At 53.5% G+C, this 226252-nt stretch carries 230 protein-coding genes, 4 tRNA genes and 2 pseudogenes (2 of these 236 cut by a window edge); 131 read left to right on the plus strand and 105 right to left on the minus strand.

What is annotated here, in order from left to right; all coding sequences use genetic code 11:
• Nucleotides 1–209, plus strand: the 3' portion of a protein-coding gene (locus AC5JPW_RS12345) for a zinc-binding dehydrogenase (protein WP_494240609.1). It extends 736 nt beyond the left edge of the window; 209 of the gene's 945 nt are visible here — the last part of the coding sequence; its start codon lies beyond the left edge, outside the window; the stop codon is at nt 207–209.
• A gap of 38 nt (nt 210–247) precedes the next feature.
• On the opposite strand, the gene cybC is transcribed toward AC5JPW_RS12345, so the two are convergent.
• Complete coding sequence (gene cybC / locus AC5JPW_RS12350; protein WP_494240610.1) at nt 248–637, minus strand: cytochrome b562; 390 nt, start codon at nt 635–637, stop codon at nt 248–250.
• A gap of 58 nt (nt 638–695) precedes the next feature.
• Nucleotides 696–2048, minus strand: coding sequence for a metalloprotease PmbA (pmbA, locus tag AC5JPW_RS12355; protein ID WP_494241220.1), 1353 nt, complete (start codon nt 2046–2048; stop codon nt 696–698).
• Nucleotides 2049–2142: 94 nt separating this feature from the next.
• On the opposite strand from pmbA, the gene yjgA reads away from it, so the two are divergent.
• Nucleotides 2143–2694 carry a ribosome biogenesis factor YjgA gene (gene yjgA, locus AC5JPW_RS12360; RefSeq protein ID WP_494240611.1) on the plus strand — a complete coding sequence of 184 codons (552 nt, stop codon included), beginning with the start codon at nt 2143–2145 and terminating at the stop codon, nt 2692–2694.
• A 61-nt stretch (nt 2695–2755) separates the two neighbouring features.
• Here the strand turns inward: yjgA and AC5JPW_RS12365 are convergent, their stop codons facing one another.
• Nucleotides 2756–3040: a metal-sensing transcriptional repressor gene (locus AC5JPW_RS12365; RefSeq protein WP_494240613.1), complete on the minus strand. Its 285-nt coding sequence runs from the start codon at nt 3038–3040 to the stop codon at nt 2756–2758.
• A gap of 85 nt (nt 3041–3125) precedes the next feature.
• Between AC5JPW_RS12365 and AC5JPW_RS12370 the strand changes: the two genes are divergently transcribed.
• The 4 genes from AC5JPW_RS12370 to AC5JPW_RS12385 all read left to right on the plus strand — a co-directional run bounded on the left by AC5JPW_RS12370 (nt 3126) and on the right by AC5JPW_RS12385 (nt 7445).
• Nucleotides 3126–4142: an ABC transporter substrate-binding protein gene (locus AC5JPW_RS12370; protein ID WP_494240614.1), complete on the plus strand. Its 1017-nt coding sequence runs from the start codon at nt 3126–3128 to the stop codon at nt 4140–4142.
• Nucleotides 4139–5191: a FecCD family ABC transporter permease gene (locus AC5JPW_RS12375; RefSeq protein WP_494240616.1), complete on the plus strand. Its 1053-nt coding sequence runs from the start codon at nt 4139–4141 to the stop codon at nt 5189–5191. Before AC5JPW_RS12370 ends, AC5JPW_RS12375 begins: the two co-directional genes overlap by 4 nt.
• Nucleotides 5188–5946, plus strand: a complete 759-nt coding sequence (locus AC5JPW_RS12380) for an ABC transporter ATP-binding protein (protein ID WP_494240618.1) — start codon at nt 5188–5190, stop codon at nt 5944–5946. Before AC5JPW_RS12375 ends, AC5JPW_RS12380 begins: the two co-directional genes overlap by 4 nt.
• 290 nt (nt 5947–6236) lie before the next feature.
• Nucleotides 6237–7445, plus strand: coding sequence for an aldose 1-epimerase family protein (locus AC5JPW_RS12385; RefSeq protein WP_494240619.1), 1209 nt, complete (start codon nt 6237–6239; stop codon nt 7443–7445).
• A 66-nt stretch (nt 7446–7511) separates the two neighbouring features.
• On the opposite strand, the gene mpl is transcribed toward AC5JPW_RS12385, so the two are convergent.
• A complete protein-coding gene (gene mpl / locus AC5JPW_RS12390; RefSeq protein ID WP_494240621.1) occupies nt 7512–8891 on the minus strand; it encodes a UDP-N-acetylmuramate:L-alanyl-gamma-D-glutamyl-meso-diaminopimelate ligase in 1380 nt (459 codons plus the stop codon).
• Nucleotides 8892–9065: 174 nt separating this feature from the next.
• On the opposite strand from mpl, the gene fbp reads away from it, so the two are divergent.
• Nucleotides 9066–10064: a class 1 fructose-bisphosphatase gene (fbp, locus tag AC5JPW_RS12395; protein WP_494240622.1), complete on the plus strand. Its 999-nt coding sequence runs from the start codon at nt 9066–9068 to the stop codon at nt 10062–10064.
• A 42-nt stretch (nt 10065–10106) separates the two neighbouring features.
• On the opposite strand, the gene AC5JPW_RS12400 is transcribed toward fbp, so the two are convergent.
• On the minus strand, nt 10107–10340 hold the full coding sequence (locus AC5JPW_RS12400) for a DUF2569 domain-containing protein (protein ID WP_494240624.1): 234 nt from the start codon (nt 10338–10340) through the stop codon (nt 10107–10109).
• Nucleotides 10341–10511: 171 nt separating this feature from the next.
• Nucleotides 10512–11240, minus strand: coding sequence for an XRE family transcriptional regulator (locus tag AC5JPW_RS12405; RefSeq protein ID WP_494240625.1), 729 nt, complete (start codon nt 11238–11240; stop codon nt 10512–10514).
• Nucleotides 11241–11437: 197 nt separating this feature from the next.
• On the opposite strand from AC5JPW_RS12405, the gene AC5JPW_RS12410 reads away from it, so the two are divergent.
• The 52 genes from AC5JPW_RS12410 (at nt 11438) to AC5JPW_RS12665 (ending at nt 44581) form a co-directional block, all read left to right on the plus strand.
• Nucleotides 11438–11701 carry a helix-turn-helix domain-containing protein gene (locus AC5JPW_RS12410; protein WP_494240626.1) on the plus strand — a complete coding sequence of 88 codons (264 nt, stop codon included), beginning with the start codon at nt 11438–11440 and terminating at the stop codon, nt 11699–11701.
• Nucleotides 11702–11705: 4 nt separating this feature from the next.
• Nucleotides 11706–13766: a Mu transposase C-terminal domain-containing protein gene (locus AC5JPW_RS12415; protein ID WP_494240628.1), complete on the plus strand. Its 2061-nt coding sequence runs from the start codon at nt 11706–11708 to the stop codon at nt 13764–13766.
• 11 nt (nt 13767–13777) lie between these two features.
• Nucleotides 13778–14671: an AAA family ATPase gene (locus tag AC5JPW_RS12420; RefSeq protein WP_494240630.1), complete on the plus strand. Its 894-nt coding sequence runs from the start codon at nt 13778–13780 to the stop codon at nt 14669–14671.
• Between the two features lie 10 nt (nt 14672–14681).
• The gene (locus AC5JPW_RS12425) at nt 14682–14972 is read left to right on the plus strand and encodes a hypothetical protein (RefSeq protein WP_494240631.1); all 291 of its coding nucleotides are present in this window, start codon (nt 14682–14684) and stop codon (nt 14970–14972) included.
• Between the two features lie 13 nt (nt 14973–14985).
• The gene (locus tag AC5JPW_RS12430; protein ID WP_494240633.1) at nt 14986–15183 is read left to right on the plus strand and encodes a hypothetical protein; all 198 of its coding nucleotides are present in this window, start codon (nt 14986–14988) and stop codon (nt 15181–15183) included.
• Nucleotides 15173–15832, plus strand: a complete 660-nt coding sequence (locus AC5JPW_RS12435; RefSeq protein ID WP_494240634.1) for a DUF3164 family protein — start codon at nt 15173–15175, stop codon at nt 15830–15832. The genes AC5JPW_RS12430 and AC5JPW_RS12435 overlap by 11 nt, the downstream gene beginning before the upstream one ends.
• Before the next feature lies 1 nt (nt 15833).
• Nucleotides 15834–16076 (plus strand): ANR family transcriptional regulator, encoded by a 243-nt coding sequence (locus AC5JPW_RS12440; protein ID WP_494240635.1) that lies wholly within the window; start codon nt 15834–15836, stop codon nt 16074–16076.
• The gene (locus AC5JPW_RS12445; protein WP_494240637.1) at nt 16057–16248 is read left to right on the plus strand and encodes a hypothetical protein; all 192 of its coding nucleotides are present in this window, start codon (nt 16057–16059) and stop codon (nt 16246–16248) included. The genes AC5JPW_RS12440 and AC5JPW_RS12445 overlap by 20 nt, the downstream gene beginning before the upstream one ends.
• Nucleotides 16249–16325: 77 nt before the next feature.
• Nucleotides 16326–16541 carry a hypothetical protein gene (locus AC5JPW_RS12450; RefSeq protein ID WP_494240638.1) on the plus strand — a complete coding sequence of 72 codons (216 nt, stop codon included), beginning with the start codon at nt 16326–16328 and terminating at the stop codon, nt 16539–16541.
• Nucleotides 16542–16551: 10 nt separating this feature from the next.
• Nucleotides 16552–17271 carry a DUF2786 domain-containing protein gene (locus tag AC5JPW_RS12455; RefSeq protein WP_494240640.1) on the plus strand — a complete coding sequence of 240 codons (720 nt, stop codon included), beginning with the start codon at nt 16552–16554 and terminating at the stop codon, nt 17269–17271.
• Complete coding sequence (locus AC5JPW_RS12460; RefSeq protein ID WP_494240642.1) at nt 17268–17954, plus strand: hypothetical protein; 687 nt, start codon at nt 17268–17270, stop codon at nt 17952–17954. The genes AC5JPW_RS12455 and AC5JPW_RS12460 overlap by 4 nt, the downstream gene beginning before the upstream one ends.
• Complete coding sequence (locus AC5JPW_RS12465; RefSeq protein WP_494240643.1) at nt 17951–18151, plus strand: hypothetical protein; 201 nt, start codon at nt 17951–17953, stop codon at nt 18149–18151. The genes AC5JPW_RS12460 and AC5JPW_RS12465 overlap by 4 nt, the downstream gene beginning before the upstream one ends.
• Nucleotides 18148–18510 (plus strand): DUF4406 domain-containing protein, encoded by a 363-nt coding sequence (locus tag AC5JPW_RS12470; protein WP_494240645.1) that lies wholly within the window; start codon nt 18148–18150, stop codon nt 18508–18510. Before AC5JPW_RS12465 ends, AC5JPW_RS12470 begins: the two co-directional genes overlap by 4 nt.
• Nucleotides 18503–18718: a hypothetical protein gene (locus tag AC5JPW_RS12475; RefSeq protein ID WP_494240646.1), complete on the plus strand. Its 216-nt coding sequence runs from the start codon at nt 18503–18505 to the stop codon at nt 18716–18718. Before AC5JPW_RS12470 ends, AC5JPW_RS12475 begins: the two co-directional genes overlap by 8 nt.
• Entirely contained in the window at nt 18718–18906 is a 189-nt protein-coding gene (locus AC5JPW_RS12480) for a hypothetical protein (RefSeq protein WP_494240647.1), read from the plus strand. The genes AC5JPW_RS12475 and AC5JPW_RS12480 overlap by 1 nt, the downstream gene beginning before the upstream one ends.
• A complete protein-coding gene (locus AC5JPW_RS12485; RefSeq protein ID WP_494240648.1) occupies nt 18893–19342 on the plus strand; it encodes a hypothetical protein in 450 nt (149 codons plus the stop codon). Before AC5JPW_RS12480 ends, AC5JPW_RS12485 begins: the two co-directional genes overlap by 14 nt.
• Nucleotides 19323–19538: a hypothetical protein gene (locus AC5JPW_RS12490; protein WP_494240650.1), complete on the plus strand. Its 216-nt coding sequence runs from the start codon at nt 19323–19325 to the stop codon at nt 19536–19538. Before AC5JPW_RS12485 ends, AC5JPW_RS12490 begins: the two co-directional genes overlap by 20 nt.
• Before the next feature lie 59 nt (nt 19539–19597).
• Nucleotides 19598–20074: a gp16 family protein gene (locus AC5JPW_RS12495; RefSeq protein ID WP_494240651.1), complete on the plus strand. Its 477-nt coding sequence runs from the start codon at nt 19598–19600 to the stop codon at nt 20072–20074.
• Entirely contained in the window at nt 20019–20453 is a 435-nt protein-coding gene (locus AC5JPW_RS12500) for a Mor transcription activator family protein (protein ID WP_494240653.1), read from the plus strand. Before AC5JPW_RS12495 ends, AC5JPW_RS12500 begins: the two co-directional genes overlap by 56 nt.
• Nucleotides 20450–20815: a hypothetical protein gene (locus tag AC5JPW_RS12505; RefSeq protein ID WP_494240655.1), complete on the plus strand. Its 366-nt coding sequence runs from the start codon at nt 20450–20452 to the stop codon at nt 20813–20815. Before AC5JPW_RS12500 ends, AC5JPW_RS12505 begins: the two co-directional genes overlap by 4 nt.
• Nucleotides 20816–20886: 71 nt before the next feature.
• A complete protein-coding gene (locus AC5JPW_RS12510) occupies nt 20887–21531 on the plus strand; it encodes a glycoside hydrolase family 19 protein (RefSeq protein ID WP_494240657.1) in 645 nt (214 codons plus the stop codon).
• Entirely contained in the window at nt 21522–21767 is a 246-nt protein-coding gene (locus AC5JPW_RS12515) for a DUF2644 domain-containing protein (RefSeq protein ID WP_494240658.1), read from the plus strand. Before AC5JPW_RS12510 ends, AC5JPW_RS12515 begins: the two co-directional genes overlap by 10 nt.
• The gene (locus AC5JPW_RS12520) at nt 21757–22392 is read left to right on the plus strand and encodes a hypothetical protein (RefSeq protein WP_494240660.1); all 636 of its coding nucleotides are present in this window, start codon (nt 21757–21759) and stop codon (nt 22390–22392) included. The genes AC5JPW_RS12515 and AC5JPW_RS12520 overlap by 11 nt, the downstream gene beginning before the upstream one ends.
• Complete coding sequence (locus AC5JPW_RS12525; protein ID WP_494240662.1) at nt 22389–22634, plus strand: hypothetical protein; 246 nt, start codon at nt 22389–22391, stop codon at nt 22632–22634. Before AC5JPW_RS12520 ends, AC5JPW_RS12525 begins: the two co-directional genes overlap by 4 nt.
• Nucleotides 22631–22933, plus strand: a complete 303-nt coding sequence (locus AC5JPW_RS12530) for a hypothetical protein (protein ID WP_494240664.1) — start codon at nt 22631–22633, stop codon at nt 22931–22933. The genes AC5JPW_RS12525 and AC5JPW_RS12530 overlap by 4 nt, the downstream gene beginning before the upstream one ends.
• Nucleotides 22933–23433, plus strand: coding sequence for a DUF1804 family protein (locus tag AC5JPW_RS12535; protein WP_494240666.1), 501 nt, complete (start codon nt 22933–22935; stop codon nt 23431–23433). The genes AC5JPW_RS12530 and AC5JPW_RS12535 overlap by 1 nt, the downstream gene beginning before the upstream one ends.
• Entirely contained in the window at nt 23426–23653 is a 228-nt protein-coding gene (locus AC5JPW_RS12540) for a hypothetical protein (RefSeq protein ID WP_494240667.1), read from the plus strand. Before AC5JPW_RS12535 ends, AC5JPW_RS12540 begins: the two co-directional genes overlap by 8 nt.
• Nucleotides 23650–24009: a hypothetical protein gene (locus tag AC5JPW_RS12545; RefSeq protein WP_494240668.1), complete on the plus strand. Its 360-nt coding sequence runs from the start codon at nt 23650–23652 to the stop codon at nt 24007–24009. The genes AC5JPW_RS12540 and AC5JPW_RS12545 overlap by 4 nt, the downstream gene beginning before the upstream one ends.
• Before the next feature lie 4 nt (nt 24010–24013).
• Complete coding sequence (terL, locus tag AC5JPW_RS12550) at nt 24014–25714, plus strand: phage terminase large subunit (protein WP_494240669.1); 1701 nt, start codon at nt 24014–24016, stop codon at nt 25712–25714.
• A complete protein-coding gene (locus AC5JPW_RS12555; RefSeq protein ID WP_494240670.1) occupies nt 25714–27282 on the plus strand; it encodes a DUF935 domain-containing protein in 1569 nt (522 codons plus the stop codon). The genes terL and AC5JPW_RS12555 overlap by 1 nt, the downstream gene beginning before the upstream one ends.
• Nucleotides 27275–28546 (plus strand): phage head morphogenesis protein, encoded by a 1272-nt coding sequence (locus AC5JPW_RS12560; protein WP_494240672.1) that lies wholly within the window; start codon nt 27275–27277, stop codon nt 28544–28546. Before AC5JPW_RS12555 ends, AC5JPW_RS12560 begins: the two co-directional genes overlap by 8 nt.
• Nucleotides 28536–29078 carry a phage virion morphogenesis protein gene (locus AC5JPW_RS12565; RefSeq protein ID WP_494240673.1) on the plus strand — a complete coding sequence of 181 codons (543 nt, stop codon included), beginning with the start codon at nt 28536–28538 and terminating at the stop codon, nt 29076–29078. Before AC5JPW_RS12560 ends, AC5JPW_RS12565 begins: the two co-directional genes overlap by 11 nt.
• A 234-nt stretch (nt 29079–29312) precedes the next feature.
• Complete coding sequence (locus AC5JPW_RS12570) at nt 29313–30398, plus strand: phage protease (RefSeq protein ID WP_494240675.1); 1086 nt, start codon at nt 29313–29315, stop codon at nt 30396–30398.
• Nucleotides 30391–30786, plus strand: coding sequence for a hypothetical protein (locus tag AC5JPW_RS12575; protein WP_494240676.1), 396 nt, complete (start codon nt 30391–30393; stop codon nt 30784–30786). Before AC5JPW_RS12570 ends, AC5JPW_RS12575 begins: the two co-directional genes overlap by 8 nt.
• Nucleotides 30787–30797: 11 nt before the next feature.
• Nucleotides 30798–31706: a Mu-like prophage major head subunit gpT family protein gene (locus AC5JPW_RS12580; protein ID WP_494240678.1), complete on the plus strand. Its 909-nt coding sequence runs from the start codon at nt 30798–30800 to the stop codon at nt 31704–31706.
• Entirely contained in the window at nt 31707–32168 is a 462-nt protein-coding gene (locus AC5JPW_RS12585) for an HI1506-related protein (RefSeq protein ID WP_494240679.1), read from the plus strand.
• Between the two features lie 12 nt (nt 32169–32180).
• Nucleotides 32181–32609 (plus strand): gp436 family protein, encoded by a 429-nt coding sequence (locus AC5JPW_RS12590; RefSeq protein ID WP_494240680.1) that lies wholly within the window; start codon nt 32181–32183, stop codon nt 32607–32609.
• A complete protein-coding gene (locus tag AC5JPW_RS12595) occupies nt 32606–33256 on the plus strand; it encodes a DUF1834 family protein (RefSeq protein WP_494240682.1) in 651 nt (216 codons plus the stop codon). The genes AC5JPW_RS12590 and AC5JPW_RS12595 overlap by 4 nt, the downstream gene beginning before the upstream one ends.
• Nucleotides 33246–33431: a DUF2635 domain-containing protein gene (locus tag AC5JPW_RS12600; protein ID WP_494240683.1), complete on the plus strand. Its 186-nt coding sequence runs from the start codon at nt 33246–33248 to the stop codon at nt 33429–33431. Before AC5JPW_RS12595 ends, AC5JPW_RS12600 begins: the two co-directional genes overlap by 11 nt.
• On the plus strand, nt 33431–34849 hold the full coding sequence (locus tag AC5JPW_RS12605; protein WP_494240685.1) for a phage tail sheath subtilisin-like domain-containing protein: 1419 nt from the start codon (nt 33431–33433) through the stop codon (nt 34847–34849). The genes AC5JPW_RS12600 and AC5JPW_RS12605 overlap by 1 nt, the downstream gene beginning before the upstream one ends.
• A gap of 11 nt (nt 34850–34860) precedes the next feature.
• The gene (locus AC5JPW_RS12610) at nt 34861–35235 is read left to right on the plus strand and encodes a phage tail protein (protein ID WP_494240687.1); all 375 of its coding nucleotides are present in this window, start codon (nt 34861–34863) and stop codon (nt 35233–35235) included.
• A complete protein-coding gene (locus AC5JPW_RS12615) occupies nt 35232–35630 on the plus strand; it encodes a hypothetical protein (RefSeq protein WP_494240689.1) in 399 nt (132 codons plus the stop codon). Before AC5JPW_RS12610 ends, AC5JPW_RS12615 begins: the two co-directional genes overlap by 4 nt.
• Nucleotides 35627–35749: a hypothetical protein gene (locus tag AC5JPW_RS12620; RefSeq protein WP_494240690.1), complete on the plus strand. Its 123-nt coding sequence runs from the start codon at nt 35627–35629 to the stop codon at nt 35747–35749. Before AC5JPW_RS12615 ends, AC5JPW_RS12620 begins: the two co-directional genes overlap by 4 nt.
• The gene (locus AC5JPW_RS12625) at nt 35750–37969 is read left to right on the plus strand and encodes a phage tail tape measure protein (RefSeq protein WP_494240692.1); all 2220 of its coding nucleotides are present in this window, start codon (nt 35750–35752) and stop codon (nt 37967–37969) included.
• A complete protein-coding gene (locus tag AC5JPW_RS12630) occupies nt 37969–39282 on the plus strand; it encodes a DNA circularization protein (protein ID WP_494240694.1) in 1314 nt (437 codons plus the stop codon). Before AC5JPW_RS12625 ends, AC5JPW_RS12630 begins: the two co-directional genes overlap by 1 nt.
• Nucleotides 39266–40471: a phage baseplate assembly protein gene (locus AC5JPW_RS12635; RefSeq protein WP_494240696.1), complete on the plus strand. Its 1206-nt coding sequence runs from the start codon at nt 39266–39268 to the stop codon at nt 40469–40471. Before AC5JPW_RS12630 ends, AC5JPW_RS12635 begins: the two co-directional genes overlap by 17 nt.
• Before the next feature lie 25 nt (nt 40472–40496).
• Nucleotides 40497–41063 (plus strand): phage baseplate assembly protein V, encoded by a 567-nt coding sequence (locus AC5JPW_RS12640; RefSeq protein ID WP_494240698.1) that lies wholly within the window; start codon nt 40497–40499, stop codon nt 41061–41063.
• Nucleotides 41064–41126: 63 nt separating this feature from the next.
• Entirely contained in the window at nt 41127–41483 is a 357-nt protein-coding gene (locus tag AC5JPW_RS12645) for a phage GP46 family protein (protein ID WP_494240700.1), read from the plus strand.
• Nucleotides 41483–42544 carry a baseplate J/gp47 family protein gene (locus tag AC5JPW_RS12650; protein WP_494240701.1) on the plus strand — a complete coding sequence of 354 codons (1062 nt, stop codon included), beginning with the start codon at nt 41483–41485 and terminating at the stop codon, nt 42542–42544. The genes AC5JPW_RS12645 and AC5JPW_RS12650 overlap by 1 nt, the downstream gene beginning before the upstream one ends.
• Nucleotides 42541–43116, plus strand: a complete 576-nt coding sequence (locus AC5JPW_RS12655) for a YmfQ family protein (RefSeq protein WP_494240703.1) — start codon at nt 42541–42543, stop codon at nt 43114–43116. Before AC5JPW_RS12650 ends, AC5JPW_RS12655 begins: the two co-directional genes overlap by 4 nt.
• Complete coding sequence (locus tag AC5JPW_RS12660; protein WP_494240705.1) at nt 43116–43985, plus strand: phage tail protein; 870 nt, start codon at nt 43116–43118, stop codon at nt 43983–43985. The genes AC5JPW_RS12655 and AC5JPW_RS12660 overlap by 1 nt, the downstream gene beginning before the upstream one ends.
• Nucleotides 43985–44581: a tail fiber assembly protein gene (locus tag AC5JPW_RS12665; protein WP_494240707.1), complete on the plus strand. Its 597-nt coding sequence runs from the start codon at nt 43985–43987 to the stop codon at nt 44579–44581. The genes AC5JPW_RS12660 and AC5JPW_RS12665 overlap by 1 nt, the downstream gene beginning before the upstream one ends.
• Here AC5JPW_RS12665 and AC5JPW_RS12670 read toward each other — a convergent pair.
• From AC5JPW_RS12670 to ytfQ, 8 genes and pseudogenes are all read right to left on the minus strand, one after another.
• Nucleotides 44562–45005: a tail fiber assembly protein gene (locus AC5JPW_RS12670; RefSeq protein WP_494240708.1), complete on the minus strand. Its 444-nt coding sequence runs from the start codon at nt 45003–45005 to the stop codon at nt 44562–44564. The two genes, AC5JPW_RS12665 and AC5JPW_RS12670, sit on opposite strands and share 20 nt — an antisense overlap.
• Nucleotides 45006–45007: 2 nt before the next feature.
• Nucleotides 45008–45382 (minus strand): gp53-like domain-containing protein, encoded by a 375-nt coding sequence (locus tag AC5JPW_RS12675; protein ID WP_494240710.1) that lies wholly within the window; start codon nt 45380–45382, stop codon nt 45008–45010.
• Nucleotides 45383–45651: 269 nt separating this feature from the next.
• The gene (locus tag AC5JPW_RS12680) at nt 45652–46032 is read right to left on the minus strand and encodes a DUF2569 family protein (protein WP_494240712.1); all 381 of its coding nucleotides are present in this window, start codon (nt 46030–46032) and stop codon (nt 45652–45654) included.
• A gap of 53 nt (nt 46033–46085) precedes the next feature.
• Complete coding sequence (locus AC5JPW_RS12685; RefSeq protein WP_494240714.1) at nt 46086–47651, minus strand: methyl-accepting chemotaxis protein; 1566 nt, start codon at nt 47649–47651, stop codon at nt 46086–46088.
• Nucleotides 47652–47759: 108 nt separating this feature from the next.
• Nucleotides 47760–48761 (minus strand): galactofuranose ABC transporter, permease protein YjfF, encoded by a 1002-nt coding sequence (gene yjfF / locus AC5JPW_RS12690; protein ID WP_494240716.1) that lies wholly within the window; start codon nt 48759–48761, stop codon nt 47760–47762.
• Nucleotides 48748–49774: pseudogene (gene ytfT, locus AC5JPW_RS12695) on the minus strand (galactofuranose ABC transporter, ATP-binding protein YtfT). The gene yjfF and the pseudogene ytfT overlap by 14 nt, the downstream one beginning before the upstream one ends.
• 10 nt (nt 49775–49784) lie before the next feature.
• Nucleotides 49785–51287 carry a galactofuranose ABC transporter, ATP-binding protein YtfR gene (gene ytfR, locus AC5JPW_RS12700; protein ID WP_494240717.1) on the minus strand — a complete coding sequence of 501 codons (1503 nt, stop codon included), beginning with the start codon at nt 51285–51287 and terminating at the stop codon, nt 49785–49787.
• An 82-nt stretch (nt 51288–51369) separates the two neighbouring features.
• Nucleotides 51370–52326: a galactofuranose ABC transporter, galactofuranose-binding protein YtfQ gene (ytfQ, locus tag AC5JPW_RS12705; protein ID WP_494240719.1), complete on the minus strand. Its 957-nt coding sequence runs from the start codon at nt 52324–52326 to the stop codon at nt 51370–51372.
• 401 nt (nt 52327–52727) lie between these two features.
• On the opposite strand from ytfQ, the gene ppa reads away from it, so the two are divergent.
• The 3 genes from ppa to bla all read left to right on the plus strand — a co-directional run bounded on the left by ppa (nt 52728) and on the right by bla (nt 56125).
• Nucleotides 52728–53258 (plus strand): inorganic diphosphatase, encoded by a 531-nt coding sequence (gene ppa, locus AC5JPW_RS12710; RefSeq protein ID WP_263098289.1) that lies wholly within the window; start codon nt 52728–52730, stop codon nt 53256–53258.
• A 276-nt stretch (nt 53259–53534) separates the two neighbouring features.
• A complete protein-coding gene (locus AC5JPW_RS12715) occupies nt 53535–55118 on the plus strand; it encodes a methyl-accepting chemotaxis protein (RefSeq protein WP_494240721.1) in 1584 nt (527 codons plus the stop codon).
• A 152-nt stretch (nt 55119–55270) separates the two neighbouring features.
• Entirely contained in the window at nt 55271–56125 is an 855-nt protein-coding gene (bla, locus tag AC5JPW_RS12720) for a class A beta-lactamase (RefSeq protein WP_494240723.1), read from the plus strand.
• 45 nt (nt 56126–56170) lie between these two features.
• Here the strand turns inward: bla and AC5JPW_RS12725 are convergent, their stop codons facing one another.
• From AC5JPW_RS12725 to tamA, 3 genes are read right to left on the minus strand one after another with little or no spacing between them, the layout of a single operon-like run.
• A complete protein-coding gene (locus AC5JPW_RS12725; RefSeq protein WP_494240725.1) occupies nt 56171–56515 on the minus strand; it encodes a gamma-glutamylcyclotransferase family protein in 345 nt (114 codons plus the stop codon).
• A gap of 2 nt (nt 56516–56517) precedes the next feature.
• Complete coding sequence (gene tamB / locus AC5JPW_RS12730; protein ID WP_494240726.1) at nt 56518–60294, minus strand: autotransporter assembly complex protein TamB; 3777 nt, start codon at nt 60292–60294, stop codon at nt 56518–56520.
• Entirely contained in the window at nt 60291–62024 is a 1734-nt protein-coding gene (tamA, locus tag AC5JPW_RS12735; RefSeq protein ID WP_494240728.1) for an autotransporter assembly complex protein TamA, read from the minus strand. The genes tamB and tamA overlap by 4 nt, the downstream gene beginning before the upstream one ends.
• A gap of 213 nt (nt 62025–62237) precedes the next feature.
• Between tamA and msrA the strand changes: the two genes are divergently transcribed.
• The 5 genes from msrA (at nt 62238) to araC (ending at nt 68894) form a co-directional block, all read left to right on the plus strand.
• A complete protein-coding gene (gene msrA, locus AC5JPW_RS12740) occupies nt 62238–62879 on the plus strand; it encodes a peptide-methionine (S)-S-oxide reductase MsrA (protein ID WP_494240730.1) in 642 nt (213 codons plus the stop codon).
• Between the two features lie 276 nt (nt 62880–63155).
• A complete protein-coding gene (gene paeA, locus AC5JPW_RS12745; RefSeq protein WP_494240731.1) occupies nt 63156–64499 on the plus strand; it encodes a polyamine export protein PaeA in 1344 nt (447 codons plus the stop codon).
• A 232-nt stretch (nt 64500–64731) separates the two neighbouring features.
• Entirely contained in the window at nt 64732–65964 is a 1233-nt protein-coding gene (locus AC5JPW_RS12750) for an oligosaccharide MFS transporter (protein WP_494240733.1), read from the plus strand.
• Between the two features lie 15 nt (nt 65965–65979).
• Complete coding sequence (locus AC5JPW_RS12755) at nt 65980–67989, plus strand: beta-galactosidase (protein WP_494240734.1); 2010 nt, start codon at nt 65980–65982, stop codon at nt 67987–67989.
• Nucleotides 67990–68009: 20 nt separating this feature from the next.
• Nucleotides 68010–68894, plus strand: coding sequence for an arabinose operon transcriptional regulator AraC (araC, locus tag AC5JPW_RS12760; RefSeq protein WP_494240736.1), 885 nt, complete (start codon nt 68010–68012; stop codon nt 68892–68894).
• A 76-nt stretch (nt 68895–68970) separates the two neighbouring features.
• Here the strand turns inward: araC and AC5JPW_RS12765 are convergent, their stop codons facing one another.
• On the minus strand, nt 68971–69177 hold the full coding sequence (locus tag AC5JPW_RS12765) for a DUF1107 domain-containing protein (RefSeq protein WP_494240738.1): 207 nt from the start codon (nt 69175–69177) through the stop codon (nt 68971–68973).
• A gap of 339 nt (nt 69178–69516) precedes the next feature.
• Between AC5JPW_RS12765 and AC5JPW_RS12770 the strand changes: the two genes are divergently transcribed.
• Entirely contained in the window at nt 69517–70074 is a 558-nt protein-coding gene (locus AC5JPW_RS12770) for a YtfJ family protein (protein ID WP_494240740.1), read from the plus strand.
• Here AC5JPW_RS12770 and cysQ read toward each other — a convergent pair.
• Entirely contained in the window at nt 70064–70810 is a 747-nt protein-coding gene (cysQ, locus tag AC5JPW_RS12775; RefSeq protein ID WP_494240742.1) for a 3'(2'),5'-bisphosphate nucleotidase CysQ, read from the minus strand. The genes AC5JPW_RS12770 and cysQ overlap by 11 nt on opposite strands.
• Before the next feature lie 192 nt (nt 70811–71002).
• Between cysQ and AC5JPW_RS12780 the strand changes: the two genes are divergently transcribed.
• Complete coding sequence (locus AC5JPW_RS12780) at nt 71003–72946, plus strand: bifunctional 2',3'-cyclic-nucleotide 2'-phosphodiesterase/3'-nucleotidase (RefSeq protein WP_494240743.1); 1944 nt, start codon at nt 71003–71005, stop codon at nt 72944–72946.
• An 85-nt stretch (nt 72947–73031) separates the two neighbouring features.
• Here the strand turns inward: AC5JPW_RS12780 and AC5JPW_RS12785 are convergent, their stop codons facing one another.
• Entirely contained in the window at nt 73032–73418 is a 387-nt protein-coding gene (locus tag AC5JPW_RS12785) for a winged helix-turn-helix transcriptional regulator (RefSeq protein WP_494240744.1), read from the minus strand.
• Between the two features lie 84 nt (nt 73419–73502).
• On the opposite strand from AC5JPW_RS12785, the gene AC5JPW_RS12790 reads away from it, so the two are divergent.
• The 4 genes from AC5JPW_RS12790 to ytfE all read left to right on the plus strand — a co-directional run bounded on the left by AC5JPW_RS12790 (nt 73503) and on the right by ytfE (nt 77084).
• Nucleotides 73503–74351, plus strand: coding sequence for an SDR family oxidoreductase (locus tag AC5JPW_RS12790; RefSeq protein ID WP_494240746.1), 849 nt, complete (start codon nt 73503–73505; stop codon nt 74349–74351).
• 81 nt (nt 74352–74432) lie between these two features.
• The gene (locus tag AC5JPW_RS12795; protein WP_494240748.1) at nt 74433–75257 is read left to right on the plus strand and encodes an AraC family transcriptional regulator; all 825 of its coding nucleotides are present in this window, start codon (nt 74433–74435) and stop codon (nt 75255–75257) included.
• 75 nt (nt 75258–75332) lie between these two features.
• Nucleotides 75333–76304: a DMT family transporter gene (locus AC5JPW_RS12800; protein WP_494240750.1), complete on the plus strand. Its 972-nt coding sequence runs from the start codon at nt 75333–75335 to the stop codon at nt 76302–76304.
• A gap of 117 nt (nt 76305–76421) precedes the next feature.
• Entirely contained in the window at nt 76422–77084 is a 663-nt protein-coding gene (gene ytfE / locus AC5JPW_RS12805) for an iron-sulfur cluster repair protein YtfE (protein ID WP_494240752.1), read from the plus strand.
• 84 nt (nt 77085–77168) lie between these two features.
• On the opposite strand, the gene cycA is transcribed toward ytfE, so the two are convergent.
• Nucleotides 77169–78581 (minus strand): D-serine/D-alanine/glycine transporter, encoded by a 1413-nt coding sequence (gene cycA, locus AC5JPW_RS12810; protein ID WP_494240754.1) that lies wholly within the window; start codon nt 78579–78581, stop codon nt 77169–77171.
• Between the two features lie 297 nt (nt 78582–78878).
• Nucleotides 78879–79499: a BamJ family beta-barrel-assembly machinery protein gene (bamJ, locus tag AC5JPW_RS12815; protein ID WP_494240756.1), complete on the minus strand. Its 621-nt coding sequence runs from the start codon at nt 79497–79499 to the stop codon at nt 78879–78881.
• A 233-nt stretch (nt 79500–79732) separates the two neighbouring features.
• On the opposite strand from bamJ, the gene AC5JPW_RS12820 reads away from it, so the two are divergent.
• Nucleotides 79733–80392 carry a LysM-like peptidoglycan-binding domain-containing protein gene (locus AC5JPW_RS12820; protein ID WP_494240757.1) on the plus strand — a complete coding sequence of 220 codons (660 nt, stop codon included), beginning with the start codon at nt 79733–79735 and terminating at the stop codon, nt 80390–80392.
• A gap of 55 nt (nt 80393–80447) precedes the next feature.
• On the opposite strand, the gene AC5JPW_RS12825 is transcribed toward AC5JPW_RS12820, so the two are convergent.
• From AC5JPW_RS12825 to rpsF, 5 genes are all read right to left on the minus strand, one after another.
• Entirely contained in the window at nt 80448–81383 is a 936-nt protein-coding gene (locus AC5JPW_RS12825; RefSeq protein WP_494240759.1) for a DMT family transporter, read from the minus strand.
• A gap of 142 nt (nt 81384–81525) precedes the next feature.
• Nucleotides 81526–81975: a 50S ribosomal protein L9 gene (rplI, locus tag AC5JPW_RS12830; RefSeq protein ID WP_494240761.1), complete on the minus strand. Its 450-nt coding sequence runs from the start codon at nt 81973–81975 to the stop codon at nt 81526–81528.
• 41 nt (nt 81976–82016) lie between these two features.
• A complete protein-coding gene (gene rpsR, locus AC5JPW_RS12835; RefSeq protein WP_000135199.1) occupies nt 82017–82244 on the minus strand; it encodes a 30S ribosomal protein S18 in 228 nt (75 codons plus the stop codon).
• Nucleotides 82245–82248: 4 nt separating this feature from the next.
• A complete protein-coding gene (priB, locus tag AC5JPW_RS12840) occupies nt 82249–82563 on the minus strand; it encodes a primosomal replication protein N (RefSeq protein WP_049838972.1) in 315 nt (104 codons plus the stop codon).
• Between the two features lie 6 nt (nt 82564–82569).
• Nucleotides 82570–82965 carry a 30S ribosomal protein S6 gene (rpsF, locus tag AC5JPW_RS12845; protein WP_006686337.1) on the minus strand — a complete coding sequence of 132 codons (396 nt, stop codon included), beginning with the start codon at nt 82963–82965 and terminating at the stop codon, nt 82570–82572.
• Nucleotides 82966–83308: 343 nt separating this feature from the next.
• Between rpsF and AC5JPW_RS12850 the strand changes: the two genes are divergently transcribed.
• The gene (locus tag AC5JPW_RS12850; RefSeq protein ID WP_494240785.1) at nt 83309–83581 is read left to right on the plus strand and encodes a YdgH/BhsA/McbA family protein; all 273 of its coding nucleotides are present in this window, start codon (nt 83309–83311) and stop codon (nt 83579–83581) included.
• An 84-nt stretch (nt 83582–83665) separates the two neighbouring features.
• Here AC5JPW_RS12850 and AC5JPW_RS12855 read toward each other — a convergent pair whose 3' ends face one another.
• The 6 genes and pseudogenes from AC5JPW_RS12855 to ulaA all read right to left on the minus strand — a co-directional run bounded on the left by AC5JPW_RS12855 (nt 83666) and on the right by ulaA (nt 88075).
• The gene (locus AC5JPW_RS12855) at nt 83666–84352 is read right to left on the minus strand and encodes an L-ribulose-5-phosphate 4-epimerase (RefSeq protein ID WP_494240786.1); all 687 of its coding nucleotides are present in this window, start codon (nt 84350–84352) and stop codon (nt 83666–83668) included.
• Nucleotides 84352–85206, minus strand: a complete 855-nt coding sequence (locus AC5JPW_RS12860; RefSeq protein ID WP_494240788.1) for an L-ribulose-5-phosphate 3-epimerase — start codon at nt 85204–85206, stop codon at nt 84352–84354. Before AC5JPW_RS12860 ends, AC5JPW_RS12855 begins: the two co-directional genes overlap by 1 nt.
• 9 nt (nt 85207–85215) lie before the next feature.
• A complete protein-coding gene (locus AC5JPW_RS12865; protein WP_494240790.1) occupies nt 85216–85869 on the minus strand; it encodes a 3-keto-L-gulonate-6-phosphate decarboxylase UlaD in 654 nt (217 codons plus the stop codon).
• Between the two features lie 13 nt (nt 85870–85882).
• A complete protein-coding gene (ulaC, locus tag AC5JPW_RS12870) occupies nt 85883–86350 on the minus strand; it encodes a PTS ascorbate transporter subunit IIA (RefSeq protein WP_494240792.1) in 468 nt (155 codons plus the stop codon).
• Between the two features lie 9 nt (nt 86351–86359).
• Nucleotides 86360–86665 carry a PTS ascorbate transporter subunit IIB gene (gene ulaB / locus AC5JPW_RS12875; protein ID WP_494240793.1) on the minus strand — a complete coding sequence of 102 codons (306 nt, stop codon included), beginning with the start codon at nt 86663–86665 and terminating at the stop codon, nt 86360–86362.
• A 14-nt stretch (nt 86666–86679) separates the two neighbouring features.
• A pseudogene (ulaA, locus tag AC5JPW_RS12880) lies at nt 86680–88075 on the minus strand (PTS ascorbate transporter subunit IIC).
• Between the two features lie 365 nt (nt 88076–88440).
• Here ulaA and ulaG point away from each other — a divergent pair.
• Together ulaG and ulaR are read left to right on the plus strand one after the other, a co-directional pair.
• On the plus strand, nt 88441–89505 hold the full coding sequence (gene ulaG / locus AC5JPW_RS12885; RefSeq protein ID WP_494240794.1) for an L-ascorbate 6-phosphate lactonase: 1065 nt from the start codon (nt 88441–88443) through the stop codon (nt 89503–89505).
• A 120-nt stretch (nt 89506–89625) separates the two neighbouring features.
• Nucleotides 89626–90381, plus strand: coding sequence for an HTH-type transcriptional regulator UlaR (ulaR, locus tag AC5JPW_RS12890; RefSeq protein ID WP_494240796.1), 756 nt, complete (start codon nt 89626–89628; stop codon nt 90379–90381).
• Here ulaR and yjfP read toward each other — a convergent pair whose 3' ends face one another.
• Entirely contained in the window at nt 90382–91131 is a 750-nt protein-coding gene (gene yjfP / locus AC5JPW_RS12895) for an esterase (protein WP_494240798.1), read from the minus strand.
• Nucleotides 91132–91316: 185 nt separating this feature from the next.
• On the opposite strand from yjfP, the gene bsmA reads away from it, so the two are divergent.
• The 3 genes from bsmA (at nt 91317) to AC5JPW_RS12910 (ending at nt 94159) form a co-directional block, all read left to right on the plus strand.
• The gene (gene bsmA, locus AC5JPW_RS12900) at nt 91317–91646 is read left to right on the plus strand and encodes a biofilm peroxide resistance protein BsmA (RefSeq protein WP_494240800.1); all 330 of its coding nucleotides are present in this window, start codon (nt 91317–91319) and stop codon (nt 91644–91646) included.
• A 131-nt stretch (nt 91647–91777) separates the two neighbouring features.
• Nucleotides 91778–92053, plus strand: a complete 276-nt coding sequence (gene yjfN, locus AC5JPW_RS12905) for a DUF1471 family protease activator YjfN (protein WP_494240801.1) — start codon at nt 91778–91780, stop codon at nt 92051–92053.
• Nucleotides 92054–92224: 171 nt separating this feature from the next.
• A complete protein-coding gene (locus tag AC5JPW_RS12910) occupies nt 92225–94159 on the plus strand; it encodes a methyl-accepting chemotaxis protein (protein WP_494240803.1) in 1935 nt (644 codons plus the stop codon).
• Here the strand turns inward: AC5JPW_RS12910 and AC5JPW_RS12915 are convergent.
• On the minus strand, nt 94156–95775 hold the full coding sequence (locus AC5JPW_RS12915; RefSeq protein WP_494240805.1) for an isovaleryl-CoA dehydrogenase: 1620 nt from the start codon (nt 95773–95775) through the stop codon (nt 94156–94158). The two genes, AC5JPW_RS12910 and AC5JPW_RS12915, sit on opposite strands and share 4 nt — an antisense overlap.
• 162 nt (nt 95776–95937) lie before the next feature.
• Between AC5JPW_RS12915 and AC5JPW_RS12920 the strand changes: the two genes are divergently transcribed.
• On the plus strand, nt 95938–97218 hold the full coding sequence (locus AC5JPW_RS12920; protein WP_494240807.1) for an MFS transporter: 1281 nt from the start codon (nt 95938–95940) through the stop codon (nt 97216–97218).
• An 88-nt stretch (nt 97219–97306) separates the two neighbouring features.
• On the opposite strand, the gene rlmB is transcribed toward AC5JPW_RS12920, so the two are convergent.
• The 25 genes from rlmB to nnr all read right to left on the minus strand — a co-directional run bounded on the left by rlmB (nt 97307) and on the right by nnr (nt 124190).
• The gene (rlmB, locus tag AC5JPW_RS12925) at nt 97307–98041 is read right to left on the minus strand and encodes a 23S rRNA (guanosine(2251)-2'-O)-methyltransferase RlmB (RefSeq protein WP_494240809.1); all 735 of its coding nucleotides are present in this window, start codon (nt 98039–98041) and stop codon (nt 97307–97309) included.
• A gap of 103 nt (nt 98042–98144) precedes the next feature.
• Nucleotides 98145–98942 carry an ATP-binding cassette domain-containing protein gene (locus AC5JPW_RS12930; protein WP_494240810.1) on the minus strand — a complete coding sequence of 266 codons (798 nt, stop codon included), beginning with the start codon at nt 98940–98942 and terminating at the stop codon, nt 98145–98147.
• Complete coding sequence (locus AC5JPW_RS12935; RefSeq protein WP_494240812.1) at nt 98939–99931, minus strand: ABC transporter ATP-binding protein; 993 nt, start codon at nt 99929–99931, stop codon at nt 98939–98941. The genes AC5JPW_RS12930 and AC5JPW_RS12935 overlap by 4 nt, the downstream gene beginning before the upstream one ends.
• Entirely contained in the window at nt 99924–100781 is an 858-nt protein-coding gene (locus tag AC5JPW_RS12940; protein ID WP_494240814.1) for an ABC transporter permease, read from the minus strand. The genes AC5JPW_RS12935 and AC5JPW_RS12940 overlap by 8 nt, the downstream gene beginning before the upstream one ends.
• Nucleotides 100781–101737, minus strand: a complete 957-nt coding sequence (locus AC5JPW_RS12945) for an ABC transporter permease (protein ID WP_494240816.1) — start codon at nt 101735–101737, stop codon at nt 100781–100783. The genes AC5JPW_RS12940 and AC5JPW_RS12945 overlap by 1 nt, the downstream gene beginning before the upstream one ends.
• 12 nt (nt 101738–101749) lie before the next feature.
• Nucleotides 101750–103312 (minus strand): ABC transporter substrate-binding protein, encoded by a 1563-nt coding sequence (locus AC5JPW_RS12950; protein WP_494240818.1) that lies wholly within the window; start codon nt 103310–103312, stop codon nt 101750–101752.
• 23 nt (nt 103313–103335) lie between these two features.
• A complete protein-coding gene (locus AC5JPW_RS12955) occupies nt 103336–104553 on the minus strand; it encodes a M20 family metallopeptidase (RefSeq protein WP_494240819.1) in 1218 nt (405 codons plus the stop codon).
• A 54-nt stretch (nt 104554–104607) separates the two neighbouring features.
• The gene (locus AC5JPW_RS12960; protein ID WP_494240821.1) at nt 104608–105384 is read right to left on the minus strand and encodes an ABC transporter ATP-binding protein; all 777 of its coding nucleotides are present in this window, start codon (nt 105382–105384) and stop codon (nt 104608–104610) included.
• Nucleotides 105384–106154: an ABC transporter permease gene (locus AC5JPW_RS12965; RefSeq protein WP_494240822.1), complete on the minus strand. Its 771-nt coding sequence runs from the start codon at nt 106152–106154 to the stop codon at nt 105384–105386. Before AC5JPW_RS12965 ends, AC5JPW_RS12960 begins: the two co-directional genes overlap by 1 nt.
• Nucleotides 106151–107152, minus strand: coding sequence for a taurine ABC transporter substrate-binding protein (locus AC5JPW_RS12970; RefSeq protein ID WP_494240824.1), 1002 nt, complete (start codon nt 107150–107152; stop codon nt 106151–106153). Before AC5JPW_RS12970 ends, AC5JPW_RS12965 begins: the two co-directional genes overlap by 4 nt.
• A 75-nt stretch (nt 107153–107227) precedes the next feature.
• Nucleotides 107228–107953: a cysteate racemase gene (gene cuyB, locus AC5JPW_RS12975; RefSeq protein WP_494240826.1), complete on the minus strand. Its 726-nt coding sequence runs from the start codon at nt 107951–107953 to the stop codon at nt 107228–107230.
• Entirely contained in the window at nt 107946–108962 is a 1017-nt protein-coding gene (gene cuyA / locus AC5JPW_RS12980; RefSeq protein ID WP_494240828.1) for a D-cysteate sulfo-lyase, read from the minus strand. Before cuyA ends, cuyB begins: the two co-directional genes overlap by 8 nt.
• 220 nt (nt 108963–109182) lie before the next feature.
• Nucleotides 109183–111615, minus strand: a complete 2433-nt coding sequence (rnr, locus tag AC5JPW_RS12985) for a ribonuclease R (RefSeq protein ID WP_494240830.1) — start codon at nt 111613–111615, stop codon at nt 109183–109185.
• A 37-nt stretch (nt 111616–111652) separates the two neighbouring features.
• Nucleotides 111653–112078 (minus strand): nitric oxide-sensing transcriptional repressor NsrR, encoded by a 426-nt coding sequence (gene nsrR, locus AC5JPW_RS12990; RefSeq protein ID WP_494240832.1) that lies wholly within the window; start codon nt 112076–112078, stop codon nt 111653–111655.
• Nucleotides 112079–112228: 150 nt separating this feature from the next.
• Entirely contained in the window at nt 112229–113527 is a 1299-nt protein-coding gene (locus tag AC5JPW_RS12995; RefSeq protein ID WP_494240834.1) for an adenylosuccinate synthase, read from the minus strand.
• A 102-nt stretch (nt 113528–113629) separates the two neighbouring features.
• Nucleotides 113630–113827, minus strand: coding sequence for a DUF2065 domain-containing protein (locus AC5JPW_RS13000; RefSeq protein ID WP_494240835.1), 198 nt, complete (start codon nt 113825–113827; stop codon nt 113630–113632).
• Nucleotides 113828–113901: 74 nt separating this feature from the next.
• Entirely contained in the window at nt 113902–114906 is a 1005-nt protein-coding gene (gene hflC / locus AC5JPW_RS13005; RefSeq protein WP_494240836.1) for a protease modulator HflC, read from the minus strand.
• Between the two features lie 2 nt (nt 114907–114908).
• The gene (gene hflK / locus AC5JPW_RS13010; protein WP_494240838.1) at nt 114909–116177 is read right to left on the minus strand and encodes an FtsH protease activity modulator HflK; all 1269 of its coding nucleotides are present in this window, start codon (nt 116175–116177) and stop codon (nt 114909–114911) included.
• Between the two features lie 114 nt (nt 116178–116291).
• Complete coding sequence (gene hflX, locus AC5JPW_RS13015) at nt 116292–117572, minus strand: ribosome rescue GTPase HflX (protein WP_494240840.1); 1281 nt, start codon at nt 117570–117572, stop codon at nt 116292–116294.
• Between the two features lie 74 nt (nt 117573–117646).
• A complete protein-coding gene (hfq, locus tag AC5JPW_RS13020; RefSeq protein ID WP_039077815.1) occupies nt 117647–117952 on the minus strand; it encodes an RNA chaperone Hfq in 306 nt (101 codons plus the stop codon).
• A 96-nt stretch (nt 117953–118048) separates the two neighbouring features.
• A complete protein-coding gene (gene miaA / locus AC5JPW_RS13025; protein ID WP_494240841.1) occupies nt 118049–118999 on the minus strand; it encodes a tRNA (adenosine(37)-N6)-dimethylallyltransferase MiaA in 951 nt (316 codons plus the stop codon).
• Nucleotides 118992–120857 (minus strand): DNA mismatch repair endonuclease MutL, encoded by a 1866-nt coding sequence (gene mutL, locus AC5JPW_RS13030; RefSeq protein ID WP_494240843.1) that lies wholly within the window; start codon nt 120855–120857, stop codon nt 118992–118994. Before mutL ends, miaA begins: the two co-directional genes overlap by 8 nt.
• A gap of 9 nt (nt 120858–120866) precedes the next feature.
• Entirely contained in the window at nt 120867–122195 is a 1329-nt protein-coding gene (gene amiB, locus AC5JPW_RS13035; protein ID WP_494240845.1) for an N-acetylmuramoyl-L-alanine amidase AmiB, read from the minus strand.
• A 16-nt stretch (nt 122196–122211) separates the two neighbouring features.
• Nucleotides 122212–122673 carry a tRNA (adenosine(37)-N6)-threonylcarbamoyltransferase complex ATPase subunit type 1 TsaE gene (gene tsaE / locus AC5JPW_RS13040; RefSeq protein WP_494240847.1) on the minus strand — a complete coding sequence of 154 codons (462 nt, stop codon included), beginning with the start codon at nt 122671–122673 and terminating at the stop codon, nt 122212–122214.
• Nucleotides 122670–124190 (minus strand): bifunctional ADP-dependent NAD(P)H-hydrate dehydratase/NAD(P)H-hydrate epimerase, encoded by a 1521-nt coding sequence (gene nnr / locus AC5JPW_RS13045; protein WP_494240849.1) that lies wholly within the window; start codon nt 124188–124190, stop codon nt 122670–122672. The genes tsaE and nnr overlap by 4 nt, the downstream gene beginning before the upstream one ends.
• Between nnr and queG the strand changes: the two genes are divergently transcribed.
• Nucleotides 124189–125328: a tRNA epoxyqueuosine(34) reductase QueG gene (queG, locus tag AC5JPW_RS13050; protein WP_494240851.1), complete on the plus strand. Its 1140-nt coding sequence runs from the start codon at nt 124189–124191 to the stop codon at nt 125326–125328. The genes nnr and queG overlap by 2 nt on opposite strands.
• A gap of 269 nt (nt 125329–125597) precedes the next feature.
• Here the strand turns inward: queG and AC5JPW_RS13055 are convergent.
• The 4 genes from AC5JPW_RS13055 to orn all read right to left on the minus strand — a co-directional run bounded on the left by AC5JPW_RS13055 (nt 125598) and on the right by orn (nt 126704).
• Nucleotides 125598–125673 (minus strand) — tRNA-Gly (locus tag AC5JPW_RS13055).
• 36 nt (nt 125674–125709) lie between these two features.
• Nucleotides 125710–125785: transfer RNA gene (locus tag AC5JPW_RS13060), tRNA-Gly, on the minus strand.
• A gap of 73 nt (nt 125786–125858) precedes the next feature.
• A tRNA-Gly gene (locus AC5JPW_RS13065) sits at nt 125859–125934 on the minus strand.
• Nucleotides 125935–126158: 224 nt separating this feature from the next.
• Nucleotides 126159–126704, minus strand: a complete 546-nt coding sequence (orn, locus tag AC5JPW_RS13070) for an oligoribonuclease (protein WP_494240853.1) — start codon at nt 126702–126704, stop codon at nt 126159–126161.
• Between the two features lie 105 nt (nt 126705–126809).
• Between orn and rsgA the strand changes: the two genes are divergently transcribed.
• The 3 genes from rsgA to mscM all read left to right on the plus strand — a co-directional run bounded on the left by rsgA (nt 126810) and on the right by mscM (nt 132278).
• Complete coding sequence (gene rsgA, locus AC5JPW_RS13075) at nt 126810–127862, plus strand: small ribosomal subunit biogenesis GTPase RsgA (RefSeq protein ID WP_494240855.1); 1053 nt, start codon at nt 126810–126812, stop codon at nt 127860–127862.
• Nucleotides 127863–127959: 97 nt separating this feature from the next.
• Nucleotides 127960–128928, plus strand: a complete 969-nt coding sequence (gene asd, locus AC5JPW_RS13080; RefSeq protein WP_494240857.1) for an archaetidylserine decarboxylase — start codon at nt 127960–127962, stop codon at nt 128926–128928.
• Between the two features lie 17 nt (nt 128929–128945).
• On the plus strand, nt 128946–132278 hold the full coding sequence (mscM, locus tag AC5JPW_RS13085; protein WP_494240859.1) for a miniconductance mechanosensitive channel MscM: 3333 nt from the start codon (nt 128946–128948) through the stop codon (nt 132276–132278).
• 78 nt (nt 132279–132356) lie between these two features.
• Here the strand turns inward: mscM and epmA are convergent, their stop codons facing one another.
• Complete coding sequence (gene epmA, locus AC5JPW_RS13090) at nt 132357–133334, minus strand: elongation factor P--(R)-beta-lysine ligase (protein WP_494240861.1); 978 nt, start codon at nt 133332–133334, stop codon at nt 132357–132359.
• A gap of 291 nt (nt 133335–133625) precedes the next feature.
• On the opposite strand from epmA, the gene frdA reads away from it, so the two are divergent.
• The 5 genes from frdA (at nt 133626) to AC5JPW_RS13115 (ending at nt 137534) form a co-directional block, all read left to right on the plus strand.
• Nucleotides 133626–135416 carry a fumarate reductase (quinol) flavoprotein subunit gene (gene frdA, locus AC5JPW_RS13095; protein ID WP_494240862.1) on the plus strand — a complete coding sequence of 597 codons (1791 nt, stop codon included), beginning with the start codon at nt 133626–133628 and terminating at the stop codon, nt 135414–135416.
• Nucleotides 135409–136143 (plus strand): succinate dehydrogenase/fumarate reductase iron-sulfur subunit, encoded by a 735-nt coding sequence (locus AC5JPW_RS13100; RefSeq protein ID WP_494240864.1) that lies wholly within the window; start codon nt 135409–135411, stop codon nt 136141–136143. Before frdA ends, AC5JPW_RS13100 begins: the two co-directional genes overlap by 8 nt.
• A 10-nt stretch (nt 136144–136153) precedes the next feature.
• Nucleotides 136154–136549 carry a fumarate reductase subunit FrdC gene (frdC, locus tag AC5JPW_RS13105; RefSeq protein WP_494240866.1) on the plus strand — a complete coding sequence of 132 codons (396 nt, stop codon included), beginning with the start codon at nt 136154–136156 and terminating at the stop codon, nt 136547–136549.
• Nucleotides 136550–136559: 10 nt separating this feature from the next.
• The gene (gene frdD / locus AC5JPW_RS13110) at nt 136560–136919 is read left to right on the plus strand and encodes a fumarate reductase subunit FrdD (RefSeq protein WP_494240868.1); all 360 of its coding nucleotides are present in this window, start codon (nt 136560–136562) and stop codon (nt 136917–136919) included.
• A gap of 84 nt (nt 136920–137003) precedes the next feature.
• Nucleotides 137004–137534, plus strand: coding sequence for a lipocalin family protein (locus AC5JPW_RS13115; protein WP_494240870.1), 531 nt, complete (start codon nt 137004–137006; stop codon nt 137532–137534).
• Here AC5JPW_RS13115 and sugE read toward each other — a convergent pair.
• Nucleotides 137531–137848 (minus strand): quaternary ammonium compound efflux SMR transporter SugE, encoded by a 318-nt coding sequence (gene sugE / locus AC5JPW_RS13120; protein ID WP_494240872.1) that lies wholly within the window; start codon nt 137846–137848, stop codon nt 137531–137533. The genes AC5JPW_RS13115 and sugE overlap by 4 nt on opposite strands.
• 263 nt (nt 137849–138111) lie before the next feature.
• Between sugE and AC5JPW_RS13125 the strand changes: the two genes are divergently transcribed.
• Nucleotides 138112–138744 carry a LuxR C-terminal-related transcriptional regulator gene (locus AC5JPW_RS13125; protein ID WP_494240873.1) on the plus strand — a complete coding sequence of 211 codons (633 nt, stop codon included), beginning with the start codon at nt 138112–138114 and terminating at the stop codon, nt 138742–138744.
• Between the two features lie 29 nt (nt 138745–138773).
• On the opposite strand, the gene ecnB is transcribed toward AC5JPW_RS13125, so the two are convergent.
• The 3 genes from ecnB to efp all read right to left on the minus strand — a co-directional run bounded on the left by ecnB (nt 138774) and on the right by efp (nt 139788).
• Complete coding sequence (gene ecnB / locus AC5JPW_RS13130) at nt 138774–138920, minus strand: lipoprotein toxin entericidin B (protein ID WP_494240875.1); 147 nt, start codon at nt 138918–138920, stop codon at nt 138774–138776.
• Nucleotides 138921–139025: 105 nt separating this feature from the next.
• Nucleotides 139026–139160: an entericidin A/B family lipoprotein gene (locus tag AC5JPW_RS13135; RefSeq protein WP_494240877.1), complete on the minus strand. Its 135-nt coding sequence runs from the start codon at nt 139158–139160 to the stop codon at nt 139026–139028.
• Nucleotides 139161–139221: 61 nt separating this feature from the next.
• The gene (gene efp / locus AC5JPW_RS13140) at nt 139222–139788 is read right to left on the minus strand and encodes an elongation factor P (protein WP_458044778.1); all 567 of its coding nucleotides are present in this window, start codon (nt 139786–139788) and stop codon (nt 139222–139224) included.
• A gap of 41 nt (nt 139789–139829) precedes the next feature.
• Between efp and epmB the strand changes: the two genes are divergently transcribed.
• Nucleotides 139830–140858: an EF-P beta-lysylation protein EpmB gene (gene epmB / locus AC5JPW_RS13145; RefSeq protein WP_494240879.1), complete on the plus strand. Its 1029-nt coding sequence runs from the start codon at nt 139830–139832 to the stop codon at nt 140856–140858.
• A gap of 138 nt (nt 140859–140996) precedes the next feature.
• Nucleotides 140997–141863: a YjeJ family protein gene (gene yjeJ / locus AC5JPW_RS13150; protein WP_494240881.1), complete on the plus strand. Its 867-nt coding sequence runs from the start codon at nt 140997–140999 to the stop codon at nt 141861–141863.
• A gap of 51 nt (nt 141864–141914) precedes the next feature.
• Here yjeJ and AC5JPW_RS13155 read toward each other — a convergent pair whose 3' ends face one another.
• The 3 genes from AC5JPW_RS13155 to AC5JPW_RS13165 all read right to left on the minus strand — a co-directional run bounded on the left by AC5JPW_RS13155 (nt 141915) and on the right by AC5JPW_RS13165 (nt 144500).
• Entirely contained in the window at nt 141915–142268 is a 354-nt protein-coding gene (locus tag AC5JPW_RS13155; protein WP_494240882.1) for a DUF4156 domain-containing protein, read from the minus strand.
• 251 nt (nt 142269–142519) lie between these two features.
• Entirely contained in the window at nt 142520–144163 is a 1644-nt protein-coding gene (groL, locus tag AC5JPW_RS13160) for a chaperonin GroEL (RefSeq protein WP_494240884.1), read from the minus strand.
• A gap of 43 nt (nt 144164–144206) precedes the next feature.
• Nucleotides 144207–144500: a co-chaperone GroES gene (locus tag AC5JPW_RS13165; RefSeq protein ID WP_013367964.1), complete on the minus strand. Its 294-nt coding sequence runs from the start codon at nt 144498–144500 to the stop codon at nt 144207–144209.
• A gap of 269 nt (nt 144501–144769) precedes the next feature.
• Between AC5JPW_RS13165 and yjeH the strand changes: the two genes are divergently transcribed.
• A complete protein-coding gene (yjeH, locus tag AC5JPW_RS13170; protein ID WP_494240886.1) occupies nt 144770–146011 on the plus strand; it encodes an L-methionine/branched-chain amino acid transporter in 1242 nt (413 codons plus the stop codon).
• A 41-nt stretch (nt 146012–146052) separates the two neighbouring features.
• Here the strand turns inward: yjeH and AC5JPW_RS13175 are convergent, their stop codons facing one another.
• Nucleotides 146053–146523: an FxsA family protein gene (locus tag AC5JPW_RS13175; RefSeq protein ID WP_494240888.1), complete on the minus strand. Its 471-nt coding sequence runs from the start codon at nt 146521–146523 to the stop codon at nt 146053–146055.
• Between the two features lie 336 nt (nt 146524–146859).
• Here AC5JPW_RS13175 and aspA point away from each other — a divergent pair, with 336 nt between their 5' ends.
• The 5 genes from aspA to AC5JPW_RS13200 all read left to right on the plus strand — a co-directional run bounded on the left by aspA (nt 146860) and on the right by AC5JPW_RS13200 (nt 152417).
• Nucleotides 146860–148296 (plus strand): aspartate ammonia-lyase, encoded by a 1437-nt coding sequence (gene aspA, locus AC5JPW_RS13180; RefSeq protein ID WP_494240889.1) that lies wholly within the window; start codon nt 146860–146862, stop codon nt 148294–148296.
• Nucleotides 148297–148396: 100 nt separating this feature from the next.
• Nucleotides 148397–149698, plus strand: coding sequence for an anaerobic C4-dicarboxylate transporter (locus tag AC5JPW_RS13185; RefSeq protein ID WP_494240890.1), 1302 nt, complete (start codon nt 148397–148399; stop codon nt 149696–149698).
• Between the two features lie 81 nt (nt 149699–149779).
• A complete protein-coding gene (cutA, locus tag AC5JPW_RS13190; RefSeq protein WP_494240892.1) occupies nt 149780–150103 on the plus strand; it encodes a divalent cation tolerance protein CutA in 324 nt (107 codons plus the stop codon).
• Nucleotides 150079–151794: a protein-disulfide reductase DsbD gene (locus AC5JPW_RS13195; protein WP_494240894.1), complete on the plus strand. Its 1716-nt coding sequence runs from the start codon at nt 150079–150081 to the stop codon at nt 151792–151794. Before cutA ends, AC5JPW_RS13195 begins: the two co-directional genes overlap by 25 nt.
• A 47-nt stretch (nt 151795–151841) precedes the next feature.
• Nucleotides 151842–152417: a transcriptional regulator gene (locus AC5JPW_RS13200; protein WP_494240896.1), complete on the plus strand. Its 576-nt coding sequence runs from the start codon at nt 151842–151844 to the stop codon at nt 152415–152417.
• On the opposite strand, the gene AC5JPW_RS13205 is transcribed toward AC5JPW_RS13200, so the two are convergent.
• Both AC5JPW_RS13205 and AC5JPW_RS13210 read right to left on the minus strand, forming a co-directional pair.
• Nucleotides 152418–153020 carry a LysE family translocator gene (locus tag AC5JPW_RS13205; RefSeq protein WP_494240898.1) on the minus strand — a complete coding sequence of 201 codons (603 nt, stop codon included), beginning with the start codon at nt 153018–153020 and terminating at the stop codon, nt 152418–152420. It abuts the gene before it with no gap.
• A 38-nt stretch (nt 153021–153058) separates the two neighbouring features.
• Nucleotides 153059–153904 carry an AraC family transcriptional regulator gene (locus AC5JPW_RS13210; protein ID WP_494240900.1) on the minus strand — a complete coding sequence of 282 codons (846 nt, stop codon included), beginning with the start codon at nt 153902–153904 and terminating at the stop codon, nt 153059–153061.
• Between the two features lie 183 nt (nt 153905–154087).
• On the opposite strand from AC5JPW_RS13210, the gene AC5JPW_RS13215 reads away from it, so the two are divergent.
• Nucleotides 154088–154163: transfer RNA gene (locus tag AC5JPW_RS13215), tRNA-Phe, on the plus strand.
• 174 nt (nt 154164–154337) lie between these two features.
• Complete coding sequence (locus AC5JPW_RS13220; protein WP_494240902.1) at nt 154338–154703, plus strand: 5-carboxymethyl-2-hydroxymuconate Delta-isomerase; 366 nt, start codon at nt 154338–154340, stop codon at nt 154701–154703.
• Here the strand turns inward: AC5JPW_RS13220 and AC5JPW_RS13225 are convergent, their stop codons facing one another.
• Nucleotides 154704–155390 carry an alpha/beta fold hydrolase gene (locus tag AC5JPW_RS13225; protein WP_494240904.1) on the minus strand — a complete coding sequence of 229 codons (687 nt, stop codon included), beginning with the start codon at nt 155388–155390 and terminating at the stop codon, nt 154704–154706.
• Between the two features lie 354 nt (nt 155391–155744).
• Between AC5JPW_RS13225 and AC5JPW_RS13230 the strand changes: the two genes are divergently transcribed.
• Nucleotides 155745–158396, plus strand: a complete 2652-nt coding sequence (locus AC5JPW_RS13230) for an autotransporter family protein (protein WP_494240906.1) — start codon at nt 155745–155747, stop codon at nt 158394–158396.
• Nucleotides 158397–158532: 136 nt separating this feature from the next.
• Entirely contained in the window at nt 158533–159495 is a 963-nt protein-coding gene (locus tag AC5JPW_RS13235; RefSeq protein ID WP_494240908.1) for a nickel/cobalt transporter, read from the plus strand.
• A 37-nt stretch (nt 159496–159532) separates the two neighbouring features.
• On the opposite strand, the gene proP is transcribed toward AC5JPW_RS13235, so the two are convergent.
• Entirely contained in the window at nt 159533–161035 is a 1503-nt protein-coding gene (gene proP / locus AC5JPW_RS13240) for a glycine betaine/L-proline transporter ProP (RefSeq protein ID WP_494240910.1), read from the minus strand.
• Nucleotides 161036–161740: 705 nt separating this feature from the next.
• On the opposite strand from proP, the gene kdgT reads away from it, so the two are divergent.
• Nucleotides 161741–162739: a 2-keto-3-deoxygluconate transporter gene (gene kdgT / locus AC5JPW_RS13245; protein ID WP_494240912.1), complete on the plus strand. Its 999-nt coding sequence runs from the start codon at nt 161741–161743 to the stop codon at nt 162737–162739.
• A gap of 163 nt (nt 162740–162902) precedes the next feature.
• Here the strand turns inward: kdgT and AC5JPW_RS13250 are convergent, their stop codons facing one another.
• The gene (locus AC5JPW_RS13250; RefSeq protein WP_494240914.1) at nt 162903–163781 is read right to left on the minus strand and encodes a diguanylate cyclase regulator RdcB family protein; all 879 of its coding nucleotides are present in this window, start codon (nt 163779–163781) and stop codon (nt 162903–162905) included.
• A complete protein-coding gene (crfC, locus tag AC5JPW_RS13255) occupies nt 163778–166132 on the minus strand; it encodes a clamp-binding protein CrfC (RefSeq protein ID WP_494240916.1) in 2355 nt (784 codons plus the stop codon). Before crfC ends, AC5JPW_RS13250 begins: the two co-directional genes overlap by 4 nt.
• A gap of 608 nt (nt 166133–166740) precedes the next feature.
• Between crfC and AC5JPW_RS13260 the strand changes: the two genes are divergently transcribed.
• Nucleotides 166741–167076, plus strand: a complete 336-nt coding sequence (locus AC5JPW_RS13260) for a zinc ribbon domain-containing protein YjdM (RefSeq protein WP_494240918.1) — start codon at nt 166741–166743, stop codon at nt 167074–167076.
• A 13-nt stretch (nt 167077–167089) separates the two neighbouring features.
• Here AC5JPW_RS13260 and yjdP read toward each other — a convergent pair whose 3' ends face one another.
• Both yjdP and rpiB read right to left on the minus strand, forming a co-directional pair.
• A complete protein-coding gene (yjdP, locus tag AC5JPW_RS13265; protein ID WP_494240920.1) occupies nt 167090–167413 on the minus strand; it encodes a DDRRRQL repeat protein YjdP in 324 nt (107 codons plus the stop codon).
• 84 nt (nt 167414–167497) lie between these two features.
• On the minus strand, nt 167498–167953 hold the full coding sequence (gene rpiB, locus AC5JPW_RS13270; protein WP_494240922.1) for a bifunctional allose-6-phosphate isomerase/ribose-5-phosphate isomerase RpiB: 456 nt from the start codon (nt 167951–167953) through the stop codon (nt 167498–167500).
• A 364-nt stretch (nt 167954–168317) separates the two neighbouring features.
• Between rpiB and AC5JPW_RS13275 the strand changes: the two genes are divergently transcribed.
• The 6 genes from AC5JPW_RS13275 (at nt 168318) to alsK (ending at nt 174583) form a co-directional block, all read left to right on the plus strand.
• Entirely contained in the window at nt 168318–169208 is an 891-nt protein-coding gene (locus AC5JPW_RS13275) for a MurR/RpiR family transcriptional regulator (protein WP_458044802.1), read from the plus strand.
• Between the two features lie 126 nt (nt 169209–169334).
• Nucleotides 169335–170270, plus strand: a complete 936-nt coding sequence (gene alsB, locus AC5JPW_RS13280) for a D-allose transporter substrate-binding protein (RefSeq protein WP_494240924.1) — start codon at nt 169335–169337, stop codon at nt 170268–170270.
• 85 nt (nt 170271–170355) lie between these two features.
• Nucleotides 170356–171888: a D-allose ABC transporter ATP-binding protein AlsA gene (gene alsA, locus AC5JPW_RS13285; RefSeq protein WP_494240926.1), complete on the plus strand. Its 1533-nt coding sequence runs from the start codon at nt 170356–170358 to the stop codon at nt 171886–171888.
• Nucleotides 171867–172847 (plus strand): D-allose ABC transporter permease, encoded by a 981-nt coding sequence (gene alsC / locus AC5JPW_RS13290; RefSeq protein WP_494240928.1) that lies wholly within the window; start codon nt 171867–171869, stop codon nt 172845–172847. The genes alsA and alsC overlap by 22 nt, the downstream gene beginning before the upstream one ends.
• Nucleotides 172848–172959: 112 nt before the next feature.
• Nucleotides 172960–173655, plus strand: a complete 696-nt coding sequence (alsE, locus tag AC5JPW_RS13295; RefSeq protein ID WP_494240929.1) for a D-allulose 6-phosphate 3-epimerase — start codon at nt 172960–172962, stop codon at nt 173653–173655.
• Nucleotides 173639–174583 carry an allose kinase gene (gene alsK, locus AC5JPW_RS13300; protein ID WP_494240931.1) on the plus strand — a complete coding sequence of 315 codons (945 nt, stop codon included), beginning with the start codon at nt 173639–173641 and terminating at the stop codon, nt 174581–174583. Before alsE ends, alsK begins: the two co-directional genes overlap by 17 nt.
• On the opposite strand, the gene AC5JPW_RS13305 is transcribed toward alsK, so the two are convergent.
• Nucleotides 174537–177101, minus strand: coding sequence for an ATP-binding protein (locus AC5JPW_RS13305; protein ID WP_494240933.1), 2565 nt, complete (start codon nt 177099–177101; stop codon nt 174537–174539). The genes alsK and AC5JPW_RS13305 overlap by 47 nt on opposite strands.
• A 222-nt stretch (nt 177102–177323) precedes the next feature.
• Between AC5JPW_RS13305 and AC5JPW_RS13310 the strand changes: the two genes are divergently transcribed.
• The 6 genes from AC5JPW_RS13310 to AC5JPW_RS13335 all read left to right on the plus strand — a co-directional run bounded on the left by AC5JPW_RS13310 (nt 177324) and on the right by AC5JPW_RS13335 (nt 183488).
• Complete coding sequence (locus AC5JPW_RS13310; protein WP_494240935.1) at nt 177324–178847, plus strand: sugar ABC transporter ATP-binding protein; 1524 nt, start codon at nt 177324–177326, stop codon at nt 178845–178847.
• Nucleotides 178840–179850, plus strand: coding sequence for an ABC transporter permease subunit (locus AC5JPW_RS13315; RefSeq protein ID WP_494240937.1), 1011 nt, complete (start codon nt 178840–178842; stop codon nt 179848–179850). Before AC5JPW_RS13310 ends, AC5JPW_RS13315 begins: the two co-directional genes overlap by 8 nt.
• Nucleotides 179851–179889: 39 nt before the next feature.
• Complete coding sequence (locus AC5JPW_RS13320) at nt 179890–180831, plus strand: ABC transporter substrate-binding protein (protein ID WP_494240939.1); 942 nt, start codon at nt 179890–179892, stop codon at nt 180829–180831.
• Between the two features lie 94 nt (nt 180832–180925).
• Nucleotides 180926–181612 carry a D-lyxose/D-mannose isomerase gene (locus tag AC5JPW_RS13325; RefSeq protein ID WP_494240941.1) on the plus strand — a complete coding sequence of 229 codons (687 nt, stop codon included), beginning with the start codon at nt 180926–180928 and terminating at the stop codon, nt 181610–181612.
• Between the two features lie 11 nt (nt 181613–181623).
• Complete coding sequence (locus tag AC5JPW_RS13330) at nt 181624–182484, plus strand: ketose 1,6-bisphosphate aldolase (protein ID WP_494240943.1); 861 nt, start codon at nt 181624–181626, stop codon at nt 182482–182484.
• The gene (locus AC5JPW_RS13335; protein ID WP_494240945.1) at nt 182484–183488 is read left to right on the plus strand and encodes a carbohydrate kinase family protein; all 1005 of its coding nucleotides are present in this window, start codon (nt 182484–182486) and stop codon (nt 183486–183488) included. Before AC5JPW_RS13330 ends, AC5JPW_RS13335 begins: the two co-directional genes overlap by 1 nt.
• Nucleotides 183489–183492: 4 nt before the next feature.
• On the opposite strand, the gene AC5JPW_RS13340 is transcribed toward AC5JPW_RS13335, so the two are convergent.
• Nucleotides 183493–184224: a response regulator gene (locus AC5JPW_RS13340; protein ID WP_494240947.1), complete on the minus strand. Its 732-nt coding sequence runs from the start codon at nt 184222–184224 to the stop codon at nt 183493–183495.
• 269 nt (nt 184225–184493) lie between these two features.
• On the opposite strand from AC5JPW_RS13340, the gene fdhF reads away from it, so the two are divergent.
• A complete protein-coding gene (gene fdhF / locus AC5JPW_RS13345) occupies nt 184494–186641 on the plus strand; it encodes a formate dehydrogenase subunit alpha (RefSeq protein WP_494240949.1) in 2148 nt (715 codons plus the stop codon).
• A 138-nt stretch (nt 186642–186779) separates the two neighbouring features.
• Here fdhF and gltP read toward each other — a convergent pair whose 3' ends face one another.
• Nucleotides 186780–188093: a glutamate/aspartate:proton symporter GltP gene (gene gltP / locus AC5JPW_RS13350; RefSeq protein WP_494240951.1), complete on the minus strand. Its 1314-nt coding sequence runs from the start codon at nt 188091–188093 to the stop codon at nt 186780–186782.
• 412 nt (nt 188094–188505) lie between these two features.
• On the opposite strand from gltP, the gene acs reads away from it, so the two are divergent.
• The 4 genes from acs to AC5JPW_RS13370 all read left to right on the plus strand — a co-directional run bounded on the left by acs (nt 188506) and on the right by AC5JPW_RS13370 (nt 194018).
• The gene (gene acs / locus AC5JPW_RS13355) at nt 188506–190464 is read left to right on the plus strand and encodes an acetate--CoA ligase (protein WP_494240953.1); all 1959 of its coding nucleotides are present in this window, start codon (nt 188506–188508) and stop codon (nt 190462–190464) included.
• A 136-nt stretch (nt 190465–190600) separates the two neighbouring features.
• Nucleotides 190601–190915: a DUF485 domain-containing protein gene (locus AC5JPW_RS13360; RefSeq protein ID WP_494240954.1), complete on the plus strand. Its 315-nt coding sequence runs from the start codon at nt 190601–190603 to the stop codon at nt 190913–190915.
• Entirely contained in the window at nt 190912–192570 is a 1659-nt protein-coding gene (actP, locus tag AC5JPW_RS13365; protein ID WP_494240956.1) for a cation/acetate symporter ActP, read from the plus strand. The genes AC5JPW_RS13360 and actP overlap by 4 nt, the downstream gene beginning before the upstream one ends.
• Before the next feature lie 149 nt (nt 192571–192719).
• Nucleotides 192720–194018 carry a Gfo/Idh/MocA family protein gene (locus tag AC5JPW_RS13370; protein WP_494240958.1) on the plus strand — a complete coding sequence of 433 codons (1299 nt, stop codon included), beginning with the start codon at nt 192720–192722 and terminating at the stop codon, nt 194016–194018.
• Here AC5JPW_RS13370 and AC5JPW_RS13375 read toward each other — a convergent pair.
• The gene (locus tag AC5JPW_RS13375; protein ID WP_494240959.1) at nt 194015–194704 is read right to left on the minus strand and encodes an LrgB family protein; all 690 of its coding nucleotides are present in this window, start codon (nt 194702–194704) and stop codon (nt 194015–194017) included. The genes AC5JPW_RS13370 and AC5JPW_RS13375 overlap by 4 nt on opposite strands.
• On the minus strand, nt 194697–195107 hold the full coding sequence (locus AC5JPW_RS13380; protein WP_494240960.1) for a CidA/LrgA family protein: 411 nt from the start codon (nt 195105–195107) through the stop codon (nt 194697–194699). The genes AC5JPW_RS13375 and AC5JPW_RS13380 overlap by 8 nt, the downstream gene beginning before the upstream one ends.
• Nucleotides 195108–195209: 102 nt before the next feature.
• Here AC5JPW_RS13380 and AC5JPW_RS13385 point away from each other — a divergent pair, with 102 nt between their 5' ends.
• A complete protein-coding gene (locus AC5JPW_RS13385) occupies nt 195210–196130 on the plus strand; it encodes a LysR family transcriptional regulator (protein WP_494240962.1) in 921 nt (306 codons plus the stop codon).
• 5 nt (nt 196131–196135) lie between these two features.
• Here the strand turns inward: AC5JPW_RS13385 and AC5JPW_RS13390 are convergent, their stop codons facing one another.
• The 4 genes from AC5JPW_RS13390 to soxR all read right to left on the minus strand — a co-directional run bounded on the left by AC5JPW_RS13390 (nt 196136) and on the right by soxR (nt 201001).
• Nucleotides 196136–197782 carry a Na+/H+ antiporter gene (locus tag AC5JPW_RS13390; RefSeq protein WP_494240963.1) on the minus strand — a complete coding sequence of 549 codons (1647 nt, stop codon included), beginning with the start codon at nt 197780–197782 and terminating at the stop codon, nt 196136–196138.
• A 140-nt stretch (nt 197783–197922) separates the two neighbouring features.
• The gene (gene ghxP / locus AC5JPW_RS13395; RefSeq protein WP_494240965.1) at nt 197923–199272 is read right to left on the minus strand and encodes a guanine/hypoxanthine transporter GhxP; all 1350 of its coding nucleotides are present in this window, start codon (nt 199270–199272) and stop codon (nt 197923–197925) included.
• 304 nt (nt 199273–199576) lie between these two features.
• Nucleotides 199577–200251: a glutathione S-transferase family protein gene (locus AC5JPW_RS13400; protein WP_494240966.1), complete on the minus strand. Its 675-nt coding sequence runs from the start codon at nt 200249–200251 to the stop codon at nt 199577–199579.
• Nucleotides 200252–200542: 291 nt separating this feature from the next.
• Nucleotides 200543–201001, minus strand: coding sequence for a redox-sensitive transcriptional activator SoxR (gene soxR / locus AC5JPW_RS13405; protein ID WP_494240967.1), 459 nt, complete (start codon nt 200999–201001; stop codon nt 200543–200545).
• Between the two features lie 80 nt (nt 201002–201081).
• On the opposite strand from soxR, the gene soxS reads away from it, so the two are divergent.
• Nucleotides 201082–201405: a superoxide response transcriptional regulator SoxS gene (soxS, locus tag AC5JPW_RS13410; RefSeq protein ID WP_494240968.1), complete on the plus strand. Its 324-nt coding sequence runs from the start codon at nt 201082–201084 to the stop codon at nt 201403–201405.
• 15 nt (nt 201406–201420) lie between these two features.
• Here soxS and AC5JPW_RS13415 read toward each other — a convergent pair whose 3' ends face one another.
• The gene (locus AC5JPW_RS13415) at nt 201421–202992 is read right to left on the minus strand and encodes an EAL domain-containing protein (RefSeq protein ID WP_494240970.1); all 1572 of its coding nucleotides are present in this window, start codon (nt 202990–202992) and stop codon (nt 201421–201423) included.
• A gap of 344 nt (nt 202993–203336) precedes the next feature.
• Nucleotides 203337–204740, minus strand: coding sequence for a GGDEF domain-containing protein (locus AC5JPW_RS13420; RefSeq protein WP_494240972.1), 1404 nt, complete (start codon nt 204738–204740; stop codon nt 203337–203339).
• A 540-nt stretch (nt 204741–205280) separates the two neighbouring features.
• Here AC5JPW_RS13420 and AC5JPW_RS13425 point away from each other — a divergent pair.
• Nucleotides 205281–205562: a YjcB family protein gene (locus tag AC5JPW_RS13425; RefSeq protein WP_494240973.1), complete on the plus strand. Its 282-nt coding sequence runs from the start codon at nt 205281–205283 to the stop codon at nt 205560–205562.
• Nucleotides 205563–205674: 112 nt separating this feature from the next.
• On the opposite strand, the gene ssb1 is transcribed toward AC5JPW_RS13425, so the two are convergent.
• A complete protein-coding gene (gene ssb1 / locus AC5JPW_RS13430; RefSeq protein WP_494240974.1) occupies nt 205675–206211 on the minus strand; it encodes a single-stranded DNA-binding protein SSB1 in 537 nt (178 codons plus the stop codon).
• A gap of 245 nt (nt 206212–206456) precedes the next feature.
• On the opposite strand from ssb1, the gene uvrA reads away from it, so the two are divergent.
• Nucleotides 206457–209282: an excinuclease ABC subunit UvrA gene (uvrA, locus tag AC5JPW_RS13435; RefSeq protein WP_494240976.1), complete on the plus strand. Its 2826-nt coding sequence runs from the start codon at nt 206457–206459 to the stop codon at nt 209280–209282.
• Here uvrA and AC5JPW_RS13440 read toward each other — a convergent pair whose 3' ends face one another.
• The gene (locus AC5JPW_RS13440) at nt 209283–209636 is read right to left on the minus strand and encodes an MmcQ/YjbR family DNA-binding protein (protein ID WP_494240977.1); all 354 of its coding nucleotides are present in this window, start codon (nt 209634–209636) and stop codon (nt 209283–209285) included.
• A gap of 273 nt (nt 209637–209909) precedes the next feature.
• On the opposite strand from AC5JPW_RS13440, the gene AC5JPW_RS13445 reads away from it, so the two are divergent.
• Nucleotides 209910–210953: a putative urea ABC transporter substrate-binding protein gene (locus AC5JPW_RS13445; protein WP_494240979.1), complete on the plus strand. Its 1044-nt coding sequence runs from the start codon at nt 209910–209912 to the stop codon at nt 210951–210953.
• Nucleotides 210953–211651, plus strand: a complete 699-nt coding sequence (locus AC5JPW_RS13450; protein ID WP_494240981.1) for a cysteine hydrolase family protein — start codon at nt 210953–210955, stop codon at nt 211649–211651. Before AC5JPW_RS13445 ends, AC5JPW_RS13450 begins: the two co-directional genes overlap by 1 nt.
• Before the next feature lie 14 nt (nt 211652–211665).
• On the opposite strand, the gene AC5JPW_RS13455 is transcribed toward AC5JPW_RS13450, so the two are convergent.
• The 5 genes from AC5JPW_RS13455 to dnaB all read right to left on the minus strand — a co-directional run bounded on the left by AC5JPW_RS13455 (nt 211666) and on the right by dnaB (nt 217430).
• Complete coding sequence (locus AC5JPW_RS13455) at nt 211666–212601, minus strand: LysR family transcriptional regulator (protein ID WP_494240983.1); 936 nt, start codon at nt 212599–212601, stop codon at nt 211666–211668.
• 160 nt (nt 212602–212761) lie between these two features.
• Nucleotides 212762–213469 carry an acid phosphatase AphA gene (gene aphA / locus AC5JPW_RS13460; RefSeq protein ID WP_494240984.1) on the minus strand — a complete coding sequence of 236 codons (708 nt, stop codon included), beginning with the start codon at nt 213467–213469 and terminating at the stop codon, nt 212762–212764.
• Nucleotides 213470–213619: 150 nt separating this feature from the next.
• Nucleotides 213620–214813: an aromatic amino acid transaminase gene (gene tyrB, locus AC5JPW_RS13465; protein ID WP_494240986.1), complete on the minus strand. Its 1194-nt coding sequence runs from the start codon at nt 214811–214813 to the stop codon at nt 213620–213622.
• Nucleotides 214814–214927: 114 nt separating this feature from the next.
• Nucleotides 214928–216007: an alanine racemase gene (alr, locus tag AC5JPW_RS13470; RefSeq protein WP_494240987.1), complete on the minus strand. Its 1080-nt coding sequence runs from the start codon at nt 216005–216007 to the stop codon at nt 214928–214930.
• A 16-nt stretch (nt 216008–216023) separates the two neighbouring features.
• Entirely contained in the window at nt 216024–217430 is a 1407-nt protein-coding gene (gene dnaB, locus AC5JPW_RS13475; protein ID WP_494240989.1) for a replicative DNA helicase, read from the minus strand.
• A 60-nt stretch (nt 217431–217490) separates the two neighbouring features.
• On the opposite strand from dnaB, the gene AC5JPW_RS13480 reads away from it, so the two are divergent.
• Nucleotides 217491–218486, plus strand: a complete 996-nt coding sequence (locus tag AC5JPW_RS13480) for a quinone oxidoreductase (RefSeq protein ID WP_494240991.1) — start codon at nt 217491–217493, stop codon at nt 218484–218486.
• Nucleotides 218487–218674: 188 nt separating this feature from the next.
• Here AC5JPW_RS13480 and pspG read toward each other — a convergent pair whose 3' ends face one another.
• From pspG to AC5JPW_RS13495, 3 genes are all read right to left on the minus strand, one after another.
• Nucleotides 218675–218917, minus strand: coding sequence for an envelope stress response protein PspG (gene pspG / locus AC5JPW_RS13485; protein WP_494240993.1), 243 nt, complete (start codon nt 218915–218917; stop codon nt 218675–218677).
• 150 nt (nt 218918–219067) lie between these two features.
• A complete protein-coding gene (gene dusA / locus AC5JPW_RS13490) occupies nt 219068–220063 on the minus strand; it encodes a tRNA dihydrouridine(20/20a) synthase DusA (protein ID WP_494240995.1) in 996 nt (331 codons plus the stop codon).
• 83 nt (nt 220064–220146) lie between these two features.
• The gene (locus AC5JPW_RS13495) at nt 220147–221457 is read right to left on the minus strand and encodes a conjugal transfer protein TraF (protein ID WP_494240997.1); all 1311 of its coding nucleotides are present in this window, start codon (nt 221455–221457) and stop codon (nt 220147–220149) included.
• A gap of 276 nt (nt 221458–221733) precedes the next feature.
• Between AC5JPW_RS13495 and zur the strand changes: the two genes are divergently transcribed.
• Nucleotides 221734–222249 carry a zinc uptake transcriptional repressor Zur gene (gene zur, locus AC5JPW_RS13500; protein WP_494240999.1) on the plus strand — a complete coding sequence of 172 codons (516 nt, stop codon included), beginning with the start codon at nt 221734–221736 and terminating at the stop codon, nt 222247–222249.
• Between the two features lie 103 nt (nt 222250–222352).
• On the opposite strand, the gene AC5JPW_RS13505 is transcribed toward zur, so the two are convergent.
• The 3 genes from AC5JPW_RS13505 to AC5JPW_RS13515 all read right to left on the minus strand — a co-directional run bounded on the left by AC5JPW_RS13505 (nt 222353) and on the right by AC5JPW_RS13515 (nt 223914).
• Nucleotides 222353–222562: a CsbD family protein gene (locus tag AC5JPW_RS13505; protein ID WP_494241001.1), complete on the minus strand. Its 210-nt coding sequence runs from the start codon at nt 222560–222562 to the stop codon at nt 222353–222355.
• A 260-nt stretch (nt 222563–222822) separates the two neighbouring features.
• Entirely contained in the window at nt 222823–223437 is a 615-nt protein-coding gene (gene lexA, locus AC5JPW_RS13510) for a transcriptional repressor LexA (protein ID WP_494241003.1), read from the minus strand.
• A gap of 108 nt (nt 223438–223545) precedes the next feature.
• The gene (locus tag AC5JPW_RS13515; protein WP_494241005.1) at nt 223546–223914 is read right to left on the minus strand and encodes a diacylglycerol kinase; all 369 of its coding nucleotides are present in this window, start codon (nt 223912–223914) and stop codon (nt 223546–223548) included.
• Nucleotides 223915–224043: 129 nt separating this feature from the next.
• On the opposite strand from AC5JPW_RS13515, the gene plsB reads away from it, so the two are divergent.
• Nucleotides 224044–226252, plus strand: partial view of a glycerol-3-phosphate 1-O-acyltransferase PlsB gene (gene plsB, locus AC5JPW_RS13520; protein WP_494241007.1) — the 5' portion only. 212 nt of this gene lie beyond the right edge of the window; 2209 of the gene's 2421 nt are visible here — the first part of the coding sequence; the start codon lies at nt 224044–224046; its stop codon lies beyond the right edge, outside the window.

Genomic DNA, 226252 nt, shown 5'->3' on the forward strand with positions numbered 1-226252 from the left:
AATCCTCCGGGATTCTGGGTGCGGATCTCTGGACTTATTTAACGTCACGGGAAGAACGGCAGTTACGTGCGGATCGCCTGTTAGGGCTTATCAAATCGGGGCATGTTTCCCTGCCAGATATCACCGAATGCCCATTGGCTGAAGGGGCGAAAGCGCATCGCTTGCTGGAAAACCGGGAATTTAGCGGAAAAATTGTGCTGATCCCGTAAGACGAGAAAAGCGGGGCAAGCGCCCCGCTTCGGGATACTTAGCGGAACTTCTTGTGGTTACTGTTGCGGGTGGCTTTTAACTCTTCAGCCGCCGCTTTCGCTTCTTTCACTTTACCTTCATTGGCGAGCTTCAGCGCGCCATCAATCTGACCAATCAGCGTGTCCATGCCCTGACGATAATCTTTCATCTCAGGGCTGTCCGGCGCTTTGCCTTCCAGCTTCGATGGGGTCGCCTTCTGCGCATCCTGTGCGGCGGTGCGCATTTTGGTTAAGGCATCCTTGATCGTTGCCACATCATTAGACTTTTCGACAACCTGAAGGTTTTTATTAAGGGTGTCCATGTCCTCACCAAGGTCGGCGGCGAAGACATGTGCCGAACTCAGGACAAGGGTAGAGACAGCTAACATCGCCAGCAGTTTTTTCCGCATTGCTCACTTCCTTTTTTTTTATTGAAGTGAGGCGCCTTAGCTAGCAGCGCCCCAGGTATTACTGGCCGGCGATTTTCATCTCCGGCAACAACACTGAACCACACTGAATGTTGCTACGTGTTTCGATATCGTCAGCAATCGTAACGATATTACGCCACATATCTTTCAGATTTCCTGCAATGGTAATCTCGCTCACGGGATACTGAATCTCGCCGTTTTCGACCCAGAAACCGGCCGCACCACGTGAATAATCGCCGGTAATTCCACTAACGCCCTGGCCCATCAGTTCAGTGACTACAAGGCCAGTGCCCATCTGTTTGAGCAGTTGATCAAAGCCTAAACCACGTCCGGCAATTCGCCAGTTATGAATGCCGCCCGCATGCCCGGTGCTTTTCAGCCCCAGTTTGCGTGCAGAGTAGTTGGTCAGCAGCCACTGGGTCAGCACACCGTCTTTGATGATGTCACGACGCTCGGTACGCACCCCTTCGCTGTCGAACGGCGTGGACGCCAGGCCTTTCAGCAAATGCGGATGTTCTTCAATGGTCAGCCACTCTGGCAGAATCTGTTGGCCCAGTGAATCCAGCAGGAAGGTGGATTTGCGGTACACCGAACCGCCCGCAATCGCGCCGACCAGATGACCAAAGAGGCCTGTCGCCACTTCATTGGCGAAAATCACCGGGGCTTTCATGGTAGATAATTTACGCGGTGCCAGACGAGACAAGGTGCGGCGTGCACACTCTTCCCCAACCCACTCCGCACTTTTCAGGTCGCGAATATCACGGCCAATGGTGTAGGCGTAATCGCGTTCCATATCGCCATTTTCTTCGGCAATCACGCAGCTTGAAAGGGAGTGACGCGTCGAGGCATAACCTTGCAGCATGCCGTGGCTGTTACCGAAAACTTTAATACCGTAGTGGCTGTTAAAGCTGCCGCCTTCGGTATTGTTGATGCGCTTATCAGCTTTAAGCGCCGCCTGTTCGGCGCGTGCGGCCAGCTCAATGGCTTCATCCGGGGAGACTTCCGCAGGGTGGAAGAGATCCAGGTCAGGTGCGTCAAAGGCCAGCAGCTCTTTGTCCGCGACGCCCGCGCACGGATCTGGCGAGGTATAGCGCGCAATATCCAGCGCGGCCTGCACCGTACGGGCAATGGCCTCTGGACTTAAATCGGTCGATGAAGCACTGCCTTTACGGTTTTGATGATAGACCGTGATGCCCAGCGCGCCGTCACTGTTGAACTCGACGTTCTCCACTTCACCGTAACGCGTACTGACGCTAATCCCGGTGGTTTTGCTGACGGCCACTTCCGCACCGTCTGATTTTCCAGACGCCAGTTCCAGCGCGGTAGAGACAGCCTCTTCCAGTGCTTTACGTTGTTGTGCAACTTGTGTGATTACTTTCATCGCCAATGCCATAATTAAAGGAGAGATAATTTGAAGTCTAACAGAGAACCGTTTTTCAGTGCGCACCTTAACTGGTAACATTAGCCTCTTTTTTAAGGAGCCATAGATGACAAAGCAGCCCGAAGACTGGCTCGACGACGTTCCCGGTGACGACATCGAGGACGAAGATGATGAGATAATCTGGGTCAGTAAGAGTGAAATTAAGCGCGACGCCGAAGAGTTAAAACAACTTGGCCTGGAAATGGTTGAGCTTGGCAAAAACGCGCTCGATAAAATTCCGCTGGACCCGGATCTGCGCGCCGCGATTGAACTCGCCCAGCGTATCAAGAAAGAAGGCCGCCGCCGCCAGCTGCAGCTGATTGGTAAAATGTTGCGCCAGCGCGACGTTGATCCGATTCGCCAGGCGCTGGACAAGCTGAAAAACCGCCATAACCAACAGGTGGCGCTTTTCCACAAACTGGAACAGATCCGCGATCGTCTGATTGAAAATGGCGACGACGCGCTGGCAGAAGTGATGAACCTGTGGCCTGACGCGGATCGTCAGCAGCTGCGTTCGCTTATCCGCAATGCCAAGAAAGAGAAAGAAGGCAATAAGCCGCCGAAGTCTTCTCGTTTGATTTTCCAGTATCTGCGCGAGCTGGCAGAAGGTCAGGAATAATCCCCTTCTCAGATGTGCGGACTCGCCTCCGCACATCGCTTTTCTCTTCAGTCACTTATCCCTATTTCAAAAAACTGCGCATCGCCAGAATGATGTCGTCGGCATTGTGGGCGGCTTCCTGCCGGGCAAGACAGGCCACTTCACTGCGCACGCTCAGTTCAAGAATCTCACGCATCATGGCTTTCAGAGCACCGTTCACCGCGGAGAGCTGTTGCAAGGTTCCCGCATAAGGCATCGGGCTGACAAGCAGACCCTCGACTGACGCCAGTTGCCCCTTGAGTTTATTGAACCTGACCTGGAGTTTGTGCTGCTCCGACGGCGTGAGATTCACCACTTTTTCTTTCATCACCCCCTCCTGAATGATTCCCCGTGTTGCTCCCTGACGCATAATATGTATTATGTTATAACATAACAATTTCAGGATCGAGAACGTGTTCATCAGAAAAATAGTGTTGCTGTCTGCCCTAATGGGCTTTGCGCAGGCCGGTCTGGCCGCTCAGGTTTATCCGCTCACCGTGGAAAACTGCGGAGTCAAAGAAACCTTTAACCAGGCCCCCCAGCGGGTGGTGACGGTTGGGCAGCATGAGACGGAACTGCTGCTGGCGCTGGGGCTGGAGAAGAACATCAGCGCCACCTCCGTGTGGTTTGGCCCCTTACCAGCGCCACTGGCGGAACAGGGCAAGGGTCTGAAGAAACTGGCGGATAACGCCCCTTCTTTTGAAGCGGTCACCGCGCAGAATCCGGACCTGGTGCTGGCGCAGTATCACTGGCATATCGGGCCGCAGGGTGAAACCGCCACCCGCGAACAGTTTGCTTCGCTGGGTATCCCGACCTGGATCTCCCCTGCCGACTGCATCGGTAAAAGCGTCACCGACACCTCTAACAGCGACGGTGCGCGCAGCACGCCCTTTACGATTGCGGAAATAGAACGTGAAGTCACTGAACTGGCTGCCCTTTTTGACGTGCAGCAGCAGGGTGAAAAACTCAACCAGGCGCTGGCGCAACGAATTAAGAAAGCGCAGGAACGCGCGGCAGCGCAGCGTAGCAAGCCGCTGAAAGTAGTGTTCTGGTTCTCCAGCAGCCGTCTGAAAGGTGATCCCTGGGTGGCGGGCGATTATGGCGCGCCGGGCTGGATCAGCCATACCCTTGGGCTGAAAAACATCATCGATTCGCATGACGAATGGCCTGCCGTCACATGGGAGCATATCGCCCAGGCGCAGCCGGACATCATCGTGATCGCCGAGATGTCGCGTCGGCTCTATCCTGCTGATGATGTGGCAGTGAAGACCGCATTTTTGCACGACGATCCGGTAACCAAAGATATTCCGGCGGTGAAAAACGGCCACATTATTGTCGTACCTGCCATGTCGCTGAACCCTTCACTGCGTAACGTCGATGCCGTCGAAACGATCAGTGAAAAACTCGCCGCGTTCCAGGCTGCGCCATGAGTCTTCTCTCTGCCCGCTTTCCCTTCGCTCTGCCGCACTGGCGGCAGCGCAGCCTGCTGGCACTCGGGTTACTGGCATTACCACTGATGCTGGTTTTCGCCGCGACCGTCGGCGATATGCCGGTGTCGTACGCCAATGCAGGTAAAGCCATTCTCAATGGGCTCGGGCTGGGAACCTATGCCCTGCCGCAGGTTGAAGAGGGGATTGTCTGGCAGTACCGCATGAGCCGCGCACTGATGGCGGCATGTAGCGGAGGGGGACTGGCACTTTGCGGCCTGGTGATGCAGGCGATTCTGCGCAACCCGCTGGCGGAGCCGTATCTGCTGGGGATCTCTTCCGGGGCCTCGCTGGGCGCGGTCTGTGTGATGTTGTTAGGGATAGGCGGCAGCACGCTGGGCATCAGTAGCGGTGCGTTTATTGGTGCCTGCTGCGCCTTTGTCCTGATCATGCTCATCACACACGGCATGACCGAAAGCCCGCCCCGGATACTGCTGGCGGGCATTGCCGGTACGCAGCTTTTTAACGCCATGACCGCGTACATTGTCAGCACATCGGCCAATGCCGAACAGTCACGCAGTGTGATGTTCTGGCTGCTGGGAAGCCTGAGCGGCGTACGTTGGCCGGATGCCATTCTGGCCCTGGCGGTCGTGATTGCCGGCTTTCTGGTGATCTTCGCCTTTTCGCGTTCGCTGGATACCTTCACCTTTGGCGACGAGGTTTCCACCACCCTGGGCGTGCCGGTGCCGCTGGTGCGCATGGTTTTATTGCTCACCTGCGCACTGGTGACGGCGGTGATGGTCAGCACCATTGGCGCAGTGGGATTTGTCGGACTGGTTATCCCCCATGTCACCCGTATGCTGTGCGGCCCCGGTCATCGCCAGTCCATTCCGCTGACCTTCCTGGTCGGCAGCCACTTTATGATCCTCGCCGATGTGGTTTCCCGCACGATAATTACCCACCAGGTGCTGCCCATTGGGGTCGTCACTGCACTCGTGGGCGCACCGGCTTTTGTGATCCTGCTCTATCGCAGTCGGGAGAAGAGAGAATGAATATTTCAGTCAGTGGATTACAAATGGCCCTGCAATCGCAGAAGGTGCTTCAGGGCATCGACCTTGAACTGGGAACCGGCGAAATCGTCGGCCTGCTGGGGCCAAACGGTTCAGGAAAATCGACACTGCTACGTTGCATGGCCGGATTGTTCCCGCGCTATGCCCATCATGTCTGCTTTGATGGCACCCCGCTCAATGAGATGCCTCTGCGCAGTCGGGCAAAACAGCTGGCATTTGTTCCTCAGCACGCCGAGGTCGACGGCGATCTTTGCGTCGAGCAGATCGTCCGCCTGGGGCGCACGCCACACCGTCGGGGGCTTTTCGCCTGGAACGGCGCCGATGATAAAGCCGTTGAGGACGCCATTCGTCTGATGACCCTCTCTGCTTTGCGTCACCGCCGCTGGCGACAGCTTTCTGGCGGTGAACGCCAGCGCACGCAGATAGCCCGCGCGCTGGCTCAGCAGCCGCAGCTACTGATTCTGGATGAACCGACCAACCATCTTGATATCGAGTTCCAACTGGAACTGATGACGCTGATTGCGAAACTGCCGATCACGGTGGTGGTCGCGCTGCATGATCTTAATCTCGCCGCCAACTACTGCCAGAGGCTGGTTTTGCTGAAGTCCGGCAAAGTGATCGCCAATGGCCCGCCTGAAGCGGTACTGACCCCAGATTTGATTGAACAAACCTGGCGGGTGAAAGCAAACGTCCTGAGGGAAGAAGCGTCCTTGAACATCCGCTATGCCATGAGGTAAGCCCCTCCTCCCGCGCTGAATATGCCAGCTCAGGCTGTTCAGCGCTTGTTCTTATCCCTCTGATTTCCCGGTCACAAACAAGCTGAATCGTTAAGGCAAATACCGATTAATATCACAACTTTTTTGTATATAACTCACTAATTACATTTACAAAGGCGATCAAAAGCTAATTTTTGATCACTTTATGACGCTTTATTACACCAGATGAAATCGATCACATTTTTTGGCGTCAGCAATTATTAGATTTCAGAGGTCATACACATAATCGATTCAGCAAAAAGGAACGAACAATGAAGAAGACTCTGGTGTTCTCTACCCTCGCCCTGCTTATCTCCGGTAACGTCTGCGCCAAAACCTGGTTGCTGACGAGTGCTGAAAGCGGTGTAGAACAAGGAAACTGGCAGGTCACCAGCCAGCAGCTGAAAATTAAAGATCAGACTTTCAGCATTGAGCAGAAGGTCCTGCACGGCGGTAAGCAGGAAGGCAGTAAAATCATCGTTCTGACCAGCCAGAATGGCCTCACCATTACCCTGAGCCCGACCCGTGGCATGAATCTACTGCGCGTGGAAGGTTTTGGCGTCCGTATGGGGTGGGATTCACCGGTCAAAGAGGTGGTGAACCCGGCGTATATCAACCTCGAAAGCCGCAACGGCCTGGGTTGGCTGGATGGATTCAACGAGATGTTAGTACGCTGCGGCTATGAGTGGACCGGTCACCCGGTGACCGCAGACGGGCAGATTTACACGCTGCATGGCAAAGTCGGCAACACCCCGGCGTCGCAGGTTTCGGTCGATGTCAGCGAAAAAGCGCCATATGAAATCCGCATTCGTGGTCTGGTCAAAGAGAGCACCTTCAAGAAGGCCGATCTGCAAACCTCAATGGAGCTGAGCTACATCCCTGGCAGCAACAGCTTCACGCTGCACGACGTGCTGACCAACCATGCTGACTATGCGCATGACTATCAGATTATCTATCACAGCAACTTCGGCACTCCGATTCTGGAAGAAGGTGCGCACTTTATCGCTCCGGTCGAAAGTATCAGTCCGTTTAACGATTACGCCAAAGCGGGCCTGAAAGAGTGGCAAACCTACAGCGGCCCGACCAAAGGCTTCGATGAGATGGTCTTTAACCTCAAGCCGCTGGCGGATGCCACTAAGCAGACCGTCGCTGCGGTGATCAACAAAGCAGGCGATAAAGGCGCGGCTATTAGCTTTAACACCCAGCAACTGCCGGTCCTGACGCTGTGGAAAAACACCGACACCCTGAAACAAGGCTATGTCACCGGGATTGAACCCGGTACCAGCTACGCCTACCCGGTGACCATTGAACGCGAACAGAAACGCGTGAAGAAACTGGAACCCGGCCAGAGCACCCGTTTCGATCTGACCTACACCCTGTTGCATAACGCCAGCCAGGTGAAAGAGGTAGAAAAACGGGTAGCGGACATTCAGGGCAACAAAACGCAGCAGGTGATTGAGACACCTATCGCGAAAGAGTAAGCATAAAAAAACCGCGCCATTCCCATCAGATGGCGCGGTTTTCTGTCAGTGTCTTTAACGGCTGACTTATTCGGCCGCTGCCGCTTCGGCTTTCTTCGCCAGACCGTCCAGCAGTTTCTGATGAATGCCACCAAAACCACCGTTACTCATCACCAGAATATGATCGCCCGGCAGTGCGGTTTTGAGGATCATATCAGTCAGCACGTCGACGTCGCCGCTCCAGTGTGCAGGCTGCACACAGGCGTCAGCCACTTCTGCAACCTGCCACGGAATGTGCTGCGGCTGAAGCAGGAAGACTTCATCAGCGCGGCCCAGAGAGGGTGCCAGATCGTCTTTGCTGTGCCCCATTTTCATGGTGTTAGAGCGAGGTTCGAGCACGGCGATAATACGTGCCGTTCCACCCACTTTACTGCGCAGTGCAGCAAGCGTCGCCAGAATGGCCGTCGGGTGGTGGGCAAAATCGTCGTAAACTTTTACGCCATTGGCTTCGCCACGCAGCTCAAGGCGGCGGCGTGCATTGATGAACGTACCCAGCGCATCGGCAGCATCTTTAGGTGCCACACCGACATGACGCGCCGCGGCAATCGCCATCAGACCGTTATGCATGTTGTGTTCACCGACGAGGCCCCATTTCACCTGACCAACCACTTCACCGTCCAGTAGCACTTCCCACTCGGAAGCATCGGTGGTCAGTTTCTTCGCCAGCCAGTGACCCTGCTCGCCCACCAGCTCCTGCTCGCTCCAGCAACCCATCGCCAGCGTTTGCTTCAGATTGATGTCGTTTTCCGGCCAGATGATTTTACCTTGCCCCGGCACGATGCGGACGAGGTGGTGGAACTGTTTCTGGATTGCTTTCAGATCGTCGAAAATATCCGCGTGATCAAACTCAAGGTTATTGAGGATCAGCGTGCGCGGGCAGTAATGCACGAATTTGGAGCGTTTATCGAAGAACGCACAATCATATTCGTCCGCTTCAATAACAAAGAACGGGCTGTCACCCAGACGAGCGGAAACCTCGAAGTTACCCGGTACGCCGCCAATCACGAAGCCAGGCTTATAACCGCAAACTTCAAGAATCCAGGTCGCCATCCCGGCCGTAGTGGTTTTGCCGTGTGTACCGGCAACAGCCAGCACCCAGCGGTCGCGCAGCACAAAATCATGCAGCCATTGCGGGCCAGACATGAACGGAATGTTTTTTTCCAGGACGGCTTCAACACACGGGTTTCCGCGCGTCATGGCATTACCGATGATGACCAGGTCCGGCGCGTTATCGAGCTGGCTGGCGTCATAACCCTGAATAAGTTCAATACCTTGCTTCTCAAGCAAGGTGCTCATCGGCGGATACACATTGGCGTCCGAACCCGTTACTTCGTGACCGAGCGTGCGGGCCAGCATTGCCAGACCGCCCATGAAAGTGCCACAAATCCCCAATATATGAATGCGCATTCGTCTCTTTCCTTCTTATCTTCGGCGCACATTTTACCCACATGTTCCGCGTGACGGAAATGCATTTCAGGATAATCCGTATCCTGCTGGCGCGATTCACCTGTGCGCGAACATTTGAATCTTTGTTAATATTGTTGAGGTCACATTACTCCTCATAAAATGTAGGGACAGGGTATGAAAACGTTAGGTGAATTTATTGTTGAGAAACAGCATGAGTTTTCTCACGCTACCGGTGAGTTAACCGCACTGCTGTCAGCAATAAAACTGGGTGCCAAGATCATCCATCGTGATATCAACAAAGCGGGTCTGGTTGATATCCTGGGTGCCAGCGGTGCTGAGAACGTCCAGGGCGAGGTGCAGCAAAAACTCGACCTGTTCGCCAATGAAAAATTAAAAGCCGCACTGCGTGCACGCGATATCGTCGCCGGGATCGCCTCTGAAGAAGAAGATGAAATCGTCGTCTTCGAAGGCTGTGAACATGCGAAGTATGTCGTGCTGATGGACCCTTTGGATGGCTCCAGCAACATCGATGTTAACGTTTCTGTCGGGACTATCTTCTCTATCTACCGCCGTGTGACCCCTGTCGGCACGCCAGTGACTGAAGAAGACTTCCTGCAACCGGGCAGCCAGCAGGTCGCTGCAGGTTATGTGGTTTACGGTTCGTCCACCATGCTGGTTTACACCACTGGCTGTGGCGTTCACGCCTTCACTTACGATCCGTCTCTGGGCGTGTTCTGCCTGTGTCAGGAACGTATGCGCTTCCCGGAAAAGGGGACGACCTATTCCATTAACGAAGGCAACTACATCAAGTTCCCGCTGGGCGTGAAGAAGTACCTCAAGTTCTGTCAGGAAGAAGACAAATCAACCCAGCGTCCGTACACCACGCGCTACATTGGTTCTCTGGTGGCTGACTTCCATCGTAACCTGCTGAAAGGTGGGATTTATCTCTATCCAAGCACCGCAAGCCACCCGGAAGGGAAACTGCGTCTGCTGTATGAGTGCAACCCGATGGCGTTCCTGGCGGAACAAGCTGGCGGTAAAGCGAGTGACGGTAAAGACCGTATTCTGGATATCGTCCCACAGAGTCTGCACCAGCGCCGCCCGTTCTTCGTGGGTAACGAGCACATGGTGAATGATGTAGAACGTCTTATGCGTGAATTCCCAGACGCATAATCGTATGACAAAGCGTGCCGCGTATGCGGCACGCCATCGGTATCAGTTCACAAAGGTCCGTTTTACACGTTCAGACACCCGGAAATAGGGTATCCAGATACAGCAAGCGAAAAGGGTACGAATCACCGAACGTACCGCATCAGAGCCAAACGGAATTCCCATCAGCGCGTTCGCCAGCCATAAATCCACGCCCACGAATACCACGCCATAAAGCAGAAAAATGATATACGCCTTCGGTAACTGCCGCTTTTTATGGGGAGGTGATCGTTTCTGCATAGTGAGATCGAGTCGAGAAAAAAGAGGGAAGCCTTGAGCGACGAGGGATGCGAGGCACAACGCGGATTTCGCACGGCTCGCTGAGAAATGAAATTTTATGGCTAATTTTGCGCTTAATTTTGCACTAATTTGAAATCAGTTTGTTAGCTATTAAACAGCTTTTAAGAGTTCTTAAATAACCCTTCCGTACCAGACAACTTTCCCCACTACATCGAAATCATTGGGTACGTTTTCCAAATCAACGACGAACGGCTCAAATACAGGATTGGTGCTACTGATGCGAAGTTGAGAGCCAGGCAAGCGCTGGACCAGCTTAACGAGGAGCTGACTGTCTAATCGAATCACATAGATACCTTCTTTAGGGTCTCGATCGTCATGATTTACAAGAATTATATCTTTGTCATTGAGTACGCCCATCATCGAATCCCCAGCAACACTGATAACAGATAGCTTTTTTGGATCCGCCTTTAGATGGTTCACAATCCAGTATCTACGGAAGCTAACAGTGAACATAGGACTTTCGTCGTCATTCCAGGCACCATAGCCTGCTGATGCAGAGACGTTATATCTCGGCACAAAAACGAAATCGTCTAAGTCGACATTGTTGCCTTGGACATCTAAAGCAGTACCTGCTGGAGCCCTTTCAGCTAGGGTCAATGCAGTAGCCGCTTTTTCCCCTCCAGTGACTAGCCATTCAACCGACACTTTCAGTAAGTCTGCTAAACGTAGAATGTGAGTGGCACTCGGCTCTCTTTCTTCGTTCTCCCATGCCTGCAAGGTAGAAAGTGCAACACCTAACATGTCGGCAACATGATTCCTAGACAATTTCAGAATTGATCTCTGAGCTTTTATCCGCGTTCCGATTTCGCTCTTCAATTCGTTTACAGGTTTATTTGTCATATCTCGCAAATCTCCACAACTAATTTTCAAGTTTTTCAGGTTCTATTCAACCCATTGAAAGCAAACGCAATAAGCTTTAAATCGGCTTTTCGAGGCACAAAAAGAACCTGAAAACGAAAAAAATAAATCATTTTCAGGTTTACATAACTCGAATTCGATCTTAATGTACTTATGAGTTGAATCACGGAGATTAACTAATGAGTACATTAGAGAGCGCAAAAAAAAGCCAGAAGTTATCTGACTGGCATAGGGCCGATATCGTTGCTGCTCTGCATAAGCAAGGGTGGTCATTACGTCGTTTATCTTTGCATCATGGCTACAAAAGCTCAGGAGCACTGAAAAACGCGTTAGACAGACCGTGGCCTAAAGGCCAGAAAATCATCGCAGATGCAATTGGCATCTCACCAGATGAAATATGGCCTACTCGTTATCATAAATCATTTTCAGGTGAATGGAATTAATCATATGAGCCAGATTAGCCTGAAAACACACTATACCGCTCAAGAACTTGCAGAAATGCGGTTGCCCGGCGTACCGGAAACGCGCCCCGGTGTAGCCGCAAGAGCTAAAAAACAGGCATGGGATTTCCGTGCGCGTTCAGGTCGAGGCGGTGGTAACGAGTACTCAATTGAAAGTCTCCCTAAAGAGGCTCAGGAAGCTATTCGTTCCAGGATGTATCAAGCGATTCTGGAAACAAAATCCAATGTGGATGCAGTTAGTCCCCGGAAAAAAGTTCGTGCCACATCACGTAAGGAATTGGATCTCATCAGACAGTGCCCGGCATTGCTTGAGAGAGAAGTCGGCTCTCTCACGGGTAAACAAAAGGAAATTGCAGATGCCCGCGCCACGTTGGCCATGGAAGTCCAAAAGCTACGTGATGCAGGTATGTCCCGTTCAGATGCAGTGAAATATGTTTCCTTAGAATCGCGTAAAGGAACTTTGCCTGGGCATCTTCTCAGTGCTGCCGAGCTTGCGAATGCCCGCAAAGGGGCAAACCGTTCCGGTGTTGGTACGCGGGCACTGCAGGAGTGGTTGAGCATTTTTGAAACCACTAAACCTGGCGTTGAGCGTATGGCCATGTTGGCACCCGGTCATCTAAAAGCGAAAAAGCCTGAACAGATTAAGTGGCTTCCGGACTTTCTGGCGCACTGGCGCAGCCGTAAGGGTCCCAACTTGCGCGAGGCATATCGGGATTTTCAGGCTGAATGGTCTCGGGTCTATTCAGATCAGCCCGCCATGGCCTCTGCCTGTCCTTCTTATGATGCCGTTCGCCGCGCAATGGAGAAGCTGCCCCGTCGTGAGAAAGCGCGTGGCCGGGTCAGCGGGTCTGAAGCGCTTGCCTATGAATGCTTCCAGAAGCGTGACTGGTCTTTAATGCCCGTCAATGGTTGCTGGATTGCGGATGGTAAGTCGCTGGAAATGAAGGTTGCGCATCCCGACCATGGTCGCCCGTTTACGCCTGAACTGACGCTGATCATCGACGGACGTACACGCTTCGTGACGGGCTGGAGTCTGGCTCTTTCTGAAAGCGTTATCGCGGTGGCAGATGCATATCGCTACGCCATGAAGCACTGCGGCAAACCGTTATTTGTTTATTCAGATAACGGTGGCGGCGAAACCAACAAAACCCTTGATGCAGATGTGACGGGTATTTTCAGTCGCCTGGGCATTGAGCACCCGACCAGTATTCCGGGCCGTCCTCAGTCTCGCGGCATCATCGAACGTCTTAACAAGGGCATCCCTCGCCGCGTTGCGATGCAGTTTGAGACCTTCAGTGGCGACAGCGCAGACCGTGAACACGCCCGCATCACCTCCCGTGCGATCCAGTCTGCAGTAAAAGCACAGGAAAACGGGCGCGAGCTGACGCCGGTACAGCGCAATGCTTTGGGAAAACTCCCGTCATGGCAGCAGCTGCTTGACGCCATCGCTGCTGAGGTCGACGCCTATAACAACAATCACGAACACCGCGAACTGCCAAAGCGTAACGGGCGACATATGACACCCGCCGCTTTTCGCCGCGCAGTACTTGAAGCTGAAGGCGACGATATTGAGTACCTGACGGATGTTGAGCTGAGAGAAGCCTTCATGCCTGAAATGGTCCGCACCGCCCAGCGTGGCTGGTTGCGTCTGTTTAACAACGATTACTTTTCTGAAGAACTTATCCAGGTCGACAGCGAAGAGGTTCGTGTTGCCTTCGATATCCATGACCCGAAATCAGTCATCGTGCGCCGTATGGATGGTTCTTATGTGTGCTCAGCTATCTGGAACGGCAACAAACGGGCCGCTATTCCGGTTAGTGCGATGGATGTGGCCATAGAAAAACGTCGCGATCGCCGCCTGAGTAGAGTTGAAGACAAACGTAAGGAAATTGAAGCCGAAGGCCGTTCCGTTCTGCCGGGCCAGCGTTTCGATGACCTGACCAGTTTTATCCCTGCGGAATACAGCCGTATCACCGAGGAAGAACACTATTTCTTCCTTGAAACAGACCGCGATGAATACCTGAAAAAAACCGGTAACACCCGGTAAGTGAGGATTGAATGAGTTTAACCAAAGAACTATCAGAGCTGATGGACCGTAAAGGTTACAACATGACGCACGTTTCACGCGCCATCGGCATGAGCGCTGCCACTGTCAGTACCTACCTAAGAGGCATTTATGCCGGTGACGTAAGTAAAGTTGACGAACTGGTGCAGAACTTCATCGCCCGTGAAACGGAAAAGGAGAAATCCCGCCGTATCAAGCCGCGCTATATCCCGACTGTCACATCCCGTAAAGGGTTCGAAGTTATCCGGCTTGCGCATCTGGATGGTGATCTGAATGTCATTTATGGCGCGGCAGGGTTGGGTAAGACGATGATTCTGCGTGAATACGCTTCCCAGCATCATGATGCGCTGCTGATTGAGGCTGACCCGGGTTACACCGCCCGAGTGGTGCTGGAAGAGCTCTGTGGCCTGCTGGGTCTGAGCAAACGCGGCAACATGCACGAACTCAGTGAGGCCTGTATTTCTGCACTGCGTAATTCAGGTCGTTTGCTGATGGTCGATGAGGCTGAAAACCTCCCTTATCGTGCGCTGGAAACCCTGCGCCGTATCCACGACAAGTCCGGTATCGGTCTCGTTCTGGCGGGTATGCCTCGCCTCATCATCAACCTGAAGGGGAAGCGCGGCGAATACCAGCAGTTATATAGCCGCGTGGGTCTGGCATTCAATATCGGGGATTCGCTGCCGCAGACTGATATCTGTGATATCGCCGCCAGTATGCTGCCTGATGCCGCCAGTCAGGACGTCAGTGAGGCGCTGTTTAAGGCCTGCAATGGTAACGCTCGCCGCCTCTTCAAACTGGTTCGTGGTGTCAGTCGTCACAGCGAAATCAGCGGTAATGCGGTCAGCGCAGGTGCGGTCCGTAGCTTTGCTCAAATGCTCATTAACTGAGGATACAGCGATGGTCAGTCTTTCCCAACAAACCGGCAACGCAGCCATTATTTCAGCGCTTGTCCAGGCTGAGACGCTAATTATGTTTTTGACCTCTAAGGGGGTTCAGGTCAAGGCGGTTTCACTCAGACATTCGCAGCCGATCATCCGTATTGCACGTCATGCCTGGTGCGAAGAGATGAAAGCCCAGGGACTGGCCCGGTTTGATCTTACTGGCAATGACCGTTGCGGTCGTTTCCGCCAGGGGGTTTACCAGGATGAAAGCGGCTGTCGCGTGGTCTGGTCTGAGTCAATTCATTAGGAAGGAGAGTTCAATGGCAAAAGTAATTATTAGTTTAAACGATACACCGCGCGGGCTGGATGTTCAGTGTCGCGTTGAATCTGAAGCAACTGACAGTGACCGCATCCAGTCTGTTGCGGCCGCTGTAGGGTTTGGCCTTGCTGGCCATGTAAATGAAAAAATTCGTCAAGCGTTATCCAAAACCAACAAGGGGAAATCCAATGTCCACTGAAAAAGCAGCAATCACCGCTAAACAATACACCACCACTGCCGCGCCAGAGGGCTACTGGACTGATGCTCGTGGCGTTCTGACCCCTGTCAGCCTGGTTAAAGAGATTGACCTCGATCGTGACCATCTCGTTGGCGAGCTGGTAGAGCAGGCCATCGTGGTGTCTTCTGCCCTGCAGGAACTGAAGTCCCGTGCCTTTGCTGACATTCAGGCCTTCGTGGACCTTTCAGCGGAGAAATACGGGGCCATGAAAGGCGGAAAAAAAGGCAACGTCACGCTCTACAGCTTTGATGGGCGCTACAAAATCCAGCGGGCCATGCAGGACCGTATCGCCCTCAATGAGCGTATTCAGTCTGCTAAAGCGCTGATTGATGCCTGCCTGGCCGACTGGACAGAAGGTGCCCGCCCTGAGCTGAAAGCGCTCATTAACGAGGCTTTCGATACGGATAAAGAGGGAAATATCAATACCGGCCGCGTTCTGGCGCTGCGCCGCTACGACATTGAAGACGAACGCTGGCAGCAGGCGATGCTGGCAATTGGCGAAGCCGTACAGGTTGTCAGCAGCAAGTCTTATATCCGTGTTTATGAACGTGTGGGCGATACCGACGAATACCGTCCTATCGGTCTCGATATTTCCTCCGTGGGGGTGTGAGATGGCGATTCTGGTTAACACTGCGATTATTGGCAAACCCTGCAGCCCTTTCATGTCTTATGCGTCCAGCGCTGTTATTGCCGAACAAAACGGCGAATTTCAGAAAGCTGCAGAAGTCTGGGGAAAGGCGCTTTTCCTCTCCAGCCAGCCTGTTAATCGTGAATGGGTCGGAAGTCGAATTGAGTTTTGTGCTAACGCCGCCCGACGCGGTTGGGGAGTAAACAGTGAAAGCGAAGGAATTTAACGGCAAACACGATGTCGGCAGCACCTTCATGTACCAGCCATCACCGCTTCTTCGCGGTGGGCGCCTGGTGAAAACGGTGGATGCAGCGCGTGATATGAAGTCGGTAACGGTGGTTGAAATTAATCAGGAGCCATATTTCGCGAATATTAAATCGCTGAAGTCTGTTAACTGAATTAACCCGTAATTAAAACCAATTTAAAAATGGCGTAAACCCGCAGGGGCTGGCTTACGCCAAATTCAGGAGATTCTATGTCTGGATTTATTAGAAAAATGACGGCAGAGCAGTTTAATGCGAGCTATCCGCATGGTTCTGCATTTATGTATCACTCCCGTAAAGATGGCGCTGGCGTTGCCGTCACCACCCGTTCAGAGGCATGGGCGCTGGGACATCGTGCTGCTGTTGTTTCGGTTACTGGCATTTCTGGCGGTGTGGATATTACCCACCTCAAACCGGCAATTAATTAAGGGCCATAAAATGGAAAATAAAGAGAAATATCTCCAGAGAATTAAAAAATTGCTGGCAATGGCCCGTAATAACTCCAGCGCTGAAGAGGCCGCACTGGCCATGAGCCGCGCTCAGAAATTGATGTCCGAACATAAGCTGAATGAGCACGACGTCGATGTAATGGATATCAACGAAGCCGCTACTCAGAAGGCCCCTTCCCATGCCGAAAAAATGCCGGAATACATGGCATTCCTGGCTGATATGGTCGCCCGCGTGTTTGGCGTGAAGTTCTACACCAGCTATGGCAGTGACAACTGGAACAAGCCAGCAAAACGCACCATCCACTATTACGGACCCGACGAACGCCCACAGATTGCGGCGTATTCCTTCGAGGTGCTGGGAAAACAGCTTGCTAAAGCCCGTCGTGAATACATCGCCACGATGCGTAAAAACATCAAGCCAGCCACCAAAATTGCCCGCGCTGATACGTTCTGTTCTGCATGGGTCAACGGGGCTTACGCCGTGGTCAGTGATTTTGTCGTGACTGAGGCTGAGACCACCCTGATTGAAGCGTATCGCGAAAGAAAGCTCAGTAAAGGGATGAAAACCCTGGAGCCTCGTAAACCCGGTAAAGCCCGGGGGACCGACGATGCAGAAATCCAGGGATATAGCGCCGGCCGCAACGCGCAGCTGCATCACGCAGTGAGTGGGTCCACTTCGCAGACAATTCACATCGGAGCCGCAAAATGAAAGATGAAAAAAAGGTTTTAAATCAGTTCATCCGTAACGTAGTGGCGCATCGTCTGAGCGTCATTCGTGACGATGGCGTCTACCGTCACCTTCGGTTTCAGCGCCCCGGAACAAACTCATACTATTTCGACCTCGTCACCTGGCCTGGTTATCTGACCGTCACCGGCGACATGGGTACATGGACGTTCAGCCGTATCGAAGACATGTTCGAGTTCTTTACCAGCGCTCATTTCGGAAAGCGGGAAAGCTTCCAGATTAACCCCGGCTACTGGTCTGAAAAATTCGAAGCCGGCACCGGCCACGGCCGCCACGAAACACCCTGCTATGAGTTCGACGCTGACGCGTTCGATAAGAGCCTACGGGAGTGGCTGGTTAGCTATCTGGATAACGGTATTGATGAGGACGCCGCCGCCGAGGCAAACGAGGCTATTAACGAACTCACCGGCCGTGACTTCCCTAATGAAACAGAGGCGTTTTGCGCCCTTAATGAGGCCTGGTTACCCAGAGGTGTAAGCACCTTCGACATCACTGAAGGTATGGGGGCAACGATGACCTACAGCTATCACTACCTTTGGATTTGCTACGCCATCGTCTGGGGCATCGAACGTTACCGCACTGAAAGCATAGTTGAAAAAGCAATGTCGACTTTTCTGGCCTTCAGCGCTCTGGGGGGGAAATCGTGAAAAATCGTCAAGCACGCCAGCTTCTTAAGGTGGCAAATTTCACCATCGGTCGCGATTTCTGCACCATTCGCATCAGCAACCGACGTCGTGCTGTTTGCACCAGTACCGGTGGATTCCTGTATGCCGAGCAGTCAAAACCCAGCGCACGTCAGAACCGCTGGAACAATCACTGCCATTTAGTGGAGGCGCGGCCATGAGCAACCCTCGTAAAGCAGTTGTTTTTATCGCTGGACCGATGACGGGGTATCCAAACTTCAACCGAGACGAGTTCAATACCGAAGCTGGAATTCTTGAAGAACATGGCTTTACAGTGCTCAATCCGGCCATTCTCCCTGATGGCCTGCAGCATGGTCAGTACCTCGATATCACGCTGGCCATGCTGGCACAGGCTGATGCGATCTTCCTCCTTGATGGTTGGGAGAAAAGTAAAGGTGCTACGCGTGAGTGTGACGAAGCCAGTCGTCTCGGGTTGCTTGTCATTTACCAATCCTGGGTAAGTCTGCAGAAATTCATAGAACGCAAGACAGGTGACGTGCTGGAGGTGCTCAGTGATTAATGTGACGGGTTGCCAAATTCAGGACGGTGGTGCCCGCCGTGTCTGGTTCTTCAACGATAACAGCCAGGTTGTAGAGCTGATGAACGTGCCGCTAAAACTGCGCCTCAAGTTCTATAACGCCAGCAATAACTCCATTCGGACGAAGGATGTTCAGGCCGAAATGAAGCGTGCTATCGAGCGATTCAAAAAACTGAGAGGTATTAAGTGATGAACACCTTTCAGATTGTTTCGTGGCTGGTTATTTACCTGTTCATGGGGTGGTGCTGGGCAGACATTCTTTCACATTTTGCTGCACCAAAGCTCAATCGCTCCCGGTTCTTAGTGGCCCTGATTTTTTGGCCATTAAGTCTCATTCTGACTGATGCTGAACTTGAGGATGAATATGAAAAACATTAATCAAATCAGTGACACCGAAATTGATGAAATCATCAATGGGTGTATCGAAGGTGTTTATCCGACCAGTCATGAAGTTGCTATGGCTCTGGAGCTAAAAAACCTTCGCTCAGTGGCGGCATACGAGCAAGAGCCGGATTATGTCCGTTACGACTGCGGGTGCTGCGGGTTCGAAACAATCGAAGAGTGGCGAGATAATGATGTTTGCCCGAAATGTAACCATAAACCAATGGGACAAACGGAACTATTCACCCACCCTGCGCCATCAATCCCGGGAGAATGGCTTAATGACCTAAATCGGCTGCGTCAGTGGTTCAATTCGATGGAGGATACAAACCCTAATTATGTTGAAGAAGCTGACCGGGAACTGAATGAACGCATCATGAAAGCACTGCGTGTGATGAACACTGGTGAAAGCGATGAAAAATCTTCTGCGTAACACGTCAGCCAAAGCATTCAACCAGCGCTATCCGGTGGGTACGCAGTTTCATTATTACCTCACGCCAGGGGTATCAGAGCGGGAAACGGTAGTCACCCGTTCTGAGGCCTGGCATATGCGCAGCGGCCGTCTGGTTGTGCGTGTAGAGGGGAAAATGGGCGGTATCTCAGTCAATCATCTGGAACCTATCGTTTGAGTCATTACAGCAGGCACTTTGTCGAGTGCCTGCGATAATGACAACCAACAGGAGGCATTATGTCTACTCCGGCAAAACGCGGCCTTATCGGGGCCATCAAAGCAGGTCAGGCCTTTTTGGGCTGGGATGACGTAACCTATCGCAGTGCGCTGGCGCGGATGTGTGGCGGCAAAACCTCATCAACAAAATGCACCCTTGAAGAGCTGCAGGTCGTTAGAGAGTACATGCATGGTCAGGGGTTCCCTCGGCAGTCAGCTAAGCATGGGAGAACACCTAAAGTGGCAAAAGGTAATGCTGCTACTCTGTCAAAAATTAAGGCATTGCTGGCTGACGCAAAACGTCCCTGGAATTATGCTGAGAAAATGTGCGAGCATATGTTTAAAGTAAAGCGTGTTGAGTGGTTAACCCCTGTTCAGTTAACCAAACTGATGCAGGCTTTAGCCATTGATGCCAGCCGCCGAAAAAAACGGGAGAATAACGATGAATCTGCAACAGGTAACGGAGCTGCTGCCCCCGGCAGTAATTCAGATCGCTGACCTGATTGGTTTCCCGGCCACCGAGCAGTTGCTTAAAGCATTTGGTGGCACCACTTTCCCAGTAGGAAAAGGGCTCCGCGCTCTCGGCGCTAATCGTGCCGCACTGCTTCGCGATACGATTGGAGACCATAATACCCAGCTACTCATTAAGAATTTTGGCGGCGAGGCTCTGTATCTTCCTCGCTGCGATCGTGCTTTGCGTGAGCTTCGCAACCGTAGATTTCTGGCAGAATTCGATGCCGTTCGTCAGGATGGCACCTCGTCACTGATGGCCATGACGTTGCTTTGCCCTCGCTATGGATTCAGTGACCGGTTTGGGTGGCAGTTGCTGGCGCAGGATAAGAATCAAAACTCACATCGACAGGAGTCATTATTTTGAAAAAATACTTAGCAGTAGTTTTTTTAATGGTTAGTTCTTCCGTTTTGGCGGCATCTCCTTATGAAGCGAAATTAACGCAGTCAGCATTGAAAGGTGATTACCAGTCTCAAAGGAACTTGGCATATGCTTTCAGTGCAGGTAGTTCAGTCAGCAATCCAGCGGGTGAAGATTTTGTGCCACAGGACAGCACCAGAGCTTGTGCATGGCGTAAGGTGATTTTACTTTCACAACAATCTAAAGCTGATTTTACAGATTATTCAAATGAATCGATTGATTGCCAAAAAGTACATGCTGTAGATAATCAAAACGTCTGGACCGAAGTCCGCAAGACGATGAACATAATTAATAAAAAAACCCACTGAACCCCTTCACCTGATTCCCTGAACGTCCCCTCGCGATACTGACATCACCTTATTTTTTGTGGTGTCAGTTCATGAATCTCAATGACTTCCAGCGTGCTGCCAGCATTTCGAATGCGCTGGCGCAAAAATGGTTTTCCCCAATAACGTCGGCCATGCAGGAGTTTGGCATTGACTCGCCATTACGCATGGCTGGCTTTATCGCCCAGACAGGCCATGAGAGTCAGGGTTTCTCTGTTCTTACCGAAAGCCTTTTCTATCGTGATGCTGAGCGTGTAGCCCGAATTTTCCGCACGGCTTTTGATCTCAATAATGACAAGGTGCTCCAGCCTTCCGAGATTGAGTACGCCCGTCAATACACCTGCCAGCCCGTTAAGCTCGCTAACCGCGCATACGCGAACCGGGGCGGCAATGGCTCTGAGTCTACAGCCGATGGCTGGCGCTATCGTGGACGCGGTCTCATTCAGGTCACGTTCAGGGATAACTACCGCGATTGCGGTAAAGCGCTCGGGCTTGACTTGTTATCCACACCTGACCTCTTGCTAGAACCTCTCGCCGCTGCACGTTCTGCTGCATGGTTCTGGCAGTCCCGCAACTGTAACAGCAGTGCTGACCGTGCTGATGTGGTGGGTATGACCAAAAAGATTAACCCAGCACTGGCTGGACTTGACGATCGCACCCGTCGCTTTCAGGTAGCTACGGGGGTGTTATGTCGTTGAAAGACCTCATCACCAATCCCTCCGGGCGTCTCAGCACATCGGACACCATGACATTCAGCACGTTCGTGGTTACGACGGGCGTTGTCGGCTGGTATGCCTGGAACCTGCAGCTTCCAGAGTGGATGTTTACGGCATACCTCCTGGCATGGGCAGGCCACAACGTTGCATCTAAGTTTGTGGCCATGAAGCGAGATCAGTCTGTCAGCCCGAACGGAGGTACTGCCGATGGTCAGTAAAGTCTGGACGCTTGTTAAGCCGCTGCTCCCCTGGATTATTGCTGTGGCTGTCGTTCTTAGTGTCGGTGCATGGCTTGGTAGCCTCTACACCTCCAGCCAGATGCGTGATGACGTTCAGGCAGCTAAGGATGAGACAGCGACAGTTCAACGCAAGTTTGATGCCTTCAAAACCAATGTTGCCGATGAGAAGGCTGAGCGGGAAAAACAGAATCAGCAGCAACTCAGGCAGCAGGTCGTGCTAGCTGAGCAGTATCGCAGCCAGGCTAATGAGCTGGATGAAAAGCTGCTCGCGGTAAATAAAAAACTGACCCAGACCCAGGGACTACTCCATGAAAAAATCTTCCTGCTCACGCTCAGCGATGGTGCCGGTTTTACTGGCATTGGTCCTCGCGCTCTGTGCCTGTACAACGCAAACCTCGGCTATCCAGCCGGACCTGAGTGCAATCAATATCTGTCCGCTGCCCACGGCGGAAATGCTGGATATTCCGGCGAAACCGCCAGCACCGGTGCCGGACTCTCACCTGCAGGCATCCTCCGCCACAGCAACGAATACGGCGAATGGTGTCAGGTCCTCTACAACAAACTGAACACCCTCCGCCAGTTCTATGGCAAGGAGCCGCAATGAGCCCTGATCAGATTTATCAGTTACTTCTTGGCCTTGTCACTCTGTTTGGGGGCATCTGGATTCGCCGTCTGCAGTCAGACATCCGTGACCTTGAAGAAGATGTCGATCGCATACGTGATGAGTACCAGCGCCGTGATGATGCCCAGCGCGATTACACGTTGATCTCCGACAACATCAAAGACATCAAAAACACCCTTAACCGTATTCTCGACAAACTGGACAAAAAGGCAGACAGGACATGAAGGCCAGACAGAAGCGGCGTCAGCGCCGGGTTACAGCCGTGCCGGCATCAACGATTTGGACATCGCCACAGGACCCTTTGCTGTCCATTCAGCAGACGCTGCAGCAATTGCAGGGGCAACGAAATCCGGACATACAGCCACAGCTTCAGGACATTTCTGTTGCTGTCATGCGCATCGAGAGACGCATGGACACGATGGAAACCCGGGTTGTTCGCCAGGGTGCTATCGCTGGCGCATTGTCAGGCGGTGTTGTGGCTGCGGCCATCGCGCTGATTAAAGCCAGATTCGAGGGACTCTGATGGCACATCCGGCCGAGACGAGGGAAAAACTGCGCAGGCTTTACATACAGAGCCAGCTGTCACTACAGATTGTGTCATCACAATGCGGCGTCAGCTTTGCCGCGGCCGCACGCTGGAAAAAAGATGCGCAGGATGCCGGCGACGACTGGGAGAAGCTCAGGTCAGCAAACATTCTGGCCAGTGGTGGGATGGAAGACGTCGGGCGGGCAATTCTGATGGGCTTGCTGGTGCAGTATCAGTCAACCATTGACCAGTTAAATGTGAATGCGGAGATGCCTCCAGCCCAGAGAATTGAGCTGCTGGCAAGCCTCAGCGATGCCTTTAACAAGGCGGTGTCATCCAGCAAACGCATCCTGCCAGAAACGTCCCAACTCGCGACGGCTATGGAAGTGCTGACTCTGTTATCAACCTTTATCAGCGAACACTACCCAAAGCATATGGAGGCGTTCGTCCAGGTACTTGAACCCTTTGGTAATGAGGTGCAAAGGCACTATGGCTGACAAATTGATCCGCGTTAATAGCCGGGTGAGTGTGATGGCAAGTCAGATTGCGTATGTCGAAGCGCCTGAGTTCCGCGATGAAGTACGGGTACATCTGCTCGATGGTCGCGTGGAAGAGCTTGAGTTTTCCATGCGTAACGACAGATGGCGTGCAAAAGACAGGTTTGAACAGGCTGTTAACGATGCTTTAAATGGGTTTAATGGAGATACGCCGCGATGAAATTTTTAGTTAGTCTTTTACTCGATACCGTTGTCATTCTGTCGCTTTTTTTCGGCGTTTATCTGGCCGATGAACGACTGATAAACATCGGCTACTTTGCTATCTGGTTCTTTGGCGTGTTGAACCTCATCGGCCTGCTTATTCCAGCTGCAATGGAAACAGCAGCACAGGAATACAGACATCGTACATTACTGCGCCGTGCTTACGATCTGCTTACTGATATCGCCGTGGTGATTTTTGCTGCCTGGTCAGGTTGGTTAGTACTTGCGGCAGTCTATGGTCTGATGACTGTCATGAAGGCTGAGTTTGTTGCAAAGCAGGAAAAGAAAATCCGTAACCCGGCTGCACAGGGGTAACGCTGTGGCCAGAAAAAAGAATGTCAGCCTGAATAAAAAGGAGTTTGAAGCCCAGCTCAACGAGCTGGCTTCATCACTGCGTCGGTCTATTGAGGCCGAGCAGGTAGGTTTTGATCCTTCTCAGGATGCCGTTAATGCGCGGCGTGATGCGGTGCGTGACCCGGTTTCCGGGTTCCGTTATTTCGTGCAGAACTACTTCCCTCACTACGTTCGTCACAAAGATGAGTCAGAACTGCATAAGTATCTGTTTCAGCGACTGCCTGAAATCGTCACCTCGACGGTCAGCCAGCAGGACGCCATCGCCGCACCCCGTGGTGAGGCAAAGTCCACGATAGTCACCCAGCTCTTTACGCTGTGGAATATCGTGCTGGAGCTGAAAAAATACCCGGTCATCATCATGGACAGTATCGACCAGGCTTATCCCATGCTGGAGGCCATCAAGGCAGAACTTTGCTGGAACCCCCGTCTTAAGATGGATTTTCCCGAGGCGTGTGGCGCAGGGCGTGTGTGGCAGATGGGCACGATCCTTACCGCCACCGATATCAAAGTGCAGGTCGCCGGCAGCGGTAAAAAACTGCGTGGCCTGCGTCATGGCCCGTACCGGCCTGACCTCGCCATCCTCGACGATATCGAAAACGACGAGTTGGTCCGCAACCCTGACCAGCGTGACAAGCTGGATAACTGGCTGAAGAAAACCGTGCTGCCGCTGGGCGGTGCCGGTGCCAAGTTCGACGTTATCTACATCGGGACCATCCTGCATTACGACAGTGTGCTTTCCCGCACCCTGAAAAACCCGCTATGGCGTAAAAAGCGGTTTAAAGCGCTGATTACCTGGCCGTCTGACATGACGTTATGGGAGCGCTGGGAAGAGATCCTGCGTAACAACGAGGAAGATGGCGAGCTGCTGGCCCGGGCGTTCTACGACGAGCACCGCGACGCGATGGAAGCCGGCGCGGTGGTTTCATGGACTGCTCGCCCCCTCTATGCCCTGATGTTGATCCGTGCCCGTGATGGCCACAGCACCTTTGACAGTGAGTATCAGAATGACCCCGTGAGTGGGGATGATGCGCCGTTTGCCACCTGTATCACCTTCTGGGTGAACCGCCTTAGTGAATGGAGTTTTTTCGGCAGCATTGACCCGAGTCTGGGTAAGAACGGTAACGGCCGTGACCCGTCTGCCATTCTGGTGGGCGGCTTTAACCGTATGACCGGGATACTGGATGTGGTGGAGGCGCGTATCAAAAAGCGCCTGCCGTCGGTCATTATCAGCGATGCGATTGAGATGCAGCGCCAGTACGGTTGCCTGTGCTGGTCTGTCGAAGCCGTCCAGTTTCAGGAGTTTCTGCGTACTGAGCTGGTTCGTCAGTCGGCAGAGCTGGGGGTTCCAGTTCCAGCGATGCCGGTCACGCCACATGCGGACAAGATCCTTCGTATTGAGTCACTGCAACCCTGGGTTTTCAACAGTCTGATCCGTATGCACCCCAGCCAGACAACGTTGATTGAACAGTTGCGCCACTTTCCCAAAGCCGACCATGACGATGGTCCTGATGCGCTGCACATGCTGTGGGCGCTGTGTAATTCCTTTGGCTCCCGCGATGGTTTCCGTAGTGTGCCGCGCCGTTCGGATGCCAGAAATGATGATGACGATAACAGACATTCAGGCCGGATGCGGAGTGGTTCGCAGTTCGGTGACGGAGGATGGTAATGAGCCAGATAGTTGACCAGTGGGGTCGCCCCTTTAATAAAGCCGTGACCAAAGAGCCGCAGACCACGCGGCTTGTTCAGCTTAACAGCCGGTATCCTGAACATCCTTCCCGGGGGCTGACCATTCGCCGGCTTCCCCGCATCCTGCAGGAAGCTGAGCAGGGCTATCTTTCTGCCCAGGCTGACCTGTTTGAAGACATGGTGGAGAAAGATGGCCACATCTTTTCTGAGATGGCCAAACGCAAAAATGCGCTGTTGGGTCTGGACTGGAGCATAGAACCGCGACGTAACGCGACGGCAGAAGAGAAGAACATCGCAGCCATGCTGCAGGAGTGGTTCGATACGCTCGACAATCTGGAAGACATTATCCTGCAGGCCGCTGATGCCATTGGCCATGGGTTTAGCTGTCAGGAGCTGGAATGGGAGCGTGAAGAGGATGTCTGGCTTCCGACAGAGGCGCATCTGCGCCCGCACCGCTGGTTCCAGGCACGTCCCGATCGTGGCGATGAAATTCGCTTATCTGACGGTAGCATTGATGGTGCCGAGCTCTGGCCGTTCGGCTGGATGGTGCATCGTCATGCCGCCAAAACAGGCTTCACCGGGCAGTCCGGTCTTTATCGCGTACTCGTCTGGCCCTATCTCTTTAAAAACTACGCCACGCGAGACCTGGCTGAATTTCTCGAAATTTATGGTCTGCCGGCGCGTGTTGGCACCTACATGGCCGGGGCGACAGATGCCGACAAAAATGCGCTGTTTGAGGCGCTGGTCATGCTGGGTCATAACGCTGCCGGCATCATTCCCCAGGGAACCAACATTGATTTTAAAACGGCGGCATCCGGTCAGGCCGATCCCTTTGTGGCGATGATGGACTGGTGCGAGCGAACTGTCTCGAAGGTCATTCTGGGCGCAACCCTGACCAGTCAGGCAGATGGCAAGACCTCAACCAATGCGCTCGGCAATGTCCATAACGACGTCCGACACGACATTCTGGTAGCGGATGCCCGTCAACTTGAGGGCTTCTTCCGCAACATGATTGATATGCTGCTGCGGATTAATGGCTATGACGTTTCCCGCCGTCGCCTGCCCAAACTGGTCTTTGACACCCGCGATCTTGAAGACATTGCGTCATTCTCCACTGGCGTGAAAAACCTGGTCGAGTCCGGCATGAACAGTATCCCGTCCTCCTGGGTGCATAAAAAAGTCGGCATCCCCGTTCCCCAGAAAGGCGAAGCCGTCTTACAGACTCCCGCGCCGACGCCGGCACAACCGCCTGTTGCGCTAAGCCAGCGTTTCCGCCGTATCGCCGCACTCAGCACAGCAGCCGAACTTTCAGACCCGGCGCAGGACGCGATTGATAATGGTCGCCCGGTGCCGGAAGCGATCGCCAGCGGGATGGAAAAGCTGGTCGCCCCTCTGGTGGCAGCGCTGCAGGATGGCCAGTCGCCTGACGAGGCCATGAATATTATTGCGGCCAGTTATCCCGACCTTGACGACAGTGAACTGGTGACACTGCTGGAACAAGCCATCTTTGTGGCTGATGTATGGGGGCGACTGAACGCGGATGCCTGACAGCGTTGATCTGAGTTTTGCCATCGGCCTGAAACCGGAAAAGGCCATCGAGTATTTTCAGTCAAAGGGCTATACCGTTGGCTTTAACTGGCATGACGTGGAGGCCCGGGCCCACGCCACGGCGTTTACGGTCGCGGGCGTCCTGCGTCAGGACGTTCTGCAGGACATTCGTGGCGGTCTGCAGAATGCCCTCGACAACGGACTTACCCTTGAGCAGTTCCGCCGACAGCTTACTCCGACGCTTGTTCAGAAAGGCTGGCTTGCGGACCGGGCAAAACTGGTGGCCGATGAGGACGGTGTGCTGGAGGGTAAGCAACTGACCCCACGCCGCCTGCGAACCATTTTTGAAACCAATATGCAGTCCGCCTACGGTGCCGGTCGCTATGCCGAGCAAATGGCGAACGCCGGCGATCGTCCTTACTGGACGCGCATCGCCGTCATGGATATGCGCACCCGGCCCACTCATGCGGCCCTTAATGGACTCACCGCCCGCTTTGATGATCCTGTCTGGCAATTTGCCTATCCGCCCGATGGTTGGGGGTGCCGTTGCCGCGTTCGTGCCAGAACCCAGAAAGATATCGACACCAAAGACATCACCGTCTGGTCCAGCGAAGGCAACATGGAAACCGTGCAACAGGCATGGGGACCGAAGGATACACGTGAGGTCCAGGCATTCCGCTACAACGGTCAGTTGTATGCTCCCGATGCCGGCTTTGGTCACAACCCGGGACAAGGCTGGCTGTCGGGGATGGGACAACGCCTCATGGATAAGTCGGTAGCCGCACCGCCACAGATGGCTGCACTTGCCGTACAACACACGCTTTCGGAGCCGCAGCTGCTTGACGCAATGACGGGTGATATCCGCCGTTTCGTCAATCAGTCACTTCTGCGCGAACCTTCCGGGGCGTTCCGTCACGCAGGTGCGCTTAGCCCGAAAGCCGTCGATGCGCTGGCTCTGCGAGGTGCATCACCGTCATCCGCTGTCATGACCATCACGGACGATGCTGTCATCGCGGCTCCCGGGCCCGTCTGGGAAATACTGCCGGCACAGTTGCGCCAGCCCGTTGCGGTGGTTTCTGATGGTGCTGACCTGGTCTATGTCATTCGCCAGGGTGAAACACTCCACCAGGTGCGAGCTGTGGCTGATGCAGGTGTCCCGGGATTTGCCCTGCAGTTGCCTGATGCCGGCGACGTTCTGACGGCCTCATCACTGCAGCAGCTGTCGCAGCTTCCACTTATTGAGGGTTCACTGAATGGCTTATAACATCGTCTTTGACACTACGGACTTCGAACGGTCTCTGGCTGAACTCATCAGCAAATTTGAGCATCGCGCACCGCTGATGAGGATACTGGCGAATGATATGGAAGATGCTGTCCAGGAAAACTTCGCCCAGCAGGGCCGGCCGGAATGGATGGGCTGGAGTCCGCGTTATGCAAAACGTCGTGGGCCCGGCCAGATACTGCAGCGTTCCGGGCGACTGGCATCGAGCATTGTTTCATACAGTGATAACGATACGGCGATGGCCGGGACCAATGTGATTTACGCAGCGGTCCATCAGTCGGGGGGCAAAATCAGTATTCCGGCCCGCAGTCAGCAGGCCTACTACAAACAGGGCAAGGATGGCTCAGTAGGTAATCTGTTCGTGAAGAAGAGCAAGTCCAACTACAGTGAGTGGAATACGATCCCCTCGTACACCATCAATATGCCGGCGCGGCCCTTCCTTCATCTCACTGAGTCCGATGTGGAAAGCATGGAAGAAAAAATCACGGACTTCTTCAGCCAGATTTACGGTTGATGCCATTTTTGAGAAAACGCGCTGTAACGCCGCTCACGGCGTTTTATCTCTCAGGGTGAGGCGGAGTTACCTTAACAGGGCGTTCCGCCGTTTTTAAAAGGGGTTTAAAAGCGTTTTAGGGTATTGCCCTTTGCCGTGACTGAGTGCCATCATGATCCTGTGTTCTCTTCCTTTATATACCCACTGAAGTCCTTCATCTGATTCCTGCGCTGACCTCCCCGTAATGTCAGCGTCATGAAAACACGTATCGCTTCTCTCTCTCAGGCCATCAGTACCGCAAATCGCGGGGTCATCCAGTTGCTGCCTGCTGGCACGTTCCGTGCCGGTGACGGTCGGCCAGTTGAATGCCCCGCTGGCTGGTTTATTGACGGCAACATTGCTGCCTCGCTCATTGCCGCAGCAGACGCGAAACAGACCCCCTACGTCATCGACTACGAGCACCAGACGCTGCGCAGTGCGAAGAACGGCCTGCCGGCACCGGCTTCAGGCTGGTTCGGAAAGCTGGAATGGCGCGAAGGTGAAGGCCTGTTTGCCGTCGACGTTGACTGGACTGAAGCCGCTGCGGCCGCGATTGAAGCGGGAGAGTACCGCTTTATTTCCCCTGTTTTTCTGTACGACGCTGACGGTCGGGTCACCACGCTGATAAACGCGGCCCTGACCAACACCCCCGCACTGGACGGAATGGACGAGGCAATGCTTGCCGCTGCCTCGCTCCTTGCTGCCACTTCAACTGAGGACACAACAATGGATGAACTCCTGGAACAGCTGCGCTGGTTTCTGGGGCTCCCGCTTTCGGCAACCCAGGAAGATATCCTGGCCGAACTGCAAAAGCTCATTAACAAGATTAAGGCGGCGGACAGTCAGGCTGCTGCGGGCCTTGTCTGGATTAACGGCCTGGAAACCAGTATTGCCGCGCTGACTGCGCAGGTCGCCAAACCTGACCCTGCACTCTGGGTTTCCGTAGAGGTGATGAATCAGGCCATCAGCCAGGCGCGTGCCACCGGTGATGAGCAGATTGCTCAACTGACGCTGCAGCAGTCCACCGACCTCATCGAAGCTGCACTGTCTGACGGCCGTCTGTTGCCGGCGCAAAAAGACTGGGCGAATGCGCTGGCTAAATCCAGCCCCGAAAAGCTTCGTGATCATCTGGGTAAACAACAACCAGTGGCAGCGCTGACCCATACCCAGACGGGTGGTCGCCAGCCCGCAAATATTCCTGTCCGTAGCTCTCATGAGCCTGAAGACGACCTGAACCAGGCCGTACTCAGTCTGATGGGTATTGATCCAACCACGATTAAGAAGGATGCCAGCAATGCCTGATCGCAATACACCCTGGCGTAACGGCGACATCGTCGCCGTGCCTGTGGCAGCGGCCACGATGATTTATGGGGGCCATATGGTCGCCCTCTCTGCAGCCGGTCTGGCTGTGCCTGCTTCAGCCGTGGCTGCACAGGTCACGATGGGCGTGTCTGATGAGTACGCAGATAACACGGCCGGTGCCGCAGCGGCCACATCCGTCAATGTGCGTCGAAAAAAATGCTGGAAGCTTGCGAACTTGTCCGGCGACGCCGTCACTCAGGCCGATGTGGGCAAGTCCTGTTACGTGGCCGACAGCATTACCGTTGCCAAAACCAGCAACAGCGCAGCCCGTCCCGTTGCCGGCACGGTGATTGCCGTCGATGCAGACGGCGTTTGGGTCGAAATTTAAGGAGAAAATCCGTGTTAGTGAATAAACAGAACCTGAAAACCATTTTTATCGGTCTTAAGTCGACGTTCCAGAACGCCTTCGACCAGACCCCCAACGACTGGCAGAAGATTGCCATGGTCGTTCCGTCCACCACCAAAGAAGAAAACTATGCCTGGCTGTCACGCTTCCCGAAAATGCGTGAATGGATTGGCGAGAAGGTGGTGAAAGCCCTGGAGGGGTTCAATTACTCCATTCGCAACAAAGACTGGGAAGCCACCATCGAAGTCGATCGCAACGACATCGAAGATGACACCATGCTGGGTTATGCGCAGCAGGCGCAGGGTGCAGGCCAGTCAGCTGCAGAACTGCCGGCTGACATCATCGGGCGACTGATGAGCCTCGGATTCACCACGCTGTGCTACGACGGCCAGTATTTCTTCGATACGGATCACCCTGTCGGTAAAGGTGTCGCCTCTAACAAGGGCACCAAAAAACTGTCGGTGGCTTCCCTGGCTGCAGCGCAGGCGTCCTATGGTGCAGCGCGTTCTGCCATGCGTGATTTTAAAGACGATGAAGGTGAAAACCTGCGCATTCGCCCGGGTGTACTTGTGGTGCCTCCGGCACTGGAAGACACCGCGAATTACCTCATGACGGCCGATCGTTTCCCGGACAACACGCCGAATACCTACAAAGGTACGGCTGAAGTACTGGTGTGGCCGGGGCTGGCAACGGATAGCGAATGGTATCTGTTTGACACGACGAAACCGGTTAAGCCTCTGGTCTATCAGGAGCGCAAAAAACCCGTGTTTGTGGAGCAGACAAACATGGACGCCGACGACGTCTTCACGCTCAAGAAGTACAAATTTGGTGCCGAAGCCCGCTCCAATGGCGGTTATGGCTTCTGGCAAATGGCGTATGGCTCAACTGGGGTGGATGCATAAATGCCTGAAATTACAATCACAGCGAAACGCGACGGTTTCCGTCGCTGCGGCGTAGAGCACCGCGATTATCCCGTGGTCTGGCCTGAAGGCTCATTCACGGAAGAGCAGCTCAACATCCTTAAAAACGAACCGCAGCTGGTTGTGTATCAGGGCAGCGCGGTCAGTGACGATGTCCATAGCGAGCTGCTGCGTTCCCGGACACTCATCATTGAGCTGGAAGAAACCATCGACCAGTTGCGTGGTGACCAGAGTGAACTGGAAAAAGCGAAGGCGCGTATCACTGAGCTTGAAGCATCGAATGCAGACCTTAAGCAAAAGCTCGATGCGGCCATTCAGTCCGGTAATGAACTTACCACTGAACGCGATCGTCTGCAGGCGGAGTTGCTGGAAAAGGCAGCAGCCACCGATTCTGCCCCTGAGACTGAAGGTGGCGAATCGCCATCCAAAGCGGCGAAGAAATAAGGGGCAAACGCCATGTACGCAACCCGGGAAGATATGGTTCTTCAGTTCGGTGAGACAGAGTGCATTGCTCTTACCGATCGTGAATACACGGGCGAGATAAATGACGGTGTCCTGAGCGGAGGCCTTGAACGGGCCTCCGCCACCATCGACAGCTATCTGGCGGGTCGTTATCCGTTGCCGTGGAACGATACGCCCGGGATTTTGGTTGGGAAGTGCTGCGACATCGCCCGTTACGAGATGACGGGTGCTCAGACGCAGAACACGGAGGAAATCAGGCAACGATATGAAGACGCGATTCGTTATCTGGAGCGGGTGGCTGATGGTCGTATCACACTCGGTCGCCTGCCGGATGGACAGGTGGCTCAGGGCGGCAGCATGTCCCGTTTTTCATCAAATGGCCGTGTTTTCGGGCGGGGCGAAACGGACGGGGGTGCATTTTGATTATCACGCAAATCGAATCCGCCATTATCGACAGGCTCACCCTGGGGCTCGGCAAACTGGTCCGCGAGGTACGCTCCTACAGTGGCGAACTCGATGGCGAACCTGCTGAAGTCGTCCGTCAGCTGCCTGGGATGTGGGTCACGTTCGGCGGTATTCAGGGCACAGAGCTGCTGAGTACCGCCCGAAATAAGTGGCGGGACACCGGGCGTTTCGTCGTCATCGCCGGCACGCGAAGTGTCCGCGGTGACGAAGCTGCCCGACGCGGTGGTGCGGCAAAAGATGAGGTGGGTTCATACGCACTCATTTACGCCGTTCGTCGACTGCTGGCCCGTCAGGACCTCGGTCTGCCCATTGACCATCTGATGCCGGGCAAGGTGCGACCGCTGTTTAACACCAGGTTTGAAAAAATGGCGATGTCTGTTTTCGCCTGTGAATTTGATACCCGGTTTGACAATGAAGCGCTGACGAACGGGCGATTTCCCCTCGTGCCGGCAGAACTGCCTGATAACCATCCGGACAAGATTTTTGGTGAGTATGAAGGTACCGCCAGTGAAGACGATCCTGTCTGGCTGCAGACCGACCTTAAATATTTCCTGGACGGCAAAGACCCGTTCGCAGCTGAGGACCTGATTGACCATGAAAGTTAAAGCCCGTGATGGGGTTCGCGTACCCCGGGAAGAGAACGCGCGGCGCTACATCGAGCAGGAGCCGGTGGATGTACCGCAGAGCCCTTACTACCTGCGCCGGTTAAACGACGGTGACCTGGTGGAAGTTAGCGCAACAGACGTTGCAGTCGTGACGACATCGAAAGGAACAAAATAATGTCCAGTCCTAATATCGCTTTCGACAGTATCCCGTCGAGCATCCGTAAGCCGGGACAGTATTTTGAATTTAATCTCAAGCTGGCCGTGCGTACTTTGCCTGCAAACGCTCAAAAGGTGTTAATCCTGGGTCAGATGCTGGATTCTGGCACTCAGCCACCACTGAAACCGATGAGTGTCTTCAGTGCGGATGAGGCCGCGATCTGTTTTGGTTATGGTTCGATCGCGCATCTGATGGTCACGACGGCCATTAAGACCTATGCCTATCTGGATTTAACCGTCATTGGCATCAGCGATGCTGCTGCAGGTCAAGCCGCCTCAGGCACACTGACCATCACGGGTCCCGCCAGTGCTCAGGGTGTGGTCAGTTTGTGGGTCGGTGATACGCGTGTAGACGTGGCGGTCAGCGCCGCTGATACCGCCACGGTGATTGCGGCAGCACTGAAAGCGGCCATTGATAATCAACCCGAGCTCCCGGTAAAAGCGACAGTGAGTGACGGTGTACTGACCCTGACAGCGAAAAATAAAGGTGCTGCCGGCAATGACATTCACCTGAAAGCGCAGACCACCGCCAGCGGAACCACTGCAGTGGTCGTGGCGATGACAGGTGGCGAGATTGACCCGGACATTACGCCGGCACTGGCCGCTGTGATTGCCGCTGGCCATAATGTCATTATTTGCCCTTTCTCCACGCAGTCAGCGCTGACGGCGTTACGCACACACCTGGATTTTGTCTCCGGCCCCATGGAGCAACGTGGTGCTGTTGCGGCTGCAGGCTGGCCTGGAACGCTCGCCGCAGGCACGACACTGGCATCATCCATCAACAGTGGTCGCATCACGCTGGGGTGGCATAAAGGCTCCATCAGACTGCCGGCAGAACTTGCCGCCGCGTATGGGGCTTGTATCGCCAGCGAAGAAGATCCGGCCAGACCACTCAACACCTTAACGCTTGCACTGGATGTGACCGATATCGAGAACCGTCCAGGTCGTACCGAACAGCAGAGCGCTTTATATAACGGCCTGGCACCGTTTGAAGTGGGTGCCGGTGATACGGTCCAGATTGTACGCGCCATCACGACTTACACCCGCAATGCCAGTGGTGTGGATGATGTGTCTTTGCTGGACCTTACGACCATTCGCACGCTGGATTATGTGCGTAAGGCCTGTCGCGAACGCATTGCGTTGCGGTTCCCGCGTGAAAAACTGTCCACCCGGACACCCCCCCTGGTTGAGAGCGAACTCTACGACGTTCTGCTCAAACTGGAAGAGCTGGAAATCGTTGAAGAGGTTGAGGCGAATAAAGCCGCGCTGATTGTTGAGCGCGACAGCCAGGACAGTAACCGACTCAATGCCCGCATTCCGACTGACGTTGTCAACGGTCTGCATGTCTTCGCCGGTCGCATCGACCTGTACTTATAAGGAGCAATTAAATGGCGCTTGAAGAATACGTCGGCTCGATTGTCCTGTACGTCGATGGCCAGGAAATCGAAGTGACTGACGTTCGTCCCCAGACGAACACCGGCCGCAAGCTGGTAAAAACGATGAACCGCACTGGCCGCGCTAAGGGATATTCAAAAGGCATCGCTGAATTCAGCCTGTCTATCACTGTTGTACTCCCGAAAAACGTCGCGCAACCGGACTGGGATGAACTGGTGGGAGCCAAACTGACCATCATGGATATGGATGGGAACCCGCTGTACAGCTATCTCGACTGCTTCTCCACCCAGACAGGTGAGCAGTATACGGTCGATAACGAGGCTCGCCGCGATATTACGGTCCAGTCTCTGCGTAAGGTGCAAGGATGATGAAAGCGTCAGGAAAACTGATTTACGGCGTTCAGGTCGGTGATGAAATTCACTATGACTACACCGTCACACTGCCGGTGATTCGCCACACGGTGAACGCGCTGGCCGCGACGGGTGACGCTTTCGAAGACCCGGACTCTGCCGCCGCTCGCATGTACTACCGTGTGGCGGTTATCGCTGAAGTCTTTGAGTCACTGGGCACGCTGGCTAAAGAGGATATCACCCCGGAAATTCTGCTGGACGGTCTGACCGACGATGATATGGACATCATCGATGCGGAGCTGGCAGGTCTTAAAAAAAAGCGGATGCAGGCATTGCCCGACTTGAAGGACTCCGCAGAGCAACCCTCATCCTCGGCAAGTTCGGAATCAGCCCCGACAGAGTCGAAGGCATGACGGTAGCCGGGCTCACTGCCTGGCTTGATACCCTTGACGGGCTGCACGGCAAAAAACCGTCAGCCCGCGAACCCCGCATCAAATCCCGCCGCACGCGTAACAAGAAGGGGAAACGGTAAATGCGTGACCTTAAGCTGGCACTCAGTCTTATCGCCAAAGATACCGGCTCTAAGGCCTTACGCCAGGCACTTGTCGGTATTCAACAGCAGACAACGGCGAACAAAAAAGCCGAAGATGAAGCCGCCCGTTCCCGTGAGCAGTCGGCGCAAAGCGGTATCCGAGCTGCCCGCTCACTGCAGCAGGAATACCAGCGCTCAGCCAGTGCCCGTTCGACGCTGGGCATTCGTTCTGAGCGGGAGATCCAACGAGAAATCGCTCAGACTCAGGCCGCCTATAACCGTCTTTTGCGCACTGGCACCATGACCGTCAACGAACAGACCCGTGCGTTCAGGGCAATGACCAGTCAGGTGTCGCAGCTGCGTGGCGAACTGAATGGCGCGGGTCAGTCTATGGGACGTCTGGAACGTGGCCGTATGTGGGGTGGTAATGCTACGGCCGTTGTTGGTGGACTCACCGCTGCAGGTGCCGTTGTCGCACCATCTGTCAGAAATCAGATGAACTACGATGAACGGCTTGCAAATATGAGCAACACTGCTTTTGATAGCCGCAATGCCAGTGGGCGTATTGGCGGCATCAAAGAGCTAGATAAACTTGTACGTAGAGCTGTTTCAGTAGGTGGAGGAAATAAAGATACTGCCGCAGAATCCCTGAGTGAATTACTCGCATCCGGGAATATTAGCTTTGATTCAGCTTCATCGTTTCTTCCTTTAATTCAAAAGTATGCAACTGCATCGGATTCAAGCCCAGTCCAACTGTCAAGAATGGCAATTGCATTGAAGAGAAATTTTGGTATTTCAGACGAGCAAATTCCAACTGCGCTCAATATGGCTATTAAATCTGGTCAGATGGGCTCATTTGAAATGAGGGATATGGCGAAATGGTTTCCACAGCAATTAGCTGCTGGCGGCAGTATCGGAATGAAGGGTCTTTCGGATTTTGCTTCGCTTCTTGGTTTAAATCAGGCCTCAGCTACTTCTGCTGGTTCGGCTGATGAAGCCGGAAATAACGTTGTAAACCTTCTCGCCAAGATAACTAGTGCAGATGCGGCAAATGCTGCAGCAAGAATCAAAATCAATGGGAAAGGCATTGACCTACCGGGGACATTAGCACGCGCTCGCGGAAAAGGAATGAACTCTCTGGAAGCTTTTGATGGTCTGGTTAATAAAATCGTTAGCAACGATACCCAGTATAAAAGCTTAGAGAAAAAACTTAATTCAACCTCGGCTGAACCAGAGCGTAGAGAAATTATGGAGTCTCAGGCAAAAATTCTTGAGGCTTCAGCTGTTGGTCAAATCATTGCAGACCGTCAAGCCTTAATGGCTTTGATCGCATATCGTGCAAACCGTCAATATGTTAATGAAGTTACTGCCGGTGCTAATGAGCAACGAAACTTGCCTGAGGGACAAACGGCTGGAGATATTAATTTTTCTGTAATGTCCAGTCGCCCTGGTTATCAGGTGAACCAATTAAACAATACCCGCGACTTTGCGCAGATGGACGCTGTGCAACCCCTGTCGGATATTCTCGGCAAATTATCCGGCGAGTTAACCGATTATGCTGGCGCGTATCCTGGCCTGACTAAAGCGATGGCCAGCGCCGAAATGGCCATCAAAGCCATGACGGCCGCAGCCTGGGTTTTTGCTGGTCTGCAGTTCCTGTCTAAAAGTGGTTCAGTTATGCCTTCTAAGGCCCCCGTTCCTGCAGGGGGAACGCCCCCAGTTGGCGGTGGAATCTGGGGCGGTTTGACAAAACTGTTTGGTGCGGGCATGTCTGCCACTGCGATCGCCACCTTCACCACTAACGAAGAAGACGATGAGGTTGCCAATGGTCCGGCGAAATGGGCGGCTCTGCGGGCAAGATACAGTCAGGACCGTATCGATCGCGCCCGCAAGATTTATCAACCCTGGTATCAGTTTGGTCAAGGCTACGCCAACGAGAATGAAACCTGGCTTGCTCAGCTGGACAAGGACGAAATAGCGGGCACTGTGCCTGCTGAGCGCGATTCCTGGTGGGCGTCTCCGGAGGCGATCAATATCCCGCAGAGTGCGGGTGGTTATGCCATTCCTCCTTTTATGCAAAATGCGCCGGCTGCATCGCCAGTGCTACCGCCAATTAATGCGACCCTGAAAGTGGAGTTAGACGGCCGCGTAATCGCAGAGACGGTTAATGAGATTAACGGGCAGTCAGCAACCCGTGGCCCGCAGGGAGGACCATACTGATGTCATGGGAAACAGACCTTCAGGATGCCTCATTCAGAGGCGTCCCGTTCGATATCATCAACGCCCGGGACAGTGTGCAACGTGACATTGCACAGCATGAATATCCGTATAAAAACGGTGCGAACATTGAAGACCTGGGCGAGAAGCCGCGCAGTCTTCAGTGTCAGGCCGTTTTCTTCGGGGACGATTACGAAACTCGCCTGCAGGCCTTTATCGCCGCGATAGATAAACGCGGTCAGGGTGAGTTGATCCATCCGGTTTTTGGTTCGATGCCGGACATGCAGTGTTATGTATACCAGATCAACCATGACGCAGAGAGTCCGGACTATTGCACGGTCGACGTCCAGTTCCTGCAGTCAGGACTCGATGTTAAGTTTTATGCCCGGGACTGGCCACTGAGTCAGGCGGATGCCATTTTTAACCAGGCACAGAGCATCCTGGATAATGCCTCTGCATTGCTTGAAAGCGCAATGCAACCCCTGCGAACCGCCCGGCGCTACATGGCCAGAGTCAAAGCGCTGGGGGTGACAGCGTTGAATATGGTTTCATCTTTACGCGGTGAAATCACCGGCTTCATCAGCAGCACCACGGATTTTGTTAACTTCCCCTCTGCTTTCATGACCGATATTCAGTCCGCACTGGGCCTGCAGAGTTCGGCGGCGTCGTCTTCTGTCAGCAGTGATTCGACCGTTTATGCATCCACGCCGGCAGTGGTGATGGCGGACTGGTCAGCAGTCAAAACGCAGTCTGATGGTGTGGCAAAATTACCTGAATCCCTGGTCAATGGAGAGCAGGCTGTAACTGTTGAGATGCCGGCGAACGTCAGCACCAGCGACGTGCGCGAACTGATAGCGATGACGTACACCGCCGTTGCTATCGAACTGGCTCAACAGGCAGCGGATTTGCTTAGTGATGAAGTTATCACGGCAGCACTCAGTCCGGATGATATCAGTCTGATTACGGCGGATGCACGCCAGTCCGTCCAGAACGCTATCGATGTGGTCAGAAGCACATGGGCATCTGAAATGGCCAGTGTCAGCAGTGCGCAAACCAGTATTGCCCTGAAGTATCAGCCGGTGGTTAATGGCCTGCGGGATATGGCACTTTCGCTGCAGGTCATGGGACTGGCGTTAGTGAACGCACGTCCGCCACTCATCCAGCGTACTGTAGCCAGTGACACGAACCTGCACCTTCTGGCCCACCTCTGGTACGGCGATTACACCCGCGCAGGCGAACTGAAATTGCTTAATCCGGCGTTGCGTGATCCTAACAACATCATCCAGGGAGATGTGATCAATGGCTACGCAGAATAAGCAAGCCGCTCAGGACGTTGACCTGGATAAAGTGTCGGTCATTGTGGGCGGTAAAGTCTTTTCAGACTGGTCAGGCTACGGTATCGACAGTGACTTCCTTATCCCGGCCGATGCCTGGTCGATGCGTCTGGGCCTGCCATCGGGGATTTTCCCGAAAGAGGTTATCAGGGGTGCACCGGTTCAGGTGCGTGTCGGTCCGGATGTGGTCATGAATGGCCGTATTGATCGTGTGTCCCGTTCCGTCAGTCGTGACCAGGTGTCACTGTCTGTCGCTGGCCGTGATGGTGCGGCCATTCTGGTTGATTGCTCTGCACCCGTATTCACCAGCCGACAGGTCAGCCTGGAAGAAGTGATCGCCCAGGTCGTGCGGCCGCTGGGTATCAAAAACATCGAGCTCCATGCTGAGAGCTCTATCCGCAACGACAAGGTCACTATCGAGCCAGGTGAGCGGGCATGGGAGACACTGTTGAGAGCGTGCGCTGGTCGTGGTCTCTGGCCCTGGTTTAATCCTGACGGCACGCTGGTTATTGGTGGTCCCGACTATACAGCCGAACCCGTAGCCACGCTCATCATGCGCCGCAGCGGCGAAGGCAATAACCTGCTCTCTCTCTCGGATGAGAGCAGCATTGAGCGCAGTTATTCACGCCTCACGGTGCTGGCCCAGAGCCACGCACATTCCACGAACAAGAAGAAAGACCTCGGTATTGTCGACCTCGATGACAACAGCGTTTCAGTGTCGGATGAAGAGATGGATACCGGGCTGGCAGAGACTGGCCAGCATGGTCTTCAGTTCGCAGTTGAGGACCCGACTGTCAATTTCTATCGCCCTCTGGTGGTGGTGATGCACGACGCTGACGACCAGGAACAGGTCCGCTATAGGGCGCGTAAGCTGATGGCTGATGCGCGACTGGAGGGATACAGCCTGATTGCCCGTGTTCAGGGGCATCGCACGAGTAACGGCACCTTATGGCAACCCGGTCAGCGTATTCATGTCATCAGCGAACCTCACGGCATTGATGCCGTATATTTTTTGATGGGGCGTGAGTTCACGGGCGGTCGACCGGGAGGGAAAGTGACCACGCTGCGACTTAAAGAAGACGGCGTCTGGATTCCGGATGCCTGGCCGAAGAAGAAAAAAGGCCGCAAAAAACGTCAAAAACCAGAACTGGGGATAGTCGATGTGGGGTGAAGTTGACAGGCGTGTCCGCGCCGCAATGCGAGGCATACGAAGCGCTTTTCGTGGGCGTTTAACCCGCGTTAAAACTGATTTAAAAATCCAGCAGGTTCAGCTCAAAGGGCTTGCCGGCGAGCAGCTGCAGGACGCAGAATTTTTCCAGCACTTCGGTTTCACCAGTTGCCCGCCTGCCGGAACGCAGTGTATTGTGCTGCCCATGGGCGGACAGACCTCTCACGCCATTATTATCGCCACTGAGAATGGTGCATATCGCATTCAGGGGCTGGCCAGTGGTGAGGTGGCCATCTACTCTTCTGAAGGTGCGTATGTACACATCAAGAAGGGGCGCATCGTTGAGACTGAGTGCGACGAATATCGCGTTAAAACGAAGAAGTATATTGTTGAATCTGAGCAATACACTGTCGGTGCGACAGATAAAGCCAGCTTCACCACGCCTGAACTGGAGACCAGCGAAAACTTCAAAGCTGGGGGCGAAATTGAAGATGGCAAATCGACCATGGATGCCATGCGTCAGACCTACGACGACCACGACCATGAGCACGGCGGCGATGCCGGCACTACCGAAAAACCCAACCAAAAAATGTAGTTCTCCAAACCCACTGAACCCCTTCACCTGATTCTCTCTCATCCACGCTGACACTATGCCAGCGTGGACAATCTATTAGACCCGACAACCGGTGATTACACCGGCACAAACACTTCATCTCTGGCAAACGCAGTGTATCTCCGCCTGATGATTCCGCTCGGCTCCTGGTGGGCTCAGCCGGATGTCGGTTCGAAATTGCATTTGTTGAGGAGAGAGAAAGATGTAACTCGCGTACATAAGCTGGCCCGCCAATGGGCTGAAGAGGCGCTGGCTCCCCTGACTGCGGATACAGACGGGCGAGCCAGCAGCATCACTGTTGAGACATTCCAGGAACGAGACGGCTGGTTGCTGTTATTAATTACCGTTATTCAGGCTGATGGCGTCACCGTGCCTTTAAGCCATCAAGTGAGGGTTGCGTAATGCCGTTTATCACCCCGACATTCGAGGAGATTCGCAGTGATATCTTGCGGGATATCAGCAACCTCAATACTAAAGCGGATACCGGCGTTGACAGTGATTACTACGTCAGGGCCAGCTCGGTTGCCAGTGTCGCCGTGGGACTTTATCAATATCACGGCTGGACTGTCAGGCAGATTTTTGCTGACACTGCAGATACTGAATTTCTGGAATGGCATGCCCGAACCCGTAAGGTGTTACGCAAAAAACCGACGAACGCAAGCGGTCCGGCAGCCGTCACCGGCGAGCCTAATGCTCAGGCTGATGCAGGGCAGACAATCAACCGTGGCACACTCTCATGGATAACGACGGAAGCGGTAGTCCTGGACTCTGAAGGGAATGGCTCGGTGCAGGTTCGTTCTTTGACTGCCGGTGCTTCAGGTAATTCAGCCGCTGTCCAGTCAGCGACCTTCGCCAGCACTCCCGTGGGTTTAGACAGCACGGTAATCATTGGCGTCCTCTCCGGGGGAACCGATGAAGAAACTGACACGGAACTGCTGGCCCGATATTTAGATATCCTCCGTCGTCCTCCAGCAGGGGGAAATAAATACGATTACAAGCGGTGGGCGATGTCAGTTGATGGTGTCACGGGCGCGTATGTCTATCCTCTGCGTCGTGGTTTAGGCACCGTCGATGTCGTTATTACCTCGGCCAATGGAACACCCTCAACGGAAATTATCCAGGCTACACAAGACTACATTGACGATGTTCGTCCGGTGACGGCCAAAAATACGCTGGTATTAGCACCAACTTTCAAAATCATTGATCTGGATATTAAGGTCGCGCTACAGGGTATAACTCTTGCTGCCGCCACTGTATCTATCAATGACGTTCTCGCAGATTATGTCGGTTCCCTGCTTCCGGGTGAGACCTTTATTCGTTCCCAGTCAGAGATGCTGGTTTCCTCGATAACGGGCGTAACAGACCGTTTAATTGTTTCACCCGCAGCGAACGTTGTTCCCGTTGTTGATGCCACTATGGTCGAGTGGATCAGGCTGGGCGTTGTCACGGTAGGTACGTTATGACAGCTAGCTCAAAACTGCTGGCATTGCTTCTGCCACCCGTTGCCTATGACACGAAAAAACCAAACCTGAAAGCGGAACTACAGGCTGAGGGCAATGTTTTCGACAAGGTTAAACAGAGCTCTGAAACCGTCGTCAGGTCAGTCACTCCCTTTTATGCCACTTCGCTGTTACCCGACTGGGAGCGCGTTTTTGCGCTGACTCCACCTGCTGGGGCGACTTACCAGCAACGTCAGCAGCGTGTGCTGGCAAAGCTTGCTGAAGTCGGTGGCCTCAGTATTCCGTACTTTATTCAGCTCGCCAGCACCCTTGGCTACACCATCACCATTGACGAACCGCAGCCATTTCGCGCGGGAGTGAATCGGGCAGGTGATCGTCTCTGGGTTGCAGATATTATCTGGGTATGGCGCGTCAATGTTCAGAATTCAGGTACTCAGGTTTACCACTTCCGCGCAGGTAGTTCTGCGGCCGGAGAGCGTCTTACCTCTTTTGGCGACCCCGTCATAGAAGAAGTTTTCAATGACCTTAAACCCGCCTTTACGTTTTGCTACTTCTCATATCAGGAGAATGAATAATGCGCCCCTTAATGCCACCGGTGCAGACGCCGGATAACCTTTTTCACGACGGTGACCCATCTACAGGGGACCTGGGAACTATCGTGGAAGCAGAACACCTGAATAATGTACAGGCAGCGCTCAGGGACGTTCAGGCGGAGCTGATTTCAGTTCTTACTGCTGCTGGTGTGGAACCAAACCCGAATACGTTCCAGTTAGTTTTAGCACTTGAAGCACTCTTTGCCGCTAAATCTGACACGCTGGGAGCGCTGTCCTCCTTGGTCGGTGCTGCAGACAAACTCCCGTACTTCACCGGACCCGGTGAGGCAACCCTCACTAATTTGACGTCAGTGGGCCGCAATGTCATCAGTCAAACCTCGATTGCAAACCTTCTCTCATACCTTGGTTTGGGAGGATTGGGGCTCGGGAGCGCTTTACCTGTCGGTGTACCCGTGCCGTGGCCAACAGCAACGCCGCCGACTGGCTGGATAAAATGCAACGGCGCATCGTTCTCCGCATCCACATATCCGCAACTGGCCGTGATTTTCCCGGCGCTTGTTTTACCAGACCTGCGCGGCGAATTTATTCGTGGGTGGGATGACGGGAGAGGAATTGACTCGGGGCGCACGTTGCTTAGTGATCAGCTGGGTACGTTCGTCTCCGTTGACATCAACTACGCTGACAGTGGTTTGGTTGGCGCTATCGGCACAACCGATCCCACTGGCGGTATAGCTAACGTGAACGGCGATACTATCACTACGCCACTCACGAAAACTGCGTTTCAGTACGCAAACGTTTCAGGTCTGGCTGCGACAACGTCACTACCCGGGAACACCGTCGCGACCAGGCCGCGCAACATTGCATTCAACTATATTGTGAGGGCTGCATAATGACGATTGCAGTGTTAGATAAAGAAAAAATGGCGGCAGAAGCTGGTTTCATCACTGTTTATAACTACTCTGCGCAAACGGGTGAGTATACCGGTTCGGCAGAAGAGTACCTTGCAATCGGAGTGGGTCTTCCTGCCTTTTCAACCGAAATCCAGCCCGCAGTTACCCAGGCTGGTTTTGTCGCGGTCTTTAATGGTAGCGGCTGGGTTCTGCGTGAGGATTACCGCGGCGCAACGGTATATTCGACGGCAGACCGCTCCGCCGTTGTAGTTGATTATATCGGTGCCGTTAAAGACGGTTATGTCACCATCGCCCCCACAACACAATTTTCCGCATGGAATGGCACTGTCTGGGTAATCGATACAGCAGCGCAGCAAGCCAGCGCGGTCACGGCTGCTGAGCAGGAAAAAGAGAAGCGACTTACCACGGCACAACAGTCTATTTCACTGCTACAGACAAAGTTATTGTTAGGTCGAAAATTAACTGATACCGAAACAGCCAGGTTAAATTCATGGTTGGACTACATCGACGCGGTGACAGCAATAAACGCTAGCTCCGCGCCTGATATTAACTGGCCTAAACTTCCGGCTGAATAGGCCAGATGATTTCCGGTGCTGTTGACGTATCAATTCTGTTCAGCAGCACCCGGTACTGCCTCCACAATTTGAGTAAAGCAACATCGTCAGGCTGAAGTTTGTCACCCATGACATCTGGATCAGTCGCATCCTGGAGGATATTAACTTTCTCAGTTGCGATTGCCAGTAGATGGACTTTTCGCGCAGCTGCCTGGGCAACGATCTGTTCATAAGTTGGCTCGGGTTCATCAACCCATACAGGACGCCCGCCAACTGCACCCAGCAATTTCCCTGCTGGGGGTGTCTGCTTCCAAAATGTCGCAGCTTCTTCATCAGTTGCCAGAACGGCATCGGAGGGCCAGTTCTCAGGGGGGTACGTGCCGTCTTCTTTCCACTCAACCGGGATGAAGGAATTAAGAGTCGGTGAGAAATAAGCTGTAGTCATGGTTAATACCCTATAGCAAAAACAAATGCTGTTAATCCGGCACCACCGGTACCGCTGATACGCAACATGAAGTTGCTGAAAGTTTTGGGTGTTGGATCAGATATGTTGTTAAAAGTTAGGGTCGGGTAATCAGCTCCTGACGTACCCTGTCGGTGAAATGTCCCCCATACCCCCAATCTGGCATTAGGAAATGGCGTTGGGTATATCCATGCCGTATCGCCGCCAGCGCCAGATAAAACAGTCCCCCACTGAACAATCAATCCACCAGGAACATCTGGTATGCGGATGAAATCATTAGCTGAGAATGTTCGCTTGTTGAATAGGCTCATCACGGCCGCAACGCTCGGTAAAAGATTTGTGGCCGTTCCCGTAGCCATTTGCGAGTTTGTCGCAACACCCTGTTTTGCGGCATCTCCTAAACCAACGTTTTTGAAAATGCCAAACCACCCTTTAACTGGCTCTATTTCTTCCTTTTAAAGGGGTTTAAATCGTGCTTATTGGCTACGTCAGAGTGTCAACAAATGACCAGATTATGGTTCTTTAACTTGCGGTATCGGATTGCGCAGCATGTGAACTAATTTTCGAAGATAAAATGTCCGGGAAAGTTGCGCGGCGTTCATTTTTGCACAATGTAAAATCTATGTTTTTATGCATTTAAATCAGTGCAGAATAAATTGCGTTTTCGTGCGAAAAAATTCGCCGCGCTACACTTTTTGCGCAGAAAAAGAGTGCCCACATAGACGGTCAGCAGGAACTGGCCAATAAAACCGAGGAGCTCAAAAGTCACAACCCAAAGCCCTCTGGAAGGAAAGTTGCTGCCGAACATCAAAAGGACGCGCGTCGTGTTATTGATGGATAAAATACTCAGCGCTAAGGTTACAAGCAGCCCTATCGCGGGAAGGTACAACCAGCCGCCGATCTTCCTGAACTCTTTGGTCTCACAGGCTTCGCAGTAGTCGCTGTCTTTCAGCGCTTCGCTATCACATTGAATGCAAATATTTTTTCTGACTTCGATCGGATTTTCCATCTGTCCCTGCTTTCCTGTTAAAACGCCCTGCGCCTGGCACGCAGGGCCTGATATTACGCCGTCGCCTGCAAACGGAATGAAGCCATCGCCTCCAGCAATTCACGGGACTGCTCTTCCAGCGAGCGCGTCGCCGCAGAGGACTGCTGTACCAGCGCAGCATTCTGCTGCGCGGTCTCATCCATTTGGCTGACAGCAATGTTGACTTGCTCAATGCCCCGACTCTGTTCCTGCGAGGCGCTGGCGATCTCACGCATCAGTTTAGTCATTCTCATGACTTCGGAGGCAATTTCGTCCATGGTTTCACCGGCCTGCATCGCCAGATCACTCCCTTCCGAAACCTGAGCCTGGGAACTGCTGATAAGCTGACGAATCTCTTTAGCCGCATCACCGCTGCGGCTCGCCAGGTTACGCACTTCGCCGGCAACGACCGCAAATCCACGGCCCTGCTCACCTGCACGTGCGGCTTCAACGGCAGCATTAAGCGCCAGGATATTGGTCTGGAAAGCAATGCTGTCGATCATGCTGAGGATGTCTGCAATGCGGCTGGAACTCTCAGAAATATCCTGCATCTTCTCAATGACGTAGCAGACCATTTCGCTGCCACGATCGGCGGTATCCGAAACCGTTTTCGCCAGTTGGTGCGCCTGGTCGGCGTTATCGGCGTTCTGTTTTACGGTTGCAGTAATTTCTTCCATGCTCGCAGCGGTTTGCTCCAGCGACGTCGCCGTAGATTCAGTACGCTGCGCCAGATCGACGTTACCTAATGTCAATTCACGGCTGCCGGTGTCAATTTGCGAACTGGCGTCACGCACGCGAGTCACCGAAGTGATGAGCGAATAGCGCATGTTCTCAATCGCCGTGTTGAGGCGGTTAAACTCTTTACTTGCAGTGTGAGCACTGACTTCGGTCAGATTACCCGCCGCGACATGCTCCAGTTGGCTAATTGACGCCTCCAGTGGTTTGAGCAGCATATGGCGCAGTGAGAGCCAGGCCAGCACAATCACCCCGGCAGCCGCCAGCGCGACAACCATAATCAGCATCATCACGAAGTTCTTGCTCGACTGCACTGAATCCACTTCCGCCTTACCACGTGCTTCGCCCCATGCCTGGAATGCCTGCATGTCATTATCGAACTGACGAGAGATAGGGATAAGTTTGTTTTCCAGCAGATCGTAATAATCATCGGCGCTCTGTGCTTTTAACGCCGCCTGCATCGGTTTGATCCCCTGCGCGACATAATCTGCGTAGCTTTTAGAAACCTGAGCCAGTAACGCGGTGCCTTTTTCATCATCCACGCCCGCCTTGAACACGCTATCCAGCGCCTTCTGACCTTTGTCGATCTCGCCGTTAATGTTTATAACCGACTTCTCCGCGTCGGCCAGCAGGCCGACTTCCATCATGCGCACCGCCTGACCCGACTCGTTACGCGCACGCAAAATTCGCGTGTAACCTTCATTCAGGCGCGCCATTTTCTCGCCTTGCAGAACGCTGATGCGCTCCAGTGAAGAGGAACTTTTAGTGAGAGCATAAACCCCCATGCCGCTGACCAGCAGCAGGAGGAAAGTCATAACGGCAAGGAGCGAAAGCAAGCCGGTGCGGAGCGAGAGCGTTCTGAGCATGATAGTTTTTCCGGTAACAGGGATTCTTTCAGGCGTAAATTAAGCCTCATTGGCAGGTTATCGTCCGCCACCGGAAAAACTTTAGCTGTTTTTAATAATTTCAAGGTGTTACTGCTTTGTTGCCGCCGTGCTAACGCGCGTAACAGGTGAGCTTTGGCGGTTCTCCCAGAGCACCGTAAGGCCACGTTGTAACGCGATAAAAATAAACAACAAAATGCCGATGGCGATTTTGGTCCACCAGGAACTGAGCGTACCGTCAAAGTTGATATAGGTCTGAATCAGCCCCTGAATAGCGACACCGAACAACGTGCCGAGTACCGTACCGACGCCGCCGCTGAGCAGCGTGCCGCCAATCACCACCGAGGCAATCGCATCCAGTTCGACACCCACTCCCGCCAGCGCGTATCCCGCCTGGGTATAGACCGAGAAGACAATGCCCGCCAGCGTTGCAAGACCCGTAGAGAGCATGTAGATACGAATGGTGGTACTGCGGGTAGAAATCCCCATCAGATTCGCAGAAGTGGCGCTGCCACCAATGGCATAAACTTCATTGCCGAAGCGAGTGCGGTGCGCGAGGAAAATGCCAATCACCACCACACCCAGCATTAGCAGCCCCATTGCGCTCAGACGCCCGCCACCGGGAATCAGCCAGGAGAGGCTGGACAAGCTATCGTAGACTGGGTGGTTAATCGGAATCGACTCTTCAGAGAGCAGGTAGCTCACCCCACGCAGGAAGAACATTCCGGCCAGCGTGATGATGAAAGCAGGGATTTTCAGCGCGTCGATCAGCAGCCCCATAAATGCCCCGAATGCGCAGCCCATCACCAGCACCAGAGGAAAGGCTAACAGGGGAGAGATGCCCCAGAAGCCGATCGCTTTGGCTAAAAACACCCCGGTGAAGGCAATAACAGAGCCGACGGAGAGATCAATCCCGCCAGAGAGAATCACAAAGGTCATGCCGACGGCGATAATGCCTAAAAAGGCATTATCGGTCAGGATATTACAAATCACGCGCGTCGACGCAAAACCAGGAAACTGCGTCAGGCAGTAGAGATACCCCAGCACAAAAACGCCGAGGGTGATCATCAGCGGCAGGTTACGTTTGATCATGTCCGCTCTCTCCTTTTAATCAGTGCGATAAAGCGCGGCGACTGAACAATCAGTACGCACAACACCACCACCGCTTTTACCACCTGGTTAAGCTCCGGCTGGAAGCCTGAGAGCAAAATCCCCGTGTTCATGCCCTGAATAATCAGTGCACCGATGACCGACAGCACCAGGTTAAAACGCCCGCCCATCAGCGATGCGCCACCGATCACGACGGCCAGAATGGCATCCAGCTCCAGCCATAATCCGGCGTTATTGGCATCTGCGCCGCGAATATCCGCCGCAACAATCACCCCGGCAATCGCCGCACAGACACCGCTCAGCACGTAGGTGAGCATGACCACCACGCGGGTATTTACCCCGGCATTTTTGGCGGCACGAATGTTGATGCCGACGGCTTCAATGAACATGCCGAGCGCCGTTTTACGGGTGAACAGCCAGAAGATGACCAGCGTCACCACCGCAATAATGACCGGCGTCGGGAACAGCAGCAGCTTGCCGCTGCCGATCCACGCCAGATCCGGGGCGTTAAAAGTGACGATTTGCCCGGAGGTAATCAGCTGTGCCACCCCTCGCCCGGCCACCATCAGAATCAGCGTGGCGACAAAAGGCTGGATTTTGAGGATTGCGACCAGCACCCCGTTCCATAACCCGGCTAATATACCGGTCCCAAGTGCCGCCAGCAGTACCACCGGGAGGCTATGCCCGGCGACGGTCATGGAGGCGGCTGTGGCCCCGGCAATCGCCATGATTGCCCCGACTGACAGGTCAATGCCGCCGGTGGCAATCACCAGCGTCATACCAATCGCCAGCAGTGCAACGGGTGCCGCGCGGTTGAGGATATCGATAGGGCTACCGAAGAGGCGTCCGTCCTGTAACACCACTTGCAGGAAATGGGGGGCGACCATACTGTCGACCAACAGCACCAGCAACAGCGCCAGAATTTGTGGTGTGCCTGTCGGCCATTTAAAGCGCCGTTTTGCCGACCCGGTTTGTGGAAGTGATTGAGGCATCACACATTACTCCTTATGCCGCGATGGCATTCATGATCGCCGGAACCGACAGCTCAGCGAGCGGGATCTCCGCTACCTGTTTGCGATCGCGCATGATAATCACCCGGTCGGCATAGCCCACCAGCTCCTCCAGTTCTGAGGAGATAACCAACAGCGCCAGGCCATCGGCGCAGAGGGTTTCAATCAGACGAATGATTTCCGCATGGGCCCCAACGTCAATGCCACGCGTAGGCTCATCGAGGATCAGGAACTGCGGTTTGGTCAGCAACCAGCGTGAAAGCAGGACTTTTTGCTGGTTTCCCCCTGAGAGAAATTCAATCGGCTGCTCGGCGCTCGGCGTGCGGATGCCCAACTGGCGGATGAACCGCTCGGCAATCGTATTCTGCTCACGGCGTGGTATTGGACGCAGCCAGCCTCGCTGGGCCTGGAGTGCGAGCACGATATTTTCCCGCACCGAAGCGGCGGCAATGATCCCGTCTGTTTTCCTGTCTTCCGGGCAAAAACCGATACCCAGGCAGGAAGCCTGATGGGGTGAACGCAGCGTCTGCGGCTTGCCTTTAATTAACGCGCTGCCGCTGTCGGCAGGCTTGATACCAAAAATGACTTCGGCCGTTTCGGTACGCCCGGACCCCAGAAGGCCAGCCAATCCGACAATTTCACCGGGGCGGACCTCGAGATCAAACGGGTTAATGATCCCTTTCTTGCCGAAATCTTTAAAAGCGGCGACGGGTTTGTCGCTCAGTAAGGTGCGTCCCGCACGTTGCAGGGCATTGTTGTCGAGTTCGCGACCGAGCATCATCTTCACCAGCTCAATTTGCGGCAGTTCCCGGGTCTCGCGACAGCCCACAAAACCACCGTTACGCAGCACAGTGATGCGGTCACTGACTTCGTACACCTGGTCAAGAAAGTGGGTCACAAAAATGAGTGCCACACCCTGGGCGCGAAGCTGGCGCATCAGAGTAAAGAGCATCTCTACTTCCTGGGTATCCAGGCTGGCGGTGGGTTCGTCGAGGATGAGCACTTTGGCTGAAAGATCGATAGCCCGGCAGATCGCCACGATTTGTTGCATGGCGACGGAATAGCGGTTGAGTGGCTCGCGTACATCCAGCGAGAAACCGTAGGACTCCATCAGCTCGGTGGCACGTCTCTCCATCTCTTTGCGGCGTAACAAACCGAAACGGCGAGGCTCGCGACCAATAAACAGATTATCTGCCACCGACATATTCGGCAGCAGGTTCACTTCCTGGTAAACCGTCCCGATACCCAGTTGCTGTGCATGGGCAGTATTTTTGGGGTTGATGGCATTACCTTCCAGCCAGATAGTTCCCTTTTCGGCGTGGTAAACCCCGGTCAGCGCTTTGATGAGCGTCGATTTTCCGGCACCGTTTTCCCCCAGCAGCGCCATGATTTCACCTTTACGCAGGCTGAAATCGACGTTATCGAGCGCTTTGACGCCGGGAAAGAATTTACTTAAGCCCTCGGTACGGAGGATTTCCTGGTGTTGATCGGTGGTCATTGTGTTCTCCCCCTCACCCTGACCCTCTCCCCGGAGGGGAGAGGGAACATATCGTGCCAGCAGATAGACTCTGCCAGGACGCTTAATAGCCCATATTTTTCTTCTTCTCTAACTCTTCTTTCGCCGTATCCGGCAGGTAGAGCGTCGATTTGGTGATAGTGACTTTCTCAGGCTTGGTGCCGTCTTTTTTGAATTTTTCCAGCGCATCGAAAGCCGGGCCAGCCATGTTCGGGGTCAGCTCAACGCTGGCGTTGGCTTCACCGTCGATCATCGCTTTGTAGATGTCCGGTACGCCGTCAATAGAGCCGGTGAGGATATCTTTGCCCGGTTTCAGACCCGCTTCTTTGATGGCCTGAATGGCACCGATCACCATGTCATCGTTATGGGCATAAACCATGCAGATGTTTTTGCCGTTGTTCTCTGCCTTGATAAAGCTTTCCATGACCTCTTTCCCTTTACTGCGGGTGAAGTCGCCAGACTGAGAACGGATGATTTTGATGTTGGAGGCTTTGGAGATAGCTTCAGCGAAGCCTTTCTTACGATCGATGGCCACGCTCGCACCGACAGTGCCCTGCAGCTCAACCACATTACATGGCTTGCCATCGACTTGTTTAATCAGCCAGTCACCAATCAGTTTGCCTTCCAGCACGTTGTCAGCGGTAACAGTGGTCATGTAGAGATCTTTGTCTTTCACATCAATAGAACGGTCAAGCAGGAAGACCGGGATTTTGGCGTCTTTGGCTTCTTTCAGCACCGGTTCCCAGCCTGTTGCCACGACAGGCGCAATAAAAATAGCGTCCACACCCTGCGCGATGAAGGAACGTACCGCCTTGATCTGGTTTTCCTGTTTTTGTTGTGCATCCGCGATTTTCAGCGTGATACCGCGTTTTTGAGCTTCGCTCTTCGCGACGTTGGTTTCAGCGGCTCGCCAGCCAGATTCAGAACCAACCTGAGAAAATCCCACCGTGAGCGGGGCGGCCATCGCCATAGACGACATGGCTGCTGAAACTGCTGTGACAAGAAGTAAGCGCTTCCACATATGCGTATCCTCGTAGGGTTATTGTTGGCTACAACTTCGCCTGCGGGAAAACTATAGACAATAAGAGATGTAACAGAATGCGTTACATCACAAATCAGAAAAGTGAATGAATTGTTGGCTTCCAGTTGCGATCTGGCGCTCGAAATGACCTGGTGCGATCGGCCCTGCAACACGCTTTGAAATTACAGTCTTTTTCAGGTGAAACTGGCCTGAAGATCATTAGTGTAATCGCTTCCACAAATTTATTGATGATGCGGCTGTCTTTATGGATTATCCGGTCATATTTTTACGCAAAAAAATCTACCGGACGCGAAGCGAAGCCTAAAACAAGCGGAGACATTCGCAATGAGTTGGCTATAATACCCGGCACTTGTTTGCCACACATTTTAAAGGAAACAAACATGAGCTTACTCAACGTCCCGGCGGGTAAAGATCTGCCAGAAGACATCTACGTTGTTATTGAAATTCCGGCTAACGCTGACCCGATCAAATATGAAGTCGATAAAGACAGCGGCGCGCTGTTCGTTGACCGCTTCATGTCCACCGCGATGTTCTATCCGTGCAACTACGGCTACATCAACCACACCCTGTCTCTGGACGGTGACCCGGTAGACGTGCTCGTCCCAACTCCATACCCGCTGGAACCAGGCTCCGTGATTCGCTGCCGTCCGGTTGGCGTGCTGAAAATGACCGACGAGTCTGGTGAAGATGCCAAACTGGTTGCGGTTCCGCACACCAAACTGAGCAAAGAATACGATCACATTAAAGATGTGAACGACCTGCCAGAACTGCTGAAAGCACAGATCACTCACTTCTTCGAGCACTACAAAGATCTCGAAAAAGGCAAATGGGTGAAAGTTGACGGTTGGGACAACGCTGAAGCGGCTAAAGCTGAAATCGTTGCTTCCTTCGAGCGCGCAGCGAAGAAGTAATCCGTTTTATCTGAAAAACCCTGAGCGCTGGTCACAGTGGGTCAGGGTTTTTTTATGCCCCGTATTTGTCCTCCGCTGCACTGCTGGCGGGTTTCTCACCCATTTCCGCCCGTTTATTACGCTGTCACAAAAGTGCCATAAAATTCTTTTCCCATGCTTATTAAAGGCATAAGCTAAATCAGCATCACCACCCTGTTTTTGCCCCCATAAAGTCCCCTGCCCGTTGGTCGATACCCCTGTCTGTGATCAATGTCTCCCATTCCCAACGGAAGCTGTATGAAACTCAATCAATTCACCATCGGACAACGTCTTGGCCTGATGGCTACCCTACTGCTGCTGGCGACGCTGTTTATCGGATTGCGCGGCCTGGCCATTAACAGCGCCAGTTACGACCAAAACCAGAAAATGATGAACACCGAAAAGGTGCTGGCCGACAGTATCGACACCGCGCGTAATGCCCAGGTGCAGTTCAAGATTCAGGTTCAGGAGTGGAAAAACACGCTGCTGCGTGGCACGCAAGGGCAGGACACCTTCGATAAATATAAAAATGCCTTTGTCTCCCAAAGCCAGACGACCCAGCAACTGCTGCAAAAACTGAGCGGTCTGCTGCCACAGCTGGGCATGGATAACGATCAGGTCGAGAAGACCCGTCAGCTGCACGCCGAGCTTGAGCAGCACTACCTGAGCGCCTTACAGCAGTATGTGCTGACCGACCCCACCAGCGCCGCACGCGTGGACAAACTGGTAACCGGTATCGACCGCGAACCCACAAAGATGATTGACGACGTAGTGGCGCACACGCTGGAACACGCGAGCAAAATCCACACCGAGACGGATGCCCGCAATCTGGCGCAGTTTGAGCAAACGCGTCTGATGTTGGTTATCGCCATGGCACTGACCATGCTGGTCGGTGCACTTATCACCTGGTGGCTGGTTCGTAGCATTACCCATCCGCTGGCGCAGGCCGTGGCCGTTGCCCGCACGGTGGCGTCCGGCGATTTAAAAACCGCGTTTATCATATCTGGCCGCGATGAGACGGCAGAACTGATGCAGGCGCTGAAGGAGATGAATGGCAACCTGACCCGCATTGTTCATGGCGTTCGTCATAGCACCGAATCCATCGCCTCTGCCTCGGTGCAAATCGCCACTGGCAGCCGTGAACTCTCTTCACGTAATGAAGCGCAGGCCAGCGCGCTGGAGCAAACCGCCGCGTCAATGGAAGAGCTCACCTCAGTGGTGAAGAGCAATGCGGAGAACTCCCACTTTGCCAGCACCATCGCCCGCGACGCGTTCACCATCGCAGGCCAGGGGGGTCAGGCCGTGAAACGTGTAGTGCAAACCATGAGCGACATCCACCAGCTTTCCAGTGAAATCAACAACATCATTGGTGTGATTGACAGCATCGCCTTCCAGACCAACATTCTGGCTCTGAATGCGGCGGTTGAAGCGGCTCGTGCCGGCCCGGAAGGTCGCGGCTTCGCTGTGGTTGCAGCAGAAGTCCGAGCCCTGGCGCAGCGCTCTTCCTCTGCCGCACGGGATATCCGCAATCTTATCGACAATTCCGTTAGCCGCATCGCCGAAGGTAACTCGCAGGTACAGAACGCAGGCTCCGCGATGAACGAAATCCTGCGCAGCGTGCAGCAGGTCAGCGAACTGGTGGAAACCATCTCGGCCGCCAGTAAAGAGCAGAGCACCGGCATTGACCAGGTGAATGTGGCAGTCACCCATATGGATACGGCGACCCAACAGAACGCCACCCTGTCGCAGGAATCGTCCGCTGCGGCCCACGAAATGCAACGCCAGGCAGAAGAACTGTTAGAAGCCGTCAGCCTGTTTAAACTGCATCAGAACGCCGCGTAATACCGAGTGCCATCTGGCTTGACTGCCGGATGGCACTGCTCTTCTCTCTGCTTTGATTTCCCCACCTCGCATCCAATCAAGCGCGCACTGAAAGCCATCTGCACCTACAATGCATCACTGTCATAAACCCGATCCCAAGGAAGAGTATCGCTATGCAACGATTTCGCCTGCCCCTTATCCCCTTGTTAGCCGCCTTTTGCCTGCCCGCGTGGGCTCACCCAGAAACACTTAACACCGTCAAAGCAGCAGAAAAGCAGCTTGATGCCCGCGTGGGCTATGCCGAAATCTCTCTGACTGACGGCAAAATCCTGGAGAGCTATCGCCCCCAGGAACGTTTCCCGATGATGAGTACCTTTAAAGTGCTGCTGTGCGGCGCAGTACTAGCACGCGTCGACGCCGGGCAGGAGCAACTGACTAATCGCCTTCATTATCGTAAGCAGGATCTCATCGAATACTCGCCCGTCACCGAAAAACACCTTGCCGACGGCATGACCGTGGCTGAACTCTGCGATGCCGCCATCACCATGAGTGATAACACGGCGGCGAATGTGCTGCTTTCGACCATCGGCGGGCCGCAGGCGTTAACTGCGTTTTTACGCAAAGCGGGAGACCGTGTCACCCGCCTCGACAGGTGGGAGCCCGCATTGAATGAGGCATTGCCGGGTGACGAACGTGATACCACGACACCTGAAAGCATGGCACTGACACTGCGCCAGTTGCTCACTGGCAAGGTACTGACACCCGCTTCACGTCAGCAGTTAATGGACTGGATGGAGGCGGATAAGGTCGGTGGACCGCTTATTCGCTCGGTCACACCGGCAGGCTGGTTTATTGCTGATAAGACGGGAGCAGGCGAACGAGGTTCGCGCGGGATCGTTGCCGCACTGGGGCCGGATGGCAAACCGACGCGCATTGTCGTTATCTATATCACCGGGACCCAGGCCGCCATGGAGGAGCGCAACAAAAAGATCGCGGAAATAGGCGCCTCGCTGATTACGCACTGGTAGCAGGCATACAAAAACAACGCCACCCGAAGGTGGCGTTGTCTCGTTTTAAGCCTGGTCTCTGTCCAACCAGTTGCCGGTCTCGATGTGCTTTCGCCCATCAACCGAGCGCTGATACACGTACATCCAGGCGCTGCCATAGGGCGTCTGGATGAGCTGGCGTTTGTATTCACCACCTGCGGTACGCAGTGCGTCCAGTTCGCTCAGGGTCGACGCGTCGATGCGATACACTTCACCTTTCACACATCCATCACCCGGCACAGCGCCAGGGTAGTGCCCCAGACTGTAGAGTTGATAATGTTCAACGTTGTGATCGCCAAGCCACTGGGCATTGGTCATCCAATGACTGTTGCCTTGCTTGCGTCGTAAACTGCCGTAGACAAATATTCGCATTGCTAGAACTCAAACTGATAGAGCAAATCAAGTGCCTGATCTATGCCAGACACCGCTTCCAGATACAGCTTAGGCATCAGGCGATAACGTAACGTAAGTGTTGCCAGTGAGTCAAAAATTCCCACGCCATATTTTACCTGTAGACCTGGCAGTACATAACCGCTGACCACCACCTGGGAGGAATCTCCGACCCCTTCGGTATCCAGCGCCAGATTACTTACGCCAAACGTCTCGCCGATCTTGCCCACCACCTGGCCACTTTGTGCAATCCCCAGCCCCACCAGTGCAGAGGTCATCGCCGCACTGTCGCTTTGACCACTCTCCAGACCTTGCCCACGCAGCAGGTACGATAACGCTTCCTGTTGCGACATGGCCGGGTCAGAGAAGATTTCTGCCTTAGGTTCATCCGCCGTACCGGTAATACGCACCCCGGCGGTGACGTCGTTTTCGGTCGAATCCGGGTTACGGATCGCCTCAATATTTAATAACGGTTGGTCTGGTGGACCGGAGAACAATAACTCACCTTTACGCACAATCAAATCCTGACCGTACGCATGATAACGACCTTCCGGAATATTGATCTGTCCGTTAAGTCCAAGCCCTTGTTTATCTTGAACAACTTTTAAATCGCCGGTTAAGCGTGCTTTCAGACCAAACGCGTCCAGACGCACGTTGTTGCCGACATGAACAGTCAGGTTGCTATTGATCGGAATAGAGGCAGTTTTCGGCTCTTCCGGTTTCAGGTCTGAATTGAGCATCACTTCATCGCTGGACGTGCCTACGGCGCTCTCCGGCACGTCGTGCATCGTAATGCGCGCCCAGGGCACATCCACATTACCGTCGAGGGTGAAGAGATTCGGCGTCGCTTCAAACACCAGGTCCGGCGACACATCGAGACGCACCATCGGTGGCACCGTGATACGCACTTTGCTGCCTTTCGCTGCCACACGGGCGCGCCAGTTGTTAATCTGACTCCAGTCCGCATCACCGCTCAGGTTAATCTGCCCCTGCCGGGTGCGTACCACGCCCTGTAGCGTAGAGCTGGTACCGTTAAAGTTCATCGCCAGTTGGCTTGGCTGCATGTCGAACGGCATAAAGTTACCTTCAACATCCACATCATTAACCTGCATCTGTCCGAACATCTGCGGGCTTTGCAGATTGCCGCCAAGACGCAGGTTTGCATTCAAGGTCCCTGCCGCTTTCTCGCCACGGGTGAAGATGGCGTTTGCCATCGCCAGCGAGAAGTTGCGGATGTTGACGTTGCCGCCGAGGTTACGCCGCCCCTGCGGATCGGTAATCTGCACCTGGCCGTCAAACTGCCCGTTGTTAGTCAAGCGGATGAGCCAGCCCAAATCGGCACGGTTGTTTTGCAGCTTCGCATTGAGATTTAGCGTCTCGAAGGCCACCGGCAGCGGCGCATCGTTAACCACTTGCGTCACTTTGACGTTACGGCCAACCAGCGTCACCTCACCTTGCGGCAGCCCCTCTTTGGTGGTGTCCCAGCTCACATCCGCTTTACCACTGAAGGTCCCGCTGGCCTGTGTGGTGTCAGGCATAAAGGGCTTGAGCATCGCCAGATCGAAGCGATTGAGATTGACGACTGCCCGCCCCTGCGCGCCCGCATCGATGGTCTGCGGTACGCACAATTCGGCATTCGGGTTGGTCCAGCAGTGTGGCCCGATACTGATTTTCTGCTCCTGATTGCGATAATCCAGCGCAATGGGGCGACTCAACGCCAATGGACCCACCGGCGTCGTGAAACGGGTATCGCTGAGTGTCCCTTTCCAGCGCTGTTCGTTACGATCAAAACTGCCCGCCAGCTTCAGTTGCCCGGCAACCGGCTCGCCCTGAACGCGCAGTTCCAGCTCATGCTGTTTTTCACTGCCTTTCGCCGCCAGCGTGACCAGACTGAGATTCACATTCGGCTGAGAAATACGTTCAACCCGCACATTCAACGACCCGGCAATCTGGTCGCTGGATTTGATATCGCCTTTGACCAGCACTTTGGCAACGCGCAGCTCCTGCCAGCGCAGGTTGTTGGCGGTGATATCGGCCAGCACCTGCGGCGCTTCTACCGTACCGCGAATGTTGACCAGCCCTTTTGCCGTTCCGCCGAGGCCCGGCAACGCGTTATCCAGCCCCGGCGCATCAATGGTGGCGTCGAGGTTAAGATCTTTCACCCCCAGCTCGCCTTTCACGTCGGCTTTGTTGCGCCCCAGTTCCAGATGCAGGCCAGGAATGACCCACTGCATGTAGCTGTTGCCCTTCAGTTGACCGTCAACGCTCACTTTGTTCTGCTTCACGTTCCCGGCCAGCTTCAGCTCAGGAATATCGACCTGCCAGGTGCCGCCGTACAGGCTACCGCGCATTTTCGCCAGCCCGTTCAGCTTCGCCGGCCAGTCCGGGAAAGTTTTGGCCGTGTTAATGCCGTCCAGTGTCAGTTCACCGCGCCAGCTGATAGCCTGCTGCCAGTCGAGCAGCGCTTTCAGTTCGGTCTTCCCTTCCAGCGCCGCCACGGTCAGCTTGTCGATGTTAATCTGCTGCTCGTTGCCTTTGCCGTCCAGCGTAATGGTGGCTGGAGGCACATCCTGACCTTTCACCGCCGTGCGGAATGACAGCGTGTAGTCGGTCATTTTCCCGGTCAGTTTGAGTTTGAGGTCATCGGCCTGGTACTGCTTCTCGCCGGTAAACGGCCAGTAAAGTTGCTCACTGGTGATATCCAGATTAAGCGGTAATCCGGCTTCCGCGAGCTGGGTTTGCCCGCGCAGTACCACATCAACCGGCCCGGAGAGATTCACACCAAATTCCAGTTGCTTACGCACTTCGCCGCCGACCTTGACCTTCACCTTCTCACCCTTGACAGGATCCACATTGAGCGTGGTGTTCAGGGTAAGATCCACCGGCCAGTTATCCTGCAATTTGGCCGTACCCGTGGCGTTCAGCGTGCCCTGGTTCGAGTCGATATCCAGCGCATCCAGTTTCATGTTGCCATCGATGCTGCTGACCTTAAGCAGCATATTGCTGACGGTAATGTCCGTGTCGCCGGTCAGTCGCAGTTGCTCCCCGCGGAACTCTTCGATATTGAGGTTGAGCGGCAGATGCACATCGGTCATCTCCGGCAGTACCGGTTTGGAGAAAAGCTGTTTGAGCGACTCACCGAGCGGCAGTTCGTCCGGCTTCGGGTTCTGAATCTTCGGCTCGACCACCTCTTCCTGTGCCACTTTCGCCACCTTCGGCAGCGCAATGAGCAGGCCGCGCAGCGAAGTCGGTTTCAGGGTCAGGTTTTTGTCTTCCCAACTGAGCGCAGAGGAGAAATCCATCACCGACACCGTGGTGTCATCAATCTTGATATTGACGTTGTTCAGCGCCACCCGGCTCAGCGTAATGGGGTAAGGCGTGGAGAGATTAAGCGGCCCGGAGTCTTCTTCTTTGACCGGTGCTGCGGGCGGCATCTTTTTGGTATCAATCACCACATTGATGTCTTTGAGGGAAATGTCGTTCACGCACAGGCTGCTGTCACGCAGACAGCCCAGCTTGACGCCCAGGTGAAGTTCTCCGGCGTTAACCGCGACACCCGGCTGGTCAAAACGGACATTTTTCAGCGACAGGTCACGCCAGCCGCCGGTCACCTGACCAATATGCAGCCCCGGCACCCAGCGATTCGCCGCGTTGAATAACAGATGCAGACCACTCGTCGTCCCGACCAGAAAGGCCACCGTCCCCAGTACCAGCAGAATAAATACCAGTACCCCGAGGCTTATCTTCTTCCATAAACTCATAATTCAGGCCCCAGACCGATGTAGAACTGTAAACCGTGTTCGTCTTTGTCCCCAACCGGCACCGCAAAATCGAGCTTAATCGGGCCGACTGGCGACTGCCAGCGAACGCCCACACCTGCACCGGTTTTGAAATCACTGCGACGAATGTCGCTCACCGCCTCACCGCTATCGACGAAGACCGCACCCCACCATTTACCGGTGACGTTGTACTGGTACTCCAGCGATCCGGTCGCCATTTTAGAGGCACCGATCAGTTTGCCGTCGTCGTTTTTCGGGGCGATCGATTTGTATTTGTAGCCACGAATGCTGCGATCGCCCCCGGCGAAGAAGCGCAGATCCGGCGGAACGCGATCAAAATCATCAGTTTCGATCCAGCCGACATTGCCGCGAGCGACGAAACGGTGACGATCGTAGAGTGTACGGATCCAGACGTTCTGCGCCTGCATCACGATAAACTCCACGTCTGAACCCCAGGCCGTACTTGAGTAATCCACCGAGTAACGCTGTGAATCGCCCCAGGTTGGCATCAGGCCGCCACGCGAACGGGTACGGCTGATCATCACACCAGGGTAGAGCAGCATGGTAGTGTTGGTGACATTGGCCTGGGTAAAGTGGTCGAGGCTCCAGCGAAGGTTGATGGCGCGCTGCCAGCCGCTGGAAAGATCCCAATAACGGGAGACGGCAAGGGTGGTGGAATCCGATTCCGTATCGTTCAGATCGGTACGCTTAAAGCCGCCCTGCACGAGGTAATACTGCTCCAACGGATTTTTCAGCAACGGCATTTTATAGCTGAAATCCAGCTGTTGCTCAGGTGCCGAGACGCTGGCGGTGGTCGAGAAACTGTGTCCGTAAGAGTTAACCCAGGGCTTACGCCAGGTCGCTTTCACGCGAGGGCCTACGTCAGTGGAATAGCCCACACCCGTTTCAATAGTGTTTTCAATGCGAGGTGAGACGACCCCCTTGAGCGGCAAAACTTTGGTTTGTCGGGCTTTGTCGAATTCAGGTGCCACGACTACCGAGTTAAACCAACCCGTCGCGGACAAACGGCGGTTCAGCTCCGCCAGATCTTTGGTCTGGTAGTAATCCCCTTCTTTAAAGGGAACCAGGTTTTGCAGATACTCTTCGCGGATTTGCGATCCTTCAAAGGTGACATCGCCGAAACGGTAGCGCTGCCCACTGTCGTAATCGATATCCCAGAACGCTTCACGTCTGTCCAGAGCAATACCGAGCTGGCTGCGGTTAAACTGACTGTCGAAGTAACCTTTACGCAGCGCCACACGGGTCAGTGACTTTTTGAATCCCTCGTAATCACCATGATTCAGGATAGTGCCCTTCTTCGGGCGATCGCCCAGCAGCGCGAGGTAATCTTCGTCGGTACACGCCCCGCCGCGCAGAATCACGTCCGTGCCGCCAATCAGCACGGGCTCACCCGCCTTCACGTGAGCAATCAGCACCTGACGACCTTTAGCCGGAGGCGGACGCAGCTCAAACGTGATGGTCGGTTCGTAATAGCCGAGTGCTTTTAACCCTTCGCGGATAGCATCATCGACGCGTGCCTGAAACCGCTTGTCCGGCGTCACTTCATCACTCTGGATAGTTGATAATTGAGCACGCACATTCTTTTGTAATGCCCCGGTCAACCCTTCTAGTTGTAATCGCACGTTCGCCGCGATAGCGCTATCGCTTGCCAGCAACAAACCGGCAAAACATAAAAAACGGATTTTTGGCACGTTCTCTCCTGAATATCCCTTGTTCCCGCCCCTGGAAGGAAACGTTAACGCCGCTCCGCGGCCTGTAAAAAATCCAAAATGTGGATTGAAAAACGGACGACACCCCAAATATTTCTTATGTTTAAATCTAGTCTCATTTAGCGTGTTTATTGTGTTAAAAGAGAGGCTTCGTTACAACCTTAACCGCAATTTGCGTTCCTGGGAGGACTCCTCATGAGTCTGTTTGATAAAAAAACGCTTGTTACTCAGTCGGATGCGCTACCCGGACGAAACACCCCGATGCCTGTCGCAACCTTACATGCTGTTAACGAGCACTCCATGACTAACGTACCCGATGGGATGGAAATCGCCTATTTCGCCATGGGCTGCTTCTGGGGCGTTGAGCGCTTGTTCTGGCAGCTACCCGGTGTTTACAGCACGGCAGCAGGCTATATGGGCGGCTACACGCCGAACCCGACCTATCGGGAAGTGTGCAGCGGGCAGACGGGCCACACCGAAGCCGTTCGCGTCGTCTATGACCCGGCCGTTATCAGTTACGACCAGTTGCTGCATACCTTCTGGGAGAACCACGACCCGGCACAAGGCATGCAGCAGGGCAACGATCACGGTACGCAATACCGCTCAGCCATCTTCCCGCTGACGCCGGAACAAGACGCCGCTGCACATGCCAGCCTTGAGCGCTTCCAGTCCGCGATGCGTGCCGCCAACGACGAGCGCACCATCACCACGGAAATCGCCACCGCGCCACCGTTCTATTATGCCGAAGATGACCACCAGCAGTATCTGCACAAAAACCCCTATGGTTACTGCGGGATCGGTGGTATTGGGGTTTGTCTGCCACCACAGCTGGCGTAATTCACCCACCTCAACCTCAGACAACCGGTCTGCCTTTTGGGCCGGTTCTGGCTAACGATTCATCCATTTCAGGGGAAAATCACGCCAGACTGATGCGAAAACGACCCATCGTGTTACGTAACAAACTGCTTACACTGCTGGCGAGCGGTTGTCCGCTTACGCTATACTAGCCAGCGAAATTGTCGGTCCACCGCTTCGGACCGGCTTTTAATGTGCTTTGCCACATGGATTATTCAATTTCCCCTTCCGAGGATCCGGTCACAGGCTGGATAAATTATGTTAAACAGCATCTTAGTCATACTCTGTCTGATAGTTGTAAGTGCATTCTTCTCGCTATCTGAGATCTCGCTTGCCGCTTCCAGAAAAATCAAACTGAAACTGCTTGCCGACGATGGCAACGTCAACGCACAGCGCATTTTAAAAATGCAGGAAAACCCCGGCACCTTCTTCACCGTGGTGCAAATCGGCCTGAACGCCGTCGCCATTTTGGGTGGTATCGTCGGTGACGCCGCCTTCTCCCCCGCGTTTTACAGCATGTTAATTGGCGTGGTATCGCCAGAACTGGCAGAACGCCTGAGCTTTATTATTTCCTTCTCGTTAGTGACGGGTTTGTTCATCCTGTTCGCCGACCTGACCCCGAAACGCATCGGTATGATCGCGCCTGAAGTTGTGGCTTTGCGCATTATCAACCCGATGCGCTTCTGCCTGTTTATCTTCCGCCCGCTGGTGTGGTTCTTTAACGGCATGGCTAACAACATCTTCCGTCTGTTTAAACTGCCGATGGTGCGTAAAGATGACATCACCTCTGACGACGTTTACGCCGTATTTGAAGCCGGTGCGCTGGCCGGTGTGCTGCGTAAACAAGAGCATGAGTTGATTGAAAACGTGTTTGAGCTGGAATCACGTACCGTTCCCTCTTCCATGACCTCACGTGAAAACATCGTCTGGTTCGATCTCCATGAAGATGAACAAAGCCTGAAGAATAAAGTCGCGGAGCACCCGCACTCAAAGTTCCTGGTCTGTAACGGCGATATCGACCATATCGTTGGTTACGTGGACTCCAAAGACCTGCTGAACCGCGTACTGGGCAATCAGAGCCTGGCGCTGGTCAGTGGCGTCCAGATCCGCAATACCCTGATTGTGCCTGATACCCTGACCCTCTCCGAAGCGCTGGAAAGTTTCAAAACCGCCGGGGAAGACTTCGCGGTGATCATGAACGAATACGCGCTGGTCGTCGGCATCATCACCCTGAACGACGTGATGACCACCCTGATGGGCGACCTGGTCGGCCAGGGGCTGGAAGAACAAATCGTCGCGCGTGATGAGAATTCCTGGCTGGTAGACGGCGGTACGCCCATTGATGACGTGATGCGCGTGCTGGATATCGATGAATTCCCACAATCCGGAAACTACGAAACCATCGGCGGCTTTATGATGTTTATGCTGCGTAAAATCCCGAAACGTACCGATGCGGTGAAGTTCTCCGGCTACAAATTCGAAGTGGTGGACATCGATAACTACCGTATCGACCAACTGCTGGTGACGCGTATCGACAGCAAGGCCACCGTATTAACGCCGAAGCTGCCGGATGCGGAAGAAAAAGCGGCAAGCGAAGCGTAAGAATAAAATCAGATAAAAAGGGCGGAATCATTTCCGCCCTTTTTTTATTTCCATAATAACATCGCGCCTATTTTCTCTCTGCAAAGCAGAATGTGAGTTGCCTCACGCCCGTCAGCAGATAGCAGATTTTTACTGGTCGGTAGCGAGACATTCATGACCATGCCGAAGGCGAAACGGTAACGTTGCTCGCGTCAAAACGATCATATTCCTGATACAGGAAAGCGAGGGCATCATGATAGATTCAAATAAAAATTATTATATGAGCTGTCTGTTTTTTCTTTTCTTCTTTGTTGGCTGGGGGTGTTGTTACCCTTATCTCTCTTTATGGCTTACCGAAACCATTGGCATCAGTTATGGTGATGTTGGACTGGTTTATTCCTTCACCGCAATCATTGCCGTTTGCGTACAACCTTTATTTGGCTTCATTTCTGATAAATTAATTTATCGTAAAAATCTAATGTGGATGCTGGCGTTAATTATTACACTTTTCGCCCCTTATTGGATTTATGTTTTTGCGCCGCTATTAAAAATTAACGTCATCCTCGGTGCACTGGCTGGGGGGATTTATATCGGTATGGCCTACGGCGCAGGTTGTGGCATTTGCGAGGCCTACATCGACAAAGTGAGCCGCGCCTCCGGCTTTGAATTTGGCCGCGCCAGAATGTTTGGTGGTATCGGTGCCGCCATCGGTACCTTTGCAGCGGGTAAACTCTACGGCATCGACCAGAACCTGATCTTCTGGACCGCAAGCGCCGCCGGGGTCTGCCTGCTATTTGTGGTCTGGAAAACAAAGGTACAAACCCATCAGCAGCAAAATGTTCAGCTTGCCACGGCAAAACCGGTCACCCTGGCAGACGCAACCGCACTGTTAAAACTGAAAAAGTTCTGGTTCTTTGCCGCATACATGGTCGGGGTCGGTGCCGTATACGAAACCTACGATCAGCAGTTTGCTATTTACTACAGCCACTTCTTTGAAAGCAAAGCACGCGGTGCGGAAGTGTTCGGTTATTTAACCACCGGGCAGATCTTCCTTGATGCCATCGTAATGTTTTTTGCTCCGTGGTTTGTGAATAAAATCGGGCCAAAAAATGCGCTGCTTTATTGTGGCCTGATCATGAGCCTGCGTATTATCGGTTCTGCCTGGGCGATAGGTCCGGTTTCTATTAGCTTAATTAAACTACTGCATGGCTTTGAAAGTTCCGTATTACTGGTCGCCGCTCTCAAATACATTACCGCCAATTTTAACCCACTGCTGTCGGCAACGGTTTATTTGATTGGTTTCCAGTTCTCAAAAAGCTTTAGCTCGATATTCTTGTCTACGGGTATCGGTCATATGTACCAAAATATGGGCTTTACCAGTAGTTATATTGTGCTGGGAAGTATTGCGCTGTTCTTTACCCTGATTTCATTTATCACACTGGATAAAGCCAGAGCCTTTATTACACAACCCATGCCCGCACATTAATACCAGGAGATGAACGTGTCCAAATTATATTATGGTGTCGCATATTACGATGAGTACATGCCGGAAGAGCGACTGGAAAAAGATATCGCCCTGATGCTGGAAACCGGTATTAACGTGGTACGTATTGCGGAATCCACCTGGAGCACGCTGGAGCCCAAAGAGGGGGAGTACAATTTTCACCACATTGACCGGGTACTGAATGCCATGCACCGGGCAGGCATCGCGGTGATTATCGGCACGCCAACTTATGCTATCCCGGCCTGGCTGGCAGCAAAATACCCTGAAGTGATGGTTACCACGGCAGAAGGCCAGCAGAAGTACGGACCACGGCAGATCATGGATATCGTCAGCCCCGTTTTCCGCCGCTATGCGGAGAAAATTATTCGCGTGCTGATGGCACATGTGCAGCACCACCCGGCGATCATTGGCTATCAACTGGACAATGAAACCAAGCATTACGACAACACCGGGCGCTACATGCAGGAAGGCTTTGTGCGCCATCTGAAGGAAAAGTACACCAGTATTGCCGCGCTGAACCAGGATTTCGGCCTCGATTACTGGAGTAACCGTATTGACCGCTGGGAAGATTTCCCGCCGGTTGAAAACACGATCAATGCCAGTCTGGCCTGCGCCTTTAGCCAGTATCAGCGCCAGCAGGTCACTGATTATCTTGCCTGGCAGGCTGAAATTGTGCGGGAGTACGCCAAACCAGAGCAGTTCGTGACCCACAACTTTGACTTTGAGTGGCGCGGCTACTCGTTTGGCGTGCAGCCACGCGTCGACCATTTTGCTGCATCGAAGTGCCTGAGCGTGGCCGGTGTCGATATTTATCACCCCAGCCAGGATCATCTGACCGGGCGAGAAATTGCCTTCGGCGGCGCAGTCACCCGTAGCCTTAAAGACGGGCAGAACTACTTTGTGCTGGAAACCCAGGCGCAGGGCTTCCCACAGTGGACGCCTTACCCCGGCCAGTTGCGGCTACAGGCATTCAGTCACCTTGCCGCCGGGGCGGCGATGGTCTCCTACTGGCACTGGCACTCTATCCACAACTCGTTTGAGACCTACTGGAAAGGGTTGCTGAGCCACGACTTTTCCCGCAACCCGACCTGGCAGGAAGCGACCACTATCGGGGCCGATTTCGCCCGGCTGTCACCCCAACTGGAAAACCTGCGGGCAGAGCACGACGTCGCCCTTCTGGTGAGCAATGAGGCCATGGATGCCCTCAATCAGTTCAAACCCGGTACGGCACAAACCAATGTCTATAACGACATCGTGCGCCGCTTCTATGACGCGCTGTACAACAGCAATATCGCGGTCGATATCATCAACGATGTTGGTGAAGACGCGGCACGCTACAAGGCGATTGTCATCCCGGCGCTCTACGCCGTGGATGATGCCCTGCTGGCGCGTATCAACGGCTATATTGCTGACGGTGGACGTGCGCTGATTGGCTTTAAATCTGGCTTTAGCGATGAAAACGTCAAGGTCAGACGCGACGCCCAGCCTGGAGGCCTGAGTGAGAGCTGCGGGGTCAGCTACAGCCAGTTTACGCTGCCGGAAAACGTCAGGGTGGTCGCCTGTTCTTCTGCAATTGATTGCGCCCAGGATAACCGAGCAGAACTCTGGATGGAACTGCTCACCCCCGCTCCACAAACGCGTACCCTGCTGCGCTACCAGCATCCGGTATGGGCGCAGTACGCGGCAGCAACCGAGGCAGACTTCGGCAAGGGGCTTGCCATGTACGTGGGCTTCCTGCCGCAGCAGACGTTGATTACGCAGCTGTTTGACCACCTGACACGTGAGCTGACGTTGCGCTCGCGCACCACAGATGCCCGCTTCCCGCTCATCATCCGGGAGATGACCAATCGGCAGGGCAAGACGGTCACCTTCATGTTTAACTACTCCGGTGACGCGCAAGACGCCGTGTGCGATCAGGGGGGCGTGTCGCTGATTAACGCGGCAACCGTCGCCAGCGGTGCGACCGTGCAGCTTGCCCCGTGGGGTTTTGCTATTATCGAGCGGTAAACCCGAAGCTGGAGACAACAATGGAACCGGATATCAATGAGCTACTCAACTTCTCGCCATTGATCAAAACCTTTACGTTCAATGCCTGGATTGTCTCCGGCTTTACCCCGATTTCACGCGGATCGGCGCTCGATTATTACATCAACCGTCCGCAGGGCATGAAAGGCTACATCATCAACCTGACCCTGCGCGGTCAGGGCCGGGCAAAGGTGGGTGACAATTCACTGGTTTACCGTGAAAACGAACTGCTGCTGTTCCCGCCTGGCGTGCCGCACCACTATGGACGCAATGAGCATAGCGAGCACTGGGATCACGTCTGGATCTACTTTATCCCACGCCCCTACTGGATCGACTGGCTGAAGTGGGACGTCAATACGCTGGGGATCGGTAAAACGGCGGTCAGCGATCCCGTACAGTTGAAAACGCTGCGCGATCTGTTTTATGAAGTGATCCGCTATAACTCCGACAATGCCCCTTTGTCAGAGGCCTTAGCCATGAACGCGCTGGAACGGCTGATCCTCAACTGTTTCCTGCTCCAGCCAATCAGCAACCGCCATGCGCACGATCCCCGCATTAATGCAGTCTGCGACTACCTGAACGAGCACATCGCTGAAGAGCTAAAAATTGAAACGCTGGCACGGATGGTTTTCCTCTCCCCCTCCCGTCTTGCCCATCTGTTTAAAACGGAGCTGGGGCAGACGATTTACGCCTGGCGTGAAGTCCAGCGGATCAACCGCGCACGTCTGTTGATCCAGTCAACGCCGCTACCGGTGTTTAAAGTGGCTCAGTCGGTGGGGTATGGCGATCCAGTCTACTTCACGCGGATCTTTCGTAAACACAATGGCATCCCGCCGATGGAATACAAAAAACGTTATGAAGGGATGAACAGTTTGCGCGAGATGTGAAGGCAGGGTCTGAAAACATCAACGGCTCCATTTCGGAGCCGTTTTTTGTACCGCGGTTACTGCATAGCATGGGTCGTTAAGCCATCTCCGCCTGGAGACGCAAAACCTGACGGTTGATCTCTGACATAACAGCAAGGTGCTGCTTGTCCTTCACTTTCGGGATCAAAATTTTGCCCTTATCGAACTCGAAAGCGCCAACGTCCTTGATATACAACCGTCCACGGAACAGGATTTTCACGTACTTCGCCACCTGAAGTGGGTTGTAACGTTGGAAAATTTTCATTTTTGTATCTCCTGTTGAGTATTACGCCCTTGCGGAGCCACACTTGGCCCGACTGTTGATGAGCGCAAATTTTGTTGCCCAGTGACTATAGTCCAGAACATTCAGGACACATAGTGTGTATAAGTTTATTTACCTTTTGATGACAGTTATTCAGAATTTTCTTTGCAGTCCTTTAGGGAAGGCAGTATAAGCCATCGTTTTTTCGCGGTTATGTGCGTTAACCCGCAAACTGGCATCCTGATTGCGGGAAAACCTCATTGATCGCACTTATGATTAAAAGGTTCATTAAGTGGTCGGATCACCTGCAAACAATCAGTGCAAAACAATAAAGGAAACACCATGACCCTACGCAAAATCCTGGCAGCGACCTGCCTGCTACTGCCGCTTATGGCGCAAGCTCACAACTTTGAGACTGGCCAGCGAGTGGCACCGGTCGGCGTCGCTGACAGAGGAGAGTTAATTCTCGATAACAGTAAGTTTAGCTACAAAGCATGGAATAGCGCGCAACTTCCAGGCAAAGTGCGAGTGGTGCAACATATTGCCGGTCGGACCTCTGCCAAAGAGAAAAATGCCGGGCTGATTGAAGCGATCAAGTCCGCAAATTTACCTCACGACCGCTATCAGACCACCACCATTATCAACACCGATGACGCCATTCCTGGCTCGGCGATGTTTGTGCGCAGCAGCATCGAGAGCAACAAAGAACTCTACCCGTGGTCGCAGTTTGTGGTGGACAGCGATGGTGTGGTGCGTAAGGCCTGGCAACTGGAAGAGAAAGGCTCCGCCATTGTGGTGCTCGATAAAGACGGACGGGTGGAATATGCCAAAGATGGCAGCCTGACGCAGGCAGAAGTGCAGCAGGTTATCGCCCTGCTGCAGAAATTACTCAGTAAATAGAGACGCGGAAGCCGGGGTTGAGGAACGATTCACGCGGCGTGTAATCCAGGGTTTTACCCTGCCAGTCGTGAACGTGCGCCCCGGCAGCGACTGCCACCGCGTGTCCTGCCGCCGTATCCCAGGAGTTCGTTGGCCCAAATCGTGGGTAGAGCTGCGCCTGCCCTTCCGCCACCAGGCAGAACTTCAGTGAGGAACCAATGGCGGTGGTTTGGTGCTCACCCAATTGGGTCAAATATTCCTGCAGTTCACTGTCTGCCGCAGCATGAGAACGGCTGATCACCACCAGCGGTGGGCGTGCGTCACGCACCTGGATCGGCTGACGGTTGCCGTTTTCCTCTTTCCACGCCTTACCTTCGGCCGCCGCGTACATCACCTTCAGCACCGGCGCGTAGACCACACCCAGTACCGGTTTACCTTTTTCAATCAGGGCGATATTCACGGTGAACTCACCGTTGCGCTTGATGAACTCTTTGGTGCCGTCCAGCGGGTCAACCAGCCAGTAACGCTGCCAGTGCTGGCGAACATCCCAGCCCGGCGGATCTTCTTCGGAGAGGACCGGAATCTCCGGGGTCAGCGCCTGCAACCCGCGTGCAATCACGCCGTGGGCGGCAATATCTGCTGCCGTGACAGGAGAATCATCAGATTTACTGGTCACGTCCATCGGCTGGTGACCGTCGTATACGTCCATGATGGCATCACCCGCTTCCCGTGCGAGCTGACAAATCGCTTCTAACATCGTCCACCTCTTCTTTATGGCAGTGGGGTATAACTCATTGTTTTACTTATATCGCATTCAGCCAGAATCCGCCAGGTGTGATAGTTGTTGCATTCATGTGGCGGAAATCATGGCAGTATTCACAATTCTGTAAGCAACAAAATGTACATATCACTTTCTTTTGTGGCTCAGATCTAAAAAAGGACACCTCTGATGATTAAGTTTAGCGCAACGCTCCTGGCAACGTTGATTGCCGCCAGCGTGCAGGCCGCAACAGTGGATTTACGCATAATGGAAACCACTGATTTGCATAGCAACATGATGGACTTTGATTACTACAAAGATTCTGCGACGGAAAAATTCGGCCTTGTGCGAACTGCCAGCCTGATCAATGCCGCCAGAAACGAAGTCAAAAACAGCGTGCTGGTGGACAACGGCGACTTAATTCAGGGCAGCCCGCTGGGTGATTACATGGCGGCCAAGGGACTGAAAAAGGGTGATATTCACCCGGTCTATAAAGCGCTCAATACGCTGGATTACGCCGTTGGTAACCTCGGCAACCACGAATTTAACTACGGTCTGGATTACCTGCATCGGGCACTGGAAGGGGCTAAATTCCCCTACGTTAACGCCAACATTATTGATGCCAAAACCAAAAAGCCGCTCTTTACGCCCTACCTGATCAAAGAGACGAAGGTGACCGACAAAGACGGAAAACCGCAGACGCTGAAAATCGGCTATATCGGCTTTGTGCCACCGCAGATTATGGTCTGGGATAAGGCTAATCTGACGGGCAAAGTGACCGTCGACGACATCACTGAAACAGCGAAGAAATATGTCCCGGAGATGCGCGAGAAAGGGGCAGACCTGGTGGTTCTGGTGGCCCACTCCGGCCTCTCCTCTGAGCCTTATCAGGCGATGGCAGAAAACTCGGTCTACTACTTAAGTGAAATTCCGGGCGTCGACACCATTCTGTTTGGCCACGCCCATGCCGTCTTCCCATCGAAAGATTTCGCCGCCATTAAAGGGGCCGATATCGCTAAAGGCACATTGAACGGAGTGCCGTCAGTGATGCCTGGCATGTGGGGCGATCACCTTGGCGTGGTGGACCTGGTGCTGAACAATGATGGCGGGAAATGGCAGGTCACCTCATCCAAAGCCGAAGCGCGCCCGATTTATGATGCCGCCGCCAAAAAAGCACTGGTGAAAGAAGACAGCAAGCTGGTGGACATTCTTAAGCACGATCACGATGCCACTCGTGAGTTTGTCGGCAAGCCTATCGGCAAATCCGCGGACAACATGTACAGCTACCTGTCGCTGGTGCAGGACGACCCAACCGTACAGGTGGTCAACAACGCTCAGACGGCCTATGTGAAGCACTTTATTCAGGGCGATCCGGATCTGGCGAACCTGCCGGTGCTCTCTGCCGCCGCACCGTTCAAAGCGGGTGGGCGTAAAAACGATCCGGCCAGTTTTGTTGAGGTGGAAAAAGGCCAGCTCACCTTCCGTAACGCGGCGGACCTCTATCTCTACCCCAACACCCTGGTGGTGGTCAAAGCGACCGGCAAAGAGGTGAAAGAGTGGCTGGAGTGCTCCGCGGGGCAGTTTAACCAGGTAGATCCTAACAGCAGCAAGCCGCAGGCGCTTATCAACTGGGAGACGTTCCGCACCTATAACTTCGATGTGATTGATGGGGTGAAATACCAGATTGATGTGTCGCAACCGGCACGTTACGACGGTGAGTGCCAGAGCGTGAACCCGCAGGCGGAGCGTATTAAGGATCTTACCTTTAACGGTAAACCGATCGATCCGAACCAGGTGTTCCTGGTCGCCACCAACAACTACCGCGCCTACGGCGGCAAGTTCGCAGGAACCGGCGACAGCCATATCGCCTTTGCCTCACCGGATGAAAACCGTGCAGTGCTGGCGAAGTGGATCAGCGACGAGTCAGCACGAGCGGGCGAAATTCACCCGGCGGCGGATAACAACTGGCGCCTGGCGCCGATTCATAGCACAACCCCGCTGGATATCCGTTTCGAAACCTCACCTTCAGAAAAGGCCGCTGCGTTCATTAAAGAAAAAGCGCAGTACCCGATGAAGAAAGTGGGCGATGACGAGATTGGCTTTGCGTTGTATCAGGTGGATTTGAGTAAGTAAGACGTGAACAGCCCCTCACCCTAAAGGGCGAGGGGATCAAAAACGTAGGCCGGATAAGGCGTTCACGCCGCCATCCGGCGGTTTATCAGGCGGCGCGATCCTCTCGCGTCGCCAACACCTGTGGCAAATTCAGCTCAATCCAGTCAGCCAAATCAGCCACTTTCTCACTGACCTGCTCACCGAGCGGCGTCAGACTATACTCCACATGCGGCGGCACTACCGGGTAAGAGATACGGTTGAGAAAACCATCCTGCTCCAGAGCCTGGAGCGATTGTGCCAGCATCTTCTCACTAACACCGCCCATCTTGCGGCGTAAATCGCTGAAACGGTGAGTACCGTGACGCAGCGCCACCAGAATCAACACGCCCCAACGGCTGGTGACATGCTTGAGGACATCCCGCGAAGGACACTCCTCGGCAAACAGATTACCGTCACGCATCTGCTCGCTCAGGGTCGGATTTGTGTTTTTCATACTTACCTTTTTGTACGTACTTACTAAAAGTTAGTTATGGTGATAGTGTGCCACAACACAAGACAAACACGAAGGAGATTCCTCATGATCGCAATTACCGGCGCCACCGGCCAACTCGGTGCACTGGCTGTTGAAGCCCTACTGAAAACCGTTCCAGCAAAAGATATCGTGGCCATCGTGCGTAACCCGGCGAAGGCCGAAGCCTTGACCCAAAAAGGCGTTGTTGTCCGTCAGGGCGATTACAACGACGAAGCCGCGCTGACGGCAGCACTGGCTGGCGTAGACAAACTGCTGCTGGTCTCCTCCAGCGAAGTGGGCCAGCGGGCCGTTCAGCATCGCAACGTAATCAATGCAGCCAAAGCGGCGGGCGTGAAATTCATTGCCTACACCAGCCTGCTGCATGCAGATAAATCCCCGCTCGGCCTGCACGTTGAGCATGTTGAAACCGAAAAAATGCTCGCTGAGTCCGGCATTCCTTTCGCGCTGCTGCGTAACGGCTGGTACAGCGAAAACTATCTCGCCAGCGCACCAGCAGCCCTCGCACACGGCGTGTTTATTGGCGCGGCGGGCGAAGGCAAAATCGCCTCTGCAACCCGTGAAGATTATGCCGCGGCAGCGGCTCGCGTTATCAGTGAAGACGGTCACGCAGGCAAAGTCTATGAACTGGCGGGCGATAATGCCTGGACACTGAGCGAACTGGCGGCAGAACTGAGCAAACAGAGCGGGAAAACCGTGGTGTATCAGAACCTGAGCGAAGCCGATTTTGCCGCTGCACTGAAAGGCGTAGGCCTGCCAGAGGTGTTTGCCAACCTGCTTGCTGACTCTGATATCGGTGCCTCAAAAGGCGGTCTGTTCGACGACAGCCACACGCTCAGTAAGCTGATTGGTCGCCCGACGACTCCGCTTGCCGAGAGCGTCAAAGGCATCCTGTAACTGTTACATTCTGGTTAATTTTTGTGGCATGCCGCCGGACCATCCTTAATAATGACAGGATGGTCATGGCGGAGAACAAGAGTGCAAGGCGTACCTGAGCAGTTTGACGATGAGAGAGACAGCGCGCGTTTTCGCCACCTGGCCCAGGTGCCGGGCGTCGAGCTTTACCACGCGCATATCTCCCGCTACGCCTTTGAACCCCATACCCATGAAGCCTTCGGCATTGGTGCAATAGAAGCCGGTGCCGAGCGCTTTCGCTACCGCGGCACCCAGTACGTAGCGCCCGCCAATTCCGTTGTAACCATGAATCCGGACGAGCTGCACACCGGCGAAGCCGATAGTGCTGACGGCTGGCGCTACCGGATGGTTTATCTCGACCCCTCGTTGCTGGAAGAAGTGACCGGCATCCGTCACTGGTGGTTCAGTGACGTGATGCGTCACGACCCACTGCGCACGCAGCAAATCTGCGGTTTGATCCATGGGCTCTGGCATACAGAGGATCCGTTAGCGCAAAAAGGGCTACTGCTCGATCTCATCGACAGCTTCAGTCCGCTGGCTCGCCATGCGCCGGTTTATCAGGAAGGCACTCACCGCTTTGAGCGCATACGCGAGTTCCTGCATGATAACTACATGCACACCCTGACGCTGGATGAGCTGGCACAGGTCGCTTCACTCAGCCCATACCATTTTCAGCGCCAGTTTAAAGCCCATTATCACGTCACCCCGCATCAGATGCTGATGGCTATCCGCCTCTGGCGTGCGAAAAACTTTCTCACCCTCGGCATGCCCGCGGCCGAAGTGGCGGCGGCGACCGGCCTGACGGATCAATCACATCTTACCCGCGCCTTTACCCACCGCTATGGCATTACCCCGGTACGCTATCAAAAGCAGGTCGCCCGGCGCTAATGCGCAATCTCATACAATATTCCGCGCTTGGTGATTTCTACACTGGTGGCGTTAACCGTCAAAGTGGATGGAAGTATGATTAGTGGTGTGTTGTATGCCCTGCTCGCGGGCATGTTGTGGGGGCTGATTTTTGTAGGCCCGTTGTTGCTTCCTGAATACCCTGCAGCGTTGCAGTCCACCGGGCGTTACCTTGCACTGGGGTTGATTGCGCTGCCGCTCGCCTGGTTGGGCCGTCAGCGCCTGCGCCAGCTCACGCGTTCTGACTGGTCTACCGCGCTGGCGCTGACCATGATGGGCAATCTGATTTATTACGTCTGCCTCGCCAGTGCCATTCAGCGCACCGGTGCGCCGGTCTCAACCATGATCATCGGTACGCTGCCGGTAGTGATCCCGGTCTGCGCCAATCTGCTCTACAGCCAGCGCGATGGCAAACTCGCCTGGGCAAGCCTCGCCCCTGCACTGCTCTGTATTGCCGTTGGGCTTGTGTGCGTCAACATTGCTGAGTTGCAAGACGGGCTTCCCAATTTCACCTGGTGGCGCTATGGCTCCGGTGTGGTACTGGCAATGGTATCGGTGGGCTGCTGGGCCTGGTATGCCCTGCGTAACGCACAGTGGCTGCGGGAAAACCCGGACAAAAATCCGATGATGTGGGCCACTGCGCAGGCGCTGGTGACGCTCCCGGTTTCCCTATTAGGTTATGCCGCCGCCTGCCTGTGGCTGAACGTTCAGCAGCCGGACTTTGCCCTGCCTTTCGGCCCAAGCCCCTGGGTATTTATCGGCTTGATGGTGGCGATTGCGGTGCTGTGCTCCTGGGTGGGCGCAATGTGCTGGAACGTCGCCAGTCAACGCCTGCCGACGGTTATCCTCGGGCCGCTCATCGTTTTTGAAACCCTCGCCGGGCTGCTTTATACCTTTGTGTTGCGCCAGACAATGCCCGCGTGGCTGACGCTTTGCGGCATTGCGCTGCTGGTCATCGGTGTGGTGATGGCGGTACGGGCTAAGCCTGAAAAACCGTCTGTCGTCTCGCTCTCAGAACCCTCTTCTTAACATCACCGCTCCCGTTCGGAGCGGTAAAACCATTCCCTCTTCTCCAAAAGGGGTATATCATCGACTTAAAGATGCATTTAAAATACAACTTATAAATTCGATGATGAGGTAACTGCTATGGCCTTCCGTGACCAACCCCTGGGTGAACTGGCGCTTTCCATTCCGCGTGCATCTGCGCTGTTCCGTAAATACGATATGGATTACTGCTGCGGCGGCAAGCAGACACTGGATCGTGCGGCAACGCGGAAAGAGCTGGATGTGAGTGTGATTGAAGCGGAGCTGGCAAAACTGGCTGAGCAGCCTATCGAGAAAGACTGGCGCGTGACTGCGCTGGGCGAAATCATCGACCACATCATTGTGCGCTACCACGACCGTCACCGTGAACAACTGCCAGAGCTGATTCTGCAGGCCACCAAAGTGGAACGTGTTCATGCTGACAAACCGAACGTGCCCAAAGGGCTGACAAAATATCTGACCATGCTGCATGACGAGCTTTCCAGCCACATGATGAAAGAAGAGCGCATTCTGTTCCCGATGATAAAACAGGGAATGGGAAGTCAGGCCTCAGGCCCAATCAGCGTGATGGAAAGTGAACATGATGAAGCGGGTGAACTGCTGGAAGTGATCAAGCACATCACCAATAACGTGACGTCGCCGCCGGAAGCCTGCACCACCTGGAAAGCGATGTATAACGGCATTAACGAATTGATTGATGACCTGATGGAGCACATCAGTCTGGAAAACAATGTTCTGTTTCCGCGTGCCCTCGCTGGAAATTAATTAAAGGCGCCCGAGAGCGCCCTGTTTCATGGAAGTCATTTAGAGCCGCCGAAGCGGCTCTTTTTTATTGCCCGTAATGCGGGTTTATTTATTCAGGTTTTGCAGACGCTTCTTGCCAACAATCATCCAGCCCAGGCCCAGCACGACAAACCACAATGGCGTGATGATCAGCGCTTCACGGGTATCCTGCTCCAGGGTCAGGAGCGCCACCACAAACACGAAGAACGCCATGCATACCCAGCACATCAGCTTACCCAAAGGCATCTTATAAATAGACGCTTCGTGCAGATGTGGGCGTTGTTTACGGTAGACAAGGTATGAGCACAGGATAATCGTCCAGACGAACATAAACAGAATCGCCGACACGGTGGTGATCATGGTGAACGCGGCAATCGCGCTTGGGTTCACGTACAGCATCACAACGCCGCCGAGCAGGCAGATACAGGAGAAGGTCAGCCCTTTTGCCGGTACGGCACGTTTAGAGAGTTTACCAAAAGCTTTCGGTGCTACGCCGTCCTGCGCCAGGCCGAACAGCATGCGGCTGGTAGAGAACACGCCGCTGTTTGCGGAAGAGGCAGCAGAGGTCAGCACCACAAAGTTAATGATGCTCGCCGCAGCAGGCAGACCCACCAGCACGAACAACTCAACAAACGGGCTCTTATCCGGCACGACGGAGCTCCACGGCGTCACGGACATAATCACAATCAGCGCGAAGACGTAGAACATGATGATACGAATCGGGATGGAGTTAATCGCACGCGGCAGGGATTTCTCCGGGTCTTTGGTTTCCGCAGCAGTGGTGCCCACCAGCTCAATCCCCACGAAGGCGAAGACCGCAATCTGGAAGCCAGCAAAGAAACCGCTGATACCTTTCGGGAACCAACCGCCGTCGTTCCAAAGGTGCGCAACAGACGCTTCCACCCCGGTCGGTGATTTGAAATGCGTCAGCACCATCACCAGGCCCACGACAATCAGCGCCACAATGGCGACAATTTTGATCATCGCAAACCAGAATTCCATCTCACCAAACATTTTCACGGTGGCAAGGTTGAGACTCAGCAGCACGACAACAATAGTCAGCGCCACGATCCAATCGGACAGTCCTGGGAACCAGAACTGCGCGTAGGCGGTGATAGCCACCACGTCCGCCATTCCGGTCACCACCCAGCAGAACCAGTAGGTCCAGCCGGTGAAGTACCCCGCCCACGGCCCGAGCAGGTCGGCGGCGAAGTCACTGAAAGATTTATATTCGAGATTCGACAGCAGCAATTCGCCCATCGCCCGCATGACGAAAAACAGCATAAAGCCGATAATCATATAAACGAAAATGATCGACGGGCCGGCAAGACTGATTGTTTTCCCCGATCCCATAAACAGCCCGGTACCAATGGCGCCACCAATAGCAATAAGCTGAATATGTCGGTTTGTTAGATTGCGCCGTAGCGACTGTTCAGTCGAAGCCTCTTCATCGGCCGCGACTTTTACCTGATCTACCATGTTTATTTCCTGTCTGTGTTGTTGAGGCTCTTCTGGCCTTTAATTACGTCATTCGCCCTTTTGCGGACGGAACGATATTAGGTAAGAATTGGCGGGATGAATACTCTGAATTCAAGACGATGTTAAATATTTGTTTAAAGTGAGCAGCATATCACTCGAATTAGGGGATGGAGTTCACAAAAATACACCGCATTTCGCGCATGGCAAGATAAAGTATCGAAATTAATTCATTTAATGAATGATTAGCGTAGCTTCGTCTTCCTCTCCCCCTGGGAGGAGAGGAAAGCGTCGTGAAGATTACAGGATTTCCAGTAATTCCACTTCAAACACCAGGGTGCTGAATGGCGGGATGGACGCACCAGCGCCACGTTCGCCATAGGCCAGGTTGTGCGGAATGGTCAGTTCCCATTTGGAGCCAACCGGCATCAGGGTCAGAGCTTCGATCCAGCCACCAATCACGCCATTTACCGGGAATTCAGCCGGCTCGCCACGTGCAACAGAGCTGTCGAACACGGTGCCGTCGGTAAGTTTACCGGTGTAATGTACGCGAACACGGTCAGTGCGCGCCGGGATAGCGCCTTCGCCTTGAGTGATAACGCGGAATTGCAGCCCGGATTCGGTGCTGCTCACGCCTTCTTTCTCACGGTTTTCGTCCAGGTATTTCACGCCTTCGGCTGCCATCTCTTCGAAGCGAGCACGGCGCACAGCGTCCGCACGTTCGTGAATTTCACGCAGCGCACGATGAACAACGTCCACCGGTACAGCTGGCTGTTTGCCTGCCAGTGCATCTGCCAGACCGGCAACGAGTGCTTCCGGTAACAGCCCCTGTAAGCCGGATTCGCTAAGCTGCTGTCCTACCTGCAAACCAATGCCATAGCTGGCCTGTGCTTCAATCGTGTCAAACGTTGGGGTTGTCATGGGTCTTCCTTTCATCACTTTTTAAGGTAGCGCGCAGCATAACAGCCACGCTGCAGCGGGTAAAACTTTGTCGCAGTAAAGATGACAAATCGCAGAGAAACAGAAAGAATACTCCCGGTAAGATTAATCCCAATGTCACGGCGGGAGATATCACATTACGCAGCCGATCAGAGAGTTAGCCATCTATACTCAATATCACAGGATAATAAATGACGCGGAGCAGGAGGAAAGCCATGCCCGGGCGATTTGAACTGAAACCTACCCTGGCGAAAATCTGGCACGCCCCGGACCATTTTCGCATTCTGGACCCGCTTCCGTCATTGCACCGCAAGGGGCTTATCCTTGCTTTCGCCATGGTGGTAATAGGAATTCTGCTCCCTTCCGGAAGTAATACGCCAACACCGTCCTCAACAGGCCGAGAAGCCCAACTGGATATCCAGTCACAATCCCAGCCCAACGCCCCTGTCCTGACCGCGCCATCGGGACAAAATCAACCGTCTGCGCCGCTGGTGAATGAGCCACAGCAAAGCGTACCGCTAGAGCCTGAACCGGTACAGGAGCAACCTCAGGAAGAAGTACAAGCGCCACAACATACCAATACCAATGCACCATCCGCAGGTGGCATTGAGCAACAGTGGCGTACGTATCGGATAGAACAGGGTAAAACGCTGGCGCAGGTCTTCCGTGACCACAATCTGCCACCGACTGACGTGTATGCGATGGCGAAAGTGGAAGGAGACGGGAAACCGTTGAGCACACTGCAAAGTGGTCAGATGGTGAAGGTTCGCCAGAATGCCAACGGCGTGGTGACAGGGCTGACGATTGAAGGTGGTAATGGCCAATCCGTACTCTTCACCCGCCAGCAGGATGGTAGCTTTATTCGCGCGCGATAGGCACTGACAGACAAATTCCCGGCGGGACAATGGCCTGCCGGGAATAGCTCAATAATTATCGACTTTTCGCGACCTTATTGACCCACCAGATGCCAGAACAGACCAGCACCAGTGCCACGGCATATTTCCATTCGAAGATATTCTCGCCGAGGAATATGGCGGACAACAGCGCGCCTGAGACCGGGATCAAGAAGTTAAACGGCGCAATCATGCCGACGCGGTTGTACTTAAGCAGCACACTCCACAGCGCAAAAGCAACGGACGAGAGCAGCGTCAGGTAGCCAAGAATCATCACCGATGAAAGGCCATGCACGGTGAGTGAACCGCCACAAACATAACCGCCGAACATCAGCACCAGGCCACCAAAGGCCAGCTGATAACCCGTCATCACCATTGGGTCCACCGTCTGCGAGATGCGTTTACCGTACAGCGTGGCCGCTGACAGGATGAACGCTGCCAGCACCACGAAGCCATCGCCCATCAGACTGAAACTGAAATCCAGTGAGCCGCTGCTGAGGTTAACGACCATGACGCCGGTAAAGCCCAGGACACAGCCGAGGCTCTTGTTAAAACTGAGTTTGTCATTCTGATAGATGAAGTGCGCCAGCAGTACACTAAAGAAGGTCCCCGTCGCGTTCATGATCGACCCTTTCACCCCGGAGGTGAAGGCCAGACCGACGTAGAAGAAGATGTATTGAAGAGAGGTTTGCGTCACACCAAGCAATGCAACCTGACCAAACTGACGGGGTGAGAGGCGACCGGGCGGCTTGCCCTGCGCCAGCATGAACAGCAGTAGCAGAAGCCCGGCAAAGAAGAAGCGGTAGCCTGCAAAAACCACCTTGGACGGGATATCATCCACCGAAATCTGGAAAATCTCGTACCCGCTTTTTATTGCCGGGTAGGCACTTCCCCAGAGTAAACAACAGAACGCTGCACCTGCATATGCCGCATTTTTGCGAGCAAACAGCGGCGCAGGGAGTACCGTTTCCATTTCGTCCCCATTTTTAAAATCACGTTTTAAATCTGATTATCGCGGATTAGCACAGGAATGGAAATAGAGGGGGGGTGCATGAGCGCAGGAAAGCAAAACGCCGGCACAAGGCCGGCGTTTTTACGCAACGTCAGAAACTGAATTACTCAGCAACAACGGTTACGGTCAGTTTAGCAAACACTTCGCTGTGAACCTGGAAGTCCACTTCGTGTTCGCCAGTGGTACGCAGAACGCCGTTCGGCAGACGAACTTCGCTCTTAGCAACGTTCACGCCAGCTGCAGTTACAGCGTCAGCGATGTCGCGAGTACCGATAGAACCGAACAGTTTACCTTCGTCGCCAGATTTAGACGCGATGGTTACAGTGCCCAGTGCTTTGATTGCTTCAGCACGTGCGTTAGCAGCGGCCAGAACGTCAGCCAGTTTGGCTTCCAGTTCAGCACGACGTGCTTCGAAAAACTCAACGTTTTTCTTAGTAGCAGGAACAGCTTTACCCTGTGGGACCAGGAAGTTACGAGCGTAGCCCGCTTTAACATTGACCTGATCACCCAGGCTGCCCAGGTTTGCTACTTTATCAAGCAGAATAACTTGCATTACCTTATCCTCTTAAAGTCGTATAAATGGACTGTGCCCGATTACTGATGACGATCAGTGTACGGCAGCAGGGACAGGTAGCGAGCGCGTTTGATAGCGCGAGCCAGCTGACGCTGATATTTTGCACGAGTACCGGTGATACGGCTTGGGACAATCTTACCGCTTTCGGTGATGTAGTTTTTCAGCGTTGCGATATCTTTATAGTCGATCTCTTGAACGCCTTCCGCGGTGAAACGGCAGAACTTGCGACGACGGAAATAACGTGCCATATGGCTAGTCTCCAGAATCTATCAATTCAATCTGCTCGGCATGCAGAACCATTTTGCTCAGGCCGTTCTTTGCCTTGTGGCAAGAAATGAACCCCTGAACGATTACTGCGCTACCGACCGTTATACTGTGAGTAATGGCCTGGTTTTCGTGTCCGCTAATAATAACGGGCATTTGGCACCACGCCTGCCGGTGAAAACCGGCTTCCTCTTGCACAGAGCGATGCTCAAGCACGAACTGGCAATGAGGAATTCCTGATGGGCTGACCTTTCGAAGGGGCATCCTGCACACGGTGCCGGATAACACCAGACGGTTGGTCATCAGAAATTACTCTTCAGAATCCCCAGCATCTGCATCATCTGCGGTTTCGTTTGCGAAATCATCGCGACGCTCACGGCGCTCGTCTTTCGCTTTAACCATCGGAGATGCTTCGGTAACAGCGTGCTTAGTACGCATTACCATGCTACGGATAACGGCATCGTTGAAGCGGAAGTTTGTTTCCAGCTCATCGATAACTTCCTGCGGTGCTTCAACGTTCAGCAGAACGTAGTGCGCTTTGTGCAGTTTGTTGATCGGGTAAGCCAGCTGACGGCGGCCCCAGTCTTCCAGACGATGGATCGTACCTTCTGCTGCAGTGATTGCACCAGTGTAACGTTCGATCATACCCGGAACCTGTTCGCTCTGGTCAGGATGGACCATAAAAACGATTTCGTAATGACGCATCGAATTGCTCCTTACGGATTATTCAGCCTCCTGTCTGGGTCAGCCGAGGCCCATGGAGGCAAGGAACGTGTTAAAGGTCGGCTGAAAAATGACGCGTCATAATACTTATCTCGCCCCCCAAACTCAAGCTGATTGCGCAAATAATTCGCACTAACCGCAAAGCCGCCTCACACCACCGAATTAAACTTAAGACAAACCGCATCACGGCAAATTTTTGAACGACTGCATCAGAAATGGTCGCGATACGTTTTGGCGGGAAAGCGTAGACTTTATGCATACCCAAACACAGGGACGAACGCATGACCTGACGGTGACAAAGTCAGTTGTTGTGGAGCGTAACATCATGAAAAAAATCGCAATCTTATTAGCTATGCTGTTGCTGAGTACCAGCGCGACGGCCGCCATCAAAATTAATAGTCAACAGGCCCGCAACATGGACGATGTACAGAGCCTAGGCGTGGTCTACATAAACCATAACTTCGCTCAGGAAAATGAAGCGGAGAAAGCGTTGAACGACGAGGCCAATGCACGCGGGGCGAAATATTTCCACACCCTGATAATGCATGAGCCAGGCAGCAATAACAGCCTGCATGCCAGCGCAGAAATCTACCGTTGATTCACGCCATCGTGCCACAGAGAAAAATGGCCCCGGACGACCAGACACCTTCACCCCAAGGTGAGGTTGCCCGGGGCACCGTTTTTACTTCTGCCCATAATAGGCATCAGGGCCATGCTTGCGCATAAAATGCTTATTCATCAGATAGTCATCAATCGGCTTTAACCCGGGGTTAATCCCACGAGCAATCCAGGCCATTCGCGCTACCTCTTCCATCACTACCGCATTGTGCACTGCTTCAGCGGCATCCTTTCCCCAGGCAAAAGGTCCATGCTGGTAGACCGCAATACCCGGTGTATGCAGCGGGTTGCTGTTCCCCAGGGTTTCGACAATCACCTTGCCTGTATTGCGTTCGTACTCATCCTCTACCTCTTCTTTCGTCAGTCCACGGGTACAGGGGATATTGCCAAAGAAATAATCCGCATGCGTAGTGCCCATCGCGGGGATCGGCAGTCCAGCCTGCGCCCAAGCCGTGGCATGTGTGGAGTGAGTATGGACAATTCCGCCCAATTGAGGGTAGCGCTTGTAGAGTTCCAGATGCGTCGCCGTATCTGAGGAGGGGCGGTATTGGCCTTCGACTACATTCCCCTCCAGATCCACGACCACCATGTCATCTGCTTTCATGACCTCATAGGCCACCCCACTCGGCTTGATCACGATGACACCGCACTCCCGGTCTATGGCACTGACGTTTCCCCAGGTAAAGGTCACCAGTCCGAAGCGCGGCAGATCCATATTGGCTTCAAACACCTGCTTTTTGAGCGTTTGCATCAGGCTGCCTCCGTAATCCCGGCGCGCGACATCCGCGTTTTCACCCAGTCCCTCGCCTTCGCCACTTCTTCTACCGGGTTATCTGCCGTTTCGCTCCACATTTCAATCAGATAGGGGCCGCGATAACCGCTTTCCTCAAGGGTGCGAAAACAACGTTCAAAATCCACCACACCGGCACCGAAGGGAACGTTTTTAAAGACTCCCGGGCGCGTATCCTTTATATGTACGGCAACGATATGCCCGATGCCGGCCTGCAGCTCCATCTGTACGTCGTTGTCCCAGGCAGACAGGTTGCCGATATCCGGATAAAGCTGGAACCACGGATTGTTCAGGTAATGCGCGTATCCCAGTGCTTTGCTGATAGAGTTCATGAGCGGATAATCCATGATCTCCATCGCCAGCGTCACCTGCGCCCGGCTGGCCATATCAACGCTCTCTTTTAATCCGTCACGAAAACGACGGCGGGTCTCATCGTTCGCCTGCTGGTAGTAAACGTCGTATCCGGCAAGCTGAATCACACGAATGCCGGTGTCCTGGGCAAACTGAATAGCTTTACTCATGATCGCCAATCCCTCGGCACGGGTGGCATTGTCTTCGCTGCCTAACGGAAAACGCCGATGAGCACTCAGGCACATCGACGGTACACGAACGCCTGTTTCGGCTACCGCGCTCACCAATGCCAGCCGTTGTTCAGCACACCAGTCGAGACGTGCCAGACGCGCATCCGTTTCATCTACCGACATTTCGACAAAATCAAAGCCCAGCTCTTTTGCCAGTTGCAACCTTTCCCGCCAGCACACCCCGGCGGGGAGTGCTTTCTCATAAATACCCAGCGGATTGTGTTTCGATAACATCGCCACTCCTTAACCCCAGAGCTGAGCAATCGAGCGCTTGAACTGACGAGCAGCTTCTACCGGATCAGTGGCATCGCGGATGCTGCGCCCCGCAATAAAGACGTGAATAGGAATACCTTTGAACAGCGGCAGATCTTCCAGCGCCAGCCCGCCAGTGACCGTCACTTTGAACCCCATTTCAGCCAGCTTTGTCACCGCATTGATGTCGGCCTCGCCCCAGGCAACACCCGCAGCCTGGGCATCACGGCTGCGGTGGTAGACAACCTGTTGGATGCCCGCATCACGCCATTGTTGCGCCTGCTGCCAGGTCCAGTAACCGGTTAATTCAATCTGCACATCGCCATTAAACTCTTTAGCAACGTCCAGTGCGCCTTTGGCGGTGTTGATATCCGCACAGCAGATCACTGTTACCCAGTCAGCATTGGCTTCAAAACACATCCGTGAGAGGATTTTCCCGGCGTCAGCAATTTTGGCGTCTGCCAGCACAATTTTGTGCGGGTACAACGCCTTCAGATCGCGCACCGCGCGGACACCTTCGCCCACGCATAAAATGGTACCGACTTCGATAATGTCCACCTCTTCGGCAATCAGACGGGTGGTTTCATAGGCATGGGACAGCGTCTGGTTATCCAGGGCTACCTGTAACATCGGTAAATCAGACATGATTATTGCTCCTTTACACTGACGCCGCCGTGGCGCTATCAATTAAGTCGAGGACGTCCTGCGCCGTTTGGCAGGTACGTAAACGGTCGAAGTTGTCTTCATCTTCAAACAGATTGACGATTTGCATGATGCCGTCTTCCTGATGCGTCCGGGCATCAACGGCCGCAAGGGTGATGAGGATATCCACCGGATCGTTATCTTCATGGTTAAACACCAGAGGTGTTTTTAATGTCACCAGCGCGAAACCGTTTTTCAGGACACCTTCTTCCGGACGACCATGAGGCATCGCCAGACCAGGCGCGATAACGAAATAGGGCCCAAAGCGCGCAACACCATCCAGAATGGCCTGGAAGTAACGCGGTTCAACAACGCCCGCCGCCTCCAGGAGATCAACACCAATTTTCACTGCCTCCTGCCAGGTACTGGCCTCAGCCTGCAAGCGAATTGCATTGTTCTGCACCAGCGAGTCACGTAATTTCATGGCGAATCCTTATTTCACATCCTGCGCGAAATGCGCGTTGATCACTTCCATCAACTTCGGACCAAAATCCGCGGCAGAAAGCATATTGCGAACGCCCACAACGTGCTTATTGCCGGAGACCTCTATCTCCCCCGCGACATGGGTCGAGGCGATAATGATGTCGGCGCCTGAGAGCTCGCTTTTGTACTCCCCTACTGCACAGCTGTTCACCGTGTGGTCGACGCCCTGCTGAGTCAGAAACTGGTCAACTTTCATTTTCATGATCATCGAGCTACCTTGCCCACAACCACATACAGCCAGAATACGAACGGTCATTTTCAAACTCCTTCTTAAGCAGAGTGTTCTGTCAGTTGTTTTTCCGCGTCTTCTTCAGCACGGAGCGTACGTCCAGCGAAGAACATATAGATCAGGGCAATCACGATAATCACGCCCATAAACCACAGACCCAGGGTCATCCCTTGCATCATGGGCGGTGCCAGAATTGACCAGTCAGCCATCCCCATCCAGGCGCTCATGCCGGTCAGTTTCACCGCCCATACGCAGCCAAAGATCTCAATCATGCCCATCACCAGACAAATTTTGAGCGCAGCGCGCCAGCCGCCAAAGTGGTTAGCAAATACACCAATAGTGGCGTTGGAGAAGAACATCGGGATAAAGCCAGGAATAATCAGAATGGAGGAGCCGCAGGCAATCAGAATGCCGACCGCAATCAGCTGGCCGATGGTGCCCCACATGAAGCCCCAGACCACAGCGTTTGGTGCGAAGCTATAGATCGCCGCACAATCGATCGCCAAAACGGCGCCAGGGATTAAGCGTTGAGAGATCCCATTAAAGGCTTCGGACAGCTCAGCCACAAACATGCGCACACCCTGAACGATGATGAAAATCGCCACGGCAAACTGGAAACCGGTTTGCAGGATGTAGACCGTCCAGTGCACTTTCCCCGCCATTACCTGCACGGTGCTGATACCAAAAGAGAGCAGGATTGCGCCGAAGAACACCGTCATGACAATGGCAGTGGAAACAATGTTGTCATGGAAGATATTCAACCAGCCGGGTAGTTTCAGATCTTCAACGCTTTCCTCTTTTTTCCCCAGATAAGGGGCAATTTTGTACGCAATCCAGGAGGCAAACTGCTGCTGATGCCCGATAGAGAACCCGCAGTTATCCGTAACCGCCTGCGTCGGCTTGTACATCATGTTGGACGTGATCCCCCAATAGAGCGACACCAGCACGGCAGAGCAAATAATGGTGGTCCACATCGGGTAGCCGAGAATAAAGAAGAACACCAGCAATCAGCCCAGCCTGCTGGAACATGATGTGCCCGGTCAGCATGATGGTACGTATACCGGTAATGCGCCGCAGCAACACATAAAGAATGTTCAGCGCCAGAGCGAGCAGTACGGCATAGCCGACCCAGCTGTAGGCGTCCCCCATCCGTTCGATAGTGGCCATCATTGAGGCGTAGGTATCTGAAATAGCACCGTTAATGCCATAAACCTCGGACATTTTGGCGACAACCGGTTTGAACGTGCTGGTCAGGATCCCCGAACCGGCCTGCAATAACATGAAACCGATAATGGTTTTGATGGTCCCTTTGACGATAACGCTGACACTTTTCCTCAACAGGATGTAGCCAATACAGGTCACGATGCCCAGCAGCAGGGGGGCGTTAGTCATGACCTGATTAAAAAAGATGGTGAAGACGTTGTAGAGGATCTCCATAACTTGCTCCAGTCAGAAAGGTGCTTCATCTCCACGACGTAGCACAAGGTGTAAATTCACTCTACCAATCAAAATAAATCACAAAAAGATTGCTTTTGATTATTTGTGATGCATCACGCAATTTATTTGTTCAATCCTGAAACTTATCTTCTGGCATTACGAGGAGATACGTAAAAATCATTTACTTTCAATAAAATAAATAAAAAATCCTTTAATTTCCGGCTTAAAAACGCATACTTTCAGGAAAATAACCCCTTTATATATTCTGATTTAATCTCTTGCGGCCATGAAAAAACTGTGAAAACATAAATCACAAGTCATCATTAAATGATTATTTTTGATAAAAAACGGTAAGGAGTGGCACGATGAGCAAGATTGAAACCATTACTCGCGAATCATGGATCCTGAGCACCTTTCCTGAGTGGGGCAGCTGGCTGAATGAAGAAATTGAACAGGAGCGCGTTGCACCAGGGACCTTCGCCATGTGGTGGCTCGGGTGTACAGGCATTTGGTTAAAATCCGAGGGTGGTGCAAATGTCTGCGTCGACTTCTGGTGCGGAACGGGTAAACAAAGCCACGGCAACCCATTAATGAAAAAAGGCCACCAGATGATGCGCATGGCCGGGGTAGAAAAACTGCAGCCCAACCTGCGCACTACACCATTTGTGTTGGATCCTTTTGCCATTCGTCAGGTGGATGCGATCCTCGCCACTCACGATCACAACGATCATATTGATGTGAATGTCGCCGCTGCCGTTATGAAAAACTGTGCCGACGATGTGCCCTTTATTGGTCCGCAAACCTGTGTTGACTTATGGGTGGGCTGGGGAGTACCAAAATCACGCTGCATCGTCGTGAAACCGGGCGATGTGGTGCGTATTAAAGATATTGAAATTCATGCACTTGATGCTTTCGATCGTACAGCTCTGATCACACTCCCCGTTGAACAAAAAGCGGCAGGCGTACTTCCGGATGGTATGGATCAGCGTGCGGTGAACTATGTCTTTAAAACCCCTGCCGGCACGCTATATCACAGCGGGGATTCCCACTACTCCAACTACTACGCCAAACATGGCAATGAGTATCACATCGACGTGGCATTAGGTTCATACGGTGAAAACCCACGCGGTATCACCGATAAAATGACCAGTGCTGATATGCTGCGCATGGCTGAAGCGCTCAACACCAAAGTGGTTATCCCTTTCCACCACGATATCTGGTCAAATTTCCAGGCCGACCCACAGGAAATCCGCGTGTTGTGGGAGATGAAAAAAGACCGCCTGCAATATGGCTTCAAGCCTTATATCTGGCAGGTCGGTGGCAAATTTACCTGGCCGCAGGATAAAGACAATTTCGAATACCATTACCCGCGCGGTTTCGACGATTGCTTTACGCATGAGCCGGATCTGCCATTTAAATCTTTTCTCTAAAAGTCATAGCGGGATGCAGCAATGCACCCGCTTTTCTTTCAGGAAATGCACATGAATATTTAGTAATTTCAGGCTATTTCAAATATCATCTTTTCACATCATTTCTCATCGGAATAGCTCATGACGGAAGCGCAACGACATCAAATATTGCTGGATAAACTGGCGCAGACGGGCTTTATTACGGTTGAGCAGGTTATAGCCAGCCTGGGCGTTTCACCGGCCACCGCGCGACGTGATATCAACAAACTTGATGAGACTGGCAAGCTCAAGAAAGTGCGCAACGGCGCTGAAGCCATCAGTCAGCAGCGCGCACGCTGGTCGCCTATGAATATCCACGAAGCGGTGCATCACGATGAAAAAGTGCGTATTGCCAGAGCCGCGTCGCACCTGGTCAATGCCGGAGAGAGCGTAGTTATTAACTGCGGCTCCACTGCCTTTCTACTGGGCCGTGAGATGTGTGGTAAGCAGGTGCAAATCATCACCAATTACCTGCCGCTCGCCAATTACCTGATTGAGCAGGAACATGACAGCGTAGTGATCATGGGCGGGCAGTACAACAAGACGCAATCCATAACCCTTGGCCCGCAGAGCAGTGAAAATAGCCTTTATGCCGGGCACTGGATGTTCACCAGCGGCAAGGGATTAACCGCCGAAGGGTTGTACAAGACCGATATGCTGACCGCGATGGCCGAGCAGAAGATGCTCAATATGGTCGGTAAACTGGTGGTGCTGGTCGATAGCAGCAAAGTCGGCGAACGTGCCGGCATGCTGTTTAGTAGTGCCGATCAAATCGATATGGTCATTACCGGCAAGCAGGCTAACCCGGAGATCCTCAAGAAGCTTGAGGATCAGGGGGTCAACGTGCTGCGGGTGTAATCAAAGAGTACGCGTGAAGAAATCGACAGTCGCTTCCAGTGCCGTTGGCGTAATACGGTGCTTCACGCCAGGCTCTGTGAGAAACGTAAGCTGACTGTCCCGACCTTCCTGCACCAGCGCCTGCTGCAAACGAACGGTTTCGGCAACAGGCACCACATCATCCGCCTCACCATGCCACAACAGCAATGGACGATCTGCCAGTTGCTGTAAATGCGTAGTGGCATCCCATTGTGCCAGTGGCGCAATCAGCGCTTCCAGGTCCGTTATCTGATGGGGCTGAGTCGTATCAAGTGGCGGGAAAAGTGAACGCGAGAGCGTGGAGAAGTAACCTGACCCCATCAGACAAGCCACACTGCGTACATCCGGGAACTGAGTCATGATACCAAGCGCCGTCATCCCCCCCATTGATGCCCCTCCTACAGCCAGCCGATTCCCCTCAATCAAATCAGCCTGAGAAAGCGCATCCCGCAGTGCGGGAAATTCCGTAAAATTGCCCTGCAGGATTTGCCAGAAATGCAGTAAACGGGCGGATTCATCACCGTTATACCGCGCACCGTGTTCCGGCGCATCCGGCATAATGACCCGAAATCCGGCCTGTGCCAGCGCCACGGCGAAGTAGCTGTAAACCAGCTTTGACGAGGTAAATCCGTGGTAAAAAACAATCGTGGGCAGTGGCTGCGATGCATTTCCCCTCGGGAAAGCATGGAGTGTTTCAATACCTGCAAATTGCCGTACTTCGAGTTCAATCATGACGCCTCCTTGTTTTATAGTGCTGGTATGCCACTGCCCTGTAACAGGTGCAAGTCAGAGTTAGCATATAGACCTCAAACATTGAGATATAGATTACGCTTTCACCGAATTTTCATTCGAAAATAACGGCAGGGATAACAATTTGGGAACATTCCCCTGAGAGGGAATTATCGAGGAACTACACTATGGCAATCAGGAGACATGAAAACATGATGCGCATGTTTAGCGCTATTCTGCTGACGTTGGTATTAAGCAGTTGTAGCGTGCTGGAAGGTAAACCACAGCCGGCTCCCCCGGTGAGCGATCATCCTCAGGAAATCAGTCGAAATCAGACGCAAAACCTGCAGGAAATCGGGTCGGTCAGTGTGACGGTGTTAGGTTCACCGATGGATGTAGAAGACGCAATCAAAGTTAAAGCGACTGAGGCCAGAGCGGATTATTACGTCATTTTGCTGATAGATGACACCGTATTCCCAGGACGTTTGTACTCAAGTGCTCTTTTGTATCGTCAGTAAAAGCGCGTTGTTTAAGGAAGATTTACACTGATTTTCATCCGTTTATGTTCGCCTGTGCACAATGGATTGTATGGATTCTCTCGCGACGGAATGCCCTGTCATTGATCGGGGTAACGTGAAATGGAGCTGATATGAAACGATCTCTTGCCTTAACCTCACTGTTGCTTTCTGTGGGCATGATAAGCACCACAGCGCAGTCCGCAGAGTTCGCGAGTGCTGACTGCGTCACCGGGCTGAATGAAATTGGCCTGATTTCTGTCAACAATGTTTCCGGAAGTCCACAAGAAGTCGAGCGTGTTATCGCGTTGAAGGCAGATGAACAAGGTGCATCCTGGTATCGCATCATTCAAATGCAGGAAGAACAACGGGTAGACAACTGGCGGGTAAAGGCCATTCTTTATGCCTGACAAACCGATCGCCTAAAAGCCACTTTTTAATAGTGGCTTTTTTGTTTACGCTACTGTTAACAATGGGTTACCTTGAAGATATATTTATGTAACATTTAGTTACATTGACAAATTAAATGTTATCGAATTATTGCCGTTGAAGGTGCTGACATTCTTTTCAGCGGATATTTTATGAGCACCTCTTTTAGTCGCATTGGACTCGGTACCAAGCTTTCCCTTCTGACGGGAACAAGCGTAGCCGTGCTGTTCCTGGTTTTTACTTTTCTGTTAAGCAATAAAGCCAGTCAGCAACTGGAAACCCTTGCGATGGAAGATCTCCATAACCAATCCAGCGGTGTGCAGGATATGGTGGAGATGTTCAACAGCAGCCTGAGTGAAGAGGTTGAAAGTTATACCCGCCTCTTCAGCAGCTTCCTACCCCAGCCTATAACTATTGATCAATCGCAGGGTCGTGAAATAAATGGCATCAGCGTTCCCTTACTGAAAGGGGGCGACAGCGACCTTCATGAAAACAACGCCACTGTTGATGATTTTCTTACCCGCACCGGCGCTATCGCCACGCTATTTGTTCGCAGCGGCGATGACTTTGTGCGTGTTGCTACCTCATTACGCAAAGAAAATGGCGATCGTGCGATAGGGACGCGTCTGGACAAAGCCAGCCCGGCTTTTGCCCCGGTATTAAAAGGTGAAGTCTACCGTGGGCTGGCGCTGCTATTCGGCAAGCGCTACATCACGCAGTACCAGCCGGTAAAAGATGCCAGCGGCAACACCATTGCTATTTTGTTTGTCGGTGTGGATATCACCCACTCGTGGGAGGTCATGCGCGGCAAGATCCTCGGACGCCAGTTGGGTGAAAGCGGTCATTTCTACGTTATCGATCGCAATAGTGGCAAAAACTATGGCAACTACCTCTTCCATCCCAGTGAAGAGGGTAAGCACCCACAATGGAATGACGCCGATCTGCGCACCGTTCTACAAGAAACAACCGGTACGCTTGAGCATCAAAGCCCCGATGGTCGTACGCAGATGCTCTCCTGGATAACCGTACCGGGCTGGAACTGGACGGTTGTGGGAGAAGTCGATAAAGCGGTATTACTGAGCGACGTGAACACGTTACGTAATCAATTCCTGATTGCGGGGCTGGTCCTTTCTCTGCTGTTTGCGGCGTTGTTTGTGGTGATTGTCCGCCGCTGGCTGACCCGTCCACTGCGTGATGCTATTGGACTGGCGAGCCGTTATGCATCAGGCGATCTGCGGGCCAGCCTGGAGGTCAAACGTCAGGATGAAGTGGGCCAGCTTATTGATGCCATTAATGGTATCGGAAATGGGTTGCATGCCATTGTCATTCAGGTGCGTGAGTCAGCTGGCGAAATTCATCTCGGTACTAACGCACTGGCCGCCGACAGCAGCGAGATTAGCGAGCAAATTAACAAACAGGCAAGCAGCGTCGAAGAGACCTCAGCCAGCATGGAGCAGCTTACCGCCACCGTGCAACAAAACGCCGCCAACATGGAAGAAATGCAGTCGCTGGTGAATGAAACCTCCCTGGAAGTCCAAAAGGGTGGAACCACCGTCGGAGAAGCCGTGGCAACCATGGACGCGATTCGTACCGCCTCTCAGCGTATTGCCGATATCACCCATGTGATTGAATCTATCTCCTTCCAGACCAATATCCTGGCACTGAACGCGGCAGTTGAAGCCGCGCGAGCCGGGGAACATGGTAAAGGGTTTGCCGTCGTAGCCCAGGAAGTGCGTGCGCTGGCTGCGCGCAGCGCCAATGCCGTAAAAGAGATCGATGAACTGACCAGCGATACGCTCAAAAAAGTGCGTGAAGGACATACCTTGTCCGACAACACCCGCCATGCGATGGAATCCATCACGAAGCATATGAGCCATATCAACCAACTGGTGAAAGAGATCAACCACGCTTCTCACGAACAGTCAGCAGGTATTAATCAGGTCAATATTGCGATGACACACATTGGTGAAGCCACGCATATTAACGCCGGGCGGGTTTCGCGCAGCGAGCAAACAGCCGCTACCCTGCGCGAAAAAGGGGCACACCTGACCGAGGTTGTCCGCCTGTTCAGTCTGAAATCGGACTAACCGACACCACCGGTGGCACGCAGCAGCAGGTCATTTTGCGCCTGTTCTGCCACCACCGGAGTCCCTCGTGCATCCAGCATCATCCGGCACCAGGCTTGTGCCACCAACGGAGGGGCGTATTGCAGCATCTGCGCCCCTGTCGCTAACAGGTACAACTGTTGCGTGATTCCCCTTCCTTGCGCTTCCTGCGGTTTATGTAACTGCTGCTGCAACTGCCGCCAGGCGCGATCAAAATGCCTGTCCTGACCTTTGACAGCCCCGAACGCCTCATGCAACAACTCGTTGATACCCGGTTGCTTGGTCAGTACTCGCAAGACATCAAGACACATAATATTGCCTGAGCCTTCCCAGATACTGTTGACCGGCATTTCCCGGTACAGGCGGGGAAGCTCGCTCTCTTCGCAGTACCCCGCGCCACCGAGCACCTCCATCGCTTCCGCGACAAACGGTATCCCCGCCTTACAGACGGTGAATTTCGCGACCGGTGTAAACAATCGTGCCCAGAGTGTCTCTTCCGGTGTAGCCCGGTTATCCCAGGCACGGGCAAGACGGAACAAAAACGCTGTCTGCCCTTCCAGTTGCAGCGCCATACGGCTAAGGACTTCACGCATCATGGGCTGGTCGACAAGATTTTTCCCGAAGGCCTGCCGTTGATGTGCATGATAAAGGGCAACGGAGAACGCCCGGCGCATCAGTCCATGACTCCCCAGCGCACAATCAAAACGCGTCAGGCCGCCCATTTTGAGGATTTGGCGCACGCCATCTCCCTCTTCACCTAACAGCCAGCCGTTGGCCTCACAGAACTCCGCTTCGCTGCTGGCATTGGAGCGGTTACCGAGCTTGTCTTTCAGCCGTTCCAGTCGCACTCCGTTCCGTTGTCCGCCGGGTAAAAAACGCGGAACAAAAAAGCAGGAGAGCCCGCCGTCAGCCTGTGCCAGCACCAGGTGAGCATCGCTTTGCGGTACCGAGAAAAACCATTTGTGCCCCACCAGCCGGTAACTGTCGCCACTGCGTTGCGCTCGCGTGGTATTACTGAGCACGTCCGATCCGCCCTGTTTTTCCGTCATCCCCATGCCAATCAGCAGACCCCGTTTTTGGTTTCCCGGCGCAAGATGCGGATCGTAACGATCGCTCATCAGCGGCTTAACCCAGTCGTGAAACGGTTTAGGCAGCGCGTGCTGCAGTAGAGGCGTGGCGGCAAAGGTCATGGTAACAGGGCATAAGGATCCGGCTTCTACCTGCGCATGAAGCACGAACCGGGCAGCACGGGCAACAAAGGAACCACTGCGGGCATCTTCTTCCCACGCCAGGTTATGAACGCGATTAGCACAAAGTCCCTGCATCAGTAAATGCCAGGCGGGGTGAAAGCGTACGTCATCAAGCCGTGCGCCTGTCGGGTCGTAGCGCAGCAATTCAGGCGGGTTTACGTTGGCTAGCCTGCCCAGCTCCAGTGATTCCGCCGTCCCTAACTGCTGGCCGATACTGGCAAGCAAGTCAGCATCCCAGCCTGCGCCTTCGCGCAATACGGCGTCATACAAGGCACGATCGGAAAGGAAAAGATTACTGTTATTCAAAGGGATAGGTTGATTAAAAACGGTATGCGTTTGCCATTGCATCTGCTCGCCCTCCATCAATGACTATGGAGATAAGTATGGTCAGACGCGGGGCGTCTCGCCCGCGATAACGGTCACAAAACCGTATGTGCAGTCGCTTTCTGTTTGCGTTACGGACACTTAGCGACAAGGCTTAAGAGCATGAAACCAGGAACGGTGATACCCATGACAACAACTGATGCACAACGCAGAGCGCTGGTCGCAGGCTCTATCGGTAACTTCATTGAGTGGTACGAATTCGCGGTCTATGGCTTTCTCGCCACCGTGATTGCGAAGAACTTCTTCACTCTCGAAGGCGAATCGGCGATTACCAGTTTGATCCTCACCTATGCGGCGTTTGCCGTGGCTTTTTTCTTCCGCCCGTTAGGTGCGGTGGTGTTTGGTCGCATAGGTGACCGGATAGGCCGCAAACCGACGCTGATTATCGTCCTCATCCTGATGACCCTGGCGACGGCAGCCATTGGTCTGGTGCCGGTTTACGCCAGTATCGGCGTTGCCGCCCCGCTGTTGATTACCGGGCTGCGCATTTTGCAGGGGCTGTTTGCCGGTGGGGAATACGGCGGAGCCGTCTCGTTGATGACTGAATTTGCCCCAAAGGGTAAACGCGGTTTGTACGGCGCATGGCAGTCCCTGACCGTTGCCCTTGGGCTGCTGGCGGGTGCTGGGGTCGTGGCGCTGCTGTCGGCACTGCTTAGCCCGGAAGCCCTGCATGACTGGGGCTGGCGCATTCCGTTCTTCATTGCTATCCCAATGGGGGCCGTGGCGCTGTGGCTTCGCGTGAGCATGGAAGAGACGCCGAGTTTTGTTCGCCAGCAAACGCAGGCCGTTGCCCCTCAGGCCGCCAGTTTTGGCGGTACGTTCAAAGCCATTATCACCGGAATTGGCCGCCTGATGGTCTGGTCAGCGGCAGGCTATACCTATCTGGTGATTATGCCGACCTACCTTCAGTCGGCGTTGCATACGGGTTTTAACCAGGCGCTACTGATTGCAGTGATTTCAAACGCCGGATTCGCTCTGACCATTATCCCCTCTGGCATGCTGAGCGATCGCATTGGGCGACGGGCAGTAATGGTCACTGCCGCGGTGCTGTTACTTATCCTGGCGTTGCCGCTGCTTAAAATATTGCAGGCTGAATCGAGCACCATATTGATTAAAGCATTGGTGGTGTTTATTGCCGGTGGGCTGGTAGGAATGCTGGCAGGTCCGGGTCCGGCCATGCTGGCGGAGATGTTCCCGACAAGGGTGCGTTACACTGGGTTGGGGCTGGCCTATTCGTTATCGAATGCGATTTTTTCAGGTTGTGCGGGGCTGATTATCACCGGGTTGATTAAGCAGACGGGGAATCTGGATATTCCGGCGTATTACGTGATGGCGACAGCGGTGGTCAGTGTGATTGCGTTGATGACGCTCCGCAAGGATGATCATCAGCGATCGCTGGAGGAATAGTTCGGCCTGATGCGAGCACAATCGGTTCCCTCTCCCTTGAGGGAGAGGGTGCAAACACTAAAAACCTTCCGGGGGAAGGTTTTACTGTTTATTTCGTGCGCTGGCGAACAGCTTCAAACAGGCAGATACCGGTGGCGACAGATACGTTCAGTGATGACACGCTGCCCGCCATCGGAATGCTGATCAGCTCGTCACAATGCTCACGCGTCAGGCGGCGCATGCCCTCGCCTTCTGCGCCCATCACCAGCGCCATTGGGCCGGTCATCTTGCTCTGGAACAGGGTGTGATCTGCTTCACCGGCGGTGCCGACAATCCAGATGTTCTCTTCCTGCAGCAAACGCATGGTGCGCGCCAGGTTGGTCACGCGGATCAGCGGTACGTTTTCCGCCGCACCACAGGCCACTTTTTTCGCCGTCGCATTCAATTGGGCGGATTTGTCTTTCGGGACGATCACGGCATGCACGCCCGCCGCATCAGCGCTACGCAAGCAGGCACCGAGGTTATGCGGATCGGTAACGCCATCAAGGATCAGGAAGAACGGTTGATCGAGGCTGGCAATCAGATCCGGCAGATCGTTTTCCTGGTACTGACGACCCGGCTTCACGCGGGCAATAATGCCCTGATGCACCGCGCCTTCACTTTTCTCATCCAGATATTGACGGTTAGCGACCTGAATCACGACACCCTGCGCTTCCAGCGCATGGATCAGGGGCATCAGGCGTTTATCTTCGCGACCCTTAAGAATAAATACTTCCTGAAAACGCTCCGGAGCGCGTTCCAGCAGGGCCTGCACCGCATGGATGCCGTAAATCATTTCACTCATCAATGGTACTCATTTGAGGCGATATCGCCGGGTTGAATGGGCTGTGAGACATTCACATCGCCACATTATAACCGACATAGCCTTCAAATCGACTCCTGAACGTTCAACCGTTCGCTACCGCACGTCTTTCGTCGTGCGTGACCGGGTATTCAGGCAGTCTTGCATCCAGCAAATAGCGTGTGTATTCCTGCGCGGGCTGGGTGAAGATGCGCTCGCTCTCCCCCTGCTCCACCAGCTTGCCGCGGTACATCACCCCCACGTGGTCGGCAATATGGCGCACCACGTTTAAGTCATGGGAGATAAACAGATAGGCCAGGCCGTATTCGCGCTGAAGCGACATAAGCAGGTTAAGGATTTGCGACTGAATCGACACATCCAGCGCCGACACCGGTTCATCGCAGATGATCAGCTTCGGTTTGAGGATCAGCGCTCTGGCAATACCGATTCGCTGGCGTTGTCCGCCGGAAAATTCATGCGGATAGCGGGCAGCATCCTGCGGTCGCAGTCCGACATGTTCCAGCATTTCTGCGACCTGCACTTTGCGGTCTTTGACACCGTGGATGATCAGCGGCTCCTCCAGGCTGTAGCCAATGCTGCGCTTCGGGTCGAGGGAGGAGAGCGGGTCCTGAAATATCATCTGCATCTCCCGACGCACGCACTGCCACTGCGCTGCACTTTGCCCCAGTAGCGACTGCCCTTCAAAATGCACTTCACCGCCTGAAGCCGGCGTCAGCCCCAAAATCAGCCGTCCGGTGGTACTTTTACCGCTGCCGGATTCTCCCACCAGCGCCCAGGTTTCCCCGGAGTTAATCGAGAAGCTCACGTCGTCCACCGCCTGTACCGTCTGCCCTCGACGGTGAAAGGTTCTGGATAAGTTGTTCACCTGCAAAAGTGCCGTCATCCCGGTAACCCCTCCGTTTCGTCGGCGCGCCAGCAGCGCACATTGTGATGTTCACCGTTAATCCTTCTCAGCTCCGGCTGTTGCGCACGACAGCGCGGCTGCGCCAGCGGGCAGCGATCGGCATAGATACAGCCGCCCGGTAAATCATGCAGGGAAGGAACCTGACCGCGAATTTCTGCCAGCGGTGTTTTGGGCTGATTCTCCACCGACGGGCGGGCAGCCAGTAGCGCCCGGGTATAAGGGTGACGTGGGCGGAAAAACAGCGTCTGTACGTCGGTCTCCTCTACCACCTGCCCGGCATACAGCACCACCACACGCTGGCACAAACGCGCAACTACGCTCAGATCGTGGGTAATAAACACGATGCCCATCCCCGTTTGCTGCTTAATGTCATCCAGCAGGTCGAGGATTTGCGCCTGGATGGTGGCATCCAGCGCGGTGGTGGGCTCGTCGGCAATCAACAGCGACGGTGAGGTGGCAATCGCCATCGCAATCATCACCCGCTGGCGCATCCCGCCGGAGAGTTCATGGGGCCAGGCGCTGGCGCAACGGGCAGGATCGGGAATGCCAACCTGTTCGAGCAGACTGAGGATTTTTTCCTGCCGCTGGCGGCGCGTCAGCGTCGTGTGCAGCCGCAAACTTTCCGCAATTTGAAAGCCGACGGTCATCACCGGGTTCAGACTGGCAAGCGGGTCCTGGAAAATCATCGCCATCTCGCGACCGCTGCGCTGGCGGCGGGCTTTTGCAGAGAGCGTATGCAGCGCTTTACCTGCCAGCACGATCTCCCCTTCGATGCGTGTCGTGCGGGGCGAGAGCAACCCCATCAACGCCTGGGCGGTCACGCTTTTACCGCAGCCTGACTCGCCAATAATCCCCAGCGTTTCGTGGGCGTTAACCTCAAAGGAGACGCCACGCACCGGGGATATCACCCCCTGACGGGTGGCGAAATTGACCTCAAGTTGCTTGACCTGTAGCAATGTTTCAGCCATGACGCCCTCCCTGTTTGAGCAGTCGCAGAACGCGGCGCGGCAGTGGCTTTAAGCCAGGATCGGCGCTATCACGGAGATCGTCGCCAATAATATTCAGCCCGAGGATCAGCAGTACGATGGCCACGCCGGGGAAGAAGGTCATCCACCAGGCGGTAAAGATCACCGCTTTCCCCTCCAACAACAGGTTGCCGAGACTGGGCATCGGCGGGGGTACGCCAGAGCCGAGAAAGCTGAGCGCCGCCTCGGTGAGAATGGCAACTGAGAAGACCCAGCTCACCTGGACGATAAACGGCGATATCACATTGGGCAGCAGGTGTAGCCAGATAATGCGCGAAGCCGATGCCCCTTGCGCCCGCAGCGCTTCGATAAAGTTCTTTTCTTTAATAACCATCGCCGCCCCACGGATCACTCGGGCAATCGACGGCACGTAGACCAGCGACAGCGCCAGCACCACATTGCTGATTTTTGGCCCCAGCACGCCAACGATCGCTATCGCCAGCAGCAGCGACGGGAAGGCAAACAGTCCGTCGCAGACGCGCATCAGAATGCGATCCACCGGGCGATACCAGGCGCACAGCAAGCCGATGGCAAGGCCCGTTACGCCTGCAATCACTGCCACCGCCGCGCCGACCGACAGCGAAACGCGCACGGCCAGCGCAACACGCACAAAGAGGTCACGGCCGAAGTTGTCGGTACCGAACCAATGTTGTAACGAAGGTGGCTTGAGGCGACTCAACGGGTCGATACTGTAAGGATCGTAGGAGCTAATGGCGCTGGCAAAAAACGACAACAGCACAATCGCCAGCAACAGCGCGGGCCAGATCCAGATGCCAGGATTTTTACCGATCATCAGCGGTTTTCTCCCTCAACGGACAGGCGCGGATCGGCAACATAGCTCAGCAGATCCACCACCAGATTGACCAGCACATAGCAGACGGTAATCAGCAGCACCACGCCCTGAATCACCGTCACATCGCGTCGCTCGATCGAATCGACAATCAGCGATCCCACCCCAGGAATGCCGAACACACTTTCGATAACAATCGTCCCGGTGACTAACGACGCGAAGGATTCACCGCAGATTGTCAGAATGGGGATCAGGGCATTGCGTAATGTATGCCGCAGCAGCACCAGCCGCTCCGGCACCCCTTTCGCCCGCGCTGTGCTGATGAAATGCTCCTGCATCACATCGAGCATCACCGCCCGGGTCATGCGGGCAATGAGCGCCGCAATACGCAACCCCAACGCGAATGCCGGAAGGGTGAGATACCAGACGTTCAGCAGCAGTGAGTCGTTGGTCGAGCGATACCCCACCACCGGGAACCAGCGCAACTGCACGGCAAAAAAGAAGATCAAAAACAGCCCCAGCAGAAAGCCCGGAACCGACATGCCTAAGGTCGCCAGCGCACGAATGGTTTTGTCGACTACCCCACCGTGCTGCCAGGCGCTCACCACGCCGCCGAGCAGTCCGAGCACCAGCGCAATGGCCTGGGCATAGAACGCCAGCGCAAGCGTTGGGGTCAGGTGCTGTAAAAAGAGGGTCATCACGCTGGTATTGAGAAACAGCGAATGCCCGAGATCGCCTGTTAAGATGCCGCCAAACCAGCTAACAAACTGGACCAGCAGCGGCCGGTCCAGCCCCATTTGCTGGCGCATGGCGGCGATGTCAGCAGGACTTGCGTCATTACCGAGAATCACCAGCGCCGGGTCTCCCGGCGCCAGATGAATAAGACAGAACACCACCACCGAGACCACCAGCAGTACCGGCAGCAGCGCCAGCAGGCGGTGAAAGAGATATCGTTTCATCGCCTTCTCCCGTCAGGGCTGAGTGACGCTCAGGTTCCACAGAATCGGACCACTCAGATCCTGATAACCTTTGACGTTGTTTTTGATCGCCACCGCATCCGGCGTGGTGCGTCCCAGCACAATCACCGGCAGATACTGCCAGAGCAGGACGTTGAGTTTATCCACCAGCGGACGCGTCTCTTTCAGGGTTGCGGCCTGTTTAATCTCATCAAGCACGCCGTCAATCTCCGGGCTGTCGCTCAGGCCCGGGAATTTGGCCCGCGAGTCAAGGAACGGATACTGATGCAGCACCTGACGCATGGTGAATTCCAGCGCGCAGAGATCGAAGTTTTTCGGGTCCTGGCGGCGTTGCAAAACCGTTGGCCAGTCGTAGACATCAAGACGGGATTTCACGCCAATCTGCTTGAGCACCTGCTGGGCGACAATCGCCAGGTTATACAGCTCGGCATACTCTTTGGTGGCGATGATCACCACCTCTTCGCCTTTGTAGCCCGACTCCTGCACCAGCTTGCGTGCTTCCTCCAGTTTGTGCTGATTCCAGTAAGGCTTACCGGCATCGCTGTACCAGTCCACCTGATCCGGGAAGCCCAGCGACGGCCCTTCTTTGAAGAAACGCGGGTCGCTGTAGCCCGCCAGCAGGGTCTGGTGCACATCCAGCGCCAGGTTAAACGCCTGACGCAGCTTCACGTTGGCAAACGGCCCCTGGTGTTTATTGAACAGATAAGTGATCAGCGAACCGCCGCTCTGGGGCTCAAACAGTGAGATGTCCGGCGCGCTGGCGAGGGTGTCGATATTGTCCTTCGGCAACTGGAACACCAGGTCATACTCCCCGGTCATCGCCCCTGCCAGACGGGTAGATTCATCGGTGATATAGCGGAACCAGATGTCTTTGACGTCCGCTTTTTTCTGCCCGGACAGCCCGCTGGCCGGTTCAGAGCGCGACACATACTGGTCGTAACGGGTCAGGTGCAGGTAATCCCCGGCTTTAAACTCCGCCAGTTTGTACGGCCCGGTGCCAATCAGCTCGGTAACCGGTTTTTTGCTGCTGTTCGCCTCATCAATAATGCGTTTGGGCATAATCGCGGCGATGTTTTTCACATCCGCCAGCACGTTGAGGGTAATCAGTGACGGGGCTGGCAGGGTAAAGCTGACGGTCTTGTCGTCCACTTTGCTGAACTGAACACCTGGCAGGTTAGCCTTGCCCTGGGTCGACACGGTGAGCCAACGATTCATCGATGCCACCACGTCGTCGGCGGTAAGCAACTGCCCGTCGTGGAAATGAATGCCGTCACGCAACACGAAGGTGTAGGTTTTGCGATCGTCACTCAGGGTGTAGCTCTGCACCAGCTCCGGCACCGGCTCATAGCGGGCGTTGATGGTAAACAGCGTCTCAAAGATATGGCGATCCACATCCGAGGTGGCGTTGTTGGTGGTCAGGTACGGGTCCAGCGTTCCCGGACGGTTGCCATAGGCGATATTGAGCGTGGCGTTGCGGTTAACGGTTTCCGCCTGCGCATTCCCCAGAGGTAAAACCGCCGCCAGCAGTAACGCGGCGGCAGAAAACAGCATTTTCATTATGTCGTTGCTCCAGTCGGGTATCAGGCGGCCTGGGTCGCAGTGCTGCGCCCGGCAAATTCATCTTTGGTTTCCTGCAACAGTGCAGCGTCCGTCAGCAAACGCAGGCCGGTGCGAGCCAGCACCTGCGCACCGGTGACCAGCGCTTCGTAGCCTTTTACCGAGTTCGCCGCTTCACGGAATTCAACGGTATGACCAATCAGATCGTCCGGGCCGATTTTGATGTAAGGATGCCCGGTCGGTACCGCATGGCTGATATCGCCCGCATCGGTTGAACCCAGACCCTCTTTCTCTTTCAGTTCAACCTTTTCACCCGCAGCAGTGAACTCGTCGAGCAGCACGCTGTTCAGGGTGTGGTTGATGTTGAAATCTCGCGGGCCGACCTGGTGTTCAATTTTCACCGTGGTGCCGGTTGCCAGGGCAACGCCTTCGGCAATGGCGCGAATGCGCGGCTCCAGCGCCAGCACCTCTTCGCGGGTGTGGGCGCGGATGTAGTAGTGGGCGGAAGCGTATTCCGGGATCACGTTGGGGGCCTGACCGCCGTTAGTGATAATGCCGTGAACGCGAATACCGTCCGGCAACTGCTGACGCAGTACGCTGATGCCGTTGTAGAGCAGCACCAGGGCATCGAGCGCGTTAACACCTTTGTGCGGCGAACTGCCCGCGTGCGACGGCTTGCCGTAGAAATGGAAATAGAGATGGTTATTGGCAAGCGACGGACCGGAAAGGCGAGTTTTGCCCGCCGGGTGGACCATCAGCGCCACATCGACATCATCCAGAAAACCGTGCTCTACAAAGCGGGCTTTGACGTTGCCGTTCGGCCCGCCTTTACCGCGCAGTCCGCCCTCTTCCGCCGGGGTGCCGAGCACCACGACTTTGCCGCCGGTTTGATCCAGCACCTGGCTTAAGGCGATCGCTGCCGCAATGCTGGTGACGCCAATGATGTTGTGTCCGCAGGCGTGACCGATATCGATCAGCGCATCGTATTCCGCCAGATAGGCGATGGTCGGGCCGGGTTTACCGCTCTCTTTGACCGCGTAGAACGCCGTCTCGTGCCCGGCCACATTGGAAGTGACGGTAAAGCCGTGCTTCTCAAGCAACTGAGTCAGCACACCATTGGCGTAGTACTCGTTATTCCCGGTTTCGGGATGGGCATGAATATCTTTGGCGATAGCCACGTATTCGTCGCGGTGCTGATGAATGCTCTCTTCCAGACGGTCTCGTAATTCGCTCGTGCTCATTGCTTCCACCTCAGTGATGACAGTTGATTCATTCCCGACACCGGGAACTGGGAGTTAACCTAAATGGCGTTTCGCCTCCTGGCGGACGCGGTGTAAAACGTGTTGCTTGATTTCGCCGTAACGCGGGTGCTCCGCCAGCGTTTCGATGTCGCGTTCACGGCCAAAGGGCAGGACAATCTCTTCGACGATTTTTCCCGGCTTGGCCGACATCACCAGAATGCGGTCGGCGAGAAACAGCGCCTCTTCCACATCGTGGGTCACAAACAGCAGCGTGGTCTGCGTCGTCAGCCAGGCCTCGCGCAGCAGCTCCTGCATCATCAGGCGGGTTTGTGCATCCAGCGCACCGAAGGGTTCATCCAGCAGCAGCACTTCCGGCCCTGGCAGCCAGGCGCGGGCCAGTGCCACACGCTGCTTCATGCCGCCGGAAAGCTGCCACGGCGCATGCTGCTCAAAGCCTTTCAGGCCAACACGGTTAAGCCAGTCCAGCGCCCGTGCGTTGACCTCTTCTTTTTGATAGCGACCCAGACGCGGGCCAAAGGTGACGTTATCCAGCACCGACAGCCACGGGAACAGGTTCGGCTGCTGGAAGATCATGCCGCGCTCCGGGCCCGGCTGCTGCACGGGTTTTCCGGTCGCCAGCACGCGGCCGCTGTCGGGTTTGGTAAACCCGGCGACCAGATTGAGGATGGTGGATTTGCCGCAGCCCGACGGCCCCAGCAGCACCACAAACTCCCCTTTATCGAGGGTGAGATCTATCCCCTCCAGCACCGTAAACGGCTGCGGTTTTGCCGCAAACGAAAGGGAGACATTTTCCAGCTGGATAGCACTCATTATTCTTTCCCCGCCCACGGGACAAACAGGCGTTGCAGTCCCAGCAGTAATAAATCCAACAGATACCCCGTCCCGCCGAGCAGCAGAATGCCGAGCATGACGATATCGGTGCGTAAATAAGAGCTGGCGTTAATCACCATCCAGCCGAGGCCGGAACTGGCCGCCACCATCTCGGCGGCAATCAACGACGTCCAGCCGATACCAATCGACAGCCTGACGGTGGTAAAGAGATCCGGCAGCGCATCTGGTAACACGACTCGCAGGAAAATCTGCCCTTTGGTTGCCCCCAGCGTTTGCGCCACACGAATACGCGCGCGGCCAATGCGTTCCACCGCCGCCGACGCCCCCACCACTACGCTCAGGAAGGTGGCAATAAAGATCAGGAAGAATTTCGAAGCCTCGCCAATCCCCAGCCAGACCACTGCGAGCGGGATCAGCGCGATTTTCGGTAACGGGCGCAGAAACTGCACAAACGGGTTAAGCACCGCGGACAAACCGGGGGAAAGCCCCATCAGCAGCCCCAGCGGGATCCCCAGAATAATCGCCACCGAGAAGGCGCTCAGAGCACGGGCCAGACTGACCGCCACATGCTGCCAGAGCGGAACCTGGCGGTAGCCGTCTGCCAGCAGTTCCTCAGCCGTCAGGCCAATGTCGGTGAGTGATGGCAGCAACAGCGGGTCCACCCATTGCCGGGTGGCCGCCAGTTGCCAGAGTGCAAAGAAAACCGCCACCGACAGCACGCTGATGGCGATATGCTGACCTAATTTCATTTTGTTGCCGCTTCGCGGATATAACGGGAATCGATCGCCGAATCCCAGTTGTCCGGGATATCCTGCTTACGAATTTCGCCAATGCCGGCGAGGAAGTTCGAGGTTTTGGTCAGCGCCTTGCCGATGCCGCTGTGGGTGGTGTCCGTGCCGTTGCCCAGCCAGGCCGCAGTCCCCTGCTCAGCAAGCGTTGGGTATTCCAGCCCGCCCAGCGTGTTGGCGGCGGTGGTAACCGGTGCCCCCACCTCTTTCGCCACAATGGCGGCAGCGCTTTCCGGGTCTTTCTTAAACTCGTCGACTTTCTGCTGGTGCACGCGCAGGAAGGCGCTGACCGCTTCCGGATACTGCTCAGCAAAGGCTTTACGCACCACGTAGTTGTTGTAGATCAGGTAACCATCTTTCTGCAGGTCTTTGGTGGCGAAGACCTGGTGACCGCCGGAGGACTCCAGCTCCTGAGCAAAGGGGGCCCAGACGTAGCCCGCGTCAATGTCGCCCCGTTTCCAGGCCGCAACCATCTCTGCCGGACGCAGTGGCAGCAGCGTTATTTTGCTGCGATCCAGTTTATTGACGCTGATTGCCGCTTCCAGCGCATAGGCTGCCGTGGAATTTGGCGGATAAGCCACGCGTTTGCCTTCAATATCTTTAATATTGTTGATGCCCTCTTTGCCAATTAAACGTTCATAACTGGCAATCACGCCTGAGACACCAATAATCTCCACGGGCAATTTGCGGACAATACCTGCCGTTGCCGGACTGGAGCCGAAATTAGCAATATCAATTGCGTTGCTGGCGAAATAATTAAGCGCGTCAGCACCCGAGGCAAATTGCACCCATTTCACCTGGGCGTTTAAGGCTTTATCTAAAGAGCCGTCGGCTTTCGCCAGCATTAATACCTGCGAACCGCCGCTATATGCGACGCGAACTTCAGACGGCGTGGCGGCCATACTGATATTGGCCCACAGGCTGCCTGCTGCGAGTAATACTCCGAGCGTTTTTTTCATTTCTTTTTCCTTGCGGTGAATGCGAGTCATATCTCCCACAGAGCAGGAGAAAATGCTTAATCAGAACGTGTTGATTTATGCCTGGTGAGTGAGGCGATAGTCCTGCCATAGGCGGGAACATCGTTCAGCCAGGGATTGTGCGGGGTCGTGAGTGAGCGACAGGAAGGGGGCCCTCACAGCGTGCAGCGCCACCGGGACTTCCGTGCAGGCCAGCACCAGTTGCTGTGCACCACGCGCCATCAGCGCCTGCGCCTGCAGGGAGAGCAGCTCGCCGCCTTCAGCCAGTTTGCCGCGCTTAACGGCATAGCAGCCGGGCACGAACCACTCCGCCAGTTCGTCTTCATTCGGGGTGATGGATTCAATGCCCTGCTCTGCCAGACGCTGCTGAAACCAGCCGGCGTCCAGCGTCCCTTTGGTGGCGATAATGCCGACACGCAGGGGCTTTTTCGCCACCCTGAGCAGCATCTCTAACGTGGCATCGACAATATGCAGAACCGGCGCATCGCTGGCTTCGCTCAGTTGCGGATACCAGTGGTGCGCGGTGTTGCAGGGAATGGCAATATGGCTAGCCCCCGCCTGATTCAGTTTTGCAATACCCTCAAGCAACTGAGGCAATGGCGACGGGCCCAACCCTGCCAGCGCTTTTTGTCGGTCGGCGACTTGTGGCACATTCCACACCACCGACGGCAGGTGCTGCTGGTCGCTCTGCGCCGGGGTGGCGTCGAGTAACTTGTGCTGAAAATCGAGGGTGGCAAGCGGCCCCATGCCGCCCAACACGCCGAGTAAAAAGGGCTTAGCCATGGCGGGCATGCGCCTCCAGCACCTGGCGATAGCCGAACAGGCCAACAGAACCCCCGGTGTGGATAAACACCACGTTATCATCCTTACGGAAGTGGCCTTTACGAATTAGGTCGATAAGCCCGGCGGCCCCCTTCCCGGAATAGACCGGGTCGAGCAGAATGCCTTCGTGGCGGGCAAACAGGGTCAGGGCTTCCAGCATGCTTTCAGTCGGCAGGCCGTAACCGTCGCCAACGTAGTCGCTGTTCGCCACCACTGCCTCGCGTGGTAATTCACCCGGCACACCGAGCAGCGAAAGGGTGCGCGAAGCCAGGTTCCAGACATTTTCTTCCTGCTTCGCTTTTGGCGCACGAACACTGATCCCCAGTACCGGAACCTGGCTGTTCGTCGCGGTGAACCCGGCAACCAGCCCGGCTTGCGTCCCGGTGCTACCGGTGGCGTGAACCACATGATCGATGCGCAAACGCTGTTGCGAAGACTGGTATAACAGTTCTTCTGCACAGGCGACATAGCCCAGTGCACCAATCGGGTTAGAGCCGCCGCCGGGGATCACATAAGGGTTGTGCCCTTTCTCACGCAGCTCTGCGGCGTACTCTTCCATCGCCTGCTGCATATCGGTGCCACCCGGCAGATGCGCGACAATTTCACCGCCCAGTAGGTCGTCCAGCAACACGTTGCCCGAGCGCTGATAATCTTCGCCAAAATCGGTGACGCGTTTTTCCAGCAGCACTTTGGCAGCAAGGCCGAGTTTTGCCGCACCGGCAATGGTCTGGCGCACGTGGTTAGATTGGGTCGCGCCCTGAGTAATAATCACATCGGCTTTTTTCTCCAGCGCATCGGCCAGCAGAAATTCCAGTTTGCGGGTTTTATTTCCGCCGCTGGCAAGCCCGGTTGCATCATCGCGCTTAATCCATATTTGCGGACCACCGAGCAGTGTAGTGAGATTATTTAACGGCTCCAGTGGAGTGGGAAAATGGCCGAGTGACAGTCGGGGAAAACGCGCCAGGTGCATGATGACTCCTTGCTAAATAAGCGAATAGCTGATGGGAGTCACTATACACATCTGATTCTGGCGGCTAATCACCAATAATAAATATCGATTTTCACAATTTTGCTAAGCAGGAAAATAAACGTCCGGAGGGCTATTTCTATTACAGGAAGGAATATAATACGTTAAAAAAGAATAACCCCTCTGCCAGGAGAGGGGTTATTAGTCGGTATTTCAGGTCTGGTTATTCAGCGACTTTCTTTTTCACCGCGCGTTTTGCTTTTGTCGCCGCAGCGATTTTTTGCGTTTTTGCCGACGGTTTTTTCACGCTTTTTTCTTTCTTCGGTTTCGCAGGACCTTTCGCTTTACGAAATTCACTGTCGGGCTCGAAGTTCACTTTTTTACCGGTCTGACGACGTTTACCCGCTGGTTTCGCCCCGCCGCCTTTTTTCGCATTTTCACGGGCGGTTTTACCCACATTACGCGGGCCGCGCTCGCTGGAGATCAGAGAGAAGTCGATTTTACGCTCGTCCATGTTGACGGCTTCAACGCGAACTTCCACTTTGTCGCCCAGACGGTAAGTCTGGCCGCCCGATTCGCCAATCAGGCGCTGGCCAATCTGGTCGAAGCGGTAGTAGTCGTTATCCAGCGTCGAGACGTGTACCAGACCGTCGATGAACAGATCGGTCAGACGCACGAAGAAGCCAAAGCCGGTCACGCTGGCAATCACGCCAGGGAAGGTGTTGCCCACCTGGTCCTGCATAAAGTCGCACTTCAGCCAGTCGGAGACTTCACGGGTCGCTTCGTCGGCGCGGCGTTCGGTCATTGAACAGTGCTGACCCAGTTGCAGCATCTCTTCCAGGCTGTAATGCCAGCCGCCTGTCTCGGTACTGTTGCCAACATGGCCTTCATCTTTCGCCAGCAAATACTTGATAGCACGGTGCAGCGACAGGTCAGGATAACGACGGATCGGCGACGTGAAGTGTGCATAAGATTGCAGCGCCAGTCCAAAGTGACCGCGGTTTTCTGGATCGTAAACCGCCTGTTTCATAGAACGCAGCAGCATGGTTTGCAGCATCTCATGATCCGGACGATCGGCGATGGACTCCAGCAACGCCGCGTAATCCGCAGGCTCAGGCTTATTGCCGCCGGGCAGTTCGAGGCCCAGTTCCGCCAGTACGGTACGGAAGGAAGTGATGGCTTCGGTGGTTGGCTTGTCGTGGATACGGAACAGTGCGGGCTCTTTTTCCTTCTCAACGAAACGCGCCGCCGAGATATTGGCAAGGATCATGCACTCTTCAATCAGCTTATGGGCATCATTGCGCTGAGTTTGCTCAATGCGCTCAATACGACGCTCGGCGTTGAAGATAAATTTGGCTTCCTCACTCTCAAAGGAGATCCCGCCACGTTCGGCACGGGAGGCATCAAGTACTTTGTAGAGGTTGTGCAGCTCTTCGATATGCTTAACCAGTGGCGCGTACTGCTCGCGTAGATCCTGATCGCCCTGCAGTATATGCCAGACCTTGTTGTAGGTCAGACGGGCATGGGAGCTCATTACCGCTTCGTAGAATGTATAGCTCGTCAGGCGGCCCTTGGCCGAAATGGTCATCTCGCAGACCATACACAGACGGTCAACCTGCGGGTTGAGCGAACACAGGCCGTTGGAGAGCACTTCCGGCAGCATTGGCACGACCTGAGACGGGAAATAGACCGAGGTCCCGCGACCACGTGCTTCATCATCCAGCGGCGTGCCCGGACGGACGTAGTAGCTGACGTCGGCAATCGCCACCCATAAGCGCCAGCCACCGCCGCGTTTCTTCTCGCAGTGAACGGCGTCATCGAAGTCACGTGCATCTTCACCGTCAATCGTGACCAGCGGCAGGGAACGCAGATCGATGCGGCCGATTTTGGCTTCTTCCGGCACCTGTTCTTTCAGCCCGGAAATCTGTTGTTCAACCGCTGGCGGCCAGACATACGGGATTTCATGGGTGCGCAGCGCCATATCCACGGCCATGCCGGTACCCATATTGTCGCCCAGCACTTCAACGATTTTACCGATGGCTTTGGTGCGACGGGTCGGGCGCTGGGTCAGTTCAACCACCACCACAAAGCCCATGCGCGCGCCCATTGCCTCTTCCGGTGGAATCAGGATGTCAAAACTTAAGCGGCTGTCATCAGGGACCACAAAGCCGACACCGGCATCGGTAAAGTAACGACCAACTATCTGACCCTTTTTCGGCTCAAGGATGCGCACGACACGCGCTTCGCGGCGGCCTTTACGGTCGGCACCCAGCGGCTGGGCCAGAATCTGGTCGCCGTGCATGCACATTTTCATCTGCTCGCTGGAGAGGTACAGATCGTCTTTGCGGCCTTCGACGCGCAGGAAACCAAATCCATCGCGGTGGCCAATCACCATGCCTTTCAGTAGGTCGAGCCGTTCTGGCAGGGCGTAGCATTGACGGCGGGTGAAGACCAGTTGGCCATCACGCTCCATAGCGCGCAGGCGGCGGCGCAGGGCTTCTTGTTGTTCTTCGCCTTCAATATTGAGTTCAACCGCCAGTTCTTCGCGATTGGCGGGTTTTTCACGTTTGGTGAGGTGTTCGAGGATAAATTCGCGGCTGGGGATAGGATTTGAATATTTTTCAGCTTCGCGTTCCAGGAAAGGATCGTGTGACATAGCGGTTCCTCCGTTGTCATCTCTGGTGGCGATTTTTTCAGTCCACCAGCAATAATTTGTAAAGCGGTTGATTCTCTTCAACCAATTCGGCCAGCGTGTAGTTATCCAGTTCCTTAAGGAAACTTTGCACAGCCTTAGAAAGCGCCTGCTTGAGGCGGCAGGCGGAAGTTATATGGCAAAATTCACTGCTGCAGTTCACAAGCGTTAGCGGCTCCAGGTCACGCACGACATCACCAATACGAATGTCTTTTGCTGCCCTGCCCAGCCTGATCCCCCCGTTTTTTCCCCTGACGGCCATCACATAGCCTTCACGACTAAGTTGATTGATTATTTTGACCATATGATTACGGGACACACCATAAATCTCAGTGACTTCGGTGATATTCGTCATTTTCCCTTCTGGCAATGACGCCATATAAATCAACGCACGTAATCCGTAATCGGTGAAACTCGTTAACTGCACATCAACCTCAGAAACAGGGGGAAAAATGAGATACCCGCAGGTATTGACTCTATTGATGATAAACCAGCCAGCAGGAATGCCGCTAATTTATTTGAACGGGAGGGGGAAAAAGCAGGAAGAAGGGGCCTGCCAGGCAAGCCCCGTTGATGATTATGCGTCGAACGGGTCGCGCAGAATCATGGTCTCAGAACGGTCCGGACCGGTAGAGATAATGTCGATCGGTACACCAGTCAGTTCTTCAATACGTTTGATGTAGTCCAGCGCAGCTTGCGGCAGACCATCACGCGTTTTCACACCAAAGGTGGTTTCAGACCAGCCCGGCATTGATTCATAAATCGGCTCAATACCTTCCCAGTTGTCAGCAGCCAGCGGAGTAGTCGTCACTTCGCGACCATCCGGCATGCGGTACCCGATACAGATCTTAACTTCTTTCAGACCGTCCAGCACATCCAGTTTGGTCAGGCAGAAACCAGACAGGGAGTTAATCTGTACGGCGCGACGGATAGCAACGATATCCAGCCAGCCAGTGCGGCGGCGACGGCCAGTAGTGGCACCGAATTCGTTGCCCTGCTTGCACAGGAACTCACCGATGTCATCGAACAGTTCTGTCGGGAACGGACCTGCACCCACGCGAGTAGAGTAGGCTTTGATGATACCCAGTACATAATCCACATAACGCGGGCCCAGGCCGGAGCCGGTCGCCACGCCACCAGCAGTGGTGTTGGAGGAAGTTACGTACGGATAAGTACCGTGGTCGATATCCAGCAGCGTACCCTGTGCACCTTCGAACATCACGAAGTCGCCACGTTGACGCGCTTGATCCAGCAGATCGGACACATCAACAACCATCGCGGTGAGGATGTCGGCAATCGCCATCACATCATCCAGCACTTTCTGATAGTCAACGGCTTCTGCTTTATAGAAATTCACCAGCTGGAAGTTGTGATATTCCATCACTTCTTTCAGTTTGTCAGCAAAGGTCGCTTTGTCGAACAGGTCGCCAACGCGCAGACCACGGCGAGCCACTTTATCTTCATAAGCAGGCCCGATACCACGACCGGTGGTGCCGATAGCTTTAGAACCGCGCGCTTTTTCGCGTGCTACGTCCAGCGCCACATGATAATCGAGGATCAGCGGGCACGCTTCGGACAACAGCAGGCGTTCACGAACCGGGATACCACGGTCTTCCAGACCTTTCATCTCTTTCATCAGCGCAGCCGGAGACAGCACAACACCGTTGCCGATGATGCTGGTTACGTTTTCGCGGAGAATGCCTGATGGAATCAGATGGAGGACGGTTTTTTCACCGTTGATTACGAGAGTATGGCCTGCGTTGTGACCGCCCTGGTAGCGTACAACATATTTAGCCCGTTCAGTCAGAAGATCAACAATCTTCCCTTTACCTTCGTCACCCCATTGGGTGCCCAGTACGACGACGTTGTTACCCATTTTTCAAAATCACCGTTTGCTTAAAAATGGATTCTACCATCGGATTTTCAGATATACAGCACTTTTTGTACCCAAATTAAGGCAAATCAGACCACTTTTTGATCAGCCAATCGTTTTCCTCAACATGTAGTAGATCACAATGCCAGCGACCACAAGACCGCCGCCAAAGCGACGCAATACATTATCCGGAAGGTTACTCATTGTGGCGATCATACGACGCCATGCACGGGGGTAGAGCATTGGACCTAATCCCTCCAGGACCAAAACGAGAGCCAATGCCAACCAGATTGTTGCGTTCATTTTTATCCTTATAAAAAGAAAACCACCGCTCCTGGAGGAGCCGGTGGTTTTTACGTCTTACCGTTTAAGTGAACTTAACGCGTCACTGGCGTCGGTGACTTCATATAACGGAAGAAGTCGCTGTCCGGGCTGAGCACCATCACATCCTGGTTGCTCTGGAAGCTGCTTTCATAAGCACGCAGGCTACGAATAAAGGCGTAGAAGTCTGGATCCTGGCTAAAGGCATCAGCAAACAGCTTAGCGGCTTCTGCATCACCTTCACCGCGCAGGATACGTCCCTGACGCTCAGATTCCGCCAGCGTTTTTGTCACTTCGTAATCCGCTGTAGCACGCAGCTTTTCAGCCTCTTCCTGACCCTGAGAACGGTGGCGACGAGCAACCGCTTCACGCTCAGCGCGCATACGGTTAAAGATCGCTTCCGAAACTTCAGTTGGCAGGTTGATCTGCTTAATACGCACATCCACCACTTCGATACCTAACGCCGCCATGCTGTTTGGGTTAATGACCGGCACTTTGCCATTCGTTTCAACAGCCACGCGCTGTGCCGCTTTAGCGATAGCATCATCAGCAGCAGGCGTTGCGACTTCATCTTCGGCGCCAGAAGAACCGGAGTTCAGCGCATCACGCACTTCCAGGGTCAGACGACCACGGGAATCGGTCACGATGTCTTTCACATCCAGACGACCAATTTCAGAACGCAGACGGTCAGAGAATTTACGTTTCAGCAGCACTTCTGCCTGAGAAACATCACCACCACCGGTTGCCAGGTAGTAGCGGCTGAAGTCGCTGATTCGCCACTTGATGTAGGAATCAACAATCAGGTCTTTCTTCTCTTTCGTTACAAAGCGATCTGCCTGGTTGTCCATGGTTTGAATACGGGCATCAAGCGTTTTAACGGATTCAATAAACGGCAGTTTGAAATGCAAACCCGGCTCGAAAACCAGCGGTTTGTTTTCATCGTCACGCAACACTTTACCGAAGCGCATAGAAATACCGCGCTCACCCTCTTTCACGACAAACAGCGAGGTGTAAAGCACTACCAGCACGATGATGATAATCGCGATTACTGACTTACGCATCGTTATTCCCCCTGACGCTGGTAGTCGTTACGCTGCGCGTTAGCACGGCGTTGGTCCATGATGTCGCCCTGGTTAGAGGACGATGTGTTGCTTGCGCCACTTGAGCCAGATGAGGACGCAGGCGGCAGGCGCAGAAGATTGTTCGCGCCACTGCTATCACTCTTTGCCCCGGTGGCGTTACCGCCTTTCAGCATCTGATCGAGTGGCAGAACCATCAGGTTGCCATTCTTGTTGTCACTGACCAGCACTTTGCGGGTATGACTCAGTACTTTTTCCATGGTCTCAATATAGAGACGTTCACGGGTGATCTGCGGTGCAGCTTTATATTCAGGTAGAATTTTTGCGAAACGAGCCACTTCACCCTGTGCTTCCAGGATGGTCTGAGTCTTGTATGCACGCGCTTCTTCCAGAATACGCTGCGCCTGACCGTTGGCACGTGGCTGCACTTCGTTGGTGTAGGCTTCTGCCTCACGGATGTATTGCTGTTCGTTCTCACGTGCAGCAATGGCATCATCAAATGCGGCTTTTACTTCTTCAGGTGGACGAGCCGCCTGGAAGTTCACGTCCAGCAGAGTGATCCCCATGTTGTACGGACGCACGGTCTCTTCCAGCTCACGTTGGGTATCGCTACGAATAACGGTACGGCCTTCGGTGAGGATACGGTCCATAGAGTACTTACCGATAACGCCACGCAGTGCGCTGTCCGTCGCCTGACGCAGGCTGTCATCAGCACTGGTCACGCTAAAGAGGTAGCGCTCAGGATCGGTCACACGGTACTGCACGTTCATTTCAACGCGCACAACGTTTTCGTCGGAGGTCAGCATGACGCCGGAAGCCGCCAGTTCACGAACGGATTCGACGTTAACCGCCGTCACGTTATCAATGAAGGTCGGTTTCCAGTTCAGACCCGGCTCAACCAGATGGCTGAACTTACCAAAGCGCGTAACCACACCACGCTCTGCTTCTTTAATGGTGTAGAACCCCGTGGCCGCCCAGATAATCACGGCTGCTGCCGCAACAATACTGACGATACGTCCGCCAATGTGACCACGCGGGCCAGAAGGTTGTTGGCTTCCACCGCCGGAACCGGTGCCTTTGCCACCGCCCAGGCCGCCGAGTTTTTTGCTCAGCTTACGGAAGATATCATCCAGATCAGGTGGCCCCTGATCGCGACCGCCTTTGTTTCCATTTCCCTCAGAGTTGCCGCCTGGTTTGCTGCTTCCCCACGGGTCGCGGTCTTGTCCGTTATTACCGGGCTGATTCCACGCCATGTATGTGCTCCATATTTGTTATGCGGTTATACCTTCATGCTCCAGGCTGCCACGTTGCAACCCGAATCAGTTTGGGTATCCCCCAAAGGGGAAAATCCCTCAGGCCCGTTCCGGTCAGACGACGTAGTCTTCCAGTGCCGGTTCTTGTTTACAGAGGCGACGCCAGTCCACAATCGGCATGCGCACCTGCATACCCAGACTCCCGTCGTCCTCCATCCACTCTTTTTCGATGGCCTGAAGCTGATAAAAACGACTTCTCAGGCGCCCTTCTTTTGCCGGTAAGCGCAACGTATGTTGTGCCACCTCACCAGACAGACGCTCCGTTAAAGCCTGGAATAACAGTGGTACACCCACTCCGGTCTGGGCAGATAACCAGACCCGAATCGGTTTGTTCTCTTCATCCCGGTCAATACGTGGCTCAAAATCATCCAGCATATCGATCTTGTTCATGACGAGCAGTGTCGGGATTTCATGTGCATCGATTTCCTCGAGCACAATGTTTACGGCTTCAATGTTGTCCTGCAACCGCACATCGGCGGCGTCAATGACATGCAAAAGCAACGTAGCCTGCCGGGTTTCCTGCAGCGTCGCTTTAAACGCGGCCACGAGATCATGTGGCAAATGGCGGATAAAACCAACGGTATCCGCCAACACGGTTTCGCCTACGTCAGCCACATCAATGCGACGCAGGGTCGGGTCCAGTGTGGCGAACAATTGATCCGCCGCGTACACCTGGGCCTCGGTTATCTGATTAAACAGGGAGGATTTGCCGGCGTTGGTATAACCCACCAGCGACACCGTTGGAATATCCGCTTTCATGCGCGAGCGGCGTCCCTGTTCACGCTGCTTTTCCACTTTCTCAAGCCGCGAGAGGATTTGCATAATACGATTACGCAGTAAACGACGGTCAGTTTCGAGCTGGGTTTCACCCGGGCCACGCAAACCAATCCCGCCCTTTTGTCTTTCAAGGTGGGTCCAGCCACGCACTAAACGCGTCGCTAAATGGCGCAACTGCGCCAGCTCAACCTGCAACTTACCTTCATGGGTACGTGCGCGTTGGGCAAAAATATCGAGAATCAGACCTGTACGGTCAATAACCCGGCATTCACATAACGCTTCAAGATTACGTTCCTGGGCCGGACTCAATGCGTGATCAAATAAAACAACAGAAGCCCCTGTCGCTTTTACGGCTTCCGCAATTTCGACAGCCTTACCTTCACCTACAAAATACTTAGGGTGCGGTGCTTTACGGCTACCAGTAATCACCTGCATTGCTTCGACACCGGCAGAAGAGACCAGGGATTCAAATTCCTGGAGGTCTTCTATATCTTTGTCTTGCGAAAAATAGATGTGTACCAGCACCGCCTGCTCACCGGCTTCATAACGGTCAAACAAGCGTAAACTCTCCTAAAATACCAGCGGGGAACTCAGAATCCTGGCTCCCCGACATGGAAAAACAGCCAGCAACCTTATTCGGTTTCTTCGCTGTCCTGCTGCGCAGAGGACTGAGCATTGCTACCATGATGGTAGTTACTGCCAGTGCCGCCACCCGCGTTGTTGCTATGATGAGAAACCGGGCGAGACGGAACAACAGTAGAAATAGCATGCTTATAGACCATCTGGCTGACCGTGTTTTTCAACAGGATCACGAACTGATCGAAAGACTCAATTTGCCCTTGCAGCTTGATACCATTCACCAAATAAATTGAAACTGGAACACGTTCCCGACGCAGTGCGTTCAGGAACGGATCTTGTAAAGATTGCCCCTTAGCCATTCTATCTTTTCCTTATATGCTTGTTTTGTACTTAGAACCCGGGAGTTCTGAAAACTGCGTAAAATTTTGCGCACGATACAACGTAATTGTACACACTCAACCCGCTATAGCACCAATAACCTGTAACACATCGTTGTACGATTGTTGCGGCTTTTCACTGTCTAACCAATGAACACCGTCCCATCCGCGCAACCAGGTTATCTGCCGCTTGGCTAACTGCCTCGTGGCGCAAACACCTCTGTAAACCATTTCATCGTATGAAATTTCGCCTTCAATGTATGACCACATCTGGCGGTATCCCACGCAACGAATGGAAGGCATGTCCGTATGCAAATCACCGCGAGCAAATAAAGCCCGCACTTCTGCTTCAAAACCTGAAGCCAACATCTGATGAAAACGCTGCTCAATTCGCTGATGGAGCAGTTCACGGCTCGCCGGGGCGATGGCGAACTGATGCACCTGATACGGCAGAGCGTCTCCTGACGTTTGCGTCAGATCCGTTAAAGTTTTACCCGAAATGAAAAAAACTTCCAGTGCCCGGGAAAGCCTTTGCGGATCATTTGGATGGATTCGCGCAGCCGCTACAGGATCAATGGCCTGCAACTGCTGATGTAACGCATCCCAACCACGCTCTGCTGCTTGTTTCTCAATTTCAGCTCTCACTGCCGGGTCTGCGGAAGGTAAAGGAGAGAGTCCTTCCAGTAACGCCTTAAAGTAGAGCATCGTGCCACCCACCAGCAGAGGAATTCGCCCTGCGGCAGTAATCTCATTCATCTCAGCCAGTGCATCACGACGGAAATCCGCCGCTGAATAAGCCTGAGAAGGATCACGAATATCCAGTAATCGATGTGGGGCAGCACGTAATTCGTCGGCATTCGGTTTCGCCGTGCCGATATCCATCCCTTGATAGATAAGGGCGGAATCCACGCTTATCAACTCAACTGGCAAAACTTTACGTAACTCAATGGCTAACGCCGTTTTACCGGAGGCAGTCGGCCCCATCAAAAAAATCGCCTTTGGCAGGCCAGCCTTACTCATATCACTCATGTTTCAGGGCGTTCATCGCCTTAGATAAATCAACAGGTTGCATTAAACCATCCGGTGGATTTTTTACCAGATGCGGACAAAGACGTTCGACGTCGGTTAACAAAGTAATAGCTTGCGCCATGTTCCACTGGCTGTGCTCGCTGGCCAGATGACGGGCAATCCATTGAGCAGTATTCACCACATCAATCGTTGTCTGTTGAGCCAGGTAGCCTATCAGTTCAGGAATCAAGTTTTGTAAATTTTGTTGGCGTAAGGGTAAAGGCACCGCCCGTAGCGTGACGTGTTGCCCATCAGGGACAAATTCGACGCCCATTTGCGCCAGCACGGCCTGCGCTTCTTTTAATGTAGTGCTCTCTTGCGGTGAGACTTTGAGGCGCACCGGAATCAGCAGAGGCTGCCCACACACAGGTCCGTTATCAGCCGAAAGCTGTCGATAGCGCAGCCAGCGTTCCGCGACAGGCAGCGACAGCAACCTGAGGCTGCCATCACGTTCGAGCAGGGCAAAGTCGGGCGGAACAATCGTCAGCACACGGCCAAAACTCTGGCTATGGGCATCCAGCGCCGGCGCACTCTTGTTCACGTTAGGTTCAGGGCTACGTTCGACTTCGGGCGTGTTCAGCAACTGGCGGTAGAGCGCCCCCTGCTGTTTCTGATATCCGGGCTGCGCATTCGGCCAGGCAGGAGCACGCGCAGAGGACGATCCTGAATATCCCCCCGCGGCAGGCGGTTCACGCAGAACAGAAGGTTCACGGGGCGCAGCAGGTTCCGCAAACTGATTGCGCCCCGCCGCCACCCGGTTTTCCGGAACGATGCGCGGCGCGGGAACACTCTCTTCCGCCAACGGCAGCAGATTCTCTGCCTGCTGTTGAAGGACGCTTAACACGCCCTGATAGATGAAGTCATGGACCAGCCGCGACTGATGAAAACGCACTTCGTGTTTGGCCGGGTGCACATTCACGTCAACCTGGTGCGGATCGATTTCGAGATAGAGAACAAAAGCGGGCTGCTGGTCGGCCCCCAGTTTGTCTTCACAGGCCTGGCGGATAGCGTGGTTAATAAGTCGGTCACGCATCATGCGACCATTTACGTAACAGTACTGGATCTCGGCAAAGGCAGAGGTCGTCGCCCCTGGCTCAGCGACCCAGCCACGCAAAGCAAGATCGCCATGCTGCCACTCAATGGCCAGAGCTTTTTCAAGAAACGCCGTGCCGCAAATCGCCCCCAAACGGCGCTCGTTTTGACCGCCCTGCGCAACAGCCCGGTACTGGCGCACCATTTTGCCGTTATGGCTGAGATTGATAGTGACATCAAAACGGGCCAGCGCAATCCGACGCACCACTTCATCAATGTGAGCAAATTCGGTTTTTTCAGTGCGCATGAACTTGCGGCGAGCAGGCGTGTTGTAAAAGAGATCCAACACTTCGAGCGTAGTACCCACCGGGTGCGCCGCAGGTTTGACGGTCACATCCATGTCACGCCCCTCGGCGTAGGCCTGCCAGGCTTCCTGCTGTTCAGCGGTCCGCGAAGTGAGCATCAGACGAGAGACAGAACTGATACTGGCGAGCGCCTCACCACGAAAGCCGAGACTGATAATCGCTTCCAGATCGTCCAGCGAGGCAATTTTGCTGGTGGCATGACGCGCCAGCGCCAGCGCCAGCTCGTCCTTTTTAATGCCACAACCGTTATCGCGAATGCGGATGAGCTTCGCCCCGCCGCGTTCAATATCGATGTCGATGCGGGTCGCGCCCGCATCCAGGCTGTTTTCAACCAGCTCTTTCACCACCGACGCAGGGCGTTCCACCACTTCGCCAGCGGCGATCTGGTTCGCAAGCTGTGGCGGCAGAACCTGAATCGGCATGAATGCTCCTTAGTTAAACAGTCCGTGTGAAGCGGTTTCCGCGCTGGCGGTTTGCCCGGTGCCACCCTGCGGGGCAGACTGAAGCGGGTGCGCCAGGAAGTAATTGCGTAAACCACTATAAATAGCGTCAGCCAGCTGTTGCTGATAGTCACTGCTCGCCAGCAGACGTTCTTCACTGTTATTACTGATAAACCCGGTCTCAACCAGTACGGACGGGATATCCGGCGAACGCAGCACACCAAGGCTGGCATGCTCAGGCCGACGCTTGTGCAGCGCACCAATGCGAGAAAGTTGGGTAATCATACTTGTGGCGACATCATACCCGACACGTTGGGAATGGCCGAATTGTAAATCCAGCACCGCCTGGCTCAGGTATGGGTCAGACTGACTGTTTGCCAGCACATCCCCTGCGCCACCCAGCAGTTCAGATTGCTTCTCGTGCTGCTCAAGCCAACCGGCCATTTCACTGTTTGCACGGCGGTTGGAGAGCACCCAAACAGAGGCTCCCGTGGCATCGCGGTTCGGCGCGGCATCAGCATGAATAGACACCAGAAAGTTCGCATTCTGCTTACGGGCAACGTCCGAACGGCCCATCACCGAAATAAAATAATCTCCATCGCGTGTCAGCACCGCTTTAAACATCGGGTCATCATTTAATAAGGTACGCAGTTTGCGCGCCACGGAGATGGTGATGTTTTTCTCCTGGGTACCGCCAGGGCCAATCGCACCAGGATCCTGACCGCCGTGCCCGGCATCAATAGCGATAATGACTTTGTCACCCGTTGCCGCCCGGGATTGAGCAGCAGGACGGACAGCCGTGTTGCTGTTGGTCACGCTAGTAATACGGTCGTTGTCTGATTTAAACGGATTGCGCGCCGGTTCAACGGGACGCGGGGCAACAGCCGGCGTTTCAACACGCTGGACCACAGCTTTTGGTGGTGGCGGTGGTGGAACGTCCGCATCAATAGTGAAGACGACAGAATACCCGGCACCGTTCTGCTGTTTCACCGCACGGGTTTTGCCATTCTCGGTGAGATCGACCACCAGACGCAGCGACTGGTTATCTTTTGGCGTGCCGGAACGAATGCTTTTTACCAGGTTGTTACCGCTGAACTGCAACGGCAGGCCCTGAATCACGCCGGTTTGTTTGATATCGAGCGCCACGCTGCGTTTCCCTTCCTGCGAAAACGCATACTCCGGGTCCCCCATAAAACTGAAGGTAATACGGGCCTGTGTGTCACCATTGGAGACCTGAATATCTGACAGGCTCGCCGCACTCACATGCGCGCTGAGTAAAACCAGCGCCGCCACCAGCCAACTTTTCACGCGATAAATCATCCCGTCATCCCTAAGATTAACTGGCCAAACGCGCCAGCAACGAAACGCCAGATGAGGATACAGCAGTAATGCGTGCCTCACGCCCCTGAGCCTGGTAATCAATATGGATTTCGACATCCGGGTCAGGCAGTACACCCGCACCTTGTTGCGGCCACTCGACCAGGCAAATTGCGTCGTTGGCAAAATAGTCGCGTATCCCCATAAATTCCAGCTCCTCAGGATCCGCAAGACGATACAGGTCGAAGTGGTACACGTTTAAGCCATCCAGCGTGTAGGGTTCGACAAGCGTATAGGTCGGGCTTTTCACATTCCCGTTATGACCGAGCGCCTGTAAAAAGCCCCGGCTAAAGGTGGTTTTACCTGCTCCCAGGTCACCGTACAGATAAATCACCGTGGCACCATCGCACGCCAGGGCCATACGTTGACCAAAATCCAGAGTCGCTTGCTCATCAGGTAAAGGAATTACTTGGTTCATCATTCTGTATCACTAACATCCGGGTTAACTACACGCACGAGCGTGGAAAAAAGATCGGTCGCCAGCATGCCACGCATGCCTTGCCTGGCCGCCAGAACATCGGCCGCCGCACCATGCGCCAGACAGCCCGCACAGGCCGCGTCGTATAATCCGTGTTTCTGCCCCAACAGGGCGCCAATAATGCCGGACAGGACATCGCCCATTCCGCCACTGGCCATACCGGCATTGCCCGCATCAATGATGCTGGTCGTGCCATTTTCAGCACTCACGACTGTCCCTGCGCCTTTCAGAACCACCACACCTGCGTAACGTTTTAGCAGACGTTGCGCAGAAAGTAAGCGATCGCTTTCAATTTCTGCTACGGAACAGTTCAGCAGGCGGGCAGCTTCGCCGGGATGCGGCGTCAGAATGCGATTGTGACGTTTATCGGGGTTGATTGCCAGAAGGTTAAGTGCGTCGGCATCCCAGAGCATGGGTTTACGAAAATTCTCAACTTTTTGCAGCGCCTTTTTACCCCACTCCTGCTGACCGAGACCCGGTCCAATGACCACCACATCAGCCCATTCCAGACTTTCATCCAGCGATTCAGGTGTAAGCTCATGCACCATCAATTCCGGGCGGGCAGTGATGATCGGCGCGATGTTTTCCAGCCGGGTCAAAACACGCACCAGACCCGCCCCGGCGCGCAGTGCCGCCTCTGCCGCCATACGAATAGCACCGGCGGTACCGTGGTCACCGCCAATCATCACCAGCCGACCATGGGAGCCTTTGTGTGATGTCGGGCGGCGCGGAGGGAACCAGTGCGGAAGCAACGACGCATCCACACGCGAGAGTGGGGTTTCCTGCCCGGCAAGCCAGGCATCCAGACCCAGCGTGTTGTGATGAAGAAGCCCCACTACGTCACGTGCTTTGCCGGTTAACAGACCCGGTTTAAGCGCGATGAAGGTGACGGTGTGGTCGGCATCAATGACCGCTCCAGGGGTCGCACCGGTTTGCGCTATCAGGCCGGAGGGAATATCCAGCGCCAGCACCGGGGCAGAATGCGCATTCGCTCGATGAATCAACGTCGCAATGGGATCTTTCGGCGCACTGTTCAGCCCCGTCCCCAGCAAGCCATCAATAATCAGGTCGATATCTTCAGGCCAGAGAATGTCCGATGCATGAATAACACCGCCGGCCTCAAGCCAGGCTTCACGTGCAGCATGCGCCTCTTCCGGCAGCGGTTTCTCGTTTTCAATTGCCAGTAACGTAACCTGGATGCCCGCAGCCGCAGCCAGCCTGGCGACCACATAACCATCACCGCCGTTGTTACCGTGACCACACAGAATCAGCCAATATTGCGTCTGCGGATAGTAAGACCGGGCAATGTCGAAGGCTGCCAGACCCGCCCGCTGCATCAGCTCAAAGAGCGTAATGCCGAGGCTGTCGGCAGCCTCTTTTTCTGCCCGTCGCAGTTCATCCGCAGGCCAGATGGAGTGTGGTATACTTGCTGCGTTTTTCTTCATTGTATGGTCCGTCATGTCAGAGCCCCTCGATCTCAATCAATTAGCGCAGAACATCAAACACTGGGGCACTGAACTGGGGTTTCAGCAGGTCGGGATCACTGACACCGATCTGTCGGCCAGCGAGCCTAAACTACAGGCCTGGCTGGATAAGCAATATCATGGCGAAATGGAGTGGATGGCGCGCCACGGAATGATGCGCGCCCGCCCACACGAACTTCTGCCCGGCACGTTACGGGTAATAAGCGTCAGGATGAACTACCTCCCCGCGAATGCCGCTTTCGCCAGCACGCTCAAAAACCCAGCGCTGGGCTACGTCAGCCGCTACGCGCTGGGCCGCGATTATCATAAGCTGCTGCGTAACCGATTAAAGCAACTCGGCGAAAAAATTCAGCAGCAATGCGTCTCGCTGAATTTTAGACCTTTTGTTGACTCTGCGCCCATTCTTGAGCGTCCACTGGCTGAAAAAGCCGGACTTGGCTGGACAGGTAAGCACTCACTTATCCTTAATCGCGACGCCGGATCGTTTTTTTTCCTCGGCGAATTGCTGATTGATTTGCCCCTGCCCATTGATAAGCCCGTGGAAGAAGGCTGCGGCCGCTGTGTGGCATGTCTCACCATTTGCCCGACGGGGGCCATCGTCGAGCCCTACACGGTGGATGCCCGCCGTTGTATTTCTTATCTGACCATTGAGCTGGAAGGGGCTATTCCTGAAGAATTTCGCCCACTGATCGGTAACCGCATTTACGGCTGCGACGACTGCCAGCTTATCTGCCCGTGGAACCGTTTCTCGCAATTAACGGATGAAACAGACTTCAGTCCACGTAAAGCACTGCATGCCCCAAAGCTGATTGAATTGTTTGCCTGGAGTGAGAACTGGTTTTTAAAAGTGACGGAAGGTTCTGCGATACGCCGAATCGGCCATTTGCGCTGGCTGAGAAATATTGCCGTCGCACTGGGAAATGCCCCCTGGGATGAGGCCAACATTCTGGCACTGGAACAACGCCGAGGTGAGCACCCACTTCTCGATGAACATATAGAATGGGCGGTTACGCAGCAGATTGAAAAGCGAAATGCCTGTGTCGTTGAGGTACAAACACCCAAGAAACAACGGCTGGTAAGAGTGATTGAAAAAGGACTAGCACGTGATGCCTGAGTCGTCCACAGCATGTGAATAAAATTAAAAAAACATTGCTATTCAACGCCAACAAAATCGTCAAGAGATCACATTAACAATTTGAAATCATATTTTTGTTATTAATTTCAAATGGTTATGGAGATATTATTCATCAAGCGAAGTAATTCAGGTTTTACCGTGACTTACACAATCTGTGGATAACTCTGTTCACAATAATTTTGACAGATGAATAAAATCGTCCCCAGCCTGATATTTCGCTGTGGATAATTTGAAGGGTAAGTAAATTTTGGAGCGGGAAACGAGACTCGAACTCGCGACCCCGACCTTGGCAAGGTCGTGCTCTACCAACTGAGCTATTCCCGCTTGGGTGGTGCGTATCTTGCGATACTTTTCAAATTTTGGAGCGGGAAACGAGACTCGAACTCGCGACCCCGACCTTGGCAAGGTCGTGCTCTACCAACTGAGCTATTCCCGCATAATCCTGGGTTCCACTGCGCTGCGCTTTCGCGAGTCAGGAATCCTTCGATTAGGATGGTGCATTCAAATTTTGGAGCGGGAAACGAGACTCGAACTCGCGACCCCGACCTTGGCAAGGTCGTGCTCTACCAACTGAGCTATTCCCGCAAACAACATTTTTCTTGCTATCGTGCTTTCACATTTCTGTGTCTTCACGGGAGGCGCATTATACGAGAATTCCTTTCTCCTGCAAGCCCCCTAAAACCGTTTTTTTTGAATTTTGGTTCAAGTGCTCGATTATTCGTCACATTGCCTGTTTTTACGCCGGAAGCGGGTGTTTTTTCGCCAGAATATCTGACAACGCCCTAAACACCGCGCAGCCAGCATAATGTTTAAAGTTTAATAAAATGCTCGCGATAGTAAGAAAGCTCTGCCACCGACTCACGAATATCGTCCATTGCCTGATGGGTACCCTGTTTTTTAAAGCCGTCGAGAATTTCCGGTTTCCAGCGACGCGCCAGTTCTTTCAGCGTGCTCACATCCAGGTAGCGGTAATGGAAGTACGCTTCCAGCTCCGGCATATACTTAAACAGAAAACGGCGATCCTGCCCGATGCTGTTCCCACAAATCGGCGACTTGCCCGCCGGAACCCACTCTTTAAGGAATTCGAGAGTTGCCAGCTCAGCAGTACGGTCGTCCTGCTGACTTGCCTTCACGCGGTCCACAAGGCCACTGCCGGTATGGGTACGCACGTTCCAGTCATCCATTAGCGCCAGCTGTGCGTCAGATTGATGCACGGCAATGGTCGGTCCTTCCGCCAGGATATTCAGATTCGCATCGGTCACCAGCGTCGCTATCTCAATAATGCGATCGCGCTCGGGATCTAAGCCGGTCATCTCCAGATCGATCCAAATGAGGTTGTTTTCATTTGCACTCATGCTATTTTCCACCCTTCTCGCGTCATACCAGCGTGACTATATTCATCTAAAATAGCGTGTATCATAAAGGTTTTGCCCATCCGGGGCGACCAGGAGCCAGCTCGATTGAGTAAAAATAAACTCTCCAAAGGCCAGCAGCGCCGCGTTAATGCAAACCATGATCGTAGGTTAAAAACGTCTGCGGAGAAAAAAGACTTCGATGACAACCTGTTTGGCGAAACCGCTGAAGGCACTGTAATCAGCCGCTTTGGCATGCATGCCGATGTGGAATCTGCCGAAGGGACCGTTCACCGCTGCAATATTCGCCGCACCATTCGTTCACTGGTTACCGGCGATCGCGTCGTATGGCGCCCAGGTAAAGAAGCCGCTGAAGGCGTGACGGTAAAAGGTATCGTTGAAGCAGTACATGAACGCACATCCGTTCTGACCCGCCCGGATTTCTACGACGGCGTGAAGCCCATTGCTGCGAACATCAATCAGATTGTCATTGTTTCCGCAATCCTGCCGGAGCTGTCGCTAAATATTATCGACCGCTACCTCGTCGCCTGCGAAACCTTAGAAGTTGACCCTCTTATTGTGCTGAACAAAATCGACCTGCTGGATGAAGCAGGTATGGATTTCGTGAATGAACAGATGGATATCTACCGCCATATTGGCTATCGCGTATTAATGGTATCCAGCCACAAGAAAGATGGCCTGAAGCCACTTGAAGAGGCATTAACCGGCCGCATCAGCATCTTTGCCGGACAGTCTGGTGTTGGCAAATCCAGCCTTCTGAACAACCTTCTTGGTTTGCAGGATGAGATCCTCACCAATGAGGTTTCCGATAACTCCGGTCTCGGCCAGCACACCACAACAGCCTCGCGCCTGTATCATTTCCCCCACGGCGGTGATGTGATTGACTCGCCCGGCGTGCGCGAATTTGGCCTCTGGCACCTTGAGCCGGAACAAATCTTTAATGGTTTTGTCGAATTTCATGACTATCTGGGCCATTGCAAATATCGCGACTGCAAACACGATACCGATCCTGGCTGCGCCATTCGTGAAGCAGTCGACAAAGGTGAAATTGCCGAGACGCGTTTTGAAAATTATCACCGTATTTTAGAAAGCATGGCGCAGGTAAAAACGCGTAAAAACTTTTCTGAATCCGAAGACTGACAACTAAGCTAAGCGTCGCTAGAATCGTCCCCTTTTTTATAGATCCGGTGAATATGCCCGGATCAGGAACGACAAAAACAATGGCCTGGAGGCTACCTTGTTAAACTCATTTAAACTTTCGCTTCAATACATTCTGCCTAAACTGTGGCTCACTCGCCTGGCGGGTTGGGGCGCAAGCAAACGAGCAGGCTGGCTGACCAAACTGGTCATCGACCTGTTCGTGAAATATTACAAGGTCGACATGAAAGAGGCGCAGAAGCCGGACACGGCAAGCTATCGCACTTTCAACGACTTTTTCGTTCGCCCACTGCGCGATGACGTTCGCCCGCTGAACACCGATCCTGGCGTGCTGGTGATGCCTGCCGATGGGGTGATCAGCCAGTTGGGTAAAATCGACAATGACAAACTGCTGCAAGCCAAAGGCCACTATTTCAGCCTTGAAGCGTTGCTGGCGGGCAACTACCTGATGGCGGATCTGTTCCGCGACGGTTCTTTCGCCACCACCTATTTGTCGCCACGCGACTACCACCGTGTGCACATGCCGTGTAACGGTATTTTGCGTGAAATGATTTACGTGCCGGGTGACCTGTTCTCCGTAAACCACCTGACCGCGCAAAACGTGCCGAACCTGTTTGCCCGTAACGAACGCGTCATTTGCCTGTTCGATACTGAATTTGGTCCGATGGCGCAGATTCTGGTGGGTGCGACCATCGTCGGCAGCATTGAAACCGTCTGGGCAGGCACGGTCACTCCTCCGCGCGAAGGCATCATTAAACGCTGGACCTGGCCGGCGGGTGAAAGCGAAGGCGCTGTTGCCTTGCTGAAAGGTCAGGAGATGGGTCGCTTCAAACTCGGCTCTACCGTTATTAACCTGTTTGCACCGGGTAAAGTCGAGCTGGCTCAGCACCTGCAAAACTTATCGGTGACTAAAATCGGTGAGCCTCTGGCCGCATCGACTGAAACACTGGTTACGCCAGATGTGGAACCAACACCGCTGGCGGAAGAAGAGATCGCCGCAGAACACGACGCCAGCCCTCTGGTTGACGACAAGAAAGACGAAGTTTAACGAAAAGGTATGCTGCTGTGCGCCTGATTATCATTTTTCTGATGGCCTGGTGCCTCAGCCTGGGGGCTTACGCGGCAACCGCCCCCGATGCCAAACAAATCTCGCAAGAACTGGAGCAAGCCAAAGCGGCGAAAGCGACACCGGACCAAACCGAAACGGTAGAGCTGCTTCAGGGTGCACTCAACGCGCTTGAGGAGCGCAAAGGCTCCCTCGAGCGCGCGTCGCAATATCAAGACGTCATCGATAATTTCCCCAAACTTTCCCGCACATTGCGCTCGCAGTTGGATAATCTGCGCGACGAGCCAAAGTCAGTGCCTGCCAATATGAGTACCGACGCGCTGAACCAGGAAATTCTGCAGGTCAGCAGCCAGTTACTGGATAAAACCCGCCAGGCACAACAGGAGCAGGAACGCGCACGCGAAATCAACGACTCCCTGAGCCAACTGCCACAACAGCAAACGGACGCCCGCCGTCAGGTCAGCGAAGTCGAACGCCGCATCGGCGCGCAGTCTGCAGCCACGCCGCTTGTTCAGGCACAGAATCTCAGTGCGCAGGCCGAATCCGCCAAGCTACGGGCGCTGGTCGATGAACTGGAGCTGGCACAACTGTCAGCGAATAATCGCCAGGAGCTGGCGCGTATGCGCTCTGAGCTTGCCCAAAAGCAGGCTCAGCAACTCGATGCCTATCTGCAGAATTTAAGAAATCAGCTGAACAGCCAGCGCCAGCGTGAAGCAGAGCAGGCGCTGGAGAGTACGGAATTACTGGCAGAGAACAGCGATAACCTGCCACCAGGCATTGTTGAACAGTTCAAAATTAACCGTGAGCTCTCGCAGGCGCTGAATCAGCAGGCGCAGCGTATGGATCTTGTCGCTTCACAACAGCGTCAGGCTACCAATCAGACGCTACAGGTTCGCCAGGCGCTGAATACGCTGCGAGAACAGTCGCAGTGGCTGGGTGCATCAAATATGCTGGGTGAAGCGCTACGCGCCCAGGTTGCCCGATTACCGGAAATGCCCAAACCTCAGCAACTGGATACCGAAATGGCCCAGTTGCGCGTTCACCGAATGCGGTATGAGGATCTAGTCAACAAACAGCCGCAGCTGAGGCAAATTCGCCAGGCTGACGGTGAACAGCTCACCAGCGAGCAGAATCGTATCCTCGAAGCGCAACTGCGCACCCAGCGCGAGCTGCTCTCTTCCCTGCTCCAGGGCGGCGATACGCTGATCCTGGAACTGACGAAGCTAAAAGTGTCCAACAGCCAGTTGGAAGATGCCCTGCGCGAAGTCAACGAAGCCACACACCGCTATCTCTTCTGGACCGCCGACGTCAGCCCAATGACCTTCGCCTGGCCGATTGAAATCGTGCAGGATTTGCAGCGCCTGATCTCACTCGACACCTTTAGCCAGTTGGGTAAAGCCGGGGTGATGATGGTCACCAGCAAAGAGACGCTCTTCCCGCTGTTTGGTGCCCTGGTGCTGGTCGGGTTTAGCCTTTACTCACGCAAACATTTCACGAGCTTCCTGGAGCGCTCCAGCGCCAAAGTCGGCAAAGTGACCCAGGACCATTTCTGGCTCACCTTGCGCACGGTGTTCTGGTCAATCCTGGTCGCCCTGCCGCTGCCGGTATTGTGGGCAACGCTCGGTTATGGGCTGCGCGAAGCCTGGCCCTATCCGCTGGCAGTAGCGATTGGTGATGGCGTGACCGCCACGGTGCCGCTGTTGTGGGTGGTGATGATTTGCGCCACCTTTGCCCGCCCGACCGGCCTTTTTGTCGCTCACTTTGGCTGGCCCCGCAATCGGGTCGCACGCGGCATGCGTTATTACCTGATGAGCATCAGCTTAATTGTGCCGCTGATCATGGCACTTATCATGTTTGATAATCTCAATGACCGGGAGTTTTCCGGCTCACTGGGACGCTTGTGCTTTATCCTGATTTGCGGCGCATTAACCGTGGTCACTCTCAGCCTGAAACGTGCAGGCATCCCGCTGTATGTCGACAAAACCGGCAGCGGTGACAATATGGCCAACCACCTGCTGTGGAATCTGCTGCTCAGCGCACCGCTGGCTGCGATTCTGGCGGCGGCCGTCGGTTATCTGGCAACGTCTCAGGCGTTGTTAGCGCGTCTTGAAACCTCGGTCGCCATCTGGTTCCTGTTGCTGGTGGTATACCACGTGATACGCCGCTGGATGCTGATCCAGCGGCGTAAACTTGCTTTCGACCGTGCCCGCCACCGCCGTGCCGAGATTCTGGCTCAGCGCGCAAAAGGAGAAGATGACGCAGCCCATGCCACCAGCACCGAAGGCTCGGTTGAAATTGATGAGAAAGAGCTCGATCTCGACGCCATCAGCGTGCAGTCATTGCGCCTTGTGCGTTCTATTTTGATGCTAATCGCCCTGCTATCGGTGATTGTGCTGTGGTCAGAAATTCACTCCGCGTTTGGTTTCCTGGAGAACATCTCGCTCTGGGATGTCACCTCCACCGTACAGGGTGTCGAAAGCCTTGAGCCGATCACGCTGGGTGCGGTGCTGATCGCCATTCTCGTCTTCATCATCACCACTCAACTGGTGCGTAACTTCCCCGCCCTGCTGGAACTGGCACTGTTACAGCACCTGGATTTAACCCCAGGCACCGGTTATGCCATCACCACCATCACCAAATACCTGTTGATGCTGTTTGGTGGACTGGTGGGCTTCTCGATGATCGGTATCGAGTGGGCAAAACTGCAGTGGCTGGTCGCCGCACTGGGTGTCGGTTTAGGCTTTGGTTTGCAGGAAATCTTTGCCAACTTTATCTCCGGCTTGATCATTCTGTTTGAGAAACCGATCCGCATTGGCGATACCGTGACGATCCGCGATCTGACGGGGAGCATCACGAAGATCAACACCCGCGCGACGACAATCAGCGACTGGGATCGCAAAGAGATCATCGTGCCAAACAAGGCATTTATCACCGAGCAGTTTATCAACTGGTCACTTTCGGATTCGGTTACGCGTGTGGTGCTGACGGTGCCTGCGCCGGGCGATGCCAACAGTGAAGAGGTGACACAAATTCTGCAGACTGCTGCAGAGCGTTGCTCACTGGTGATTGATAACCCGGCACCGGAAGTGTTCCTGGTGGATCTTCAGCAGGGTATTCAATTGTTTGAATTGCGTATTTATGCCGCAGAGATGGGGCACCGTATGCCGCTGCGCCACGAAATTCATCAGCTGATTCTGGCGGGCTTCCGCGAACACGGTATTGAACTGCCCTTCCCGCCGTTCCAGATGCGACTGGAAAGTCTGGATGGTCGCAAAACAGCACGTACCTTAACATCGACAGGTAATAATAAGCGTCCGGCGGGAAGTTTGTAGACGTTGGGAATATTGGGGGTTAGAGCGGTCTGATGCCCTCACCCCGGCCCTCTCCCACGGGGAGAGGAAGAAAACCTATTAAGCCCGGTCGACGGTAAACGCCATGACCTCTGCCAGGCTTTCAGCGCCCAGCGCCAGCATCACCAGGCGATCCACGCCCAGCGCTACGCCGGAGGAATCCGGCATTCCGGCTTTCAGAGCTTCCAGCAGATTATTATCCACCGGTTGCTGCACCAGACCGCGAGCTGCACGCTTACGGTTGTCCTGATCGAAACGCTGCTGCTGCTCGCGGGCATCCGTCAGCTCGTGGAAACCATTCGCCAGTTCAATACCTTTGAAGTAGACCTCAAAACGCTCCGCCACGCGGTGATCTTCGGTGCTGATTTGCGCCAGTGAAGCCTGGCTTGCCGGGAAGTGATAGACAAATGCCGGGCGGTCTTTACCGATATGCGGCTCAACGCCCATCGTAAAGAGCAGTTGCAACAGGGTGTCACGGTCTTCTTCGGTGTCGGCAATATTGCTCAGATCGAGCTTCGCCGCGGCTTCACGCAATGCGGTTTTGTCCGCGGAAAGCGGGTCGATTTCCAGATGACGCTGGAACGCCTGCTGATACGAGAGCGACTCCGCAGCCGGACATTCAAGAACCTGCTGCAGAAGATCATCCACTTCGTTCATCAAACGGTACATGTCGTAGTGTGGTCGGTACCACTCCAGCATGGTGAACTCTGGGTTGTGATGACGCCCCATCTCTTCATTACGGAAACTGCGACACAGCTGGAATACCGGGCCACATCCAGCCGCCAGCAGGCGTTTCATGTGGTACTCCGGGCTGGTCATCAGATACAGGTTCATTCCCTGAGAATGACCCGGTCCCACGAAGCGAGTTTCAAACGGGAACAGGTGAATATCTGTTACCGTGGCCTGGCTCATACAAGGCGTTTCCACTTCCAGCACACCGCGATCGGCAAAGAAGCGACGAACTTCTGCCATGATAGCCGCGCGTTTCAACAAGTTAGGAATGGATGCGCTCGGCTGCCAGGTTGCCGTCTCGCTCATGGTACTCTCTCCAAATTCTGATAAGGGCACGAAGTCTACCCGCATCGGCTGAGAGAGACAAATTTTGCGCAATACATTTACCCGGCGATAGAAACGTAAGCCAGATCACGGTCTCAGACTGACATTAATCAACCTGAGTGATTAATCACGGGTGAGAACGGCAAAAAAATCGAACACATCAAATTTCCCTTTTTCTCCTAAGGTTATACTGCCCCCGACAAAAAGGAGCAGTAAACACGTTCGTCTTCGGCCCGTGCCGCTGTGCGAAATAACAAAACCTGGAGGAATGTCGTGCATACCTTTCAAGCCGATCTTGCTGTGATAGGCGCAGGCGGAGCCGGACTCCGCGCCGCTATCGCTGCCGCCCAAGCGAATCCTGATGCCAAAATCGCCCTCATCTCAAAAGTCTACCCAATGCGAAGCCACACGGTGGCTGCTGAAGGTGGCTCCGCCGCCGTGGCGCAGGATCATGACAGCTTTGAGTACCATTTCCACGACACGGTCGCCGGTGGCGATTGGTTGTGTGAGCAGGATGTTGTCGATTATTTTGTGCATCAATGCCCGACAGAGATGACCCAACTGGAACAGTGGGGTTGTCCCTGGAGCCGTCGACCGGATGGCTCGGTGAACGTCCGCCGCTTTGGCGGCATGAAGATCGAGCGCACCTGGTTTGCCGCTGATAAGACCGGCTTCCACATGCTGCACACGCTCTTCCAGGCCTCACTTCAGTTCCCACAAATTCAACGTTTCGACGAACATTTCGTTCTGGATATCCTCGTCGATGACGGCCAGGCTCGCGGCCTTGTCGCCATGAACATGATGGAAGGCACACTGGTGCAGATTCGCGCCAACGCCGTCATCATGGCAACCGGCGGTGCGGGTCGTGTCTACCGTTTCAACACTAACGGCGGCATCGTTACCGGCGATGGTATGGGCATGGCACTGGCTCACGGCGTACCGCTGCGTGACATGGAGTTTGTTCAGTATCACCCGACCGGATTGCCCGGTTCCGGAATCCTGATGACGGAAGGTTGTCGCGGTGAAGGCGGTATTCTGGTGAATAAAAATGGCTACCGTTATCTGCAGGATTACGGCATGGGCCCGGAAACCCCGCTGGGCGAGCCGAAGAACAAATACATGGAACTGGGTCCACGCGACAAAGTCTCCCAGGCATTCTGGCACGAGTGGCGCAAGGGCAACACTATCCCAACGCCACGTGGCGACGTGGTCCACCTCGACCTGCGTCATCTGGGCGAGAAAAAACTGCTCGAGCGCTTACCCTTTATCTGCGAGCTGGCGAAAGCCTATGTCGGCGTCGATCCGGTAAAAGAACCGATCCCGGTCCGCCCTACCGCGCACTACACGATGGGCGGCATCGAAACCAACCAGCAGTGTGAAACCCAGATTCAGGGCCTGTTCGCCGTCGGCGAATGTTCCTCTGTTGGGCTGCATGGCGCGAACCGCCTTGGTTCCAATTCACTGGCGGAACTGGTGGTGTTTGGTCGACTGGCCGGTGAACAGGCCATGGCGCGCGCGAGCTCAGCGACGTCAGCAAATGATGCTGCTCTCAACGCGCAGGCTGCTGATATTGAACAGCGCCTCAAAAAGCTGGTTAACCAGGAAGGCACGGAAAGCTGGGCGAAAATCCGCGACGAAATGGGTGAGTCGATGGAAGAAGGCTGCGGCATTTACCGTACGCCGGAGCTGATGCAGAAAACGGTCGATAAGCTGGCTGAGCTGCAAGAGCGCTTTAAACGCGTCCGCATTACCGATACTTCAAGCGTGTTCAATACAGACATCCTCTACACCATCGAACTCGGGCATGGCCTGAACGTTGCAGAATGTATGGCGCATTCCGCGCTGGCACGCAAAGAGTCACGCGGCGCGCATCAGCGTCTGGATGAGGGGTGTACCGAACGCGATGACGTGAACTTCCTGAAACATACGCTGGCGTACCGTGATGCAGACGGCACCACGCGTCTCGACTACAGCGACGTGAAGATCACGACGTTGCCGCCTGCAAAACGTGTGTACGGCGCAGAAGCGGAAGCCGCTGAGAAGAAGGAATCGACCCATGGCTGAAATGAAGACTCTGAAAGTTGAGGTAGTGCGATACAACCCGGAAGCGGATGTCGCGCCCCACAGCGCCTTTTACGATGTGCCTTACGATGAGCAAACCTCTCTGCTGGATGCACTTGGGTACATTAAAGATAACCTGGCTCCCGACCTCAGCTACCGCTGGTCCTGTCGTATGGCGATTTGCGGTTCCTGCGGCATGATGGTCAACAAGGTGCCAAAGCTCGCCTGTAAGACATTTTTACGCGAATACAGCAAAGGGATGAAAATCGAGGCGCTGGCAAACTTCCCAATTGAGCGCGATCTGGTGGTCGACATGACCCACTTTATCGAAAGCCTGGAAGCCATTAAGCCGTACATCATTGGCAACACGCGCACACCGGATCAGGGGCCGAACAAGCAAACCCCGGCGCAGATGGCGAAATATCACCAGTTCTCTGGCTGTATCAATTGCGGCCTGTGCTACGCCGCCTGCCCACAATTCGGGCTCAATCCGGAGTTTATTGGCCCGGCTGCAATCACCCTTGCGCACCGCTACAACCTCGACAGCCGTGACAAAGGCCAGCAGCAACGCATGGCACAACTGAACAGCCCTAATGGGGTCTGGAGTTGCACGTTCGTCGGTTACTGCTCGGAAGTCTGTCCGAAACACGTTGATCCGGCAGCCGCTATCCAACAGGGCAAAGTAGAAAGTTCGAAAGACTTTCTTATCGCCACCCTGAAACCACGCTAAGGAGCGCACAATGACGACTAAACGCAAACCCTATGTCCGGCCAGTGCCGTCGACCTGGTGGAAATCGCTGCCGTTTTATCGCTTCTATATGCTGCGTGAAGGCACGGCTCTCCCCACCGTCTGGTTCAGTATTCTCCTGATTTTCGGTCTTTTTGCGCTCAAGCACGGTCCAGAATCCTGGGCAGGTTATGTCAATTTTCTGCAAAACCCGATTGTGGTCATTCTGAATCTGATAACCCTGGCGGCGGCGCTTTTGCATACCAAAACCTGGTTTGAACTGGCACCGAAGGCGGCGAACGTCATCATCAAAGACGAGAAACTCAAGCCCGCACCCATTATTAAAGGGCTTTGGGCGGTAACCGTGTTGGTGACGCTGTTCATCCTCTTCATCGCACTGTTCTGGTAAGGAGACCAAGATGATTAATCCAAATCCAAAACGTTCTGACGAACCCGTCTTCTGGGGATTATTTGGTGCAGGAGGCATGTGGGGAGCGATCATTGCCCCGGTGATGGTGCTCCTGATCGGCGTGCTGTTGCCGCTCGGGCTCTACCCTGGCGAGGCGCTCGGCTATGAACGCGTCCTGGCTTTCGCCCAGAGTTTTATTGGCCGCACTTTCCTGTTCCTGATGATTGTCCTGCCGCTGTGGTGTGGACTGCATCGCTTGCACCATGCAATGCACGACATCAAAGTCCATGTGCCTAACGGTAAATGGGTCTTCTACGGCCTCGCCGCCATTCTGACTGTGGTGACGCTGGTCGGTGTGATTTTTCTTTGATATGCCCCGCTCTCCTGCATCAGCAGGAGAGCAATTTCCCCGCCAGGTTCTACACTTAGCTAAAAAACCTGGAAGGAAAAAACCATGCGTTTGCTGCCTATCATCGCGACTGTTGCCGCTGCGTTTCTGGTTGTAGCCTGTAGTACCCCCACTCCCCCCTCTGGCGTGAAGGTTGTCGAAAATTTTGACGCGCAGCGCTACCTGGGCCGCTGGTATGAAATCGCCCGTTTTGACCACCGCTTTGAACGCGGGCTCGAAAAAGTCACTGCCACCTATAGCACGATGGATGACGGCGGCATTCAGGTGATTAACCGGGGATACAATCGTGATCGGGCTAAATGGCAACAATCAGTGGGTAAAGCCTATTTTACCGGCGATAGCCACCGCGCGGCCCTGAAGGTCTCTTTCTTCGGGCCATTCTATGGCGGCTATAACATTATTGCGCTGGATAAAGATTACCAGCATGCGTTGGTGTGCGGGCCGGATCGCGACTACCTGTGGATTTTGTCCCGCACCCCAACGCTACCGGATGCGGTGAAAAAGCAGATGGTCGATATTGCCGCCCGCGAAGGGTTTGCAGTGGAAAAACTGATGTGGATTAATCAGACCTACTAGTGTGTGCTAAGTTTTAGGCCGATGATCCCGGCAACAATCAGCCCGAGGCTAAGCAATCGGGCCGGGCTCGCTGACTCACCGAGCAGCACCATACCTGTTATTGCTGCACCTACCGCACCAATGCCGGTCCAGATAGCGTAAGCCGTGCCGACCGGCAGACTTTTCATCGCCCATGAGAGCAGGACAACACTCGCAATCATTGCTGCGACGGTGATAATGCTGGGTGTTAAGCGGGTAAATCCCTGCGTGTACTTCAGGCCTATCGCCCAAACCACTTCCAGAAGACCCGCAATCAGAAGAATTAACCAGGACATTATTGGCTCCAGTGTGGGGCCGTCCCCGTTGAGAGTTGCGCAATCAGGTCGTCCCGACAGGCTGGTGGCAGAGAGTAAATTTTGGCTTAGTAACAGTCGCAATGCAATATTTTCGCAATTGCATCGATTTAAGTGACTTAAAGCAAGAAATAGCCACAGATAGCAGCGTAGTTCAGGCATTTACTCACCATATGTACCCCCTATGATGAGGTGCTATCCGGGAAAAGGAAGCCGTGCGCCAATATTCTACTGCGAAGAAAAAAATGTTCAAAATCCTCTTGATTGACCGTTGTTATTTCACCCGGACGGGGCTGGAAACCTGGCTCAATCAAACCGATCTTTTCCCCGCCTCATTCCTCGTGACGGCACTAAATAACCTGATGCTCGCAAAAGAACACATTACGCAATGGCAGCCCGATCTGATCATTGCCGATCTGTTTGGTTTCAAAAACGATCTACATAATATTCAGCAACTCTCCTCCTTATTCTCCGCGTGTGGCGAAGAGAATCGACTGATTCTGCTGGACTCAGGAAAAGATGCGCAACTGGCGCAATATTGTGCGCAGTATGCTATTCATGCCAGCCTGTTAAAAACAGCTCCGCTGGAGACGCTGGCCTATGCGATTGATGCTGCGGTACTGGCGAGGCCTACCCGGATTATGCCGCAAATTGCGACGCCGCTACTCACGCGCCAGGAAGAAAAGGTGTTGTCGTTATGGATGGAAGGCAGAAGTAACCAGTCAATTGCCAGTAAGCTCAGTATTAATGGCAAAACGGTGTATACCTACAAACGTAATATCAGAATGAAACTGGGAATGGGCAACCGTTTTACGCCATTCCTGTCGCTGCCAGAAGTGCACGACACGGTAGAATCGTTACCAGGAAGCTTAAATTGACGGTACGGCATACGCCGTACCGACGAGCATCACTGCTGGGCTTTGGTCGCCGCGCCAGAGATAGCACTGCCACCCTCAGAGATATCCTGACCCACACCACGCGTGGTGTTACAAGCGGTCAGTACTGAAGTCAGTACCAGTACAGAAAATATCGCAGCAATTGTCTTCTTAACCATAATATCTTCCTTTTATAACCAATATTGTTTGTGCATAGCCACTTAAGCATAGACAAGATTGCGTAACATGCCGGAAGAGGAATAGTTTTTAGGATGATGTGAAGTTTAGCTGGCAGCGTGAGAAATAGAGTTGCCGAGGTGCTTAATGTCTTCACCAAAACCACGCGTGGTATTACACCCCGACAGCAGGGCAGTGGTGATAAGGATAAGTGTTACAAGACCGAGAAGACGTTTCATCATTCCTGCCCTGGAAAATTATGGCGCAACGGGGTTGCTGCGCCATGGGATAACATTAAGTGGATTACTTAACGCGGGATACGTATTCGCCGGAGCGGGTATCCACTTTAATCACTTCGCCAATCTGAACGAACAGCGGAACTTTAACCACTGCGCCAGTGCTCAGCGTTGCAGGTTTGCCGCCGGTACCCGCGGTGTCGCCTTTCAGGCCTGGATCGGTTTCAATGATTTCCAGTTCAACGAAGTTCGGTGGCAGGACAGCAATCGGACGACCGTTCCACAGAGTAACGATACATTCAGCCTGGTCCAGCAGCCATTTAGCGTTATCGCCAACTGCTTTCTCATCAGCAGCCAGCTGCTCGAAGGTCTCGTTGTTCATGAAGTGGTAGAACTCACCGTCGTTGTACAGGTAAGTCAGGTTCATATCTACAACGTCTGCACCTTCAGCAGAGTCAGTAGATTTGAAGGTTTTCTCAACACGAGTACCGGTCAGCAGGCGGCGCAGTTTAACGCGTGCGAATGCCTGGCCTTTACCCGGTTTAACAAATTCACTGGCTTCAACCGCGTACGGTTCGCCGTCCATCATGATTTTAAGACCGGCACGAAAATCGTTGCTATAGTAAGTCGCCATAAAGGCCCTCTAAAATTGTTAACTGGTAGCTAAGCCACAAAATGGCGCATATTGTAACCCTAAATACCCCATCCAGAGAAGATTGGTTAGTACAACTTGCCGATGTAATAACCGATCCCGATGAACTTCTGCGTGTTTTAAATATAGACGCTGACGAAAACCTGCTTGCCGGACGCGAGGCGAAGCGCCTGTTTGCGCTGCGTGTGCCCCGTGCTTTTGTGGCGCGCATGCAAAAAGGTGATCCCAACGATCCACTTTTGCGGCAGGTTTTAACCTCCCGCGAAGAATTTCTTGCGGCTCCCGGTTTTAGCACTGATCCACTGGAAGAGCAGCACAATGCAGTCCCAGGTTTGCTGCACAAATACCGTAACCGAGCCTTGCTGCTGGTGAAAGGCGGCTGCGCAGTGAACTGCCGCTACTGCTTCCGCCGCCATTTCCCGTACGCAGAAAACCAGGGCAACAAGCGCAACTGGCAGGTTGCGCTGGACTACATTGCCGCGCACCCGGAGCTGGATGAGATCATTTTCTCCGGTGGCGATCCGCTGATGGCAAAAGATCATGAACTCGACTGGCTACTTGATCAGCTTGAGGGGATTGCGCACATCAAGCGTCTGCGCATCCATAGCCGTCTGCCGATTGTGATCCCTGCGCGTATCACCGATACCCTGGTTACGCGTTTCGCCCGTTCCAGGCTGCAAATCTTGCTGGTGAACCATATCAATCACGCCAGAGAGATTGATGAAGAATTCCGCATGGCCATGACAAAGTTACGTCAGGCAGGCGTACGCTTACTCAATCAGAGTGTCTTGCTCCGCGATGTCAACGACAATGCCCGGACGTTGGCCGACCTCAGCAATGCGTTGTTTGACGCAGGTGTGATGCCTTATTACCTGCATGTGCTGGATAAAGTGCAGGGAGCGGCTCACTTTATGGTGAGCGATGAAGAGGCCCGCGCCATTATGCGTGAATTACTCACTCTGGTATCCGGTTATATGGTACCGAAGCTGGCACGTGAAATTGGCGGTGAACCGAGTAAAACCCCACTGGATTTACAATTACGCCAGTCGTAATAACCTGAATATTTCCATCGGTTGGTTTCTCCGGATGAATAATGAATTCATCCGGAGATCACAGTGCTTTATTTTTTGTTATGATAACGCACTGCACTCGCACATAAATATAAAATATGAATGGTTAAGGAGAACCAAATGACATTCACCGTTATGGGTGTGAATACTGGCGTCATCCGTCAAAATGAGAAATTTGCCGCATTAGCATTAAAAATAAAGCACCCTAAAAATAAACAATCATTGTTTTTTTTCCCGTTAGTGGCTCTGAAAGACCTGCTGCTGGCACTGGAGCACCGTCTGGCACTGCAGGCAAAGTCAGCCGGTAAAGCAAAGGTACAGCAACGAAAAGCCATTGATTCTGCATCTAAAAAAATGCATGACCATATTCCAGACATTGAAATAGTTGAGTTACAAAATGCGGATATTGGTCAGCGGGTCAATAAAGTAGAGCTGCTTCAGCTTACTAAAACCGATCTTATTTTCATGCTCAGACTACACAGCGGTAAAGACATAAAGTTATGCATAAACGAAAATCAGATTGAATTACTCGTAACAGCAATCATTCATGCCATAAATAATGCAGACTTACGTAATATTACATTTAGCCTCTCGTCATTCTTAGATTTCTTACCATTATATGATGTTGAGTTTTTAGCCGATGGCAATATTGCTTATGACACCTACACTCAGGATGGGTGGAAATTAGCGCTGTTCGGCCAGCATCAGGCTCTCATTTATCACTACACGGATGAAAGTGGTCAGCAGCAATATGCAGGTACGGTGATCAAAACCCGTAGCGCATCAAATAGTGATGAAATGGCCTCTATTTCCCGTCGAGTGCTGGATTACAGCCATCGATTGAATAAGTTAAAGGGGAAACCTTGCCAGGTGACTGTAACAACCCTCACGTCTGACAAATCGCAACCTCTTTCTCTTGAGCAAAGCATGCGTAGCCTGCAACGTTTACAGCAGAAGAGCGTGCAAGAGAAAGCCACCCACGATTGATCACAGCACGCCCCTGATGACATATCAGGGGCAGTACCGCATCGCGTTAAATCAATTCGGGCACTTATAAACCTGACCGTTCATTTCACTGGATGTCGGTACGAAGCTGGAAAGGAAACCTTGCGTCGGACTGGTAACACTGAAAATAACGTTGCCACCCATTGCGGCAGCCTGATTACGTAATGCATTCGCTGCACCGCGCATAGAGCCACCTTCCTCACCATGCTGCCCGGACAACCAGTTGCTTTGTGTTCCGGTCGCCGTACCCAAATACTGGCAATTTGCCGCAGGTTTTTCTTCGACAAAGCGTACGTTCTGCCCACTTGAAGAAAGCTCATTACCGGAACTACACCCTGCCAGCAATAAGGCTGCGCCAACAATCCCTGCTAAATATTTCACGTGCATGTTATTCCCCATTATCAATGAGCTGGACACAGTCGTCCGTGTGTAAACCTTATACTAAAAAGATGACCAAAAGAAAAACCCCCGAGCATTTCTGCCCGGGGGTTTCTCATTTTTTGCGAGATGTTTCTTTAATCGAATCATTCAGGTTGCAGGCAGGAGACCATTTCATGAACCCCGGAAGCTTACATAAGTAAGTGACTGGGGTGGACGAACACAGCCGACGCACCTGCACCTGAAGTATGATGATTAAATTACATCATACCGCCCATACCGCCCATGCCGCCCATACCAGCAGCGCCTAAATCAGGGCCGTCGCCTTTCGGCAGGTCGGTTACCATGCACTCGGTGGTGATCATCAGACCAGCCACAGATGCCGCGTACTGCAGAGCAGAACGGGTCACTTTGGTTGGGTCCAGGATACCCATCTCGATCATGTTGCCGTATTCTTCGGTCGCAGCGTTGTAACCGTAGTTACCGTCACCCGCTTTCACGGTGTTAGCAACAACAGACGGCTCTTCACCGCAGTTCAGCACGATCTGACGCAGCGGGGATTCCATTGCGCGCAGCGCAACTTTGATACCCACGTTCTGGTCTTCGTTCTGGCCACGCAGTTCGCCCAGTTTGCTTGCAACGCGAATCAGCGCAACGCCGCCGCCTGCAACCACACCTTCTTCAACCGCAGCACGGGTAGCGTGCAGGGCATCTTCAACGCGTGCTTTTTTCTCTTTCATTTCAACTTCGGTAGCTGCACCGACTTTGATTACCGCAACGCCGCCAGCCAGTTTCGCTACGCGCTCTTGCAGTTTTTCACGGTCGTAATCAGAAGTCGCTTCTTCGATCTGCTGACGAATCTGAGTCACACGACCCTGAATCGCAGTTTCGTCGCCCACGCCATCGATGATGGTGGTGGTGTCTTTGTTGATCACAACACGTTTAGCCTGACCCAGGTCTTCCAGGGTTGCTTTTTCCAGCTCCATACCGATCTCTTCAGAGATAACGGTACCGCCAGTCAGGGTAGCGATGTCCTGCAACATAGCTTTACGACGGTCGCCGAAGCCCGGTGCTTTAACCGCAGCCACTTTCACAATGCCGCGCATGGTGTTAACCACCAGGGTAGCCAGCGCTTCGCCTTCAACGTCTTCAGCGATGATAACCAGCGGTTTGCCTGCTTTCGCAACGGCTTCCAGAACTGGCAGCATTTCGCGGATGTTGGAGATTTTTTTGTCAGCCAGCAGAATGAACGGGCTTTCCAGCTCAACAGCACCGGTTTCCGGTTTGTTGATGAAGTACGGGGACAGGTAGCCACGGTCGAACTGCATACCTTCAACCACGTCCAGCTCGTCCTGCAGACCAGTACCGTCTTCAACGGTGATCACGCCTTCTTTACCGACTTTATCCATCGCTTCAGCGATCAGTTTACCTACGGTTTCGTCGGAGTTAGCGGAGATGGTACCAACCTGAGCAATCGCTTTAGAGTCAGAGCACGGTACGGACAGTGCTTTCAGCTCTTCAACCGCAGCAGCGACAGCTTTGTCGATACCACGTTTCAGGTCCATCGGGTTCATGCCGGCAGCAACAGCTTTCAGGCCTTCGGTGATGATAGACTGTGCCAGTACGGTCGCAGTAGTGGTACCGTCGCCTGCAGCGTCGTTCGCTTTAGAGGCAACTTCTTTCACCATCTGCGCGCCCATGTTTTCGAACTTGTCTTCCAGCTCGATTTCACGTGCTACAGAAACGCCATCTTTGGTGATGGTCGGTGCACCGAAAGATTTATCCAGAACCACGTTACGGCCTTTCGGGCCCAGGGTCACTTTCACTGCATCTGCCAGTACGTTTACGCCGCGCAGCATTTTCACACGAGCGTCGTTACCGAATTTTACGTCTTTAGCTGCCATTTTTTCTTTCCCTTAAATTCGTATGTTCAGTGTCGTTCGCGGATTACGCTTCAACGATTGCCAGAATGTCGCTTTCGGACATGATCAACACTTCTTCATTGTCGATCTTCTCAGATTTCACGCCGTAGCCGTCGTTGAAAATCACGATGTCGCCTACTTTAACGTCCAGCGGTTGCACTGTACCGTTTTCCAGAATGCGGCCCTTACCGACAGCGATGATTTCGCCACGAGTTGATTTGCCTGCTGCTGAACCGGTCAGAACGATGCCGCCAGCGGATTTGGATTCAACTTCTTTACGTTTGACGATCACACGATCATGTAACGGACGAATACTCATTGATAGCTCTCCTTTGAGAAAGTCTTTATCAGTTATGGATGGCGCCGGTCCGCACTGGCTTCTCCGGCTGGTGACCTGAGAGATGGGGATCGGTTTTTCCCCCTTCAAGGGGGATCCTAAAAAAAATTCGCATAAATGCGTCCCGATGCGAAAAAAGCAGGGGGGGCAAGCCACTGTTTCAGGCAGGCAGGCCAACAGCCATAAGTAAAATCTATTGTGATAGCATGACCGCTCAATGAATAAAGATGACAAAGTCCAGGATCAAAAGCATGAGCGGATTGAAACAAGAGCTGGGATTAGCACAAGGGATTGGGCTACTTTCCACCTCCCTGCTGGGAACGGGCGTCTTCGCCGTTCCCGCACTGGCGGCACTGGCCGCAGGTGATGATAGCCTGTGGGCCTGGCCAGTTTTAATTGCCCTCGTCTTTCCGGTCGCGATTGTCTTTGCCGTTCTGGGGCGACATTTCCCTAGCGCGGGCGGCGTCGCACACTTTGTCGGCATGGCATTTGGCCCCCGCCTGGAGCGCGTGACCGGCTGGTTGTTCCTGTCGGTAATTCCGGTCGGCCTTCCCGCAGCGTTGCACATTGCAGCAGGCTTCTGGCAGGGCATGTTCGGCTGGCAGGGCTGGCAGCTGTTGGTGGCTGAACTGGTAACGCTGGGATTGATCTGGCTGGTTGGCACACGTGGCGCAGGCTCCAGCGCCAATTTGCAGATGATCATTGCCGGGCTAATCGTCGCGCTGATTGCGGCTATCTGGTGGAAAGGCGATTTATCCCTCTCCAGCATCCCTTTCCCTGCGCCAGCGGATGTCTCCCTGTCAGGCATGACTGGCGCGCTGGCGGTCATGTTCTGGTGTTTTGTCGGGCTGGAAGCCTTCGCCCATCTGGCCTCGGAATTTAAACATCCGGAGCGGGATTTCCCCCGTGCCTTGATGATTGGTCTGATTCTGGCCGGTTCCGTCTATTGGGCCTGTACCGTGGTGGTCCTGCATTTTGATCTCTGGCGTACCCAGGGGGCGGCGGCCTCTCTGCCGATTATTGTGGTTAACCTCTTCGGCAAAGAGACGCTGTGGATAGCCTGCATCATTGGCTACCTCGCCTGTTTCGCCAGCCTCAACATCTATATTCAGAGCTTCGCCCGGCTGGTCTGGTCGCAGGCACAATATAAGCCACAAAGCCCGCTGGCCCGTCTTTCTCCCCGGCAGATTCCACTCAGCGCGCTCAATGCCGTGCTGGCCTGCTGTGTCATCTGTACGCTGGGCATTTATGCCTTTTCCATCAACCTCGACACCTTAATCATTTATGCCAATGGTATCTTCATCCTGATCTACCTGCTTTGCATGATGGCAGGGTGCCGCTTGCTGAAGGGGCGCTATAAAGCGCTGGCATGGGTGGGGAGCATTTTGTGTCTGCTTTTGCTGGCCATTCCCGGATGGAAGAGCCTTTACGCAATTGTAATGCTGGCAGGGCTGTGGATGTTGCTGCCTAAACGCAGCCTGGTGGCGCAATAAAAAAGCCCGCACGGAGGCGGGCTTCGTTCTCAACACAACGGTTAACGATCGTCTTTATTATCCAGGCGATCGTGCTGTTCGTCTTTGCGCTGGAATTCACCTTCAAATGTGTTACCCGCGCCAGGGCCCGCGCTAAAACCACCGCCCGGCATACGGGCAAAACGCAGATGCGGCATCAGTTTCAGCGTCAGTAGTTTTTGTACCGGTGGTAACAGCAGTAACAAGCCCAACAGGTCAGTGAAGAACCCTGGCAACACCAGCAGCAGACCGGCAATGATCAGCGAGACGCTTTTGATCATCTCTGCTGCCGGACTTTCCCCTTCCGCCAGCTTCTGCTGCATCAGCAGGAAGTTTTTGAACCCCTGATTACGCACCAGCGACATACCAATGACCGAGGTGAAAATCACCAGAATCAGAGTCATCAGGACGCCAAAGACATGGGCGACCTGAATAAAAATCGAAATCTCAATGTAAACGTACAAAAAAATAGCTATTAGCGGTATCCAGCGCACTGGCATCTCCTGTTAACGGACGGTCGCCTCTGGCAGCCGTCGAATATGGTTTGCGATTCGCATACAGATGAGATGGTGATGACCTGGGCAAAATTCAATTTTTTCACCAACTATTTTTTCAAGCGATACGCTGGGGTGACTCATTTCACAGATTAATGATTCTGCTAAAGCAGCTAAGATAATAAGTGATCCAGATTACGGCAATTCGCCGTAATCAGAATATGATCGCGAGTATCTGGTCGATAAAGGAGATAATCGTCGGTCAGTAATAACACATAACCACATATCTACTGTGTGTTTGGTGCATTCATTCGTAGCTTGAAAAAGAAGGTTCACATGTTAAACAACATTCGTATCGAAGAAGATTTGTTGGGTACAAGGGAAGTTCCAGCGGATGCCTACTATGGTGTACATACTCTTAGAGCGATTGAAAACTTCTACATAAGTAATAGCAAAATCAGCGACATCCCGGAATTTGTCCGTGGCATGGTGATGGTAAAAAAAGCGGCTGCTCTGGCAAACAAAGAGCTGCAAACCATCCCGAAGAGCATTGCGAATACCATCGTGGCAGCATGTGATGAAGTCCTTAACAACGGCAAATGTATGGACCAGTTCCCGGTCGACGTCTATCAGGGCGGAGCAGGAACCTCGGTGAATATGAACACCAATGAAGTGCTGGCGAACATTGGCCTTGAGTTGATGGGCCACCAGAAGGGTGAGTACCAGTACCTCAATCCGAACGACCACGTAAACAAGTGCCAGTCCACCAACGACGCCTACCCGACCGGTTTCCGTATTGCGGTTTACACCTCTGTGCTGAAACTGATTGATGCAATAAATCAATTGGGTGATGGCTTTGAACATAAAGCTGATGAGTTCCGTGAAATCCTGAAAATGGGCCGCACTCAGTTGCAGGATGCTGTCCCCATGACCCTCGGTCAGGAATTCCACGCGTTCAATGTATTACTCAAAGAAGAGACCAAAAACCTGCTGCGCACCTCCGAATTGCTGCTGGAAGTGAACCTCGGCGCGACGGCGATCGGTACGCGTCTGAATACCCCAGACGGCTACCAGCAACTGGCTGTTCAGAAACTGGCTGAAGTCAGCAACCTGCCCGTCGTACCAGCAGAAGATCTGATTGAAGCCACCTCCGACTGCGGCGCTTACGTGATGGTGCACAGTGCACTTAAACGTCTCGCCGTGAAGATGTCCAAAATCTGTAACGACCTGCGCCTGCTCTCCTCTGGTCCACGTGCCGGGCTGAACGAGATTAACCTGCCGGAATTGCAGGCGGGCTCGTCCATCATGCCGGCCAAAGTTAACCCGGTAGTGCCAGAAGTGGTGAACCAGGTCTGCTTCAAGGTCATCGGCAATGACATTACCGTCACCATGGCTTCCGAAGCCGGTCAGTTGCAGTTGAACGTCATGGAGCCAGTGATTGGCCAGGCGATGTTTGAGTCAATCCATATTCTGACCAACGCCTGCTACAACCTGCTGGAAAAATGCGTGAACGGCATTACCGCCAACAAGTCGGTCTGTGAGGGATATGTCTATAACTCCATCGGCATCGTCACTTACCTCAACCCGTTTATTGGTCACCATAATGGCGACATCGTCGGCAAAATTTGCGCCGAAACGGGCAAGAGCGTACGTGAAGTGGTACTGGAGCGTGGCCTGCTGACCGAAGCAGAACTGGACGACATCTTCTCCGCCCAGAACCTGATGCATCCGGCGTACAAAGCCAAGCGTTACACCGATGAAAGCGAACAGTAACACTGGCGGCTAAAACAGGAAGGCGCGTCAGTTGACGTGCCTTTTTTTTGGCCTTCAGTAGAAAAAATTCAATCTCACTTCATCAACAAGGAAGGCAATTATGTTTGCTGCAGAACTCGTACTCGTCCTGCTTGCTATTTACCTGGGGGCCAGACTCGGCGGCATCGGCATTGGTTTTGCCGGTGGTTTCGGGGTGCTTGTACTCACCCTCTTTTTCCAAATCAAACCTGGGGCAATACCCTTCGACGTTATTGAAATCATCATGGCAGTTATCGCCTCCATTGCCGCGATGCAAGTGGCGGGAGGGATGGATTACCTGGTGAGTCTGGCGGAACGAATGCTGCGCCGCCATCCGAAATATATTACTTTTCTCGCCCCGCTGGTCACCTGGTTTATGACCATTCTGGCAGGCACAGGGCACACGGCGTTCTCCACGCTGCCGGTGATTACGGAAGTGGCAAAAGAGCAGGGTATTCGCCCGTCACGTCCGCTCTCCATCGCCGTTGTGGCCTCGCAAATTGCCATTACCGCCTCGCCTATCTCCGCCGCTGTGGTCTTCTTTGCCGGAATTCTGGAGCCGCTGGGGGTGAGCTACCTGACGCTGCTGGCTATCTGTATTCCGGTCACGCTGATTGCTGTCATGCTGACTGCTGTGGTCTGTAACTTCCTGGGTGCCGAACTGAAAAACGATCCGGTTTATCAGGAGCGTCTGGCGAAGGGCGAAGTGAAACTGCGTGGTAGCCAGGTGTTCGAGCTCAAACCACATGCCAAACGCTCGGTTATGCTGTTTTTAATCGGGATTATTGCCGTGATGCTCTACGCGACGGCAATCAGCCCGAACGTTGGCCTGATTGCCAACCCGGTTCTGCCGCGTAACGAAGCCATTGTGGTGTTTATGCTGACCATTGCCACGCTGATTTGCCTGACCTGTAAAATTGATACCGGTGAGATCCTCAATGCCAGCACCTTTAAATCCGGCATGAGCGCCTGTATCTGCGTACTCGGCGTTGCCTGGTTGGGTGATACCTTCGTCAAAAACCACATTCAGGATATCCAGACCGTAGCGGGCAATCTGTTGAACAGCTATCCGTGGCTGTTGGCGGTAGTGCTCTTTTTCGCTTCAACGCTACTTTATTCGCAGGCTGCTACCACCAAAGCGCTGATGCCTGCGGCTCTGCTACTGGGCGTCAGCCCATTGACAGCCGTTGCCTCTTTTGCGGCAGTCTCGGCACTGTTTGTTCTGCCAACCTACCCCACGCTGCTGGCGGCGGTAGAAATGGATGACACAGGTTCAACACGCATTGGTAAGTATGTCTTTAACCATGCATTTTTGGTCCCTGGGGTGATCGCCATTTCGCTCTGCGTGCTGCTAGGCTTCGTAATTGGCGGCATTCTGATGTAAAACTTGTTAAAACCGGGCCGCACGGCGGCCCGATTTTATTGCGCGTGGTATAGTCCCCTTTTCGCTGAGAAGAGGTTAACGATGAACACGCCTGACGCTGTTGTTGTACTCTGCACCGCCCCGGATGAAGCCACCGCTCAGGAGCTGGCGGCAAAAGTGCTCGCCGATAAGCTCGCAGCCTGTGTGACGATTCTCCCTGGTGCAACCTCAATGTATTACTGGGAAGGGAAGCTGGAGCAGGAATACGAAGTGCAATTGCTGCTCAAAACCGATGTCGCCCATCTGGAAGATCTCTTCGCCTGTATCAAATCGCATCACCCTTACCAGACCCCGGAATTGCTCGCTTTACCGGTCACTCACGGAGACTTTGACTACCTCTCATGGCTCAACGCATCTTTACGCTGATTCTGCTGTTATGCAGTACACCTGCCCTTGCCGGGCTGTTTGACGCGCCCGGACGCTCGGATTTTGTGCCTGCGGATCGGGCATTTATGTTCGATTTCCAGCAGCAGAAGAGCGACCTCAACCTCAACTGGCAGATAAAAGAGGGCTACTACCTCTATCGTCAGCAAATCAAGGTGACCCCCACGCAGGCGGACGTTGGTCCGTTGCCGTTACCAACGGGAGAGTCCCATGAGGATGAGTTTTTCGGCAAGAGTGAGATTTACCGCCAACGGTTAAACCTGCCGGTTGCGATTAGCCAGGCGGCAAAAGGCGCGACGCTGACGATCACCTACCAGGGCTGTGCCGACGCCGGGTTCTGCTACCCGCCAGAAACGAAAGTGATCCCGTTGAGTGAGGTGAAAGCCAGCGCCCAATCTGTTCCCCCTCTCCCCTTGGGGGAGAGGGCTGGGGTGAGGAGCGATAGCGACCCCGACTCCACTGCCCTGCCATTCTCTGCGCTCTGGGCGCTGCTCATCGGCATAGGTGTCGCCTTCACGCCGTGCGTGCTGCCGATGTACCCGCTGATTTCCGGCATCGTGCTTGGCGGTAAGCAGCGCCTCTCAACAGCGCGTGCGCTCGGGCTTGCCTTTATCTACGTCCAGGGTATGGCGCTGACCTACACTGCACTTGGCCTTGTGGTTGCCGCTGCTGGGTTACAGTTCCAGGCAGCACTCCAGCACCCCTACGTGCTTATCGGCCTGTCAGTCGTCTTTATCCTGCTGGCCCTGTCAATGTTCGGCCTGTTCACCCTGCAACTGCCCTCTTCCCTACAAACCCGCCTGACGCTCATGAGCAATCGCCAGCAAGGCGGTTCCGCAGTCGGTGTCTTTGCCATGGGAGCCATCGCCGGGCTTATCTGCTCCCCCTGCACCACCGCGCCGCTGAGCGCCATCCTGCTCTACATCGCCCAGAGCGGTAATCTGTGGCTTGGTGGCGGCACGCTTTATTTGTATGCGCTGGGGATGGGACTGCCGCTGATTCTGGTGACAGTGTTTGGCAATCGGCTATTGCCAAAGAGCGGCCCGTGGATGGCGCAGGTCAAAATCGCCTTTGGCTTCGTGATCCTCGCCCTGCCGGTGTTCCTGCTTGAGCGTGTTCTGGGTGACGACTGGGGACTGCGTCTCTGGTCGCTGCTCGGCGTAGCGTTCTTCGGCTGGGCGTTTATCGCCAGTCTCGGCACAACCCGTCCGGTGATGCGCATCCTGCAAATCATCCTGCTCGGTGCTGCGCTGGTCAGCGCGCGTCCGTTACAGGACTGGGCGTTCGGACAGCCTGTAGCGGAAAGCCAGGCCCATCTGCCGTTTACCACCATCAAAACCGTGGATGACCTGAATCAGGCACTGGCGCAGGCGAATGGCCGCCCGGTCATGCTCGATCTCTATGCCGACTGGTGCGTGGCCTGCAAAGAGTTCGAGAAATACACCTTTAGCGATAAACAGGTACAAGCAGCCCTGCAAAACACGCTTTTACTGCAGGCGGACGTGACACGTAATGACGCGCAGGATCAAGCCCTGCTGCAACATTTACAGGTTCTGGGTTTGCCCACCATTGTGTTTTTCAACGCCCTAGGCCAGCAGCATCCGGTTGAGCGGGTGACCGGCTTTATGGACGCCAGCGCCTTTGCCACGCATTTGCGCAATCTGGCACCATAAACAACACTTGGTGGGGAAGCGGATTTATCAAGACGGAGGAGTTCACCGTGCAACGTGAAGATGTTTTAAATCAGACGCTTCAATTATTTGAATTGAAAGGGATTGCTGATACCACGCCGGAAATGGTCGCCGAACGTATTAATTATCCGCTGGATGAGTTCCAGCGCTTCTGGCCGGATAAAGAGGCCCTGTTTTATGACGCACTGCGCCATCTCAGCCAACAGGTCGACATCTGGCGCAGGCAGTTGTTGCTCAATGAAGAGCTGACTAAAGAGCAAAAACTGCTGGCCCGTTATGGCGCATTGACCGAATGCGTGAGCAACAATCGTTACCCTGGTTGCTTGTTCATTGCCGCCTGTACGTTCTACCCGGATCGCGATCACCCGGTGCATCAACTGGCTGAGCAGCAAAAACAAGCCGCTTTTGCCTTCACCCACGAACTGCTGACTCAACTGGAAGTGGATGACCCCACGATGGTTGCTAAGCAGATGGAACTGGTGCTGGAAGGCTGCCTGAGCCGGATGCTGGTCAATCGCAGCCAGGCCGATGTCGATACGGCCCAGCGGCTGGCGGAAGATATTCTGCGATTCGCCTGCTGCCGCCAGGGCGGCGCACTAACCTGATCAGCTGATAAAGCCCATCCAGGCAGACAACAGCAGACAGAGCGCCATCACCCGTTGAAAGATAACCAGTGATGCAGCAGTACGAAACAGTCGATTGACCGCTTTGCCGAGCAGCGTCCAGGCGCAAAGACAAAGAATGGAGATCAGCAGAAAGCTCAGCGACAGCAGCGAGACATCCCGCAGCGGGTGTGCGCCTGCTGGCGCGAACAGGCTGACAATCGCCAGCGCCATCATCCAGGTCTTTGAATTGATGAGTTGCAACATGGCGGCCGATTTACCGCTGAACGGCTCTCCGGCGCTGCCGTGCAGATTGGCGGCCGGGGCGATAAACAGTTGCCAGCTCATCCAGCTTAACCACAGCGCACCCGTCCAGCTCATCGCCTCACGTACCAACGGGTAATCGCGCAGAATTTCGCCTGCCCCCGCACCAGAAATAAAGACAATCAGGCTCGCCGCCACGCAGGCCCCCATTACCGCAGGAAAGGTTGCCTTTACGCCATAGCGCTGACTGCTGGCGAGGATCAGGATGTTAGTCGGGCCGGGGGTTATCGACGCCACAAAGGCAAAAAGCAGGAACGGCAGGTAAGTGTAGAGGGTATGCACAGTCGGGACTCCTTATTCTCCGTGCTGTGACTTTCGCTCTATTTACTGACGTCGTCTGGAAGATTTGTGCAAAGTTTCCGGTAATGGGCCGGAGAGAGTCGATAAGCGCGCTGGAACCAGCGCCCAAGGTGACTCTGGTCAGCAAAACCCAATGCGGCCGCCACGCTCGCAGGCTGCTCTCCTCGCGCCAGCCGACTGCGGGCACTGGCAAGGCGAAGCTGAATAAGCCAGGCATGCGGGGAGAGGTGAAACTCGCGCTTAAAGCAGCGCGTCAGCGTGAAGCGGTCGGTGCCCGTTTCCCGCGCCAGATCCGACAGGCCAATATTCTCTCCTATATACGCGTGCAAATAATCACGTGCACGATGAGCCACCGCAGCACTTTGCAACTGTGACGGCAGGCGCTTTCGCCATTGCGTGTGCTGCGTCAGTTGCCCAAGTAGATTGTCCATCGCGCTCTGCTGCACGATGCGCATCTCTTCACCATGCAGGGAATGAAACGTTTGTGAAATGGCGCCGGCAAGCAATGGTTCACGCGCCATCGTACGGGAAAAATGCAATGAATAACTCGAAGGCACCGAATCATATAATCCACGCAAGGTGGTGTTCAGCCAGTTTTCATCGAGGTAGAACGTCAGATAGGTAAAGCCCCCTTCTACGGGTGCGTCACCATCATGAATTTCACCGGGTTCCAGCAAGAAAGCATCACCCGGCACGCTGCGGTGGCGTTCGCGGCGGCAATGAAACTCCTGGGTACCACTCAGAGTGATACCGACCAGATAGCTGTCGTGCCAGTGCGGATCGTAGGCATGCCCCTCAAAGTGGGCGCGTATTGTTTCGATGCCGGTATCTGCGTGTTGTCGCAACTCCAGCCAGTCATTTGCCATATTGCCTCCGAAATCCACCGAAAACAGCTTTACCTTCATGCGGGGAAAAAATCTGGAAGATTTGTGCAATACGCCGCTATATGGCGCAGAATCGCTCAGACTGCCGCAAAGTTGAGCAACTGAACAGCATTTTTTGAAATAAAGTTGACGCCTTACAGCGATTAAGGTTTAATGCGCCCCGTTGCCCGGATAGCTCAGTCGGTAGAGCAGGGGATTGAAAATCCCCGTGTCCTTGGTTCGATTCCGAGTCCGGGCACCACTCATTTAAAGAAACCCGCCTATGGCGGGTTTTTTGCTTTTGGAGAATCCACTCCACCATTTGCCCAAATCTTATCCCTGATACCTGGTTAACCCTTCCTGCTCCCTGCCCTCGCTTGCCTTCACGTAATCACCTGACGTATACATAAAAGCCTGCTTAATACAGGGAAATCCCATGCCAAATATTCTCATGCACTACACCGCCAACCTGCCCGCACAGGACAAACTCGAAGCCTTCGCACAGAAAATCCATACCCTGCTGGCTCCCGTGGTTATCACCGACGTCGGCAATTTCAAAACCTTCTTTGTTCCCGTGGCTCGCTACGTTTCGGGTGCCGGCAATGCCGACAAAGCCTTCCTGCAAATCGATTTCCGCATGCTGCCAGGGCGCAGCCCGGAAGTGAAGAAAGCCGCTGCCGATATTGTGCTGGCGCAGGCGGCTGAACACTTCTCCGTTGAGGACGGCTTAGAAACCAGCATCACCGTTGAGATTGGCGATATTGATAAAGAGAACTACCACAAAGTGATCGTTAACCCGTAATCACTGACACTGTGGCAGCGTAGCGAGCAACGTCGGCCAGCGCGCTGCCCAGTCTGAGCCATGTTCCATCCCCGCCACTTCCACCACCTGCGCGCAACGGCTGCCCACAGCTTGCTGAAAGCGTCTCGTCACGGATGTGGGCACGGTGGTGTCTTTCGTACCGCTAAAATGCACTTGCGGCAACGCAGACAACTCTGTTGCCACATCTATTGCGCTGAGCGACTCAGGCATCGGTGTGACATGATGCAACTCATTGACGTAAGCCACATCCAGATTCCCGGCCACGGTGCGTAACGAACGCACATCGTGACGGCGTGCCGCCAGCTGTGCCGCAATCGTGGCCCCACCCGAATACCCCACCAGCTCTAACTGCACACCCGGATAGCGACTGACAAACTTTGTGAGCGCTTCATTCATCGCATCCACCACTTCAGGTGCGAAGCGTTTGCTCGTCCATAAAGGAGTGGTACAGGCTGCGGACATGGGAAGATCGGTAAACTGGCAGGGGCGCGCCAGATAAAGCACGTTGGCAGAAGAGTCGGCCGCCGCAAGTTTGAGTCCTACCGGATTACGCGGTGTCGGGTCACTTGAAGGGGTCGTTCTGTTAACCCAGGCAAACCCATCACCCTCGATGTAAACCCGCAGAATATTAACGGGCGCTGCAGTTTTACTTAAGGCGCGTAGCACAAAGGTCTTAGTTTGTAAATTTTCACTGGTAAGACCAGTTATTTTTGTGAGCGCATCTACATCTGCCTGCCGATTGGTAGTACCACATCCGCTTAAAAGAAAAGCTATAGCAATCAATAAAAGACTTACTCTTTCTCCAGGTTTATTACGCATTACGCCCTCTCTTTGCAGGGTTTTATTATGGGAAAAAAGACAATTTTAGCGCTTGTAGTAGTGCTAAAGCATCATGTAGCACTGATTGTGTTTTTTGCAAGCAAATGTATATTCTGGACCCGGATAAAAATCAGACGAATCTGAGATCCAAATTCACCAGCACCAGGAACTTTTTCTAAAATAATATCGCAACGGTACATCATGAAGAAATTACGAATTGGCCAGCATGGTTCTTTGCTGGTGGCACTAACCTCTGCGCAAGGATTGCTGGCGACATATGCTCACGCCATTCCAACAAGCGAAACCATTAGCACAGCCGTTGGTACCAGTCGTGAGATTTCTTATTCATTTGATAATTTAAATATTACCAACCAGGGTTCATTGATTGCCCCAGGATTTGCTGCCGTAGAAGTGACTTACGATGGAAATCTACGCGAATTAAATAACGCTGGCACCATTTCTGGCACCAACGGATATTCGGTATATAACACCGGAACAATTGGTACTATCGATAACAGCGGGACTATCGCCAACGCCACGACCACGGGTGCAATCTACCTTGAAAGCGGCAGCCAGACTGATCTCATCAGCAATAGCGGTGTCATTGGTGACGCCAATAGCAGCAACTATGGCTACGCCATTTATAATTATGGAAGCCTCACCACGCTGAAGAACAAAACCAATGGCACTATTATTGGTGCTATCGGCATGTATAATAACGGATATATTTCATCTCTTGAAAACGATGGTACCATTTCTAATAACAGTAATGGTCAGTCAGGTGATGGCGCTATTTATAACTCTGGCACAATTGATTCCATCGTAAACACAGGAACTATTTCTTCCACTTATAGCAGCGGTGTGATTGGCGGAAGTGTTGCCATTCGAAATTTCGGAACGATTAGCTCAATAACAAATAGTGGCACAATTAGCAGTAATAACTTTGCTATTTTAAGTGATAGCACAAGACTAAACGCAATTGGCGAGATCATTAATAGCGGCCTAATTAAAGCGCCACAAGCTATCTATCTTTATAATAACAATAGATTTAGTAATCCACTTAAGATTACAAACAGCGGTACTATTGCCGGAAATATCTCTAACTATGGTTCAACGGCGATCATCATCTCCGGTGGAACCAATACTCAGGGCGTGCTGACGGGCTACACCCCAGACACCACAGGTTATATCTTCGCCAATGGTGCCAATGTCACCTTCAGCTCCGGCTCCTTACTGCTTAATGATCACATTTATGCCAACGGCGCCACTGTGCTCAATGACGCGGCGAAACTTCAGGTTAATGCGCCACTGATCATCTTCGGTAACTACCACCAGAACGCAGGTGCTTCGCTGCTCCTGGGCGTGAACGATGGCGCTGCCGCCTCTGATAATACAGCGACTGCGGCAGGTTACGGGCGTCTGACAGTGAACGGTTCTGCGACGATCGACCCGGGCTCACGTATCTCCCTGGCACGTTCAGGCAATACCTACCAGTTTGCTACCGGTCAGCGTTACGTCGTCATCAGCGCCAATAGCGCCGACACTCAGTACAACGCCAGCACGCTGAAATACCGTGCCGAAGGTTACAACGGTGCAGTAAAGGGAACCGAATATAACGATGGTACACACAACGCCCTGGTGTTAAGCCTGACAGAAGCCCCAGTGGTCTCGCAGGAAGTTAGCACACCAGTACAGCCTCCTAAACAGTCAGCCCTGCGCAACCTGGCCAACAAACAGGGTGCAGCAGCCACACTGAGCGGGCTGACGCAGTACTCCGGCATATCGCCGCAACTGCTGGAGCTCTACAACGCATCGCTGGCTATCGATAGCACAACGGAAGCGAACCGCGCCGGTGAGCAGTTGTCCTCAAGCCAGAACATCAACGCCAGCGCTGCAACCGGTACCGCAGTGACCAAAGCCATGACGGTCGTTGGCAACCGCATGAACTCCGTACGCAGTAGCCAAACAACGGCAACCAGCGGTGTAGCAACAGGTGATGCATACGATGAGTGGGCATTCTGGGGCCAACCGTTTGGTGGTTTCGCGCGTCAGGACAGTAGCAGCAATGTCAGTGGCTATAAAGCGAAGTTCGGTGGCCTCATGCTCGGTGTCGATCGTGCGCTGGGCGACAACTGGCGCGCAGGCACGGCATTCAACTACAGCAACACTTCTGTTCGTGGCACTGACAACCTGAGTAACGATCGTTCGACCGCCGATAACTATGGTGTGATTGGTTACGCAGGCTATACCGGTAATCCGTGGTACCTGAACCTGTCTGCCGGGGTGAACCGCCAAAGCTATAATTCAACGCGTAATGCTGAATTTACCGGCTTCTCCGGTCGCGCTAACGGCAAGTACAACGGTCAGTCAGTCACGTTGCAGACGGAAGTGGGCTACCCGCTCACGCTGCCTGCTGATGTCATCCTGACCCCGATGGCGACACTCGCTTACGGTTATCAGCACATTGATAGCTACAAAGAGACCGGCGGAAACGGCATGGCACTGAATGTCGGCAGCAGCCACAGCCAGTCGGTGACCAGCGACATTGGCGCTCGCGTGGAAAAAACCTTTAACACGCGCCTTGGCAATCTGACGCCGTTCGTGCAGGCATCGTGGATTCATCAGTATGATGACCGCCAGATGAGCAGTACCGCGACCTTTGGTGCCGACTCTATTGGCGAAACGCAGTTCACCACCAAGGGCGCGGCTCCGGTGAAAGATATGGCCGGGATTGCAATCGGGAGTACCTTGTATAACGCACAGGATCTGACCCTCGACGCACGTTATGACGTGCAGGCCGGAGAGCGTTATCAGGCCCATACCTTCAGTGTTCGTCTGCGCAAAACCTTCTGATACCTCCCCAACGGGAGCCAATATGGCTCCCGTTTTTTTATGCCCCACGCACACATTTCGTCATAACCGGTTCTCTGGAGCTAACCCAAACCGGCACCTATACTGCGCTTATGGTTCTCCCATTCAGTCTGGATCTATGACGACGCAAACCCTGACCCGCCACTGGCGAGTACCGGGCGCTATCGCGCTGGTACTGCTCATCGTCAGCACCGCCCTCACTCTTCATACCCATTGGGGTGATTTTTTACAGTGGTGCCTGAACACACAGATCACGCTACATCGCTATCTGGTGATGTACCTGCTCCAGCTCAATAACCATCAATACAGCGGCGGGCTTTGGCTCATCACTGGCGCCTTTTTTTATGGCGTACTGCACGCCATCGGACCAGGGCACGGTAAATTCATCGTGGCGACTTATCTTACGACCAACAAAGAGAGCCAGACCGCCGCGCGCGTCATTCCCTTCCTGGGGAGCCTGATGCAAGGGGTTAGCGCCATCCTGTTCGTCTTTATTCTGGCAGTGGGGTTCAATCTCGCCTCGGGCGATCTCAGCGAAAGTCGTTGGTACGTGGAGAAAATCAGTGCAGTGATGATTGGCGGCTTCGGCTGCTGGCTAATCTGGCAGACCGCCAAAGCCTTAAAACCGCAAAAGCTGAAGATAACGGGTCTACGCCCGCTCGGGCATGAACATAGCCATACAGAAGATTGTGGCTGCGGGCATCATGGTGTGGGCGTCAGTGCTCAAGGTGACTGGAAAACGCGCCTCGGTGTCATTCTGGCTATCGGTGCACGCCCGTGCAGCGGAGCCATCATGATCCTTTTGTTCTCTAACGCGCTGGGGATTGTGACTTGGGGAATGGCGGCGGTGATGACCATGTCGTTGGGCACCGCGCTGTCGATTATGGGGCTGTCGCTGGCGGTGCGCTATGCCCGCAACAGCACCGCAACCTTCTTTAATCAGGAGTCAGGGCAATTCCCCTGGCTGCTTCCGGCGTTTCGCATTGCCGGAGGCGTGGCACTTATCCTCTTCGCCGTAGTGCTGTTTTTAACCGTGATCCCGGTCAGCGCCAACGGCGACTATATTGCGGCTGGCTGCTAGTGCATAAAGAAGCCCGGTTCTCACCGGGCTTCTTCATTTACTCATCAATCTTCGGATGCTGCTGAACAAGCCGTGTACGCTTCTCCTGCAGGTCCGCTATCTCTTTGTCGATATCTTCGATTTTCTGCTCAATGTTGTCGTGATGCTCACGCAGAATCTCTTTCGCTTCCTGAATATCCGATGCCGCAGGCGTTGCCCCTTTCAACGGCTTGTTCGCCGTCTCTTTCATCGTGATACCGGTAATCAGGCCAATGACCGCCACAACCATCAGATAATAAGCTGGCATCATCAGGTCAGACGTGGTCTCAACCATCCAGGCGGTTAGCGTTGGCGTCAGACCCGCAACAAGGATGGAGATGTTAAAGGCACTGGCCAGCGCACTGTAACGAATGTGCGTTGGGAACATCGCCGGAAGCGTAGATGCCATCACGCCGGTGAAGCAGTTAAGTACCACTGCCAGCATCAGCAGCCCCGCAAAAATGAGTCCAATGACGTTACTGTTGATTAACAGGAATGCCGGAATGGCTAGTACAAAGAGCGCCACACTGCCAAAAAGGACAAAAGGACGACGGCCAAAGCGGTCACTCAGTAGCCCCATTACCGGTTGGACAAACAGCATCCCGATCATAATAGCGATGATAATCAACACGCCATGGTCTTCAGAATAGTGCAGGTTGTGCGACAGATAGCTCGGCATGTAGGTCAGAAGCATGTAATAGGTGACGTTAGTCGCAATCACCAGACCAATACAGGTTAACAGGCTACGCCAGTGCTTGGTGGCAATCTCTTTGAAAGAGACTTTCGGGCCTTCCTGCAAACCTTCACGGTCGCCCTGCTCCAGCTTATCAACGTGCTGCTGGAACGCTGGGGTCTCTTCAAGTGCATGACGCAGATAGAGGCCAATCAGACCCAACGGCAGCGCCAGGAAGAACGGAATACGCCAGCCCCAGTCGAGGAAGTTCTCTTCACCGACAATCGTGGAGAGGAGCACAACAACACCCGCACCCAATACGAAGCCTGCGATAGAGCCAAAGTCCAGCCAGCTACCTAAGAAGCCACGTCGTCTGTCCGGTGAGTATTCCGCAACGAAGATGGACGCGCCCGTATATTCCCCACCAACAGAGAACCCCTGCGCCATTTTACAAATCAGCAGCAGAATCGGAGCCCAAATACCTATTGAGGCATACGAGGGAATAAGGCCAATACAGAATGTACTGACGGACATGATAACAATGGTGATAGCGAGGATTTTCTGACGGCCATATTTATCGCCGAGCATCCCGAAGAATAATCCGCCAAGGGGACGAATAAGGAAGGGAACGGAGAACGTACCCAAAGCAGCAATCATCTGTACGCTGGGGTCGGCATCAGGGAAAAACACCTTGCCGAGTGCGTAGGCCACAAAACCATATACCCCAAAATCAAACCATTCCATCGCATTGCCCAGCGACGCTGCGGTAATCGCCTTACGCAATTTCCCGTCATCAATAATGGTCACATCGCGCAGCGTGATGGGTTTAATTCTTTTCCTTTTTAACATAGTTTCCTCTTTTGACTTTCGCCCAAAACCGCCTGGCATAATTCCACATCATCGCCAGGCGTATTACGCTGCATCTTGCAGCGTCCTTATTCAAGCGTAGCAGGTTTACTTCCACGGGCTGGTTACAGCCTGTACAACCGAACCTGTTGACGCCTGTTGGGGCAGTGAACGACTCCTTTTTACCCTAACAGGGTTTAAAAATGTGATCAACTTCACACTAAATAACGATGTGATACCTGGCACAGTTTCCATAACGTAAATGCTTTTTTCCCGAAACCGCGTTTTATCTAACGGGAAATCCTGTTCAAAAAATATAAGATCATCTCAGTTCATATCAAAAATCATCATCAGATAACGGCTGTTACTATTACTTTGCTAGCCGTATTTAACTCCTGGTTTTTCACAACCTCTTCACAACAATTTTAATAACCGGAAGTCTTTATAAATCTTTACACGGAATATGTGATGAAGATAACTAAAACACTGTTTTATTTTCATTGAATCAATATTCCAAAGATCGCATCATACGCCCATGCACAACGCCGCTAAGGATAACGAGATTCATAGCCGACCCTATTCCTCGCCTCTATGGTGCAGGCCAGTGTCAATGGCAAAAAGACTTTAGCGACTTAACCATTTGAATATCTGAAAGTTAACTTCTGGTTTTTCTCGGTCATTCCACATGATGAGAAGTGAGGATTTATAATGAAAATCAAAGCTACTATTGAGCGTATCCCTGGCGGGATGATGTTGATACCGCTTCTGCTCGGGGCAGTATTAAATACCTTTGCACCTAATACAGGTGCTTATTTTGGTTCCTTCACTAAAGGGATGATCGGCGGTACCGTTCCAATTCTGGCGGTATGGTTCTTCTGTATCGGTGCCTCTATTGACTTACGTGCAACCGGTACTGTGTTACGCAAATCCGGTACTCTGGTGGTCACAAAAATTGCCGTGGCCTGGGTGGTTGCAATGATTGCCGCGTCGTTTATCCCTGAAGGCGGCATTCAAACCGGCTTCTTCGCTGGCATCTCGGTACTGGCTATCGTTTCGGCTATGGATATGACGAATGGCGGTCTCTACGCCAGCCTGATGAACCAGTACGGTTCCAAAGAAGAATCCGGCGCATTCGTTTTGATGTCCCTGGAATCCGGTCCATTAATGACGATGGTCATTCTGGGTTCGGCCGGTCTGGCATCCTTTGAACCTCATCACTTTGTCGGTGCAGTACTGCCTTTCCTGATCGGTTTCGCACTGGGTAACCTTGATCACGATCTGCGCGCCTTCTTCAGCAAAGCCACACCGGTTCTGATCCCGTTCTTCGGTTTTGCGCTGGGTAATACCATTAACCTGGGCGTTATCCTCGACACTGGTTTACTCGGTATCTTCCTGGGTGTTGCAGTCATCATCATCACGGGTATTCCGCTGATTATTGCTGACAAAGTTATCGGTGGGGGTAACGGTACAGCCGGTGTTGCAGCCTCCTCAGCGGCAGGTGCGGCAGTCGCTAACCCGGTGATCATTGCCCAGATCAACCCGGCGTTTGAACCGGTTGCTGCATCCGCAACAGCACTGGTAGCCGCGAGCGTGATTGTTACCGCAATTCTGGTGCCAATTATCACAGCACTTTATGCAAAACGGTTTGGCAATATTCCGGTTGCAGAGAAAGCAGCTGAAAAGCCGGTAGAATCCGTGGGGCACTAACAAGCGGGTTTAATGCAGGGCATGTAATGTAATACGAAGAACCTTTTCACTCAGTGGAAAGGTTCTTTTTGCTTTGAGGGAATATTGCCGGAGGGCGGACATCAAATCGCAGCTATGTCCTGCAATTAGCCATCAACATGGGTTAATTGCAGGGCACATCTTTTTACTCACCAAACATCTCATCCACCATCGCACTGGCCAGACGCGTAGCCGAGCACAAACGCGGCATGCCTAATGCGACGGTTTGCCAGCTCTGCGTCACCGACCAGCAAACAGGATGGCGCTCTGCATCACACCAGTCCCCCAACCACCCCAACAGATCTTTGTAATCCATCAGTCCTGGTGTTGCAGGCGTGGTCAGCCACTGGTGATAAAAATGCCGCGTAGAAGGAGAGGCATTAATACCCTGCGCCAAAAATTCTGCGGCCATCGTACGCAGATTATCTTTCAGCATGGAAGCGACTTCACTGCTTGCCAAACGACAAGCATCACCAAATGCGCCCCAGCGTAACTCTTCCAACGCAACATAACAGCGGCCCGCCATTGACCAGCCACCATAATTACCCGCACGCCAGCGGGTAAAGATTTGCTCGCTGTGGTGCCCGGCCTGAACCGTAAGCCCACGCTGCGTCAGCGCTTTCTCTTTCCAGCTAGCACGTTGACTAAAATGTTCAATCATCTCGTCATACTGCTGCTGATTATTGCCCGCACCGTTCACCGGGCGACGCTCCGCCAGTTGTAATGCCATTAAACGTTGAGTGATGCGCGTCAGTGCCAGATGGCCGGGATCGAGCATACTGGCCAGTTTTTCCGCCAGCCCTAAGCGCAAGGTATCGTTATCATTCAACACACCCGACATCGCCCATGGGCGCAATTGGGTTTGCGCCATCACTTCCTGGGTCAACCGCTCACGAAACAACTGCTGTTGGGGCACAATCTGGCTTTGGCGAGGTGCGTCAACCCCCTGCACCAGGTCCACGATGAACTTGGGGTGGATACATTCCAGTGTCCGCCCAGGCCCTTCCAGTAGTCGATTTTTCATGGTTGTTCTGCCGCGAATAGTGTTTGAATATCATCGCGTAACAGACGTGCATCTTCCTGAATCCAGTGGGCAGTCTTGATGCAATGTCGCAGGTGCTGTCGCAACGCCTGCACTGAAGATTCGTTTTGTTGACGTATCGCCAGACTGTCACGCAAACTTTCTTGTAATCCCGCGAGACTTAACGAGAACTCGGCGAAGAAAGTTGCCATTCCTGCCGTAACAGAAACATCGACCTGGGCAGCTAAAGCTTTACGAATTTGTTCACAAAAATGAGCAACATGCTGCGTGAGTTTCTGCTGCAGAGAGGCCACGTCGATGACATAACGCGTACGCGTCACCACGTAATCGTCCCACCCCCAACTCGGATTATTCAGCCAACGCGATACCGTCTCACGCACACTTCCGGAACGGGGAACCTGGCCTGCGGGGGTATCTTCGGACGCAATCGCATTACTGAAAAGCTGGCGTGTGTTGAAATTCAACGCACTCGACTGAAACGCCGGGAAGCTGATGCGTGCCCGGAAGCCTGCATGACTTAGCTCTTCTTTAATACGTATTTCAATAGGACGCATAGCATCGTTCAACGAGCGAGTCAGCGTATTTTCCAGTTGATCAAAGCGCATCGCCAGCTCACGGCTGATCTTTTCCTGTGCAGCCAGCAAAATAGACTCGCAGGAAGAACGCATTTTGCTCAGCACACTTTGCGCCTGCCCTTCGTCATCCAGCACCAGTTGGCCTGGCGAAAACTCGGCATCAAGACGCAGATTCACCTGACTTTCGTTAAGCATATCCATCAGATTGCCATCACGGAACCAGGCATCAATAGCCGCAATAATGTCGGTCTGCTGGTTGTGAATAAAGAGATTTGCCGCCGCCAGTGCTTCATCAACCTCATGATCGATTTCGTCGCTGACGCTGACCTGGCAGGTTTGCAGTAGCGACATATCCTCTTCAAGGCGGGCGATGTTGTGTTCCAGGTTTTCAAAGGCAACGGTTAGCCCCTGATAACGGAAATCAAGATATTCACGCGCACTCTGGGCGTAGTTAAGCAACTTGTGGGATGCTGAACGCAGCGCATACAGCGAAGCATTCGCATGTGCAGCATGCAGCAATTTACGGATCGGCTGTTCAAACAACGAATCCTCCCATAGCAGTTCAGCCGCATGGTGAATATGCTCGACGTCATCAAGGTCAGCGGTACGCCAGCGCCTTCCCAACGCGGCTTCGGCAAAATCCTGAACCCAGCGCTGATCTTCCGGGTCCGGCAATTTACCGCGATGTTTGATCTCATGTCGGGCACGGTTCGCCAGGTAGCCCCACATAGAGGAGACAGGGAAGATCTGCGTTGGGTTAATGTACCCTTTCATTAAGGTGCCAGAGATCAGCGCCCGAACCTGCTCCTCATCATCGCTGTTGCGATCTTTCTGATCGAATTTATTCACCAGCGCATACAGCGGCACCGAGCGGCCCACGGCTGACACTGCGCGGCGAACTTCCTCATCAGAGATCGACTTAAGCTGGGTATAGTCCATTACGGCCAGCACGGCTGAAGCCCGAGCCAACTGTTCGTTAAGCATTTTTTGCAGGTGCGGTTGCCCCGCTTCATTTGGCCCGGGAGTGTCCAGTAATGTCAGTTGCCCGACATCATTTTCCAGACCCGCAAGGTGAACAAACTCCACTTCAATAACAGGGATATTCTCCACCGAAGCATAAGCTGAAAAAGGAAAATCGACGTCCAGCGCTTTCGATAAGCGCACCAAATCATTAAGACTTTTTAAACAATGAAAAATGGGTTGTGCACCCAAATAATGTTTATCAAATGCATCGCCCTGCGTAATACGATCGAGCAGTGCACTCATGTCTTTGTCCACTTCCAGTCTTTGCGACAACTTTTCACGATCGAAATTAAACAGGCGAGTCTGCAATTGTTGCGTTAACGCATCAATGGGGCCGACGTGAGAAAAATGCAAAACAGGTTCTTTTTGACCAGGCGTATGACGAATCAAGGTCGGTAAAGCGGTCATCGGACGATTACGGTTCGGCAGCACTTCCGTCCCGACAATGGCATTAATGGTGGTCGACTTCCCCGCTTTCATAGTCCCTACAATCGCTAACACCATTTCCAGACGGGTAATTTTACGCAGCTCATTGTGCAGTGTGGCCTGTTGAGTCTCAATGCCACGCGCGCTGAAATGTAGGGGCAGTACATTTGCGTTTTCTGCTTTCTTGCCAGGATTCACTTCATCAAGCGTTGCGAGCGGCAGCGTCTTCAGTGCATGCAGGTTATGCAATGAAAGCTGCAACAGCCTCTCCGCTTCCTGGCTTAATTCGAAAATTGTCTGTGTGTGCATATAAAAGTCTTTCCTTAACGCAAATTTCTTACTTTTATTAAGCCGTAATGTTTTATTTGTGAAGTTTCGGCTTTTATAATTACGTGTGGAAAATATCTTATAAAAGATAAACGCCTGATGATTATCAGGAAATTATATTTTTCTCGTGAATCTGACAGAGTACACCCCCCTGGACAATAAAGACCGGGGCGATACTGAGCGTAGCTCATTTTCAGGAACTACCAGAATATATCGTCATTTATTTACCCCCCCAATTTGCGAGGTAATTAACCGCCTTCAATTGAAGGCTTAGCAAGGATGAATGCATGTGAGTAATTAACATCGAATGCTTCATCCCACCATATCTGAATTGGCAATGAGTGGCAATTTCAAGGAGAAAATATTCCAAATATCATGCATAAGTGATTCCCTTACCCTGATGAGGGTTAGCATCACTCAAGTGAATGACAGGTTATGTCACCTCCCTCACTTTTTTATCTTTTTGATCAAAAAAAGAATAGCAACAGGAAATGTGCGGACTTGTTGTATAATCGCACTCCTTTTTGGCGAAACGCCCCCTTTTTGCTGGCCTGTTTCCAGCACTGTATGTACTTTCTGAGGATATCCGCATGCAACTCCCTAACTGCCCGAAATGTAATTCCGAATACGCTTATGAAGATAATGGCATGTTCATCTGCCCGGAATGCGCCCACGAGTGGAACGACAACGAGGTCTCGCAGGACAGCGATGCGCTGATCGTTAAGGATGCCAACGGCAACTTGCTGGTCGACGGCGACAGTGTCACCGTGATTAAAGATCTTAAAGTAAAAGGCAGCTCGTCGATGCTGAAGATCGGAACGAAGGTGAAAAACATTCGCCTGGTTGAAGGCGATCATAATATCGACTGCAAAATCGATGGCTTTGGCCCGATGAAGCTGAAGTCAGAATTTGTTAAAAAGAACTAACAGCCTGTCGGCGTCAGAACTGCTCTTCCAGTTGGCGCTCTTCATCGTCTAACTGGCGACGCTCCCGGTCAAGCTGGCGCTGCCTTTCGTCAAGCCGGGCACGTCGGTCTTCAAGCTGTCTACGCCGCTCTTCATATCGTCTGCTCTGATCGTCGCTACGGCGACGATCCTCTTCATAACGACGGTCATCATCGTCACTACTTTTGCCATTCTGGCTATAGGCATCATTGATTGCATGCTGAATGTTACCGATAGCATCATCAACAATATCGGCATGGGCGAAAGTGCTGGAGAGGGAGAGTGCGCTGATCAACAGCAGGGTTGCGACGTGTTTCATAAGCCAGCCTCAAAAATAGACTGGCTCTACCTTAATGAGGGCACCGTGCCGCGAGTAGCGGAGGAATCTCAAACTCAGGTTGCCTTACGGCTTATGCTGCTCCGCTTCGATTTGCGCGATAGCCGCCACACGTGTTTGATGCCGCCCGCCTTCAAACTCAGCAGCCAGCCAGCTATCAACGATCATTTTAGCCAGTTCCAGCCCAACCACACGGGAGCCAAACGCCAGAACGTTGGTGTTGTTATGTTGACGTGATAATTGCGCAGAATAGGGTTCGCTACATACCACCGCGCGGATGCCAGTGAATTTATTAGCGGTAATCGAGATCCCAACACCGGTACCGCAAATCAGGATCCCACCCTCAACCTCACCCGCCACCACCGCTTCAGCGACAGCACTGGCATAACGTGGGTAGTCAGTACGTTCACCGGACCACGTCCCTTTATCAATGACTTCAATCCCTTTTGCCGCCAGGTGCGCCAGAATATCTTCTTTAAGGATAAAACCAACGTGGTCACAGCCGAATGCAATCTTCTTCATCTCTTCCGCCTTGTGGGTGAGCAAACTTTACGGACCCGGTAGATTTTGTGATTTGAGACCGGTCTGAAGCGTAATAAAACCCCAAAATCTCCGGGTCCAGCGCCCTTTCTACACAGCTCCAGTTTACAAATCAACTCTATTTTGTGTGCAAACAGGCTGTTAAAAATATTCACCCTCGCAAGATAAAACACGTAATTATATGTTTACAAAAGATTTAATAAAAACGCACGCCCAACAGAAACCACCAATACTTCACAAAAATATAAACTTTATGAATTTTACTATTGTGTGAAGTTATCGACATATTTATGATGCGTCTTGTGGTGATATAGTGACGTCTTCACTACAAGGACAAGAGAAAGCAATGAGTCAGTCAGAGTTTGATCAAGGACTCCCCAATGGCATCGGCCTCGCTCCCTGGCTGCGAATGAAGCAGGAAGGGATGACCGATAACGAGAGCCGCATTGTGGACTGGTTATTAACGCCGGGTCATCTCAGCGACGCACCAGCCATCAAAGATGTCGCGGAAGCGTTAGCCGTATCAGAGGCGATGATCGTCAAGGTCTCGAAGTTGCTGGGGTTCAGCGGTTTTCGTAACCTGCGCAGCGCCCTGGTCGACTACTTTTCTCAGTCCGAGCAGGTTCTACCCGCTGAGCTTGCCTTTGATGAAGCACCACTGGATGTGGTGAACAAAGTTTTTAACATCACACTGCGCACTATCATGGAAGGCCAGTCGATTGTGAATGTGGAAGAGATTCATCGCGCGGCGCGCTTTTTCTACCAGGCGAAGCAGCGAGACTTATATGGTGCAGGCGGTTCAAACGCTATCTGCGCGGACGTACAGCATAAGTTTTTACGTATTGGCGTGCGCTGCCAGGCTCATCAGGACGCGCACATCATGATGATGTCTGCCGCGTTGCTGCAGGAAGGCGACGTCGTCCTGGTGGTCTCCCACTCGGGCCGGACAAACGATGTAAAAGCAGCAGTAGAACTGGCGAAAAGAAATGGGGCAAAAATAATTTGCATCACACATAGCTACCATTCGCCAATTGCCAAAATGGCCGACTTTATTATTTGCTCGCCAGCACCAGAGACCCCTTTATTGGGGAGAAACGCATCCGCACGGATATTACAATTAACCTTACTGGATGCATTCTTTGTATCGGTTGCCCAACAAAATATCGAACAAGCAACCAAAAATATGGAAAAGACCGGTGCAATAGTCGATTTCTTTTCACCGGGTGCATTGAAGTAAAAAAATTATCGTAAAAAATTGCAGTACCATTACTTAAAGTTTGAGAACGCGAAGTAAACAAAAAAGGTTAATCCCATGTGCTATGTGGGATTAACCACAACAATTCCCTACAATGAGAATATTGCTATGAATAAATACCTGAAAATATTCAGCGGCGCAGCTATGGGTTTAATGTTGTCCACCAGCGCTTTTGCCGCCGCCGACTATGCCGTCGTATTAAAGACTCTGTCTAACCCATTCTGGGTGGATATGAAAAAAGGCATCGAAGACGAAGCAAAAACACTGGGTGTCAGTGTGGATATTTTCGCATCTCCCTCTGAAGGTGATTTCCAGTCCCAATTGCAATTATTCGAAGATCTGAGTAATAAGAATTACAAAGGTATCGCATTTGCCCCCCTCTCATCCGTTAACCTGGTAATGCCAGTTGCCCGTGCATGGAAAAAAGGTATTTATCTGGTTAACCTCGATGAAAAAATCGATATGGATAACCTGAAAAAAGCAGGCGGTAACGTCGAAGGCTTTATTACCACCGATAACGTCGCTGTTGGTGCGAAAGGTGCAGACTTTATCGTTGAAAAGCTGGGTGCACAGGGCGGCGAAGTCGCCATTATCGAAGGTAAAGCCGGTAATGCCTCTGGTGAAGCTCGCCGTAACGGTGCCACCGAAGCGTTCAAAAAAGCCAGCCAGATTAAACTGGTTGCCAGCCAGCCTGCTGACTGGGACCGTATCAAAGCGCTGGACGTTGCTACCAACGTGCTGCAACGAAACCCGGATCTGAAAGCCTTCTATTGCGCCAACGACACCATGGCAATGGGTGTGGCCCAGGCCGTCGCAAACGCAGGTAAAACCGGTAAAGTGCTGGTTGTTGGCACCGACGGTATTCCGGAAGCACGTAAAATGGTTGATGCCGGTCAGATGACCGCTACCGTTGCTCAGAACCCGGCTAATATTGGTGCAACAGGCCTGAAAATGATGGTTGATGCAGCCAAAACCGGCAAAGTTATCCCACTGGATAAAACCCCGGAATTCAAACTGGTTGATTCGATTCTGGTCACGAAGTAACGACATTATGCAGGTGAGTGCGGCCTGATGCCCCCACCCCGGCCCTCTCCCACAGGGAGAGGGTGAAAACAAAAGGTAATCTACTATGGTCACGCCATATATTTCGATGGCGGGTATCGGCAAATCCTTTGGTCCGGTTCACGCATTAAAATCCGTTGATTTAACTGTTTATACCCATGAGATACATGCGTTATTGGGCGAGAATGGTGCCGGTAAATCAACGCTGATGAAAGTATTATCGGGCATTCACGACCCGACCAAAGGCACCATCACCATTAATGATATTAACTACGACAAACTCGACCATAAACTGGCAGCACAACTGGGCATCGGCATTATTTATCAGGAACTCAGCGTCATTGATGAATTAACCGTGCTGGAAAATTTATACATTGGTCGTCATATCACTAAGAAAGTTTGTGGCGTCAATATTATCGACTGGCGAGAAATGCGCGTCCGCGCCGCAATGATGTTATTGCGCGTTGGCCTGAAAGTAGACCTTGACGAAAAAGTGGCGAACTTATCTATCAGCCACAAACAAATGCTCGAAATTGCCAAAACATTAATGCTCGATGCCAAAGTTATTATTATGGACGAGCCAACTTCTTCGCTGACAAATAAAGAGGTTGATTATCTTTTTTTGATAATGAACCAACTGCGAAAAGAAGGGACGGCAATTGTTTATATTTCACATAAGTTGGCCGAAATTCGCCGTATTTGCGACCGTTATACCGTCATGAAAGACGGCAGCAGCGTATGCAGCGGCATGGTCAGCGACGTCTCCAATGACGACATTGTCAGATTGATGGTCGGGCGTGAGCTGCAAAACCGCTTTAACGCCATGAAAGAGAGCACTGGTAACGTCGAACGCGACACGGTCTTTGAAGTGAAAAACGTCACCAGCCGCGACAAGAAAAAGGTCCGTGATATCTCCTTTAGCGTTAACCGGGGCGAGATCCTCGGTTTCGCCGGGCTGGTCGGTTCTGGCCGAACCGAACTGATGAACTGCCTGTTTGGCGTCGATAAACGCGCCAGCGGGGAAATTCGACTCAATGGCAAGGTGATCTCTCCTCGCTCGCCGCTGGATGCGCTGAAAAAAGGGATGGCTTACATCACCGAAAGCCGCCGTGAGAATGGCTTCTTCGGCAATTTCTCTATCGCCCAGAACATGGCTGTCAGTAAAAGCCTGAAGAAGGGTGGCTACAAAGGGGCGATGGGGCTGTTTAACGAAGCGGAAGAACACAAGATAGCCCAAACACAGCGCGAGCTGCTGGGGCTGAAGTGCCACTCCGTGGATCAGAACATCACCGAGCTTTCCGGCGGAAATCAGCAAAAAGTATTGATTTCCAAGTGGTTATGTTGTGAACCGGACGTGGTCATTTTTGATGAACCCACACGCGGTATCGACGTGGGCGCAAAAGCCGAAATCTACAAAGTGATGCGCCAGCTCGCGGATGAGGGAAAAGTCATCCTGATGGTGTCATCTGAACTTCCTGAAATTATCGCCGTCTGCGACCGCATCGCCGTGTTCTGCGAAGGACGACTGACGCAAATCCTGACCAATCGCGACGATATGAGCGAAGAGGAGATTATGGCATGGGCACTTCCACAAGAGTAAAAAGCGAAATGAGCGAGAAAAAGTCATTCAACTTCGCGCTGTTCTGGGACAAGTACGGCACGTTCTTTATCCTGGCGATTATCGTCGCCATCTTCGGCTCTCTGTCGCCGCAGTACTTCCTGACGACCAACAACATCACCCAGATCTTTGTCCAAAGTTCGGTGACGGTGCTGATCGGTATGGGCGAATTCTTTGCCATCCTGATTGCCGGTATCGACCTGTCCGTCGGTGCTATTCTGGCGCTCTCGGGGATGGTGACCGCCAAACTGATGCTGGCAGGCGTTGATCCCTTCCTCGCAGCCGTTATCGGCGGTGTGGTCGTCGGTGGCTTGCTCGGGGCGATTAACGGCTGTCTGGTGAACTGGACCGGTCTGCACCCGTTCATTATCACTCTCGGCACCAACGCCATTTTCCGTGGAATAACGCTGGTTATCTCCGACGCCAACTCGGTCTACGGCTTCTCCTTCGACTTCGTGAACTTCTTTGCCGCAAGCGTAGTGGGCATTCCGGTACCGGTGCTCTTCTCGCTGGCCATCGCCATCGTGCTCTGGTTCCTGACCACCCGAATGCGCCTTGGCCGTAACATCTTCGCCCTCGGCGGCAACAAGAATTCTGCGTTCTACTCCGGCATCGACGTGAAGTTCCACGTGCTGGTGGTGTTCATCATCTCCGGTATATGCGCCGGGCTGGCAGGCGTGGTCTCCACAGCACGTCTGGGTGCGGCTGAACCGCTGGCCGGCATGGGCTTTGAAACCTACGCCATTGCGAGTGCCATTATCGGCGGTACCAGCTTCTTTGGTGGCAAGGGACGCATCTTCTCCGTGGTGATTGGCGGGCTGATTATCGGCACCATCAACAACGGTCTGAATATTTTGCAGGTTCAAACGTATTACCAACTGGTGGTAATGGGCGGGTTGATTATCGCCGCCGTTGCCCTGGACAGACTGATCAGTAAATAACCTTTTCGTAAAAGCCGCAGGAGTTCTGCTCTGTCGGTTCGCGCCTCACCAGGGAAAACGCGAACTGACGGGCTTCCTGCTGCCCAAAAACACTAAAGATTCAGGAGCTAGCATGAAAATTTCCCCCTCTTTGATGTGTATGGATCTGCTGAAATTTAAAGAACAGATCGAATTTATCGACACCCATGCAGACTATTTCCACATTGACATCATGGACGGCCATTTTGTGCCGAACCTGACGCTCTCCCCGTTCTTCGTCAGCCAGGTGAAGAAGCTGGCGAGCAAACCGCTGGATTGCCACCTGATGGTAACCCGTCCGCAGGATTACATCAGTCAACTGGCAAGCGCCGGAGCCGACATCATCACCCTGCACCCGGAAACCATTAACGGCCAGGCCTTCCGCCTGATCGACGAAATTCGCCGCCTGGGCATGAAAGTGGGTCTGATCCTGAACCCGGAAACCACTGTCGATGCGATGAAGTACTACATCCACAAAGCCGACAAAGTCACGGTAATGACCGTGGACCCGGGCTTTGCTGGTCAGCCGTTTATTCCTGAAATGCTGGATAAAATTGCCGAACTGAAAGCCTGGCGCGAGCGTGAAGGTCTAAGCTTTGAAATAGAGATCGACGGTTCCTGTAACAAAGCGACTTACAAGCGCCTGATGGAAGCCGGGGCGGATGTATTTATCGTTGGCACCTCCGGCCTGTTCAACCATGCAGAACATATTGGCGACGCGTGGGCCGTTCTGGAAGAGCAAGTTCTGGCCGCGAAGAACGAGGTACACCCTCATGCACCAACAGCATAATGTGGTCGCAGGCGTGGATATGGGGGCAACCCATATCCGTCTTTGCCTGCAAACCGCAGCGGGTGAGATCCTGCACTGCGAGAAACGTCGCACGGCAGAAACCATTGAAAGCGGCGTCGTAGCGGGCATTACTGGTCTGCTCCAGCAGCTTTTCGAGCAACACAACGCCCGCTGCTACGGCCTGGTAATGGGGTTCCCGGCGCTGGTCGGTAAAGACAAGCGCACGATTATCTCCACGCCGAACCTGCCACTGACGCCCGAATCCCTGGTGGGACTGGCGGAACAACTGGAAAGCGCGCTGGGCATCCCGGTAGAGTTTTCCCGCGACGTAAACCTGCAACTGTCGTTTGATGTGCAGGAAAACGTTCTGGCCGACAAAGAGGTGTTGGGTGCATATCTGGGTACCGGAATGGGCTTCGCCATCTGGCTGAACGGTGCCCCCTGGACCGGTGCGCACGGCGTGGCGGGTGAACTGGGCCATATTCCGCAGGGCGATATGCAGCAACATTGCGGCTGCGGTAACCCTGGCTGTCTGGAGACCGTCTGCTCCGGATTGGCACTGCGCCGCTGGTACGAACAACAGCCGCGTGACTATGAACTCGGTGACCTGTTTATCCACGCCCAGGAAGAGCCTTTTGTGCAGGCTTTGCTGGATCATGCCGCCAGGGCGATTGCCACCAGCATCAACCTGTTTGACCCGGATGCGGTGATTCTCGGCGGTGGCGTGATGGATATGCCGTCCTTCCCGCGCGATGCGTTAATTGCCGCCACTCGCAGGCACATTCGTCGCCCGTTACCCTGGGAAGCGGTGCGATTCCTCGCCGCCTCCTCCTCGGCGTTTAACGGTGCACAAGGGGCCGCAGCCCTTGCCCGCAATCGTTTTACGCCGCAATCCGTCGCAGCGCCTGGGCCAGTTGTACACGGGTAAAAGGTTTACGCAGTAGCTCCACGTCCGGCAGCGCAGGGTTGTGCGCCGGACGTAAATCTTGCCCGCTGATCAGCAACAGCGGCAGATGCGGGTAGTGCAGGCGGGCAAAGTTAATCACCTCCGCACCGCTAAGCCGGCCGGGCAGCATTAAATCGCTGATCACCATGCCAATCTCCTGCGATGCAGCCAGCAGTTGTAACGCCTGCTCTCCACACTCGGCTTCAAGGGTCAGATAACCCAGTTCATGCAGCTGTTCGCACAGGGTCTGGCGCACATCGGCTTCATCCTCCAGCACCAGAATCAGCTTCTCCGAACGGTCCTGTTCCTGAGCGGTATCCTGTTCTATCGGAGCAGCAACCTGTACTGACGCGCGAGGAAGCTGTAACCGGACGGTCGTTCCCTGCCCCGGCGCACTTTCAATTTCCACCCGGCCACCTGACTGACGCACAAAGCCATACACCATCGACAGGCCAAGACCGCTGCCGCTGCCCGTCTGTTTAGTGGTGAAGAAGGGTTCAAAAACCTGCGCTTTCACCTCCTGCGACATGCCACAGCCCAGGTCGATAACCTCCAGCGCCACCATGTCCTGCTTACGCCCGTCGGTACGGGTCACCCGTTGATTCCAGGTGCGGATCTTAATCACCCCGCTCTGGCCTTCCATCGCATCACGGGCGTTCATCACCAGATTGATAATGGCGTTTTCAAGCTGGCCGACGTCAATCCATGCTGGCCAGGCGGGCTGCTGGGCTTCGATTTCCAGGGTCAACGCCGTCGGCAGCGAGTGGCGCATCAGTTCACTCAGGTTCTCCAGCAACGGCTGCATCTCAACCGGGTGCGGGTGCAGCGACTGCTTGCGGGAGAAAGCCAGCAAGCGCTGGGTCAGCATCGCCCCACGTTCTGCCGCTTTCAACGCACGGGAGATACGGGCGGCATCCGGCGACTGAGGATTCACCAGTTCAAGACTGCCGATGATGACCGCCAGCAGGTTGTTAAAGTCATGGGCCAGTCCGCCGGTCAGTTGCCCGACAGCTTTCATTTTCTGACTATGCAGCAGCGCTTCTTCCAGCCCTTTACGCTCGGTTCTGTCCAGCACCACATTGACCATGCCACGACCCGGCACCGGGCTAAAACGCAGTTCGATGGTGCGATTATCGGCCAGTCTTAGCTCCTGGGCTTTGGGCATCATGCGCGATAAATTCTCCTGCACGTGGCCCGGCAAATCGCCCACCTGTCGCAGCAGACTCTGGTAATGCAGACCACGCTGTAGCGCATCGGCCGCTAATCCCAGCAGCAGCGGATACTGCGGGTTCCAGACCACCAGGCAGCCGAGATTATCAAACAGGGCAAAGCCGTCGCGCATGGCATGAAAGGTCGTCTCCAGTTGGGTACTTTTCTCTTTCAGCAGTCGGGAGGTGTGCTCCAGCGAGGCGGTATTGCGGGCGAAGACGTTAAAGGCACGCGCCAGCTCACCCAGCTCATCGCGCCGTTGTAGCGCGGGTACGGAGACATCCGCTTCGCCCCGGGCCAGTTGCGTCATCGCCCGGGAAATCGCCGTCAGGTTAGACCCAAGATTGCGATAGATATACCAGCCCGCGCAGCCGGTAATGATCAGCGCCAGCAGGGCAAAGGCGCTGATAAAGATGATAATCGAGCGCATCTCGTAGTGGCTCTGGTTGGTACGCTGCTCTGAGGCACGCGCGACCTGCTCAACGTACTGATTGATATCGGTGTTGAGGATCGCCACCAGCGCCTTGATATGAAACATCCACCAGTTGATCGCCAGATCACTCTCTTCCAGTTGCACGGAGAGCGGGCCGAGTTTGCCCAGTTCGGTTTTGAAATCCTGCATGATACCGCTGACTACCGGGCTGGTGGTTTGCCCCGGCAATTGCGCCATGATGTCCGTCAGTTGCTGTACCGTAGCTTTGGGTGAAGGGGTGCGAATGGCAGCGTCGAGTAATCTGTCCATTTCGCTGAGCAAGCGCGGGTCAGGCAGCGCACCACCTTCACGTTGGTTGATATTCTGCACATGGCGCAGATAGCTTTGATTTTGATAAAGCGAACTGAGCAGCGTGTTGCGCTCAATGTGTCTACGCTGACCACGCTCCAGCATCAGGGTTACGCTCTGTTCCAGCTCATTGCTGCGCTGAGTAATGCGTTCGACAAGTTGGGGTTCCAGTTGCGCAAGCGGCGCCTGGGCTAGCTGTTCCAGTGAATGCTGGAGCGCCGTTTGTGTCGCCTTTAGCCGCTCCGCCTCCCCTTTATACTCCAGCGCGCCCACCACTTGCGACAACCGCACCGCCGCCGTGGCGACATTTGCCGTGTCCCGTGCCAGGTTCATGCTGCCGGTCATGTCGTCGAGGGTTTGTTGCTGCACCTGTTCCTGGATTTGGCTGGCGTGGCGAAAGCCCAGTACGGCCACACCGCAGACCATCAGAGTGACAGCCATGACCAGCAGGTTGAAGAACAGTAGCCGCCCACGGGCGCTGGCGAAGAACGAGTGTTGCCGATAGGGCATAGCGGGCTCCGGTGTCAGTGTTCCCCTCACCCTGGTCCTCTCCCCAAAGGGGCGAGGGGACTGTTCGGTGCGGGCTGGAATGAGGGTGCCATTGGTAACGTTAATAAATTGTGATCTTCGTTAACTATTCAACACTATGACAAATATGAACGGCTCCTGACATTTTGCATTTATTTCATTGTGGTGGACTGCAAGCATTGATAACCCTTGCAGGAGCAAGCGATGAGCGAAACGCCGGTTCTGGAAATGCGCGACATTGCCAAAGTGTTTGGCAAGTTTTACGCGCTAAAAGGGGTCAGTCTGACGGTCTACACGGGTGAAATCCACGCGTTAATGGGTGAGAACGGCGCGGGCAAAAGCACGCTAATGAAGATCCTCGCTGGGGCGTACACCGCCACCAGCGGCGAGATCCTGATCGACGGGCAACCGTTTCATATCAAAGGGCCAAAAGACGCGCTGGCGGCAGGCATCACCTTGATTTACCAGGAGATGCAGCTCGCCCCCAACCTCACCGTCGCGGAAAATATCTTCCTGGGGAGCGAAATTGCCCGTGGCGGCCTGGTACAACGCCGGGAAATGCTTGCTCAGGCACAGACCGTTATTGACCGACTCGGGGCGCAATTCAAAGCCAGCGATTTGGTGATGAAACTGACCATTGCCGAGCAGCAGCAGGTAGAAATCGCCCGTGCACTGCACCGTAACAGCCGTATCCTGGTAATGGATGAACCCACCGCTGCTCTCTCTTCACGTGAAACACACCGTCTTTTTGAGCTAATCATGCGCCTGCGTGACGAAGGGATGGCGATTATCTACATCAGCCACCGCATGGCAGAAGTGTATGAACTCTCTGACCGGGTAAGCGTGCTACGCGACGGGCAGTACGTCGGTAGCCTGACCCGCGACAAACTTAATGCTTCTGAGCTGGTACGGATGATGGTCGGCCGGCCGTTAAGCGATCTCTTCAATAAAGAGCGGGATATCCCCAAAGGCGACGTGCGCCTCAACGTTCATCACCTCACTGACGGCGGAAAAATTCAGCCGGTCAGTTTACAGGTACGCGCAGGTGAAATCGTCGGCCTTGCCGGGCTGGTGGGCGCAGGCCGTTCGGAACTGGCTCAGTTAATTTTTGGCGTACGTAAAGCCACCGCCGGGGTGATTGAAATCGACGGCGAGCCGGTGGTGATTCATTCGCCGCGTACGGCCATTGATTTAGGTATTGGATTCCTCACAGAAAACCGTAAAGAGCAAGGGCTGTTTCTGGAACTGGCGGCGCAGGAAAACATCACCATGGCGACCATCGAGCGCGATGCAAACTACGGCATGCTCGACCGCAAAAAAGCGCAGTCCATCTCCGATGACGCTATCAAGCTACTCAACATTCGCGTGCCCCACTCCCAGGTCAGAGCGGGTGGGCTTTCAGGGGGCAACCAACAAAAGCTGCTGATCTCCCGCTGGGTCGCCATTGGCCCGCGCATCCTGATCCTCGATGAACCGACGCGCGGCGTGGACGTCGGGGCCAAGAGCGAGATCTATCGCATCATGAGCCAGATGGCACACAAGGGCGTCGCTATCCTGATGATTTCCAGCGAACTGCCGGAAGTGGTTGGAATGAGCGATCGCGTGTATGTGATGCATGAAGGCAGCATTGCAGGCGAACTGGAAGGCGCACGTATCACTCAGGAAAATATTATGACGCTGGCGACCGGCGTAAACGAATCCCATCACCAGGCGGTACACCATGACTGAACCCAAAGAGACTTCAGCTACCCCTTCGCAGCAGGTGGCAAAATCGGCCTCGGCGAAAAAAATGCTGATGGGCGATCTGATGCAAACGGTCGGCATCTTACCGATTCTGATCCTGATTGTGGCGGTATTTGGTTTTATCGCCCCCAACTTCTTCACAGAAAGTAACCTGCTCAACATTACCCGCCAGGCGTCGATCAACATCGTGCTGGCAGCGGGGATGACCTTCATTATTTTGACTGGCGGTATCGATCTTTCCGTGGGGTCGATTCTTGGCACCACGGCAGTGGCGGCGATGGTGGTGTCACTGATGCCCGAGCTGTCCATGCTCTCGGTGCCCGCTGCGCTCATGCTGGGTATGGCGCTAGGTCTGTTTAACGGTGCGCTGGTGGCCTTTGCCGGATTACCGCCCTTTATCGTCACCCTTGGCACTTATACGGCCCTGCGCGGTGCGGCCTACCTACTGGCGGATGGCACCACGGTCATTAACTCGAGCATTGGATTTGAGTGGATTGGCAATAACTACTTAGGGCCGGTGCCGTGGCTGGTCGTGATTGCGCTGGCGGTGATTGTTATTTGCTGGTTCATTCTGCGTCGCACCACGCTCGGCGTTCATATTTACGCGGTCGGCGGCAACATGCAGGCTGCCCGTCTGACCGGTATCAAAGTGTGGATGGTGCTGCTGTTTGTCTATGGCATGAGCGGCTTGCTCTCCGGCCTCGGCGGGGTCATGAGCGCTTCACGTCTTTACAGTGCCAACGGCAACCTCGGGGCGGGTTATGAGCTGGACGCCATCGCGGCGGTCATCCTCGGTGGCACCAGCTTCGTCGGCGGTATCGGCACCATCACCGGTACCCTGGTCGGCGCATTAATCATCGCCACACTGAACAATGGCATGACACTGATGGGCGTTTCCTACTTCTGGCAACTGGTGATCAAAGGGGCGGTGATCATCATTGCAGTGCTGATAGACAAATACCGTACCCGACATCATCAAAGTGCATAACAACAATATTTCCCTGAAAACCCTACGTGAGGAAAGAACATGCGTTTGAAACCCTTAGTCACCGCGCTCTGTGCTGGCGCACTGCTTGCTGCAACGCCGTTTGCGCAGGCAAAAGATCTGAAATCTATCGGGGTAACGGTGGGCGATCTTGCTAACCCGTTCTTCGTGCAAATCACCAAAGGGGCTGAGCTTGAGGCACGCAAACTGGCGGGCGATAACGTCAAAGTGACGCTGGTCTCCAGCGGCTATGATCTCGGCCAGCAAGTAGCGCAAATCGATAACTTCATTGCCGCGAAAGTGGACATGATTATCCTCAACGCCGCAGATTCTAAAGGTATCGGCCCTGCGGTTAAACGCGCCAAAGATGCGGGAATCGTAGTGGTCGCAGTTGACGTGGCCGCAGAAGGGGCAGATGCCACCATCACCTCCGATAACACCCAGGCCGGGGAGATCGCCTGTAAGTACATTACCGATCACCTGAAAGGCAAAGGCAATGTGGTCATCATCAACGGGCCGCCGGTATCTGCGGTACAGAACCGTGTGGAAGGCTGCCAGACCGAATTCAAGCGCCACCCGGATATCAAAGTGCTGTCATATAACCAGAACGCCAAAGGGAGCCGTGAAGGGGGCCTGGAGATCATGACCTCACTGCTGGCCGCTAATCCGAAGATTGACGGCGTGTTCGCGATTAACGATCCGACAGCGATCGGCGCAGATCTGGCAGCAAAACAGGCACAACGTAGCGAGTTCTTTATCGTTGGCGTCGATGGTTCCCCGGACGGTGAAGAAGCGCTGAAGCGTGAAAACTCCCTGTTCGTGGCAACCCCTGCGCAGGACCCACAGGTGATGGCGGCAAAAGCGGTAGAGATCGGTTACGGCATTTTGCAGGGTAAAGCCGCACCGAAAGAGCCCGTGCTGATCCCGGTGACCATGATCGATAAGAAAAACGTCAGCACCTATAAGGGCTGGACGGTTAAGTAAGTGCGGATTTTTCCCCTCACTCCTGCCCTCTCCCCATAGGGGAGAGGGTTAGGGTGAGGGGCATCGATGTGCACAACACCATAAGGAGATCGCCATGAAACGCTCCGAAATCAATGAAATTCTCGGCCATACCCGCCAGTTTTTTTCCATGCATGACGTGCACTTACCCCCGTTTGCCAGTTTTCCACCCACCAGATGGCGGCAGCTCGATAAAGAGGCCTGGCGCGAAGTCTTCGACCTGAAACTCGGCTGGGATGTAACCGACTTTGGCAGCCCCGATTTTTACACTCAGGGACTGACGCTTTTTACCCTGCGTAACGGTTCACCCAACGGCACTCCTTACACCAAATGCTATGCCGAAAAAATCATGCACGTGCGCGACGGTCAGGTGACGCCGATGCATTTTCACTGGCGCAAGCGTGAAGACATTATCAATCGCGGTGGTGGCAATCTGATCATTGAGCTGTGGAATGCCGGTGCCAGAGAAGAGACGCTAAACAATGATGTCACCGTGGTCATTGATGGCTGCATTCAGACCCACGCAGCGGGCAGCCAGTTGCGCCTCTCACCAGGGGAAAGTATCTGCCTGACGCCGGGTCTGTACCACAGCTTCTGGGGCGAAACGGGCTTTGGTGATGTGCTGGTCGGCGAGGTCTCATCGGTGAACGACGACGACCACGATAACCATTTCCTGATCCCCGTCGATCGCTATAACAACATTCTGGAAGACGAAACCGCGCAACTGGTGTTGTGCAACGAATACCGTCTTTTCCTGGACTAAAGGAGATTCTCATGCCACTGATTTCCCTTGCTGAAGGTTTAACGCACGCCCGTGAGCACCGCTATGCGCTCGGTGCCTTTAACGTGCTCGACTCCCATTTCCTGCGTGCTCTGTTCGCTGCGGCAAAACAGGAGCGCTCACCGTTTATTATCAATATCGCCGAAGTGCATTTTAAGTATGTGTCCCTGGACTCACTGGTCGAAGCGGTGAAGTTTGAGGCTATGCGCAGTGATATTCCGGTGGTGCTCAACCTCGATCACGGCCTGCACTTTGAGTCGGTGGTGCGCGCGCTCCGCCTCGGCTTTAGCTCGGTGATGTTTGACGGCTCAACGCTGGAATATGAAGAAAACATTCGCCAGACGCGGGAAGTAGTGAAAATGTGCCACGCAGTGGGTGTGTCGGTGGAGGCCGAATTGGGCGCCGTCGGCGGCGATGAAGGTGGCGCACTATACGGTCATGCAGATGAAGCTTACTTTACCGACCCTGCCCTCGCCCGCGACTTTGTTGACCGCACCGGCATTGATGCGCTGGCGGTGGCTATTGGCAATTCACACGGCAAATACAAAGGTGAACCGAAACTCGACTTCACGCGGCTGGATGTGATTCGTCAGCAAACCGGCCTGCCGCTGGTGCTACATGGCGGGTCCGGGATCAGCGATGCCGATTTTCGCCGCGCCATTTCACTGGGTATTCACAAAATCAATTTCTACACTGGCATGTCCCAGGCGGCCCTCGACACCGTCGAAGCGCGTATGGCCGATCGCCAGCCGGTTTATGACGAGTTCGCCCAGCTATTGCTGAGCATTGAAGAGGCCATTACCGATACCGTTGCCACACAAATGCGTATCTTTGGCAGTGCGGGGCAACTCTAATGGAACGCAAAGGGATTATTGCCGCCGGAAATATGCTCGTCGATCACGTGCATCAGATTGTGCAGTGGCCGGAGCGGGGCTGGCTGGCAGAGATCACGCAGAGTGAACGCTCCACCGGTGGTGCACCGCTCAACGTGCTGCTGACACTGGCCAAGATGCGCACCGGAATGCCCTTGCAGGCCGTGGGGCTGGTCGGCGAAGATAGCGACGGGGATTACATCATGGCGATGCTTGAGCAGTATCACGTCAATCGTCAACATGTGCAGCGCACCAACTTTGCCCCCACCTCCATGTCTCAGGTGATGACCGACCCTACCGGGCAACGCACCTTCTTCCACTCCCCAGGTGCCAACCGGCTGCTGGATCTGCCCGCGTTTGACCGTCTGGATACCACGATGAAAATCTTCCACCTCGGCTACCTGCTGCTGCTCGACAGCCTGGACATGCCGGATGAGGAATTTGGTACCCGCAGCGCGCGACTGCTGGCACTGATGCGCGGGCAGGGTTATGAAACCTCTCTCGATCTGGTCTCCCGTAAAGGCGATCCACGCTATCAGCCGCTGGTCCTCCCCTGCCTGCCGCACCTTGATTATCTGGTGATTAATGAACTGGAAGCCGGAGAGTTCAGTGGCCTGGATATGCGCACGAGGGATGATGCCCCCTATATCGACAATATCGCCACCGCCGCAAGCCAGTTGATGCAGGCTGGCGTGAAACAGCGTGTGGTCATTCACTGCCCGGAAGGGGCATGGGGTCTTCAGTCAGGAAGCGAGGGGCAGTGGGTGGCGTCTCGTATGCTTAAACAGGAAGAGATCGTCGGTAGCGTCGGTGCCGGAGATGCCTTCTGCGCAGGTCTGTTGTACGGCTGCCATGAACGCTGGTCGTTATCCCGGAGTATTCATTTAGCCCACGCCTGTGCCCGCGCCAGCCTGCTTTGTGCAAACGCTATCGACGGGGCAAAGTCGCTGGAAGAGCTACTCACTGAGCTGCCGGATGCGGCGTAAGCGATTACGCCGCTTTATCGCTGTGGGACACATCGGCGGCGAAGACGTAGCCGAGGCCGCGAAGGGTTTTGATCAGTGCTGGCTGATGTGGATTCACTTCGATCTTACGCCTCAGACGCATGATCAACACATCGATGGTGCGATCGAACACTTCGGTGCTTTCGCTGTGTGTCAGCTCCAGCAACTGTTCACGATTTAAGACCCGCCGCGCATTTTGCACCAGCGCCAACAGCAAGCTGTACTCACCCTGCGTTAACGCTACGGTCTGCTGCTGCGGATTCATCAATGCACAACGTGCCGGATCGAGGTGCCAGCCATTAAAACTGAAGCCGGGCATTTTCACGGCGGGGGATTCTGCAGCCAACACTCCTGTACGACGCATAACGGCTTTGACCCGCGCCACCAGCACCCGGGCGTTAAAGGGTTTACCGATATAATCATCCGCTCCCATTTCCAGCCCCACCACCACATCGGACTCGCTGCCCAGCCCCGTCAGCATAATCACCGGCAGTTCGGGACGCTGTTTCTGCAACTGTTTGAGCACCATCAGGCCATTGATGTCCGGTAGCACCATGTCGAGTAAGACCAGCGCAATCTCCGGGTGCTGCGCGGCAGTGGCGATAGCATCCAGCCCGTTATGACACACGTGCACGGTGAAGACGTGCTCACTCAGCACATCCCTGAGCAGTTCACAGACTGCAAGATCGTCATCCACTACCAGAATTGCAGGTTTCATCGTCCACATCCGTCAGGAAAGGTTACGCATTCTGCTTTATTTTATTTGGCTGATGCATAAAGGCGGTGAATTAATGCCGTTTTTATAATCACGGTCACATCTGCTCGCCTTCGTCACGTCAAATCTGACGACACTCTGCCCTTCGTCAGTATTTTGAACAAAAATAGGCCTCAAAATCAGGGAATACCCACAAAAGAAGCATGGCATAGAAGATGCATAATGGGTTCGATGGCGCGAGAGCGCACTCTTTATTAACTGGAGCGATAGCGATGAAAAAAGTCGTCACGGTTTGCCCCTATTGTGCCTCAGGTTGCAAGATAAACCTGGTGGTCGATAACGGCAAAATCGTTCGGGCGGAGGCTGCGCAAGGAAAGACCAACCAGGGTACGCTGTGCCTGAAGGGCTACTATGGCTGGGATTTTATTAACGATACTCAAATCCTCACACCTCGTCTGAAAACCCCTATGATCCGCCGTGAGCGCGGTGGAAAACTAGAGTCCGTCTCCTGGGAAGAAGCCCTGGATTACGTTGCGACCCGTCTTAGCGTCATTAAAGAGAAGTATGGCCCGGATGCGATTCAGACCACCGGCTCTTCTCGTGGTACAGGTAACGAAACCAACTACATCATGCAAAAATTCGCGCGCGCCGTTATTGGAACCAATAACGTCGACTGCTGCGCACGTGTCTGACACGGCCCCTCGGTTGCAGGTCTGCACCAATCGGTCGGTAATGGCGCGATGAGTAATGCGATTAATGAAATTGATAACACGGATCTGGTGTTTATCTTTGGCTACAACCCGGCGGATTCTCACCCCATCGTCGCCAATCATGTGATTCGGGCGAAACAGAACGGGGCGAAAATCATCGTCTGCGATCCGCGTAAAATTGAAACCGCGCGTATTGCTGATATGCACGTGGCGCTGAAAAACGGCTCGAACATCGCGCTGTTGAATGCGCTTGGGCACGTCATCATTGAAGAAAATCTGTACGACCAGGCGTTTGTCGCCTCCCGTACCCAGGGATTTGAAGAGTATAAAAAAATCGTCGAAGGCTATACGCCGGAATCCGTCGAAGACATTACGGGCGTGAGCGCGGCGGATATCCGCAAAGCAGCGCGGATGTATGCGGGGGCGAAGAATGCCACCATCCTGTGGGGCATGGGCGTGACTCAGTTCTATCAGGGTGTGGAGACCGTGCGTTCGCTGACCAGTCTCGCCATCATGACGGGTAATCTGGGTAAACCACACGTTGGGGTTAACCCGGTACGTGGGCAGAACAACGTTCAGGGTGCCTGCGATATGGGTGCATTGCCGGATACCTTCCCCGGCTACCAGTTCGTTAAAGAGCAGGCCAACCGCGATAAATTTGCCAAAGCCTGGGGCGTCACCGATCTGCCTGCTCATACCGGTTATCGCATCAGTGAGCTACCGCACCGGGCGGCACATGGTGAAGTGCGCGCCGCTTACATTATGGGGGAAGATCCGCTGCAGACCGACGCAGAACTCTCCGCCGTGCGTAAGGCGTTTGAGGATCTGGAACTGGTCATCGTACAGGATATCTTCATGACCAAAACCGCGTCGGCGGCGGATGTCATTCTACCCTCCACTTCCTGGGGCGAACATGAAGGGGTCTACACGGCGGCTGACCGTGGCTTCCAGCGCTTCTTTAAAGCAGTTGAACCAAAGTGGGACCTGAAAACGGACTGGCAGATCATCAGTGAAATCGCCACCCGCATGGGTTATCCGATGCATTACAACAACACGCAGGAAATCTGGGACGAATTGCGTCACCTCTGCCCGGAATTCTACGGTGCCACCTATGAAAAAATGGGGGAACTGGGCTACATCCAGTGGCCGTGTCGTGACACATCGGATGCCGACCAGGGCACCTCGTATCTCTTTAAAGAGAAGTTCGATACCGATACGGGGCTGGCGAAGTTCTTCACCTGCGACTGGGTCGCGCCGATGGATAAACTCACCGATGAGTTCCCAATGGTGCTCTCCACCGTGCGTGAAGTGGGCCACTACTCCTGTCGTTCAATGACCGGTAACTGTGCGGCACTCTCGGCCCTGGCGGACGAGCCTGGCTATGCGCAAATCAACGCTGCCGATGCCACGCGCCTGGGTATCGAAGATGAAGCACTAGTGTGGGTGAATTCACGTAAAGGCCGAATCATCACCCGTGCACAGGTCAGCGAGCGCCCGAACATTGGCGCGGTATATATGACCTACCAGTGGTGGATTGGGGCCTGTAACGAACTGGTGACGGAGAACCTGAGCCCGATTACTAAAACACCGGAGTACAAGTACTGCGCCGTCAACGTTGAACGTATTACCGATCAGCATGCCGCAGAGCAGTATGTGATTGACGAATATAACAAGCTGAAATCCCGTTTGCGTGAAAGCGCAATGGGATAATAGAGCGAGGCAATAAATAAAGGCGCAGAGGATTTATTCCCTGCGCCTTTTTATTTATGTTGGTAATTAATTCAAGAAATAAATATTTAGCGCCCAATTTTTCTCCGCCCTCATCATCTGACGAGGGAGGAGCAAAAATTACTGGTCGGCTGTTTTTTCAAACTTACCGAGCATTTCACGCTCGTAGGCCTGCGCTTTTTTGGTATCGAAGCGGTGTTCCCACTTCGCGATAACCAATACGGCCAGCGCATTACCCACCACGTTCAACGCGGTACGAGCCATATCAAGAATACGGTCAACACCGGCAATAAATGCCAGACCCTCCAGCGGAATTCCCACGCTTCCCAGCGTTGCCAGCAGCACCACAAAGGAAACGCCCGGTACGCCCGCAATACCTTTAGATGTCACCATCAGCGTCAGTACCAGGATAATTTCCTGGCTCAGCGACAGCTCAATGCCATACAACTGGGCAATAAAGATAGCCGCAATACTCTGGTACAGCGTAGAGCCATCGAGGTTGAAGGAGTAACCAGTCGGGACCACAAAACTGGTGATTGATGCCGGAGCACCGTAGGCTTCCATCTTCTCGATAATACGCGGCAGGACGCTTTCAGAGCTCGCCGTGGAGTATGCCAGGATCAACTCTTCCTTCAGGATGCGGATAAGCGTCCAGATGCTGAGTTTGCAGATACGTGCCACGATCCCCAGCACCACCAGCGCGAAGAACAGAATCGCGAAGTAAACCAGGATAACCAGCTTCGCCAGCGGCCACAGGGAGGCAAAACCAAAGTTCGCCACCGTTACAGAGATCAACGCAAACACGCCAATTGGCGCATAACGCATCACCATATGGGTGACTTTAAACATGGTTTCGGAAATGGAACGGAACACCGTGACCAGCGGCTCACGGTGGGTCGCAGGCAAGGAGGAGAGACCCAGACCAAACAGCACCGAGAAGAAGATGATCGGCAGCATTTCGCCTTTCGCCATGGAGGAGACAATATTGGTCGGCACCAGTGACAGAATCGTCCCCATCAGGCCATGAGCATGACTTTGCACCTCCGCCGTCGTGCTCTGATATTTCGAAATATCCACCGACGCCAGTTGCGTCATATCAATGCCTGTACCCGGCTGGAAGACATTCGCCAGCGTAATACCCAACACAATAGCAACCGTGGTGATCACTTCGAAATACAGGATGGTTTTCAGGCCAATTCGACCCAATTGTTTTGCATCACCCACACCGGCAATACCGACTACCAAGGTAGAAATAACAATTGGTACTACAATCATTTTAATCAAATGAATAAAGATATCTCCTGCCGGAGACAGAAGATTCGCGATAAGCCATTCGCGGCTGTCGCTCTGGTAATGCAGATAGCTGCCCAGAAGAATACCCAGCACCAGGGCCAGCAGAATCTGCCAGGCCAGGCTGATTTTAAATGTTTTCATAACTACAGAGATCCTCAATAAAGCGACCTTCCCGGTAGGGAACGACTCATACGGAAAGGGTATGGTAAGCGTCACGCGCTCTTGCGGGGTTTTTTAACGCGCATTATCAGTATCATTTGCGGGGTATAACGCGCAACCCTTTACCAGAAGGGGTATTGACTGATTTTTTACATAAAAGCGCTTTTTTATGCCATTTATCGTGCATAACTATATGTTATGAAAACGCTTTTTTTCAGCCTATTTCAGATAATACATACCCGTAATTATTTCTCTCCAAAGTGTCATTTGTCCATTTTTCATACTGTTCATTAATGCGTGATCTATAGCGCAAATAATAAACAAAGCAGGCAAAGCCCCTACAATTAACGTTTATGTGACATATCATTAACATCCTACAAGGAGAGCAAAAGCCATGAGCCAAATCCACAAACACGATATTCCCGCAAATATTGCGGAGCGTTGCCTGATTAATCCGGAGCAGTATCAAGCGAAATATCAGCAATCGATCACCGATCCGGATGTATTCTGGGGCGAGCAAGGCAAAATTCTTGACTGGATTACGCCTTATCAGAAGGTAAAAAATACCTCCTTCGCGCCAGGTAATATTTCAATTAAATGGTACGAAGACGGCACCCTGAATCTGGCGGCTAACTGCCTCGATCGCCACCTTGCAACACGAGGCGATCAGACAGCGATCATCTGGGAGGGTGACGACGCAAGCCAGAGCAAAAACATTACCTATCGTGAGCTGCATCGTGACGTTTGCCGTTTTGCCAACGTGCTGGTGGATCTCGGCATTAAAAAAGGTGATGTGGTCGCCATTTATATGCCGATGGTGCCGGAAGCCGCCGTTGCCATGTTGGCCTGCGCGCGTATTGGTGCCGTTCACTCGGTCATCTTCGGCGGGTTTTCGCCGGAAGCCGTCGCCGGGCGCATCGTGGACTCCAGTTCGCGACTGGTGATCACCGCCGATGAAGGCGTCCGCGCCGGGCGCAGCATCCCATTGAAAAAGAACGTGGATGACGCGCTAAAAAACCCGAACGTCAAAACCGTCGAACACGTGGTCGTACTCAAGCGCACCGGCGGTAAAACCGAATGGACCGAAGGTCGCGACCTTTGGTGGGATGCGCTGACGTCCAATGCCAGCGATGAGCACCAGCCTGTCGAGGTCAATGCGGAAGATCCCCTGTTTATCCTTTATACCTCTGGTTCAACCGGTAAACCCAAAGGTGTGCTGCACACCACTGGCGGTTACCTGGTTTACGCTGCCAGCACCTTTAAATATGTCTTCGATTACCACGATGGTGATGTCTACTGGTGTACCGCCGACGTAGGCTGGGTTACCGGGCACAGCTACCTGCTGTACGGGCCACTGGCCTGTGGTGCGATCACGTTGATGTTTGAGGGCGTGCCAAACTGGCCGACCCCGGCGCGCATGAGCCAGGTCGTTGATAAGCATAAAGTGAATATTCTCTACACTGCGCCGACCGCAATTCGTGCCCTGATGGCAGAGGGTGATAAAGCAATTGAAGGGACCGATCGTTCTTCACTGCGTATTCTGGGATCGGTGGGCGAGCCCATTAACCCGGAAGCCTGGGAATGGTACTGGAAAAAAATCGGTAACGAAAAATGCCCGGTAATGGACACCTGGTGGCAGACAGAAACCGGCGGTTTCATGATCACCCCGCTACCGGGTGCCACACAACTGAAAGCCGGGTCCGCAACCCGTCCGTTCTTTGGTGTGCAACCTGCGCTGGTGGATAACGAAGGTAATCCGCAGGAAGGGGCGACTGAAGGCAACCTGGTGATTATTGACTCCTGGCCGGGTCAGGCACGCACGCTATTTGGCGACCATGACCGCTTCGAACAAACCTACTTCTCGACCTTTAAAAACATGTACTTCAGTGGTGACGGCGCACGTCGCGACGAAGACGGTTATTACTGGATTACTGGCCGTGTGGATGACGTACTGAACGTCTCCGGGCACCGTCTGGGGACCGCAGAGATTGAATCGGCGCTGGTCTCCCACCCGAAAATCGCCGAAGCCGCGGTGGTGGGCATCCCGCACAACATCAAAGGTCAGGCAATTTATGCCTATGTCACCCTGAACCACGGGGAAGAGCCAACCCCTGCGCTCTACACCGAGGTGCGTAACTGGGTGCGTAAAGAGATTGGCCCACTGGCGACCCCAGACGTCCTGCACTGGACCGACTCGTTACCCAAAACCCGTTCAGGCAAGATTATGCGGCGCATTCTGCGCAAGATTGCCGCCGGAGATACCAGTAACCTGGGCGATACCTCAACCCTCGCCGATCCTGGCGTGGTGGACAAACTGCTCGAAGAGAAGCAGGCCATTACCATGCCATCGTAACCACGTATCCTCCCTCTCCCCGTGGGAGAGGGCCGGGGTGAGGGCATCAGTCCGGCATATCACCCCCTCACCCTCTCCTTCCAGGGTGAGGGAATAATAAAACAACCCCCTACCTTACTTCTGTGGAGACTCTGTGATGAATGACACCATTTATCAACGGATAGAGAACAACGCGCATTTCAGGGAGTTAGTCGAAAAAAGGCAACGGTTTGCCACCATATTGTCGCTTGTGGTACTGGTGATTTACGTCAGCTTTATCCTGCTTATCGCCTTCGCGCCGGGCTGGCTTGGCACCCCTATTGCCGTCGGCAGTAGCATTACGCGTGGGATTCCGATTGGTGTCGGTGTGATCGTCATTTCGTTTCTCCTGACCGGAGTTTATGTCTGGCGCGCCAACGGTGAATTTGACCGTCTGAACAAGGCTGTTCTGGAAGAGGTAAAAGCACCATGAAACGTTTGTTAATGGCGCTCGCCGCCCCTTTACTCGCCACCTCCTTCGCCTCCCATGCTGCGGACGCGATTACCGGAGCCGTCCAGCGCCAGCCAACCAACTGGCAGGCGATCATTATGTTCGTGATTTTCGTGGCGTTAACCCTCGTCATCACGTACTGGGCCTCCAAACGTACCCGTACACGTAGCGATTACTACACGGCGGGCGGCAACATTACCGGCTTCCAGAACGGTCTGGCGATTGCCGGGGACTACATGTCGGCAGCGTCGTTTCTCGGCATCTCTGCGCTGGTGTTTACCTCGGGCTACGACGGGCTGATTTACTCACTGGGTTTCCTGGTGGGCTGGCCGATTATTCTGTTCCTTATTGCCGAACGTCTGCGTAACCTGGGGCGCTACACCTTTGCAGACGTGGCGTCTTACCGCCTGAAGCAAGGGCCGATTCGCACTCTCTCCGCCTGCGGCTCGCTGGTGGTGGTGGCGCTGTACCTGATCGCACAGATGGTGGGTGCCGGTAAGCTTATCCAGTTGCTCTTTGGGCTGAACTACCACATCGCCGTGGTGCTGGTAGGCGTGTTAATGGTGATGTACGTGCTGTTCGGCGGCATGCTCGCCACCACATGGGTGCAGATCATCAAAGCCGTGCTGCTCTTGTTCGGTGCCAGCTTTATGGCCTTTATGGTCATGAAACACGTCGGCTTCAGCTTCAATAACCTGTTTACCGAAGCCATGGCGGTTCACCCGAAAGGCGAAGCCATTATGCGCCCCGGTGGGCTGGTGAAAGATCCGATATCCGCGCTGTCGTTAGGACTGGGCCTGATGTTCGGTACCGCAGGTCTGCCACACATCCTGATGCGCTTCTTCACGGTAAGCGATGCCCGCGAAGCACGTAAGAGCGTGTTCTACGCCACCGGTTTTATGGGCTACTTCTACATCCTGACCTTTATTATCGGCTTCGGCGCGATCATGCTGGTGGGGGCAAACCCGGCCTTTAAAGATGCGGCAGGTGCATTGATTGGCGGCAATAACATGGCGGCAGTCCATCTGGCGAATGCCGTGGGCGGTAACCTGTTCCTCGGCTTTATCTCGGCCGTGGCCTTTGCCACCATCCTGGCTGTGGTCGCCGGATTGACGCTGGCTGGAGCATCGGCAGTCTCCCATGACCTCTATGCCAATGTGTTCCGCAAAGGGGCGACAGAGCGTCAGGAATTGAAAGTCTCTAAAATTACCGTACTGGTGTTGGGTGTTGTCGCCATTCTGCTGGGGATTCTGTTCGAAAATCAGAACATAGCCTTCATGGTAGGACTGGCCTTCTCCATTGCCGCCAGCTGTAATTTCCCGATTATCCTGCTCTCCATGTACTGGTCGAAACTGACCACCCGTGGCGCAATGATTGGCGGCTGGTTGGGGCTGTTGACGGCGGTAATTCTGATGGTGCTGGGCCCGACTATTTGGGTACAAATCCTCGGTCATGCCGCACCGGTGTTCCCGTATGAATACCCAGCACTGTTCTCCATCGCCGTGGCGTTTATCGGTATCTGGATCTTCTCAGCCACCGATAATTCAGCTCAGGGTGTGCTGGAGCGCGAGCAATTCCGTGCCCAATTCATCCGTTCGCAAACGGGTATTGGTATCGATCAAGGTCGTGCTCATTAATCAAACCTCCCCGGTCATTCTGGCCGGGGATCACATTTTTTTCCCCTCACAGTACCCATCCTCAGCCACAGCGCTACAGTGGATAAGCAAAGTGAAACACTGTTTTTATTACTTCAATATGCTTATTCATTTATGTCAAAGAGGATGCTATGAAAAAGTATGCCCTTGTAGGAACAGGTGGTCGAGCCGGGCTTTATATTTCGGCGATTGGCAGTCAATGGAAAGAGAATGCGCAGATGGTCGCTTTCTGCGACACCAACCAAACGCGCATGGATTACGCCAATACGTTATTAAAAAATGAAGGTGCGGAGCCGGTCTCTACCTGGCCTGCGTCGCAGTTCGAAGCGATGATTCATGAGACACACCCGGACATTATTATCGTCACTACCATGGACCGTACCCACGATGACTATATTGTGCGGGCCCTGAAAGCGGGTTGTGACGTCATTACCGAAAAACCCATGACCATTGACGAGAAACGTGCGCTGCGGATCCTCGATGCCATTGAAGAAACGGGGCATACGGTACGCGTGGCCTTCAACTATCGCTATGCCCCTCACCACAGCAAAGTGCGTGAGCTGTTAATGAATGGCACGATTGGCGAGGTCTATTCGGTTCACTTCGAATGGTTGCTCAACACCGAACACGGCGCGGATTACTTCCGCCGCTGGCATCGGGAAAAACGTAACAGCGGCGGCCTGCTGGTACACAAATCCACCCACCATTTCGACCTGATGAACTTCTGGCTCAACAGCTACCCGGAACGGGTTTATGCGGAAGGCGCGCTGCGTTTTTACGGTAAAGAGAATGCAGAAAAACGCGGCGTCACCCAATTCTACCCACGTGCCCATGGCTATGCGGCTGCCAAAGAAGATCCCTTCGCGCTGCACATGGAAGAGAACCCGCAACTGAAAGCGATTTATCTTGATGCGGAACATGAGGACAACTACTGGCGCGATCAGAGCGTCTTTAGCGATGGGATTACCATCGAAGATACACTCTCTGTGCTGGTGAAATACCAAAACCAGTGCCAGCTCAGCTATTCATTGAACACGTACCTGCCCTGGGAAGGGCTGAACGTAGTATTTAACGGAAGCCAGGGTCGACTGGAGATGAAAATCGTCGAGAAATCCTACGTCAATGCAGGCGGTGAGCGCGAGAACGAAGGCAGCCTGAAATCCTGCAACATCACCGTGTTTCCAATGTTTGCGGAACCCTGGCAGGCAGACTTTACGTTGGGAGAAGGTGGGCACGGCGGTGGCGACAACGCCATGCTGGCTGACCTGTTCGGTACGCCGGGTAACGACCCACTAAAACGCGCTGCCGACCACCGCGCAGGGGCGATGTCGATCCTCACCGGCATTGCAGGCAATATCTCCATGCAGCAGCAACGACCGGTGAATTTTAGCGAGTTTGAACTGGTTAACCGGCTGAAGAGACTGAATTAAAACAGCAGCCGCGCCACCAGAGGCGCGGCTAATACCGTCACCACACCGGAGAGCATCATCACCAGGCTTGCCACCACACCTTCCTGCTGACCCAGTTCATAGGAGCGTGCCGTTCCTGCCCCGTGCGACGCCGCGCCAAAGCCCGCGCCTTTTGCCATGCCCTCACGAATGGACAGGCGTAGAAAAAGCATATCGCCCACCGCCATGCCAAACACGCCGGTAATCACCACAAACAGGGCTACCAGGTCGGGCTGCCCGCCAAGAGGTTTAGCTGCCGCCAGTGCAAAGGGCGTGGTGATCGAACGTACTGCCAGACTGCGCTGGACTTCATCAGACAGCGTAAAAAGACGTGCCAGCCAGACTGAACTGGTCACGGCAACTACCGTTGCGGTGATGACACCTGCCGAAAGGGACATCCAGTGGCGGCGAATGACCGCAAGATTGTCATAGACCGGCACGGCAAAGGCGATGGTCGCCGGGCCCAACAGCCAAAGTAGCCAGTGGGATTCACCGATATAACGCTGCCAGGAGATATGCCCGAAGATCAATATCAGCACCAGCAATAACGGTGTAAATACCAGTGGCATCAACGGGAGTTTGTGGAATCGTCGATACAGACGCTTATTCAGGAAATAGATAATTAGCGTCATGACCAGACACAATAAACTCAGGATGAAATCACTCATTTTTCAGCCTGCTGATTTCGAAACGATAAACTTTGTCCACCACCCAGGCCGTCGCCCCCAGTACCATGAGTGTACTGATGGCAATAACTGCAAAAATAAGCCAGCCTTCAACCATTAATAGCTGGGCATAATTCACCACCGCCACCACCGCTGGCACAAAAAACAGCAGCATCTCAGCCAATAACCAACGCGCTCCTGCCCGCACCCAGTTAAGGGGGATCACCCGGCACAAAATAAGTGCCAGCATCAATATCATGCCAACTAAATTAGCGGGCAGAGGTAAATGCAACCACTGGACAAGATACCCGGCAACAATAAATAGCCCAATATAGAGAATGACCTGAACCGGGACCTGCAGTCGACGCACAATGGCAGGCGTAATACGACGTAACGCCATATCCATACATATTTCTCGCACAAATGAGACAGAGGCCCAGTATAGATAGCCACCGTTACGTTCAGAAATGAATTAAACTCATCGCATGTATAGGTTAAAGGAATAATTATGGACATCAGAACGCTGCGTTATTTCGTGGAAGTGGTGCGCCAGCAAAGTTTCACGCGCGCAGCGGAGCGCTTATTTGTTACGCAACCGACCATCAGCAAGATGCTTAAAAATCTTGAGGATGAACTCAATTGCACACTGCTTATTCGCGATGGCCGTAAATTATTACTGACCGACACCGGGCGCGTGGTTTTCGAGCGCGGGCTGGCCATTCTGGCCGAATTTCGCCAACTGGAAGCCGAACTGGGTGACATTAATCATCTGAACAAAGGGGTGCTGCGCCTCGGCATCCCGCCAATGGTCGGCATGTTGATGGCAGGCCCCATCAGCCTGTTTCGCCAGCGCTACCCCGGCGTGGAGCTGAAAATCTCTGAATTTGGCGGGCTAACGGTGCAACAGGCCGTCACCAACGGTGAGCTGGATTTGGCGATGACCGCACTGCCAGTAGAAGCCGACAGCGGTCTTGCCACCCTGCCCCTCTTCAGCCACCCGCTCTGCGTGCTGGTCCCGCGTTCAGGGGAATGGCACAACATGAAATCCATCACGCCGGAGCAGCTCGCCGCGCATCCCCTGCTGATTTACAACGAGGATTTCGCGTTAAGCCGACAGCTCAATCAACTCTTCAGCCAGCACGGGGTCAAACCACGGATTGCGGTGCGCAGCGGGCAGTGGGATTTTCTTGCCGCTATGGTGCAGGCGGGGGTGGGCATCGCGATTTTACCCGAGCCGATTTGTCAGCGGCTGGATAAGCAGACCCTCAACTGGATACCGCTGGAGAGCGATTTGCGCTGGCTGCTAGGGATGATCTGGCGTGACGGCGTTTATTTGTCCCGCAGCGCTCAGGCGTGGCTGAAATGTTGTGAAGGGTTCTGGTTGCCGGAAACCACGGGCCCGGTCAGCGAACTGCCGCCGGGCCAGTAGCAAAGTTACTTATGCTCGATTAATAACGATTCCAGCAAATCGAGATCGTGCAGCATCTTTTGCAGTGTCTCATTGCTGATCTGCCGGGTCGCGCGCAGATGGTAAAGCTCCGCACGTTCTGAACGCAGGGCCGCCAGGCGGAAACGACGTTCAAGATTCTCCTCCAGCAGCGAGCTTTCAACGTTGTTGCGCCCGTCAGCGCGGCGACGCAAGTTGCCGATAACCCTGGAACTGACCTCGGTCAGCAACTGGTTATCGATGTTCTCTTCTGCATCCGCCGCCATGCGCTCTTCCATTTTTTGAATAGCGACAATAGCGACTTCGGCGGTGGCGGCACGCGCCATTCGTTCTTCTTTAAACTGCTGAGAATGGTCACGTACTTCAATATGCTGAAGCAGTTGTGGCAGAGCAATGACGCCGACAAACAGCGAGAAGAGGATCACCCCGGCAGCGAGGAACACCAGCTCATAACGCGCCGGGAAGTCCAGACCGTTAGGCAGGAACAGCGGAATCGATAACACACCCGCCAGGGTAATCGCCCCGCGCACACCGGCAAAGGTGGCAATCAGCAGTTCACGCGTGCTCCAGGAACCAAACTCCATCGGTTTCTTGTGCAAAAAGCGTTTGCTGAAGTTTTTCATGGTCCACAGCCAGCCAAAACGGACCAGCATCAACGCCAGGTAAATTAGAATAATGTCGGTGAACAGCATCCAGGTTTCGACATTCGGATCGGCTTCTGCTGCCACCAGGGAGGATTCCAGAATCCCTGGCAGTTGCAGACCCAACAGCAGGAACACCATGCCGTTAAAGACAAACTCCAGCATTGCCCAGGTGCTGTTGGCACGCAGGCGCATCGCCAGCGGCGCGGTACGCATCATGCCAGAACGGGTGATGGTCATCCCTGCCGCTACCGCCGCCAGAATGCCAGAGAAGCCAATATGTTCTGCAATCAGATAAGAGGCGAACGGTAACAGGAACAGCAGCACAATCTGGGTAGCGGGTTCATCACCGCCCCAGCGGCTAAGAAAACGCAGCGAACGCCCGTACAGCCAGCTCACCACAAACCCGGCCAGAATGCCGCCGATAGCCACTTTGAAAAACTCGACGGTCGCGCCACCGATGGTAAAGACCATCGTCCCCATCGCCACGGCAACCGCAAACTTCAACGAAACCAGGCCCGAGGCATCGTTCATCAACGCCTCGCCCTGCAAAATGCCCATGATTTTTTTCGGGATGCGGCCCTCACCGACAATCCCCGAAAGCGCGACCGCATCGGTAGGTGACAACACCGCAGCCAGCGCAAATGCCGGTACTAGTGGAATACCCGGTACCAGCAAATAAATTAAGAAACCGATGCCGACGACGGTGACCACCACCAGTGCCAGTGCGAGGCCGAAGATCTCTCGCCCGTGTTCGAGAAACTCACGAGTAGGCGTTTTCCAGCCATCGGCAAACAGCAGCGGCGGGATGAAGAGCACTAAAAACAGCTCCGGGTCGAACTCCACATGCAGGCCAAACGTGGGAAAAGCCAGCAGTGCGCCGATGGCGATTTGCATAAGCGGGAGGGGGATCTGAAAGGGTAATACGCGTGTAACGACCCCCGAGAGTGAGACCACAAGGGTCATGATGAGAATGGTAAAAAAGAGTTCCATGCGTTCCCTGTTTGCGATGTTTTTATTAAGGCGTCATGCCTTGATGATAGAACATTCAGCTTAACGCAAAGGTAACGGGATGTGCGCAAAAAATGAAAACGGGCGGCCTGAGCCACCCGTTTTGGGAGCAATCGTCAGACTTAGATAGCCCAACCGCCCGCATAGAAGGCAACCAGTGCGACGGCAATCACAACGGTACCGATGTTCAGCTTACGCCACTCACCGGAAACCACGCGACCAATCACCAAAGAAGCGAAACCGATCATGATGCCGGTAACAATGTTACAGGTCAGCACGATGAATACCGCCGTGATCAGGCCAGCCATTGCATCAACAAAGTCAGCAAAGTCGATTTTTGCCACGTTGCTCAGCATCAGCAGGCCTACGTACATCAGCGCAGGCGCGGTAGCATAGGCCGGTACCAGATAAGAGAGCGGGGAGAGGAACAGGATCAGCAGGAACAACACGCCGACGGTCAGTGCCGTCAGGCCGGTTTTACCGCCCGCCGCAGTACCTGCCGCAGATTCGATGTATACCGCTGCAGGTGCTGCACCCACCAGACCAGAGAAGACGCTGCTCAGGGAGTCGGTGGTCAGCGCTTTACCGCCATCGATGATCTGACCGTCTTTATCCAGCAGGTTTGCCTGACCGGCAACCGCACGGATAGTCCCGGTAGCATCAAACACCGCGGTCATCACCAGCGCCAGAACGCTTGGCAGAACAACTGGGTTAAGCGCGCCAACAATGTCCAGGCTGCCAATCAGAGAGTTACCCTGATCGTCGCTCAGCGATGGCATGGCAAAGATACCGGAGAAGTGAACGTTCGGATCAAAGATCAAACCGACAACGGAAACGCCGATGATGGTCAGCAGAATACCGCCTGGCACTTTCAGTTTTTCCAGACCAATGATCACCGCAAGGCCAATCAGGGACATGATAACCGGGAAGCTGGCGAAGTGGCCCAGCGCAACCGGCAGACCGTCCAGCGGGTTCTTGATGACCAGACCCACGCCGTTTGCAGCAATCAGCAGCAGGAACAGGCCGATACCGATACCGGTGCCGTGCGCAACACCTTGTGGCAGATTGCGCAGGATCCAGCTACGGATACCGGTGGCAGAGATCACGGTAAACAGCACCCCCATCAGGAACACTGCGCCGAGTGCGACCGGAACACTGATGTGTTGACCCAGCACCAGACTAAACGCAGTGAAAGCGGTCAGAGAGATAGCACAACCGATGGCCAGCGGCAGGTTAGCCCACAGACCCATAACGATGGAGCCTACACCGGCAACCAGACAGGTCGCGACGAAGACCGCTGCCGGTGGGAAACCGGCTTTACCCAGCATGCTCGGAACAACAATGACGGAATAGACCATTGCCAAAAAGGTGGTTAAACCGGCAACGACTTCCTGACGAACCGTGCTACCACGGCTGGAAATTTTAAAGAAAGCGTCAAGCGAACCGCCGGTACGCGCTGAAGGCGTAGACATAGAAAACATCCCCTGAGTATTTTTATCGTTCGTTGGTATACGCGGCGGACAGTCCACTGCATGTTAAACGTCGTCTCCCTGTGCTGCGTTGTGACAAAGGGGTGTCACAAAAAGCAAACGTTTAACTCCGCGCATACAAAACGGTTGGAAGAAAAAGGCAAACGATTATCCAGCGTTTAGATACCGCTTTTCAACTTAACTTTGCCCCTTTTTGCTAATTTTCACTTATGGCGGCGAAGAAATAACCGCCGCGTGCGCAAACGTTATCGTCGGTGCGCAACTTTGCAACATTTACGGATCATTTTTAGCTGCCAGGAAGATCAAAAGGTCCGCCCTGTTGTATAGCCCGTTGCCAGGCCGGACGCATTTCTACCCTTTTCTTCCAGGCTCTGGTATTAGGAAGGTCATCAACCCCACCTCTGGCGAGTAAGGCAAAAATCGGGAAGCTCATCTGCACATCCGCCATGCTGAGAGCCTCGCCCGCAAACCAGGGGCGATGGGCAAGTTCAGACTCAATAAAGTGCGCATGGGTGGCAATTTGCTTATTCAGCCAGGCTTTTTGGATGCCGCTGCCTAACGCTTTCCCTATCGTACGTACGCCAAACGGTACCGGCGGTTTACCCAGACTGCTAAAAACCAGCTTCATCAGTAACAGAGGCATCAGCGAACCTTCCGCATAATGCAGCCAAAAGCGGTATTGCTGTCGCATCGATACGTCCTGCGCCTGCGGCTTAAAGCGCTCTTCAGGGTCGTAAGTTTCCTGCAGGTATTCGAGAATAGCCCCCGACTCAGCAATCACCAGCCCACCATCTTCCAGCACCGGGGATTTACCCAATGGATGGACCTTTTTGAGCGAATCCGGGGCAAGCATAGTCTTTTCACGCTGATAACGAACAATCTGGTAAGGCAGATCCAGCTCTTCCAGCGCCCAAAGTACACGCTGAGAACGCGATTGATTGAGATGATGCACCGTGAGCATGGCTTTCTCCCGTGATTGATATGAATTTACTGTTTATTCTAATTAACTATAGAAAAGCCTTGGCTATGGATGAAAATTTTCCTAAAAAACCCCGCATGCAAATTGGCTATTTTTTAATCAAAAACTACAATAAAAGTGTCAGCACAATCCGGAACCTCCAATACAAATGAGGGGTGCTGATGTCGGGGGAAACCCTCCCATACGTGAATGGGATAGAGAGAAAGGCAAAGACCGGACCGACTAAAGCGCCTCAGTTGGGCGCTTTAGTTTTTTGTCGCTTCCCTGCACGCATTAATCCTCTTCCAACAAACGCGCACCCGTACCTTGCTGACCCAACTGATCACCAGGGTTACGTAACGGGCAGTCACTGCGTGACAGGCAGCCACAGCCGATGCAACCATCCAGTTCATCACGTAACGCCACCAGAGTATGAATACGCCTGTCGAGTTCCTCTCGCCACTGGGATGAGAGCTGCTTCCACTCTTTCGCACTCAGCGTATGCCCTTCCGGTAATACACCGAACGCATCGTGAATAGTTGCCAGAGGAATACCGATCCGTTGAGCAATTTTTATGATCGCCACATAGCGCAGCACATCACGCGCATAACGCCGCTGATTACCGCTGTTACGCGTGCTTTTAATCAGCCCTTTGCTTTCATAAAAGTGCAACGCAGAGACTGCAACCCCGCTTCGCTTCGCCACTTCTCCGGGGGTGAGCAGCGCTTTAATTCGTGGTGATTTTATTGCCATAAAAGCCCTTTACCTCAAGTTAACTTGAGGAATTATACTCCACTGCAGACAAAACGACGAATCGAGAAAGAGGCAGCAATATGTCCCATCAGCAGATTATTCAGACCCTGACGGAATGGATTGATGAACATATCGACCAACCGTTAAACATTGATGTTGTCGCCAGAAAGTCTGGTTATTCAAAGTGGTATCTGCAGAGAATGTTCCGCACGATTACGCATCAGACTTTGGGGGATTATATTCGCCAGCGTCGGTTGCTGTTGGCGGCAGAAGCGCTGCGAACTACGCAGCGTCCGATTTTTGATATTGCAATGGATCTGGGATATGTCTCGCAGCAGACATTTTCGAGAGTGTTTCGTCGTGAATTCGATCGTACCCCCAGCGACTATCGCCATCACGCATAGCTGCCGCCGGGAAAATTACTTTAGTGGAGGTGGCTGCTTAACCCAGGCCATAAAGTCCTGCGGTGGTAGCGCCTTCGCAAAATGCCAGCCCTGACAGAACTGCACGCCGCGTTTCAACAGCCAGGTGACTTGTTCACTCGTTTCCACCCCTTCAGCAATAATTTTCAGACGCAGACTGTGGGCCATCTCGATAATGTGCTCTGCAATCAGGTGGCTGGTGCTGTTGGTCGTCAGGGTGTCGATAAAGGATTTATCAATCTTCAGAATATCGACATTTAATGAGTACAAGTTATGCAGGTTGGAATATCCGGTGCCAAAATCATCGATCGCCACCTCATAACCGGCCTGGCGAAATGCCTGAATAACAGGCGTTGTTTTGGGCACATCAATAAATCCACGTTCAGTTACTTCGATTTTAATTTGTTCAGCGCGAACAGAATATTCCCGAGCTTTATTTGAGATAAGAGCAATAAGACGAGAAGAGTGGAAGTCCACCGCTGATAAATTGATCGAAATATAAAGATCAGGCCATTTTGCCAGGAATTCACCTAAATCCTGAAAAACTTCATCTACTACATAATCGGTCACACGTTCGATCATGCCTTCTTTTTCGGCCAACGGAATAAACTCTGCCGGGCTCATTACCGGACCGTTAAAACCTGGCCAGCGTAATAATGCTTCTGCGCCGACGCATTGTCCGTTTTTAATATCAATGATGGGTTGGTAGTGAAGTTTGAGTTGATGCTTAATTAATGCTCTGTGGAGCAGGCGACGTGGGGAGTTAAACTCCTGCCGTGTTCGGGACCACATCAATAAAACAATAATGCTGCAAATCATCCCCAGCGGAAGGGTCAATGTGGCCTGGTGATAGAGAGACTGGAAGTAGCTATCGCTGGAGGTCGAAACGATAATGGCAATTGGACGTTTATCAGAGTGGGCAATGGTATAAACGCGCTTATTTTTTTGGAAAGTCAGGTCACTCTTTCGGACCAGAGACTCCATCGTTTTTAAGTCGGCTTGCGGACTAACGGAGAAAAACATACCGGTCACGGTATCGTATACACCGAAAGCCAAAGAACGATCATCTGACATCACTTCACTAAAGGAGAGTGGATTCACCAGCGCCACATAATGACCCTGCTGCAGATAGACCATCTTATAACCTGGATAAAATGGGGTATCACGATAGTAATAAATAGAGATATCGGGCTTGCGTTTATACTCAGGTGGCGAAATAGCATACGATTGCGCGGGTAGCATTGCGGTTGAACAAATGAACTGTTCGCCACGCGCATAAATTAAATCGGCGACATAAAGACTACCGCGAATGATATTAAGCATGTAATCGCGATGTTCAGGAGCGCAGATGCGACCTTGATATTTTTCAGCCTCATTAAAAGCCGAATCTACTTGCCCAATAACAATTTCAGTTTTATCTAAAGCCAGTTGTGCAAATGAACGTAACTGCGCACCTGTTTCCTTTACTGCACGGACGTGCGCAAACCATAGCGACAGCATCACCGGCAGGAGCACTACCACGATGATCCCGACAAGTCTCAGCATCTTGCGACGCACGCTATGATTCATTTCCGCCTATATCCCTGCATTTAGTGTGCCTGCATGTAATGAAGGCAGGATGCTTTGATAAACAGGTGATTACGTTGCATGAATCATACGACATTAGCAACTTACTTTTTTCATTAAAAACCTAATATTTGGTTATGACGATAATATTCGCCCGTAAGGCAAACTAAGAGTATGCGTCGTGTTTATATAAGGGAAAATATTTGTCCAGAGGGTACAGGCGGTTTTTAGTTTGCGCAACAGACTATCTTTGATTAAGTCAAACTGCCCACAGGATAAAAAAAAGTCGCGTCACCAGGGTAATTTTTCATCTATTGGGTACTCTGGGATAAGGGTACTCAAAATACTTAGAATACGGGTTCAGAGATGACGGTTTTGCTGCGCCCCGTACGCTTTGCATCGTACAACGCATTGTCGGCAAGCGTAAGCAAAACTGAAGTATCTGAGACCCCACCCGTCACGAACACCACACCAGCGCTGAACGATAAGGTTATCTTTTCACCACTGTTGTAAAGTGGCCTCTCTGTCAGAGCCAAACGGATTTTTTGACTAAAGCGCAACGCCGTATCAGCATCAGCCCTCGGCATCAAAATCAGAAATTCCTCACCCCCAAGTCGGCCTAATGCACAATCCTGCGGACTGAGTTCGCGAATTTTCTCACAAAAATGAAGCAATGCCGCATCACCGGTAAGATGCCCCCAGTGGTCATTGATATTTTTAAAATGATCCAGATCGAGCATCAATATGCTGAAATGGCTGTATGGATCACCCGGAACACACGCAACCAGCGCCTCTTTGAACTGTCTCAAAATGGAGAAACGGTTAAAGCAGCCGGTCAAATCATCGGTGGTGGCTTTCACCGCCAGTTGATGCTCAGCTTTTTTGCGTTCGGTGATATCCAGGCCAATACTCAGAATAGACTTGTCTGGCAGCAAAATGTTTGACCAAAGAACGGTCAAAACATCACCGTTACGTTTAACGGGGTGCCATTCATGCATGTCGACAGTCACAGACGAGCTTACGGTCGCCCGAACCCGATGACGAATTTCTGCGTCAGGGAAAAACAACGCTAATGGATCGGTGCGTTGGTTTAGCTCCTCAATCGTCCAGCCAAACAGGCGTTCGCACTCACCATTCCACAGGACGCAGCGATTATTTTTATCGAAGGAGTTCATTAATACGGGTGCGCGATCAAATAACACTTTATATTGCGCAACAATGCGTTGCATCTCCCTCGCCATGCGTTCTTTAGCGACAATTTCAGCTAAATAATCTTTTAATTTCTCGACCAGAATAACAACAACATTCTTTATTATATCCATTGATGTTAAAGACCGAGGAAAAGCCAAAAAGAAAAAACCTTCCAGCCCTGGTGTCGTCGAATTTAATTTACATAAAATACCGCTCTGGAATTTATCTGCAGTATCATGCTCTGGTGGAAATAATAATGAACCGACTTGTCTGCGCCAGCATATAACCCGCCATGCATGTTGATGTCGGCGTAGCTGCGAATGTTCAAGAAAAGCCTGGGCGTCTTTCAGGGTGCAGGGTATCGGCCCCGCGCTGGCATACTGTATCTCGCCTTCCTCTTCAATGACCATCCAGGATAACGTAGAGCCGACCGCAGCGTTAATGGCTTCCAGGATTTCGCCAAGCGAACGCTGTTCAGTCAACCAGGGCATCAATTTTGCCAGGATACCAAGTGCCACTGCACCGTCATCCAAGGGAATGGCGGAAATTTCTGTTTTCATTTTTTCTATCACCGATGATTAAACACACCGGACCATACCCACAATGAGCAACGTTAAAAAAATAAAAAGCCATAGAGTCACACACGCAGCGCCTGCATTAAAAAATGCGGCGTAATGCAAACAACGTCTGTTGAGGATATATCCATCAGGATCAAAAAACCTGAAAGTCAGCATTCAGGTATATATAACTATTGGATCAAGAATAATAGATGAACAGCGAACTGTAAATATCACCTAAAACACATGTAAAATCACTGGGTTACTAAGCAAATGAATTTGAAAGTATTATTTTTATTCATAGCAAAATCTTATCATTCCAATTCAACAGCACTTTTATCCATATCGAAAGCCCATTTTTCTATAAAAATCCGGCTGGTCAGACTGGCTAATAAAAGAACAAATGTGATATAGTTCACAAAAATCGAAACAGGAACACTGTTTCACCTGATGTAACCCCCGCGGACTCCAGCATAGCCAGCGCATCGCGCATGTGGCTTCAGCACGTCCGCCTGAAATTTGTTTATTTTTGAGGACGGTTCCATGGCAACCCTAACCACCAGCGTCGTACTGTTACGTTGGCAGATATTGAGTGCAGTGCTGATGTTTATGGCCAGCACACTGAATATTCAATTTCGTAAAGCGGATTATGTTGGACTGGCGGTGATCAGTAGCGGTCTTGGTCTGGTGGCAGCCTGCTGGTTCGCGACCGGTTTGCTCGGAATCACTCTGCTGGATGCGGCCAACGTCTGGCACAATGTAGTGAATATCATGGTGGAAATGTCAGCGAAAGCGCCACCAGAATGGCCAATGGTTATTACCTGATTAAAAAGCTCCCATGTGGAGCTTTTTAATACCCGCAAACCACGGATACAAAAAACCCTCGTCATCACGAGGGCTTATCATCACAGGCTTAACGCTAAATATCCGGTAATTATCAGAACGGGATATCGTCGTCGAAATCCATCGGTGGTTCGTTAGACGGCGCCGGCGCGGACTGCTGTGGGCGAGACTGCGCGCCGCCGCTGAACTGGTTACCACCCTGCGGCTGCTGAGGTTGGCCCCAACCCCCCTGCTGGCCCTGACCACCGCCCATGTTGCCACCAGCCGGAGCGCCGCCGCCCTGACGGCCACCGAGCATCTGCATGGTGCCGCCGACGTTGACCACAACTTCAGTGGTGTATTTTTCTGAGCCGGACTGATCGGTCCATTTGCGAGTACGCAGCTGACCTTCGATGTAGACCTGAGAGCCTTTACGCAGGTATTCGCCCGCGACTTCTGCCAGTTTGCCGAACAGCACAACACGGTGCCACTCAGTCTGCTCTTTCATCTCACCGGTTGCTTTATCGCGCCAGGATTCGGAGGTCGCCAGCGTAATGTTGGCAACTGCGCCACCACTCGGCATGTAGCGTACTTCCGGGTCCTGCCCCAGATTACCGACGAGAATCACCTTGTTTACGCCTCTGCTGGCCATGATCGAGTCTCCTGAATACGTTTCTATATAGTGTAAACGCGAGAGTGTACCATTTCCACGTGGTCTTCCGATAGTTTCGAAGCATCTTCCAGCGTTCTCGCGAACTGTACATTTTTGCACATTTTAGCGGAAGATGCATTCCAATACTGTATATTCAAACAGGTTAAATTGTGTCATAATTAGCCGTTTCTGCCGGTTGTCCTTCAAACAAATCAGGCATTCCGAGTCATTACCGGGAAAGGTGAATGGATAAGATCGAAGTACGGGGCGCACGCACCCACAATCTCAAAAACATCAACCTCGTCATCCCCCGCGACAAGCTGATTGTCGTGACCGGGCTGTCAGGTTCAGGTAAATCTTCACTGGCTTTCGACACCCTGTACGCCGAAGGGCAGCGCCGCTATGTAGAGTCACTCTCCGCCTACGCCCGTCAGTTTCTGTCGCTGATGGAAAAACCGGACGTTGACCATATCGAAGGGCTTTCGCCAGCGATTTCTATTGAGCAGAAATCCACCTCGCACAACCCGCGTTCCACAGTCGGTACCATCACCGAAATTCACGATTATCTGCGTCTGCTGTATGCCCGCGTCGGCGAACCGCGCTGCCCGGACCATGACGTACCGCTGGCGGCGCAAACCGTCAGCCAGATGGTCGATAACGTACTGGCCCTGCCGGAAGGCAAACGTCTGATGCTGCTGGCCCCAATCATTAAAGAACGTAAGGGCGAGCACACCAAAACGCTGGAAAACCTGGCAAGCCAGGGCTACATCCGCGCCCGTATCGATGGTGAAGTCTGCGACCTTTCCGATCCGCCGTCGCTGGAACTGCAAAAGAAACACACCATTGAAGTGGTTATCGATCGTTTCAAAGTGCGTGAGGACCTGGCTCAGCGTCTGGCTGAATCATTCGAAACCGCGCTGGAGTTATCCGGTGGTACGGCGATCGTCGCCGATATGGATGATACCAAAGCAGAAGAGATGCTGTTCTCCGCCAACTTTGCCTGCCCGATTTGTGGCTACAGTATGCGTGAGCTGGAACCGCGTCTGTTCTCGTTCAACAACCCGGCAGGCGCCTGCCCGACCTGCGACGGTCTGGGCGTACAGCAGTATTTCGATCCTGACCGCGTCATTCAGAACCCTGAGCTGTCGCTGGCTGGCGGGGCAATCCGTGGCTGGGATCGCCGTAATTTCTACTACTTCCAGATGCTTAAATCTCTGGCAGATCACTACAAGTTTGATGTCGACGCCCCTTGGGCGAGTCTGAGCGCAAACGTACACAAAGTCGTGCTGTTCGGTTCCGGTAAAGAGAACATCGAATTCAAATATATGAACGATCGTGGCGACACCTCCGTGCGCCGCCATCCGTTCGAAGGCGTTTTGCATAATATGGAGCGCCGCTACAAAGAGACGGAATCATCAGCGGTACGTGAAGAGCTGGCAAAATTTATCAGCAACCGTTCATGCGCAAGCTGCGAAGGAACACGTCTGCGCCGTGAAGCACGCCACGTCTATGTTGAAAACACGCCGTTGCCTACCATTTCGGACATGAGCATCGGCCACGCGATGGACTTCTTCACCAACCTGAAGCTCTCCGGCCAGCGCGCCCAAATCGCCGAAAAAGTACTGAAAGAGATTGGCGATCGCCTGAAATTCCTCGTGAACGTCGGCCTGAACTACCTGACGCTTTCCCGCTCGGCAGAAACTCTTTCAGGTGGAGAAGCGCAGCGCATTCGTCTGGCAAGTCAGATTGGTGCGGGTCTGGTAGGTGTCATGTATGTTCTGGATGAGCCGTCTATCGGCCTCCACCAGCGCGATAACGAGCGCCTGCTAGGCACGCTGGTTCATCTGCGTAATCTGGGCAATACCGTGATTGTGGTGGAACACGATGAAGACGCGATTCGTGCAGCCGATCATGTGATCGACATCGGTCCGGGAGCAGGTATCCACGGCGGTCAGGTGGTAGCAGAAGGCACGCTGGATGACATTATGGCGGTGCCGGAATCCCTTACCGGCCAGTACATGAGTGGTAAGCGGAAGATAGCGATACCCAAATCACGCGTCAAAGCCGACCCGGAGAAGGTGCTGAAACTGACCGGTGCACGAGGCAACAACTTGAAAGACGTCACGTTGACACTGCCGGTTGGCCTGTTTACCTGTATCACTGGGGTGTCGGGTTCAGGTAAATCCACGCTGATTAACGATACTCTGTTCCCTCTCGCGCAAACCCAGTTGAACGGGGCCACGCTCGCGGAACCTGCACCTTATCGTGATATTCAGGGGCTGGAACATTTCGATAAAGTTATCGACATCGACCAAAGCCCGATTGGTCGTACACCGCGTTCAAACCCGGCGACCTATACCGGCGTATTTACGCCCGTACGCGAACTGTTTGCTGGTGTACCGGAATCCCGTTCACGTGGTTACACGCCAGGACGTTTCAGTTTTAACGTACGCGGTGGGCGTTGCGAAGCCTGTCAGGGTGATGGCGTCATCAAAGTTGAAATGCACTTCCTGCCGGATGTGTACGTTCCGTGCGACCAGTGCAAAGGCAAACGCTATAACCGCGAAACGCTGGAGATTAAGTACAAGGGCAAGAGCATTCACGAAGTGCTGGATATGACCATTGAAGAAGCCCGTGAGTTCTTTGATGCCGTACCTGCGCTGGCGCGTAAGCTGCAAACCCTGATGGACGTAGGCCTGACCTATATTCGTCTGGGTCAGTCCGCAACGACCCTTTCTGGCGGCGAAGCCCAACGTGTAAAACTGGCGCGTGAGTTGTCGAAACGTGGCACCGGCCAGACGCTCTACATTCTGGATGAGCCGACCACCGGTCTGCACTTCGCGGATATCCAGCAATTGCTTGAAGTGCTGCATCAGTTACGCGATCAGGGCAACACGATTGTGGTCATTGAGCACAACCTGGACGTCATTAAAACCGCAGACTGGATTGTCGACCTGGGGCCGGAAGGCGGTAGCGGCGGCGGGGAAATTCTCGTCTCGGGGACACCGGAAACCGTCGCCGAATGCGAAGCCTCGCACACAGCGCGATTCCTGAAACCCATGCTCAAATAGTCAGACAGAAAGCTGTTGCCTGACGGGCTCAGGTAACAGTGACATGGCCTGTTTATACGACGCGTCCACCAGATAGTAGATTTGCGAGTCGGGTAGCGATCCATCAAGATAGACCGTGCTCCAGTGGGCTTTATTCAGATGCCTGCTGGGGCGCACATCATCGTGTTGTTGCCGCAGAAGATCGGCCAGCTCCGGGCTGCTTTTCAGTGAAGCCGCCGGACGCCCTTCCACCTCTTTCACCATAGCAAAGAGTACGTCAGACACCTTAATCTGTGTGGCTTTCCAGTCGCTATGCACGCTCTGTTCTGCCCCCGGTTTTGCCATGCAGTACTGCAGTAACTCCGAAATGGTCATCTTTATTCCCCTTGTCGGCGAGCGATAAATAATCTTCTGGATTGAAGGGTAGTTGAGAAGGTATCACCTGTCATTGAAGCCATCCTGCCAGTACGCTTTTGTCCACACTAATGTCAATGACGTCAGCCTCCGTGAGGCTCATTCACGGCTACCCTGTTTCATCATAATTTCCTATCCATGTTTTTCATGCAGGTCAGGCTGCAAATATCGTCATGTTTAAGCAGAAAGTCGGCTTTTATACTGGCTACCACATTCCAGCCTGAGGGTAAGCAGATGGCAAAATTTCTTTCTTCTCTGATCGTACTAACAGTGGCATGGGGCACCACCTCCATCGCGCAGGCCAAAGAGACCTATAAAATCGCGTGGACAATTTATGCGGGCAGTATGCCCCTGAGCTACGCACAGGATCACGGCATACTGAAAAAATGGGGCGATAAGTACGGCCTGGATATTAAGGCTGTTCAGATGAATGACTATATCGAAGCACAAACCCAATTCAGATTGGGGGCTTTTGCTGGCTCCATCGCCATGTCACTGGATGCATTAACAATACCTGCCGCTGGAGGTCTCGACACGACCGTCGTGATGCCGTTAAGTGCGTCCAACGGAAGCGATGGCATCGTGATGCGCGGGAAGAACAAGGCGCTAACCGATTTAAAAGGCAAACGAATCAACTTAGTTGAGCTCTCGGGCTTCCACTATATGCTTGCACGCGCACTGGACAGTGCCGGAATGAGCGAATCTGATATCACCGTCGTCAATACATCTGACAGCGACATAGGCGCAGCCTTCGCCGACCCATCAACCGTCGCCGTTGCCTCGTGGAAACCTCAGCTAAGCCAGATTCTGCATCAATTTCCTGATACCACTGTGGTTTTTGACTCCTCAAAAATACCCAATGAGTTGGTCGATGTGTTGATGGTTAACACTGAATTACTGAAGAAAGAGCCGAATCTGGGCAAAGCGCTTACCGGAGCCTGGTACGAAGCGGCAGCAATGCTGAATCCGGAGAACCCAAAACATGGGGAATTCATCAAGTACAGTGCGGCTATCTTAGGTACCGACCCGACAAGTGTGGAAGACCAGTTCTCCACCATCAAATTCTTCACACCGGTCACTGCGAAAGAGTATGTCGTCTCTCAGGACTTCAAATCAAAAATCAGCGAAATGGCCGCATTCTCGTTTAAACATGGTCTGTTCGAAAGCGCCAGCGAGCCTGGCTACGTCGGTATAGAAGCTGGCGATGGTACCATCATCGGCTCTGCTCAAAACGTCAAACTTCGCTTCCCAACCACCTGGATTGGGGAGACGAAATAATGGTGAAGGCCTGGCGCAGTATCGAGAGCGCAACACCCTATGCATGGCCGCTTGAGGGTACATGGAATACCCAGAACACCGCGGTTATTGTCATCGACATGCAGCGTGACTTTATCGACCCCAACGGCTATTTCAGCTCTCTGGGTGAAAGCAACGCGCATTTGTTGTTGGCGGTTGAGCCTTGCCGGAGATTCCTGCAATTTGCTCGCGAAAAGGGATTCTTTATCCTGCATACACGCGAGTCTCACCGCCCCGAACTGGTGGATCTGAACGCCAACAAGCGGATCAAAGCGGAACGCAACGGATCGGCAATAGGCAGCCAGGGTCCTCTCGGACGTCTGCTGGTGCGAGGCGAATTCGGCTGTGATTTCTTCACCGGGTTCGAGCCCGTCAGTGGGGAAATCGTCGTGGATAAGCCGGGAAATAGCGCCTTTTATGCAACAGATCTGGAACACATCCTGCGGGTGAAAGGAATCCGCCATCTGATCCTGATGGGCGTCACCACGGACGTCTGCGTTTCGTCGACAATGCGTGAGGGGAATGATCGAGGGTATGACTGTTTACTGATTGAAGACTGCTGCGGCGCTGCCACCAGGCAGCTTCACCATGCCGTCCTGGAGAGTATCGGTCGTGAAGGGGGGATCTTTGGCGCGCACATCGGCAGCCAGCCACTCATCGATTTCCTCAGTTCGACATGATTAGCCTGCACCTTTTATTGGCTGTAGTCAGGCTGGCGGATACAGCCATGGATACTCTCCAGCGAGTACCTGACCACGTTTCTGACGTGGTCGTCTCCTTTACGAAACACCAGTTGCATGAGTGATGCCCGTCGTATGCTGTCGGGAAAGACAGCAATGAGTGCCCCTTCATCCACCATCCTTCGGGCATAGTGGCAAGGAAGAAATCCCAGATACTTACCCGACATGACCATCAGCGCAATAGCTTCAACATTCGAGGTATAAGCCACATCACCGGCCACTGGAAACCCGAGACATTGCAGGTCTGACTCATTGAGGAAATTGCGTGCCACAAAGTTCTGCAATGAGAGCACCCCCCTGGCTTCTGCCATCGTAAGATCAGGAGTCAGCAGCAGGCCAATAGCACTTTGGGGAGCACAATAGAGCCGGTCTTCCTCCAGGTAGAGATCCTGATAAACCAGCGCTTCATGGTGGCGGTCAAAAATACCGATAGCGATATCAAGATCTTTACGCAACAACTGTCGTTCGAGTTCATAGGGGGATTCGACGTAGACAGATAACTCAACCTGATCATTGAATCGGCTTGAAATATCCCTGATGGCTTCATGAAGTGGGAATGCACTGTCACCGACAATGTTATCAATGATCCCAATGGCGACTCGCCCGCCGCCTTCATTTTTCAGACTGTCGAGTTTATGTTCAAAAGCGCGGAGGGATAAGAGAATTTTTCGTCCCTCTTCCTGAACAGCGCGGCCGGCATCCGTTAAGGCAAATCCCTGGCGACCTCGAGTACAAAGCGTCAGTCCCAGGCGAGATTCCAGAGTAGCGACGGCACGGCTAATCGTCGATGCATCTTTATTGAGTATGAACTGGGCATTGGCGAAACCGCTGGATTCGGCAACCAGGAGAAAAATTCGCAGATTTTTGAGATCGCTGGCATCAAGATTCATCGTGGACGTCTTTACCTTCACCGTTACCTATTTCAGGGCAGACGGAAACTGAGTCTGCCACTGAAAATCATCATAACGTACCGCACTGCAGCACCCGCGCCTTTTCCAGCAATCATACATATTTCATATAAATAGGCTCTTCTGGGAAGCAGAAAAACCATCAATATTCAGAGTTCACAATGACCTCTTCACCATACACACCCGCTTGCGGCAACGGTCGATAGGTAGAGTTTGAGGCGCGAAGAATACGCACCGGGCGTGCCTGAGCCTCTTTAGCTGCGGTGATGTCATTGTTCGAATCACCGTAAAAAATTTTGATCTGCTTATCTATCAGCCACTGGGTTTTGGTGTTCTGCCCTTCTTTGTCACCGGCGAAAATCACCGGATTCATATTGGCGGCAGGGATCAAGAAATCGTCCTGCAAGGTTTTGGATACGGTTTCAGTCGCCGTCTGGCTACGCCCGGTCACAAAATAAATGCTGTCACCACGTTTCACATGCATCGCAATCAGCGCGCGCGCAACTTCTTTTGGAATGCTGAACTCGTCCCAGCCGTTATTCATCTTTTCCCAGAACTCGGGGTTCTGCAGGTAGGCTTCGCTGTCCGGGGAGTACGTTTTCTTGCCGCGCCAGAAGCCAGGGCTTGAGAAGAGCACTGTGTCGTCGATATCAAACCCTACCGCCATCGGCGGACGATCCACGAGGCTATTCTCAATCTGGGCCACGGAAACCCAATGAATAGGCGCTTGCTCGGCCAGTTTGGCGACGTTAGTTCCAACAGCACTGTCCGGCGTTGGCGTGGAAGCTAGAGCAGAAACAGTGCTGAATAGCGAAAACGACAAGCAGAGAGCTAATGTTACCTTTCGCATATTTATCCCTAAATTTTCAGTTTGTTATGCTTAGAATTTGCGCAATTGGTCAAAAAGCTCTTCGACCATACCGCCTGAAGGGGGGTAAGGAAAGACGTTTCTACGAAGCGAGGGGCTTTTCCTCCCTTGCGGGAGGAAAATATAAGGCAATTACATGACGGCGGCGAAGGCCTGTGCCACGCGATGTACATTGCGGCTGTTAAGCCCGGCCACACACATACGCCCGCTGGCGATAAGGTAAACGCCAAACTCTTCACGCAGACGATCGACCTGCGCAGCGCTCAGTCCGGTGTAGCTGAACATGCCGCGCTGCTTCAGCAGGTAATCAAAGTTACGCCCCGGTACTGCTTCTTTGAGCACGTTAACCAGTTCCTGACGCATGGACAAAATGCGGGTACGCATGGTTTCCACTTCCGCCAGCCAGGAAGCTTTCAGCACGGTATCACCCAACACGGTCGCGACAAGCTGAGCACCAAAATTCGGTGGGCTGGAGTAGTTACGTCGCACCGTCGCTTTCAGTTGTCCCAGTACGCGGGATGCCGCATCGGCGTCTTCACAGACAATCGACAGGCCGCCAACACGCTCACCGTAAAGAGAGAAAATTTTGGAGAACGAATTGCTCACCAGCGCAGGCAGGCCAGAGTCCGCAATAGCACGGATAGCGTAGGCATCTTCTTCCATACCAGCACCAAAACCCTGATACGCGATATCAAGGAACGGGATTAGATTACGTGCTTTCAGCACGGTCACCACGGCATCCCATTGTTCGTTGGTCAGGTCTGAGCCGGTCGGGTTATGGCAGCACGGATGCAGTAGAACGATGCTCTGCTCCGGAAGCGTCTCCAGTTTTTCCAGCAGCGCACTGAAGCGCACGCCGTTGGTCTCACTGTCAAACCACGGGTAAGTGCTGACGTTAAAACCTGCACCTTCAAAGATGGCAACATGGTTTTCCCACGTTGGATCGCTAACCCAGACACCGGAATTCGGGAAGTAGCGTTTGAGGAAATCGGCCCCGACTTTCAGCGCGCCGGAACCGCCCAGCGTCTGGATGGTGGCCACGCGTTTTTGCGTCAGTACCGGGTGTTCGGCACCAAACAGCAGTGGCGCAATGGTGTTGCGGTAGGTATTCAGCCCTTCCATCGGTAAATAGAGAGAAGCGCCATGCGGCTGGGCATTCAGACGGGCTTCTGCTTCGGCAACGGCCTGCAGACGCGGAATAATACCGTCTTCGTTGTAATAGAGCCCGATGCTGAGATTTACTTTGTCGCTACGGGGATCTTCTTTGAAACGCTCCATCAGCGTCAGGATGGGGTCGCCCGCATAGGCGTCAACTTTCTGAAACACGAGGTGGTTCTCCAGGTTTACAGTGGCAAGATGAACACAATAAACCGGAAGCGAGGGAAGATCGAGCGGGAGATGGGGGTGAAAGCGGGTTCACTGCTTTCACCCCACGGAAAATCAGTCGACGTATTTCAGGACTGCGCGTGAGGTCAGACGCGTTATCAGCTCATAGGCGCTGATGCCGGTGATTTCCGCGATACGCTCGACGGGTAAACCTACGCCCCAGAAGATGACCGGATCGCCGACCTGCTCCTGGCTTTCTGGTCCTAAATCAACGCAGATCATGTCCATCGCCACGCGCCCAACGATCGGCACTTCACGCCCATTCACCAGCACCGGAGTGCCAGACGGCGCAGCGCGCGGATAACCATCTCCGTAGCCCATTGCCACCACACCGAGTCGCGTATCGCGTTCACTTATCCATGTACCGCCATAGCCCACGGGTTCACCGGCTTTATGCTCGCGTACGGCGATCAGGCTGGATGTGAGGGTCATCGCAGGCTGGAAACCAAAATCCTCGCCCCACGGATGGCGATCAAGCGGTGAAACACCGTAAAGAATGATACCCGGACGCACCCAGTCAAAATGCGCCTGCGGCCATAACAGCGTACCGCCGGATGCCGCAATCGAACGCTGGCCTGGTTTGCCGTCACTAAAGGTGGTGAAGATATCAAGCTGACGCTCGGTGGCCCCACAGTCGGGTTCATCAGCGCGGGCAAAGTGGCTGACAATGTTCACCGGCTGACGCACATTTTTACACTGCGTCAGGCGCTGATAGAAGGCTTCAGCCTCATCCGGCCTGACACCGAGGCGATGCATGCCAGTGTCGAGCTTCATCCAGACGGTGACAGGTTCCGTCAGTTCAGCCGTCTCCAGCGCAGCCAGTTGTTCGACGCTGTGCACGACGGTATCAAGGTGCAAGGCGGAAACCTGCGGTAACTCGTCGGCGCTGAAGAAGCCCTCAAGCAGCAGAATAGGTTGGGTGATGCCTCCTTCACGCAAGCGAAGGGCCTCTTCAAAACGGGCGACGCCAAAAGCGTCAGCATCGGGGAGCGTTCGCGCGGTCTCAAGAAGACCGTGTCCGTAGGCGTTCGCTTTCACAACCGCCACCAGGCGACTGGCGGGAGCCAGTTCACGCAGGCGTTGCAGGTTATGTCGCAGAGCGCGGCGGTTGACTACAACAGTTGCCGCTTGCATTTGAATTCCTTAGAAATTACTCATCATCATATTGAGGACCGGCATAGTTGTCGAAGCGCGACCACTGTCCGTTAAAGGTCAAACGCACCGTACCGATCGGACCGTTACGTTGCTTACCAATAATGATTTCCGCGATCCCTTTCAGGTCGCTGTTCTCGTGATAAACCTCATCACGATAGATAAACATGATTAAGTCGGCATCCTGCTCGATGGAGCCAGATTCACGCAGGTCGGAGTTAACCGGGCGTTTATCAGCACGTTGTTCCAGCGAGCGGTTAAGCTGCGACAGCGCCACCACCGGCACCTGGAGCTCTTTGGCCAGCGCTTTCAGCGAGCGGGAGATTTCAGCGATTTCCAGCGTACGGTTGTCGGAGAGCGACGGTACGCGCATCAGCTGGAGGTAGTCGATCATGATGAGGCCGATACCGCCATGTTCGCGGGCGATACGTCGTGCGCGAGAGCGCACTTCCGTCGGCGTCAGGCCAGAGGAATCATCAATATAGATGTTACGTTTTTCCAGCAAGATGCCCATGGTGCCGGAAATACGCGCCCAGTCTTCATCATCAAGCTGGCCGGTACGAATACGGGTCTGGTCGACACGCGACAACGAGGCCAGAGAACGCATCATGATCTGCTCGGAGGGCATCTCAAGACTGAAGATCAGTACCGGTTTGTCCTGCAGCATCGCCGCATTTTCCACGAGGTTCATCGCAAAGGTGGTTTTACCCATCGACGGACGTGCGGCGACGATAATCAGATCCGACGGCTGCAAGCCTGCGGTTTTCTTATTGAGATCGTCATACCCCGTGTTGACCCCAGTTACACCATCGTGCGGCTGCTGAAAGAGCTGTTCGATACGCGCAACGGTTGCCTCAAGCACATCGGCGATGTTTTTCGGCCCTTCATCTTTGTTGGCGCGGCTTTCAGCAATTTTAAAAACCCGCGATTCAGCAAGGTCGAGCAGGTCTTCACTGGAGCGTCCCTGCGGGTCAAAACCGGCACTGGCGATTTCATTAGCAACGGAGATCATCTCACGCACAACTGCACGTTCGCGCACGATGTCTGCATAAGCGCTGATGTTCGCCGCACTTGGGGTGTTTTTGGACAACTCGGCCAGATAAGCGAAGCCGCCGACGTTGTCCAGTTGCCCCTGTAATTCCAGCGATTCTGCCAGCGTAATCAGGTCGATAGGCTTGCCCATCTCCTGCAAACGATGCATCTCAGTAAAGATATGGCGGTGCGGGCGAGTATAGAAATCCTCAGAGACAACGCGTTCTGCCACGTCGTCCCAACGCTCGTTATCCAGCATTAAACCGCCCAACACTGACTGCTCCGCTTCAATAGAATGAGGCGGCACTTTCATCCCTTCGAGCTGTCTGTCGCGGGGTTCAGTCTGTTTGTTGAAGGGTTTATTTCCTGCCATAGTGAATGGAGTTACCGAGATAGAGAATGGGTCGAAAGATTATCACATTCAGGAGGGAGCATGGCGACAAGAATTGAATTTCACAAGCACGGTGGCCCGGATGTCCTGCAAGCCGTTGAGTTTACCCCCGCCGACCCGGCGGCGAACGACGTACAGGTAGAAAACAAAGCGATTGGCATTAACTACATTGATACTTACATCCGTAGCGGTCTCTATCCGCCGCCGTCTCTACCGAGCGGCCTGGGTACTGAAGCCGCGGGCGTGGTGAGCAAAGTGGGCAGTGCGGTGAGCCACATAAAAGTGGGCGATCGCGTGGTCTATGCGCAGTCTGGTCTCGGCGCGTACAGCTCAGTGCACAATGTGCCGGCAGACAAAGTCGCTATTCTGCCAAACGCGATCTCTTTTGAGCAGGCAGCGGCCTCCTTCCTGAAAGGACTGACGGTCTTTTATCTGCTGCGTAAAACCTACGAGATCAAACCTGACGAACCCTTCCTGTTCCATGCCGCAGCAGGCGGCGTTGGTCTGATTGCCTGCCAGTGGGCGAAAGCGCTGGGCGCGAAACTTATCGGCACCGTCGGCTCAGCCCAAAAAGCGCAGCGTGCGTTGCAGGCGGGAGCCTGGCAGGTAATTAACTATCGCGAAGAGAACATCGTTGAGCGAGTAAAAGCGATTACCGGCGGCAAAAAAGTGCGCGTCGTATATGACTCCGTGGGTAAAGACACCTGGGAAGACTCTCTCGACTGCCTGCAACGTCAGGGGCTGATGGTGAGCTTCGGCAACGCGTCCGGCCCGGTGACCGGGGTGAATCTCGGCATTCTGAATCAGAAGGGTTCTCTGTACGCCACCCGTCCGTCACTCAACGGTTATGTGACCAATCGTGAAGAGCTGGAAGAGGCAAGCAACGAACTGTTTTCACTGATTGCCAGCGGCGTGATTAAAGTTGATGTGGCTGAAGCGCAGAAGTTTGCGCTGAAAGATGCACAGCGGGCACATGAAGCGCTGGAGAGTCGCGCAACGCAGGGATCGAGTTTGCTGATACCTTCATCCTCTAAATAATTCATGAGGAAGAAAGAATTAGGGCTTCCCGAAGGAAGCCCATTCTTTTTTTAGTTCGGCTGTATGTAGGGTACAGCTCGATGAATTCTTTGACGGCGCGATAGTGACAGATTTGATATATAAATCCTATTCGGTTCTTAGCAATGCGCCTGGAAAAGTGTCGAGGTTGTGATCTAACACTCAAACCTTTAGTAACGTCTGCCGTTATTGCGCTGATATTGAGGCACTTTTGGTGCTTTGATGGCGCGAATCACCCAGACGACCGCGACCGCCAGCAATAACCACGGCAGCAACTTAATCATCATGGCGAACAGCCCGCCTAAAAACATCAATGCGGTTGCCGCTAAAATGGCGGCCAGGATGCCCAACAACGATACTCCTGTTGCCAGCAACACGATAAAAAAGCCGATAATAAACAGTAATTCCAACATGGCGCGCTCCCGATAAATGAGTCATGACGTGGACTCTCATGCCAGTGTTATTTCAAGAAGCGTGCCAATCTATTTCCCTTTGATTTATCAGTAAAAAGCCCTGCAACGACGTGCAGGGCTTAGTGAAATTGACGAACATTTAGTGAAACTTTAACGATTTGCCACCAGGCTTAACGCATGCTCCAGCACCGCCACATCGGCCCCTGGCTTATGCGCGTTTTCACTGAGGTAACGACGCCACTGACGTGCCCCCGGAATACCCTGGAACAATCCCAGCATGTGACGCGTAATGTGGCCCAGATAGGTGCCTTGTTGCAGCTCATTCTCAATATATGGATACATGGCACGCACAACCGCAACCGGGTCCGCATCCGGAGCATCAACGCCGAAAATCTCCCTGTCGACACGCGCCAGAATCCCAGGGTTTTGATACGCCTCGCGCCCAACCATCACGCCATCCATATGCTCAAGATGAGATAGTGCTTCTTCCAGCGATTTAATGCCGCCGTTGATGGACATGGTCAGGTGCGGGAAATCGCGTTTGAGTTGATAGACTCGCGGGTAATCCAGCGGTGGAATTTCACGGTTCTCTTTCGGACTCAGGCCGGACAGCCAGGCTTTACGCGCATGGATGATAAACATCTCACATTCGCCTTTGCCCGACACCGTATTGATGAAATCGCAGAGGAATTCGTAGCTGTCCTGATCGTCAATCCCGATACGGGTTTTCACTGTCACCGGAATCGACACCACATCGCGCATCGCTTTGATGCAGTCCGCGACCAGTTGCGCATTGCCCATCAGGCAGGCACCGAACATGCCGTTCTGCACGCGATCGGACGGGCAACCTACGTTCAGGTTAATCTCATCATAACCGCGTTGTTCAGCCAGTTTTGCACACTGCGCCAGCGCAGCAGGGTCGCTGCCACCAAGCTGTAATGCCACCGGATGCTCTTCTTCGCTGTAGGCCAGATAGTCACCCTTACCGTGAATAATGGCCCCTGTCGTCACCATTTCGGTGTAGAGCAGCGTATGGCGGGAAAGCTGGCGCAGGAAGTAACGGCAATGCCTGTCCGTCCAGTCGAGCATCGGCGCGATGGAAAAGCGGTGGGCAGGGTAAGCAGCGGGCTGAATTTCTGGCGACATGGCGAATAAATAAGCTTTACGGAAAAATGGGGCGCTACTATAGCACAAAGAAAAACCGGAGGCGCGAGGCCTCCGGTGAGGGATCAGAACGTCACGCTAAGCTGTGCGCCTGCACCCCAGGTTTGGTCCTCGCCCACAAGACCCATCAGGTCGACATGTACTTTATTGAACGGTGCGAAACCGACACCGCCTGTGAAGACATTTTTGTCATCCCCTTTGACATCCGCACGGTAACCCGCACGAACAGCCAGCCAGCTAAGCGGACGAACTTCGGCACCCACTCCAACGTATTGGGAATTTTTTTCGCTCTTAAAGCCTTTGGTTTCCGTCAGGTCGCCATCGGCACTCAGGGTCAGCAGTTCGTTCTGCCAGGCGACCCCTGCAGTGACAAGTGGGCTTATCTGATAGGTGTCTTTGTAGTTTCTGACTTCACCCGTCATGCCGTTTTCGATACGGATATCTTTGGTATCGATATTACGTGAGACCAGGTTTTGGCCGGTCAAGCCTACGGTGATGTTTTCGGTCAGATCTGCTGCCAGGCCGACGTCTACGTTGAAACCGGAGTCATCGGTACGATAGCGATCGTTGTTCCAGTCATCACTGTTGTAATCATAAATGGAGGTCGTGTAATTGTAGACCCAGGTTTTTTGCAGTTTAGGTGTCACGCCAACCGACAGCGGTATGCCTCCCACGTCGAACTGATGCGCAAGGGCAATACCGTAATCCCAGACAATCGCCGCGCGCCCGGAAGCGGTTGAATTCAGATGACGTGTAATCTCATCGCTGCCTAACAGTGCGGCACTGCCTGCCTCTGTCAGCGCAGTGGTATCACTCCTCTGGATACCACGCAGGTAATTAATATCGTTTTGATCAACCGATGTGCTGACGCGTGCATGAGCATGCGCTTTGGTCACAAAGGCCATGGAAACCACATCGGTTGGAATGCTGACCGCAATACCCGCACTGGCTTTTGCCTGCGCCGTTTTGCCTTTAAGGAATTGCAGTTCATCCGCCAGATCCCCGGCAGCATTCTGGAATTCATCAACAACCGCAGCAGGATTCAACAGCACCTGTGCGGGTGTCAGGTTATCGACAAAATCTTTATAACCGTCGATTTTGTCGTTGATATCGTCAATCTCGTTACGCAGATCGTCTTTGTCAGTCACCTGCACACCGATACTCGGCAAGATGACGGTGACAGAATCATCAGGTTTTGCTTTTGCCAGAAGCGCAGGGTTGATCAGCGCCCCACTGCCATAACTTGCCGAAGCGACGCCGGTACCACCCATAGCATCACTACGTGCCTCCGCCCAGGTATTGGCTGCCCCCGCTTGATTTGCCACGCAAAAGGAGACAGCGATAGCGACCACTGAAAGTTTGAGTTTGTTTTTCACAATTATGTGTCTCGTAGTCAGATGAGTTTTTCTATGCCCCGTTCTTTTTTACATCAACGGGAATGCTCTATTGCTGCGAATAACATTGGAAAAATGGCTATTTCTGCCAAATACGCAAAAGTCGGCAGAAATTTATAGTTATAAGAAATGACCTTCATTATTTATAGAAGACGTACCGCGAATGTGAAAGTGAGCGGCATCTGCGCGCGATCTCGGCGTTTAGAGCAGAACATGGTAAAGTGAGAGATTATGCCGCCGGGAAATGAGAGGACGACAATGGAAAAGACCACTTCGCAAGAGATGCTAGCGCAGGCCGAAAAACTGTGCGTGCAGCGCAATGTGCGCCTGACTCCTCAGCGCCTCGAGGTTCTGCGGTTAATGAGTTTGCAGGAAGGGGCAATCAGTGCCTACGACTTGCTGGACCTGCTGCGCGAGAGTGAACCCCAGGCAAAACCACCCACCGTTTATCGTGCGCTGGACTTCCTGCTGGAGCAGGGGTTTGTGCACAAAGTGGAGTCTACTAACAGCTATGTGTTGTGCCATCTTTTTGATCAGCCAACTCATACATCGGCCATGTTTATTTGCGATCGCTGCGGCGTCGTGAAAGAAGAACAAGCGGAAGGGGTGGAAGATATTATGCATTCACTGGCTGCAAAATTAGGATTTGCCTTACGCCATAATGTCATTGAAGCACATGGTCTGTGTTCCAAATGTGCGGAAGTGGAAGCTTGTCGTCACCAGGGCGAATGTCACCACGATCACTCGATTCTGGTTAAGAAAAAACCGCGCTAGTGGCGGTTGAGAGTGCATTCAATTCGTTGTGTTAAGAGGGTGGTACGTCCATGTACCGTCGGGCAGGGTAGTCACTTCAATGCATATTCAGAGGGTTTGAAGGCTACCAGCGGTATTCGTTGCGGGTTTCCCAGTCAACAACTTCTTTTTCCGCCTGATCTTTTGCGTAGCCGTATCTTTCCTGAATTTTACCTACCAGTTGGTCACGTTTACCCTCGATGACGGTCATGTCATCATCAGTGAGTTTCCCCCACTTCTCTTTCGCTTTACCTTTGAACTGTTTCCAGTTACCGCCGATTTCGTCTTTATTCATAGTCATGTCCTCATCGTTCGGTTGTGAATAGCGAATCATCGTCCGTCGTTACGTTCTGAATATCCTGAACGTGAGAATAATTGTAGTCAGGGATCATACTGCAGAGGATTTATTCGGAATTTTTAACCATTCAAAAGACAATTATAAGAAGGTAAATCGAACAGATTGGGAGAGGCGCTGAGGATGAAGGTTATTTAAGATTTTGTTTTATAAAACAAAACCGTGGCAGCGGGACGCTGAACCACGGTTATGAAGAGGAATTACAACCACTCACCGTTGCGAATCACACCAACAGCCAGACCTTCAATCGTAAAGTTCTGCTCGCGCAGATTCACAACAATCGGGGAAAATTCGCTGTTTTCAGGCAGTAACTGAACGGTATTACCTTGTTTTTTCAGTCGTTTGACGGTGACTTCATCATCAATACGTGCAACAACCACCTGGCCGTTACGCACATCCTGAGTTTTATGCACTGCCAGCAGATCGCCATCCATAATACCAATGTCTTTCATTGACATGCCGCTAACGCGCAGCAGGAAATCGGCATTTGGCTTGAACAAGGACGGATCAACCTGATAGTGACCTTCGATATGCTGCTGCGCCAACAACGGCTCACCTGCCGCTACACGCCCAACCAGCGGCAAACCATTGTCTTCTGCGACGTCCAACAGCAAACGAATGCCGCGGGACGCACCAGAAACAATCTCAAGTACACCTTTACGCGCTAACGCTTTCAGGTGCTCTTCAGCTGCGTTTGGGGAACGGAACCCCAACTGTTGCGCGATCTCCGCACGCGTCGGCGGCATGCCCGTTTGGTTGATTCGATCACGAATGAGATCGAACACCTCTTGCTGCCTGGCCGTTAATGCTTTCATTCCGCCCCCTGGGTGTATATACAGTTATGCTGTGAGTATATACAGCTAAAGGCGATTTTGAAACCAAAATTACGCAAAAAACCAGCAGTTAGCGCAATTCTGGAAGGCTTATCGAAAATGGCCCCACAACAGTGAAACCCAGGTAAAGAGTGCAACCAGAATGGTCATCAGTACCGCCGCTGAGCCCATGTCCTTCGCGCGCCCGGACAACTCATGCAATTCCGAACCAATCCGGTCAACGACCGCTTCAATCGCGCTGTTAAGAATTTCAACGATCATGACCAGTGCCACCGAACCGATCAGCAATACGCGGGTGATGGCGTCGACATCAAGGAAACAAGCGATAATAATTGCCAGAATGACCGCAACGGACTCCTGACGAAAGGCAGCTTCGTTTATCCAGGCTGCGCGGACGCCTTTCCATGAATAACCGGCCGCTTTAATGATGCGGGTAATGCCAGTGGTGTTATTGGCCATTAAAAGAACCTTTTTATGTAATGAGCATCAATCTCTATGTAAGGTTATAGAGGTACAAAAGAATTTGTGCGCGCTTTCTGATATTCTTGCGGCGCATTGGCATTATTAACCAGAGGCTTTACATCGTTTATGTCCGGCTGGCCACGAATTTACTACAAATTACTTAATTTACCATTAAGCGTGCTGGTAAAAAGTAAGTCTATCCCTGCGGAACCCGCACAGGAACTGGGGCTCGATACCTCACGCCCTATTATGTACGTTTTGCCTTATAACTCGAAGGCTGACTTACTCACGTTACGCGCTCAATGTCTGGCACACGACTTGCCCGACCCGCTGGAGCCGCTTGAGATCGACGGCGTGGAGTTGCCGCGGTATATCTTCATTCACGGTGGACCACGCGTATTTACCTGGTATACACCGAAAGAAGAGTCCATCAAGCTGTTCCATGATTATCTCGACCTGCATCGCAGCCATCCTGACCTGGATGTGCAAATGGTGCCGGTTTCGATGATGTTCGGTCGTTCGCCGGGTCGCGAGAAAGGCGAGATGAATCCGCCGCTGCGTATGCTTAACGGCATTCAGAAATTCTTTGCGATCTCCTGGCTCGGGCGCGACAGCTTTGTGCGTTTCTCTCCGCCGGTCTCACTGCGCCGCATGGCCACTGAGCATGGTACGGATAAAATTATCGCCCAGAAATTGGCGCGAGTTGCACGCATGCACTTTGCCCGCCAGCGTCTTGCGGCGGTCGGTCCGCGTCTGCCTGCCCGTCAGGACTTGTTTAACAAGCTACTGGCGTCCAAAGCGATTGCCCGCGCTGTTGAAGACGAAGCACGCAGCAAAAAAATCTCCCATGACAAGGCGCAGCAAAACGCGATTGCCCTGATGGAAGAGATTGCGGCGAACTTCTCTTACGAGATGATCCGTCTCTCCGACCGTATTCTGAGCTTTACCTGGAACCGCCTGTATCAGGGCATCAACGTGCACAACGCCGAGCGCGTGCGCCAGTTGGCTCATGACGGCCATGAAATTGTCTATGTGCCCTGCCACCGCAGTCATATGGACTACCTGCTGCTCTCTTACGTGCTGTATCACCAGGGACTGGTGCCACCGCATATCGCCGCCGGTATCAACCTGAACTTCTGGCCAGCAGGTCCGATTTTCCGCCGTCTGGGCGCGTTCTTCATTCGCCGCTCTTTCAAAGGCAACAAGCTCTATTCCACCGTGTTCCGCGAATATCTGGGCGAGCTGTTCCAGCGCGGCTATTCGGTTGAGTACTTTGTCGAGGGTGGGCGCTCACGTACTGGCCGTCTGCTGGATCCGAAAACAGGTACCCTGTCGATGACCATCCAGGCGATGCTGCGCGGCGGCACCCGTCCGATCACGCTGGTGCCAATCTACATTGGCTATGAGCACGTGATGGAAGTCGGTACCTACGCTAAAGAGCTGCGTGGGGCGACGAAAGAGAAAGAAGGCTTTATGCAGATGGTGCGTGGCTTAAGCAAGCTACGTAACCTCGGTCAGGGTTACGTGAACTTCGGCGAACCTATTTCGCTGACGAACTACCTTAACCAGCGCGTGCCGGAATGGCGCGAGTCTATCGATCCTATCGAAGCCGTGCGCCCGGCCTGGCTGACGCCGGCGGTCAATGCTATCGCGGCTGACCTGATGGTGCGCATTAACAACGCAGGGGCGGCAAACGCCATGAACCTGTGCTGTACCGCTCTGCTCGCTTCACGCCAGCGTTCGCTGACCCGTGAACAACTTACGGAACAGCTGGATTGCTACCTGAACCTGATGCGTAACGTGCCTTACGCTGATGACTCTACGGTGCCGACTGCCAGCGCCGCTGAGCTTATCGCGCACGCATTGCAGATGAACAAGTTCGAGGTAGAGAAAGACACCATCGGCGACATCATCATTCTGCCGCGCGAGCAGGCTGTACTGATGACCTACTACCGCAACAACATCGCCCATATGTTGATGCTGCCGTCGCTGATGGCCGCCATCATCACTCAGCATCGTCATATTTCTCAGGACGAGATGCTGCGCCATGTTGAGCTGCTCTACCCGATGCTGAAAGCAGAGCTGTTCCTGCGGTGGGAGAAAGAGGAACTGGCGGGCGTGCTGGATAGCCTGGCTCAGGAGATGCTGCGCCAGGGCCTGGTGACCATCAAAGACGGGCAGTTGAACATCAACCCGGCCCATTCCCGCACCCTGCAACTGCTGGCGGCAGGTGCACGTGAAACGCTGCAACGTTATGCCATTACCTTCTGGCTGCTTAGCGCGAACCCGTCGTTCAACCGCAGCACGCTCGAGAAAGAGAGCCGCACGCTGGCTC

Source organism: Phytobacter sp., from assembly GCF_059074235.1.

What these genes read in the sequence shown, in the direction of transcription:
- AC5JPW_RS12935 (WP_494240812.1), bottom strand. Translation starts at nt 99,931, where the DNA reads ATGGCTGAAACATTGCTACAGGTCAAGCAACTTGAGGTCAATTTCGCC.
- AC5JPW_RS13360 (WP_494240954.1), top strand. Translation starts at nt 190,601, where the DNA reads ATGAATGACACCATTTATCAACGGATAGAGAACAACGCGCATTTCAGG.
- yjeH (WP_494240886.1), top strand. Translation starts at nt 144,770, where the DNA reads ATGAGCGGATTGAAACAAGAGCTGGGATTAGCACAAGGGATTGGGCTA.
- AC5JPW_RS12415 (WP_494240628.1), top strand. Translation starts at nt 11,706, where the DNA reads ATGAGCCAGATTAGCCTGAAAACACACTATACCGCTCAAGAACTTGCA.
- AC5JPW_RS12535 (WP_494240666.1), top strand. Translation starts at nt 22,933, where the DNA reads ATGGCACATCCGGCCGAGACGAGGGAAAAACTGCGCAGGCTTTACATA.
- cutA (WP_494240892.1), top strand. Translation starts at nt 149,780, where the DNA reads ATGAACACGCCTGACGCTGTTGTTGTACTCTGCACCGCCCCGGATGAA.
- AC5JPW_RS13400 (WP_494240966.1), bottom strand. Translation starts at nt 200,251, where the DNA reads ATGCTCACGGTGCATCATCTCAATCAATCGCGTTCTCAGCGTGTACTT.
- AC5JPW_RS12675 (WP_494240710.1), bottom strand. Translation starts at nt 45,382, where the DNA reads ATGGCTACGGGAACGGCCACAAATCTTTTACCGAGCGTTGCGGCCGTG.
- AC5JPW_RS13480 (WP_494240991.1), top strand. Translation starts at nt 217,491, where the DNA reads ATGGCGACAAGAATTGAATTTCACAAGCACGGTGGCCCGGATGTCCTG.
- hflC (WP_494240836.1), bottom strand. Translation starts at nt 114,906, where the DNA reads ATGCGTAAGTCAGTAATCGCGATTATCATCATCGTGCTGGTAGTGCTT.
- lexA (WP_494241003.1), bottom strand. Translation starts at nt 223,437, where the DNA reads ATGAAAGCATTAACGGCCAGGCAGCAAGAGGTGTTCGATCTCATTCGT.
- AC5JPW_RS12785 (WP_494240744.1), bottom strand. Translation starts at nt 73,418, where the DNA reads ATGAAAAACACAAATCCGACCCTGAGCGAGCAGATGCGTGACGGTAAT.
- AC5JPW_RS12685 (WP_494240714.1), bottom strand. Translation starts at nt 47,651, where the DNA reads ATGCTCAGAACGCTCTCGCTCCGCACCGGCTTGCTTTCGCTCCTTGCC.
- alsB (WP_494240924.1), top strand. Translation starts at nt 169,335, where the DNA reads ATGAATAAATACCTGAAAATATTCAGCGGCGCAGCTATGGGTTTAATG.
- epmB (WP_494240879.1), top strand. Translation starts at nt 139,830, where the DNA reads ATGGCGCATATTGTAACCCTAAATACCCCATCCAGAGAAGATTGGTTA.
- paeA (WP_494240731.1), top strand. Translation starts at nt 63,156, where the DNA reads ATGTTAAACAGCATCTTAGTCATACTCTGTCTGATAGTTGTAAGTGCA.
- AC5JPW_RS12860 (WP_494240788.1), bottom strand. Translation starts at nt 85,206, where the DNA reads ATGTTATCGAAACACAATCCGCTGGGTATTTATGAGAAAGCACTCCCC.
- AC5JPW_RS13325 (WP_494240941.1), top strand. Translation starts at nt 180,926, where the DNA reads ATGAAACGCTCCGAAATCAATGAAATTCTCGGCCATACCCGCCAGTTT.
- AC5JPW_RS13455 (WP_494240983.1), bottom strand. Translation starts at nt 212,601, where the DNA reads ATGAATCTTGATGCCAGCGATCTCAAAAATCTGCGAATTTTTCTCCTG.
- ytfE (WP_494240752.1), top strand. Translation starts at nt 76,422, where the DNA reads ATGGCCTTCCGTGACCAACCCCTGGGTGAACTGGCGCTTTCCATTCCG.
- AC5JPW_RS13335 (WP_494240945.1), top strand. Translation starts at nt 182,484, where the DNA reads ATGGAACGCAAAGGGATTATTGCCGCCGGAAATATGCTCGTCGATCAC.
- AC5JPW_RS13420 (WP_494240972.1), bottom strand. Translation starts at nt 204,740, where the DNA reads ATGAAAACAGAAATTTCCGCCATTCCCTTGGATGACGGTGCAGTGGCA.
- AC5JPW_RS13230 (WP_494240906.1), top strand. Translation starts at nt 155,745, where the DNA reads ATGAAGAAATTACGAATTGGCCAGCATGGTTCTTTGCTGGTGGCACTA.
- groL (WP_494240884.1), bottom strand. Translation starts at nt 144,163, where the DNA reads ATGGCAGCTAAAGACGTAAAATTCGGTAACGACGCTCGTGTGAAAATG.
- AC5JPW_RS13375 (WP_494240959.1), bottom strand. Translation starts at nt 194,704, where the DNA reads ATGAGTGATTTCATCCTGAGTTTATTGTGTCTGGTCATGACGCTAATT.
- AC5JPW_RS12750 (WP_494240733.1), top strand. Translation starts at nt 64,732, where the DNA reads ATGATAGATTCAAATAAAAATTATTATATGAGCTGTCTGTTTTTTCTT.
- AC5JPW_RS12800 (WP_494240750.1), top strand. Translation starts at nt 75,333, where the DNA reads ATGATTAGTGGTGTGTTGTATGCCCTGCTCGCGGGCATGTTGTGGGGG.
- AC5JPW_RS13100 (WP_494240864.1), top strand. Translation starts at nt 135,409, where the DNA reads ATGGCTGAAATGAAGACTCTGAAAGTTGAGGTAGTGCGATACAACCCG.
- AC5JPW_RS12500 (WP_494240653.1), top strand. Translation starts at nt 20,019, where the DNA reads ATGAATCTGCAACAGGTAACGGAGCTGCTGCCCCCGGCAGTAATTCAG.
- AC5JPW_RS12660 (WP_494240705.1), top strand. Translation starts at nt 43,116, where the DNA reads ATGCGCCCCTTAATGCCACCGGTGCAGACGCCGGATAACCTTTTTCAC.
- AC5JPW_RS12850 (WP_494240785.1), top strand. Translation starts at nt 83,309, where the DNA reads ATGAAAAAAATCGCAATCTTATTAGCTATGCTGTTGCTGAGTACCAGC.
- pspG (WP_494240993.1), bottom strand. Translation starts at nt 218,917, where the DNA reads ATGTTGGAATTACTGTTTATTATCGGCTTTTTTATCGTGTTGCTGGCA.
- AC5JPW_RS12520 (WP_494240660.1), top strand. Translation starts at nt 21,757, where the DNA reads ATGGTCAGTAAAGTCTGGACGCTTGTTAAGCCGCTGCTCCCCTGGATT.
- tamB (WP_494240726.1), bottom strand. Translation starts at nt 60,294, where the DNA reads ATGAGTTTATGGAAGAAGATAAGCCTCGGGGTACTGGTATTTATTCTG.
- rnr (WP_494240830.1), bottom strand. Translation starts at nt 111,615, where the DNA reads ATGTCACACGATCCTTTCCTGGAACGCGAAGCTGAAAAATATTCAAAT.
- AC5JPW_RS12715 (WP_494240721.1), top strand. Translation starts at nt 53,535, where the DNA reads ATGAAACTCAATCAATTCACCATCGGACAACGTCTTGGCCTGATGGCT.
- AC5JPW_RS13115 (WP_494240870.1), top strand. Translation starts at nt 137,004, where the DNA reads ATGCGTTTGCTGCCTATCATCGCGACTGTTGCCGCTGCGTTTCTGGTT.
- AC5JPW_RS12615 (WP_494240689.1), top strand. Translation starts at nt 35,232, where the DNA reads ATGATGAAAGCGTCAGGAAAACTGATTTACGGCGTTCAGGTCGGTGAT.
- AC5JPW_RS12610 (WP_494240687.1), top strand. Translation starts at nt 34,861, where the DNA reads ATGGCGCTTGAAGAATACGTCGGCTCGATTGTCCTGTACGTCGATGGC.
- mpl (WP_494240621.1), bottom strand. Translation starts at nt 8,891, where the DNA reads ATGCGCATTCATATATTGGGGATTTGTGGCACTTTCATGGGCGGTCTG.
- AC5JPW_RS12600 (WP_494240683.1), top strand. Translation starts at nt 33,246, where the DNA reads ATGAAAGTTAAAGCCCGTGATGGGGTTCGCGTACCCCGGGAAGAGAAC.
- AC5JPW_RS12405 (WP_494240625.1), bottom strand. Translation starts at nt 11,240, where the DNA reads ATGACAAATAAACCTGTAAACGAATTGAAGAGCGAAATCGGAACGCGG.
- rpsR (WP_000135199.1), bottom strand. Translation starts at nt 82,244, where the DNA reads ATGGCACGTTATTTCCGTCGTCGCAAGTTCTGCCGTTTCACCGCGGAA.
- efp (WP_458044778.1), bottom strand. Translation starts at nt 139,788, where the DNA reads ATGGCGACTTACTATAGCAACGATTTTCGTGCCGGTCTTAAAATCATG.
- AC5JPW_RS12915 (WP_494240805.1), bottom strand. Translation starts at nt 95,775, where the DNA reads ATGCAATGGCAAACGCATACCGTTTTTAATCAACCTATCCCTTTGAAT.
- alsC (WP_494240928.1), top strand. Translation starts at nt 171,867, where the DNA reads ATGGGCACTTCCACAAGAGTAAAAAGCGAAATGAGCGAGAAAAAGTCA.
- AC5JPW_RS12435 (WP_494240634.1), top strand. Translation starts at nt 15,173, where the DNA reads ATGTCCACTGAAAAAGCAGCAATCACCGCTAAACAATACACCACCACT.
- yjeJ (WP_494240881.1), top strand. Translation starts at nt 140,997, where the DNA reads ATGACATTCACCGTTATGGGTGTGAATACTGGCGTCATCCGTCAAAAT.
- zur (WP_494240999.1), top strand. Translation starts at nt 221,734, where the DNA reads ATGGAAAAGACCACTTCGCAAGAGATGCTAGCGCAGGCCGAAAAACTG.
- ulaR (WP_494240796.1), top strand. Translation starts at nt 89,626, where the DNA reads ATGACGGAAGCGCAACGACATCAAATATTGCTGGATAAACTGGCGCAG.
- AC5JPW_RS12490 (WP_494240650.1), top strand. Translation starts at nt 19,323, where the DNA reads ATGAAAAATCTTCTGCGTAACACGTCAGCCAAAGCATTCAACCAGCGC.
- ulaB (WP_494240793.1), bottom strand. Translation starts at nt 86,665, where the DNA reads ATGACCGTTCGTATTCTGGCTGTATGTGGTTGTGGGCAAGGTAGCTCG.
- AC5JPW_RS12515 (WP_494240658.1), top strand. Translation starts at nt 21,522, where the DNA reads ATGTCGTTGAAAGACCTCATCACCAATCCCTCCGGGCGTCTCAGCACA.
- AC5JPW_RS12380 (WP_494240618.1), top strand. Translation starts at nt 5,188, where the DNA reads ATGAATATTTCAGTCAGTGGATTACAAATGGCCCTGCAATCGCAGAAG.
- crfC (WP_494240916.1), bottom strand. Translation starts at nt 166,132, where the DNA reads ATGCACACACAGACAATTTTCGAATTAAGCCAGGAAGCGGAGAGGCTG.
- AC5JPW_RS12825 (WP_494240759.1), bottom strand. Translation starts at nt 81,383, where the DNA reads ATGGAAACGGTACTCCCTGCGCCGCTGTTTGCTCGCAAAAATGCGGCA.
- AC5JPW_RS12385 (WP_494240619.1), top strand. Translation starts at nt 6,237, where the DNA reads ATGAAGAAGACTCTGGTGTTCTCTACCCTCGCCCTGCTTATCTCCGGT.
- yjdP (WP_494240920.1), bottom strand. Translation starts at nt 167,413, where the DNA reads ATGAAACACGTCGCAACCCTGCTGTTGATCAGCGCACTCTCCCTCTCC.
- AC5JPW_RS12910 (WP_494240803.1), top strand. Translation starts at nt 92,225, where the DNA reads ATGAGCACCTCTTTTAGTCGCATTGGACTCGGTACCAAGCTTTCCCTT.
- alsA (WP_494240926.1), top strand. Translation starts at nt 170,356, where the DNA reads ATGGTCACGCCATATATTTCGATGGCGGGTATCGGCAAATCCTTTGGT.
- pmbA (WP_494241220.1), bottom strand. Translation starts at nt 2,048, where the DNA reads ATGGCATTGGCGATGAAAGTAATCACACAAGTTGCACAACAACGTAAA.
- uvrA (WP_494240976.1), top strand. Translation starts at nt 206,457, where the DNA reads ATGGATAAGATCGAAGTACGGGGCGCACGCACCCACAATCTCAAAAAC.
- AC5JPW_RS12420 (WP_494240630.1), top strand. Translation starts at nt 13,778, where the DNA reads ATGAGTTTAACCAAAGAACTATCAGAGCTGATGGACCGTAAAGGTTAC.
- AC5JPW_RS12400 (WP_494240624.1), bottom strand. Translation starts at nt 10,340, where the DNA reads ATGCAGAAACGATCACCTCCCCATAAAAAGCGGCAGTTACCGAAGGCG.
- AC5JPW_RS12770 (WP_494240740.1), top strand. Translation starts at nt 69,517, where the DNA reads ATGACCCTACGCAAAATCCTGGCAGCGACCTGCCTGCTACTGCCGCTT.
- AC5JPW_RS12430 (WP_494240633.1), top strand. Translation starts at nt 14,986, where the DNA reads ATGGCAAAAGTAATTATTAGTTTAAACGATACACCGCGCGGGCTGGAT.
- AC5JPW_RS12410 (WP_494240626.1), top strand. Translation starts at nt 11,438, where the DNA reads ATGAGTACATTAGAGAGCGCAAAAAAAAGCCAGAAGTTATCTGACTGG.
- AC5JPW_RS12670 (WP_494240708.1), bottom strand. Translation starts at nt 45,005, where the DNA reads ATGACTACAGCTTATTTCTCACCGACTCTTAATTCCTTCATCCCGGTT.
- AC5JPW_RS13315 (WP_494240937.1), top strand. Translation starts at nt 178,840, where the DNA reads ATGACTGAACCCAAAGAGACTTCAGCTACCCCTTCGCAGCAGGTGGCA.
- AC5JPW_RS13515 (WP_494241005.1), bottom strand. Translation starts at nt 223,914, where the DNA reads ATGGCCAATAACACCACTGGCATTACCCGCATCATTAAAGCGGCCGGT.
- AC5JPW_RS12655 (WP_494240703.1), top strand. Translation starts at nt 42,541, where the DNA reads ATGACAGCTAGCTCAAAACTGCTGGCATTGCTTCTGCCACCCGTTGCC.
- AC5JPW_RS12440 (WP_494240635.1), top strand. Translation starts at nt 15,834, where the DNA reads ATGGCGATTCTGGTTAACACTGCGATTATTGGCAAACCCTGCAGCCCT.
- AC5JPW_RS13275 (WP_458044802.1), top strand. Translation starts at nt 168,318, where the DNA reads ATGAGTCAGTCAGAGTTTGATCAAGGACTCCCCAATGGCATCGGCCTC.
- AC5JPW_RS13415 (WP_494240970.1), bottom strand. Translation starts at nt 202,992, where the DNA reads ATGAATCATAGCGTGCGTCGCAAGATGCTGAGACTTGTCGGGATCATC.
- araC (WP_494240736.1), top strand. Translation starts at nt 68,010, where the DNA reads ATGGAACCGGATATCAATGAGCTACTCAACTTCTCGCCATTGATCAAA.
- AC5JPW_RS12470 (WP_494240645.1), top strand. Translation starts at nt 18,148, where the DNA reads ATGAGCAACCCTCGTAAAGCAGTTGTTTTTATCGCTGGACCGATGACG.
- ytfR (WP_494240717.1), bottom strand. Translation starts at nt 51,287, where the DNA reads ATGACCACCGATCAACACCAGGAAATCCTCCGTACCGAGGGCTTAAGT.
- kdgT (WP_494240912.1), top strand. Translation starts at nt 161,741, where the DNA reads ATGAAAATCAAAGCTACTATTGAGCGTATCCCTGGCGGGATGATGTTG.
- soxS (WP_494240968.1), top strand. Translation starts at nt 201,082, where the DNA reads ATGTCCCATCAGCAGATTATTCAGACCCTGACGGAATGGATTGATGAA.
- ssb1 (WP_494240974.1), bottom strand. Translation starts at nt 206,211, where the DNA reads ATGGCCAGCAGAGGCGTAAACAAGGTGATTCTCGTCGGTAATCTGGGG.
- acs (WP_494240953.1), top strand. Translation starts at nt 188,506, where the DNA reads ATGAGCCAAATCCACAAACACGATATTCCCGCAAATATTGCGGAGCGT.
- hfq (WP_039077815.1), bottom strand. Translation starts at nt 117,952, where the DNA reads ATGGCTAAGGGGCAATCTTTACAAGATCCGTTCCTGAACGCACTGCGT.
- AC5JPW_RS13220 (WP_494240902.1), top strand. Translation starts at nt 154,338, where the DNA reads ATGCCAAATATTCTCATGCACTACACCGCCAACCTGCCCGCACAGGAC.
- bla (WP_494240723.1), top strand. Translation starts at nt 55,271, where the DNA reads ATGCAACGATTTCGCCTGCCCCTTATCCCCTTGTTAGCCGCCTTTTGC.
- AC5JPW_RS13425 (WP_494240973.1), top strand. Translation starts at nt 205,281, where the DNA reads ATGGCAACCCTAACCACCAGCGTCGTACTGTTACGTTGGCAGATATTG.
- rplI (WP_494240761.1), bottom strand. Translation starts at nt 81,975, where the DNA reads ATGCAAGTTATTCTGCTTGATAAAGTAGCAAACCTGGGCAGCCTGGGT.
- alsK (WP_494240931.1), top strand. Translation starts at nt 173,639, where the DNA reads ATGCACCAACAGCATAATGTGGTCGCAGGCGTGGATATGGGGGCAACC.
- AC5JPW_RS12965 (WP_494240822.1), bottom strand. Translation starts at nt 106,154, where the DNA reads ATGAAATTAGGTCAGCATATCGCCATCAGCGTGCTGTCGGTGGCGGTT.
- AC5JPW_RS12930 (WP_494240810.1), bottom strand. Translation starts at nt 98,942, where the DNA reads ATGACGGCACTTTTGCAGGTGAACAACTTATCCAGAACCTTTCACCGT.
- AC5JPW_RS12630 (WP_494240694.1), top strand. Translation starts at nt 37,969, where the DNA reads ATGTCATGGGAAACAGACCTTCAGGATGCCTCATTCAGAGGCGTCCCG.
- AC5JPW_RS12635 (WP_494240696.1), top strand. Translation starts at nt 39,266, where the DNA reads ATGGCTACGCAGAATAAGCAAGCCGCTCAGGACGTTGACCTGGATAAA.
- AC5JPW_RS13380 (WP_494240960.1), bottom strand. Translation starts at nt 195,107, where the DNA reads ATGGATATGGCGTTACGTCGTATTACGCCTGCCATTGTGCGTCGACTG.
- ecnB (WP_494240875.1), bottom strand. Translation starts at nt 138,920, where the DNA reads ATGGTTAAGAAGACAATTGCTGCGATATTTTCTGTACTGGTACTGACT.
- sugE (WP_494240872.1), bottom strand. Translation starts at nt 137,848, where the DNA reads ATGTCCTGGTTAATTCTTCTGATTGCGGGTCTTCTGGAAGTGGTTTGG.
- AC5JPW_RS12780 (WP_494240743.1), top strand. Translation starts at nt 71,003, where the DNA reads ATGATTAAGTTTAGCGCAACGCTCCTGGCAACGTTGATTGCCGCCAGC.
- actP (WP_494240956.1), top strand. Translation starts at nt 190,912, where the DNA reads ATGAAACGTTTGTTAATGGCGCTCGCCGCCCCTTTACTCGCCACCTCC.
- gltP (WP_494240951.1), bottom strand. Translation starts at nt 188,093, where the DNA reads ATGAAAACATTTAAAATCAGCCTGGCCTGGCAGATTCTGCTGGCCCTG.
- AC5JPW_RS12995 (WP_494240834.1), bottom strand. Translation starts at nt 113,527, where the DNA reads ATGGGTAACAACGTCGTCGTACTGGGCACCCAATGGGGTGACGAAGGT.
- AC5JPW_RS12955 (WP_494240819.1), bottom strand. Translation starts at nt 104,553, where the DNA reads ATGAGCACGAGCGAATTACGAGACCGTCTGGAAGAGAGCATTCATCAG.
- AC5JPW_RS12625 (WP_494240692.1), top strand. Translation starts at nt 35,750, where the DNA reads ATGCGTGACCTTAAGCTGGCACTCAGTCTTATCGCCAAAGATACCGGC.
- aspA (WP_494240889.1), top strand. Translation starts at nt 146,860, where the DNA reads ATGTTAAACAACATTCGTATCGAAGAAGATTTGTTGGGTACAAGGGAA.
- AC5JPW_RS12665 (WP_494240707.1), top strand. Translation starts at nt 43,985, where the DNA reads ATGACGATTGCAGTGTTAGATAAAGAAAAAATGGCGGCAGAAGCTGGT.
- AC5JPW_RS12455 (WP_494240640.1), top strand. Translation starts at nt 16,552, where the DNA reads ATGGAAAATAAAGAGAAATATCTCCAGAGAATTAAAAAATTGCTGGCA.
- amiB (WP_494240845.1), bottom strand. Translation starts at nt 122,195, where the DNA reads ATGATTTATCGCGTGAAAAGTTGGCTGGTGGCGGCGCTGGTTTTACTC.
- ulaG (WP_494240794.1), top strand. Translation starts at nt 88,441, where the DNA reads ATGAGCAAGATTGAAACCATTACTCGCGAATCATGGATCCTGAGCACC.
- AC5JPW_RS12920 (WP_494240807.1), top strand. Translation starts at nt 95,938, where the DNA reads ATGACAACAACTGATGCACAACGCAGAGCGCTGGTCGCAGGCTCTATC.
- AC5JPW_RS12950 (WP_494240818.1), bottom strand. Translation starts at nt 103,312, where the DNA reads ATGAAAATGCTGTTTTCTGCCGCCGCGTTACTGCTGGCGGCGGTTTTA.
- AC5JPW_RS13235 (WP_494240908.1), top strand. Translation starts at nt 158,533, where the DNA reads ATGACGACGCAAACCCTGACCCGCCACTGGCGAGTACCGGGCGCTATC.
- epmA (WP_494240861.1), bottom strand. Translation starts at nt 133,334, where the DNA reads ATGAGCGAGACGGCAACCTGGCAGCCGAGCGCATCCATTCCTAACTTG.
- AC5JPW_RS13135 (WP_494240877.1), bottom strand. Translation starts at nt 139,160, where the DNA reads ATGATGAAACGTCTTCTCGGTCTTGTAACACTTATCCTTATCACCACT.
- cuyA (WP_494240828.1), bottom strand. Translation starts at nt 108,962, where the DNA reads ATGCACCTGGCGCGTTTTCCCCGACTGTCACTCGGCCATTTTCCCACT.
- rpiB (WP_494240922.1), bottom strand. Translation starts at nt 167,953, where the DNA reads ATGAAGAAGATTGCATTCGGCTGTGACCACGTTGGTTTTATCCTTAAA.
- cuyB (WP_494240826.1), bottom strand. Translation starts at nt 107,953, where the DNA reads ATGGCTAAGCCCTTTTTACTCGGCGTGTTGGGCGGCATGGGGCCGCTT.
- msrA (WP_494240730.1), top strand. Translation starts at nt 62,238, where the DNA reads ATGAGTCTGTTTGATAAAAAAACGCTTGTTACTCAGTCGGATGCGCTA.
- alr (WP_494240987.1), bottom strand. Translation starts at nt 216,007, where the DNA reads ATGCAAGCGGCAACTGTTGTAGTCAACCGCCGCGCTCTGCGACATAAC.
- AC5JPW_RS12530 (WP_494240664.1), top strand. Translation starts at nt 22,631, where the DNA reads ATGAAGGCCAGACAGAAGCGGCGTCAGCGCCGGGTTACAGCCGTGCCG.
- rlmB (WP_494240809.1), bottom strand. Translation starts at nt 98,041, where the DNA reads ATGAGTGAAATGATTTACGGCATCCATGCGGTGCAGGCCCTGCTGGAA.
- orn (WP_494240853.1), bottom strand. Translation starts at nt 126,704, where the DNA reads ATGAGTGCAAATGAAAACAACCTCATTTGGATCGATCTGGAGATGACC.
- AC5JPW_RS13340 (WP_494240947.1), bottom strand. Translation starts at nt 184,224, where the DNA reads ATGAAACCTGCAATTCTGGTAGTGGATGACGATCTTGCAGTCTGTGAA.
- AC5JPW_RS12855 (WP_494240786.1), bottom strand. Translation starts at nt 84,352, where the DNA reads ATGCAAACGCTCAAAAAGCAGGTGTTTGAAGCCAATATGGATCTGCCG.
- AC5JPW_RS13305 (WP_494240933.1), bottom strand. Translation starts at nt 177,101, where the DNA reads ATGCCCTATCGGCAACACTCGTTCTTCGCCAGCGCCCGTGGGCGGCTA.
- AC5JPW_RS12425 (WP_494240631.1), top strand. Translation starts at nt 14,682, where the DNA reads ATGGTCAGTCTTTCCCAACAAACCGGCAACGCAGCCATTATTTCAGCG.
- hflK (WP_494240838.1), bottom strand. Translation starts at nt 116,177, where the DNA reads ATGGCGTGGAATCAGCCCGGTAATAACGGACAAGACCGCGACCCGTGG.
- miaA (WP_494240841.1), bottom strand. Translation starts at nt 118,999, where the DNA reads ATGAGTGATATGAGTAAGGCTGGCCTGCCAAAGGCGATTTTTTTGATG.
- AC5JPW_RS13310 (WP_494240935.1), top strand. Translation starts at nt 177,324, where the DNA reads ATGAGCGAAACGCCGGTTCTGGAAATGCGCGACATTGCCAAAGTGTTT.
- AC5JPW_RS12540 (WP_494240667.1), top strand. Translation starts at nt 23,426, where the DNA reads ATGGCTGACAAATTGATCCGCGTTAATAGCCGGGTGAGTGTGATGGCA.
- AC5JPW_RS12545 (WP_494240668.1), top strand. Translation starts at nt 23,650, where the DNA reads ATGAAATTTTTAGTTAGTCTTTTACTCGATACCGTTGTCATTCTGTCG.
- AC5JPW_RS13165 (WP_013367964.1), bottom strand. Translation starts at nt 144,500, where the DNA reads ATGAGTATTCGTCCGTTACATGATCGTGTGATCGTCAAACGTAAAGAA.
- AC5JPW_RS13505 (WP_494241001.1), bottom strand. Translation starts at nt 222,562, where the DNA reads ATGAATAAAGACGAAATCGGCGGTAACTGGAAACAGTTCAAAGGTAAA.
- priB (WP_049838972.1), bottom strand. Translation starts at nt 82,563, where the DNA reads ATGACCAACCGTCTGGTGTTATCCGGCACCGTGTGCAGGATGCCCCTT.
- AC5JPW_RS13370 (WP_494240958.1), top strand. Translation starts at nt 192,720, where the DNA reads ATGAAAAAGTATGCCCTTGTAGGAACAGGTGGTCGAGCCGGGCTTTAT.
- fbp (WP_494240622.1), top strand. Translation starts at nt 9,066, where the DNA reads ATGAAAACGTTAGGTGAATTTATTGTTGAGAAACAGCATGAGTTTTCT.
- AC5JPW_RS12960 (WP_494240821.1), bottom strand. Translation starts at nt 105,384, where the DNA reads ATGAGTGCTATCCAGCTGGAAAATGTCTCCCTTTCGTTTGCGGCAAAA.
- AC5JPW_RS12570 (WP_494240675.1), top strand. Translation starts at nt 29,313, where the DNA reads ATGAAAACACGTATCGCTTCTCTCTCTCAGGCCATCAGTACCGCAAAT.
- yjfP (WP_494240798.1), bottom strand. Translation starts at nt 91,131, where the DNA reads ATGATTGAACTCGAAGTACGGCAATTTGCAGGTATTGAAACACTCCAT.
- ytfQ (WP_494240719.1), bottom strand. Translation starts at nt 52,326, where the DNA reads ATGTGGAAGCGCTTACTTCTTGTCACAGCAGTTTCAGCAGCCATGTCG.
- AC5JPW_RS12555 (WP_494240670.1), top strand. Translation starts at nt 25,714, where the DNA reads ATGAGCCAGATAGTTGACCAGTGGGGTCGCCCCTTTAATAAAGCCGTG.
- AC5JPW_RS13390 (WP_494240963.1), bottom strand. Translation starts at nt 197,782, where the DNA reads ATGGAACTCTTTTTTACCATTCTCATCATGACCCTTGTGGTCTCACTC.
- ppa (WP_263098289.1), top strand. Translation starts at nt 52,728, where the DNA reads ATGAGCTTACTCAACGTCCCGGCGGGTAAAGATCTGCCAGAAGACATC.
- AC5JPW_RS13155 (WP_494240882.1), bottom strand. Translation starts at nt 142,268, where the DNA reads ATGCACGTGAAATATTTAGCAGGGATTGTTGGCGCAGCCTTATTGCTG.
- AC5JPW_RS13185 (WP_494240890.1), top strand. Translation starts at nt 148,397, where the DNA reads ATGTTTGCTGCAGAACTCGTACTCGTCCTGCTTGCTATTTACCTGGGG.
- AC5JPW_RS13385 (WP_494240962.1), top strand. Translation starts at nt 195,210, where the DNA reads ATGGACATCAGAACGCTGCGTTATTTCGTGGAAGTGGTGCGCCAGCAA.
- AC5JPW_RS12620 (WP_494240690.1), top strand. Translation starts at nt 35,627, where the DNA reads ATGACGGTAGCCGGGCTCACTGCCTGGCTTGATACCCTTGACGGGCTG.
- AC5JPW_RS12765 (WP_494240738.1), bottom strand. Translation starts at nt 69,177, where the DNA reads ATGAAAATTTTCCAACGTTACAACCCACTTCAGGTGGCGAAGTACGTG.
- AC5JPW_RS12605 (WP_494240685.1), top strand. Translation starts at nt 33,431, where the DNA reads ATGTCCAGTCCTAATATCGCTTTCGACAGTATCCCGTCGAGCATCCGT.
- AC5JPW_RS12460 (WP_494240642.1), top strand. Translation starts at nt 17,268, where the DNA reads ATGAAAGATGAAAAAAAGGTTTTAAATCAGTTCATCCGTAACGTAGTG.
- ulaC (WP_494240792.1), bottom strand. Translation starts at nt 86,350, where the DNA reads ATGAAATTACGTGACTCGCTGGTGCAGAACAATGCAATTCGCTTGCAG.
- ghxP (WP_494240965.1), bottom strand. Translation starts at nt 199,272, where the DNA reads ATGTCTACGCCTTCAGCGCGTACCGGCGGTTCGCTTGACGCTTTCTTT.
- AC5JPW_RS12565 (WP_494240673.1), top strand. Translation starts at nt 28,536, where the DNA reads ATGGCTTATAACATCGTCTTTGACACTACGGACTTCGAACGGTCTCTG.
- cycA (WP_494240754.1), bottom strand. Translation starts at nt 78,581, where the DNA reads ATGGTAGATCAGGTAAAAGTCGCGGCCGATGAAGAGGCTTCGACTGAA.
- queG (WP_494240851.1), top strand. Translation starts at nt 124,189, where the DNA reads ATGTCAGAGCCCCTCGATCTCAATCAATTAGCGCAGAACATCAAACAC.
- AC5JPW_RS12585 (WP_494240679.1), top strand. Translation starts at nt 31,707, where the DNA reads ATGCCTGAAATTACAATCACAGCGAAACGCGACGGTTTCCGTCGCTGC.
- AC5JPW_RS12790 (WP_494240746.1), top strand. Translation starts at nt 73,503, where the DNA reads ATGATCGCAATTACCGGCGCCACCGGCCAACTCGGTGCACTGGCTGTT.
- AC5JPW_RS13450 (WP_494240981.1), top strand. Translation starts at nt 210,953, where the DNA reads ATGGTGAAGGCCTGGCGCAGTATCGAGAGCGCAACACCCTATGCATGG.
- AC5JPW_RS13330 (WP_494240943.1), top strand. Translation starts at nt 181,624, where the DNA reads ATGCCACTGATTTCCCTTGCTGAAGGTTTAACGCACGCCCGTGAGCAC.
- yjfF (WP_494240716.1), bottom strand. Translation starts at nt 48,761, where the DNA reads ATGATCAAACGTAACCTGCCGCTGATGATCACCCTCGGCGTTTTTGTG.
- dusA (WP_494240995.1), bottom strand. Translation starts at nt 220,063, where the DNA reads ATGTCGCCAGAAATTCAGCCCGCTGCTTACCCTGCCCACCGCTTTTCC.
- AC5JPW_RS12375 (WP_494240616.1), top strand. Translation starts at nt 4,139, where the DNA reads ATGAGTCTTCTCTCTGCCCGCTTTCCCTTCGCTCTGCCGCACTGGCGG.
- cysQ (WP_494240742.1), bottom strand. Translation starts at nt 70,810, where the DNA reads ATGTTAGAAGCGATTTGTCAGCTCGCACGGGAAGCGGGTGATGCCATC.
- AC5JPW_RS13320 (WP_494240939.1), top strand. Translation starts at nt 179,890, where the DNA reads ATGCGTTTGAAACCCTTAGTCACCGCGCTCTGTGCTGGCGCACTGCTT.
- yjfN (WP_494240801.1), top strand. Translation starts at nt 91,778, where the DNA reads ATGAAACGATCTCTTGCCTTAACCTCACTGTTGCTTTCTGTGGGCATG.
- yjgA (WP_494240611.1), top strand. Translation starts at nt 2,143, where the DNA reads ATGACAAAGCAGCCCGAAGACTGGCTCGACGACGTTCCCGGTGACGAC.
- dnaB (WP_494240989.1), bottom strand. Translation starts at nt 217,430, where the DNA reads ATGGCAGGAAATAAACCCTTCAACAAACAGACTGAACCCCGCGACAGA.
- AC5JPW_RS12820 (WP_494240757.1), top strand. Translation starts at nt 79,733, where the DNA reads ATGCCCGGGCGATTTGAACTGAAACCTACCCTGGCGAAAATCTGGCAC.
- AC5JPW_RS13210 (WP_494240900.1), bottom strand. Translation starts at nt 153,904, where the DNA reads ATGGCAAATGACTGGCTGGAGTTGCGACAACACGCAGATACCGGCATC.
- AC5JPW_RS12365 (WP_494240613.1), bottom strand. Translation starts at nt 3,040, where the DNA reads ATGAAAGAAAAAGTGGTGAATCTCACGCCGTCGGAGCAGCACAAACTC.
- AC5JPW_RS13250 (WP_494240914.1), bottom strand. Translation starts at nt 163,781, where the DNA reads ATGAAAAATCGACTACTGGAAGGGCCTGGGCGGACACTGGAATGTATC.
- AC5JPW_RS12945 (WP_494240816.1), bottom strand. Translation starts at nt 101,737, where the DNA reads ATGAAACGATATCTCTTTCACCGCCTGCTGGCGCTGCTGCCGGTACTG.
- AC5JPW_RS12525 (WP_494240662.1), top strand. Translation starts at nt 22,389, where the DNA reads ATGAGCCCTGATCAGATTTATCAGTTACTTCTTGGCCTTGTCACTCTG.
- AC5JPW_RS13195 (WP_494240894.1), top strand. Translation starts at nt 150,079, where the DNA reads ATGGCTCAACGCATCTTTACGCTGATTCTGCTGTTATGCAGTACACCT.
- AC5JPW_RS12640 (WP_494240698.1), top strand. Translation starts at nt 40,497, where the DNA reads ATGCGAGGCATACGAAGCGCTTTTCGTGGGCGTTTAACCCGCGTTAAA.
- AC5JPW_RS12680 (WP_494240712.1), bottom strand. Translation starts at nt 46,032, where the DNA reads ATGGAAAATCCGATCGAAGTCAGAAAAAATATTTGCATTCAATGTGAT.
- mutL (WP_494240843.1), bottom strand. Translation starts at nt 120,857, where the DNA reads ATGCCGATTCAGGTTCTGCCGCCACAGCTTGCGAACCAGATCGCCGCT.
- AC5JPW_RS12495 (WP_494240651.1), top strand. Translation starts at nt 19,598, where the DNA reads ATGTCTACTCCGGCAAAACGCGGCCTTATCGGGGCCATCAAAGCAGGT.
- AC5JPW_RS12485 (WP_494240648.1), top strand. Translation starts at nt 18,893, where the DNA reads ATGAAAAACATTAATCAAATCAGTGACACCGAAATTGATGAAATCATC.
- AC5JPW_RS13445 (WP_494240979.1), top strand. Translation starts at nt 209,910, where the DNA reads ATGGCAAAATTTCTTTCTTCTCTGATCGTACTAACAGTGGCATGGGGC.
- AC5JPW_RS13125 (WP_494240873.1), top strand. Translation starts at nt 138,112, where the DNA reads ATGTTCAAAATCCTCTTGATTGACCGTTGTTATTTCACCCGGACGGGG.
- aphA (WP_494240984.1), bottom strand. Translation starts at nt 213,469, where the DNA reads ATGCGAAAGGTAACATTAGCTCTCTGCTTGTCGTTTTCGCTATTCAGC.
- AC5JPW_RS12560 (WP_494240672.1), top strand. Translation starts at nt 27,275, where the DNA reads ATGCCTGACAGCGTTGATCTGAGTTTTGCCATCGGCCTGAAACCGGAA.
- frdC (WP_494240866.1), top strand. Translation starts at nt 136,154, where the DNA reads ATGACGACTAAACGCAAACCCTATGTCCGGCCAGTGCCGTCGACCTGG.
- soxR (WP_494240967.1), bottom strand. Translation starts at nt 201,001, where the DNA reads ATGGCAATAAAATCACCACGAATTAAAGCGCTGCTCACCCCCGGAGAA.
- AC5JPW_RS12650 (WP_494240701.1), top strand. Translation starts at nt 41,483, where the DNA reads ATGCCGTTTATCACCCCGACATTCGAGGAGATTCGCAGTGATATCTTG.
- AC5JPW_RS12575 (WP_494240676.1), top strand. Translation starts at nt 30,391, where the DNA reads ATGCCTGATCGCAATACACCCTGGCGTAACGGCGACATCGTCGCCGTG.
- bsmA (WP_494240800.1), top strand. Translation starts at nt 91,317, where the DNA reads ATGGCAATCAGGAGACATGAAAACATGATGCGCATGTTTAGCGCTATT.
- AC5JPW_RS12450 (WP_494240638.1), top strand. Translation starts at nt 16,326, where the DNA reads ATGTCTGGATTTATTAGAAAAATGACGGCAGAGCAGTTTAATGCGAGC.
- AC5JPW_RS12970 (WP_494240824.1), bottom strand. Translation starts at nt 107,152, where the DNA reads ATGAAAAAAACGCTCGGAGTATTACTCGCAGCAGGCAGCCTGTGGGCC.
- AC5JPW_RS12865 (WP_494240790.1), bottom strand. Translation starts at nt 85,869, where the DNA reads ATGTCTGATTTACCGATGTTACAGGTAGCCCTGGATAACCAGACGCTG.
- proP (WP_494240910.1), bottom strand. Translation starts at nt 161,035, where the DNA reads ATGTTAAAAAGGAAAAGAATTAAACCCATCACGCTGCGCGATGTGACC.
- AC5JPW_RS12590 (WP_494240680.1), top strand. Translation starts at nt 32,181, where the DNA reads ATGTACGCAACCCGGGAAGATATGGTTCTTCAGTTCGGTGAGACAGAG.
- nnr (WP_494240849.1), bottom strand. Translation starts at nt 124,190, where the DNA reads ATGACGGACCATACAATGAAGAAAAACGCAGCAAGTATACCACACTCC.
- tsaE (WP_494240847.1), bottom strand. Translation starts at nt 122,673, where the DNA reads ATGATGAACCAAGTAATTCCTTTACCTGATGAGCAAGCGACTCTGGAT.
- rpsF (WP_006686337.1), bottom strand. Translation starts at nt 82,965, where the DNA reads ATGCGTCATTACGAAATCGTTTTTATGGTCCATCCTGACCAGAGCGAA.
- alsE (WP_494240929.1), top strand. Translation starts at nt 172,960, where the DNA reads ATGAAAATTTCCCCCTCTTTGATGTGTATGGATCTGCTGAAATTTAAA.
- AC5JPW_RS12940 (WP_494240814.1), bottom strand. Translation starts at nt 100,781, where the DNA reads ATGATCGGTAAAAATCCTGGCATCTGGATCTGGCCCGCGCTGTTGCTG.
- AC5JPW_RS12725 (WP_494240725.1), bottom strand. Translation starts at nt 56,515, where the DNA reads ATGCGAATATTTGTCTACGGCAGTTTACGACGCAAGCAAGGCAACAGT.
- AC5JPW_RS12510 (WP_494240657.1), top strand. Translation starts at nt 20,887, where the DNA reads ATGAATCTCAATGACTTCCAGCGTGCTGCCAGCATTTCGAATGCGCTG.
- frdD (WP_494240868.1), top strand. Translation starts at nt 136,560, where the DNA reads ATGATTAATCCAAATCCAAAACGTTCTGACGAACCCGTCTTCTGGGGA.
- AC5JPW_RS12480 (WP_494240647.1), top strand. Translation starts at nt 18,718, where the DNA reads ATGAACACCTTTCAGATTGTTTCGTGGCTGGTTATTTACCTGTTCATG.
- cybC (WP_494240610.1), bottom strand. Translation starts at nt 637, where the DNA reads ATGCGGAAAAAACTGCTGGCGATGTTAGCTGTCTCTACCCTTGTCCTG.
- AC5JPW_RS13260 (WP_494240918.1), top strand. Translation starts at nt 166,741, where the DNA reads ATGCAACTCCCTAACTGCCCGAAATGTAATTCCGAATACGCTTATGAA.
- bamJ (WP_494240756.1), bottom strand. Translation starts at nt 79,499, where the DNA reads ATGACAACCCCAACGTTTGACACGATTGAAGCACAGGCCAGCTATGGC.
- AC5JPW_RS13000 (WP_494240835.1), bottom strand. Translation starts at nt 113,827, where the DNA reads ATGAACGCAACAATCTGGTTGGCATTGGCTCTCGTTTTGGTCCTGGAG.
- AC5JPW_RS13440 (WP_494240977.1), bottom strand. Translation starts at nt 209,636, where the DNA reads ATGACCATTTCGGAGTTACTGCAGTACTGCATGGCAAAACCGGGGGCA.